This window comes from Microvirga flavescens (genome assembly GCF_003290125.1).
Lineage (GTDB): Bacteria > Pseudomonadota > Alphaproteobacteria > Rhizobiales > Beijerinckiaceae > Microvirga > Microvirga flavescens.
The window spans coordinates 400,331-625,848 of sequence record NZ_QMKH01000001.1 but is presented as its reverse complement, the minus strand read 5'-3'; the positions used below and the strand labels follow the sequence as shown (position 1 = coordinate 625,848).

Here is a 225,518-nt window from a genome sequence, read left to right as displayed (position 1 = left end):
CTCAGTCCTGAGCTTCAATGCCTAGCACAAGAATATTGGAGGCAGCCATATGCCTCGATGATCCTGGTCCTGCATCATCGTGTAAGGGTGGAGTGACTTGGAGCAATACGCAAACCACTTCCATTGGCTAATTATTGACGGCGCCCGGAATTCGACAAGGCAAGCTTCACTTCGATACACATCGCCGGGGGTCATGGCACGAGGCGCTAGCTTGGATAGATAAGTGATCAACCAGTCCTCGAAGCCCGCAAATTCTTTTCGAGTCGCGCTGCCATCGCGCCTCATCCTCGCCTGCCCTTTATATTCCCTAGGTATCACCAGGCCTAAGTGGACATGAAGGCCGTTCTTCTCAGATCGCTCCCATACCCACCAAATCATTTGTTCGAGGCCACGTTCCTCATGCCAGGACCTCAAAGACTTTTGGAGTTTCTTGAACGCGCCATGGGTATCCTCATCGCTGGAAAGTCCTAGCGGGCCGAAGACAATCGTCACTGCAACGTTAAAGATATGGCCCTGCCTATTTGCGAAGGAGATCCCGTTCAAGAGCGGATTCCAATCGTCGGAACTCATGAACTCCCGGGCATCCAGCTTAGGTAGATTCAAGCCAACCGAGGCTGGGGGCGGCAAGCTCGGGCCTGAGGCGGGGCGCCCCTTTACAAGCGGCCAGAGATAATGGCGGACCTCATCTACCGTAGCCCAGAAAAAACGATCATTTGGATGTCCAACGCAAACGTGCACAAATCCTCTAGTATCTTCCGGCGGAGGACAATCTTCGCGGGCGAGAAGGACAGACAGCCACCATTGGACTTCATACGAAGGGAATAGCCCTACGTTGAAATATCGCTCGCCGAATTGGATCGACTGACTCAATTCAATGAGGACACCATCTACAAGGCTCATATCATCAGCGACGACCTTTAGCTCTCCGAACTCTGGATCGTCGTCGGACCGAACCAAGCGGTTCAAGAACAAGTTGGGGTTGGTAGCGGGGGCCAACGTACCCCCATCGTTCCTTGGGCAATTTTCGAAGTTTATCAGCCCGCCCGTTCGCATGAACCAGGCATTGTGCTCCTTATCGCAGTGAGCAAGTTCACAGAGAAAGTCGTCAGATTGTTCGATGTCGAGGTGCACGGCACCGCTCCATATTTGGACGCGGGCACGACGCCCGCTTATCTATTTGGTGAGCAGGGCTGTGGATAAGTTACTTTGGAAGGTAACTTTTTTACGCTGATGCCAATTCGACACACTCACTTCATCCGAGATGGGCAGCTTCCTGGCATCCAAGCGAGAAGCATTTTTTGCAGATATGCTTCTTTTCAAATGGCGAATGACCTTTGGCGGGACTGTATAGAAGCGCCAGCCCCCTATGGGCCCGAAAACCCTCTCCAAGGTTCGAGAGGGGGACAAAGGGATCTCCCTGCACCGGAAGCCAGAACGTCAACTTTCCGGGGTCGAGATGACCTCCTTGATCACTTCCACTGGATCTAGCTTCACGATCGCGCAGAGATCGACGAGCTCGACAATGTCGAGACGACGTCCTCCACTCTCAATACTGGCAACGTGCGACTGAGACCTGCCCAAGCGGGTACCCACATCCTCTTGCGTAAGCTTTGCCCGCTTTCGGGCGGCAACAATCAGATTAATGACCCGCCGATAACGGTTTGTGTGAATTGTCTTCATGGGAGCCCGGCCACCTGGACCAAGCTCTTCCCCTAAGGTCGATATCCGGTTATCAGAAAATCAGGTAAACTGTTTTGGCCCTGGGCTGAATAGAGCTTCAGGAAGGTCTCTGTCTGATGAAGAAGCAGGTCTTAAAACTCTCAAGGCTCCTGGTAGGAGGTCTCTTTTGTCTCGCTGGCCTCAACCCGGCGCATGCACAAACCTCAGGTCCAGCCAAAAGGTTTGCAACTTTCCCGGTAGAGTCGATGAATTGGTGTAATGCGACGGCCGACGAGTTCCGCCAGAGGGTACCTGACTCAAAAGTCACCAAAGCGTTCGCGATCCCCAATCAACTTAGCATCATCACTGCATACTGGATCGATACTTCCGATAACGCCTCTATCGCTCTCATCTGCTTCGACAACACGGCACTCGTATTGGGCCAGAAAAATCCTCGGCCCACGAGACGTGCACCCTATGGGGTAGATGTATCGCGATATGGTCCGAAGTGTCGCCATCCCGAGCGCGGGGAAATCTTTCGGCAGGACAAGGACCACACGATTTTCTGGACCCGAGACATTAATTCAGACGCCATAACGATCTGCATTCCCGGCGTGACGTCCATAGAGCTGTCGAGATACTGGTCATGACCTCTCGGAAGTTTCTGAAAATCGCCGTCCTCACCGCATATCTGGCTTGTCCCTCAAGTTCAGCACTGGCGGAAGGCCTCGAATTCCGAGCCTATAAGGACCAGAACATATTCTGGTGCGTCAAGGAGGCTGTTCGGCTGAATAACGAGGATGGCGGATCCTTCGTTTCAACGATGTCGCCACTGTTTGAGCGGGTAATTCCTGATCCACGGGACATTGAGGCTGACGGTATCTACGGCATCTGGGTGTCCCACCCGGATGGGAGCCTTACAGCCTTGATTTGTACGAAGAATCTAGCCTTCAAGATCAAGAACCATACACCCGCTCAAAGTCGTTTCCCTGATCATGCTCGCACTTACACCGAGCTGAACACAGCGGGCTGTATTGTGCGCCCCTTCAATTCACCTAATGGGAGCGCTCAGATCGCTTTTGAAAACGAGCAGCTTCAAGTGTCTTGGATCAGTCACATCGGCGGGCGAACCGCCCGATCCGACTCAATTCAACTTTGCATCGGAGGCTTCAACCGCGTCCGGCTGCTGTAAATTTTGAAGGAGTTTACTCGCACCCCAATGCTCCGAATGCACATGAGCAACCGGAGTAGGACCATGCCAGACTTTGAAAATCCAATCTTACGCCTGCCCATCATCCCGGCGGACATCCTGAAAAGGCATAAGGTACTCGAAGAGTACGATACGCGCTTTCGAGCGAGCGCTCGCCTTCTCCAGGCCCTCTGGCGTCAAGACCAAGACCTGCCTATCGGCTCATACGCGACTCAATCAGGAGAACGCCGTAAGCTGGGCTCCCGGATTACGACGAGTGCTGGACGATCCGGCGCCAACTTCCTTCATCCTGACATCGCCAATCTCGTAAGGCATCAAGTGGCTTATCGAGAGGTAGGTGCCCTCATCGACGAGCAACGGCTCTATATGAACCTCCTCTCCTCGATGCCGCTCACCTTCAATCTCTTCGGCCCTATGGCCTTGGATTTGGAGCTTGCAACCCGCACCCTCCACGCCATCTGCCCGGATCTGTCCAGTGCGACTGTCACTGAAGTCCTATTCGAACACTCACCTGGTCGCGGGAACCCCAACCTGACGGGAGATTACACCGCATTCGATGTCTTGCTGGCTTATGAGGGACAAAGCGGCCGAAGAGGCTTCATCGCCGTGGAGGTGAAATATTCGGAAGCCATGACCGAGCCTTCTCGGCCGATCAAGCCACGCTATGATGAGCTGAGCGCAGTCTCGAAATTTTTCATCGACCCTGAAAGTCCTGCTCTGCGCACCAATCCGCTTCAGCAGCTCTTTCGAAGCCATCTGCTAGCATATGCGATGTTGACACGCGGCGACTATGACGAGGGCCGCTTCATCGTCATCGCACCGTCCCTGAACCATCAGGTGCAAACGGCTATCGGAACCTATCGTTGTCAGCTCCTTGAAGCAGCAGAAAGCCCGCTCTCGTTTGGCGCAGTCACTTTGGAACGGGTGATCGAATGCCTCAATCATGCCGGAGAGCCCGAGCATGCGGCAGTCCTTCATAAGCGCTACTGCGACTGGCACCGCGTGGACCAGGAAGTGAAATCTGAACTCGTTGCCCAGAGTCGGCTTTGGCAAAGGCCGACCGCACTCCGCCGGAAGCGAAAGCAAGCGGTATCGGAGGCACGAGCCTCATGACAAGCCTCTTCACGGCTACACAAAGACTGAGACTTCTCGCCAATGGTGAGAAGTCCTCGAAGGACGAAGGATTCGATCCAAAGCCGGTGGTGAAGCTCTTCACTCCAAGTGCAGGGGCTATCTGGCTGCTGAGCGAGCTTAATCCATCAGACCAGGGCCGGGCCTTTGGCCTGTGCGACTTGGGCCTCGGCTGTCCTGAGTTGGGCTACGTGTCCATCTCGGAGTTGGAAGGACTCCGCCATACACTGAGGGCTGGTGTCGAGCGGGATAGATCATGGCAAGCAGTGAAAACACTTTCTGCCTATGCGGATGAAGCAAGAGCCCATGGAAGGATCATGGCATGAATCTACGCACACTCCCTCATCACCAGTCGGGGCAGAACGGCAGGGCACCGTTGCTCTATGTCATTCCTCTGATAATGCCCGCTTTCGTTGGGATCGAGACAGCCGAGGCTCGTCCTCAATGCCCGACCGGCCTGTCTGCAAAAACATGCAAAGCCGCATTAGCGGAGGCCGCTCAGATCGAGACTGAGTTAGAGGGCGTAAACGTGTCGGATAGCTTCGCGAAACAGCTGCAACATGCACCCGAGGAGCGTTTCAGGAACAGCCCTTGCTACTATCGCATCCGGCCATCTTTAGAGGTGGAGATCACACGTTGCAAAAGCCGATGAGGAGATCCTCAAGTTCTAGCTAAAGACCAAGTTTCGGAATCTTCTTAAGCTCCCTCAGCAGCGCCTCAACCGGAAACTCCCCGTATCCGTCGCCCACGGTCCTCCGCTGGTGCCCGACGAGCGCATCCACGATGTCGGGAGCAAGGCCATGCCTGCGGCCCATGGTCTTGAATCGGTGGCGCCAGGAATGGTTGGGCGAGATCCGGGTGTCTTTCAAGTCGAGGGATCGGACCCAACGACCGATGACTTTCGTGCCGTTACCTCCTCGCTTGCCGAACTTGTCCGGGTTCAGCTTCGGGAAGAGAGGGCCGGATTTGATCGTGCGGACGTAATCGAGGAAGCCGCTCTCGATGATGGCCGGGTGGAGCGGAACGATGCGTTCGGAACTGAGGGTCTTGAGCGATCCTGCGTCCGGGTCGATCTTCATGCAGTTGATGCCCTCGGCCTTCACGATGTCCTCGGCACGGAGCTGGCAGATTTCCGAAACGCGGGCTCCCGAATAGGCGCAGAGCCACGGCACCCAGCGGCGAACCGGATTGGTTTCGGCCTGGGCAGCTTTCAGGACGATCTTGGCTTCCTCATCCTGGTAGCTGCGTTTGCGCTCGCCGGCCTTCGTCTTCACGTCGATGACGATCCGCTCGGCGGGGTTTTCCTTGAGGTGGTGGTTATCGACGGCCCAGCGGAGGATGGCGCGCACGGGCGCGAGCTTCGCGTCCCGGATCGTCTTGGGCCGGAGGTTCGCCGCGATGAGGGTGTTCTTCCAGCTCACCAGATCCTGAGCGGTGATCTGGGCGGCGTCATCGTGCTTGAGGAACGCCTTCAGCTCCTTGAGCACCCGCTTCCACTCATAGACGGTCTTTTCGGCAGGGCGCTTCTCGGCTGACCAGCCCTTAACGAGATCATCGAAGCTGACGGGCTTCTGAGCGGCACGTGGCGATGCTGAGGGAACGATGATCGGTGCGTTCGATGCGGGAACGAAAGCATCCTGCCCATAGTCGCCCTTGGCGAACTGAGCGAGCTTGAGGCAGGCTCGCTGGATAGCCGCACCGATGGCCTTCGCCAGTCGCTCGTGGCTCTCCTCATCCAGAATCAGGCCTTTTGCTTGAGCAAGAGTCTTGGCTTCTTCGCGGCACAGAAACTCGTGGGCGCGGTGCTGATTGAGCGCAGGGTCGCCCATCAGACGCACTTCGAGCGGTGTGTTGAGATCGAACGATGAGGATTTCCAGAGATCGTCGCCGATGTCGGTGTTCCAGGCGGTCTGCTGGCTCGGGTTGTCCCGGTGGGCTGCAAGCCAACTATCGTGAACCGCCTGGGCAAGCTCATGGGCCTCCCGCTCGGAAGTGGTCCTGGGACCGGCGCGCAGGTTTTCCCATTGCGCGTCCAAATCGGTCAGAGCCTTGACGTGCTCTCGTTTCGCCGTTTCAGGGTCTTTGGTCTTGAGGCTGAGCTTGATCTCGCGCTTGCCGACGATAGGCCGGAGGTCGTCCGGGACGCCTCTGCGAAGCCAGTAGATTCCGGTCTTGGGATGTTTCCAGGGACGCGACATCGAAAGGGCCATTTGTACCACCCGTTTGTACCACTCGGGCAGTCTGAAGCCTTGATTTACCTGGATTCGTTTGCGGATCAACCACTTAGAGGGTTGATGGTGCCCAGGAGAGGACTCGAACCTCCACGGTGTTACCCGCTGCTACCTGAAAGCAGTGCGTCTACCAATTCCGCCACCTGGGCATGCCTTGCGGCAAGGGCATCCGTTTACGGCGAGCGGGGCTTCTCGTCAATCGGTGAAAATGCGCGTTCTTGCATTCGGCCGCGCTTGACCCCTTCACAGGGGCCGGACGTTTGACTAGAGACGTTTGAAAATTCGGCTTTTGCCGGAATCAGACGTCCTGGAGCATGGGTTTTGGAGCATGGTCCGGGAAGGGTCTTAAAAAGGCCATGCCAACTCTTAAGCCCGCAGGAGGCTTTTTCATGATCGGCGCCATTCGCACGCCCGCCCAGCAGCTCGTTACGGTTTTCGGCGGCTCGGGCTTTCTTGGCCGTCACGTCGTGCAGGCGCTCGCCAAGCGCGGGTACCGTGTGAGGGTGGCGGTGCGCCGGCCTGATCTTGCGAATTTCCTCCAGCCGCTCGGCACCGTCGGCCAGATTCAGGCCGTGCAGGCAAACCTGCGCGATCCCGCCTCCATCGCCACCGCCGTGAAGAACGCGGACGTGGTCGTTAACCTCGTCGGCATCCTGCAGGAGAGCGGCCGCCAGGGCTTCGACATCCTGCAGGCTCAAGGGCCGGCCCGCATCGCGAGCGCCGTCGGCCGTGAGACCCGAATCATTCACATCTCGGCCATCGGGGCCGATGAAAAGTCCGAATCGGCTTACGCCCGCTCCAAGGCCGAGGGCGAGAAGGGCCTCCTCGCCCTGCGGCCCGACGCCGTGATCGTGCGGCCCTCGCTGATGTTCGGACCGGGCGACAGCTTCTTCAACCGGTTCGCGGCTCTTGCCCGAGCGCTGCCCGTGCTGCCGCTTGCGGGCGCGGACACCACCCTTCAGCCGGTCTATGTGGGCGATGTCGCCGAGGCCATCGCCAAGGCGGTGGATGGTGCGGTGCCGGGAGGCAAGATCTACGAGTTCGGCGGGCCGGAGAAGCGGACCTTCCGCCAGCTCGTGCAATATGTTCTCGACGTCACCGAGCGCTCCCGCCTGATCCTGCCCCTGCCGAACGCCATCGCGCGGCTGCAGGGCAGCATCCTGGGCTTCCTCGACAGGCTGACCCTCGGCCTGATGCCCGATGAACTGGTGATGACCCGCGATCAGGCGATCCTTCTCGAGCGCGACAACGTGGTCTCGGAGGCTGCGATCAGCGAGGGGCGCACCCTCCAGGGCCTCGGCATCTCGCCGACCGCTATCGAGGCGATCGTGCCCGCTTATCTCGTACGCTTCCGCAAGACCGGCCAGTTCGACCTCAAGCGCAATACAGCGGCTTAAAAAAGCGCCTCAGCCGTTTCCGATCCGCGACGGCGCGGGGCGTGCGTTCAGGCGCGCCTCGGCAGCGAGGCGCTTGTGCACATGCACCATCATCGCGACGCCGAAGAGCGGCGTTAAAAGGTTGAGGACGGGCACCATCACGAGGCCCGCGATCACCGCGCCCGCGGCAAACACCGTACCGCGATTGGCCACGCGCAAGCGCGCGGCCTCCGGCAGGGAGTGGAAGCGCCCCGCCGCGAGCTCGAAATATTCCCGGCCCAGCAGATAGGCATTGGCGGCAAAGAACACGACGATGTTCACGCCGGGGATGAAGAACAGAAGCAGCGCCGCGAGATTGACGAGAAGCGAGAGCCCGGCGAAGCGCAGGCCGTAGAGAATGGCGCGCCCGAGCGGCAGCGCCTGCCCCGGCGGATCGACGGGAAAATCGCTTCCCTCCACCACCTCCGCCACATCGTCGAGAAAGTAGCCCGCGACGATGGCCGAAACGGATGGCAACAGATAGGCAAGCGCGATGAAGAGCCCCGCGCCGGCGAGGAAGAACGCGAGGCCGTCGAGGATCGGATAGGTAGCGCTCAAGGAGTGGCCGTCGAGAAAGGCACTGAAGAACCGCGTGAGTGCGAACCACACCAGCGCGAGCAGCGCGGCGGTCAGCGCCAGCGACTTCCACAAGATGCGCCGCAACGCGGGCGACAACACCTGCCGCCATGCCGCATAGGCCGCCTGAATCAGCAATCCATCCTCCATCCTCAAAACGAAAGGGCCCCTTTGAGATCGCGCGGACTTTACATATGAACGGTGAGCCCGCAAGGCGAGGGGAGATGTCGATAATGTTGCCTGTTTCCGTTCCCGCCCTTGCGCCGGTGCCGCACGACCCGGACGTGGTGATCGTCGGAGCGGGCTCCGCCGGCATCGCCGCCGCCCGCCGCCTGATCGCGGCAGGCGCGCGGGTCGCGATGCTGGAGGCACGCTCCCGCATCGGCGGACGGGCGGTGACGACGGCAATCCGCGGCCATGCCCTCGACCTCGGCGCGCACTGGCTTCACAACGGGCCGATCAATCCGCTGGTGCGGCTTGCCCGCGCACGGAAGGAGCGCCTGCGCCTTGCGCCGCAGGAAAGGCACCTCTTCATCCACGGGCGGGAAGCGGGCCGCGCGGCGCGGGCCGAAAGCGGACGAGCGTTCGCCATTGCCGAACGCGCCTTGACCCTCGCAGCGCGAGACCCGAAAGACCGACCCGCCGCCAGCGCGCTGCCAATGCTCGGGCCTGCCGGCCGGGAGGTTCGAGCGATTCACGGCCTCATCTCCGGCCGCCCTTTCGATGAGGTGAGCCTGCATGACGTGCCCGACATGGATTATGCGGACAACTTCTTCATCGCGGGCGGGCTCGGCGCTTACATCGCGCGGCTCGCCGAGGGGCTGCCGGTTGCATTGAACAGCCCTGTCACGGAAATCGCCTTCTCGAAACAGGGCGTCTCCATCACGACGGCGAACACGAGGCTTTCGGCAAAAGCGGTTCTCGTCACGGTGCCGATGGCGGTGCTGCAAACGGGCGCAATCCGCTTCTCACCCACTCTTCCCGCAACGCACGAGGCCGCGATCCACGGCTTCACACAAGGCGTTTACGAGCATGTGGTGCTGCATTGGCCGAGCGCGCCTTTTCGCGGGGCGGACAGGCTCGCCCGCCTGAGCGGAGGCCGCCGCGAGCCGCCGGGACTTTTGACGGCAATCGACAACACCCCGTTCCATTTCTTCGAGCTCGACCAGCCTTATGCGGCGGCGCTCGATGGGCGCGATACGGATGCCCCGGCGCGGCTCGTGCGCGCGGTGCTCGGCGAGCATTTCGGGCATCGCGCGATCCGGGATCTCACCGTCTGTGCCGACACGCGCTGGCGGCACGATCCGTGGTCGCGCGCCTCATGGGCGGTGGTGCCGCCGGGCCTCGTGGGCAACCGGGACATTCTGAAGGCATCCGTCGACGGCAGGCTCTGGTTTGCGGGCGAGGCCCTTTCCCGCGCGCAATGGGGCACGGTCGGCGGCGCGTGGGAAGAAGGCGCGAGAGCAGCGGGAGAGATTGCCGGAAGCCTTGCCTTGAAAAGCTGAGCCCCCGGCAAGATTAGCGTGATTATTGCGGCTTCAGGGTCTCGGCGATCAGTCGCAGGCCCAAAGCGCCCATCACCGCGCCGGCGGCACGGTCGATCCAGGTCTTGGAACCGAGATAGACCGCGCGAGGACCGCTGGCGGAAAAGGCCACCGCGACCACCGCATACCAGAGCGCTTCCACCAGAAAGATCAGCGGCGGCAACACCGCGATCACCCAAAGCGGCGCGGCGGCGGGCAGCAGGGCGGCGAAGATGCTGGCATAGACGACGGCGGTTTTCGGGTTGCTGACCTGCGTGACGAGCGCCACGGAAAACGCACGCAGCATCGATGTCGGTTCGACATTGTCCGTTGAGACGGTGAGAGGCGCTGCCGCACCGCGCCAGATGCGGATGCCGAGATAGACGAGATACGCGCCCCCTAACAGCTTCAGGCCCAGATAGAGCCACGCCACCTGAGACAACAGCGCGGTGAGGCCGAGAAGCGCGAGGGTGCCGAAGAAGGCCCCGCCCAGCCCCATGCCGAGCGCGGCGGCAAGACCGTCGCGGCGCGAACCGGCAATCGAAATTCTGGAGACGAGAACGAAGCTGGGACCGGGGCTGATGGCGCCGATCAGCAAGGCGCCGAGAATGCTCACGAGGATGGTTGTCGCGGCCATAGGCGAGGACTCCTTTGGAGTTCGTGGGGTGCCCAGGCGAGCGGCGCTGCAACGATCCGCGCTTCCCGATGGAGATCCATCTTTCCTCGCCAGTCACGCGGATGAGGAAGTGTAACTTTAAAATATGCAGCGGCAAGATGAATTGCGGGCACCAAGATGCCTTGCGGCACATTGTGTCGGCCTGTGCGTTTTCCATCGCGGATCTCAACACTAGCGCGAAGGACGACCGTCGATGACACAAGACCGTTCCGGCATGAGACGCCGCACGGTGCTGCTGGGCGCAGCGCTTCTCCCGACCTTTGCGAAGCCGTTCCTTTCCGCGCCTGCGTCGGCACAAGCGAGCGATCCCCTGCCGTCCTGGAATGACGGAGCGGCAAAGCAGGCGATTCTGGATTTCGTGCGGACAACGACCGATCCCGCGAATCCCGGCCATGTCCCACCGGACGAGCGCATCGCAACCTTCGATCAGGACGGCACGCTCTGGGTCGAGCATCCCGTCTACACGCAGGTGATCTATTGCTTTGATCGTATTCCGGGCGTGGTGGCGCGAAAGCCTGACCTCGCGCAAACGGAACCCTTCAAGACCGTTCTCTCCGACGGTCTGGGTGCGCTGACGAAGCTCTCGACGCCGGATCTGGAGAAAATTGCCGCCGCAGCCCTGAGCGGCATGAGCGTGGACGATTTCCGTGCCGACGTGCAGCGGTGGCTGGAAATCGCTGTCCACCCGCGTTGGAAGCGCCGTTATACCGATCTCGTTTATCAGCCCATGCAGGAGCTTCTGCACGTCCTGCGAGACAATGGTTTCAAGACCTGCATCGTGACCGGCGGCGGGCAGGATTTCGTGCGTGCCTATGCCGGGCGGACTTACGGCATCCCGCCCGAACAGGTCGTCGGCAGCGCGGGCGAGACCGCGTTCGGCTATGCCCCGGACGGCAAGCCCCGCCTCACCAAGGAGGCGAAGCTTCTTCTCAACGACAACGGACCCGGCAAGCCCGAGAACATTGATCTCATGATCGGCCGCCGCCCCGTCGCCGCGTTCGGCAATTCGGACGGCGACCGGGAGATGCTTGAATGGACCACCGCCGGATCCGGCAAGCGCCTCGGCATGCTGGTCCTGCATGACGATGCCCACCGCGAATACGCCTACGGCCCTGCCGCCGGCCTGCCCGCCAGCAAAATCGGTGCTTTCTCGCAGGCGCTTTACGATGAAGCGAAGGGACGCAACTGGCCGGTAATCAGCATGAAGAACGATTGGAAACGAATCTTTTCGTTCGAGATGTGAGCCGCCTTTGCCTCGCGCGGATGCTCGTCGTTAGAGGCGGCGCAGAACCATTTCCGTAAATGCGGCGACAGCCTCGGGCCCGGCAAATTCCAGGTAAAGGTAAGGTTCGATCAGCTCGAGCTCCATGAGCATGAAGCCGTCGGGCCGAATGATACCGTCGACGCGGGCGTATCCGGGACGCTCGGGGGCCGCTTCGAGATAGCGGCTTGCTGCCTGAACGATGCGCTGGTCAACGGCGACGGGTTCGAAGGAAACGCCGTACTGAATGTTCGCCCGCCATTCTCCGGGGCCCGGCTGCCGGCGCACCGCATGCGAAAACACCCCGTCGATAAAGGTCAACGTCGTCTCGCCGTTTGAACCGATATCGGGTTGGTATTCCTGCAGGAGCACATCGCGGCCGTTAAGGCCGGCCAGATCCCACTCCGCCCGGTCGGCCCATGCCAGCTTTGTCACGCCGTAGCCGCTTTGGCCTGAAACCGGTTTCAGAACCGCAACGTCCCACCCTCGAGCGGCCATCTGCCGTTCGACCGCCTGCCGGTCCACCTTCGGCAGCAAGCACGTTGCGGGGACCGGGAGGCTCCGGGCGGCAAGGTCGAGCAGGTACGTCTTCCGGAAATTCCAGCGCAACGTCTCGGGCCCGTTGCAGAGCCGCGCGCCCATGGACACGATCTCGTCGATCCATTGCAAAAAACGATCCGGCTCATCGTGATAATCCCAGCAGCAGATGGGCAGCACGAGGTCGGCCTCGGCAAAGACTTTAGGATCCGTCGTCTTCCAAGGCGCATGAGCCACATCGCGCCCCGCCGCGTGCAGGGACTCGATGAGCAGTTTCAGGCTCGGTGTCGGATGCGGATACTCGCCGCAGGTTCCGATCAGGATCACAGCATGCTCGGCAGGACGCGGTCCGGCGGCTTGTGACCGTCGATGAAGGCCTTGATGTTGACGATGACCTTCTCGCCCATGTCGATGCGGCCCTCATAGGTCGCCGAGCCCATATGCGGCAGCAGCACCACCTTGTGCTGCTTGGCGAGTTTCACGAGGCGCGGATTGACGGCAGGCTCCTCCTCGAACACGTCGAGGCCGGCGCCCGCGATGGCGCCGCTTTCCAGCAAGCGCGTCAGCGCGGCCTCGTCGATGATTTCGCCGCGCGCGGTGTTCACGATGATCGCAGTCGGTTTCATCAGCTTGAGGCGGCGCGCCGAGAGCAGATGATAGGTCGCGGGTGTGTGCGGGCAGTTGACCGACACGATGTCCATGCGCGCCAGCATCTGGTCGAGGGATTCCCAATAGGTCGCCTCCAGCTCGGCCTCGATCTGCGGCGGCACGTGGCGACGGTTGTGGTAGTGGATCTGGAGCCCGAAGGCCTTGGCGCGACGCGCGAGCGCCTGGCCGATGCGGCCCATGCCGACGATGCCGAGGCGCTTTCCGGTGATGCGGCGGCCCAGCATCCAGGTCGGCGACCAGCCGGACCACTCGCCGGACTGCATCACCTGCGCGCCTTCCGGAATGCGGCGGGCGACGGCCATGATCAGAGCCATCGTCATGTCCGCCGTATCCTCCGTCAGCACGCCCGGCGTGTTGGTGACGGTAATGCCCTTCGCATGGGCGGCGGCCACGTCCACATGGTCGATGCCGTTGCCGAAATTGGCGATGAGCTTCAGGTTCGGGCCCGCCTCGGCGATGATGCCAGCATCGATCTCGTCGGTAACGGTCGGCACCAGCACATCGGCGCCTTTGACCGCCTCCACCATCGCCTCGCGGGAAAGGGGCTGGTCATCGAGGTTGAGGCGCGTGTCGAAAAGCTCGCGCAGGCGCGTCTCGATCGCGTCAGGCAACCGCCGGGTGACGACGACGACAGGTCTTTTCTTCATCTCGAGGCCCCGATGTCGAAAAACCGAGAAGGGCTTTCGCGCGTCTTCACGCGCTCTTAACCCCGGATCGGCCAGTAAGGCGGCGAGCCGTCGCGTGGCGCGGCCCGTCACGCTTCTCTACCAGAGGCGTGACGTTAGACAAACCCGATGCAAAGCCCAATGCGCAAGATCGCCTTCACGCTCCTCTTCCCGATTTTGCTCCTGACCGCCTTGAGCGCCCTGCCTGCCGCGGCGCAGGAGCTGCCGGGAGGCCGCAGGGGCACGGGCCTGCCGGTCCCGCGCTATGTCAGCCTCAAGACCGACCGGGTGAACCTGCGCGAGGGCCCCTCCAAGGACCACCGCACTGCCTGGGTGTTCCAGCGCGCGGGCCTGCCGGTGGAAATCATCGCCGAATATGAAACCTGGCGGCGCATCCGCGATTCGGAGGGCACGGAAGGCTGGGTGCTGCACTCCCTGCTTTCGGGCCGCCGCACGGTGCTCATCATGCCATGGGCCAAAGACCGCACTCCCATCCCGCTTCTCTCCCGCCCCGACGACAAGGGCGACACGGTCGCCCAGCTCCAGCCGGGCGTGATCGCCAACATCAAGGAATGCACCGGCAGCTGGTGCCACATCCAGATCGCTCTGGAGCGCTCCCGCGACGTGGACGGCTATATCCGGCAGGACAAGCTGTGGGGCGCCTACCCCAATGAGAAGGTGGAATAGCCCTCAACGCTTTCCACTGAAGCCTCCGTCCCTATCGACGAAAGACACACCGAATGACGCTTTCCTTAAGCTTCACCAAGCTGCTCCCGATCCTCGCCCTGATCCTCGGCATCGGCTCTCTGATCGCGCCGCGCTTTCTCAACATCTTCGTGGCGATCTTCCTGATCGTCTACGCGCTCGTGGGCTTCGGCCTACTGCGCTAGACCTTGAGATCGCATGATCCGGGCGAACAACCGGTGTCCACTTGTTCTGATCATGCTCTAAAGGCTACTCGCTCGACTTGTTGCTGCGCTGCATGCCCTCCATCAGGCGTTTCTGATCCTCGGGCGTGAGCTTTGGACGGTTGAGATCGATCGTCACCTTGTTCAAGGTGCCCGTGAACTTGAACGGCACCTGATAATCCTTGTCGTCGACCGGCGTGCCGGTGTCGGAGCCGATGTCGAGGGATTCGTCCCATTGCAGGATGAGCGGGATCGTGCGCTCCATTTTCTGCGTCGCGACCACCTTGTCGTCCACCTTGAGCACCCCGGTGGCGCTGCGGCCGAGGCCGCTCATGCTATTGAAGGCGAGCGTGCCGAAACCGAGCCCGTCATAGGTGAGCTCGAAGACAAGCGTGTGCTTGCCGGGAGAGAGCGCATCCTTGCCTTCCCAGCGCACGCGCTCCAGATCCACGAGGTTCCACACGTAAACCGGCTTGCCCTTGTTGAGGTAGAAGCCGTGGCCGCCGAAACGGCCGCCTTGCGTGATGAGCATACCCTCGGCCCCGCCCTGCGGCACCTCGATCTCCGCCGTGATGCGGTAGGACGTGCCGAGGAGCTGCGGCGCGTCGCCCATCGGAATTCCGATCAGCGGACCTGAATAGGTGAAGCTCGATCGCCCGGCCGTCACGCTCGGGCGGGGCGTGACCATGCGGGTCGCAATCGAGTTGTCGAGCGGCAGAACCTGATACTTCGCGGCCTCGACCAGAAACAGCTCCTGCATCTGCCTCAGCTTCGCCGGATTGGCCGCCGCGACGTCGTTGTTCTGGGTCCAGTCCTTGGTGAGATCGTAAAGCTCCCACTTGTAGCCGTTCGCCACGTCGGGATTGGGGGTGGAGGCAAGGTTCCAGGGCGCACTGATGGGGACCGTATTGGCGTACCAGCCGTCATGATAGAGGCCGCGGTTGCCGAGCATCTCGAAATATTGTGTGCGGTGGCGCGTCGGCACGGCGGCGGCGGCCTTGTCCCAGGTATACGCGAGGCTGATGCCCTCGATGGGTTTTTGCGCGATGCCATCGACCATCACCGGGGCCTGAATCTTCGTTGCCTCGAGGATCGTCGGCACGATGTCGATGACGTGGTGAAACTGGTTGCGGATGCCGCCCTTGTCCGCGATGACCTTCGGCCAGGAGATCGCCATGCCCTGTCGGGTGCCGCCGAAATGCGAGGCGACCTGCTTCGTCCATTTATAGGGCGTGTCGAAGGCCCAGGTCCAACCGACGGCCATGTGGTTGTAGGTCCTGTCGGAGCCCCACACGTCATAGAAATACTTGAGCTGGTCCGCGACGGGAACTTCCGCTCCGTTGAACTGCGCCACCTCGTTCGGCGTGCCGTTGGGCGAGCCCTCCGCGCTCGATCCGTTGTCGCCGCTGATGTAGACGATGAGGGTGTTGTCGAGCTTACCGGCATCCTCCACCGCCTGAATAACGCGGCCGATCTCGTAATCCGTATAGGCGAGATAGGCCGCATAGACCTCGGCCTGACGGGTGAAGAGCTTCTTCTCGTCGGCGCTCAATGAATCCCAGTTCTTGAGGAGATCCTGCGGCCAGGGCGTGAGCGCGGCGTCCTGCGGAATCACGCCGAGCTTCTTCTGGTTAGCGAAGATCTGGTCGCGCAGGGCATTCCAGCCCATGTCGAACTTGCCCTTGAACTTCTCGATCCATTCGGGCGTCGGATGGTGCGGCGCATGGGTGCCGCCGGGCACGTAATAGACGAAGAACGGTTTGTCCGGTTCGACCGCGTTCAGCATCTTGATATGGGCGACCGCATCGTCCGCCATCGCGGTGGTGAGGTTCCAGCCCGGATTGCCGAGATAGGGATAGATCGCCGTGGTGTTGCGGAAAAGATTGGGCTGCCATTGGCTCGTATCGCCGCCGACGAAGCCGTAAAAATACTCGAACCCCATGCCGAGCGGCCATTGGTCGAAGGGACCGGCCTGGCTCGCCTGAAAGGCGGGCGTGTTGTGATCCTTGCCGAACCAGGAGGTGGCGTAGCCGTTCTCGCGCAGGATGCGCCCGAGGGTGGCGGAATCCTTTTCGATGATGCTGTCGTAGCCCGGAAAACCCGTCGCCGCTTCCGTGACCTGCCCGAACCCGACCGAATGATGATTGCGCCCGGTGATCAGCGCCGCGCGGGTCGGCGAGCACAAAGCCGTCGAATGGAATTGCGTGTAGCGCAGGCCGTTATTGGCGATGCGGTCGAGATTCGGCGTCGGGATCACGCCGCCGAAGGTGCTCGGCGCGCCAAATCCCACATCGTCGGTCATGATCAGGAGAACGTTCGGCGCGCCTTGCGGCGGCACCACGCGCGGCTGCCACCAGGGCTTCGACTGGAAGGCATTGAGATTGATCTCGCCGCCGAACGGCGCGGCGGGCTGCGGCAGCACCCGGCCATCCAGGGTCTGGGTCGCCTCGGGTGAGCCCGGCGGGGCCTGCTGTGCTTGAGCGATCGTGATGGCCGTAAAACTCACGGCGAGAGCGGGAAGGGTCCATCGAGCCAGCATCATGGCGTGGTCCTCCAGCGGGTTTTACCGCCTCAAGAGTTTTACCGCCTCAAGACAAGCCTCGCCCCCTCCAGATCGCCATCATGAGCCCTTCGCGGGTCGGTCTTTTTTGGAGAACAGAGACAAACGCGTGGCGCAGTCGAAGGCCGCCGACGGTTCCCGAACGGACCGGAAGGCCCGCGGTTCCTGGCATAATCCTTTTGAGCCCGGCTCAGGCGGGCTTGAGCCGCTGCAGGGCGCGCCCGCCGAAGGTGTTGATCGCGAGGCCCGACACGATCACCGCGCCGCCCAGGATCTCGACCGGCAACATCCTCTCACCGAGAATGAGGGAAGCACAGGCGATGCCGGTGATCGGCACGAGGAGCGAGAACGGCGCGACCGTCGCCGCGCTGTGGCGGCTGAGCAGGAATCCCCAGATCCCGAAGCCGACGATGGTGGTCGGATAGGCGAGATAGGCCACCGCGCCGATGGCGGTCACGTCCATGTGGGTCAGGGCGGGGGCGATGCGCTCCCAGCCTTCGAGCCAGAACGACAGGGCGAAGAGCGGAATTGGCGGGATAAGGCTCGCCCACACCACGAAGGCCAGCATGTCGATGCGCCCGGCACGCTTCGAGATGATGTTGGCGACGCCCCAGGCCGCCGCCGCCGCGACGGTGAGCAGGAACGGCAGCACATCACTGCCGGTCAGGCGCGGCCAGGCGATCAGGATGAGCCCGAGGCAGGCGACGAGGCCGCCGAGGATCTGGTGAGGACCGGGCTTCTCGCGCAGGAGAACAGCGGCGAAGAGAATGGTGAAGAAGGCCTGCGCCTGCAGCACCAGCGAGGCGAGCCCCGCGGGCATGCCGATGGCGATGGCCGTGAACAGGAGCCCGAACTTCACGACGCCAAGCACGAAGCCGTAGCTTCCGACGATGCGCCAATCCGTTTGCGGGCGGGGCAGGAAGAACACCGTCGGCAGGGCCGCGAACAGGAAGCGCAAGCCGCAAAGCAGCAGGGGCGGGACCGTCCCGACGCCCACTTTGACGACGATGAAGTTGAAGCCCCAGATCAGGGTGACGACGAGGGCTAAGAGAACGTGGGCAAGGGGCATCGTCGAGCCTCGAGGGCTCCGACGCCCCTTCAAGAGACGTTATTGGCCTGAATTCAGGAGGATTTCTTCCGCAGCCGGACGATCACCTCGACACCGGCGACTTCCATGCCCTCCGGAGCGACGGGCAGGTCGGCGATGGTGATGCCGGTTTCGGGCATGTCCACCAGCTCACCCTCTTCCTCGAGGAAGTAATGGTGATGTTCGGTGGGGTTGGTGTCGAAATAGGCCTTGGTGCCGTCCACCGCGAGCTGGCGCAGGAGGCCGACCTCGGTGAACTGGTGCAGGGTGTTGTAGACCGTCGCCAGCGACACCGGCACGCGGGCGCTGGAAGCCTCGTCGAACAGCATTTCTGCCGTCACATGCCGGTTGCCCTTGCCGAACAGAAGCCAGCCGAGCGACACCCGCTGCCGTGTCGGGCGCAGACCCACCCGGCGCAATTTGTCGCGCAGCTCCGACAGGGGGCAGCCGCGGCGATATTGGGGCATCGATCGATGGTCGATGAAGGAAGACAGAGGATCGGTCATCTGGCAAAACTACGCGTTGAACCCGGCTCTTATCACTATAATCATAGGAAAGCGAGGGGGTTGCCGCAAGGCGAAGGCCGGGCGAAAAATCGCCGGGGTCATCGCAAGGCCCTTGCATCCTCCCGAAAATCCGGCATCGCATGCGCCCCTTTGAGGGATGGCCTCACTGTGCTACGAGGGCGCACCCAAGAGGCTTCAGGGACAATTTTCAGGAGCGTCCCCGCGAGCTTCGGCCTATATAAAAGTCAACGATTGAAAGGATCGGCATCCGGCATGGCCCGCAAGTCGAGCTATACTTACGAAGATCTTCTCGCCTGCGGGCGCGGAGAGCTGTTCGGACCCGGCAATGCGCAGTTGCCTCTCCCCCCCATGCTGATGTTCGACCGCATCACCTCCATCGGCGAGGACGGCGGCGCCTACGGCAAGGGCCATGTGGTCGCCGAGCTCGATGTTCGGCCCGATCTGTGGTTTTTCCCCTGCCATTTCAAAGGCGATCCGGTGATGCCGGGGTGCCTGGGCCTCGATGCTCTCTGGCAGATGGTGGGCTTTCACCTTGGCTGGCTCGGCGCGCAGGGGCGCGGCCGGGCGCTGGGTGTCGGCGAGCTGAAATTCTCCGACCAGGTTCTGCCGAGCGTCAAGAAAGTGGTCTATGGCGTCGATCTGAAGCGGGTTTTCCGGTCCAAGCTGGTTCTCGGCATCGCCGACGGATGGCTTGAGGCGGACGGACGCCGCATCTATGAAGCGAAGGACCTGCGGGTCGGCCTGTTCCAGGCGGATGCGCCCGTCGGCTAGAGTCCAATCGTGTTTCTTTGAAACACGATCAAACTCCTTTATTTACCGCATGATCCGGGCGAACAACCGGTTTCCACTTGTTCTGATCATGCTCTAGAGAAGCCTTTGCGGTTGAGAATACGTGATGCCGATCCTACGTGTTGGGATCGGCATCGAGTTTCTATGAAGAGGTAGGTTATGAGGCGCGTCGTCGTCACCGGCATGGGCATCGTTTCGTCCATCGGCAACAACACGCAGGAGGTCCTGGCCTCTTTGCGGGAGGCCAAGTCGGGCATCGTCCAGGCTTCCGATTACGAGAGGCTCGGCTTCCGCTGCCATGTTCACGGCGCGCCGCAGATCAACGTGGAGGAGATGGTCGACCGCCGCGCCATGCGCTTCCACGGCGGCGGCACGGCCTGGAACCATGTCGCGATGGATCAGGCCATCCGTGACGCGGGGCTGGAGGAAAGCGACGTTTCCAACGAGCGCACCGGCATCATCATGGGCTCGGGTGGCCCCTCGACCCGCGTGATCGTGGAATCGGCGGACATCACCCGCGAGAAGGGTCCCAAGCGCGTCGGCCCCTTCGCGGTGCCCAAGGCCATGTCCTCGACCGCCTCGGCGACCCTCGCCACCTGGTTCAAGATCAAGGGCGTGAACTACTCGATCTCCTCCGCCTGCGCGACCTCGAACCATTGCATCGGCAATGCCTACGAGATGATCCAGTACGGCAAGCAGGACGTGATGTTCGCGGGCGGCTGCGAGGATCTCGACTGGACGCTCTCCGTCCTCTTCGACGCGATGGGCGCCATGTCCTCGAAGTACAACGACCGTCCGGCGGTCGCCTCCCGCGCCTATGACGCGAACCGCGACGGCTTCGTGATCGCCGGCGGCGCGGGCGTTCTGGTTCTCGAGGAACTGGAGCACGCCAAGGCGCGCGGCGCGAAGATTTACGGCGAGATCGTCGGCTACGGCATGACCTCGGACGGCTACGACATGGTCGCGCCGTCGGGCGAGGGCGCGGTGCGCTGCATGCGCATGGCCCTTCAGAACGTGAAGACGCCCATCGACTACATCAATCCGCACGCCACTTCGACGCCTGTCGGCGACCAGAAGGAAATCGAGGCGATCCGCGAGGTCTTCGGCGCGGGCGAGAAGTGCCCGCCGATCTCGGCCACAAAGTCCCTCACCGGTCATTCCCTCGGCGCGACCGGCGTGCAGGAGGCGATCTATTCGCTTCTGATGATGAACAACCGCTTCATCTGCGAGAGCGCGCATATCGAGGAAATCGATCCCGCCTTCGCCGACATGAACATCGTGCGCAAGCGCATCGACGACGCCAAGATCGACACGGTTCTCTCGAACTCGTTCGGTTTCGGCGGCACCAACGCGACACTCGTCTTCAGCCGTTACGCGGCCTGAGGAGAATCGGGCGTCACATCACTGAGACATTGCCGTGCGAACCCCGGAAAAACGGGGACCTTGCATGAACATGCTCATCGACATTGCCAAAACGGCCCGCGACGCAAGCCGCCACCTCAAGGAGCGGCACGGGAGCGAGCCGGTGCATAGGGGGATCCAAGTGGAAGGTCTCATGCAAGGAAAACGCGGCCTCATCATGGGCGTCGCGAACGATCACTCCATCGCCTGGGGGATCGCGAAGGTGCTCGCCGGGCACGGCGCGGAACTGGCCTTCACCTACCAGGGCGAGGCGCTCGGCAAGCGCGTGGCGCCGCTGGCGGAATCGCTCGGCTCGAACCTCGTCCTGCCCTGCGACGTGGAGGACATCGCCTCCGTCGACGCGGCCTTCGAGACACTCGACAAGCACTGGGACTCCATCGACTTCGTGGTGCACGCCATCGGCTTCTCCGACAAGTCGCAGCTCAAGGGCTCCTATGTGGACGTCACCACCCGCGAGAACTTCTCGCGCACGATGGTGATCTCCTGCTTCTCGTTCACGGAAGTCGCGCAGCGCGCGGCCCAGCGCATGAAGAATGGCGGCTCGCTCCTCACCCTCACCTATGGCGGCTCAGTGCGCGTGATGCCGAACTACAACGTGATGGGCGTGGCGAAGGCGGCGCTGGAGGCGAGCATGCGCTACATAGCGGCCGATCTCGGCCCGCAGGGCATCCGCGTCAACGCCATCTCGGCAGGCCCGGTGCGCACGCTTGCGGGCGCGGGCATCTCGGATGCGCGCGTGATGTTCAACTATCAGAAGGAGCACGCTCCGCTTCGCCGCTCGATCACCATCGAGGATGTCGGCGGTTCGGCGCTCTATCTCCTCTCCGATCTGTCGAACGGCGTCACGGGCGAGATCCACTACGTGGATTCCGGCTACAACATCATCTCGATGCCGCGCCCGGAAGCGCTGAAGAACGGCGACGAAGCTTAAAACGTCGACATTGAAGGCCGGGGGATTGCGCGATGCATGATCTTCGCCCCGCAACCCCCGACCTGGAAGGCCGTGCGGCCCTCTTGCGAGACAGCCTCTCGGCTTCACGCGCATCGATGGCGAGGACACCGTTACCCATCGCCTCATGATTTCACGAGCGTGTGAGATCGCGGGTTTTGCCTTGCGATAGTCGAGCTTGACCGGCACGAAGGATCGTCTGTCATCCGCCGATCCATCTTGAGTCCCGCCATGATCCTCTCCCGCCGCGCTTTCGTCGCTGGTTGCGCCGCATCGCAACTCACGGTCCCTGCTTTCGCGCAAAAGGCCCCCGAGCCACAGCGCGTGCCGGTGGAACTCGTCGAGGACACGCTGGCGCTGCCGTCCCTCGTTCGTCTCGGCCATGAGCATGGGGATGTGATTGTCGTCGAGTATTTCGACTACAACTGCCCCTGGTGCAAACGCTCCGCGCAGGACCTGCCCACGCTTTTGAAGGCTGAGCCCGATGTCTCTTACGCGCTGGTGAATTTCGCTGTGCTCGGCGCGCCGTCCGTGGAAGCGACCCGCATCGCGCTCGGCTTCCTGCAATTGCAGGGACCGGAAAAGTATCTCGACCTGCATCTCGCCCTGTTCGGCCTGCGCGGCGCCGTCAACGGGCAACGGGCGCTCGCGGAGGCCGAGAAGCTTGGCGCGGATCCGCAAAAGCTCGTGGACCTGGCGGACGCCAAGAAGACCACGCAATGGATGAAGCAGGCTTTCCAGCTCGGCAATTCGCTGGGCCTCATCGCCACCCCATCGTTCCTCGTCGGCACCGATTCCTACGTCGGCGGCATGACGCTGGCGCAAAAGCGCGAGGCGATTGCGAAGGCGCGGGGATGATCCGGGAACGCAAGGGCGGCATCGACTCGCCCTTGTCTCGCAGCACTTAGACAAAGCTTCCCATCGCCGCTAAAGCTGCAAGATCGTTTCTCGAAACGCGGCTCTCGCCATGTCGCTCGTCCGTTCCTCTCTTCTCGTCGGCCTCGGGGCCGGTGCCTCGCGCATCCTGGGCTTCGCGCGCGATGTGCTGTTCGCGCAGGCGCTCGGCGCGGGACCGGTCGCGGATGCGTTTCTCGCCGCCTTTCGCCTGCCCAACCTTGTGCGCCGCGTCGTCGGAGAGGGCGGGCTCAACCCCGCCCTGATTCCCGCGCTCGGGCGCATGGAGCCGGAAGAAGCCGCGCCCTTCGCAGGCGACGTGATGAGCGTTTTCGCGCTGGCGGTGACAGGACTCACGGGCCTCGTCATTTTCGCAGCTGGCCTTGTCTCGTTTCTCCTCGCACCCGGCCTTTCGAGCGAGGACACGCTCGGCCTCGTAGCGCTTTACACCCGCCTCGGCTTTCCCTCCGTGATCGGCGTGACGCTCGCCTCCATCGGCGCGGCCCTGCTCAACTGGCACCGCCGCTTTACCGCCGCGACGATGGCTCCGCTCGTGGTCAACAGCGCGCTGATCGCAATGCTGATCGCCCTGCCGCTGATCGGCGATGTGCCCTTGCGGACCAAGGCCGCCTGGCTGGCTGTCGCCGCGACCCTCGCCGGGCTCGTGCAGCTTGCCATCGTCGCGCTTGCCCTCACCAAGGGCGAGCCGCGCCCGATCCGTTTCCGGAAACCCCGCTGGACGCCCGCCCTGCGCGGCATCCTGCTCGCCGTCTTTCCGGCGCTGGTCGCCAGCGGGGCGGTGCAGCTCTTCATTCTCGCGGCGACGCAAGTGGCCTCGTTCTGGCCCTCCGGCGTGTCCTGGCTCTATTACGCCGAGCGCGTGATGCAATTGCCGCTCGGGCTCATGGGCGCGCTTGGCGCGTCCGTGCTTTTGCCCGAACTCGCCCTTCGCCACCGCGCGGGAGAGCACGAGGCCATCATCGCCGCGCAGAACAAGGCAATGGAGCTTGCCCTGCTGCTCGCCCTACCGGCGGCGACGGCGCTCGCGATCCTCGCCCACCCCATCGCCAGCGTCCTGTTCGAGCGTGGCGCGTTCAGCCCGCAGGATGCAGACGGCACCGCCGCCGTCCTTGTGGGCCTCAGCGCCGCCTTGCCGCTGGCGGCCCTGAGCAAGGTGCTCTCGCAGACGCTGTTCGCGCGCGGCTCGCTGCGCGGCACCCTCATCGCCACGCTGGCCGGCCTCGTCGCAACCTTTGTCGCGGCATGGGGGCTCGGCCGCCTGTTTGGCATTTCCGGCATTGCGCTCGGCGTCGCCGTCGGGTGCGCAACACATGTGGCGATGCTTGCCTTTTTGCTCGCTATTGTGGGCCTATGGCGTCCCGACCGGGCCTTAGGCCTTCGGATCGTGAAGATCGCGCTCGCCAGCCTCGTTCTGGCGCTCGGGCTTTTCCTCGCCATGAAAGCCCTTCCCGAACCGGGACTTTTTGCCCTCGCGCTCCTGTGCGTCGGAGGGTTCGTGCTCTACGCGGTGGCAGCCCTGATGCTCGGCGCGGTCACGCGGGATGAGATCGCACAGCTGATGCGCAAATCTTGAGGCTTGCATCGGCGCGCCGCCCTGTCATAACGCGCCCCGGTAAAGCTTTGGAGTTTTAAGGCATCATGGCGCAGTTCAAGGAGCTCGTGTTCTCGGGGATGCAACCCACCGGGAATCTGCATCTCGGCAACTATCTCGGCGCGATGATCCGATGGATCGAGCTCCAGAAGACCCATGAATGCATCTATTGCGTCGTCGACCTGCACGCGATCACCGTGCCGCAGGAGCCGCCGGTGCTGAAGAAAGCCATCCGCGAGGTCACCTCCGCCTATATCGCCGCAGGCCTCGACCCGAAGAAAAGCATCATCTTCAACCAGAGCCAGGTTTCCGGCCACGCGGAACTCGCCTGGGTGGTCAATTGCGTCGCCCGCCTCGGCTGGCTGAACCGCATGACCCAGTTCAAGGAAAAGGCGGGCAAGGACCGGGAGAACGCCTCCGTCGGCCTCTACGCCTATCCCAGCCTGATGGCCGCCGACATCCTGCTCTACCGCGCGACGCATGTGCCGGTGGGCGAGGACCAGAAGCAGCATCTCGAACTCACCCGTGACGTGGCGCAGAAGTTCAACAACGACTTTGCCGCCTCCATCGCGGAGCACGGCTTCGGTGAGGCGTTCTTCCCGCTGCCGGAGCCGCTGATCCAGGGTCCGGCGACCCGCGTCATGTCGCTGCGCGACGGCTCGAAGAAGATGTCGAAATCGGACCCCTCCGATTACTCGCGCATCAACCTGACAGACGACGCCGACACCATCGCCCAGAAGGTGCGCAAGGCGAAGACCGATCCCGAGCCCCTGCCGAGCGAGGTCGAAGGCTTGAAGACCCGCCCCGAGGCCGAAAACCTCGTGGCGATCTACGCCGCGCTGACCGGCACGACGCCGGACGACGTGTTGCGCGACCACGGCGGTTCGCAGTTCTCCGGCTTCAAGACGGCGCTCGTGGACGTCGCCGTGACGAAGCTCTCCCCGATCGCCGGCGAGATGCGTCGTCTGATGGCCGACCCCGGCCATATCGACGCCATCCTCGCCGACGGCTCCGCCCGCGCCCGGGCCATCGCCGAGCCGACCATCAACGCGGTGAAGGACATCGTCGGCTTCGTACGGGCTTAAAATCCACCAGTCGAATCTAAGCAAAAGGGTCCGGAAACATCCGGACCCTTTTTCGTTAGAACTCCCCGGCTTGCGCAACGCGCCCACCCGCGTCAGCATCACAGTATGATGGGGAGCGTGCCGTGAGCGGAAAGCGCCGATCCTACGAGGCCGGGCACCGGCCAAAATTCCTGGTGGTGGTCGACGAGACACCCGAATGCGCCCGGGCGATCCATTTCGCCTCGCGCCGCGCCGCCCGCACGGGGGCGAGCATGCTCATGCTCTCCATCGTCGAGCCGCCCGCCAATTTCGAATGGCTCGGCGTCGGCGAGGCGATGATAGAGGAAGCCCGCAAAGCTGCCGAAAAGCGCCTCGAGGAGGCTGCCCGCGAGACCCGCACAGCGGCAGGGGTCGAACCGGAACAGGTGATCCGCATCGGCGAGAGCGCCGATACCATCGTCAAGCTGATCGACGAGGATGAGGACATCTCCTTCCTCGTGCTGGCCGCCGGAACCGGCAAGGACGGTCCCGGCCCCCTCGTCTCGAGCCTCGCGAGCCGGGTGGCCTCGACCTTTCCCGTGCCCATCGTCGTCGTGCCGGGGTCCTTGAGCGACGAGGAGATCGACGCGCTGGCGGGGTAACGATCCCCTCATCCCGGACGCCGAACGCGATCCGGGATCGCAAGACAGAAGGACGCATCGTTCGGCACGCGATCCCGGGTTCTGCTGCGCAGCCCCGGGATGACAGGGCACTCCCTTGGAATCCGCACCGCCCCGATCCACATTCGGCGAACAATCTGTTAGAACGATTCTATCCCATTCACTCGGCCGGCCTTGAACCGGCGCAGAGGACAAGACGATGTTCATCCAGACTGAAGCGACTCCCAATCCCGCAACCCTCAAGTTTCTGCCCGGACGCGTGGTGATGCCCGAAGGCACGTTCGAGGCCCGCGATGCGGCGGGCGCGACCGGTTCGCCGCTGGCGCAGCGGCTGTTTGCCGTGCCCGGCGTCGGCAGCGTGTTCTTCGGCTACGATTTCATTTCCGTCACCAAGAACGAGGGCGAGTGGCAGCACCTGAAGCCGGCCATTCTCGGCGGCATCATGGAGCACTTCATGACCGGCGCGCCGGTGCTCGCCACCGGCACGGGACCTTCCGCCGAGGACGGCGAGGAGTTTTTCGACGATGCGGACGCCGCGACCGTCGAGACCATCAAGGAGCTGCTCGAAACCCGCATCCGCCCCGCCGTCGCGGGGGATGGCGGGGACATCACCTTCCGCGGCTTCAAGGACGGCGTGGTCTATCTCGTGATGAAGGGCGCGTGCTCCGGCTGTCCGTCCTCCACCGCCACGTTGCGGCACGGCATCCAGAACCTCCTGCGTCATTTCCTGCCGGACGTGCGCGAGGTGCAGGCGGTTTAAGCTTGGCTTCCCAGCTCTAGAATCAAGCGCGGCCCTTTGAGGCCGCGTTTTCTTTTGGGGGCATCATTGAACCAGCTCGACGACGCCGCGCTCAACCAGCTTTTCTTCAACGCCCGCACGCTTCGCCATTGGCAGGACGAGCTCGTGGGGGAAGATCTCCTACGCGCTGTCGCGGACATGGCAAAGCTTGGCCCCACGAGCGGCAATTGCTGCCCCGCGCGGTTCGTCTTCGTCGTGACGCCGGAGGCGAAGGAGCGCCTGAAGCCGCATCTCGACGAGGGCAACGTGCGCCAGACCATGAGCGCGCCGGCAACCGTGATCGTCGGCTACGATCTCGAATTCTACGAAAAGTTTCCGCTCCTCGCCCCCTGGGCCGATGTCGATTCCTGGCGCAGCGCTCCGGCGGAACGGGTGAAGGAGGAAGCCTTACGCAATTCCTCCCTTCAGGGCGCCTACCTGATCCTCGCCGCCCGCGCCTTTGGGCTCGATTGTGGGCCGATGTCCGGCTTTGACGCCGATGGCGTGACGGAAGCATTCTTTCCCGACGGCACGGTGAGGGCCAATTTCCTTATCAATCTGGGCTACGGCGACCGTTCGCATCTTCGCCCGCGCGGGCCGCGTCTCGCCTTCGAGGACTTTTGCTGGATCGTTTGACGGCATCTTTTACCGAAAAGCGGTTCCCACCACTGCGCATCATGCTCTAAAGAGGGCGCTCGACCATACGGAGATCTGACGTTGCGCGTTCTTGCCATCGATACGGCGCTTGGCGCCTGCTCGGCTTGCGTTCTGGATACCGACAAGGCCGAGCCGCTCGCCCGCGAGACGATTGCGATGGATCGGGGCCATGCGGAAGCCTTGCTGCCGCTGATCGACCGGCTGATCTCCCATGTGGAAGGCAGCTTCAAGAGTCTCGACCGCGTCGCCGTGACCATCGGCCCCGGCAGCTATACGGGCCTGCGCGTCGGCATTTCCGCCGCCCGCGCCATCGGGCTCGCGGCGAGCATTCCCGTCGTCGGAGTCGCGACGCTCTCCGCCTATCTCGCGCCGATGCTCGCGGGCGAGGGGCGCGGCCTCTTCACCGCCGCCATCGATGCCAAGCACGGCCACATCTATGTCCAGGCCATCGCCAAGGGCGGGCTGACCATCATTCCCCCGAGCCTGATGGGCCTGCGCGATGCGCTGCGCCTCCTCGGCTCCGGCCCGCTTCTCCTGACCGGCTCCGCCGCGCCGATCCTCGCCGCCGAAGCCTGGGCGCAGGGCATCGACGCCACCATCACGGAAACCCCGCTCGCGCCGGAAATCACCTGGGTCGCCCGCCTCGGGGCCATCGCCGACCCTGCTCAGGCCCTGCCGAAGCCGCTTTACCTGCGCGGTCCCGATGCCAAGCCGCAGGACGGGGCGCGAATCGCGAGGCGCTGATTGCCGCGATGAGCTTTCTCGACCGCTTCCGCGCACGCCCCTCCATCCGCTTCGCGACACTGGGAACGGACCAGGCTCCGCGCCTTGCCGCGATCCACGCCAGCGCTTTCGCAAGGGCCTGGGACGTGCCTGAGTTCGAGCGGCTTTTGGGCGAGCGGTCCATCGCCGCCGAGGGGCTTTTCCTCGGTTCGGCCCATGCTCCTTCCGGTTTCGTGCTGTCGCGGGTCGTCCTCGACGAGGCGGAAATCCTCACCGTGGCGATGGGCCCGGAGGCCCGCGGCAAGGGCCATGCCCGCCCGCTTCTCGCCCGCCATTTCGAGGATCTGGAACGGCGCGGCGTGCGCCATGTCCATCTTGAGGTCGAGGACGGCAACGTTGCGGCCCTTGCCCTCTACAGGCGGCTCGGTTTCCGGGAAATCGGGCGGCGCGAGGGCTATTACCTGAAGGCCGACGGCAGCCGCGCGACGGCACTGACCATGAGCCTTTCCCTGTAACCTGATTCGACGAAACCGGATCATGATCTAGAGCAAAATTCGATCATTCTGAATCGGAATTTAGCTCTAACTCTTTGATTGAACGCATTTTCTTCACGAAAAGTGGTGTCCACTTTTCTTGAAAATACTCTATAAGCAGGTCAAGGAGGCGACCTTGGCAACACGGTCCAGAGCACAAACACACAAGCGTTCCGACGCCATCGAGCGCGCCTGCCGCGAGAAGGGCCTGCGCATGACCGGCCAACGCCGCGTGATCGCGCGCATTCTCGACGCGGCGGACGACCACCCGGACGTGGTGGAGCTGCATCGCCGCGCGGTGGTGGTGGACGACCGCATCTCGCTCTCCACCGTCTACCGGACGGTGAAGCTTCTCGAAACGCAAGGCATCATCGAGCGGCTCGATTTCCGCGACGGGCGCTCGCGCTACGAGCAGGCCGCGCGGGAGCACCATGACCACCTCATCAATCTCGAAACCGGCGACGTAATCGAATTTCAGTCGGACGAGATCGAAGCCTTGCAGACAGAGATCGCGAAGAAACTCGGCTACAAAGTGGTCTATCACCGCCTCGAGCTTTATGCCGTTCCCATCGACGAGGACGAGGCGTGACCGTTTTTCTTTTCGCGGCGCGGCTTTTCCTTCTCGCGCTGTTTGCCGCCGTCGCCATTCCGCTGCAGATGCTGTCTTTGCGCCTGAACTGGCGGATCCTGCATCATGTGCCGATGATGTTTCATCGTGTGCTGCTGGCGCTTTTCGGCATCCGCGTGATCGAGCGCGGCACGCCGCCCGACAAGAACAAGGCGACGCTGGTTCTTTCCAACCACGTCTCCTGGCTCGACATTCCGGTGGTCGGCTCGCTGCGCCCGCTCTCCTTCATCGCCAAGTCCGAAGTGGCGACCTGGCCTGTGGTCGGCCTTTTTGCGAAGCTCCAGCGCTCGGTGTTCCTCGACCGGCAGCGCCGCAAGGCGACGGCGGAAGTCAACGGCGCGGTGGCGCAGCGCCTCGCCAAAGGCGACGTGATCGTTCTATTTCCCGAGGGCACCACCGGAGACGGCACGCATCTTCTGCCGTTCCGATCCTCCATCGTCGGCGCGGCGCAGGCGGCGGTAAGCGATCCGACCATCGAAACCCTCAACTTGCAGCCGCTTGCCATCGCCTATACCCGCCGCAACGGCCTGCCCGTGACGCGGCGGGACCGTCCCTTCATCGCCTGGTACGGCGACATGGAGCTTGCGCCGCACCTGAAGGAGGCGCTGACCGGCGGCCCCCTCGACGTGGTCGTGACCTGGGGCCCGTCCGTGCCCATCGACGGCCACCGCAAGGAAGCGACCGCCGCCGCCGAGACCGCCGTGCGTCGCGCGATTCATCGCGAGGGGTGAAGGGGGCGGGGACCGCCGTTGTAACGGTCCCCCACCGGTTCAATGCGCCAAAGGCAATGCGTAAGGAGCGTGTGTTATCGCAAGGCACGCCGCCGCGGCTTCGCGGCCCTTCACTTCGAAATGACCGGCGAAGAAATCGTGATGCACGGCGTGCTCGTGAAACTGCTGTGGCGTCAAAACCGCCGACAGCACCGGAACCTCCGTTTCGAGTTGAACCTGCATGAGGCCGGAGATCACCGCCTGCGCGACGAATTCGTGTCGATAGATGCCGCCATTGACGACAAGGCCCGAGGCGACGATGGCGCCGTAGAGGCCGCTCTTCGCGAGCCTTTTCGCGAGAAGCGGAATTTCGAATGCGCCGGGAACCTCATAGAGATCGATGGACCGGCGTTCGACGCCGCGCTCGTTCATCGCCGCAATGAAAGAATCGCGGCAATGGTCCACAATGTCCTTGTGCCAGCAGGATTGAATGAAGGCGATTTTCTTCTGTTGGGATGTGAACTGATTCACGTTGGCTTTCCTTTTTTGCCAGACCATGAATCAGGGCAAACGGAAGCGGCGACGGCGCGCTGAGAAGCGCGGCTTCGCTACGACCGATCTCTTTCATCCGGACTATCACCGTCGGCTTCGGAATCGCACCGAATCTGCTGACCTTCTCGCGAAAACGAAAAGCGCTCGCGGGCTTAAGGGCTTAAGGCCCCATCACCGCCGGTGGGGACTTTCACCCCGCCCTGAGATCATCACTCACCCGGCGGGTGAGCGTGTGCAGTTAAGGTCGCGGCGAGGGCTTTGGCAATAAGGGTTTATCGGTACGATCGACACCGACACGCCGCTCTAACCGCCGACACGCTATTCTTGCCTTCGCAAAAGTCTTAAAACGTCCGAAGGGGAGGCTGACAATGTTGCGTTATGTGATGGCGATCATGCTGTTGCTGAGCGGTTCGGCCGTTGCCGCACCCGAATCCTGGACAAAGGATTCGGTTCGTTGCGAGGCCGAAGCGGATTGCCTCAAGGCTCTCGTGGGAACGGCTCATCGAGAAGGTGATCGCCTGCATTTGAAGCTTGAGAACGGCGAAACCAAAACTTTGGTCGGGAACGAGAAGGCCTGCCTGGGCGATGATGCCGGCGAATGCGTGATCTACGATCTGCGCGCCCACATCCCTGCGCTCCAAGCCTACGTTGTGGGATATCGTCTCTATGAGGGCAGTGGCGGGATCATTGTCAGTACGAAAACGGGACAGGCCTTGCTTCTGGAAACCCTGCCCGAGTTCTCGCCCGATGGCAGATGGTTCGTTTCCGCGGGCCCCGACTACGCTCATGGCGAGTCGTTGGAGCCTTACGACGTGACAATCTGGTCATACGCTCCCGATGCCTCAAGAGAAGTGTTCCGCTATCTCGCACCGAGAGGGCGATCCTTGGAGTATTGGGAATTCGCGGGGTGGGAGAGCAACGACCGGATCAGGCTGAAGGTGAGGATTGTGTCGGTATCGGACCCCGAGCTGGAGCAGGACGCCGATGCCGTTCGAACGGACCAGGGCTGGAAGCTGAACCGACCCAACTGACCCCAAAAGGCTCCTATTCTCTTGGCGCCACAAACCGCTTAAAAGACGTTCTCATTCCAAAATTCCAGACAGGCCGACGCGTGAAAAAAGTCTTCGTCAAATCCTATGGCTGCCAGATGAACGTCTATGACGCCGAGCGCATGGCGGACATGCTGGCGGGCGAAGGCTATGCCGAGACGAAGGCGATGGAGGAGGCGGATCTCGTCATCCTCAACACCTGCCACATCCGCGAGAAGGCCGCCGAGAAGGTCTATTCCGAGCTTGGGCGCGTGCGCGAGCTCAAGGAAGAGCGCGAGGCGCAAGGGCACGAGACGAAAATCGTGGTCGCGGGCTGCGTTGCGCAGGCCGAGGGCAAGGAGATCCTGCGCCGCCAATCCGCCGTGGACGTGGTCGTCGGCCCGCAGAACTACCACCGCCTGCCGGATCTTTTGAAGCGCCCGCGCGCCGAGCGCATCGTCGACACCGAGTTCCCCATCGAGGACAAGTTCGACCACCTGCCCGCGCCGACCAAGGCCAAGACCCTGAGCCGGGGCGTGTCGGCCTTCCTCACCATTCAGGAAGGCTGCGACAAGTTCTGCACCTTCTGCGTCGTGCCCTACACGCGCGGCGCGGAAGTCTCGCGCCCGGTGGCGAAGATTCTCGATGAGGCGATGCGTCTTGCCGATGCGGGCGTGCGCGAGCTCACCGTGATCGGCCAGAACGTGAATGCCTTTCACGGCGAAGCGGCGGACGGGTCAGTGTGGTCCCTCGGGCGTCTCCTGCATCGCCTTGCCGAAATTCCCGGCATCGTGCGACTGCGCTACACCACGAGCCATCCGCGCGACATGGACGAGGAGCTGATTGCCGCCCATCGCGACCTGCCCGCGCTGATGCCGTATCTTCACCTGCCGGTGCAGTCCGGGTCCGACCGCATTCTCGACCTGATGAACCGCAAGCACACCGGCGACGAATATCGCCGCCTGATCGAGCGCATTCGGCAGGCGCGGCCCGATATCGCACTGTCCTCCGATTTCATCGTCGGCTTCCCCGGCGAGACGGATCAGGATTTCGAGGACACCATGCGGCTCGTGGCCGATATCGGCTTTGCCAGCACGTTCTCCTTCAAATACAGCCCGCGCCCCGGCACGCCGGCGGCGGAGCATGACGTGCAGGTTCCCGAGCCCGTGAAGGTCGAACGCCTCGCCCGCTTGCAAAACCTGTTGGAAACCCAACGACAGGCTTTCAATCTGGGAACCGTCGGTCAGACTCTGGACGTTCTTCTGGAGAAGCCGGGACGCCACCCGGGCCAGATCAACGGCAAGTCGCCCTATCTGCAACCCGTGCAGATCGAAAGCGAGGCCGTGAAGATCGGCGAGGTGGTGACGGTCCGAATCACCGGGAAGAGCTCGAACAGTCTGTTCGGGGAGTTGATCGGGCATGGCGGCCGTGAGGCCGCTTGAATCGAGTGGCTGCATGATCTGGCGGTGAACCGGTACCCACTTCACCGGATCATGCTCTGAGATGGTTTTGTCGCATGATCTGGCGGTGAACCGGTACCCACTTCACCGGATCATGCTTGAGGGGAGACGTCATTTGAGGCCAGCGGACAGCGTGACCGCACGAGCGCAGAAGGGTCGGAACACCTCGGATTTCCACCCCGGCGTAGACGAAGAGGCCGAGATCATCCTGACCTTCGAAGACAACCGCCTCGCGGGGCTTGTTTTCGGCCAATACGACCAGAACCTCGCCCATCTCGAGCGTCGCCTCGGGGTCGTCGCCATCGCCACCGGCAACCGGGTGACCCTGAAGGGCTCGCCCGAATCGACCGAGCAGGCGCGGCGCGTTCTCGAAGCCCTCTATGAGCAGGCCCGCCAGAGCGCCATGCTCTCCCCCGGCGACGTGGATGGGGCGATTCAGGAAAGCACCCTGCAAGGGTCGCTCTTTCCCGCCGAGGAGCCGACCATCCCCGGCCTCACCGCCTTCGACCACATCGCCACCCGCAAGCGCGGGGCGGTGCGCGCCCGCAACACGGCGCAGAACGCCTACATCAAGGCGCTCAAGCAGCATGAGCTGGTCTTCGCCGAAGGCCCCGCCGGCACCGGCAAGACCTGGCTCGCCGTCGGCCACGCGGTCTCGCTGCTCGAACAGGGCAAGGCGGAGCGGCTCATTCTCTCCCGCCCCGCCGTGGAGGCGGGCGAACGGCTCGGCTTCCTGCCCGGCGACATGCGCGAGAAGGTCGATCCCTATCTTCGCCCGATCTACGACGCCCTCTACGACTTCATGGAGGCGCGTTTCGTCGATAGGGGCCTGCAGACCGGCATGATCGAGATCGCGCCGCTTGCCTTCATGCGCGGACGCACGCTCACCAACGCGGTCGTCTTGCTCGACGAAGCGCAGAACACCACTTCCATGCAGATGAAGATGTTTCTGACCCGCCTCGGCGAAGGGTCGCGCATGATCATCACCGGCGATCCCACCCAGATCGACCTTCCCCCCGGCCAGAAGTCGGGCCTCGTGGAAGCCGTGCGCATCCTCGAGGGGGTGGAGGGCATCGGCCGCGTCACCTTCAAGGAGCAGGACGTGGTGCGCCACGATCTGGTGCGCCGCATCGTGACGGCTTATGAGGATGCCCACCGGGCGGGCCAGGGTCTGCCGGAGCGCATGCAGGACCGAAGGACGTGATTGAGTTCGACATTTTGGCGGAGGGCGGCGGCTGGGAGAGCCTCCCCGAAGCGGAGGCCCTTGCAGCCAAAGCCGGCGAGGCGGCAGCCTCCGTCGCCGGCGTGGCGGACAAGGACTTCGAGATCAGCCTGCTTCTTGCCGACGATGCACGGGTTCAGGAGCTGAATCGCGATTTCCGGGGCAAGGACAAGCCCACCAACGTGCTGTCGTTTCCGGCTCCCGAACCGCCTGAGGGTTTCGACGGTGGGAATTTTGGCCCTCGCCATCTCGGCGATATTGCCTTAGCCTACGAAACCTTGGTGCGGGAGGCGGAGGCGGAAGCCAAACCCCTTGCCCATCATTACGCCCATTTGATTGTTCACGGTGTGCTGCATCTTCTCGGCTACGACCACGAGGTCGAGGAGGATGCGCAGATCATGGAAGCCCTGGAGGTAAAGGCGTTGGCCACACTCGGCATCGACGACCCTTACCGTGATATGGCAGCCTGAACGCGAACCGTTCGGCTGAAACTCAACCGCAATGAATGACGATCGAAGTCGCAACGAACGCCCGGTCCGGTCCACGCCGGAAACCGAGGGTGTTCGCGACCATTGGTATGACCGCCTCCTCTCCCGGCTCGGCCTGAAGCAGCGGGAATCCATCCGCCACGATCTGGAAGACGCTCTTTCCGAAGCGGTGGAGGATGCGGATTTTTCGCCCCAGGAACGGGCGATGCTGAAAAACGTGCTAGGCTTCCACCGTCTTCGCGTCGACGACGTGATGGTGCCGCGCGCGGACATCGTGGCCGTGGCTTCGGACACCAATCTCGGCGATCTGCTCAACCTGTTCCGCACGGCGGGCCATTCGCGCCTGCCTGTCTACGGGGAAACCCTGGACGATCCGAAGGGCATGATCCACATCCGGGACTTCCTGGACTACATCGCCGCCCGCTCGGACGCCCGCCCGAGCCGCCGCCGCAAGGCCGTGGAGGAGAGCGCGCCCGCCGCGCCGAGCCTGATCCGGGTCGATCTGGCCATAACGCTTTCCGCTGCGCAGATCCTGCGCCCGGTACTCTTCGTGCCGCGCTCCATGCCGGCCCTCGACCTGCTCGTGCGGATGCAGGCGACGCGAACCCACATGGCCCTCGTCATCGACGAATACGGCGGCACGGACGGCCTCGTCTCCATCGAGGACCTCGTGGAAATGGTCGTCGGTGACATCGAGGACGAGCATGACGATGCCACCACGCTCGCCATCACGCCCGGGGCCGACGGCACCTTCACTGCCGATGCCCGCGCCAGTCTCGACGAGATCAAGGAAGCCCTCGGTGTCGACCTGACCGGGGAAGAGGATGCCGAGGACATCGACACCATCGGCGGCTTCATCGTGACCCTTGCCGGGCGCGTGCCCTTAAGGGGCGAACTGATCGCGGGTCCGGGCTCCCTCGAATTCGAGGTGCTGGACGCCGATCCGCGCCGCCTGAAACGGGTGCGAATCCACCGCCGGGACCCCGGCTCGAACGGCAACGGCAATGGCGGGGACGCACCGGTTCCGGCCAATCCGCCGCCTCCGGAAAGCACAGCCGCCGAATGACCAACCTGATCGACCGCGTCATCCGCCTCACGGGATGGCGGCGGTGGCTCACCGCCTTCGCGGCGGGGGCCATCGGCGCTCTCGCCATGCCGCCCTTCGGGTTTCTGCCCGCCCTTTTTCTCTCCCTGACGCCAGCCGTCTGGCTCCTCGACGGCTGCGGCGACGCCAGGATCGCCTTCGACAGGAAGGGCCTTCGCGCGGCGGCCGTCATCGGCTGGTTCTGGGGATTCGGCTACTTCGTCGCCGGGCTCTGGTGGCTCGGCGCGGCCTTCCTGGTGGAGGCGGACCAGTTCGCCTGGGCCTTGCCCTTCGGCGTTCTCGGCCTTCCCGCCCTTCTCGCCTTCTTCACCGCCTTCGGCTTCGCCCTCGCGCGGTTGATCTGGACCACGGGCGGCGCGCGCATTCTCGCCTTGGCCTTAGGCCTGACGGTGAGCGAGTGGCTGCGCGGCCACCTCTTCACGGGCTTTCCCTGGAACAACCCCGGCATGGCGCTCGGGCAGAATCTCTGGCTGATGCAGAGCGCCTCGATTCTCGGCCTCTACGGTCTGACGGTCCTCGCCGTGCTCATCGGCGCGGCCCCGGCGACCCTCTGGACGGGGCGCAGTTCACGCGAACGCTGGCTTTCGCCCGCGCTGGCGGCGCTGGCGCTCGGCGTCATGGCGATCTTCGGGGCCTTGCGGATTCCCGCCGATCCCATGCCGAGCGTACCGAACGTGGCCTTGCGAATCATGCAGCCGAACCTGCCGCAGGACGCCAAGTTCAACCCGCGGAACCGCGAAGCCATCATGCGGCGCTACTTGTCGTTCAGCGCCGGTCCCGGCGAGAACGGGACCAGGCTGGAGAATGCGACCCACCTGATCTGGCCCGAATCAGCCTTTCCTTTCCTGATTCACCGCGACCCCGAATCCCTGGCGCAAATTGCCGCACTGCTGCGCCCGGGCTCCACGCTCATCACCGGCGCGGCGCGGATGGACGATCCCCTGCCGGGCGAAGCGGTTGGGAAGTTTTTCAACAGCATTCTGGTGATCGGGAATCGGGGTTCCATCCTAGGGGTTTACGACAAGGTCCACCTCGTCCCGTTCGGGGAATATGTTCCTCGCTTCCTCGACCAGTTGATCCGCATGGTGGGCCTGCGGCAGTTCGTGAACATTCCCGGCGGTTTCGAGCCGAGCGCGGAACGGGGTGTCCTGAGTGTTCCGGGGCTCCCGGCGGTGGCCGCAACCATTTGTTATGAGGCGATCTTTCCCGGCGAGATCCTGCCCGATGGCCCCCGCCCGGACGTGATCCTGAACGTCACCAACGATGCCTGGTTCGGTATGACACCGGGCCCCTATCAGCACTTCGCCCAGGCCCGACTGCGGGCTGTCGAGGAAGGTATTCCTCTGATCCGTGCAGCCAATACCGGCATCTCCGCCGTCGTCGATCCCTATGGGAGGATCGTCAAAAGTTTACCTTTGGGAACCGAAGGCGTCCTAGACGCGCATTTACCCCTTGCAATTCCCCCCTCTGTTTATAGAGGGTACAGCCTGCTGATTTTAACTGTTACGCTTATGGTCTGCTGCATAACGCCTGTCGTGTATCGACGGCGGCGCAATTTCTAAAACACCTTAGGGGATTGACCCGGACGTCAGGCGTGCCGGCGAGGAGAAGCTGAAGCCATGAAGAAATCGACCAGCACGATCGACAAGGAAATCGGCAGCCGCGTACGGATGCGCCGAATGTCAATCGGCATGAGCCAGGAAAAGCTCGGAGAGATGCTGGGTCTGACGTTTCAACAGGTTCAGAAATACGAGAAGGGCACCAACCGCATCAGCGTCGGCCGCCTCGTCGACATCGCCACCATCCTCGGCGTCGAGATCCCCTTCTTCTTCAACGGCATCCGCAGCGGCCGCGGCAACCCCGGCTTCGCCGAGGAGGAAGCCCCTTCCTACGCCTCGGAAGTCATGTCGACACCCGAGGGACTTCACCTGATCCGCACCTTCGCCTCGATCAAGAACGCCAAGGTCCGCAAGAGCATCGTCCAGCTGGTGACAACGCTGGCGGATTCGGCCGAGGCGTCCCAGCCGGAAGATCGTTCGGCATAACGAACAAGTTCGGCGAAATTCTTGACGTTTCCGGTCATATGCGGCAAGAGCGTTCGTTCCTGCCGCGCTGAATGGCGCGCCTCAACAATCAAGGACATTGATCGTGCGTCGTTCGAGCTATCTTTTCACGAGCGAATCCGTTTCCGAGGGACACCCGGACAAGGTTTGCGACCGCATTTCCGACACCGTCGTGGACGCCTATCTGGCGGCCCTGCCTGAGGCGCGCGTCGCCTGCGAAACGCTGGCGACCACGAACCGCGTCGTCATCGCGGGCGAAGTGCGCGGCCCCTCCTCGATCACGCACGACAAGATCGTCGAGCTGACCCGCGCCGCCATCAAGGACATCGGCTACGAGCAGGACGGCTTCCACTGGAAGACCGCCGACATCGCCGTGCACCTGCATGCCCAGTCCGCCGACATCGCCCAGGGCGTCGACGCGGCCGGCAACAAGGATGAAGGCGCTGGCGACCAGGGCATCATGTTCGGCTACGCCTGCAACGAGACGCCGGATCTCATGCCGGCACCGATCTACTACGCCCACAAGATCCTCCAGAACCTGACCATCGCCCGCAAGGCCAAGGAAAACGGCGCCGCCCTTCTCGGCCCGGACGCCAAGAGCCAGGTCACCGTGCGCTACGAGAACGGCAAGCCGGTCGCCGCCGAGCAGATCGTTCTGTCCACCCAGCACCTCGACGAGAACCTCTCCTCCGATGACGTGCGCGCCATCGTCGAGCCCTATATCCGCAAGACCCTCCCCGCTGGCTGGGTTTCCGACAAGACTGTCTGGCACGTGAACCCCACGGGCAAGTTCGTGATCGGCGGACCGGACGGCGATTGCGGCCTCACCGGGCGCAAGATCATCGTCGACACCTATGGCGGCGCGGCCCCGCACGGCGGCGGCGCGTTCTCCGGCAAGGACCCGACGAAGGTGGACCGTTCGGCGGCCTATGCCGCCCGCTACCTCGCCAAGAACGTGGTCGCGGCCGGTCTTGCCGACCGCTGCACCCTGCAGCTCTCCTACGCCATCGGCGTGGCGAAGCCGCTCTCGATCTACGCCGACCTGCATGGCACCGGTAAGGTCGACGAGGGCAAGCTCGAGGCGATCCTGATGGAGGCGATGGACCTGTCGCCGCGCGGCATCCGCACCCATCTGTCGCTCAACAAGCCGATCTACGCCCGCACCGCCGCCTATGGCCATTTCGGCCGCGCGCCGGAAGCCGACGGCGGCTTCTCGTGGGAGCGCACCGATCTCGTCGACACCCTCAAGTCGGCGCTGGCGTAACCTGCGATGAGCGCAGCCTCCGAACAGACCGGCGCCTTCTTCGGCCGCCGGAAAGGCAAGAAGCTGCGCTCCGGCCAGGACGACCTGATGAAAAATCTGCTTCCGGCGTTGCGCGTGACGCCGGAAGCACCCTTTTCCAGCCTTTTCCCGAAAGCGGGCCGCGAGACGTGGCTCGAAATCGGTTTTGGCGGCGGCGAGCATCTCGCTGCGCAGGCCAAGGCCCACCCCGACGTCAATTTCATCGGCTGCGAGCCTTTCGTGAACGGCATGGCGAAGCTTCTCGCTACCGTGGAGCGGGATGATTTGAAGAATGTCCGCGTCTGGGACGACGACGTGACGGATCTTCTGCCCCACCTGCCGGACGCCTGCTTCGACCGGATCTACATCCTCTATCCCGATCCCTGGCCCAAGCGCCGGCAGCGCAAGCGCCGCCTCGTCTCCGATGAAACCCTGACCCTGCTCGCCCGCGTTCTGCGCAAGGGCGGCGAGCTGCGCTTTGCCAGCGACATCGACGACTATATCGGCTGGGTTCTCGCCCGGGCGATGCGCTCCCCGCAGTTCCGCTGGACGGCGGAGCGCGCGGACGATTGGCGAACCCCTTACGAGGGCTGGCCCGGAACGCGTTATGAGGCCAAGGCGAAGCGCGAAGGACGTATCCCTTCGTACTTAACTCTTTTGCGCGTCTGATTAATTCCTGAACATTACGTAACGTCATGCGTTGACGCAGGCTTCACGCAAGGCACCCCTGAGAAGGTGGCTGCGTGGATGCGTTGTGATCGGGAACGCGCATGGCAACGGCCGAAACGAGTCAGACGAGCGGAATTCAGAGTATCGACGGACTTTTGTCCGGTTACCAATGGGCCAACACGATCAGCTTCGGCTTTTCGGCGAATGCGGCTTCCTATGGGGCGAATTACGGATCCGAGCCCACCAATAATTTCAGCCCCGTCTCGCCCTCGATGCAGCAGGCGTTCCGCTCCATCATCTTCGGCGACAGCCCGTATCCCGGCGGCGCGAAAATGACGCTGACGCCGATCGTCGGTTTCACCAAGCTCACGTTCCTCGAAAGCAACATGACGACCAACTGGGCGGATATCGCCATCGGCTCGTCGTCCGAGGCGAGGACGGCCCAAGCCTATTATCCGGTCGCCGGCGCGGGCACCATCGCGGGGGATATCTGGTTCGGCAAGAGCACGAGCTTCAATGCCGCCGCCGTCGGCACCTGGGGCTTTCAGACGGCAATCCACGAACTCGGCCACGCACTCGGCCTCAAGCATCCGCACGACACGGGGGAGGGCGAGCTTCCCATGCTGCCCGCCGCGCTGGACAGCCTCGAATACACCGTGATGAGCTACCACTCATACGTGGGCAGCACGGCGGGAGGCTACACCAACGAGCTTTACGGGCTGCCGCAGACCTACATGCCCGGCGACATCGCCGCGCTGCAGTATCTTTACGGCGCGAACTTCGATTTCCGCAGCTCCAACACGACCTATCGCTGGGACCCTTATACCGGCGAGGCCTTCGTGAACGGACAGGGGCAGGGCAACCCCGGCAACCCGACCGCGCGCGGCGAACAGGCCAACCGCGTCTTCGAGACCATCTGGGATGGCGGCGGCATCGATACCTACGATCTCTCCAACTACGCGACGGGCGTGCAGATCGATCTTGCGCCCAGCGGTTCGTCCGTCCTCAACTGGGACCAACTCGCCCTGCTCGACTACAACGCCATCGCGGCGGGCAGCGTCTACAACGCCCTTCAATACGAAGGCGATCCCCGTTCCCTGATCGAGAACGCCAGGGGCGGCGCAGGCGACGACCGGCTGTGGGGGAACAGCGCCAACAATCATCTCTACGGCAATGCCGGGAACGACACGCTTTATGGCGGCACCGGCATCGACACGCTCGAAGGCGGGTCCGGCAACGACTCCTATATCGTGAGCGATCCACGAGACGTCATCATCGACAAATCGGGCATCGACCGGGTGACAGCCTCGACGAACTACACCCTCGCGCGGGGGCTCGAGAACCTGAGCGGGTCGGGCACGCCCGGTCTTCTCCTGAAAGGCAACGGCGCGGCCAATGCCATCAAGGGCGGACTTGGCAGCGACACCCTGACCGGCGGCAAGGGAGAAGACATCTTCCGCTTTGGCACGAAGATCGACAGGTCGCGCTCCAACGTCGACACCATCACGGATTTCAGCGCAAGGGACGACACCATCAAGCTCGACCAGGACATCTTCAGGAAGCTCCCGGCCGGGCCTCTCTCAGCGGATGCATTCTGGACCGGCGCGAAGGCGCACGACCCCTCGGACCGGATCATCTACAACCAGAAGGCCGGCGCACTCTATTACGATGCCGACGGCTCCGGCAGCGCGGCCCCGATCCTGTTCGCGATCCTCGCCAACAAGGCCAAGGTGAGCGAGAAGGACTTCTACATTTACTGAATTTCCGGCTCCTTACGCGACAATGCTTGCATTTGAGGGGCCACATCGCTATTTTGTGCCTGTCAGTTCTGGTTGCAGCGTCATGCTGCTGGTCAGAGTGGGCCCCGCCGGGTCCGCTCTTTTTTATTGCCCGAATGGCCCGAAAAGGGCGCGTGGAGAGAGATGTCGAACGAACTCGAAAAGCGATTGATCGTCGAATCCGGCGTGGCGGCGCGGGTCGCGGCCATCCTCGAGCCCGTGATCGAGGATCTCGGCTTTCGCCTCGTGCGCATCAAGATTTCGTCGACCAACGGCTGCACGGTCCAGATCATGGCCGAGCGCCCCGACGGCACCATGTCGGTGGACGATTGCGAGACGGTCTCGAAGGCCATCTCGCCCGTGCTCGACCTGGAGGACCCGATCTCGCAGGCCTATTACCTCGAAGTCTCTTCGCCGGGGATCGACCGCCCTCTCGTGCGCCCTGGAGATTTCGTGCGCTGGAGCGGCCACGACGCGAAGATCGAGATGGCCGTGCCCCTGGAGGGCCGCAAGCGCTTTCGCGGTTTCATCCGCGGCGTGGAAGGCGATGAGGCCCTGGTCGAATTGCCGGATGTGAAGGAGGGCGAGGAGCGCATGGTGCGCCTTCCCCTGTCGGGCATCGGCGAAGCCCGGCTCGTCCTGACGGACGAACTGGTGCGTGAATCCCTTCGTCGCGGCACCGCTCCGGTCGCCGATGGCGATGACGTCGAGATCGAAGATGACGTCGAGATTGAAACGGAACCCGCCGAGAAGCCGCGCGGCCCGCACAGCAGGAAACCCTAGAGGTTGATCATCTTTCAAAGAGACATGCTCAACCTCTGGATTCATTTATTTGCCGCATGATCCGGGCGACCAACCGGTTCCCACTTGTTCTGATCATGCTCTAGGAAGGAGTAACGTCGATGGCTATCAGTGCCAACAGGCTTGAACTCTTGCAGATCGCCGATGCGGTCGCGCGCGAGAAGGTGATCGACAAGCAGATCGTGCTCGATGCGATGGCGGATGCCATCGCCAAGGCTGCACGCTCGCGCTACGGCGCGGAAACCGACATCCATGCCGAGATCAGCCCGAAGACCGGTGAGCTGCGCCTGTCGCGCCACCTGCTCGTGGTGGACGATGCCGCCTTCGAGAACGACTCGCGCGAAATCACGCTGACGGAAGCGCGCAAGCGCAACCCCGCCGCGCAGGTTGGCGATGCGATCTCCGAGACACTGCCGCCCTTCGACTTCGGCCGCATCGCCGCCCAGTCGGCGAAGCAGGTGATCGTGCAGAAGGTGCGCGACGCCGAGCGCGACCGTCAGTATCAGGAATACAAGGATCGCATCGGCGAGGTCGTGAATGGCGCCGTCAAGCGCGTCGAATACGGCAACGTGATCGTCGATCTCGGCCGTGGCGAGGCGATCATCCGCCGCGACGAACTGATTCCGCGCGAGACGTTCCGCCCCGGCGACCGCATCCGCGCTTATCTCTTCGATGTGCGCCGTGAAACGCGCGGCCCGCAGATCTTCCTGTCGCGCACGCATCCGCAGTTCATGGCCAAGCTCTTCGCGCAGGAAGTGCCGGAGATCTATGACGGTATCGTCGCGATCCAGGCCGTCGCCCGCGATCCGGGCTCGCGCGCCAAGATCGCCGTGACATCGCGCGATTCGTCCATCGATCCGGTCGGCGCCTGCGTCGGTATGCGCGGCTCGCGCGTGCAGGCCGTCGTCGGCGAGTTGCAGGGCGAGAAGATCGACATCATTCCGTGGTCCGTTGACCAGGCGACCTTCATCGTCAACGCACTGCAGCCGGCGGAAGTCGTCAAGGTCGTGCTCGATGAGGAAGCGGACCGCATCGAGGTCGTCGTTCCCGACGATCAGCTCTCCCTCGCCATCGGCCGCCGCGGCCAGAACGTGCGTCTCGCCTCGCAGCTCACCGGCTGGGATATCGACATCCTGACCGAGGCCGAGGAATCCGAGCGTCGTCAGAAGGAATTCGCCGAGCGTTCCGAGCTGTTCATGAACGCGCTCGACGTGGACGAGGTCGTGGGCCAGCTTCTCGCGGCGGAAGGTTTCCGCTCGGTCGAGGAAATCGCCTACGTGGACCTGCCGGAGCTTTCCACCATCGAAGGCTTCGACGAGGATACCGCGAACGAGATCCAGAGCCGCGCCCAGGAATATCTCGCCCGCGTCGAGGCGGAGCACGAAGCGCGCCGCACGGAACTCGGCGTCGCGGACGAGTTGAAGGAGATCGACGGCGTCACCACCGCGATGCTCGTCGCCTTCGGCGAGAACGACATCAAGACGATCGAGGACCTCGCCGGCTGCGCCACCGACGATCTGGCGGGCTGGACCGAAGGTCGCGGCGCCGAGGCGGTTCGCCACAAGGGCGCTCTCGACGGCTTCGACCTTTCCCGCGCCGATGCGGAGGCCATGATCATGGACGCCCGCGTCAAGGCGGGCTGGATCGAGGCTCCGGTCGAGGCCGCGGAAGAGGCCGAAGAAACCGAGGACCAGTCTTCGTGAAAATGACGGCTGAAACAGGCTTTGGAACGGGTGTGCCGGCAATCGCCGGCATCGCCACGCTCTGAACAGCGATGACGAGAGCATTTTCAAGAAAAGTGGACACCACTTTTCGTGAAGAAAATGCGTTCAATCAAAGAGTTAGAGCAAAATTCCGATTCAGCATGATCGAATTTTGCTCTAAGCGAGGACCTGACCCGTGCCGCGGCATGAACCGGAGCGCACCTGCATCGTTACCCGCGAGGTTCGGCATCCGTCGGACCTGATCCGGTTCGTCCTCGGACCGGAGGGGCAGGTCGTCGCCGATCTGCGGTGCAAACTGCCGGGACGCGGTGTCTGGGTGACGGCGACCGCCGGGCATGTGAGGGAGGCGATCAAGCGCCGCCTTTTCGCCCGCGCCTTCAAAGCCGAGGTCAAAACGCCGCCGGCCCTCGCCGAGGACATCGAACAGACCCTCAGGCAGGATCTGCGCCAGAGCTTGTCCTTGGCCAACAAGGCCGGTAATGTGGTGACCGGGTTCACGAAAATCGAATCAGCCATCCTCGAAAAGCCATTCGTTGCTCTCATTCATGCCGCAGAGGCGGCGGAAGACGGGCGGCGAAAGCTCGCAAACCAGTTGCGAAAACGCCTCGGTGAGGCAATATCAAGCTTTCCGGTCGTCCAAGAGCTGTCCAACGACGAATTGGATTTGGCATTAGGCCGGTCACATGTGATACATGCTGCCCTCGTCGCGGGCGCTGGAAGCGACGGCTTTCTGAACCGCTGGCATCGTTACCGCTCCTATTGCGGCACCGAAGCTGATCAAGCCGACCTCCCCGAGGGGGCCGGCGCACACACGATATTGGAACCCTCAGGATCTGAGCGGAATGAGTGATACGAAGAATCCAGGCGACAAGACGCTGCACGTGGCGCCCAAGACGCTGTCGTTGAAGCGGCCTGTCGAACAGGGCACGGTGCGACAGAGCTTCTCCCACGGCCGCTCGAAGGCGGTGGTGGTTGAGACCGTGAAGCGCCGCCCTGTGGCTGCGGGAACGCCGGTGCGGGAAGAAAAGCCCGCGCCTCAGGCGCAGGCCCCGGCTGCCCCGGCCCCGATCTCCAAGCCCGCACCGCAAGGCCAGCGCTCCCAACGTGGCGGCGTGCCTTCGAACGCGCCCCGCTCGGGCGTGGTTCTGCGCACGCTGTCCGATCAGGAGCGCGACGCCCGCGCCCATGCGTTGGCCGATGCCCGCCGCCGCGAGGAGGAGGATCGACACCAGCAGGCGGAAGAGGCGAAACGCCGCGTCGAACGTGAGGCCACGGAGGCTCGCGAGCGCGAGGCCGCCGAAGCCCGCAAGCGCGAGGAAGACGAGCGCCGCCGTCACGAGGACGAGCACAAGCGCCGCGCCGCCGACGAGGCCCGCCGCCGTCTCGGCGAGGAGTCCGCTCCGCAGGCCGCCCGTCCGTCGGGCGAGGCCGCGCCGGCCCGCCAGGGTGAGCGCACCCATGGCGAGCGTCCTCATGGTGAGCGTCCTCATGGCGAGCGGTCCTTTGGTGATCGCCCCCGTGGTGAGCGTTCCTTTGGCGATCGTCCGCAGGGCGAACGTTCTTACGGCGACAGGCCGCAAGGTGACCGCCCCGCCCGCTCGGGCGGTGGTTTCGGCGGCCCGCGGCCGTCCGATGGACGCCGTCCGCCGAGCCTGAACCACATGGCGCGCCCGGCCCCGATTGCGGCCCCCGATCCGACCGCCGTCAAGCCCAACACGCGCACCGCGCCGCCCGTCGCCACCCGTTCCGTCGTGATCGATGACGAGGACGGTCCGCGCACAATTCGTCGCCCTGGTTCGCCCGCAAAGCCTGTCGTTCCGGCGAAAACCCCGAAGGCGGCTCCCGGTGAGGAAAAGCGTCGCGGCCGCCTGACGTTGTCCACCGCGACCTCGGGTGAGGAAGAGCGTACACGCTCGCTCGCAGCCTTCCGTCGCCGCAACCAGCGTCTGATGGGCCACCGCCAGGTGGAGCAGAAGGAAAAGATCGCCCGCGAGGTGACGATTCCGGAAACGATCACCATCCAGGAGCTCGCCAACCGCATGTCGGAGCGCGCCGTGGACGTGATCAAGTTCCTGATGAAACAGGGACAGATGCACAAGATCACCGACGTGATCGATGCCGATACCGCGCAGCTCGTCGCGGAAGAGCTCGGCCACACGGTGAAGCGTGTCGCGGAATCGGACGTGGAAGAGGGCCTGTTCGACACGCCGGATGTGGACGAGAACCTCTCGGCCCGCCCGCCGGTCGTGACCATCATGGGCCACGTCGACCACGGTAAGACCTCGCTCCTCGACGCCATCCGCAAGACCAACGTGGTCTCCGGCGAAGCCGGCGGCATCACGCAGCATATCGGCGCCTATCAGGTGACCTCGCCGCTCGGCGGCAAGATCACCTTCATCGACACCCCCGGCCACGCGGCCTTCACCGCCATGCGCGCCCGCGGCGCGAAGGTGACGGACATCGTCGTGCTGGTTGTCGCTGCCGATGACGGCGTCATGCCGCAGACCATCGAGGCGATCAACCATGCGCAGGCCGCAGGCGTGCCGCTGATCATCGCGATCAACAAGGTCGACAAGCCTGACGCCAATCCGCAGCGGGTTCGCACCGAATTGCTGCAGCATTCGATTGTCGTCGAATCGATGGGTGGCGAAACCCTCGAATTCGAAGTCTCCGCCAAGACCGGCCAGGGTCTCGACACCCTGCTCGAAGGTCTCACCCTGCAATCCGAAATCCTTGATCTCAAGGCCAATCCGGAGCGCTCGGCGGAAGGCACGGTCATCGAGGCGAAGCTCGATCGCGGTCGTGGCCCTGTCGCCACGGTGCTCGTCCAGCGCGGTACGCTGCGCACGGGCGATATCGTGGTTGCCGGCGCCGAATGGGGCCGCGTGCGCGCCCTCATCAACGACCTTGGCGCCAACGTGAAGGAGGCTGGTCCCTCGGTTCCGGTCGAGGTTCTGGGCTTCAACGGCACACCGGAAGCGGGCGACCGCGTCGCGGTGGTGGAATCGGAGGCCCGTGCCCGCGAAGTCACCGAATACCGGACGCGCCAGAAGCGCGAACGCCAGGCCGCCCGCATGGGCTCGGCCGGTCGCACCCTCGCCGACATGATGCAGGACCTCAAGGCCGGAGCCGGCCGCAAGGAATTCCCGCTCGTGGTCCGTGCGGACGTGCAAGGTTCGGCGGAAGCCATCGTCGGCGCTCTTGAGAAGGTGGGCAACGAGGAAGTCTCGGCGCGCATCATTCAGGCGGGCGTCGGTGGTATTTCCGAATCCGACATCACGCTGGCCGAAGCTTCAGGCGCCATTGTCCTCGGCTTCAACGTGCGCGCCCATAAGGAAGCGCGCGAGGCCGCCGAGCGTGCCGGCATCGAAATCCGCTACTACAACATCATCTACGACCTCGTGGATGACGTGAAGGCGGCGATGTCGGGCCTGCTCGCTCCGACGCTGCGCGAAGAGCGTCTCGGCGAAGCGCAGATCCTCGAAGTGTTCAACGTGTCGAAGGTCGGCAAGATCGCCGGCTGCCGCGTCCTCGACGGCGTGGTCCAGCGCGGCGCGCATGTGCGCCTCATCCGCGACAACGTGGTCATCCACGAAGGCAAGCTGTCCCAGCTCAAGCGCTTCAAGGACGACGCCAAGGAAGTCACGGCGGGCCAGGAATGCGGTATGTCCTTCGAGAACTACCAGGACATGCGTGTCGGCGATCAGATCGAGTGCTACCGCGTGGAAGAGGTGAAGCGCACGCTGTAAGGCTTTCGCTTCGGCCTTATCCGCAAGGCCCTGAAACATCTGCTGTCATGGCCGGGTTATACCCGGCCATGACTTTTTGAAGAACCCGGTCCAATCCCGGAGATTGAAAATGGCTAAACGTTTCGAACAAACCACCGGCCCCTCCCAGCGCCAGCAGCGCGTGGCCGAACTCGTGCGCCATGCGCTCGCCGAGATTCTTTCACGCGGCGACTTGCAGGACGAGGTGCTGACCAGGCACGTCATCACGATCCCTGAAGTGCGCATGTCGCCGGACCTCAAGCTCGCGACGGCCTACGTCATGCCGCTCGGCGGCAAGGACGAGCAGGCGGTGATCAAGGCCCTCGAGCAGAACAAGAAGTTTCTGCGCCAGGAAGTCGCCCACCGGGTGAACCTGAAATACGCGCCGGAGCTGCGCTTTCGCCGGGACGAAAGTTTTGATGAGGCCGCGCGCATCGATGCGTTGCTGCGCTCGGAAAAGGTTCAGCGCGATACGGCAAAGCCCGCGCCGTCCGACGACGACAACGACGAGTAAGATCCATGAGCGAAGAACGACCGCAGCGCCGCCCGCAGGGCGAGCGTCCCAAGAAGCGCGACGTCAACGGCTGGATCGTGCTCGACAAGGGCGTGGGCATGACCTCGACCCATGCTGTCGCCGCTGTAAAACGCGCCCTGTCGGCGAAGAAGGCGGGCCATGCGGGCACCCTCGATCCGCTGGCCTCCGGCATTCTTCCCATTGCGTTGGGTGAGGCGACGAAGACCGTGCCCTTCATTATGGACGGGCGCAAATCCTACGTGTTCACCGTCGAGTGGGGCGCGGAAACCAACACAGACGATTCCGAAGGCGAGATCGTCGCGCGCACGGACAAGCTGCCGACTGCATCGGAGGTCGAGGCGCTTCTGCCCCGCTTCATCGGCCAGGTGCAGCAGGTGCCGCCGCGCTTTTCCGCCATCAAGATCCAGGGCGAGCGCGCCTATGACCTCGCCCGCGACGGCGAGGTGGTGGAATTACAGGCGCGCACGGTGGAGATCGACCGCCTCGCGCTCATCCATCACGACGGCAACCGCTCCATTCTCGAAGCCGATTGCGGCAAAGGCACCTATGTGCGCGCCATCGCGCGCGATCTTGGCCGCGCGCACGGCTGCCTCGGCCATATCGCGGCGCTGAGGCGCACGCGCGTCGGGCCGTTCACGGAGGAGGATTCCTTCCTCATCGACGAGATCGCCACCGAGCCGGCGGCGCTTCGCCCCGTCGAAACCGCCCTCAGCGACCTCCCCACCATCGCGGTGAGCCGCGACATGGCAGCCCGCCTGATGCGCGGCCAGTCGATCATCCTGCGCGGCCGCGATGCCCCGATCTCCGGCAAGATCTACGCCACCTGCAACGGCGTGCTGGTCGCCGTCGGCGATGTGGAGCAGGGCGAACTGGTGCCGCACCGGGTGTTCAATCTCGGAGCGTGACGCGAATCGTTCGACGGGAATCGCGACACATTACGCGGCCGTGAACACAGATGACTCGACCTTAAGCCACGGCCACCGTGTCTTGTAGCTTTGCGACTTTGCAGCGAAGAGATCAGGTCGAAAATTCAAAGGGTTGGGCCGCAACACGCCTGCATAAAGATCGGCCAAGCCGCAGGGAGCATAGAGATCCAGGGCATTTTGTTCGCCAACGCCAACGGCAACGCGGGCGCAACTGATGAGAAAACGGTCGATCCCCTCGCGACTTGACCATAGCTGGGGATAGCCGGGACCGAAGCGCTCGCCATACCAGAGATGCACCCGGGCCTGGTTTCTCAGCTCTACGCGCGCGGGAATATCTTTCACGATCTCGGCGGCACGTAAAATGTCGTGATGCTCGGCCTCCCACGAGAGATCGACGCCACTGAAATAGAAGACATCGTAGTCTTGGATACCATCCGTCGGTGCGCGGCCCGTCTGCACATTCCAAACGGTTTGAAACAGGCAACCACCGACGAGCCAGACATCCTCCAGTCCAAGCCTCGGCAACCGCTCCAGCAGCAAGCGGTTGATGGGATTTTGCAGGATCGCTTCCCGAAAGGCCTCAGCTTCTTCGTTTGTTATCGCCACGCTTCCTTCGTTTCCCTCGCTCACAAAACGAAGAACAAAATAGGAACTTGGGCAATTGTCAACGCTAAACGGGCATGGCGCGGGAACACTTCTCCCTTAGGGAGAGGTCGACGCACGTCTGTGCGGCGGGTGAGGGGGGCGCCCTCACCGGGTCGCGCGGCAACCCCTCACCCCAACCCTCTCCCTGAGGGAGAGGAAGTTCGAGCCCTACCCTGCTCACGATCCCGGATTGACTTTCGTCGTCCGGGATGACGACCAACCTCCAACGCCCTGTCCGGCTTGGCAAAAACGAAATCTCTGGCACTTGCGCGGTTTTCGTGTATGGTGCGCCCACTTTCGGCGGGTTTTGCCTGCCGGATGCGTCATGAGATCCGACCGCGCTGGACGACATCCCGGCCCGGCCGCCTCTGACGGCAGCAGGCCCGAATACGGGCCTTTCTTGAAAATACGAACCTGAAAGGACATGCGATGTCGATTACGGCTGAGCGCAAAACCGCGCTCGTGAAGGAATTTGCTCAGAAGGCTGGCGACACCGGTTCCCCGGAAGTGCAGATCGCCATCCTCACCGAGCGGATCAACAATCTCACCGGCCACTTCAAGACCCACACGAAGGACAATCATTCCCGTCGTGGTCTCCTGAAGCTCGTCTCGCAGCGCCGTTCGCTTCTCGACTACGTCAAGAAGAAGGACGAGAGCCGCTACAAGACCATTATCGAGAAGCTCGGCATCCGCCGCTAACTTCTCCAAAGACTTCCGTCCGGAGCCTGGCTCCGGACGGCTTCCCGAGCACGATCGGGCGAGGGGACGGTCCCTTCGCAGAAGGATCGTGGCTCAAACAAAGCGCGGAGCCGGCGCGACGGGAAGGTCCCTCGCTCCCGGGCTCCAACGCCGAAGAGATGTAAATCCCGGCGTTCTCAAAGGAGGCGGATGACGCGATGACCATGGCAGGATCGCAAGGCGCTTACACCGGCGGGGCCGTTTTCCCCGCCGCCGAGCGTCTTGCCGTCTTGCTCATGGCATCGAGCCCCGCCCTGTCATGAAAGACAAAACCACATGTTCGACATTCAACGCGAAGAACTGATCTGGGGTGGGCGCAAGCTCACGATTGAGACGGGCAAGATGGCCCGCCAGGCCGACGGCGCCGTCGTCGCCACCTACGGCGAGACCACGGTGCTCGCTACCGTCGTGTCCGCCAAGGAGCCGAAGGCAGGCATCGATTTCTTCCCGCTCACGGTGAACTACCAGGAGCGCACCTACGCCGCCGGCCGCATTCCGGGCGGTTATTTCAAGCGTGAAGGCCGCCCGACCGAGAAGGAGACCCTCGTCTCCCGCCTCATCGACCGCCCGATCCGTCCGCTCTTCCTCGAAGGCTACAAGAACGACACCCAGGTCGTCGTGACCGTGCTCTCGCACGATCTTGAAAACGATCCGGACATCGTCGCCATGGTCGCAGCCTCCGCTGCCCTGACCATTTCCGGCGTGCCCTTCATGGGCCCGGTGGGCGCTGCCCGCGTCGGCTATATCGGCGGCCAGTACAAGCTGAACCCGCCGCTGCAGGAAATGGAAGAAACCTCCCTCGATCTCGTCGTCGCCGGTACGGCTGACGCGGTTCTGATGGTGGAATCGGAGGCCAAGGAACTGGCGGAAGACGTGATGCTCGGCGCCGTGATGTTCGGCCACAAGCACTTCCAGCCGGTGATCGAGGCCATCATCCGCCTCGCCGAAAAGGCCGCCAAGGAGCCGCGCGATTATCAGCCGGCCGACGTCTCCGACGTGGAGAAGGCCGTTCTCGACATCGCCGAGAAGGACCTTCGTGAAGCCTACAAGCTGACCAAGAAGCAGGACCGCTACGCCGCCATCGACATCGTCAAGGCGAAGGTGTTCGAGGCGCTCTGCCCGGCGGACGGTGAAGCCAAGTTCGAGCCCGAGAAGGTCAAGGCCGTCTTCAAGGACGCCCAGGCCAAGGTCGTGCGCTGGAACATCCTCGACACCGGTTCGCGCATCGACGGTCGTGATCTCAAGACCGTGCGCTCCATCGTCTCCGAAGTCGGCGTTCTGCCCCGCACCCACGGTTCGGCCGTGTTCACCCGCGGTGAGACGCAGGCCCTCGTGGTCGCCACGCTCGGCACCGGCGAGGACGAGCAGTACATCGACCAGCTCGAAGGCACCCGCAAGGAAACCTTCCTGCTGCACTACAACTTCCCGCCCTACTCCGTCGGCGAGACGGGCCGCATGGGTTCGCCCGGCCGCCGCGAAATCGGCCACGGCAAGCTTGCCTGGCGCGCCATCCACCCGATGCTGCCGCCGTCCCACGAGTTCCCCTACACGATCCGCGTCGTGTCGGAGATCACCGAGTCGAACGGTTCGTCCTCGATGGCTTCCGTCTGCGGCGGCTCGCTGGCGCTGATGGATGCGGGCGTTCCGCTCCGCCGTCCGGTCGCGGGTATCGCCATGGGCCTCATCCTCGAGGGTGAGCGCTTCGCGGTTCTCTCCGACATTCTCGGCGACGAGGATCACCTCGGCGACATGGACTTCAAGGTGGCCGGAACGGACCAGGGCATCACCTCGCTCCAGATGGACATCAAGATCGCAGGCATCACCGAGGAGATCATGAAGGTCGCCCTGGAGCAGGCGAAGGACGGTCGCGCCCACATCCTGGGCGAGATGAACAAGGCGCTCACCGCGCCGCGCGCCGAACTCGGCGAGCACGCTCCGCGCATCGAGACCATGCAGATCCCGGTCGACAAGATCCGCGAAGTCATCGGTTCGGGCGGCAAAGTCATCCGCGAGATCGTGGAGAAGACCGGCGCCAAGATCGACATCAACGACGACGGCCTGATCAAGATCGCTTCCGCCGACGGCAAGTCGATCAAGGCCGCCTATAACTGGATCCGCTCCATCGTCGCCGAGCCCGAGATCAACACGATCTACGAAGGCACGGTGGTGAAGGTGATGGAATTCGGCGCGTTCGTGAACTTCTTCGGTTCGCGCGACGGCCTCGTCCACATCTCCGAACTCGCCAAGAACCGCGTCAACAAGGTCACCGACGTGGTCAAGGAAGGCGACAAGGTGAAGGTCAAGTTCCTCGGCATGGACGAGCGCGGCAAGGTCCGCCTCTCCATGAAGGTCGTCGACCAGGAAACCGGCGAAGACATCACCGAGAAGCTCAAGGCCGAACGCGACGCCGAGAAGGCCAAGCAGACGGCTGGCGAGTAAGGGCGTTAAGGCTCATGAATTGAAAAGGGCGGCCTCGAGCCGCCCTTTTTGTTGCTTGTCGTTGTAAAAACCGCCGCTCCCGCCCTGTCCGGAAACGCTGCGATTGATTGCCTGCGCAAAGTCGCGTCAAATCCCGCTATGACCGCCATCACCTCCCTCGCCGCTCTCCAATCCCTCTACGGCGAACCCGCTGAAGCCTCGCTCGTCAAGGAAACGGACCGGGTTGTGCCGGTCTATCGCAGTTTCATCGAGGCATCGCCCTTCGCGACACTGGCGACGCGCGGGCCGGAGGGGCTCGATTGCTCGCCGCGTGGGGACGGGCCGGGGTTCGTTCGCGTCCAGGACGAGAAGACGCTGTTGTTGCCGGACCGGCGCGGCAACAACCGCATCGATTCACTGCGCAACATCCTGCACGATCCGCACCTCGCCCTGCTCTTCATGATCCCCGGCATCGGCGAGACGCTTCGCGTCAACGGACGCGGAACGATCTCGGTGGAGCCGGCGCTGCTCGAGAGTTTTGCCATCGACGGCAAGGCGCCAAAAACCGTGCTCGTGATCGACGTCGATGCCGTGTTCTTCCAATGCTCACGCGCCATCGTGCGAGCGGAGCTGTGGAACCCGGACAAGCGCCTGCCGCGCGAAGCCGTGCCGAGCGCCGGACAGATGCTGGCGGGCTTGAGCGAGAACAGGGTCGGCGGCGAGGCCTATGACAAGGCCCTGCCGGAGCGGTTGAAGACGACGCTTTATTGAGGCGATGCGCCCTCTGCCCGCCCTCCCGGCCACGAAAGCGGGCCATCAAACTCCCCGGGAGCCTCGCCCTGAGGAGGCCGTCAGGCCGTCTCGAAGGGCGAGGCGGTTCCAGTGCTCGCTGGACCCTCCTTCGAGACGCGGCTGCGCCGCTCCTCAGGATGAGGCGGGTGCAGAAGCGGATGGGCATTCTCGTCACGCGATCCCGGATCGCCTTTGGCGTCCGGGATGACGAAGCCGTGCTCACGGCCGATCCTCATGCCGCCCCCTATCTCTCCCCGTTGCGTAATTGACGAGCTTCAGCAGCAAAGTTATTAGAATCATTCTAAACAGGATTCGCCGCATGTTTTCGCGCATTTTCGGCTTCAACCGCCGCCCCTTCGATTCCCTCTCCGAACAGGAAGTTCTCGCCCTCGCCATCTCCTCCGAGGAGGATGACGGGCGCATCTACCGGGCCTATGCGGACGGCCTGCGGGAAAAATTTCCCCACTCGGCCAAGGTGTTCGAGGAAATGGCGGATGAGGAGGACCGGCATCGCCGCGCCCTGATCGAGCTTCACCAGAAGCGCTTCGGCGATACCATTCCGCTGATCCGCCGGGAGCATGTGCGCGGTTATTACGAGAGGAAGCCCGATTGGCTGGTGCGGCCGCTCGGCATCGAGAAGGTGCGCGCCGCCGCCGAGAACATGGAGGAACAGGCCCACCGCTTCTATGTCGCGGCAGGCCAGCGCTCCACGGACGCCTCCACCCGCAAGCTTCTGGGCGATCTCGCCGCCGCTGAGCAGGGGCACATCTCGCTCGCGCGCCGTCTCGGCGAATCGCTCACGCCGGAGGACATCCGCGAGCAGGAGGCCGAGACCGAGCGGCGGCAACTGATCCTGACCTATATCCAGCCGGGCCTCGCGGGGCTCATGGACGGCTCCGTTTCGACCCTCGCGCCGATCTTCGCCGCCGCCTTCGCCACGCAAGACACCTGGCAGACCTTTCTCGTCGGCCTCTCGGCATCCGTGGGCGCTGGCATTTCGATGGGCTTCACGGAGGCCGCGCATGACGACGGCAAGCTCTCCGGGCGCGGCTCGCCGCTCAAGCGGGGTCTGGCCTCGGGCATCATGACCGCCATCGGCGGCCTCGGCCATGCGCTGCCCTACCTCATCCCCCATTTCTGGACCGCGACCATCGTCGCCGCCTGCGTCGTGTTCGTGGAACTGTGGGCCATCGCTTTCGTGCAGAACCGCTACATGGAAACGCCGTTCCTGCGCGCCGCCTTCCAGGTGGTGCTCGGCGGCTCGCTGGTCTTCGCGGCGGGGGTGCTCATCGGCAACGCGTGAAGCCGCGCCGAAGGTTACCCGGTCAAGCTAGGTTCGCGCGCCCGAACCGGATTTGCAGCGCTTGGCATAATCCCGGCGCATGGTCGCGATCAGCTTTGCGAACTCAACCGTCTCGGCTTGTTCCTTGGCCATTTCCTCGGGGTGCAGCCGGCGGCAGGATTTGACCGCTTTCGTGGCGGCCGCAACCGCGCGCTCGGACGCTGTGACCATCATGCAGAAATCCGCATCGGAGCCGCTTGCCCGGTAAGCCCGGGAGGCCTTCACCGACTCGTCGCTACCCGCTCTCGACGCGCTCAAGTCGATGCTGCAACGGTCCTCCTCCGATTGCGCTTTCACGCCGGGTGCGGCGCATTTCAGTTGAGGCGAATCCAGCAGCTTCAGATCCTGCTTCGCTTTGGCGATATCGCTTTGCGCGGTGGAAACATAAGGTGCGCAAGCATTGCTCATGTCGATCTTCTGCAGCGTCGCTTCGCGCGTCTTTGCGAGCATGGCGCAACGCGCCTCTTCGGTCTTCGTGTTGCGATGGTTTTCCGTGAGCTGGCTCAGCTCGTCCGTCCGTTTCTTGTAGGCCTCGATGCCGCGCCAGCAATCGGCCTGATCGGCAAACGCCTCGGGCGCACCAAATGCGCTTCCCGCAAGAAGGGCCGCCACAAGCAAGAGAATTCGAACCATCGTCGCTCACCGTCACTTTGAAACGATGGATCATAGTTGGGAAAAAAATCATCGTACAATCAGGCTTTCGGTCTAGACCGGTCCTCCACCCTTGACCTCGTGGCCGCCAGCGCGGACAACAGCGGCCCGTTTTTTGCTTTTCGAGGAAGCGCCATGTCCATTCAACGCATCAAGCCCGGCCCCCGCATGAGCGGCGCGGTCGTTCACGGCAACACGGTTTATCTGGCCGGTCAGGTCGCCGATAAGGCCGCCGGCAAGGGCGTCGGCGAGCAGACCAAGGAAATCCTCTCGATCATCGATGCGCTTCTCGCGGAAGCCGGCACCGACAAGACCAAGATCCTGATGACCAATATCTGGCTCACCGACATGGCGACGTTCCAGGAAATGAACGCCGTGTGGGATGCCTGGGTCTCGCCCGGCAACACTCCGGCCCGCGCCACGGTGGAAGCCAAGCTCGCCGCGCCGCAGTTCAAGGTGGAGATTGCGGTCATCGCCGCAAAATAAAAATGGGCCCCGAGGGGCCCATTTCCTTTATGGGGCATCCATGATGCCGCTACGGGCAGGACCGCGCCCGGCCATCGTAACCGACATAGGTGCCGGTCGCGGGGTTGTAGGATTTGAAGCGTTGCGCGCAGTACTGGACCGCGGTGTTCATCTGGTTCTGGTTCTGCGAAGCAACCGCACCGCCTACGATCGCCCCCGTCGCAAGGCCGACAGCTCCGGCAGCCGCCGCGCCGCCATAGTCATAGTAATACCCGCCGCCGTAATAGGGGCTCCCGGCATAGTACGGATAGCGATAGCCGGGACGATAGGCATAACCCCGATAGGGATAACCGGAGCGGTAAGCATAACCCCGATAACCATAACCGGGGCGGTAGGCGTAGCCGGGACGATAGGCCGGCCTGTATGCCGCGGCGGGCCTGTAACCGCCGGGGCGATAACCGGCAACGGACCTGTACGCAGGGCGATGGGCAACGCGATGCATGCCTGCACCCCGATGCATGCCCCCGTGCATGCGCGCTGGAGGCCGCCGGAAGTGCGCTCCTCCTCCACCACGAAAACCTCCGCCACCGCGACGGGCGTAAGCGGTCGCGAATTCATCGTTCTGCAATTGCGTCAAGGGAAGCTGAAGGCGCGGATCCTGCTGGGTCGGTTGCGCCAGGGTCGGTTGCGCCAGGACGGAGACAGGCAAAAGCGACGCCGAGCCTATGAGAGTCGACGCCAGAACGGCGATGATCTTGTTTCGCATGAGTGGACCCTCCTCTTCCACCTCGCATCGAACGAAACGACGCTAGACCTTGAGATCGCATGATCTAAGGCGAACAACCGGTTTCCACTTGTTCTGATCATGCTCCAGGGCCAACGCGTGGGCGTTGGCCCTGTTCCGAAAAGCGTCAATGGGCCCGAAGGCCCATCGCTCGTCTCAGCCTGAGTGACTACTGGCAGAGATATTGCTGCCCATCCGGAGCCCAGACCGTGTTCGAAGTCTTGTCGTAGGTCGGGTATTTCGCCGAGCAGTAGGAAATCCAGCTCTGTCCCGGCGTCTGGCCCCAGGACGGCCCGTAGACCCCGTACACCCCGGGTGTGGCCCCGGCGATGCTACCCGTCGCCGTGACGTCGACCCCACGGCGATAGCCGTAGTCATAGCCATACGGATTCATCGGGCTGTAGTAGCTCATGGGCGCCTGTGCGTAGCCGCGACGATAGTAGTAAGGCTGCTGTGCATAATGGCGACGATGGTACACCGCCGCTTCATGCCGCGTTACGGGATGGCGTCTCTTGACCGTCGTGCGTTCACTGCTCTGCGCATAGGCCGCCTTTTGCGAAAGCACGGCCATGTCGTCCTTGGAGATAGACTGCGCCTGCGATGACGCGGCCCAAAGGGACGCCGAGCCGAGCGCAAGAGCGGCTGCAGTAACTAGGAAAGATTTGCGCATGGGAAACTCCCTCGTCTGACAAGGGATTCAACGCCAGCTCCGAGGTGCTGTTCCGATTTTCAAAGATTACACTTCTGTAATCGCGAGAGTTTGAAGAAAGCGTATCTATTATCTGAAGTTAAGCTTCAGTTCTTCATGCCAATTACAAAATAAAACGGCTCAGGTCCGTATTTTTTGCCAGGCTTTCGACTTGGCTGCGAACATAAGCCGCATCGATCGTCACGCTTTCACCTGAGCGGTCGGGCGCGGTGAAGGAAATATCGTCGAGCACGCGCTCCAGCACCGTCTGCAGACGGCGCGCACCGATATTCTCGACCGTGTCATTCACCTCGACAGCGACCTTGGCCAACGCATCGATGGAATCGTCCGTGAACACGAGATCGACGCCCTCCGTTTGCATGAGCGCGACGGATTGCTTGACGAGGCTCGCCTCGGTTTCTGTGAGGATGCGCTTGAAATCATCGACGGTGAGCGGGGACAGCTCCACCCGGATCGGCAGGCGGCCCTGCAATTCGGGCAAGAGGTCCGACGGCTTCGAGACGTGGAACGCGCCCGAGGCGATGAAGAGAATGTGATCGGTCTTCACCGATCCGTGCTTGGTCGAAACCGTCGTGCCTTCGATGAGCGGCAGAAGATCACGCTGCACGCCCTCGCGCGACACGTCCGCGCCGGAGCGCCCTTCGCGGGCGCAGATCTTGTCGATCTCGTCGAGGAAGACGATGCCGTTGTTCTCCACCTGGCGGATCGCTTCCTGCACGATGGCATCCTGGTCGAGAAGCTTGTCGGATTCCTCCGCCACCAGCGGTTCATAGGCCTCGTGCACCGTGGTGCGGCGCGCCTTGGCGCGCCCGCCGAAAGCCTTGCCGAACATGTCGCTCAAGTTGATCGCGCCGACGGAGGCTCCCGGCATGCCGGGGATCTCGAACATCGGCATGCCCTGCGGGCCGCTCGCCTGCAATTCGATCTCGATTTCCTTGTCGTCGAGTTCGTTGTTGCGCAGCTTGCGGCGGAAACTGTCGCGCGTCGCGGCGCTGGCCGTGGTGCCGACGAGGGCATCGAGCACGCGCTCCTCGGCGGCAAGATGCGCTTTCGCCTGCACCTGCTTGCGGCGCTCGTCGCGCACGAGGCCGATGCCGACCTCGACGAGATCGCGCACGATCTGCTCCACGTCACGGCCGACATAACCGACTTCCGTGAACTTCGTCGCTTCCACCTTGATGAATGGCGCGTTGGCGAGCCGCGCGAGGCGGCGCGAGATCTCCGTCTTGCCGCAGCCTGTCGGCCCGATCATCAGAATGTTCTTCGGCGCGACTTCCTCCCGCAACGATCCGTCGAGCTGCTGACGCCGCCAGCGGTTGCGCAAGGCAATCGCGACGGCGCGCTTCGCATCGTGCTGGCCGACGATGAAGCGGTCGAGTTCGGAGACGATTTCGCGGGGGGAGAATGTGGTCATGAGCTTGCGAGAAGATGCTGAAGATTGCGGGCGATTTGAGGCGGAAGGAACTTCAGGACACGTCCTTGCCGATCATAAGTCGATGCTCTCGATAACGATATTGCTATTGGTATAGACGCAGATCTCCGCCGCGATGGACAGCGAGCGGCGCACGATGGCTTCCGCGTCCTTGTCCGAGTCCGCGAGCGCCCGCGCGGCGGCCAGCGCATAGTTGCCGCCCGAACCGATGGCCATGATGCCACCCTCCGGCTCCAGCACGTCGCCGCTGCCCGAGAGCAGCAGGCCGACCTCCTTGTCGGCGACGAGCATCATCGCCTCCAGGCGGCGCAAATAGCGGTCCGTGCGCCAGTCCTTGGTGAGCTCGACGCAGGCGCGGGTGAGCTGGCCGGGATATTGCTCGAGTTTGGCCTCGAGACGCTCGAACAGGGTGAACGCATCCGCCGTCGCTCCCGCAAAGCCCCCGATCACGCCGCCCTTGGCGAGGCGGCGCACCTTTCGCGCGTTACCCTTAACGATGGTCTGGCCGAGGCTCACCTGCCCATCGCCGCCGATGACGACGCGGTTTCCTTTCCGCACCATCAGGATCGTGGTCGCGTGCATGAGGGGCGAGGAATTGTCTGACACGGGAGGGAACTCCGGAGGGCGAGGGAGGGGGGAGGAGAGGACCTCTTTACCCCGTCACTTAATCATCGCCGGCTCAAAAGCAACGCGGGTAGCGTTTCTCGGTCGAGCTTGATAGAACGCCTCGTCTCACTCCTCAGCAAGGATGAAAGAATGCGCGCCGCGAGCGTCAGCCGTCGCACCGCCGAGACCGATGTCGCCGTGTCGATTGCCCTTGATGGCACCGGCAAGGCCGAAATCGCGACCGGGGTCGGTTTTCTGGATCACATGCTCGAACTCTTCGCAAGGCACGGTCTATTCGACCTGACCGTGAAGGTGACGGGCGATTTGCATGTGGACCAGCACCATACGACGGAGGATACCGGCATCGCGCTCGGCCAGGCGATTCTGAAGGCGCTTGGCGACAAAAAGGGCATCCTGCGCTACGCCGATATCCACCTGCCGATGGACGAGACGCTGACCCGGATCGCCCTCGACATCTCGGGCCGCCCCTTCCTCCTGTTCCGCACCGCCTTCCCGACGGAGAAGATCGGCGCGTTCGACACGGAGCTGGTGCGCGAGTTCTTCCAGGCCTTCGCCATCAATTCCGGCCTCACCCTGCACGTAGAAACCATCTACGGCGAAAACAGCCACCATATCGCGGAAAGCTGTTTCAAGGGTCTGGCACGCGCCTTGCGTCAGGCGGTGGCGGTGGACCCAAGAGAGGGGGGACGCGTTCCCTCCACGAAGGGCACACTTTAGAGGTTGCGGCATGATCCGGACGAACAGCCGGTTTTCGGTTGTTCCGATCATGCTTTAGGAGCGGGACGGTCATGAAAACCTATGTCTTGCACCTGCCGCGCAGCGCGCGGCCGGGCGATGCGGGCGATTTGGACAAGGCCCGGACGGTGAAGGACGGCTTTTCCTGGGGCGCGTTCTTCTTCACGTTCCTCTGGTTCTTCTTCCATCGGCTCTGGCTTGCGGGCCTTCTCGTTCTCGCCGCGGTGATCGGGCTCGGTTTTGCGATGGAAGCCTTCAACGTGCATCCCGCCGCCGGGTTCCTCGCGCAGGTGCTGCTCTCCACCCTGATCGGGCTGGAGGCGAACAGCCTGCGGCGCTGGTCCCTGACGCGGCGCGGCCTGCCCGCCGTCGACGTGGTGCGCGCGCATAACCGCGACGAGGCCGAGACCATGCTTTTCGCGCGCTGGCTCCAGCGCACGCCGGCAGCGGCCCGCCAGACGACTGTCACACCCGCCGTCACACCGGCGACATCGCCGACCCGCAGGATCGAACCTGTGATCGGCCTCTTTCCTGATGCGGAGCGTCCCCTGTGAGCGTCGCCATCGTCGATTACGGTTCCGGAAACCTGCACTCCGCCGCGAAAGCCTTCGAGCGCGCGGCCCGTGAGGCGGGTCTTTCCGACACCATCACCGTCACCTCCGATCCGGACACGGTCGCCAAGGCCGATCGGGTCGTTCTGCCCGGCGTCGGTGCCTTCGCCGATTGCCGCCGTGGGCTCGATGCGGTTCCCGGCATGGTGGATGCCCTCAGCCGCGTGGTGCGCGAAAAGGGCCATCCTTTTCTGGGCATCTGCGTCGGCATGCAGCTCATGGCGACGCGGGGGCTCGAGCACGTCACCACGCAAGGGCTCGACTGGATCAAGGGCGATGTCAAAGCCATCATGCCCGACGATCCTTCCTTGAAGATCCCGCATATGGGCTGGAACACCCTCGACGTGCGCCACACGCACCCGCTTCTGAACGGCATTGAAACCGGCGCGGACGGCCTCCACGCCTATTTCGTGCATTCCTTCGCGCTGCAGCCGAGCGAAAGCCGCGATATTGTCGCCACCACGTCCTATGGCGGACCGGTGACGGCGATGGTCGCGCGCGACAACATCGCCGGCACGCAATTTCACCCCGAAAAGAGCCAGACCCTCGGTCTCAAGCTCATCGCCAATTTCCTGAGGTGGCGCCCGTGATTCTCTTTCCCGCCATCGATCTCAAAGAAGGCCGCTGCGTTCGCCTGATTCAGGGCGACATGGACCAGGCGACCGTGTTCAACGACGATCCGGCAGCGCAAGCCGCCGCCTTCGAGGCGCAGGGCTTCGAGTGGCTGCATGTGGTCGATCTCGACGGCGCGTTCGCGGGCAAACCGATGAACGCCTCCGCCGTCGAGGAGATTTTGAAGCGCATCAAGATTCCGGTGCAGCTCGGGGGCGGCATCCGCGACATGAAGACCGTCGAGGGCTGGCTGTCGAAGGGCGTCGCCCGCGTCATCATCGGCACCGCCGCCGTGCGCGATCCGGCGTTCGTGCGCGAGGCCGCGCGGCTTCATCCCGGCAAGATCGCGGTCGGCATCGACGCCAAGGACGGGCTGGTTGCCGTCGAAGGCTGGGCGCAGACCTCGACGCTCACGGCGGAGGAACTCGGCCGCCGCTTCGAAGATGCGGGCGTTGCCGCGATCATCTACACCGACATCGCCCGCGACGGCATCTTGAAGGGCCTCAACATCCCGATGACGCTGGCGCTCGCCAAGGCGGTTTCTATCCCCGTCATTGCCTCCGGCGGCCTTGCCTCGATGGCGGATATCGAGCGCCTGACGCAACCCGATTGCGCCATCCTCGGCGGCGCGATCTCGGGCCGCGCGCTCTATGACGGGCGCATCGATCCCGCGCAGGCGCTGGCGTTGTTGAAGACGGCGCGGGGGGAGACGGTCTGATGCTGAAGGTCCGCCTCATTCCCTGCCTCGATGTGAAGGACGGGCGCGTCGTGAAGGGCGTGCAGTTCGTCGATCTCGTCGATGCGGGCGATCCTGTCGAAGCCGCCAAGGCCTATGACGCCGCCGGCGCCGACGAACTCTGCTTCCTCGACATCACCGCGAGCCACGAAGCGCGCGGTATCCTGCTCGACGCGGTGCAGCGTACGGCGGAAGCGTGCTTCATGCCGCTCACCGTCGGCGGCGGCGTGCGTACGGTGGAGGACATCCGTAAGCTCCTGCTGGCGGGTGCGGACAAGGTGTCGATCAACACCGCCGCCGTGAACAACCCGGACTTCGTGCGCGAAGCGGCGGAAAAATTCGGCGCGCAGTGCATCGTCGTCGCCATCGACGCCAAGAAGGTGTCGGGCGAAGGCGAGGAACCGCGCTGGGAAATCTTCACGCATGGCGGGCGCAACGCCACCGGCCTCGATGCCATCGCCTTCGCGAAAAAGGTCGCCGATCTCGGCGCGGGCGAACTTCTGGTCACCTCGATGGACCGGGACGGCACCAAGGGCGGCTACGACCTTCCCCTCGTGCGCGCCATCGCCGATGCGGTCTCGGTGCCGGTCATCGCCTCCGGCGGCGTCGGCAATCTCGACCACCTGGTCGATGGAGTGAAGGAAGGCCACGCCAGCGCCGTGCTGGCCGCCTCGATCTTCCACTTCGGCACGCACACCATCGCCGAAGCGAAGAACTACATGGCGAAGGCGGGGCTGAAGATGCGGCTCGACAAGCCGGCGAAGGCGTAAAGGGGAGCCTCACCCTGAGGAGACCGTCAGGCCGTCTCGAAGGGCGAGGCGGCTCCAGAGGGCGCTGGAACCTCCTCCGAGACGCCGCTTCGCGGCTCCTCAGGATGAGGTTGAGCTTGCGTGCTGTTTCCCCATTTCTTTCGGAAAAGCTGGCTTTTCAGGCCCGACGGGTCTATTGAGCCGCCGAAAACTGAAGATTGAGCCATGACCTCCTTCACCCTTGACAACCTCGCCGCCATCGTCGCGCAACGCGCTCAGGCGCCTGTGAGCGAATCCTACACGGCGAAGCTTCTCGCCGAGGGTCCGGCGCGGGCCGCCAAGAAGCTTGGCGAGGAGGCGGTGGAGGCGGTGATCGCGGCTGTGGCACAGGACCGCGCCAACCTCACCGCCGAGGCGGCGGACGTGCTCTATCACCTATTGGTCGTGTTGCAGGGCGCTCAAATCCCCTTAAGTGATGTGATGGCCGAGCTCGAACGCCGCACGTCGCAATCGGGATTGGCGGAAAAAGCGGCGCGTAGCCAATAAGAGCCGCGAGCATGATCAGAACAACTGGAAATCGGTTGTTCGCACCGATCATGCGGCAAATAAAAATCTAGACCCGTGAGGGAACGCCGGAGCGATATCGAATTCCCGAAAAGGGAGAGCGCTCCAACCAGAACAGGAAAGGCGTCTTCGATGGATCAGCGCACGCCGGTGCCCGCGTCCGACAGCGACAACCTCTCGCCCTATCGCATCTTCTCGCGGGAAGAGTGGGCGCAGTTGCGCGCCGACGCGCCGTTGACCCTCACGGCGGACGAGGTGTTGCGCCTGCAATCCCTCAACGATCCGATCTCGCTGGACGAAGTCGCCGCGATCTACCTGCCGCTCTCGCGCCTGCTGTCGCTCTATGTTGCGGCAACGCAAGGGCTGTTCAAGGCGACGCAGCGCTTCCTCATGGCCGAGAACGACGTGAAGGTGCCCTACATCATCGGCGTCGCGGGCTCCGTCGCGGTCGGAAAATCCACCACCGCCCGCGTGCTGCAGGCGCTCCTCGCCCGCTGGCCCAACACGCCGAAGGTCGATCTCGTCACCACCGACGGTTTCCTTCTGCCGAACGCGGAGCTGAACCGCCTCGGCCTGATGGAGCGAAAAGGTTTCCCGGAGAGCTACGACACCAACGCGCTGTTGCGGTTTCTGGCGGATATCAAGGCGGGCAAGCGCAGCGTGCGCGCGCCGCTCTATTCGCACCTCGTCTATGATGTGGTGCCCGGTGAGGAAGTCGTCGTCGACCGGCCCGACATTCTCATCGTCGAAGGGCTGAATGTGCTGCAGCCCGCGCGCATGCCGCGCGACGGCACCGTCATTCCCTTCGTCTCCGACTTCTTCGATTTCTCGGTCTATATCGACGCCGAGGAAGCGGATTTGCACCGCTGGTACGTGAACCGCTTCTTGCGCCTGCGCCACACTGCCTTCCGCGATCCGAAATCCTTTTTCCGCCGCTATGCGGAGATCTCGGAAGAGGAGGCGATCACGACCGCCGAAGGCCTGTGGAACCGGATCAACCTCGCGAATTTGCGCGAGAACATCCTTCCCACCCGCCAGCGCGCGAGTCTGATCCTCAAGAAGGGCGCGAGCCACCGCATCGAAACGGTCGCGCTGAGAAGGCTTTGAGCTTCAAGACTTCGACGCGCCCTCAACGCGCGCCGCTTGCCGCGTCATAGGAAGCCTGCGCCGCCAAAACGGCGTCCATGTTGCGCTCCGCCCAATGCGCGAGCGCCGACACGGTTTCGGTCAATGTCAGGCCAAGCGGGGTAAGGGCGTATTCCACCGTCACCGGCACGGTGGGAAAGACCGTGCGGGAGATCAGCCCGTCCCGCTCGAGCTTTTTCAGCGTCTGCGACAGCACCTTCTGCGAAATGCCCTTGATGTCGCGCCGCAGGTGATTGAACCGCACCGGCCCGTCCTCCAGCCGGTCGAGGATGAGCAGCGCCCATTTATCGGCGAGCCGATCGAGCACGAGGCGCGTCGGGCAGCGATCTTCGTAAACGTTGTAGGCATGCTTCATCGTCGGGACCCGCTGTTGGGTTTCTTTCCGGGAACTATGTGAGCCGAAAGTGCTCTCTTTCGCCCCTGTCTCATCGGTAGTAGCTATCAGATTGATAGAAAGTTTCCAGTAGAAACTAGGAGATTCCGATGGTTGGAAAGATTCTCGTGCTCGGTGCGACCGGCAATGTGGGCAAGCCGCTGGTGAAGGCGCTGCTGGCAAAGGGCGAGGCGGTGAAGGCCGCATCCCGCTCCGGCAAGCCGGTCGAGGGCGCGGAGGGCGTGGCGTTCGACTACAACGACCCCTCCACCTTCGCCCGCGCCTTCGAAGGGGTCGACCGGGCCTATGTGATGCTGCCGACCGGCTATGTGAATGCGAAGGAAATGCTGCTGCCGGTCATCGAGGCCGCCGCCGCGCGCAAGGTGAAAGTGGTGTTCCAGAGCGTGTTCGGCGTCGAGGCAGACGATTCCATCCCCTACCGCCAGGTCGAGATCGCCCTCGAGAAATCAGGCACGCCCTATGTGATCCTGCGGCCGAACTGGTTCGCCGACAATTTCCATATCTTCTGGAAGGCCGGTATCGACCATGGGCAGATCGCGGTGCCCGCCGCCAACGGCAAGTCGAGCTTCATCGACGTCCGCGACATTGCCGAGAGCGCGGCGGCGGCCCTCACGACGAACCGCTTCGACGGCAAGGCCTTCAGCCTGACCGGCCCCGAAGCCCTCGGCTACGCGGATGCGGCGGCCCTTTTGTCGAAGGTTCTTGGCAAGCCGGTCGCCTACACGGCGGTGGACGATGAAACCTTCATCGGCATTCTGAAAGGCGCGGGCGTGCCGGATGATTACGCCCGTTTCCTCGCCACGATCTTCCACCCCGTGCGCGAAGGCTGGACGGCAAAGGTGACTGATGCCGTCGAGACTCTGACGAGCCACAAGCCGCGCTCTCTGGAAACCTATGTGCGGGACAATGCTGCCGTGCTGAAGGCTTAAAGCCGCCCCAGCTGGCGGCTGCCGGTCACCTCTCCCTGAGGGAGAGGTCGGACCGCAGGTCCGGGTGAGGGGTTCGGAGCCCTTTTCGGGAAAAGCCGCGGACCCTTACCCTCGCTGCGCTCGACCTCTCCCCGCCGGGGAGAGGTCAGGGCAGTGCGTTCGGCTTACCTCAAAAGCCCTTCCTGCCGCGCGAGGTCGCGCAGGTTCGTCTGCGGGCGCGCGCCGAGGTGGCTGATGACCTCCGCCGCCGCGAGGCCGCCGAGGCGGGCGCAGTCGGTGAGGTCGAGGTTTTCGACGAGACCGGCGAGGAAGCCGGCGGCGAAGAGGTCGCCCGCGCCGGTCGTGTCCACCACCTGATCCACGGGGAAGGCTTTCACCGCGCGGGTTTCCTCACGGGTGACGACGAGGGCGCCCTCGTCGGAACGGGTGACGACGCCGAGCAGGTTCTCCTCGCGCAGCGCCGCAAGGGCGCTCTCCGCGTCCGACGTGCCATAAAGGCTCTGCAATTCGTGAATGTTGGCGAAGACGATATCGAGGCTGCCGTCGCGCATGAGGCCGAGGAACTCGTCGCGGTAGCGGTCGACACAGAAGGCGTCGGAGAGAGTCAGCGCGACCTTGTTGCCCGCCTCGTGGGCGATCTTCACCGCCTTGCGGAAGGCTTCCTTCGCCGCCGGCGGATCCCACAGATAGCCTTCGAGATAAACGTAAGAAGCCGCGCGCACGGTTTCGGGCTTCACGTCGTCCGGCGTGAGGTTCTGGCACGCGCCGAGATAGGTGTTCATGGTGCGCTCGCCGTCCGGCGTCACCAGAATGAAGCTGCGCGCGGTGGCCGGGCCGTCCTTCGCGAAGGCGACATCGTAATGCACGTCGATGGCCTTGAGGTCGTGCGCGAAGAGGCTGCCGGTCTCGTCGTTCTTCACCTTGCCGATGAAGCCCGCCTTGACGCCGAGCGAGGCCACGCCCGCCGCCGTGTTCGCTCCCGAACCGCCGGAGACGATGGTGGCCGGGCCCATCACCGAATAGAGGTGCTCGGCGCGGGGCTCGTCGATGAGCTGCATGGCGCCCTTGTGGACTTTCTGGGCCACGAGGAACGCCTCGTCCGTGTGGGCGAGAACGTCAACGATGGCGTTGCCGAGGGTGAGCACGTCGATGCGGGTGGAGGACATGGGAAACCAGAATGAGAGGAGGTAATGTTGGCGCGCTTTCGCATTCGCAGGCGAAGCGGTCAAGTTTCTTGGGTGGATTCTTGATTGGTGTTCTCGCCCGACCGTGCCGAAACCGCGCGATCGCCAGCCGTGCCGGGCGCTTTCGGCCCGTGCCGTCCGGCCTTGTCGAGAATCGTCAGCATTCGGTTCGTATCCTCCGGCGACAGGTTGGCGATCTCACGCGCGAGCCTGTTTGCCAGAAGCGTCACGTCCGGCCGGGTAGCCGCCGTGTCGATCTTGACCTTCGGATCGGAGAGATCGGCAAGACGCACGAGCTCATCAGCCTCGTCCCAGATGATGTGGAAATATTGCAGCGTGCCTTGAATGAGCGCCCAGCTTGGCTTGCCGCGCTCGCCGCGCTCGAGGGCCGAGAGATAGGCGCTCGAAACCCCGAGATGCGCGGCCATGTCCTTCAGGAGCAATCCACGCTCGCGGCGAAGCCGCCGCACTTTTTCGCCAAAGGGTGTCATGCGCTCGACCCCGCTCCGCGCCTGCGGCGAAGCCTGACATAAAGCGCGCCGGAGCCGCCGTGATGGGCGACAGCCTCATCGAAGCCGAGAACAAGCGCGCGCAATTCCGGCAGGCCGAGCCAATGAGGCACCATGCGCCGCAGGATGCCGCGCTCCTCGAACAGCGCCCCCGCGGAGGACGAACGGCCCTTGCCGGTGATGACGAGAACGAGGCCGTGATCGCGCTCCTGCGCCCGCCGCAAAAAGCCCATCAGCGCCATGTGCGCCTCGGCCTGCCGCATGCCGTGGAGATCGATGACCGCATCGACAGAGCGCGTTCCCCGGCGAAGGGCCTGGAGGGTCTTGCGCTCCACTGGCGCAAGGGGAGGCGGGGAAGGCTTTTTCGGCGCGGGCCGCGAGGCGAGGGGCAAGGGCGGCGGGGCAAGCGAGGCCAGAGCGGGCTTTGGCTCTTCCGCCGGTTCGGGCTCCCCCGGCAATTCCTTGCCCGTCATAGGCTTCACGCCCCGCGTGACATGGGCCCACAGGCGCTTTTCCTCCGTGTTGAGGGAGCGGCGACGGCGGGTCATGCCGGCCTCACGGAACCTGTTGGGGACGCAGGACGATGAAGCGCGTCGCATGGCGCAAAAGCCCCGCGCGCGTGCCCGCCTCCTCGCCGCTACCGAAAAAGAAATCGCCTCGCGCGGGGCCGAGGATGGCCGAGCCCGTATCCTGCGCGATCATCAGCCGCGCGAGCGGCTCCGCCTCGTCGAGGGAGAACGGCAACGCACCTTCGAGCCAGAAGGGCAGGCCGTAGCTCCATAAATTACGGTCCACGGCGAGGCTCCGGCCAGGGGTCAGCGGAATGCCCGCCCCGCCGATGGGCCCCTCTTCAGGCGCAAGCTCCGACGCTTCGCGGAAGAAGATGTAGGACTGGTTGCGGCGCATCAGCTCACGCGCCTCGACGGGATGGTCACGCAGCCAGCCCATGAGCTTTTCGAGGGTCATTTCCTCGAGCGTCATCTCCCCGCGCTGGACGAGAAGACGGCCGATGGAGGTGTAGGGCCGCCCGTTCCGCCCCGCATAGGCAACGCGCATCACCGAGCCGTCGTCGAGACGGATGCGCGCCGAACCCTGGACATGGATGATGAAGGCCTCGCCCGGCTCGCGCAGGAAAACCACCGGCTTCGCCTTCGCGCCGAGCGCGCCTTCCTCGATGGCCGCGCGGTCGGGATAGGGCTCATGGCCCTTGGCCGTTTTGCGGGCGGCCTGAAGACCGGCTTCGAGGCCGGGGAGGGTTTCCCCTTGCGGGATGGTGACGAGATCGTCGGGCCGATCGAGCAGGGGAACCGTGTAGAGGGGCGTCCGCTCGCGCGAGCCCTTGAATTCCGGCTCATAATAGCCGGTCAGAAAGCCGGAGCCTGTTTTCGGGATGATCTCGAAAGGGCGAAAATGCGTCTCGAAGAAAAGCCGCGCCTGCGTCCCGGACAAGGGCGAGGGCTCGGCCAGCGCCTTGCGGCAGACGGCGGCAAGGCCGCCGGCGACCGTTTGGGCAGGGCGCAACGCGGCCTGCTTTGCGGCCAGCGCCTCGCAGCTGCGCCGGAAGGCCTGAAACGCCGCCGCGTGATCATCGGCGGGCCAGTTAGTAAGATCTTGAAAGGAAAGGGGTTTCAGTTCCGCCTTGTCGGCGAGGGCGGGCGAGATATCGGCCATGCCGAGGGCGAAAGTCATCGCGAGCGCTCCCCAAAGAGCGCCGGAAGGGCCTCGCCCGTCATGCCTCATTGCCCCGCTTCGGTCGCGACGAGCTGCCAGTTGGGATCGCGGCTGCCGAGGGTCCGGGCGAAGGTCCAGGCATCGGTCACGTCCACCACCGTCTCCGGGCTGCCGTCAATGACAGCGCCATCGGCGTCGCGGGTCGCGGTGATGAGCTTGGAGAGGAAATGCACCGCGATCTGGGCATTGTTGCCCTGAACCTCGACATTCCTGATCTCGGCCTTGTCGATGGAGACGAAAGTGGTTTCGACCTTCTCGCCCTTGCGCTCACGCTCGGCGAGGGCGCGGTCGAAGCCGTCATAGACGTCCTTCGAGAGCAGGTCCTTGAGCGCCTTGCGGTCGCCCTGGGCGAAAGCCATCACGATCATTTCATAGGCGGCACTCGCGCCTTCGAGGAAATTCGGGGCGTCGAAGGAGGGCTCGGCCCGCGCGATCTGGTCGAGGCCGAGCGCGATGGGCGTTCCCGATTCGGCGATGCCCTTCCAGCGGTCGGCGGGCGGCACGACGGGCGGAGCCTTCTCTCCAGGCGCGTTCGGCAGGCGCACGACGTTGTCGCGATCCGCCGCCGCGGCCTCCGGCTGCTCGCGGCGGGCGAGCGGCTCGAAGGGCGGCCTCTCGCTCCCCGTCTTCTGCCCGAGCACCGAACGCAGCCGCCAGGCCACGAAAATGGCGAGGACAATAAAAATGAGGGTCGTGATGTCGAAGGAGTCTTGCATCGTCGATCCGGTCCAGCCTGTCTGCCCCAATCCCGATCGTCGCGATCACGGCGAAGACCGATCTTTCGCATATGGGGTCATTGGCTCGTAACATCCACCTTTCATTGCGACAAGCGAGAGCCAGATACGTTAGAGGCTGATCGTGTCTCTTTGAAACACGATCAGCCTCTCGTTTCCTTTATTTATTGCATGATCCGGGCGAACAACCGGTTTCCACTTTGTTCTGATCATGCTCCAAGCCTGAGAACAGGCCGAAACTTGTTCGCGGGCGGGAAGCGTGCTAGGCGCGAAACCTCAGGTCCGTTGCCGATATGGCGTTTCATTCGGGCTCAACCGATTACCCCCTCCTCGGAGTTTAAAATCATGGCCGACACCACGGCAAACAACGGAGGAGCGCAGGAGAACGCCGTTCCGGCGCTGAACGCCCTCGCTCAGTACTGCAAGGACTTCTCGTTCGAGAATCCCAACGCCCCGCGCTCGCTGCAGCCGCAGGAAGAAGGCCCGCAGATCAACCTGCAGGTCAACGTGAACGCCAAGCAGCTCGACCAGGCCGATTTCGAAGTCGACCTGACCCTCGAGGGCAGCGCGACGGTCGGCGGCAAGGACGTGCTCTTTGCTTTCGAGCTGACCTATTCCGGCGTCTTCCGCGTGCAGAACATCCCGCAGGACCAGCTGCATCCGGTCGTCATGATCGAGTGCCCGCGCCTGCTCTTCCCGTTCGCCCGCCAGATCGTGGCCGAAGCGGTCCGCAACGGCGGCTTCCCGCCGCTCTACATCGACCCGATCGATTTCGTGGCGCTCTATCGCCAGCGCGCGTCCGAGGCGCAGGCCCAGCAGGGCCAGACGCTCTCCTAAGAGGAACTCTGTTCCTCGCCGAGATAGGTGAGCCACAGGGCGTTCGATCCAAGTCCTTGAACGAACGCCTGGTGCGCCTCCCGCTCGGCATCCGTCAGACGCGACAACATTGGACGCGGCCGCATCTCCCGGGATGCGGCCGCTCCCGTTTGAACGGTGATCGAACTCTTCGCAAAGCTCTGGACGGACAAATCGAGGCCCGTCTGCTTGCCGCCGATGAGTTCGATGTAAACTTCCGCCAGAATTTCCGAATCGAGCAGCGCCCCGTGCTTCGTGCGTTTCGAGTTGTCGATGCCATAGCGCGAGCAGAGCGCGTCGAGGCTGTTGGCCGCGCCGGGGTGCTTGCGCCGCGCGAGCATGAGCGTGTCGACCACGTCATTCAAGGCGATGGGCGTGTGGCCGGTGCGGGAAAATTCCATGTTGAGGAAGTTCACGTCGAAGGCGGCGTTGTGGATGACGAGCCGCGCATCGGCGATGAAGTCCAGAAATTCCGTCACGATATCGACGAAGACCGGCTTGTCCGCCAGAAATTCATTGCTCAGCCCGTGAACGGCGAACGCGCCCGGATTCACCGGATATTCCGGGTTGATGTAGGCATGATAGAACTTGCCGGTCGGAATGTGGTTGAGCAGTTCCACGCAGCCGATTTCGATGACCCGGTCGCCCTTGAGATGCTCGGTACCGGTGGTTTCCGTGTCGAGAACGATTTCGCGCATGGGGTCTTGGGGCTCTTCAGATCTTCAATGAATGACGCAGCACCCGGCCGGGGCGCGCCGCAAGGCAAGTGAGGATGGAGCGCACCTGCGCCCCCGCGGAAGCGAAGCCACTTCCGGTATCGACCCGGAAATGCGCGCGCTTTCTTTTTTCCGCATCCGGCATCTGCTTCGCAAGGATCGATTTGAACTTTTGCTCTGTCATTCCGTCCCGCGCGAGAACCCGCGCGCGCTGAACCTCGGGAGAGGCGGTGACGACGAGCACCGCATCGCAACGCGTCTCGCCGCCGGTCTCGAACAGGAGCGGAATATCGAGCACCGCGAGGGGCTCGCGGTCGGAATGGAGACCTGCGAGGAATTTTTCCTCCGCCGCGCGCACGAGGGGATGCACGATGGCTTCGAGCGCGCGAAGATTGTCCGGATTGTCGAGAACGAGATGCCCCAAAGCGGCGCGGTCCACCACGCCTTCCCTCACGGCTGACGGAAAAGCCTTGGCGATGAGCGGCACCGCCTCGCCGCGATAGAGCGCATGCACCGTTGCGTCCGCATCGTGAACCGGCACGCCGAATTTGCGGAAAATCGCCGCTGTCGCCGATTTTCCCATGCCGACCGAGCCCGTGAGCCCGAGAACGAAGGTCATTTCGCCGCCTCGATATCCGTCACGATAAGCTTTCGCAGATCAGGCGTCACCTGCGGCATCACCCCGAACCAGTGGGCAAAGCCCGGCACGGCCTGGTGCAGCAGCATGCCAAGTCCATCGACGGTTCGCAAACCGAGGGCTTCGGCCTTCGCCAGAATCGGCGTTTTCAGCGGCACGTAAACGATATCCGCCACAACGGCGTTCTTCGGCGCGGTGGAAAGATCGATATCGAGGGGCGGCTGCCCCGCCATGCCGAGCGACGTGGTGTTGACGATGAGCCCCGCCTCCGCAACGGCGCGCGCAAGATCTTCCCACGGCAGCGCCTGCAAAACAGCGCCGCCTTCCATGCGAAGATCGCGGACGAGTTCCTCGGCTTTTTCGAAGGTGCGGTTGGCGATGAGAATGCGCGCGATCGGCCTGTCCTGAAGACCGGCGACGATGGCGCGGGCCGCGCCTCCTGCACCTATCACCAACGCCGTTTCCACAGTTTGTTCCCAGCCTTGTCCCAGGCTTTGATCGAGATGGGCCATAAAGCCGAGGACATCGGTGTTGTCGCCCCACAGAACACCGTCTTCGACCCACAAGGTATTGACCGCCTTCAAGCGCTCCGCCCGTGCGGTGCGCTTTTCGACGCCGGCGAAGGCGGCTTCCTTGTGCGGGATGGTGACGTTTCCACCGGCATAGCCCTTCGACGCGAAACTTTTCAGGAAATCGGCGAATTCGGCGGGCGGAACGTCGATGCGCTCATAGGACCCTTCGAGCCCATGCTGCTTGAGCCAATAGCCGTGAATGAGCGGCGAGCGGGAATGCTTGATCGGGTGGCCGACGACGAAGGCCTTTTTCATCGAAAGAAGTCCTCAGAATGCAAGACAGCCTAGCCGCCGGAGCGCGGCGAGGAGAGGGAGAAGCGGCAGGCCAAGAATGGTCGAATGATCGCCTTCGATGGTCTCGAAGAGATGAATGCCGACATCCTCGACCTGATAGATGCCGACGCTTTGCAGAACACCCGGCGGGACGCAATCGAGATAAGTCTCAATGGCGCGCTCATCGAGAACGCGCATGGTCAGATGCGCGCTGGCGTCGAACCGCGCGACAACCTCGCCGCCGCGCGCGAGAATGCCCGCCGCATGAAGCGCGTGGGTCCTGCCGCTCAATTCCGCAAGCTGGCGGCGCGCGCCCGCGCGATTGTCCGCTTTGTGAAAAACGGTTTCGCCGCAGGCAAGAATCTGATCGCCGCCAAGAACGAGGCGATCCGGCGCGCGGCGGCTGACGGCAAGCGCCTTTTCTTCCGCGAGCCTGTACGCGAGGGCGAGCGGGGAAAGATTTGTCGTCTGCGCGGCATTCTCGACGGCGCGCTCGTCGACGCCCGATCTTTGCGTCTCCACAGGCAGGCCAGCACTCTCGATCAACGCACGCCGCGTCGCGCTGGTTGAAGCAAGAAGCAGTGGCCGCTTTTCGATCCACAGGGAGGCCATCGTCATTCCGCGATGAATTTCAGGCGATGGTCGCGGTAGTAATCGAGGATCGCGGCAGCGGTTTCCTCGATGGAGCGGCGCGTCACATCGATCACCGGCCAGTTGTTGCGCGCGAAAAGACGGCGCGAGGCCGCGATTTCCTCCGCCACCGCGTCCCGGTCCACATAGGCCGTATCGTCATCGGCCTTCAGGCTGAGCAGGCGATTCTGGCGGATCTGCACGATGCGGTCCGGCGTCGCCACGAGCCCGACGATCAGTGCTTTTTTCGCCGTTTGAAGAACCGGGGGCGATGGCACACCCGGAACGAGGGGAATGTTCGCGGTCTTCAGGCCGCGATTGGCGAGATAGATCGCTGTCGGCGTCTTCGACGTGCGGCTGACGCCGACGAGCACGATATCCGCATCCTCCAGGTCCTGCGGCAGGTGGCCGTCGTCATGGAGAAGCGTGAAGTTCATCGCGTCGATGCGCTTGAAGTATTCCGCGTTCAGCATGTGCTGCGCGCCGGGCCGCGCGGTCGAGGCCGTTCCGAGATAAGCCTGCAGCAAGCCGTGAACCGGCTCCAGCACGGACAGGGACGGAGAGCCGGTTTCCCGACAAACAGCTTCGAGCCGTTCCGCCAGTTCCTTCTCCACAAGGGTATAGAGGACGATTCCCGGCGCGGCCTCGATTTCGGACACCACGCGTTCGAGCTGCGTTGGCGAGCGCACGAGCGGATAGACATGCTCGATGGCCGCGATCCCCTCGTATTGGGCAACCGCCGCGCGCGCCACGGTGATGAGGGTTTCACCCGTCGAGTCGGAGACGAGATGGAGGTGAAAGTAACTTCGTCCCACACAGGCCTCCGAGGTAAGGAGTCGATGAATGTGGATAGTTCGCTTCCGCGATCCGGTCCAGCGCCAGGGGCTGTGAAAAACCGCCCGATCCATCAACAAGGCTCCTCCTTGTGAGAGTCCGATTCAGGGCTCTTGGGAGAATCCGGCACGGATCGAAAAAACGGAATCCGGAACAGCCTCCCGGACAGGGATTAACGATTTGTTAAGCTTTAAGATTTTGGAAACCATAACGCCGGCGTGCCACATCTCTTAACGGATCGTTAACGCTACAGGGCGATGTGGACCTGCTGTGGATGGGGTTGCGGCTTTACGATTCACGGCCCAAGAGAAACAACAGATTCTCGATTCTAATATTTATAGATTGATGGAGGGGCCTGTGGGTGACCGTTCGACCAAGAAGATCCTGCAGGTTCTCGATGGTGAACCCGTATGGCCTCTTCCGATCTGGGTCATGCGCCAAGCAGGCCGTTATCTGCCGGAGTATCGGGAAACGCGCGCCAAGGCCGGATCGTTCCTCGATCTATGTTACACGCCGCAATTGGCTGCCGAGGTCACCCTTCAGCCGATCCGGCGCTTCAATTTCGATGCGGCGATCCTCTTCTCGGACATTCTCGTCATCCCTCATGCCCTCGGGCAGAACGTGAGCTTTGTCGAGAACGAGGGGCCGAAGCTCGAGCCCATCGTGGAGCAGACGGACCTGAATCGCATTGCGGAAGAGCTGCCGATCGAGCGGCTCGATCCGGTTTTCGAGACCCTCGACCGTCTCAAAACGGCGCTTCCGAAGGAGACGACGCTTCTCGGTTTCTGCGGCGCGCCCTGGACCGTGGCGAGCTACATGATCGCCGGCAAGGGGACGCCGGACCAGGCGCCCGCGCGCCTCAAGGCCTATCGCGACCCGGCTTTCATGGAAGCCCTCATCGACCGTCTCGTCAGGGCCTCAACCGCCTATCTCATCCGCCAGATCGACGCGGGCGCCGAGGCCGTGCAGATTTTCGAGAGCTTCGGCTCGGCCCTGCCGCCCGCGCTTTTCGAACGTCTGTCGCTCGATCCAATCCGCCGGATCGTCTCCGGCCTCAAGGCGGCGCGCCCTCAGGCCCGGGCCATCGTTTTCGTGCGTGGCGGCGGTACGCATCTGGCGAAATTCGCGGATGAGGGGATCGGCGATGCGCTTGCCCTCGACTGGACCCTTGATCCGGCCTCGGCGCTGACAAACCTGCCGGCCAACGTGGCGACACAAGGAAATCTCGATCCGCTGGCGCTTGTCGCGGGAGGCAAGCCTATGACCGCCGGCATCGACCGCATTCTCAACGCGGTGCGCGGGCGTCCACACATCTTCAACCTCGGGCACGGCATCGTTCCCGAAACGCCCGTGGATCACGTGCAGCAGATGATCGACCGGGTTCGCGGGGCAGGGGTCTGAAAATGGGCTATCTCTGGATCAAGGCGTTTCACGTGATCGCGGTCATCAGCTGGATGGCCGGGATGCTCTATCTGCCGCGCCTCTTCGTCTATCACTGCGAAGCGCAGACCGGGTCCATCCAGTCCGAAACCTTCAAGATCATGGAGCGCCGTCTCCTCAAGGCGATCATGACTCCCGCCATGATCGTCTCCTGGGTGCTCGGGCTCATCCTGATCTGGCAGGGCGGCTGGATTGTCTCCGGCTGGATGCACGCGAAGCTCGCCTTCGTCATCGCGCTCTCCGGCGTTCACGGCTATCTCGCCCGCTGCGTGAAGGATTTCGCCGCCGACCGGAACGTGCGCCCGGCGAAGTTCTATCGCATGCTGAACGAGATCCCGACGGTGCTGATGATCGGCATCGTGATCTTCGTGATCGTCAAGCCGTTCTGAGCTGAATGATTCACCACACCCTTCGATTTATAATTATTATCTGCCTGGCGAGCTTTTTCGGCTCAACGGCTTTTGGGTTCATTGCCGAGTTTCCAATCACAGGCATAGTTCCGGGAACTGGAGAAGTGATTTCTGGGCGATATGTGCTCGTTGATGCCGTATCGAACCCTGAGCCATTTTCTCTTCAGGTCGGGAAGCAGGGCTGTAGCGGACTGCTTTATCGAAATGACGAAGGTTCATTTTCAGGCCATTTCAACTGCCTGGATGGGAGGAACGCTACGTTTCAAGCGCACGAAGACTGGTTTCTTATCCTGAAGCGAAATCCCAATGGCCGGATTGCATCTCAAAGTTCCATTTCAGGACAAGGCAATATCGCCGGAGAGCCCTTCACTCTTGAATTTAACACCGCTCTCCCGGTTCCTTTCATCTTTCGCTGAAGCCCCTTGAGATCGGCGGCGAAGAAGAGTACATAAAAGACCTCTTCCGAAAAGACAGGTTGCGCCGCAGCGGGCTTTTGGCCCTCCCAAATCACATTCCGTGACCGGGCGGCCCTGTCGAATCTCCTCGCTTTTCCTCTCGCGTTCAGACCTTCTGCCCGCGATCAATTCCTACCTCGAGAGTGTTCCCCGATGAGGGAAATCAAGCTTCAAGACCTGAAATCCAAGACCCCGACCGAGCTCATCACCTTCGCGGAGGAACTCGAAGTCGAGAACGCGAGCACGATGCGCAAGCAGGAGCTCATGTTCGCCATCCTCAAGCAGCTCGCCGCCCGCGAGGTCGAGATCATCGGCGCGGGCGTGGTCGAGGTGCTGCAGGATGGGTTCGGCTTCCTGCGTTCCGCCGATTCGAACTATCTGCCGGGGCCGGATGACATCTACGTTTCGCCCTCGCAGATCCGCAAATTCGGCCTGCGCACCGGCGACACGGTGGACGGCCCGATTCGCGGCCCCAAGGAAGGCGAGCGCTATTTCGCCCTGCTCAAGGTCAACACCATCAATTTCGAGGATCCCGAGAAGATCCGGCACAAGGTCCATTTCGACAATCTGACGCCGCTCTTCCCCGCCGAGCGCTTCAAGCTCGAGATCGACGATCCGACCCGCAAGGACTTTTCCGCCCGCGTCATCGACATCGTGTCGCCCATTGGCAAGGGCCAGCGCGCGCTGATCGTCGCGCCGCCGCGCACGGGTAAGACCGTTCTCATGCAGAACGTGGCGCAGTCGATCACCACGAATCACCCCGAGTGCTACCTCATCGTGCTGCTCATCGACGAGCGTCCGGAGGAAGTGACGGACATGCAGCGTTCGGTGAAGGGCGAGGTTGTGGCCTCCACCTTCGACGAGCCGGCCTCCCGCCACGTCCAGGTCGCAGAGATGGTGATCGAGAAGGCGAAGCGCCTCGTCGAGCATGGCCGCGACGTGGTCATCCTGCTCGATTCGATCACCCGCCTCGGCCGCGCCTACAACACGGTGGTTCCGTCCTCCGGCAAGGTGCTCACCGGCGGTGTCGACGCCAACGCCCTCCAGCGGCCGAAGCGCTTCTTCGGCGCGGCGCGCAACATCGAGGAAGGCGGCTCGCTCACCATCATCGCGACGGCACTCATCGATACCGGCTCGCGCATGGACGAAGTGATCTTCGAAGAGTTCAAGGGCACTGGTAACTCGGAAATCATTCTCGACCGCAAGGTCGCCGACAAGCGCACCTTCCCGGCCATCGACATCACGCGCTCCGGCACCCGCAAGGAGGAACTGCTGGTTCCCGCCGACACGCTCAAGAAGATGTACGTGCTGCGCCGCATCCTCAACCCGATGGGTACAGTCGATGCCATCGAGTTCCTGCTCGACAAGCTGCGTCAGACCAAGTCGAACGGCGAGTTCTTCGATTCGATGAACACCTGAGTTCACCGCTTCGGCGGTTTCAAAAAAAAGAACCCCGTCCTCGGTTTCGAGGGCGGGGTTTTTGTTTGGCTGAAGCGAAGCGTGAAAAAGCCCCCGGCAACGCCGTTCCGCCGGTGGCCTTACTGAAGTCAGTTTGCGGCGTTGCGCGGGCTGAAGAGTTTCACGGCGCCCGGGGTCTTGGTGTAGGCGATCCCGTTCGGGTCGCTTTCGATGAAGATCTGCAGGCCCCACGGGGTTTCGGCATAGATCCAGCTGCGGCCGGCAATCGGGCCTTCCTCGACCTTCTTGACGTCGCCGAGAAGCTTCACGTTGTTTTTCTTCAGGTGAGCGATGGCGGCGTCGATGTCCTCGACATAGAAGCCGATGGAGGTCGCACCCATGTCGTCGCGCTTCGGCGAGACCTTGTTCTGGCTCGGCGAGGTGAACTCGAACAGTTCGATGTTGGTGGAGTTGCCACACTTGAGCGAGGCGATCTTGGCGACCGAGCTCTTATGCGCGCCGATGTTGTCGGTCATCCACGTGCCCTTCTCGTCCTTGAACGGACCGAGCTCATAGGCCTGCTGGCAGCCGAGGACCTTCTCGAAGAAGGCCTTGCCTTCAGCCAGGCTCGGCACGGTGACACCGATATGTTCCATGCCCTTGAGGCCGAGATCGGCGGCCGGGGCTGCGGTGACGGTCATCAATCCCATCAGCGCTCCGAAGATGTGCTTTCTCATATTCATCGTCCTTAACTTTTGAAGTTTGAGGGAGCCCTCAGCGAAAGGCTCCCGCTGCCGAACGCACGGCAGGCCGGCGTACTCGCGCTGCGCTGAGGGAAAGCCCCGCCACGCGTTCCTCTGGTCAGCCTGGCAGACCGGGTGTCGCATCCCTTGCGAGTGCAGCTCCGAATGGAGCCGCAAGACCCTGCAATGGATGTCACAGGGGCGGTATTCCCGAATTCCTCCCACGGGATGTGAAGAAATCCGGGTGAGGGATGGGCCGGCAGAGGTGAGGTGGGGTCGGGGTCCTGTCGAGGCCTGAAGCCTCAATGGATTGCGGCGGGGGTGAGCATTTCCTTCACCCGAACCCTTAAGCCGTCTGGATCCGTCACCGGGAGGGAGCAGCGCATCCCCGCGCAAATGAGGGCCTGTGCGCGATGGCTGCCTGAGGCGCCAGCTTTCGCGGGATGCGTGTCGGCAAGGGTGTCATGTGAAACACAGACGCTGCGGTCGAGGTAGGGCAGGGCGAGCGCGGCCTTCCGCAGATCATCCGCACCCTCGCCCGTTACCACCACGGTCAGTCCGCGCAGGTGCAGATCGAGGGCGTTAAGGATCGACGTGTGGGCGAGGGGGGCGGCGCGGGCAAAGCCAGTGAGGCGGGTCAGGGTGTCGATGGCACGGCGCTCGTCCTCCTCAGCTCCCGTGATCTGGGCGAGCCGGACCAACGCCTCGGCGAAGACGCCGTTGGCGTTCGGCACCGCATCGTCATGGGTCGGCTGCGGGCGCACCACTAGCGGGTCGGCATTCTTGGCGGTCATGGCAAGGAGGCCGGTCGGTTCGGCATAGTCGTTCAACAGCACATCCCGCCAGCGCCGCGCATCGGTGAGATAGGCTTCCTCTCCGGTGGCTTCGAAGAGGGCAAGCGCTGCCCGCATCATCGCCGCATGGTCGAGGGCAAAGCCCGGAAAGAGCAGTGAGCCGCCGCGCCAGGAATGTCCGAGGCGGCCCTCTCGCGTCATCGATTCGGCAATGAAACGGTAGGCCCGGCGGGCGACGTCGATCCAGTCCGGCTTTGTCAGAAGGAGGGCGGCCCGCACGAGAGCTGCAATCATCAGCCCGTTCCAGTCAGCGAGCACCTTGTCGTCGAGAGCGGGGCGGGGGCGCTTGTCGCGGTGAGCAAGGAGACGGGCGCGCAAGGGGGCAAGGCGCGCTTCCTCCTCCGGCGAGGCCTCCCCGGAGCGGAGGCGGTTCGGGATGTTTACGCCCTCCCAGTTTCCTGCCGCCGTGATGTCATAGGTCGCGGTGAAGAGGTCGGCGTCGGGGCCGAGAACCTCTTCGACCTCCGCCAATGACCACACATAGAACCGCCCTTCCTCACCTTCCGAATCCGCGTCCAAGCTCGCGGCGAAGGCGCCCTCCGGCGTCGCCATCTCCCGGGTCAGCCAGGAGACGATGCCCTCGGCGGCGGCATGGAAGAGGGGGCGTCCGGTCTCAGCGGCGGCAAGCGCGTAGAGTTCGAGGAGCTGGGCGTTGTCGTAGAGCATCTTTTCGAAGTGCGGCACGAGCCACTTTTCATCGACCGCATAGCGGGCAAAGCCCCCGCCGAGATGATCGTGAATGCCCCCAAAGGCCATCTGCTCGAGGGTCAGCAGGAAGCCCGCCCGCGCCGCCGGGTCGTCCCGCCGCCGGGCGTGGCGGGCGAGGAATTCGAGGATCGGCGGGTTGGGAAATTTCGGCGCGCCCTTGAGCCCCCCGTGCACCGGATCGATGATGCCGGCGATGCTTTCGCCGATGCGGTCGAGATCGGTGAGGGAAAGGCTCTCGCCCGCCTTCGGCGTGAGGCCCTTGCCGAGGGCTTCGGTGATCGCCAGCCGGTTCCGGTCGATGCGCTCCGGCTCGGCCTGATAGAGCCGCGCGATTTCTTGCAGCACCTGCACGAAGCCGGGACGGCCGAAGCGGGGCTCTTTTGGAAAATAGGTGCCGCCCCAGAAGGGCTCGCCGTCGGGCGTGAGGAACATGGTGAGCGGCCAGCCGCCCTGTTCGCCAAGCACCTGAAGGGCACTCATGTAGATCTGGTCCACATCCGGGCGCTCCTCCCGGTCCACCTTGATGCTGACGAAATGCGCGTTCATGACGGCGGCCACATTCGCATCCTCGAAGCTCTCGTGGGCCATCACATGGCACCAGTGGCAAGCGGCATAGCCGATGGAGAGCAGGACAGGACGCTGAAGCCGCCGCGCCTCGGCGAGGGCCTCGGGTCCCCATTCCCACCAATCGACCGGGTTGTCGCTGTGCTGAAGGAGATAGGGGGAGGAGGCTGCGGCGAGGCGATTCATAGATCATTCCCTTTTTTGGGGTAGCTCTCTCCGAATCGGCTCCGGCGTGATGCCGGTGCCTCGACCCCGAAGTCTGACCCGAAAGTCCGACCTTGAGGTCTCCCCTCGACCGATTCGGATGTGAACCGATCGAGGATCGAACAGGTAAAGTTTCACCGCCGTTAAAGGTTCGCTCTTCATGCGCTCGGACGACACCATTTTCGCGACGGCCTCCGGCTTTGGCCGCGCCGCTATCTGCGTGGTCCGGATCAGCGGCGACCGGAGTCGATTCATTCTCGAAACGATTGCCGGCGGCACCCCTCAGCCCCGGCACCTGAGCCTGCGTCTCCTGCGCGATCCCGCCACCGGCGAGCCGCTCGACCAAGCCCTCGTCGCATGGATGCCGGGTCCCCACAGCTTCACGGGGGAGGACCAGATCGAGCTTCACATCCACGGGGGGCTTGCCACGCGCAGCGCGATCCTGCGGGTGCTCGGTTCCCTCGACGGGTGCCGCGCGGCGGAGGCGGGGGAGTTCACCCGGCGGGCCTTCCTCAATGGCCGGATGGATCTCACTCGCGTCGAGGGGCTTGCCGATCTCATCGATGCGGAGACGGAGGCCCAGCGCCGTCAGGCCCTGTTCCAGCTCGAAGGACGGCTCGGCAATGCGGCGGAAGCCTGGCGGGAGGAGGTGCTGCAGACGCTCGCCCTTCTGGAGGCCGCCCTCGACTTCGCGGATGAGGGCGACGTGCCCGAGACGCTGGAGGCGGATGCAGCGAACCGCCTGCGGGCGCTCCACCGCCAGATCGGCCTGTCCCTCACCCAACCCTCCGGAGAGCGCCTGCGCGAGGGCTTGATCGTCGTTCTCGCCGGAGCCCCTAATGCGGGAAAATCGACCCTCCTCAACGCGCTCGCCCAGCGCGACGTTGCCATCGTCTCGCCCATCGCGGGCACGACGCGGGATGTGATTGAGGTCAAATGCGACCTCGGCGGCTTGCCGGTCCTGATCGTCGATACGGCGGGTCTGCGCGAGAGCGGGGACGTGATCGAGCAGGAGGGCGTTGCCCGTGCCTTAGCCCGAGCCGGGGAAGCCGACATCGTCCTCTGGCTCGTGCCGCCCGAAGGCGCGCCGTTGGCCCCGCCCCCCGGACGCCGGATTGTCAGGGTCGGGACGAAGGGCGATTTGAATCGGAACCGAGACGATTGCGATCTCCTCATCAGCGCCGCGACGGGGGAGGGGATGGCCGAGCTTCTGGCCCTGCTCCGGCAGGAGGCCGAGGCCTCCCTCGGGCAGGGCGATGCGGTCATCACAAGAGAGCGTCACCGCCGCGCCCTGGAGCGGGCCTATCAGGCCCTTGCCCGCGCCCTTGGTCTTCTCGATCGGGGCGAGGCGTCCGAGCTTGCGACGGAGGACGTCCGTCTTGCGGCCCACGCCTTGGGCGAAATCACAGGCCGGATCGATGTGGAAGACGTGCTCGACCGACTCTTCTCGAACTTCTGCATCGGTAAGTGAGCGGTTCGGAGATGGTTAGCAAATCGTTAAAGGGGAAGAGCGAATCCGCCCATACGCCCTTCCTTGTCTTTCCCCAGACAGGGTCGTTTCTTGAACCTTTAGGGCCCGCATATGGAGTCGATAAGGGAGTCGATAAGGAGTCGACAATCTGTGGATAGTTTGTTGAAAGCGGGAAACGACCACCAATGTTTCACGTGAAACATTTCGGTCTTTGACCTTTGGCGGCGGCGGATCTACAGACCATCTCTAGGGTCTGATCGTGTCTCTTTGAAACACATCAGGCTCCAGATTCTTTTATGTGCCACATGATCCGGGCGAACAACCGATCCTCGCCTGTTCCGATCATGTTCTTGGAGAGAATCATGTCTTTGTCGTTCGATGTTGTGGTGATCGGCGGTGGTCACGCCGGAGCGGAGGCCGCTGCCGCCTCGGCGCGCCTTGGCGCGCGGACGGCACTCGTCACCCATAAGGCCTCCACCATCGGCGTCATGTCCTGTAACCCGGCCATTGGTGGCCTGGGGAAGGGGCACCTTGTCCGCGAGATCGACGCACTCGACGGCGTCATGGGCCGCATCGCGGACAAGGCCGGCATCCAGTTTCGTCTGCTGAACCGCCGCAAAGGCCCCGCCGTGCGTGGGCCGCGCACCCAGGCCGACCGAAAACTTTATGCTCGGGCGATGCAGGCCGAATTATCCGAGACACCCAACCTCTCCATCGTCGAAGGGGAGGCGCACGACCTCCAAATCGACGCTGCCGGGCGCGTGAAGGCCGTTCTCCTCGCCGATGGGCGTGAGATCGCCACCGGAGCGGTGGTTTTGACGACCGGGACGTTCCTGAGTGGGCTGATCCATATCGGCGAGCGGAAGTTTCCGGCCGGCCGCATGGGTGAACGGCCCTCTCTCGGGTTGTCCAAGACCCTGGAACGGTTCGGATTCACCCTCGGGCGCCTGAAAACAGGGACGCCGCCACGTCTTGATGGCCGCACCATTGATTGGGCAGGGGTCGAGAAGCAGGCCGCGGACGATGAGCCCGTGCCGTTTTCCTTCCTGACGGAGCGGATCACCGTGCCGCAGATCGAATGCGGCATCACCCGGACGACCTTGGCGGGGCACGACCTGATCCGCGCCAATCTTCACCGGGCCCCGATGTATTCCGGCGATATTTTGAGCCGAGGACCGCGTTATTGCCCCTCCATTGAGGACAAGGTGGTGCGCTTCGGCGACCGGGACAGTCACCAGATCTTTCTGGAGCCGGAGGGCCTTGACGACATCACCGTCTATCCCAACGGGATCTCGACTTCGCTGCCGGAGGACGTTCAGAAGGGCCTCCTGAGTGCCATTCCGGGGCTGGAAAAGGTGGTCATGCTGCAGCCTGGCTATGCCATCGAGTACGATTTCGTCGACCCGCGTAACCTATCGGCGACGCTTGAAACCAAGGCAATCAAAGGCCTCTTTTTGGCCGGCCAGATCAACGGTACGACTGGCTATGAGGAGGCAGCGGCGCAGGGGCTGGTCGCCGGGCTCAATGCCGCCCGCCGGGCTGGGGATCAGGACGGCGCGGTTTTCGACCGCGCCGAATCCTATATCGGCGTGCTGATTGACGATCTCGTCACGCGCGGCGTCAGCGAGCCCTACCGCATGTTTACGTCCCGCTCGGAATACCGGTTGAGCCTGCGTGTCGATAACGCCGACGACCGCCTGACAGGGAAGGGGCTGTCGCTTGGCTGCGTCGGATCTGTCCGGGCGCGCCATTTCGAGGCGGCGAGGGCCGAGATCGAGGCGGGGCGGCTTCAATTGCAGAGCCTGGAAATCACGCCAAAGGAGGCCGCTAAGTACGAGATCGCCCTCAACCAGGATGGAATTCGCCGCAGCGCCTATCAGCTTCTTTCCTATCCCGATCTTGGTTGGGATTCGCTTCTGAAAATCTGGCCAAGCCTTGGATCTCTGTCCGCGCGAGCTCGCGACAAGCTTGAGACGGATGCAACCTATGCCGTCTATCTGGAGCGCCAACAATCCGACATCGCGGCTTATCGCCGGGATGAGAGCATTGTCCTTGAGGAGACCCTGGATTTCCGCGCCTTGCCGGGATTATCCAATGAAATCAAGGGGAAACTGGAACTCGTCAAGCCGCGCACACTCGGTCAGGCGGCCCGCATCGAGGGCATCACTCCCGCAGCCCTGACCTTACTGGCGGCTTATGTGAAACGCAGCCGCATTGATTCGCCCGCGAAATTGTCATGATCATTGTTCCAGAACACGCCCGCGCCGCGCTCGCGGAATTCAATGTTTCACGTGAAACAACAGAGAAGCTGGCGCTTCTTGCCGCGGAGCTCGAGCGCTGGCAGAAGATCAAGAACCTTGTCGGGCCGAAGACGCTGGACGAGGTCTGGTCCCGCCATATTGTGGATTCGCTTCAGCTCTACTCTCTTGCTCCAGACGCGAAAACTTGGCTCGATCTCGGCTCGGGAGCCGGATTTCCAGGCCTCGTCGTTGCGATTGCGGGGATCGAGAAGGGGCTTCACATGCATCTCGTCGAGAGCAATGCCCGCAAGTGCAGCTTCCTGCGACAAGTTGCCCGACTCACCGGAGCCCGCGTCACCGTCCATCAGGAGCGTCTGGAAGACATTATTCCAGATTTCGTCGGTAAGGTTAATGTCGTTTCGGCGCGAGCGCTGGCCTCGCTTTCAACGCTTCTTGCCTGGACCGAGCCCCTGTTGAAAAGGGGGACAACGGGGACAATCGCGCTCTTTCCGAAGGGGCGGGATGTTCTTGCTGAATTGACCGAGGCTAGAAAGTCCTGGACAGTGGAAGCGGATATTCTGCCGAGTCGGACCGATCCCGAGGCGAGAATTCTTCGCATAACCTCCATCGAGAGCCTTTGATGACAACCCACCAGAGCGGCCTCATATCAGGAACGCGTCAGGGCAAGCCGCGCGTTCTCGTGTTGGCGAACCAGAAGGGCGGCGTCGGAAAGACGACGACGGCGATCAATCTCGGCACGGCTCTCGCCGCCATCGGCGAGAAAGTGCTGATTATCGACCTCGACCCGCAGGGCAACGCCTCGACGGGCCTCGGCATTGACCGCAAGAGTCGCCGCGTTTCGACGTACCATGTCCTCAACGGCGAAGCGCCGTTGTCGGAGGCGGTGATCGAAACCATCGTTCCGCGGCTTTTCGTGGCGCCTTCAACCCTCGATTTGCTCGGAATCGAGCTTGAAATCGCCGGAGAGCGCGACCGCGCCCACCGTCTGCGCTCGGCTATCGACGCCTTGATGGCCCAGCCGGACGAGGATCCGTTCACGTACGTCCTCATCGACTGCCCGCCCTCGCTCAACCTGTTGACGATCAACGCTTTGACAGCGGCGGATTCGGTTCTGGTGCCGCTGCAATGCGAGTTTTTCGCCCTCGAAGGCCTCAGCCAGCTCCTGAAAACCGTCGAACAGGTGCGCTCGACCCTCAATCCGAGGCTCGGAATCCAGGGCGTGGTGCTCACCATGTTCGATCCGCGCAACAATCTTTCGGGTCAAGTCGTTGCAGACGTTCGGCAATTCATGGGCAACAAAGTCTATGAGACGATGATTCCGCGCAACGTGCGCGTTTCGGAAGCGCCGTCTCACGGCAAGCCGGTGCTGCTTTACGACCTCAAATGCGCCGGATCGCAGGCCTATCTCAAGCTTGCGTCCGAAATCATTCAGCGCGAACGCGCGCTGAAGGCGGCATAGGGTCGGCGACCGGCATAGAACGCGACAGCCAAAAAGGTTGTTGAATATCAATAATTTAGCGCCATTTCGACGGGTTCGTGGATGAGGCGCGTGAGAATTTTCCCGGGCTTGGGGCTCTTAAGACCAAGTCATTGAAATAAAAGGGAAAATTCTCCAAGGACAAGAAGGAACAGGGCCAATGGCAGAAGAAGCATCGAAATCGCGCCTCGGGCGCGGCCTGGCAGCCCTCATCGGCGAAGTCGGCGAGGAAATCGGAAATCCGGAGCGGGCCAAGGGTGCGCGCAAGGTTCCCGTCGAGTTCCTGCGCCCGAATCCGCGCAACCCGCGTAAATATTTCGAGGACAGCGAGCTGCAGGAGCTCGCCCAGTCGATCCAGGATCGCGGCATCATCCAGCCCATCGTGGTCCGCCCGATGGCGAACCTGCCCGATGCCTATGAAATCGTGGCCGGCGAGCGCCGCTGGCGCGCCTCGCAGCTCGTCGGGCTGCACGAGGTTCCGGTGGTGGTCGTCGAGATCGACGACAAGACCTCGCTCGAATACGCGATTCTCGAAAACGTCCAGCGCGCAGACCTCAATCCGGTCGAAGAGGCGCAGGGCTATTCGCGCCTGATGGAAGAGTTCAGCTACACGCAGGACAACCTGTCGAAGATCATCGGCAAGAGCCGCAGCCACATCGCCAACATGATGCGCCTGACGGATCTGCCGACGGCGATCAAGGACATGCTCGTCGCCCGCCAGCTCACCGCCGGCCACGGCCGCGCGCTCCTCGCGGTGAAGGACCCTCTGCGCGTCGCCAAGCGCATTCTCGACGAGAAGCTGAGCGTGCGCGAAGTGGAGGAGATCGCCCAGCTCGAGAACACCGAGCCGAGCAGCCTCGAAACCAAGTCCGCCTCGCCGAAGCGCAAGGAAAAGGACCCGGATACCCGCGCTCTCGAGCAGGCGCTCAAGGATGTCTTGGGCCTGACCGTCTCCATCGAGCACAAAGGGCAGGGTGGCGAGCTGCGCGTGCGCTATAAGACCCTGGAACAGCTCGACGGGCTGTGCCGGCGTTTGAATGGCGCTGCGGCCTAAAAGGCTTTTTTTCTCAAATAGTTAGATTTTCTCGCGTCCTGCCGTCCTGATGTGACGGCGGGGGCCCGCTTTCGTGGGTGTGCGTTCTCGATCAGGAAAGGTGCCCGGAAGACCGCCCACGCACCGACGCAGGGCGGCAGGAAAAGGACCTCTCCGGCCTTGCGATTCCATTGGGTTGCTTGGCCGGGATTGCCGCTCCAGTCTTGGTTTCACGCCAGGAGGCGAGGGCGGGTATCCCCCGAATCACCTTTTTGTTCAAGGCCTTAAACGGGCCCAACGCGCGCACCGGATCTCTGAGAGCTCGCGGTGGCCGGAATGTCTCGAACATCGGCTGTGATGCTCAAGCGGAACGTATCGCCCTTCTCATCATTGTGGGCTTGAAACCACCCGGCTCAGGCGTTCGCAGGACCTTGCTCAGATGAGGTTTCCGGCCTGGTCTGCTGCCATGCGGCCGAGGAGACCGGAGAGCGAGGTGATCTCCTCCTCTGCCCACCGATCGGCGAAAGCGTCGCTGGAGAGGCGTTGCAATGTGGTGCGGGCGTCCGTCACGACCCGACGCCCCGCCTCGGTGAGAACCACATAGGCCAACCGCGCATCGCGTGGGTCGGCCTCACGCCCCACCAGGCCCAGCTTTTCGAGGGGCAGGGTGAGCCGCGTCACTGTCGAGGGGCTCGTGCTGAGCCGTTTGGCCAGCTCGACCCGGCTCAGTCGCTGCTTTGTGGCCCGTTCCAGATGCATCAGCAGAAGGGCTTCCTTCAGCGCGAGGCCATGCACCGCGCCAAGTTCGCCCGCGAAACGTTCCTCCAGCCGTGCGGCTGCGTTGAGAAGGTGGATTGTTGCGGAGAATGATGAATTTGTCATACCCGTACTATAACCGACATATTTCCATATGCAATCATCTCAAAAGCATATCGGTGCTTTTTAAAAGCGAAGTGCAAAGGGGAGGAGGTGAGTGGCGCGCGGAAGGGAATTACGAGGGACGGATTGAAGAAAGAGGCCGCGAAAGGCGTGGCCGAACAGTTGGCGAGTTGAGGGTTGAGGGGTGTGTCGGCCTCGCTGTGCTTCGAAGCGCCCTCCGAATCGAAGCCTCACCTAACGCATTTCCGGGGTCACACAGGAGGCGTGGGGTGTGCTGTCGAAAATCTCTCAAGCCACTCTACGAGGTCTCCGCGCCTTACAGGAGGTCGGAAAATAAGTCCTAAGCTACTGTAATTATTAGGAAGACGAAGCCATCGCCTCGGTCATGCAAAGATCGCCGACGTCAGACGAAACCTGGGCGGGCTTCAGCTTAACGTGAGATCTCGGTCTTCTGCAGAATCGGATCCGCCGGAAACTGTCCCTACCGCCGCGCCATGCGGGCGATATCGAGCAGGGTCTTGGCGGCGATGACATCGTCGAGGGCCGAGAGGCGGCGGGTTTCAAGGAGGCTCGCCTGTAACGCCGCGATGGCGCGTTTGAGGGTCTCCGAGGTCCAGCGCTGCAGGTGCCGCTCGATGAGGGGTTTTCGGCGAAAATGCAGGCCGCGCATACCCTCCACCACCATCGCCGCGCTGCGGCCTTCCTCCATCGCGAGGCGGGCGTTGAGCAGGGTGAAAGCGTGGCGCAGAGCCGCGCCGAGAAGGACCGAGGCGTGGACGCCTTCCGCCGCGAGGCGCCGCGAACCGGTTTCCAGCTCCGTGCCGGCGCCGGCGAAGGCCGCGTCCACCACCGCATCCATCGCAAGGCTTGAGACGTCGCTGAGGATGGCGTCGATGTCCTCCACGTCGATCTCGCGCTTGCCGTGGGCGTAGAGCATCAGCTTGGAGAGTTCGCCGCGGGTCGCCAGCCGGTCGCCGCCGAGGCTCGCCAGAAGAGCGGTTCGCGCGTCCCGGGAGATCGAAAAGCCACCTTCCTTGAGCATCTCGTCGACGATGCCTTGCAGGTCGCGTCCCGAATCGGCGTAGCAGGGCAGGGCGAGCGCCATTTGCGAGCGCTCGCACAACACGCGTAAGGGTGCGGTCTTGGCGAGATCGCCGCCCTCCAGAATGACCACCGTATCCTGCAAGGGAGCCTGCAGCACCGCCTCGACGGCGGGCGCGATGTTGCGGGAGGTGCCCTTGACCCAGATCGCCCGCTTGCCGCCGAAAAGGGGGACGGTTCCCGCCTCATCGGCGAGCCGTGCGGGGTCGGCGGCGAGCGAATCGCCCTCCAGGCGGATGAGCTGGAACGGGTCGTTCGGGTCGTCGACCGATTTCTCCGCGAGAGCCTTGGCCCTTTCGCTCACAAGGCCCGTATCGGGGCCGTAGAGCAGAAAGACCCCGATCTGGGGATTGGGGCGCCGCAGCACCCCATCCACGTCTCCCGCTTTGACGGCGACCATTAAAGCTTGGCGTCGCTGGCGGAGAGTGCCGCCGCGAGGCGGGTCTTGATCTCGGACGAGATCATCTTGGCGATGCGGATCTCCCCATCGCGGGCTGCGCGCACGCTGGCGAAGCGCTGCTGGAAGCGGTCATAGGACGCCGATCCCTTGGCTGTGCCACTGGCGAGCGTCTTCGAACCGTCGAGGCTGGTCAGGGTGTAATTGACCGTCGCGCTGATGGTGGCCGACTGGGCGGTGCCGGTCACGGAATCGACGATCGGCGTGCTGAGCGACTGGCCGTACGAGATCTTCAGCGCATATTTCTTCGGCGCGGGAACGCCGGAGCCGTTGAGATCGTAAACCAGCTCGCTGCGCAGGTAATGGCTGACCCGCGTCTGGGCGTCGGGAAGGTTGATCTCCTCGACGTCGATGGACGCCATCACGGATTGGAGCGACTGGCCGGACGCGACCGGCTCGCCGTAGAGGGGGCGAAAGCAGGCGGCGAGGCCCAAGGTCATTCCGACGACAGCCCCGAGGCGGGCGAAGCTCTTGAAATTAAGCGACAACATTCACGATCCTCTGCGGCACCACGATGATCTTGCGCGGGGCCTTTCCTTCCAGCGCCTTCTGCACGGCCTCGAGCGAGAGCACAGCCGCTTCGACCGCTGCCTGATCGGCGTCGCGGGCGATGGTGACGTCGGCGCGCTTCTTGCCGTTGACCTGCACCGGCAACGTAATCGCGTTCTCGACGAGAAGCGAGCGGTCAAGTTCTGGCCAGGCGGCTTGCGCCGCAAGGCCCGGCAGGCCAAGTGCGGTCCAGCATTCCTCGGCAAGGTGCGGCATCATCGGCGCGAGCAACTGCACGAAGATGCGGCCGGCTTCCTTAAGCGCCGTGGCAAGGCCCGCCTCGTCGGAGGACTTGGCCGCATTGAGCTGCTCGTGAAGGCTGTTCGCGAGCTCGTAGAGCTGGGCGACGCAGCGGTTGAAGCGCAGGCGCTCCACGTCCTCTTCCACTACCGCCAAGGCCTTATGCGCGGCCTTGCGCAGGGCTGTGCCGATGGGGCCGGAAGCCTCCGCGCCGTCGCTGGCCGTCGCCGCGCGGTCTGAAATCTCGCAGATCAGGCGCCAGACACGCTGCACGAAGCGTGCCGCGCCCTGCACGCCTTCCTCGGTCCAGATCACGTCGCGCTCAGGGGGCGAATCGGAGAGCATGAACCAGCGGGCGGTGTCGGCGCCATAGGAGGCGATGATGTCGTCCGGATCGACGGTGTTCTTCTTCGACTTCGACATCTTCTCGATGGAGCCGATCTCGATGGGCGCGCCGGTGGTCACATGGAAGCCCTTGCGGACACTGCCCTCGACCTCGATGCGCACGTCGCTCGGCATCACCCAGGAGCCGTCGGCGGCCTTGTAGGTCTCGTGCACCACCATGCCCTGCGTGAACAGGCCCGCGAAGGGCTCGTCCAGGCCTGCATGGCCGGTCTGCTTCATGGCGCGGGTGAAGAAGCGCGAATAGAGCAGGTGCAGGATCGCGTGCTCGATGCCGCCGATATACTGATCGACGGGTAGCCAGTGGTTGACCGTTTTCGGTTCGGTCGGCTTGTCGGTCAGGGTCGGATCGGTGAAGCGCGCGAAGTACCAGGACGAATCCACGAAGGTGTCCATCGTGTCCGTCTCTCGGCGGGCGGCCTTGCCGCAATGCGGGCAATTGACGTGCTTCCAGGTGGGGTGCCGGTCGAGCGGATTGCCCGGCACGTCGAAGGACACGTCCTCCGGCAGGGTCACGGGAAGCTGATCCTTCGGCACAGGCAGCACGCCGCAATCGTCGCAATGGATGATCGGGATCGGGCAGCCCCAGTAACGCTGGCGCGAAATGCCCCAGTCGCGCAGGCGGAAATTCACCTTCCGCTCGCCGATGGGACGGTTGTTGCGCTTGTCCTGCTCGAGACGGCGGGCGACCTCTTCCTTCGCGTCCGCGATGGTCATGCCGTCGAGGAAGCGGGAATTGATCATCCGGCCCTCGCCGTCATAGGCGGTGTCGGTGATCGTAAAGGTGGCGGGGTCCACATCCGGCGGGCACACCACGGGGGTGTTGCCGAGGCCGTACTTGTTGACGAAATCGAGGTCGCGCTGGTCGTGCGCCGGGCAGCCGAAGATCGCGCCGGTGCCGTATTCCATGAGCACGAAATTCGCCACGTAGACCGGCAGCGTCCAGGTGGGGTCGAACGGGTGCACGACCTTGAGGCCGGTGTCGAAGCCCAGCTTCTCGGCCTTGTCGATGGCCTCCTGCGCCGTTCCCACGCGCTTGGCTTCCTCGACGAAGGCGGCAAGCTCAGGGTTCTTTTCGGCGACCGCTCTGGCCAGCGGATGGTCGGGAGCGAGCGCTACGAATTTCGCGCCGAACAGGGTGTCCGGGCGGGTGGTGTAGATCTCGACCTCGTTCTCGCCATTGGGCGCTGCCGCCTGAAGGGCGAAGCGGACCAGCAGGCCCTCGGAGCGGCCGATCCAGTTGCGCTGCATCAGGCGCACCTTTTCCGGCCAGCGCTCGAGGGTGTCGAGCTTGTCCAGGAGATCCTGCGCGAAATCGGTGATCTTGAAGAACCACTGGGTCAATTCGCGCTGTTCGACCAGCGCGCCGGAGCGCCAGCCGCGCCCGTCGATCACCTGCTCGTTGGCGAGCACGGTCTGGTCCACCGGGTCCCAGTTCACCTTGGCGGTCTTGCGGTCGACGATTCCCGCCTTCAGGAAATCGATGAACATCGCCTGCTGGTGCTTGTAGTAGCTCGGGTCGCAGGTCGCGATCTCACGGCTCCAGTCGAGGGAGAGGCCCATCGACTGCAGCTGGCCGCGCATGGTCGCGATGTTGGCGTAGGTCCATTCCTTGGGGTGGACCTTGTTCTGCATGGCGGCGTTTTCGGCGGGCATGCCGAAGGCGTCCCACCCCATCGGGTGCAGGACGTTGAACCCCTTCGCGCGCTTGTAGCGCGCGACCACGTCGCCCATCGTGTAATTGCGGACGTGGCCCATGTGGATGCGGCCCGACGGATACGGGAACATCTCGAGCACGTAGTATTTCGGGCGCGGATCGTCGTTCTTCGTCCGGAACAGATCGCGGTCGTTCCATACCTGCCGCCATTTCAGCTCGGCTTCCTTGGCGTTGTAGCGCTCGGGCCTCATCGTTCGTCGTTCATCCGTCAAGACAAGAGAAAGGCGGCTTTTCCGCCGCCGGTCGGCGCGGTCCGCCGAAGCGGTCCCGGTTTTGCGCCAGAAAAGGCATGGAAACAAGAGACAGGGTGCGATTTTGGATTCAAATGAATCGGAAATCGCTCTACGAGGGCTCCTGAGCGTTCACATCCGGCAGGAGGGGGCATGAGCGAGAACGAGACCGTCGAGCGTCTGGCCACCGTGAAGGCCGCCATCGCCCGTGCCGAGTCGGATTATGACCGCAAGCCCGGCTTCGTGACGCTGATTGCCGTGTCGAAAACCTTCCCGGCAGAGGACATCGCGCCCGCGCTCGCAGCGGGGCAGCGCGTGTTCGGCGAAAACTACGTGCAGGAAACCAAGGCCAAGTGGCCGGAGCTGCGCGAGCGTTACCCGGATGTCGAGCTGCACCTGATCGGCCCGCTGCAATCCAACAAGGCGAAGGAGGCGGTCGAACTCTTCGACGTGATCCAGACCCTCGACCGTCCCTCCCTCGCGGAGGCGCTCGCCAAGGAAATCGCCAAGCAGGGCAGGACGCCGCGCCTTTTCGTGCAGGTAAATACCGGCGAGGAGCCGCAGAAGGGCGGCGTCGCGCCGCGCGAGGTCGACGCCTTCATTGAGACCTGCCGCACCCAATACGGCCTCACCATCGAGGGCCTGATGTGCATCCCCCCGGCGGAGGACCCGCCGTCGCCGCATTTCGCGCTTCTCGCCACCATCGCCAAGCGCAACGGCCTGAACGGGCTTTCGATGGGCATGAGCGCCGATTTCGACGCCGCGATCCAGATGGGCGCGACCCATGTGCGGGTCGGCAGCGCGATTTTCGGGACGCGGGCGAAGGCGGTTAAGCCTTAAGCTCGTCCAGAATCCAGCTCCGCAGCGCCTCGCCGTCGGCCCTGTCCTTTCGTGTGGGGCGCAAGACGAAGTAATAGCTCTCCCCTGGCACAATGCGATCGGGCAGGGGCATGACGAGATGCCCTAGGCGCAGGTCGTCCTCGATCATGGCGATGTCGGCGATGGCGAGCCCGCGTCCCGCCTGGGCGGCCCGGATCGCGAGGTCGAGCGTGCCGAAGGCCTCACCGCGATCGACCCGGAATTCCGCTCCGCCCCAGCCCTTCGACCATAGCCGCCAATCGGTGTGGTGGTTCGTGCAATGGAGAAGCGGCACCTCCTCGAAACCCTTCGCTTCCGCAAGGCACGGCCATTTTTCGAGAAAGTCAGGCGAGCAGACGGGTGTCAGCCGCTCGGTCATGAGGGGCGTGAGGTACGGCTGCGGCTGCGACCACCGTTCCGTATGATGGCAGACGATCCCCACATGGAATTCCGGCGGGTCCGGCTCGGGCTTGTTCCAGGTGATGTTCACCTCGACGGCAATATCCGGGTGGCGGGCCTCGAACCGGGACAGGCGGGGCATAAGCCAGCGGATGCCGAAGGTCGGCGGAGCATGGACCCGCAGCACTTCCGGCCGGTGACGCAAGCGGTTCACCTCCTCGCCGATCTGGGTGAAGGCGTCATTGAGGGTCCGCGCCAAAGCCTCGCCCTCCACCGTCAGCACGAGCCCGCGATGCACCCGCCTGAACAGCGCGCAGCCGAGTTCCTCCTCCAGCGTGCGGATGTGGCGGCTGATCGCGCTTTGGGTGACGAAAAGGCTCTCTGCCGCCCGCAGCATGCTGCCGGTTCGTGCGGTCGCTTCGAAGGCGCGAAGGGCGGTGAGGGAAGGCAGGGAGCGGGTCATCTCGCTTAAGTTTAACTCAAGCAATCGATGCGGAAAAGCCGGTTGAGCGAGCCGAAAAGATGATAAAAATGAGAAGCTTCTCGAATCCCGGGAGGCTTTTCGATGACCATTTTCGTTCGCTTGAAGAATGCCTTGCGCGCCCTGTTCCGTCGCGACGAGACAGCGGTCGCCGAGAAGCGGTTGCGGGAGGAGCTGGAGCGTCTGTCGGCCCTTGGGGACCACCTCGTCGCCGATATCGGCGAAAACCCCAAGCGCATCCGCGAGCGCCGCGAGACGACGTGAGCGGGATTGCCTTGCCGATCTTCAGCGACTAGGCTTTCTTTCGTAAACGTCACCGCGAACCTGAAGGAGGGCTGCATGTGTGAAGCGTTGCATCTACGCATGTTCGGCCCCTGGCAGGCCCTGCAGCAGCTTGTTGCAGGGCGGGCCATGAAGCGGATCTGACGGCGTTCCCGTCTCTCATCTCATCATCGGTCGGCTCTGAACGGCTCACCGCGTCGAAGGCTTCAAAGCCTTGATGCGCACGACACCTGTTCACGCTTTTTCGCGCGATGTCCCTAAAACTGGGCCGCGCTGACCTTCACGAGATGATCCATGGGCTCCATCGGCCTTCGCAACGCAACCGTCCTTGCGCAAAACCCGCTTTTTAAGAACCTCACCCTCACCATCAGCGAGCGCGACCGTCTCGGTCTCGTCGCCGGAAACGGTGCGGGCAAATCCACCCTGCTGAAATGCCTCGCCGGGCTTGCCGAGCCGACCCACGGCGAGGTCGTCCGCTCCCGCGGTTTGAAGATCGCCTTCGTGGAGCAGGACGTGCCGGAACGCCTACTCGACCTCTCCCTCCATCAGGCGATTCTCGATGCCCTGCCGCCCGTCGAACAGGACAGCCAGGGTTGGCGCGTCGATGTGATTCTCGCGGATTTCGAGGCTCCCTTCGAGTTGCGCGAGCGCGCTTTGCGCCATTTGAGCGGCGGCTGGCAGCGCCTCGCGCTGATTGCGCGGGCGTGGGTCACGGAGCCCGACGCGCTTCTTCTCGACGAGCCGACGAATCATCTCGATCTTGAAAAGATCATGCTGCTCGAACGCTGGCTCTCTGACGCGGCGGGCCAGATGCCGATGGTGATCGCAAGCCATGACCGCGACTTCCTCGATGCCTGCACGAACCGCACCCTGTTCCTGCGGCCGGAAGAATCGGTGTCCTTCAACCATCCCTATCGCCGTGCGCGGGCTCTGTTGGAAGATCACGATGCGGCGGCTGCGGCCTTGCGGGACAAAGCCCTTCGCGAAGTGCGCCGCTTGCGGGAAAACGCGAGCGAGCTTCGCAACATCGCGGTCAACAGCGGTAGCGATCTCGCGCATAAGAAATCAGCGCAGCTGAAGAACCGCGCCGAGAAACTGGAGCAGACGGTCCGCGACGTTCATCGCGAACGCCCGGGTGAGATTAAGCTCGGCGCGCGCGGCACGCACGCCAAGGTTCTCGTCACGGTGGAGAACGTCGCTGTCGCAAAGCCCGACGGTGTGAAGCTGTTCGACATCAAAAAGCTCGAGATCGCGCAAGGTGACCGCATCGTGCTTCTCGGCCGCAACGGCGTCGGCAAGTCGCAACTCGTGCGGCTGCTCCATCGCGCGCTTGGCGGAAACGATGTTCCCGGCATCAGGATCAGCCCTTCCGTCGTATCGGCTTATGCGGATCAAGACATGGCGCAATTGCCGCAAAAAGAGACGGCGCACGGCTTCATTCTGTCCGCCTTCCGCCACGGCGATCAGCGCAGCCGCGCGCTTCTCGCGGAAGCGGGCTTTCCCATCGAGCGTCAGAACCTGCCGATTGCGAAGCTCTCATCCGGTCAGAAGGCGCGTCTTGGACTTCTCGCCCTGCATCTCACGGAGCCGAATTTCTATCTCATGGACGAGCCCACGAACCACGTGGACATTCCGGGCCGGGAGATGCTGGAGGCCGAGCTTCTCGCCAACGGGGCCACGGCTCTTCTCGTCTCGCACGATCGCAGCTTCGTAAAAGCAGTCGGCACGCGCTTTCTCCTCATCGAAGGGCGGCGGATCGCCGAGATCGACGGGCCGGAGGTCTTTTACGAGACGCTCGCGCAGGGATGATCCCGAACGGCGCTCCTCAGCCCACGATCTCGATCCGGGTCTGTGGGCCGAGGCGCTCCAACAAGCGGCGGATCATGCGTTGTTCGACCGCGACGCAGCCTTGCGTCGGCGTAAAGCCGGGGCGGGCGAGGTGCAGAAAGATCGCGCTGCCCCGGCCCCGCACGATGGGGCCGCGATTCCAGCCGATATCCACAACCACGTCATAGACGTCGTCGGCCTGCCACATCTTCTCGTGGCTGGTGGGGCAGGGCAGGGAAACGGGGCGGTTGTAGCGCCGGTCCGTCGGATCGTCCGACCAGCCGTCGGTGCGGCGGATGGGGTTGAGGGAAAGGCCCGTGCGCGGGCGGGGCCCTTTGTCGGGGCGGTAAAAGGCCTGCACCAGCGGGAAGGTGCCGACCGGGGAGGCTCCGTCGCCTTCACGCTTGGCGTGGGTCGTGCCCGAGCGTCCAAGCGCGCAGGGGAGCACCAGATTGCCGGCAACGAGACGCCCGCGCCGGTGATCGAGGGGAGAGCGGTAAACCCGAATGTGATCGATGCTGGTTCGCTTCATGATCCTGAAAGGGCTGGATCAGGTCCGCGTTGTCAAGCTATGAGAGGCGGAAAGCCCCGCTTCGCGCTTCCTCAGGAAGGTGCGGAAAACCGCAGATCCAGGCCAGGATCGACGTGCACACCGGCATGGATCATGGTCTAGTCTGCTGGCCGGGCTCAAGCGTTCCGTTGCGTTTCGAAAGGGTGGAGATGTCAAACGCCAGTCGTCTTCTCGTCGTTGATGACGACCAGGATCTGCGTGACACCCTGGTCGAGCAGCTGGCTTTCTACGACGAGTTCGAGATCGAGACGGCAAAGAACGCCCTCGAGGCTATCGAGGCGGTCAAGCGCGGGCGGATCGATCTCGCCATCATGGATGTCGGCCTGCCCGACATGGATGGGCGCGAGGCGGTCAAGATCATGCGCCGCGACGGGTTCCGCAGCCCGATCATCATGCTCACCGCGCAGGGTTCCGACACTGATACGGTGATGGGGCTGGAAGCGGGTGCCAACGATTACGTGGTGAAGCCCTTCAAGTTCGCCGTTCTTCTGGCGCGCATCCGCTCGCAGCTGCGCCAGTACGAGGCGAGCGAGGACGCCGTTTTCCAGATCGGCCCCTACACCTTCCGCCCCGGCTCCAAGCTTCTCACCACCGAGAAGGGCTCAAAGCTCAAGCTCACGGAAAAGGAAACCGCGATCCTGCGCTATCTCTACCGCGCGGGCCGCGAGGTCGTGGGGCGCGAGACGCTTCTCGCCGAGGTCTGGGGCTACAATTCCAACGTGACGACCCACACGCTGGAAACGCACATTTACCGCCTTCGGCAGAAGATCGAGCCCGATCCGTCCAATGCCCGCATTTTGGTCACCGAGGCGGGTGGGTATAAGCTTCTTCCATAGTTTGATCCCGTCCGATGAACGTGCTCAAACTCATTCATTCCGGCACGGCGTGATCTTTTACGGAAAATCGGTTTTTCCCTTGCCGATCATGCTCTGAGACATCATGGCGCTCGAAGACGACATCGCAATTCTCTCGCAAGCCCCCCTGTTCAACCTGTTGGACCGGGATGCGCTGCGCCTTGTCGCCTTCGCCGCCGAAAGCCGCCCCTTGCGGGCCGGTGACGTTCTCTTCCGCAAGGACGATCGGTCGGACGGCGGCTACGTGGTGGCCAAGGGCGCCATCGCGCTCGATGCCAACGATGACGGTTCGCCTGCCGATTTCATTGCCAAGCCCGGTGCGCTCATCGGCCAGTCCGCGCTGTTCACCCGCATCGCCCGCCCGGCCACCGCCACCGCACGGGAGCCCTCGACTGTCATTCGCGTTTCCCCGAGCCTCATGCGCCGCGTGCTGGAAGAATTCCCCGATGCGGCCGCCGCGATGCAGGACGTGATGGCGCAGGAGCTGATGCGTCTCACCAAGGGCCTCGAGCGCGTGCGCCAGCAGATCATCGCCATCGACGGTGAGGAAATTCCGGCGGTGCTGCCGGACGAGGATTAGCCCCTCGTAAGAACCCTGCACGCATAGGCTCGGCCTTTCGATCGAGGCTTGAGGGCGGAATGGTAAGATGTTACGTGTAATTGAATATCGTTGCACGTAACAGTAGAGGCGACCATGCTGCTGAATGCTCGGGTTTTGAGCGCTCTTGTCGACAATACGGCGCCTACGGACATCAAGATCGACGGGCTTTATGACGATGCTGGGGTACCTGAGAACCTGGCCCTCGCCGAACTCGGTATTCTTGAGACTTTTGACCCGGATAAAGACGAGACATTCGTTTATGAATTTGCCGAGGGCGGGAACCCCAAGGGCCATTTCAGGCTTGTGACGGCCTCCGGTGTGACGAAGCTGGCCCTGGCGCGCGCCCTCGATTTCGAGTCGCCCGATACGGAGCTCGTGACGGACGATGCCGGTAACAAATTTTACAATGTCGTGATTGTTGCAAAGGACCGAGCCGGTGGAGCCGGTTCGCTGTCCATCACGAAGACATTCAAGATTTATGTCCAGAACGTCGATGAGCCCGAGAATCGTGCTCCGACCGATATCGATCTGACGAATTTAGCTGTGCCCCGCGAAGGGGCAGGTGGCGGCACGTTGGTCGGCATTCTCAGCGCCACGGACCCAGACGGCCCGGGCAATCTCACTTATGAACTGATCAACGATGCCGGAGGGCGCTTCAAGATCGTCGGTAAGGAAATCCAGGTCGCCAACGGTTCGTTGCTCGACTACGAACAGGCGCAAGCCCATACGATCCGCGTCAGAGTCACCGATCCGGGCGATCTGTCATATGAGAAAGACATCACCATCGGTGTCGGCGATGCGGTGGAAAATGTCCTCGGCACCAGAGGCAAAGATGTCCTCACGGGCGGCATCGGCAGCGACAGGCTGAAAGGCGGATACGGCAACGACACGCTTACAGGCGGCGCGGGCAGGGACATCTTCGTGTTCGACACAGCCCTCGGCAAAGGCACCACGTCAAAGAACCAAAACAAGAAGGTGAACTTCGACACGATCACAGACTTCAACGTGACCGACGATTCGATTCACCTCTCCAAGAAAGTCTTCGCCAAGCTCGGGAAAGCGGGCTCCGAAGCCGCACCCGCCGCGCTAAGCAAGAAATTTTTCAAGCTCGGTACCGCCAAGAAGGCGACGGACTACATCACCTACAAGAACGGCGTCGTTTATTATGACGCGGACGGTTCCGGCGTAAAATACAAGCCGGTGGAGATTATCAAAATCACCAACAAAGCGGCGTTGACCGCCGGCGATTTCTACATCGTTTGAGGCTGATCTATCCTGGGTGCCTGATAAGGGACCCGGATGATGCTTGCCGGGCTCAAAGCTCCAGAACCGCCGTCACCGGCGCGTGGTCGGAGGGGCGTTCCCAGCCGCGGGTTTCGCGGGTCACGTCGATGGAGCGAAGCGTGCCGGTCATGTCCTTCGAGACCCAGATGTGGTCGAGGCGGCGGCCCTTGTTGGCGGCGTCCCAATCGGGCGAGCGGTAGCTCCACCAGGAATAGATCTTTTCCGGCTCGGGCCGCAGGTGCCGCATGGCGTCCGTCCAGCCGGTGGACTGGCGAAGATCCTCAAGCGTCGTCGTTTCGATGGGCGTGTGGCTCACCACGTCGAGCAGCTGCCTGTGGCTCCACACGTCGTGTTCGAGGGGGGCGATGTTGAGATCGCCGACGAGGATCGCGGGCGCGCTCGTGGGCTTGGCCTTGTCGCCCCAACCGCGCAATTCGTCGAGGAATTGCAGCTTGTGGCGGAATTTTTCGTTGAGCGCCGCATCGGGAACGTCGCCGCCAGCGGGGACATAGAAGTTATGGATCGTGATGCCTGCCGCCTTCTTTGCCTCGGGGGCGAGGGTCACGGTGATGTGGCGCGCATCCGCGCGCTCGCACATCTCCATCACGCTCGTTTGCGAGAACGGATAGCGAGAGAGGATCGCGACGCCGTTATAGCCCTTCTGGCCGACATGGACGATGAAGGGATAGCCGTACGATTGCAGGTCTTTCAGCGGAAACTTGTCGTTCGGGCACTTCGTCTCCTGCAGGCACAGGATGTCGGGCCGCTTGTCCTGAAGGAAGCGACGCACCTGATCGATGCGCAGGCGGACCGAATTGATGTTCCAGGTGGAGACGGTGAGATTCACGGGTGCATTCCTTGGCCGAAAAGCCGGTTACGACGGAACGGCACGAAAAGGAAGCCGGAAGAGCGCGCGGATGCTCGTCACTTGGTGCACGCGAAGGGTGGGAAGGTGCTCGCGGTTCCCGCGTTCATGGCGGCGATGACCATGACATTGGCAAGGTCCAGCTCCGCTTCGGAGCGTGGGCACACGCCCGTTCGCTCCGTGCAGCCGGAGGCCAAAAAGGCCTCATGCCTGTCAAGAAAATCACGGCTCAGCCCTTGCGTGCCTCTTCGGGCGAGGGCTTGCGTCCACGCGGTCTTGTAGCGGGCGCACTTCACGGCGGGCCAGTTCTGCGCGGGGCTTTCCTGAGCAGCAAGCGCGGCCTTGCCTGCCATCGGTGAAGCGAGCAGCGCAGAGAGCGCGGCGATGAGGCGGAACAGGATCATTCCTTAGCGGGTGCTGCCGGGGCTGGTCGGCGCGTTCGGAATGCGGAAGAGGCTCTGGTCGATGCTTCTGCCGCGCTCGATCTTGTTGAGCATCACGATGGTCTGGAAGCCCTGCGGATCGACGATCCGCCATTGGTTAAGGGTTTTCACGTCCGGATCGAAGTAGAGCATGATGCGCGAGGTGCCGCCCAGCGTCGAACGGTCCTCCAGATTCACGCGCACGGAATCGGCTTCCGTCGCGACGCCGGTGACGGCGATGTCCTGCCCGAGATTGACGTGTTCGCGCAAAAGGAATTTCAGCGGCGTCTGCTGAATGAAATACATGTCCTGCGTCAGGAGCTTCTTGTCGCGCACCGAGATCGAAGCGCCGTCGGCGATGACCTCGAGCGTCGCGGGCGGGTCGTATTCAAAGCGCAGTTTGCCCGGGCGCTGCAGGTAGAGCGTGCCGCCGAGCTTGCGCCCGTCGCCGCCCACTTGCGTGAAATCGGCGACCATCGTTGTGATGTTCGAGAAATAGGCGTTCGCCCGCGCGATGACTTCCGCGTTGGAAAGCTGCTCCACGCGTGCAATGGCGCGCGTGCCCGCAGCCGCCGTCACGACAGGCTTTGGCGCGATCACCACCGGCTCTTCCTCGGCCGTCGTCTTCACGGCGGCAACCTTCTCCTGCGCGGCGCGCGGAGCGATGGGGGGAAGCGGAACCTGAGCCGGTTTGGGAGAGGTTTTCTCAATCGGGGCCGCGCTTTCCAGCGCCACCTTTTCGAGGGCCGCCTTGTCGGCGATGCCTTGCGTTGCCACTGTCACGCTCTCCCGGGTCGAGGGCTGCGCCGGGCGGCGTGGCTGGAACGAGCTTGTCGGCAAAGGCGCGGCGGACAGGTTGAAGCCTTGCTGGGCGGAGGCCGGCGTGGCGGTAGCATGAGGCCGCGCCGGCGGCAGGAACATCTCCACCGGTAACGTCTGGGCCGCAGCCGGCAGCGCGCCCGCGCCGAAGGCGGCGAGGCACGTCAACAAACCGGCTAAGCTCAAACGATGCATGCGGATCACGCCTTAAGGAACTCCAACTCAACTATTCCGCTGCGGGCCCTAAACAAGCCCTGTGGCTAATCAATGACGCGAATCGGGCGGCAAGTTCCCGCAAAAGTCGCTCATTCATCGTCCATCCCGGCGGATTCGAGCAGAATCTCGCGCTTGCCGGCGTGGTTTGCGGGCCCGACGATGCCCTCCTTCTCCATGCGCTCCATGATGGAAGCGGCGCGGTTGTAGCCGATCTGCAGGCGGCGCTGGATGTAGGAGGTCGAGGCCTTCTTGTCGCGCAGGATGACGGCGATGGCCTGATCGTAGAGATCGCCCGAACCGGAGCCGAACTCGCCCTGATCGAAGACCGGGCTGTCGCCCGCGCCGCCCTCGTCCTCCTCCGCCGTGACGGCTTCGAGATATTGCGGGCGGGCCTGGCGCTTGAGGTGGGCGACGACCTTCTCCACTTCCTCGTCGGAGCAGAACGGCCCGTGCACGCGGGTGATGCGTCCGCCGCCCGCCATGTAGAGCATGTCGCCCTGACCGAGGAGCTGCTCTGCGCCCATCTCGCCGAGAATGGTGCGGCTGTCGATCTTCGAGGTGACCTGGAAGGAAATACGGGTCGGGAAGTTTGCCTTGATGGTGCCGGTGATGACGTCTACCGACGGGCGCTGCGTGGCGAGCACCACGTGGATGCCGGCGGCGCGGGCCATTTGCGCGAGGCGCTGGATCGCGCCTTCGATTTCCTTGCCCGCCACCATCATCAGGTCGGCCATTTCGTCGACGATGACGACGATGTAGGGCAGGGGCTCGAGATCCATGATCTCGTCTTCGTAGATCGCCTGTCCCGTCTCCTTGTCGAAGCCGGTCTGCACGGTGCGGGTGATGACCTCGCCGCGCGCTTTCGCTTCGCCGACGCGTGTGTTGAAGCCGTCGATGTTGCGCACGCCGAGCTTCGACATCTTCTTGTAGCGGTCTTCCATTTCGCGCACCGCCCATTTGAGCGCGACCACCGCCTTCTTCGGATCGGTCACGACGGGGGTGAGCAGGTGCGGAATGCCGTCGTAGACGGAAAGCTCCAGCATCTTGGGATCGACCATGATGAGGCGGCATTCCTCGGGCTTGAGCCGATACACCAGCGACAGGATCATGGTGTTGATGGCGACCGACTTACCGGAGCCGGTGGTGCCCGCGACGAGAAGGTGCGGCATGCGCGCGAGGTCCGCGATCACCGGTTCGCCGCCGATGGTCTTGCCGAGGCACAAAGCGAGCTTTTGCTTGGTCGATTCGAAATCCTGGCTCGCCAGCAATTCGCGCAGGAACACGGTTTCGCGCTTGTGGTTCGGCAGCTCGATGCCGATGGCGTTGCGGCCCGAGACCACGGCGACGCGGGCGGACACCGCGCTCATGGAACGGGCGATGTCGTCGGCGAGCGAAATCACGCGCGAGGATTTGGTGCCCGGTGCGGGCTCGAGTTCGTAGAGCGTGACCACGGGGCCGGGGCGCACGTTGATGATCTCGCCCTTCACGCCGAAATCTTCGAGTGTGCCCTCGAGAAGATTGGCGTTCTGCTCGAGCGCATCCGCCGAGACGATGGGTCCGGCGGGCTTCTTCGGCTCGGCGAGGAGGCTGAGCGCGGGAAGCTGGTAGTCGCCCTCGTCGAGGAAGGAAGGCTGCGCCTCGCGGGTCATGCGCTTGCCGGGCTTGGGCGCGGCGGCCACAGGCGCGACACGCGCCGGGGGCTGCTCGGGCATGGAGACGCGGTTCGAAGCGCGCGGTGGCGGCGGCGCGGCGTCCTCGGCATCCCAATCCTCATCGTCCTCGTCGTCGTGCATGGGCGCGGCGGCGGGGGCGGCATGGGTGCGGGGCGACATTTCCTCGAGGGTCGGCTCCCGGCGCGCCCAGCCGGTCTCCGGCGCGTAGCGCCGTGCCGAAGGTGCCGGAGCGGCGTCGAGATCGTCGTCATGCCGGTTGCGCCGCGCCTGGCTGCGCCGGCGCAGTGCGCCGCGCAGGCTCATGAAGCCGTGCGCCAGCGCGCCGAGGGAGACGATGCCCCAGCCCGGCTCGTCGGGGCTGAAATCGTCCGGCTCGTCCCACTCTTCCGCGTGCTTGCGCTTGGGCTTGGCAGGCGGCAGGTCGTCCTCGTCGGCAATAGGGCGTAGGGGCTCATCGTCCGGTGCGCTGAGGCCGCAGGCGGCGCTGAGGCTCAAGATGGCGATGGCCGCGAACACGCTGCCGAGAATACCGATGGCGGCGCCGCTCGAAAGACCCGTCACCGCCTTTGCGCCGGTGAGGACCGCATCGCCGATCACACCGCCAAGGCCGGTGGGCAGGGGCCAGCTCTCGGTGGCCGGAAGGGCGCTCGCCACGGCGGTGCCGGCGGCGGTGCCGACGATCCACAGCGCGAGGCGCAGCTGCGTGCGGCCCATATGGCCCGAGCGCATGAGCCGCCAGCCCCAGATCGCCAGGGGAATCAGGGCGGCGATGGCTCCAAGCCCGAGAAGCTGCATGCACAGGTCGGCGACGATGGCCCCCGGCCAGCCGAGCAGGTTGTGCACCGGCAGGTCCGTGGCGTTGTTGAGGCTCGGATCGTCCACCGACCAGGTGGCCAGCGCCAGGGCGGCAAGCCCGGTGAGGACGACGAGACTCAGACCGATGAGCTCCTGCGCCCGACGCGCCAGAAAGGCTCTCAAGGCACTGAAAAGACCATCATAATGGGAGCTTGAACGGCGGGCCGTGCGCATCAAACCACTCAACGAAAGAAAGGCGAAAACGAAATATTGTCCGCAAGCCTATCCGCCGTCGGTTAAGGTTCGTTTAACCTTGAAAAACAAAGCCCGAGAGCCGGCAGGCTGCCGGCTCTCCCGTCCTTGAGCAAAGATGCGCTCCGTCAGAACTCGTCACCGCTGTCCCGGCACCGGTAGCCGATGAAGCATTGCGGGTTGTTGGAGCTCGGAACCCAAGCCGGTTCGGGGAACTGGTCAACCGGGCATTCCGCGCCGCTCTTGACGAAGCGGGCATAGGTGTTCGGCCCCGTATCGAGGACGACCGCGCCTTCCTTCATGACGAGCTGGCGGTTGGCGGAGCATGGGCGCTGGGAGGTCGGCGGTCCGACCTGCGCGATTGCGGCTGTCGCCGCCACTGAAACAAACAGGGATATGAGAACGCCTTTCAACACCGTTTCCTCCTCCGTTCGCTAAGATGATCGCCGGAAAGGAGAAGCCCTGTGCATCGGGCTTCTCCCGCTCCCTTGCCCGCGTTCAGTTGCCTGGACGCCCGGCGCTGGCAGCTTGTTCAACCTGTTCCTTTACGGCCTGCAGATTGAAGGATGCAGGCTTCTGCATCGGTGGAAATTCGATGGCGGTCTGCGCGAGTTCCGCCACCTTTTCCTGCACGAAGACGAAGCGCCAGAATTCGCGCGCCATGAAGTCGTTCATGTAGGCGGGAGCGCCTTCCAGCAGGTTGAGAATCTGCGTCCGCTCGAAGGGATCCTGCCGGATGTTGTTCATGATCGGCATGTTGACGGCGACTTTCGGCCCCGGCCAGCCATCGGGTTGGTCGATGAAGCGGAACTTGAAGTTATCGAGACGGACCGCTCCCAGCCGTTCTTCGGCAAAGTACCAGACCTCGTGGCGCTTCGAGGGACCCTGCGCGGTCAGCAAATCCATCTGATTGTACCCGTCGAGGTGGACCTTGTAGCTGCGGTCACCGAGCTGCTTGCCCGCTTTCAGTTCCTCGCCGATGTTCGGATTGCCTGCCGCTGCAACGAGCGTCGGGAACCAATCCAGCCCGGAGATGATCCCGTTCTCGACGACGCCCGGCTTGATCTTGCCTGGCCAGCGGATCATCGCCGGCACGCGGAAGCCGCCCTCGAAGACCGTTCCCTTTGTGGCGCGGAACGGTGTCATCCCGCCGTCGGGCCAGGTGAACACCTCGGCTCCGTTGTCGGTGCTGAACACGAGAATCGTGTTGTTGGCCACGCCGAGGTCGTCGAGCTTCTTCATGATGGTGCCGACGATGTCGTCGAGCTGCACCATTCCGGCCTCCTCCAGGCCGAAATTGGTGTCCGAGTTCATCAGCGATCTGTACTTGTCGGACAGGAAGGTGAAGACGTGCATCCGCGTCGGGTTGTGCCAGACGAAGAACGGTTTGCCGTCCTGCTTGGCCTTGTCCATGAAGGCGAGGCTCTTGGCCAGGATTTCGTCGTCGACGGTTTCCATGCGCTTGGGCGGAAGCGGGCCTTCATCCGTGATCTTCTGCTTGCCGATCCGGCCCCAGCGCGGCATCTCCGTTGAATCGTCGGTGGTGGTCGCTTCGCACTGGACCATGTTGCGCGGACCGTATTTCTCGCGGAACGCGGGATCCTTCGGATACGAGTACCAATCCGGATCCGACATGGCGTCCAGGTGGTAGAGATAGCCGTAGAACTGGTCGAACCCGTGCAGACAAGGCAGGAATTTGTTGAGGTCGCCCAGATGGTTCTTGCCGAACTGGCCCGTCGCGTAGCCCATTGATTTCAGCGCCGTCGCGATGGTCGGGGCCGCTGCCGGCATGCCGACATCGGCGCCGGCCTGACCGACTGTCGTGAGCCCCGTGCGAATGGGAAGCTCGCCCGTGATAAAATTGGCGCGCCCGGCGGTGCAGCTCGCCTCGGCGTAATAGTCGGTGAAACGCATGCCCTGAGCTGCGAGCCGATCCAGATTCGGCGTCTTGCCGGACATGATGCCCTGATGATAGGCGCCGATGTTGAACCAGCCGATGTCGTCGCCCATGATGAAGACAATGTTCGGTCTCTGCGGGGTGGCAGGCGCCGGTTGCGCTGAAGCAGGTGTCGAGGCCCATGCGCTGCACAGGAACATCGCTCCGCAGACAGTCTTCAATTTCGGGAACCTCATGGCGCTTTTCTCCTGGGCTGTGACGCCGACTGGAGAAACTCGTTCGCGGCGTCGCGTTGTTCACCTGTTAGCCTGGGTACGCATGACGGGAACGACGCCCGAGGTGACCTGCATGCGAGGCCTCCGAGCGAACAAGTGTTCACCGAACGACATGGCGGAATTGGAGCGTGGCGGTCTTTGCGGCGATATCAATTGCAGCAAGCGGCCCCGGAAATTTCGGAGTACGGAAAAACCCGCGACGATCCCCGCCGGTGTCTGTGTCTTTTCGTGCTCGCGGACATTCTGACCCGGTTGACGGATGGAACCGGCGCCATCAGTGTCCGCTCGCTTTCGGCCATTCCAGTGGGATCGGTCGCTTGGAGTTTTGGAATGATCCTCAAACGGTCTCTTCTTCTGCCGCTCGGCGTATTTCTCGTAGCGCTGCTCACTCTTCTCGGCACGCTGCTCTTCCTGTGGCCGAACGAGAAGCAGGCATCTCCCGTGCCCATCGGCGGGCCGTTCCGCCTGACCGATCAGAACAGCAAGCCGTTTTCGAGCGAGAGCCTGAAGGGCAAGCCCTTCGCCATCTTCTTCGGCTTCACCCATTGCCCGGACGTGTGCCCGACGACCCTCTACGACCTGACCCAGGACATGACCGCTCTCGGGCCGGATGCCGACAAGCTCAACGTGGTGTTCGTGACGGTCGATCCCGCGCGGGACGATCCGGCGCTGATGAAGACCTATCTCTCGTCCTTCGATCCCCGAATCATCGGACTCACCGGTACGGAGGAGGAGATCGCCGCCGTGGCGAAGGCCTACCGCATCTTCTACCGCAAGGTCCCGACCGAATCCGGCTACACGATGGACCACACCGCGACGATCTTCCTGATGGATAGCAAGGGCCAGTTCTTCGCCGGCGCGAATTTCCAGGAGCCGGCGGAAACGCGGCTCGGCAAATTGAAGCGGCTGCTGAAGGACGGGTGAGGCGGCCGCCAGAAGTGAATATCGCGACCTCATCCTGAGGAGCGGCGCAGCCGCGTCTCGAAGGAGGGTTCAGCGCGCACTGGAGACACCTCGCCCTTCGAGACGGCGCTGCGCGCCTCCTCAGGATGAGGCTGTGTTGCGCGGGGCTCAGTGCCACGTATGAGAAAAGCCCCGGCCGTGAGACCGGGGCTTTCCTTTGCGAGCCCTCTGGAAGGCTTCGTTTTGAGCTGTGTGTCCCTCCCCGCGAGGGGGAGGGCCGATTCTCAGTAGTTGTAGGCGCGTTCGCCGTGATCGGCGAGGTCGAGGCCTTCGCGCTCGGCTTCCTGCGTGACGCGCAGGCCGACGATCAGGTCGACCAGCTTGAACAGGATGGCGGAGCCGATGCCCGTCCACACCAGGGTGACGACGACGGCGATGATCTGCGTCCAGACCTGGCCGCTGATCGAGTACTCGCCGACGCCGTAGCCGCCGAGGGAGGGAGCCGCGACCACGCCGGTGCCGATGGCGCCGAGGATGCCGCCGACGCCGTGGATGCCGAACACGTCGAGGGCGTCGTCATAGCCCAGCGCGTTCTTCACGCCCGTCACCGCGATGTAGCAGACCACGCCCGCCGCAAGGCCGAGGACGATGGAGCCCATCGGACCGGCAAGGCCGGCGGCGGGGGTGATCGCTACGAGGCCCGCGACGACGCCCGAAGCCGCGCCGAGGAGCGAAGCCTTACCCTTGCCGAGCGCTTCCGCGATCATCCAGGCCAGACCCGCCGCCGCCGGGGCGAGGATGGTGTTGATGAGGGCGAGAGCCGCACCGCCGGTGGCTTCCAGGTTCGAACCGGCATTGAAGCCGAACCAGCCGACCCACAGCAGGCAGGCGCCGACGAAGGTCAGCGTCAGGGAGTGCGGGGCGAGCAGGTCCTTGCCGTAGCCGATGCGCTTGCCGACGATCAGCGCGCCGATCAGGCCGGCGACGCCCGAGTTGATGTGAACGACCGTGCCGCCCGCGAAGTCGAGAGCACCGAGGCCGAAGAGGTAGCCCTCGGAGAACCACACCATGTGCGCGATGGGGAAGTAGATGAAGGTCACCCACAGGGCCGTGAAGAGCAGCACGGCGCTGAACTTGATGCGCTCCGCATAGGCGCCGACGATCAGCGCGGGCGTGATGGCCGCGAAGGTCAGCTGGAAGGCCAGGAAGGTGAATTCCGGAATGGCCACACCCTTGGTGAAGGTATCCGACAGGGTCTCGCTCGTCACGCCGGCGAGGAAGGCCTTGGAGAAGCCGCCGATGAAGGGGGCGAGGCTACCGGCGCCGGAGGTGAAGGTCAGCGAATAGCCGTAGAAGGCCCACAGGATCGCGACCAGGCAGAAGATCGAGAACACCTGCATCAGCACGGACAGCATGTTCTTGGTGCGCACGAGGCCGCCATAGAACAGGGCAAGGCCCGGGATCGTCATGAGGATCACGAGGATGGTCGAGACAAGCATCCAGGTGGTGTCGCCCTTGTTGACGGTGGGCGCCGCGTCCTGAGCCAAAGCCGGGACGGTGGCCATCAGGGCCAGGCCGGCCGCGCCGAAGGCGGTCAGGCCGGTACGAAGGGAACGAAAGTTCATCGGGTTAAAACTCCACAATCTTGGCTGATCGAGATCAAAGGGCATCGGCGTCGGTTTCGCCGGTGCGGATGCGGACCACTTTTTCGAGGGAGGTGACGAAGATCTTGCCGTCGCCGATCTGGCCGGTGCGGGCGGCGGCGGTGATCGCCTCCACCACTTGCGGCACGAGATCGGAGGCAACGGCCACCTCGATCTTGAGCTTCGGCAGGAAGCTCACGGCGTATTCCGCGCCGCGATAGATTTCCGTATGGCCTTTCTGCCGGCCATAGCCCTTTACCTCGGTCACGGTGAGGCCGTGCACGCCCAGGGCGGTGAGCGCATCGCGCACCTCCTCCAGCTTGAACGGCTTGATGACCGCCATCACGATTTTCATGGGTTTAGCCCCCCTGTGAGGTCGCCGGCTCTCTGCCGGGCGACGGTTTCGCTCCAGAACCCGAGCCGGTCGGCGCGGGTGTCGCGAGGGGTTATTCAAGAACCGTGCCAAGTGGGGCCGGAGTGGGGCCGGAGCACGATTCAAAAAGGCTGCCTCTTGAGAAGGCAGCCTCGAAATCCGCCGTATCGGGCAGATTGCTTAAATTTTAGGCAGGCGTTTCAGCTCAGGCGCGGTCGCGGATCAAGCCTTCCTGCGCCACGGAGGCGACGAGGGTGCCGTCCCGCTTGAAGATCAGGCCACGGGAGAAGCCACGCGCCCCGGAGGCGTTCGGCGTGTCCTGCGCATAAAGCAGCCACTCATCGGCGCGGAAGGGCCGGTGGAACCACAGGGCATGGTCGAGGCTCGCGGCCTGGATCGCCGGATCGAAGACCGTGCGCCCGTGCGGCACGAGGGAGGTGTCGAGAAGAGTCATGTCGGAGGCATAGGCCAGCACCGACTGATGGATCGCCAGATCGTCCGGCAGCGGGCCTGTGGCGCGAATCCAGACACGGAACTGCGGCGCCATCGGATCGTTCGAGGTGTAGCGGTTGAGTTCCACCGGGCGCATCTCGATGGGCCGTTCACGCTGGTAATAGGTGCGCATGGGCTCCGGCATGAACGGCACGACGTCGGCCTTGATCTCCTCTTCGCTCGGGAGTTCTTCCGGCATGGGGACCTTCGGCATCGGCATCTGGTGCGAGAAGCCTTCCTCCTCCACCTGGAAGCTCGCCGACATGGAAAAGATCGCCTGGCCGTGCTGGATCGCCACCACCCGGCGGGTGGTGAAGCTGCGCCCGTCGCGAATGCGGTCGACCTCGTAGATGATCGGCACTCTCGGGTCGCCCGGCAGCATGAAGTAGCCGTGCAGCGAATGCGGGTGGCGGCCCTCCACCGTGCGGCTCGCGGCGACGAGCGCCTGCCCGATCACCTGCCCGCCGAAGACCCGCTGCCAGCCGACCTGCGGGGAGCGGCCGCGAAACAGGTTGTGCTCCAGGTATTCGAGGTCGAGGGTATCGAGAAGTTCGGAAACGGCGCGCGACATGAGGCTTTGTCCCTGGAGCATGATCAGAACAAGTGGGGTTGTTCGCCTTAGATCATGCGGCAATAAAGGAATCGAGAGACTGATCGTGTTTCAAAGAGACATGGTCAGATTCTAAGTAAGGTCCCATCCATCCCGGAGGCTCGGGTGAAGGTCAAGCTTGACGCTGCCGCGCAGGTGGGGAACACCGGGCAAATACGGGAGACTGGAGTCTGATTGTGTTTCAGAGAGACACGGTAATAAGACTTCAAGCGCGATCAGGAGAGAACGTCATGAGCGGGACCGTGCCACGGATCGTCATTGCCGGCGGGGGCCTTGCGGGCCTCAGCCTTGCCCTTGCGCTCAAGCGCGCGTTGGCGGAGGGAATCGATGTCGCGGTTTACGATCCGGCCCTGAAGCGGGACCCGCATGGCGACAAGCGCGCCTATGCCATCGCTGCCGCGGCGCGGCGGATGCTGCAATCCCTCGGCGTGTGGGGGGAGGTCGAGCCGAAGGCGCAGCCGATCCTCGACATGATCGTCACCGACAGCCGCTTGCAGGACGCGGTGCGCCCGGTCTTCCTCACCTTCGCGGGGGATGTGACGGAGGGCGAACCTTTCGCGCACATGCTCGCCGCCGGAGAACTGACCGCGACCCTCATGGAAGCCTGCAAGGCCACGGGCGTGACCTTGCGCCCGGAGGGCGTCACGGGCTTCAAACCGGGTCCGGCAGCCATCGCGGTCACGACGTCTGGCGGCGCGCCGCTCGAGGCCGCGCTGCTCGTTGCTGCCGACGGGGCGCGCTCGCGCCTCAGGGAGCTTGCGGGCATCAGTTGGATCTTCTGGCCCTACAAGCAATCCGGCATCGTCGCCACCATCGCCCATGAGCGCGATCACGAAGGCCGCGCCGTCGAGCACTTTTTGCCCTCCGGCCCCTTTGCGATCCTGCCCCTGAAGCACGAGGCGACACCCGGCGAGGCCCTGCCTTACCGCTCCTCCATCGTCTGGACGGAGCGCAGCGATGCGGTGCCGGATCTTCTCTCCCTCGATGGAGAGGATTTGCTGCAGGAGCTGGAGCGGCGCTTTGGCCTGCAGTTGGGGCGCATCGCCTTCGACACGAAGCCGCAGGCCTTTCCGCTCGCCTTCGGCGTTGCCCGCACCTTCGTCGCGGACCGCCTCGCACTTCTGGGCGATGCGGCGCATCTCATCCATCCGATTGCCGGACAGGGGCTCAACCTCGGCCTGCACGACGTGGCGGCCCTCGCGGAGACTATCGTGGACGCCATGCGGATCGGCCTCGATCCCGGCAGCGCCGACGTGCTTGACGGGTACGAGCGCGCAAGGCGCACGGAGGTGACCGCGATGGGCGCGATGACCGACGGATTGAACAAGCTGTTCTCGAACGATTTCCTGCCGGTGCGCCTGATGCGCGATCTCGGCCTTGGCCTCGTCGACCGCATGCCGGGGCTCAAGCGCTTCTTCATCCGCGAGGCGGCGGGCCTCGCGGGCCGCGAGGGGCCGCGGTTGTTGCGAGGCGAGACGCTCTAAATCTCAACGCTGCCGGGAACGGCACAAAAAAATGGCCGGCAAAGCCGGCCATTCTCGTCTCGGGAGAGCGAAGCTTACTTCGCCTTCTTGGCGCGCTCGATGCCTTCGACAATGAGGCGCTTGGCGGCGGCCGCGTCATCCCAGCGGATGATCTTCACCCACTTGCCGGGCTCCAGATCCTTGTAGTGCTCGAAGAAGTGCTCGATCTGCTTGAGAGTGATCTCGGGCAGGTCCTTGTAATTCTCCACGCGGTCGTAGCGCTGGGTCAGCTTGCTCGACGGCACGGCGATGATCTTCTCGTCCTCGCCGCCGTCGTCCTCCATCACAAGCACGCCGACGGGGCGCACGTTGATGACCGCGCCCGGCGCGATGGCGCGGGTGTTGGCGATGAGCACGTCGCACGGGTCGCCGTCGCCGGAGAGGGTGTGCGGAATGAAGCCGTAGTTCCCCGGATAGCGCATGGAGGTGTAGAGGAAGCGGTCGACGAACAGCGCACCGGAATCCTTGTCCATCTCATACTTGATCGGCTCGCCGCCGATCGGCACTTCGATGATGACGTTCACGTCGTCGGGCGCATTTTTTCCAATCGAGATCGCGTCAAGGCGCATCAGATAGTCTCCGTTTAAAAGCTGGACGCTTCACTAGATCAACCTGCGGCTGGGTGGAATGACCCAACCGCATAAAAGTCGATCGGCCCATTGCAATGGGCGTGCCGCGTCTGAAGGAAAGCTTGGCTTGTCGGCTGCATGCTCTAGCCGGAGAGAGGCCGCGCAACAAGAAGCGAAAACGGCTCAGCGGAAGAGATAGGCGACTTTCGTGAGCGGCACGCCGCCGATGCGCTCCTCGGTCTCGGCGATCCGGCGTCCACCTAGCGCCCGGTAGAACGCGCGGGCGCGTTCGTTCTCGGCCAGCGCCCAGACCGCGATCCTCTGCATTCCCCCGTCGCGCAGGTCGTTGCGCACGGCATTGAACAGGCGGCGGCCAAAGCCGAGACCCTGGTATTCGGGAAGCAGGTAGAACTCGTCGATCTCACCATCGGCGGGCAGGGCTCTGTCGCGGCAGCGGCCATAAGAAACATAGCCCGCGATGCCCTGGCCGATGTCGAGCACCACCAGGGACCGCCCCCGCGAGAGGGCGGAACGCCACCAGCGCGGCGAACGCCGCTGCAGCATCTTGGTCAATGCAACGCCGGGGATGATGCCCTGATAGGATTCCTGCCAGGCGGCGTCGAACACCTTCGACAAGGCGTCGGCGTCCTCGGCTCTGGCGTGGCGGATGCTGACGAGAAGATCGCTCATGGCGCGGTTCGGTGGCCTTGCTGGAACGTCGATGAAGCTTCCGCCGAAGACCCTGCCGTTGCGTTGCCGCCCCCGCCTCGCCGAAGCCAGACCATTGAACCAGAACGCCTTGCCCCCCGCATCTGGCAAAATGACGCAAAGCGTAAGGGGCACCGCCCGGAAAAAGGTCTTGATCGGAGAACCTCACCTTAAGTAAGAGATATGTAGTAACATATCGATTGTGTCGAAATCTCAAGGAGAGTGTCTTGTTTCGCCCTGCTTCAAAATCCCTGGTCAAGACAGATGTTTTCTCGGATCCCCGCATTCTTGTGATCGCGCCGCTCGTGGCTGGCGTTACCTACACAGGGGATTCCGGCGCGAACACCTTCGAGGGAGGCGAGGGCAACGATATCGCCTTCGGCGGCGGCGGCAACGATACGTTTTACGGTGGTAGGGGCGACGACGATCTGAACGGCGAGGAGGGCGACGATTACCTCGACGGCGGTGCGGGCGACGACGAGCTCATCGGCGGCAGCGGCAACGATTACCTCATCGGCGGCGAGGGTAGCGACCTCATGTTCGGCAACAGCGGCGACGATACGCTGGATGGCGGAACCGGGCTCGACTATCTGTCAGGCGGCCTGGGCGATGATCTCTACTACATCCGCGACCGCTCCACGATAGCCGAGGAAGCAGGCCAGGGCTTCGACACCGCCGTCATCTTCATCGCCGAATACGGCCTGACGGATTCCGCCTCGATCGAGATGTTGCGAGCGGCAGACGGGCTCGGGTTCGGACAGAAGCTCACGGGCAACAAGTACGCCAACACGATCGTCGGCGGCGTTCATGCCGATACGCTCGACGGCGGCGGCGGGGCGGACCTGCTGATCGGCGGTCTGGGAGACGACGTTTACCGCGTGGATGATGCGGCGGATGTCGTTTATGAGCTCGAGAACCAGGGCACCGACAAGGTCATCACATCGGTCAACTACACCCTGAGCGGCGTGCTTGAGAATCTCGAGGCCTTCGCACAGGTCTCCAAAGGGCTCATCCTCACGGGTAACGCCTTTGCCAATACCATCATCGGCGGCAAGAGCACCGATACCATCATGGGCGGAGCGGGCAACGACAGCCTCTCCGGCGGCACCGGTCATGACAAGCTCTATGGCGATGCGGGCAACGACACGATCCTCGGCGGTTCAGGCTCCGATACGCTTTACGGTGGGGCCGGAAAGGACGTGCTGACCGGCGATACCGCCGGTTCGGATCGCGGGGCCGATGTTTTCGTGTTCAACACGCGCCCGAACAAGCGGACGAATGTCGACAAGATCACCGACTTCAACGTCCGCGACGATTCCATCTTTCTGGAAAACGCCATCTTCAACGTGGGCAAAAAGGGCAGGCCGACCAAGCCGGTGCAATTGTCCAAGGACATGTTTAATCTCGGATCGGCGGCCCAGGACGATACGGATCGGATCCTCTACAACAAAAAGAGCGGCAAGCTCTATTACGATCCGGACGGCACTGGGGCCAAGCCCGCCGTTCTGATCGCGGTCCTGAAAAAGAACCTGAAAATGACCTACAAGGATTTCTACGTCATTTGAGGCGAAGAGACGTCGCCACGCCGACCGGAAGGGCCGCACAAGCGGCCCTTTTTTATTGGGTGTGGGGCTCAAATTCAGGGCGCGGTGCCTTCGCCCGATCGGGATCGCAAGAATCTGTTTCAGGGTTAAGATTTTTAAGGATCGGCGGAGACGCTTTCTTTTAGTAATTCTCGCAAATTTGAGAGATTTCAATAATATAAAAATCATGAAATGAATTTCATTTCGATTTTTCTAAACTAAAACTACTTTATACTGACGTATTAACTTTCTTTAGAGTTACGAATTTGGCAGTTTTGATTATCGATTGATTTTATGCGTACAGAGAATGTCATATTTTTACGCTCTCTTAGAGGAAGAATCATTCGAGAAAACGCTGCCTCATCGCCTTTCCCGCCCAACGCGGAAGCGTCGCCTAGCGTCACGCTCTCTTGACTAAATAACGTTACGTGCGATGTTACGAGGTAACGTATTGTTTGTCCCATGTTGGGGGGAGTGTCATGGCTAAGACCGTTGATCTGGGTAATGAGGTTGGTTCAAACGCCTCGACTGGGACCGAGCAAACCCTCGCGGGGACCCTCACGCCGAATACTCCCTTGGTGTGGAATTACGGGAGGGCGTTAGGTCCGGCGACGCCGACGCGTGCGAGGGACACCTATGCTCTCGTTGCTCTCAAGGACGGTCGCTATCTGAGTGCCTGGTCAGACGTGGAGGTCGCGGGAGTCAAGCTTCAGTATCTGAATGCCGACGGCACCCCCATATCAGGAATTGTCTTTGTAGATACAGTCATTGCGCAGAAGCTGGATTTAATTCAGTTGGCGAACGGAGATTTTGTTCTGCATAACAGTTGGAATAATGGTGACCAGCATAGATTTACGCAGATAAGCCAAAGTCTTACGAAAATTAAAGACTTCGGCTTTGCCACTCCACCTTACATCGGCGGGAGGAATGTCGTCACCGATGTCAAGATGCAGGCTTTGGAAGAGGGTGGTTTTAGCTTTTCTGGCGTTCGGCAGTACACTTCTGGCACCGTAGGGGCGCCAACCCGTTGGACCACATATTCCGCTGCGTATGGCAGTGACCTGAACCCCAATACCGCGCAGATCCAAATTGGTTCCGAGTCTGGGTCGGATAGCCACGCCACCGCGGATCTGGCGGGTAACCAATATGTGTCCCTCGGTGTCGATACCGATTCGAATGGAGCGTATGTCAAGGTCTATCTTCGTACGAAGGGCTCGGACGAGGTTCAGTCGAAGATTCTTGGATTCAGTTACGATTGGGGTGCTGTTAAAGATCCGAACGGGGTCGCTGCTGTTGGCGTGAAGGGCAACACCTGGGCGATGGCCGTGATTGGCGAGTCTGAGACTGAGAACGATCGACTCTACGTCTGGTTTTTCGATGGATTGACGCAACGCGGCGGCGTCACTGCGATTTTCAACCGGGGTGCGCCATACAATGTTTCGCAGGTTGCTCTCGCAAAGTCCTCGCAGGGAGATGAAGCCACAGTCGTAACCTGGATCAGTGGGGGGCAGGTCTATGTCGCGACTGCATGGCCTCCGGGCGATTACCCCACAGGTGTTTCTGCTCACAAGCTGATCGGGTCTGGCGCTGTCAGCAATCTCCGGATCGAGATGCTCTCGGATGGGCGTCATTCCATCACGTGGAGAGACGCTTCGAATGTCTTGCACGAAGCCATCGCCGACAACCGTCTGGCCGACGGGGCCACTGTTGGTCTGAACAAATCCATCGACGCCAACGGCATCATCAACACGCAATTCGGCGGAACGCTTCTCGGCGACACGCTCGATGGCGGGGCCGGCAACGACAGGATCTATGGGCATGATGGCAATGACTCGTTGCTGGGCGGAACCGGTAACGATTTCCTTATCGGTGGCCGGGGTAACGACGCTTTTAAGGGCGGTGCCGGTGATGACACCCTCGAGGGTGAGGAGGGCCAAGATACCTTCTTCGGCGACGCAGGTGCGGACCTGTACAGCGGTGGTTCAGGTTGGGATCTAGTCACCTATAGGGATCATGCTGCGATCGGTGGCGGGACCGGACTTACGATCAATATGTCCGACACGAGCAAGAGCACAGGTGACGCCAAGGGTGATGTTTACTGGGATACCGATGGATCGATCGCGATCGAGGGCTCCGCATTTGGCGACAGGATGATCGGCCGGAGCAGCGGAAACTCCAATCTGATCGGCGCTCGCGACGAGTTCTATGGCTACTTCGGTGACGATACACTGGAAGGCAACGACGGCGACGACGCGCTCTATGGCGGCGAGGGTAATGACACCCTCGATGGCGGCGCGGGCAAGGATTACCTGTCCGGCGGCGGTGGCATCGATACGGTCACCTACAAGAATTCCGATGCTGCAGTCGAGGTCGATCTTCGAGATCTGATCGCCAGGGGCGGGCATGCCGAAGGAGATATATTCGATCCCAACTGGGATAATGCCATCGAAAACATCGTTGGCTCCAAGTTCGACGACACTTTGCGTGGAACTCATGTCGACAACACTATCGATGGCGGTGCGGGCGCCGACAGGATGGAGGGTCGCCAGGGCAACGATACCTACATTGTCGACAGCTCAGGCGATGTAATTGTCGACACGGAAGGTAATGCGGACCGGATTCTGACGGCCACCATAGCGGCGGATGGAACGCGGATCGCTACCGGCCTCGTGTTCAACATGAAGACCAATGCCGCTGGCGTCGAGATCATCGAGGCTCAGGGTAACACCACAAACGCGGGCTATCACTTCATCGGCAATGACCTCAACAACATCATGAAGGGTCATGACGGCGACGATAAGCTTGAAGGCGGAGTCGGCGACGATACTCTCTACGGCTTCGCTGGCAAGGATATGCTCATCGGTGGCACCGGCAATGATGTCTACTTTGTCGACGGCGCCGACAAGATCATCGAAATCGATGACGCGAACAGTACTCGTGATGTGGTTTTCGCAACCGAATCGTACACTCTCGAGCGCGATGTTTCGATCGAAGAACTGCGTGCCTATGACTTGGAATCGCCCATCAGTCTGACTGGTAATGACTACGCGCAGCTGATCGTCGGCGGAAAAAACAAGGATCATCTCTCCAGTGGCATGGAGAATCGCCTCGTCAAGGGTGAGATGCGCGGCGACACGCTCGATGGCGGCGATGGTGACGACAATTACTACGTCTATGCCAAGCAGGATTCGATCATCGACTCGTCCGGCTATGACGAGGTGCACGTCTATTCCAGCGAATACAAGGTCTCGGACGATGTCGAGATCGAGACCATTCGTGGTGAGCTCGGCAGCGGCCAGATCCTGACGGGTAATAAATATTCCAACACCATTTACGGTGGCGCCGGCAACGACACCCTGAACGGCGGCGGCGCCCCCGCGGGCAAAGCTGACCTTCTTATCGGCGGCGCAGGTAACGACGTCTATTACATCGACGATTCGAACACGAGAATCGTCGACGACAACACCAGCGAGAACAACACCAACACCGTCATCACGTCGGTGAGCTACGCTCTTGACATGAACGTCAATGTCCGCACCTTCAAGGCGCGGATCGATACTGCTCCAGGCAGCACCCGCCATTTCCACATGGTGGGTAACGCCTTCGCGAACTCCATCGTGGGGGCCGTGGGCGACGACACGCTCGACGGCGGTATCGAATCCCTGGATCCGGCGGCTGACACGATGGTCGGCGGCCTCGGTAACGACACTTACTGGATCCGCAACCACACCGACCGGGCGATCGAATATAACGGGACCGGCGAAGGTTGGGATACGGCCATCATCACCGTGTCCGAATACGACACCAGCCTGCTCAAGAACATCGAGAACATCATCTTCAAGCTCGATGGCACCGATGGCGACGATTCCCTGCGCGGCGGCGAAGGTAACGACACCCTCTACGGCGGCAAGGGTAACGACACGATCGACGGTCTTGGCGGCGATGATTCTCTCAACGGCGGCGCCGACAACGACAAGATTTACGGCGGTGGCGGCAACGACAGCATCGATGCCGGCAGCGGCAATGACATTGTCGACGGCGGCGACGGCAACGACACCATCTATGGCGGCGACGGCGACGACGAGATCGACGGCCGCAACCATGACGACGTGCTCTGGGGCGACGCCGGCCATGACACCCTCAACGGCGGCTCGGGCAACGACAAGCTCAACGGCGGCGCCGACAGCGACACGCTGAACGGCGGCGTCGGCGACGATACCCTGGACGGTGGCAGCACCGACGCGATCGACATCCTGCGCGGTGGCGACGGCAATGACGTCTACTACATCCGCGACACCATCGACGTCATCGAGGAAAGCACGGACCCGGCCTCCGGTACGGCAGACAAGGCTTACATCTTCCTCAACAAGTACAAGCTCGATGATTCCATCGGCATCGAGACACTCGAAGTTGGTGAAGGTGTGACCTTCGGGGTCGAACTGACCGGCAACAAGTTCGCCAACACCCTGATCGGCGGCGAGGGTAACGACACCCTCGATGGAAGCGGCGTCACCGCGGGCTCCGGCAACGAAGTGTTGCGCGGGCGCGGCGGTAACGACACCTATATCGTCACGCATGCGGGTATCGAGATCGACGAGACGAAGGCTGATGGATCCGGCGACGCGGGCGGTTACGATATCGTCCTTCTCAAGGGCGACGTCTTCGGCGGCTCACGCGGAATCTACAATCTTGCCGAACGCGTCGAGGCTCTCGATGCCAGCGGCTCGACCGGCGAGATGATGCTCATCGGTAATGCCAGCGACAACGTGATCTGGGGCAACACGTCGGGGAATACGCTCGACGGCGGCGCCGGCGACGACATCTTGTACAGTGGCGGCGGCAAGAGCAGCGTCCTCATCGGCGGCGGTGGAAACGATCGCTACATCGTTAACCATCTGCAGGATCGGATCTTTGACAGCTCCGACGACAGCGGTTGGGATATCGCTGAAATCAATGTCAGCCGCTATACCCTCTCTGGCGCAAGCGCCGTTGAAGAGTTGCGTGCCCTTCATGAGGATTTCCGCTCCGGCGAAGACACCATCACGAGCGAAGTCCTCGGCATCAATCTCAAGGGTAACACTTACACCAAGCGGGTGGTCGGCACGAAGTACGCCGATACGCTGAACGGCGGCGGCGCAACCCAGAAGCACAGTCTTGAAGGCGGCGCCGGGAACGACGTTTACTACATCACCCATGTTGACGATGAGGTTATTGGCGAAATCATCGGCGCTGGCGGCGATACGGCAGACAAGGCAATTCTTTATAAGGGGCTTTACGACAACGACGCGACGAAGATCGAGAATGCCAAAACTCGCCTGCGTGGCATGGGCATCGAGCTCTTCGAAGTCATCGACGGAGTGCCTCCGGATTCCACTGTCGGCACAAGCGGCAACGATTACTGGGAAGGTACGCCGGATTCCGACACTTATGACGGTCTTGGCGGCGACGACACGATCTGGGGCCGCGAAAGCGGCGACACGCTCGCGGGCGGCGCCGACAACGACAAGATTTATGGCGAGGCTGGCGACGACAGGCTGAGCGGCAATTCCGGCGATGACACCATCGACGGCGGTGCGGACCATGATGAGATCTTCGGCGGCACCGGCAACGACTCGCTGCTCGGCGGTACCGGTAACGACACCATCGACGGCGGCGACGACGACGACATTCTCGAAGGCAACGATGGCAACGATGTGTTGCTCGGCGGCGGCGGCAACGATCTGCTCGACGGTGGTGCGGGCAACGACAAGCTCGACGGAGGCGACGGCAACGACACGCTCCGGGGCGGCGCGAACGACGACACGCTTCTGGGCGGTTCCGGAGAAGACCTGCTCGAGGGTGGTTCGGGCAACGACTCGCTCAATGGCGGTGCGGACAGCGATACGCTCTACGGCAATGCCGGTGACGACACCCTTGACGGCGGTATTGATCCCTTACCCCTTGGTGCTTCTTCGCCTCAAGACAAGCTGGTCGGTGGCGAGGGCAACGACGTCTACTACATCCGCGACACCATCGACGTCATCGAAGAGAGCACGGATCCGAGCGGCGGCACCGCCGACAAGGGCGTCATTTTCTTCAATGACTACACGTTGAGCGACACGATCGGGATCGAGATCCTGGAAGCGCACTCGAGCGTGGTCGGCGGCGTCAAGCTGACCGGCAACATCTACGCCAATACCCTGATCGGTAGCGGTGACAACGATACTCTCGACGGCGGCGGCGTGACGGCCGGCACGGGCACGGAAGTGCTGCGCGGCCGCGGTGGCGACGACACCTACATCGTCACGCAGGCCGGCGTTGTGGTCGACGAGACCAAGGATGACGGCAGCGATGCCGGCGGCCACGACAAGGTCGTGCTGAAGGGTGCCGTGTTCGGCGGCACAACCGGCGCGTTCACCCTGTCGGATTATGTCGAAGATCTCGACGCCAGCGGCTCGACCGGCCAGATGATGCTGATCGGCAATGGCTCGAACAACACGATCAAGGGTAATGCCTCCGGCAACACTCTGGACGGTGGCGCGGGCAATGACGTGCTCATCAGCGGCGGCACGGTGGCCAGCAAGCTCATCGGCGGCAGCGGCAACGACGTGTTCGTCCTCAACCACAAGGACGACAAGGTCTTTGAGAGCGCTGACGATGCCGGTTGGGATATCGTCGAGGTCAACTTCGCCAACTACACGCTTGCAAGCGGTATCGCGGTTGAGGAGCTTCGCGGCGGCGCACGCGCCGGCGTCGAGCTGAAGGGTAATCACTATACCAAGGTCCTGCAGGGTGGCGATTTCGATGACACCCTGAATGGCAGCGCGGCGAGTGTCGTTCACACCTATCGTGGCGGTGCCGGCAACGACACGTACTACATCGTCAACGTGAACGATGAGATCAGAGACGAGATCATCGGCGCAGGTGAAGATACCGGCGATACAGCCGTCCTTTATCTGGGGCAGTATACCGCTCCCGGCTCTCTGGATGCGCAGAAGGCCCGTCTCAGGGCCATGGGTATCGAGAACTTCATCGAACTCCCCGGCCTGCCCCCGGACGATTCTACTGTCGGAACGGATTACGACGACACCTTCGAAGGTACGCCGGATCCCGACGTTTATGATGGTGGCAAGGGCAATGACCATATTTCGGGTCAGGCAAGCAGCGATACGCTCATCGGCGGCGCGGACAATGACCAGATCTATGGCGGTGCCGGCGATGACATCCTGAGCGGCGGTTCGGGCAACGACACCATCGACGGTGGCGACGACAACGACGACATCACTGGCGGTACAGGCGACGACTCGCTCCTCGGCGGTCTCGGCAACGACACCATCGACGGCGGCGACGACAAGGATTCCATCGATGGCGGCAACGGGGATGACAAGCTCCTCGGCGGCGCGGGCGATGACTCGCTCCTCGGCGGCATCGGCAACGACACGCTCGACGGCGGCAACGGCGAAGACGTGCTCGATGGCGGTGACGGCAACGATGTGCTGGTCGGCGGTCTCGGCAACGATCTGCTCTCCGGCGGCGCGGGCAACGACAAGCTCAATGGCGGCGACGGCGACGACACGCTCCAGGGCGGCGCGAACGACGACATGCTCGACGGCGGTGACGGCAATGACTCGCTCGAAGGTGGTTCGGGCAACGATTCGCTCAACGGCGGTCTCGGCAACGATAGGCTTTACGGCAATGCCGGCGACGACACCCTCGACGGTGGCGCCGAGGGCGTTGATCATCTGGTCGGCGGCGACGGCAACGACGTCTATTACATCCGCGACAAGAACGATGTGATCGAGGAGAGCACGGATCCGAGCGGCGGCACAGCCGACAAGGGCGTCGTTTTCCTCAACGACTACGCGCTGAGCGACACGATCGGGATCGAGACCCTGGAAGTGCACTCGAGCGTGGTTGGCGGCGTCAAGCTGACAGGCAACATCTACGCCAACACCCTGATCGGCGGCGAAGGCAACGACATCCTCGACGGCGGTGGCGTAACGGCGGGCACGGGCACGGAAGTGCTGCGCGGCCGCGGCGGCGACGACACTTACATCGTCACGCAGGCCGGCGTTGTGATCGACGAGACCAAGGACGACGGCAGCGATGCCGGCGGCCACGACAAGGTCGTGCTGAAGGGTGCCGTGTTCGGCGGCACAACCGGCGCGTTCACCCTGTCGGACTATGTCGAAGATCTCGACGCCAGCGGCTCGACCGGCCAGATGATGCTGATCGGCAATGGCTCGAACAACACGATCAAGGGCAATGCCTCCGGCAACACTCTCGATGGCGGTGCGGGCAACGATCTGCTCATCAGCGGCGGCACGGTGGCCAGCAAGCTCATCGGCGGCAGCGGTGCCGACACGTTCGTCCTCAACCACAAGGACGACAAGGTCTTTGAGAGCGCTGACAATGCCGATTGGGACATCGTCGAGGTCAACTTCGCCAAGTACGAGCTCGCCAAGGGCGTGGCGGTCGAAGAGCTTCGCGGCGGCGCCAGCGCCGGCGTCGATCTCACCGGCAACCGCTATACCAAGGTCCTGCAGGGCGGTAACTTCGCCGACACCCTGAATGGCGGTGAGCGTGACGTGGAGCACACCCTGCGCGGCGGTGCCGGCGACGATGTCTACTACATCACGAACGTGAAAGACGTCGTTGAAGGGGAGATCATTGGCGACGGCGGCGATACGAACGATACCGCCGTCCTCTATCTGGGGCAGTATACCGCTCCCGGCTCTCTGGATGCGCAGAAGGCTCGTCTCAGGGCCATGGGCATCGAGAAGTTCATCGAACTCCCAGGCCTGCCGCCCCACGACCCGAGCATAGGCACGGATGGTGACGACCACTTTATCGGTACGCCCGACGCGGACGAATATGATGGCGGCAAGGGCAACGACACGATCGAGGGTCGTGAGAGCAACGATACGCTCTTCGGCGGAGCCGACAACGACAAGATCTATGGCGAGGCCGGCGACGACATTCTGAGCGGCGGTTCGGGCAACGACACCATCGACGGCGGCGCCGACAACGACGACATCTCCGGCGGAACAGGCGACGACTCGCTCCTTGGTGGTCTCGGTAACGACACGATCGACGGTGGCGACGGCAAGGACAGCATCGACGGCGGCGACGGGGACGACAAGCTCTTCGGCGGTGAGGGTGACGATCAGCTTTCTGGCGGCATCGGCAACGATACGCTCGACGGCGGCGTCGGCAACGATCAGCTGGCCGGCGGCGACGGTGATGACGTCTACTACATCCGCGCAGGCGACACCGTTGTCGAAACCACCGATCCAACCGGCGGTAACGACAAGGCCTATATCTTCGTCGACAACTTCGTCCTCGGAGCCGATGTCGGTATCGAGAGCCTTGAAGCAGGCGCCGGCGCAGGTGCGATGACCTTGACCGGCAACGGCCAGGACAACTTCATCAAGGGCAATGGTTCGGCTAATACCCTCAACGGCGGGGGCGGCAACGATACGCTCGAAAGCGGTGGCGTTTCGGCAAGCCGTCTCGTCGGCGGTTCGGGCAACGATACCTACCGTGTCCATCATGTGGGCGACGTGATCGTGGAGCTCTCCACCGACACGGCCGATGTGGATACGGTCGAGGTCTTCCTGCCCGAGTACCGTCCGGCGCTCGAAGCCGCGGTCGAGATCCTCAAGGCTGGGGCGGGCTACACGTCCGGCAAGAACAGCGCGGGCGAGGATGCCGGCGTCAAGCTCACCGGCAACCGGTTCACGCGGGTCGAGATCGGTGGCGATTATGCCGACACCCTGGTCGGCGGCACGGCTGACCGTGGCGTCGAACTGCAGGGCGGTAAGGGCAACGACGTCTACTACATCTACAACACCCTCGACACGGTCGTCGGTGAGGATACGACGGAGGCGGGCGATACGCAGGATACCGCGTACATCTACAAGGGTCTTTACAAGACGCCTTCCGCCCTTGCCGATGCCATCGCCTATCTCCACGGGCAAGGCATCGAGAACGTCATCGAGATCGAGGGCCTTCCGCCCGGGTCGACTCTCGTTGGCGGCCCTGGCAACGACACGCTGATCGGCGGCGGCGGCAACGACACAATCATCGGTAGTGGCGGCGACGACACGATTGTCGGCGGTGGCGGTGACGATACTGCGACCGGCGGCGACGGTGACGACACGCTGATCGGCGGCGATGGTAACGACACCCTCGACGGCGGTAAGGGCAACGACTCCATCGAAGGCAACAACGGTGATGACGTCCTCATCGGCGGCGAGGACAACGACACCATTCACGGTGGCGAGGGCAACGACACATTGGTCGGCGGCCCTGGCAACGATAGCCTTGATGGCGGTGGTGGCGACGACTCGATTGTCGGCAACGAAGGCGACGATACGCTGATCGGCGGCACCGGAAACGACACACTGGACGGCGGTACCGGTAACGACATCCTCGATGGCGGCGACGGTAACGATGTCTACTACATCCGCACCGGCCTCGAGCACATCGTCGAGTCGACGCTTCCGGGCGGCGGCGACGACAAGGCCTATGTGTTCGTCGGCAACTACACCTTGAGCGATACGATCGGCATCGAGACGCTGGAAGCGGGCGACTCCGTCACCTCCGGCATCACGCTGACCGGCAACGTTCTCGCCAACACCATCGTGGGCAGTCAGTATGATGACGTCCTCAACGGCGGCGGCGTGACGGGTCCGGTGTCCGACACCAACCGCGACCACCTGGCCGGCGGCGGCGGTAACGATACCTACGTGGTCTGGACCGACGGTGTGGACATCGAAGAGCATGCCGGCGAGGGCGTCGATACGGTGCGTCTGTTCGGCGACGTGTTCGGCACGACGGTGATGAGCTACACGCTGGCGGACGAGGTCGAGAAGCTGGAGATGGGCGCCGGCACGCTGGGCGGCATGACCGTTCTCGGCAATGGCAGCGACAACGTCATCACCGGCAACGGCCTCGGCAACACGCTCTCCGGCGGTGCCGGCAACGACACCCTGGACGGCGGCCTCAACATGCTGGGAGTCGCGGGCGCTGCGAGCCGCTATATCGGCGGCACGGGCAACGATCACTATGTGATCCGCCACGCGGACGACGAGGTGTTCGAGTTCGACGGCGAAGGCACGAACGACGTGGCGGAAGTCTATGTCGGCAAGTACCGTCTGAAGAGCGGTGCGTCCGTCGAAGTGCTCAAGGCGGCGCACGATTTCGTGAGCCTTGGGGACGGCGGCGTCGACTGGGCCGCGGACGGTGAGGCGGACGGCGTCTGGCTGATCGGCAACAAGTTCGCGACTTCGATCGAGGGCACCCAATGGGCCGACACGCTCGCGGGCGGCGACTCCTCCGTCGCTCACACCCTCAACGGTGGCGCCGGAAACGATGTGTATGACATCTACAATCTCAGCGATGTCATCGCGGGCGAGATGAACGGCACCGACGGAGCGTTCTACGGAACCGCCGACAAGGCCATCCTGCATCGCGGCCTCTTCGAACTTGCCAACCCCGGCAAGACCGCGGCAGAAATCGACGCCATCATCGAAGCCTACAAAAACGACCTGCGCGCACTCGGCATCGAGCTGTTCGAAAACGGCAGCCATATGCCGGATGTGGTGACGGACAACACTGCGCCGAGTAATGTGAGGTTCAATCTCAGCACGCCGACGGCAGCGGTTCGCGAGAACACGGCCTCCGAGAGTACGATCGCTGAAATAATAGCGACAGACGTCGATGGCGACCTACTTCGCTTCACGCTGGAAGACAGCGCTGGGGGCCGATTCAAGCTGGTGAAGGATGCCGGAACGGGCCGTTGGCTGATCAAGGTTGACCGGAGCATCGGTCTCGATTTCGAACAGGAGAAGTTCCACATCATCAAGGTGCAGGCCCATGAAGACAAAGTGGGCGGCCTGTCTTCTGCGATCACCACTCTCAGGATCAACTTGCGAGACGCCCTCGTCGAGGTGGTGTCCGAGAAGGACACTTCGGACAAGATCTACGGCGGCGCATTTGGCGATAATCTCCGGGGCGGCAAAGGCGACGACATCCTGAGGGGCAACGGCGGCAACGACACCCTAACGGGTGGCGAGGGTAACGACGTCTTCCAGTTCCAGTCGACGCCGAATGCGACGACCAACAAGGATCTGATCAAGGACTTCCATGTAGGAACAGGCACTGCCGAGAACGATATGATCTGGTTGAACCGGCAGTTCGGCTTCACGGGCTTTACGGCCGCCGAAGCAGACAAGTTGCTTGATCGGGACGCCTTCGTTCTGGGAACAACGGCAACGTTGGCTCGCGCTCAGATCCTCTACAACAAGGCAACGGGCGAGCTGTTCTATGACGCGGACGGCATCGGTAACGGCACGACGAACAGAGCGGCCGTTCTGTTCGCGACATTGGATCCCGCCTCAAGGCCGGATCTGACCCACGCCAACTTCTGGATCTACAGCGGTCTTTAACAAACTAGCCAGGGCGGACACCCGCCCTGGCTACACAGCAACGGTACATCGTATTAGGAGTTTCAAATGCCTTACGAGATTATTCTGAATGTTCTGGTCGCAAACGGACACGGCCTTGAGGAAGTTCCTGGTGATCCGACAGCGTTCTGGGTCGAAGAAAACGTTCCGACAAACTTCAGGCTGGCTGAGATCACGAATTACGATATCGGCGCGGCAAATTCCTACTTCCGTTTTGGAACTCTTGCGGGCGAAACCCTGAACGCCGGTGGTCGCTATGGCCTTGAGAAGGACAGCGTCACAGGCAAATGGTATCTGACGGTAGCGGATGGCACCGGATTCAATTGGGAAGATCTGACCACGCATGAAGGCATCCGAATCGAGCGCGTGGACGGCGTCAGCGGAGCCGTCATCGATGAAGCCACGATTCAGACCTATCTCAAGGACGTCGACGAGAACGAGGCGCCGACGTTCTCGATCACGGGAGCGACGAGCTTTGCGGCGGACGACAACGGGGCTGCGGTCAAGCCGTTCGGCGGCGTGACGCTTAGCGATACGGAGAACGACGAGCTCACGGTTACGCTCTCGTTCGCCAACATCGATGGCACGCTGGGCAGCTTGACCGGCACGGGCGTGACGCTCGTCAGCAACAACGCCTCCTCGGGTATCCGCACTGTCACATGGACGGGCAAGGCGCTCGATCTGCAAAACTTCTTCGACAACCTTACGTTCGACCCGACGAATTCGACGGCCAGCTCGGGTTCGTTCACGACGAAGTTCAGCTTCACAGTGAAGGACGGGTCGCATACGGCGACGACGCACACCGACGCGGTGGAGGTGGTCACCACGATCAAGGACAAGAATACAGCGCCGACGGCTGTCAAGCTGGATAGCGGAACCGCGAAGACGATTGAAGAGAACAACACTGTCATCGGTACGTTGAGCGCGACGGATGACGGCCTTCCGACCGGCAGCTCGCTCAGCTACAGTTTCGATTCGACAGCGTCAGGCGGCGGCAACGCCGGTGGCCTGTTCATCATCGACAACGGCCAGATCAAGATCGCCACTGGCAGGGTTCTCGATTACGAGGCGGGCTCGACCTACACCATCTATGTGAGGGCCCACGACGGCAGCCTGTACAGCACGACGCAGGCGATCACGATTACCGTGACGGATGCCAACGACAAGCCGCACGACATCACCTTCACCGGCGGCGCGGTCAAGGTCGGCGACGGTGCGGGGACGACGGTCGTGACGGCCGCGGCAGTCGATCAGGACACGAATACCGCCTACCGGAACAACAAGTACATGTTCTCGAACGGCACCCTCGAGTTCGGCAACTATGTCATCGACGCCGACACGGGTGTCGTGACGACGAAGAGTGCGGTGACGGCCACGGGTAGCGTGACGCTCTCGATCGTGACCTATGACGTGAGCGATACGGCGAAGGGCACCACCAAGAACTACACCTTCAACATCGGAGCCGCGACCAACACGGCGCCGACAGGCGTCAAGCTGGACAGCGCGACGACGAAGACGATCGAGGAGAACAACACTGTCATCGGCACGTTGAGCGCGACGGATGACGGCCTTCCGACCGGCAGCTCGCTCAGCTACAGTTTCGATGCGACGGCGTCAGGCGGCGGCAACGCCAGTGGCCTGTTCATCATCGACAACGGCCAGATCAAGATCGCCTCTGGTAGAGTTCTCGATTACGAGGCGGGCTCGACCTACACGATCTATGTGAAGGCCTACGACGGCGACAAGTACAGCACGACGCAGGCGATCACGATCACCGTGACGGATGCCAACGACAAGCCGCATGACATCACCTTCACCGGCAGTGGGATCAAGGTCGGCGACGGTGCGGGTACGACGGTCGTGACGGCCGCGGCGGTCGATCAGGACACGAACACCGCCTACCGGAACAACAAGTACATGTTCTCGAACGGCACCCTCGAGTTCGGCAACTATGTCATCGACAAAGACACGGGTGTCGTGACGACAAAGGGTTCGGTGTCGGCCACGGGCAGCGTGACGCTCTCGATCGTGACCTATGACGCGGGCGATACGACGAAGGCCACCACCAAGACCTACACCTTCAATATCGGAGCCGCCGCCAACACGGCGCCGACAAACGTCAAGCTGGACAGCGCGACCACGAAGACGATCGAGGAGAACAACACTGTCATCGGCACGTTGAGCGCGACGGATGATGGCCTTCCGACCGGCAGCTCGCTCAGCTACAGTTTCGATGCGACGGCGTCAGGCGGCGGCAACGCCAGTGGCCTGTTCATCATCGACAACGGCCAGATCAAGATCGCCTCGGGCCGGGTTCTCAATTACGAGGCGGGCTCGACCTACACGATCTATGTGAAGGCCTACGACGGCGACAAGTACAGCACGACGCAGGCGATCACGATTACCGTGACGGATGCCAACGACGCGCCGCATGACATCACCTTCACCGGCAGCGGGATCAAGGTCGGCGACGGTGCGGGTACGACGGTCGTGACGGCCGCGGCGGTCGATCAGGACACGAACACCGCCTACCGGAACAACAAGTATATGTTCTCGAACGGCACCCTCGAGTCCGGAAACTATGTCATCGACAAAGACACGGGTGTCGTGACGACGAAGAGTGCGGTGACGGCCACGGGTAGCGTGACGCTCTCGATCGTGACCTATGACGCGGCCGACACGACGAAGGCCACCACCAAGACCTATAACTTCAACATCGGATCCGCCTCCAACACGGCGCCGACAAATGTGAAGCTGGATGGTGTCACTGCTCTCACGCTGAACGAGAACACCGCCTATGAAGGCACCCTGAGCGCGGACGATGATGTTGCCGTTACGGGTTATATCTTCGACAGCACCGCTGCAGGCGGCGGCAACGCCGGCGGCCTGTTCGTCATCGACGGTGGCCAGATCAAGGTCGCCTCTGGCAGGGTTCTCGATTACGAGGCGTCCGCTTCCTATACGATCTACGTCAAGGCGTTCGACGGTAGCCTCTACAGCGCGACTCAGGCCATCACGATTAACCTGACTGACCGGAACGACGCTCCGTCGGACCTCACTTTCTTGGACGCTCGCACGGTCAAGGCCGGTGCGACGAAAGCCGGGGCTCAGGTTGTCGATGCAGATTTCTACGATCAGGACGCGCAGCCCGGATACAGAGACAATCTGTTCAGGTTCGCCAATGGCACGCTGACGGACGGCATCTTCACGATCAACGCCACCACCGGTGTCATCACGGTCAATAGGGATATCGAAGCGGGCGACGCGGGCGAAAAGCACCTGGATGTCGTCGTCTATGACAGAGGGACCGAAACTCTCAGACATCAGGAGACGTACACCTTCACTATCGTCGCTGCAGACGTCCCCTCGAACAACAATCCGGGCGTTGTGAACTTGAGCGCCGGACCGGTGAGCGAGTATGCGAAAGTGGGCACCTATGTCGGTACGCTCACGGCAGTCGATCCGGAGGGCACCGCTCTCACCTATGCTCTGACTGGTGAGGGAGCCAACTACCTCTCTGTCGATGCAAGCGGTCGACTCACTCTCAAGGCAGAGGTCAACTACGAAGCCGCAAAGACGCTCACCTTCACGGTGGTCGCGACCGATGCGACGGGCCTGCCCGGGCCGGCCTCGACCTTTACGCTCAACATTGTGGACGAAGTCACGCTCAACAAGCGCGGCAAGGCCGGCAATGACAAGCTGAACGGAACCGCGTTCGACGACATCCTTAAGGGTGGCTCCTCGACGGGCAAGGACGTGCTCAAGGGTCTTGGCGGCGACGACAAGCTCTATGGTGAGGGAGGCGACGACCAACTCTCCGGTGGTGCTGGCATCGACCGGCTCTACGGTGGCAAGGGCGATGACGTCCTGAAGGGCGATGCCGGCAACGACTTCCTCTACGGCGAGGAAGGCAATGACAAGCTCTACGGCGGTGCCGGCCGTGACACGTTCGTCTTCAATAAGAAGCTCAACAAGGAGACGAACTTTGACGAGATCAAGGACTTCAAGGTCACGGACGACGTGATCTGGCTGGACAACAAGATCTTCAAGAAGCTCGGCTTGTTGGGTACCGAAGACGCTCCGGCGGCGCTGAACAAGGACTTCTTCAAGATCGGAAAGAAGGCCAAGGACAAGAACGACTACATCGTATACGATAAGCAGTCGGGCATTCTGTACTACGATCAGGACGGTTCAGGTAAGAAAGAAGCCGTCGAGATCGCTCAGCTTAAAAAGAATCTCAAGCTGACCGCCGATCACTTCTTTGTCGTCTAAGCAGTAAATAACTGCACACTTCTTAACCCCGGCAGGCAACTGCCGGGGTTTTTCTTTGTGAAGGCAATATGCCGAATGGATTAGCTGCTTTCGGCCCGAGCGTATTGCGTGGCGGCCTGAAGAGGCTTGGTAAATCGGAGGATCGAGGTGACCTTGGCGGACACACCGGATTATCCAGAATCCTGGATTCAGCACGCGCTATCCCAATAAAAAGCCCGCCTCCGTGACCGGAGGCGGGCTTCTTCGTTTCAGTCGGTACGTGCTTTACGCCGCGAGCTGGCGCAGGACGTACTGGAGGATTCCGCCGTTGCGGAAGTATTCCAGTTCGTCGAGCGTATCGATGCGGCAGATCACCGGGACCTTCTTCACCTTGCCGTCGGCGGAGGTGATTTCGAGGTCGAGGCGCTGGCGGGGCTTGAGGTCGCCGGCGAGGCCCTTGATGGTGATCGTCTCATCGCCCTTGAGGCCGAGCGAACCCCAGGAGGTGTCGCCTTCGAACACGAACGGCGCGATACCCATGCCGACGAGGTTCGAGCGGTGGATGCGCTCGAAGCTTTCCGCGATGACCGCGCGCACGCCGAGAAGGTTCGTTCCCTTCGCTGCCCAGTCACGCGACGAGCCGGTGCCGTATTCCTTGCCGGCGAGAACGACCAGCGGCACGCCTTCCTTCTGGTAGCGCATGGCGGCGTCGTAGATGAACATCTTCTCTCGGCTAGGCTGGTGGATGGTGTAGCCCCCTTCCACCACGTTGCCGCTCTCGTCCTTCACCATCTGGTTCTTGATGCGGATGTTGGCGAAGGTGCCGCGCATCATGACCTCGTGGTTGCCGCGACGGGTGCCGTACTGGTTGAAGTCGGCGACGCGCACCTGGTGCGACTGGAGGTATTCACCGGCCGGGGAGGCCGTGCGGATGTTGCCCGCGGGCGAGATGTGGTCGGTGGTGATGGAGTCGAGGAAGAGGCCGAGAATGCGCGCATTCTCGATGTCCTTCACCGGCTTCGGCTCCTTGGTCATGCCTTCGAAGTAGGGCGGGTTCTGCACGTAGGTCGAGCTTGCATCCCACTTGAAGGTTTCGCTCTTGGTGACGGCCACCTTCTTCCAGTTGGCATCGCCCGAGAACACGTCCGCGTAGCGGCTCTTGAACAATTCGCTCGTGATCGTGCGGTCGATGAACTCCTGCACTTCCGCCGAGGACGGCCAGATGTCCTTCAGGTACACCGGCTTGCCGTCGGAACCGATGCCGAGGGGTTCGGTGGTCAGATCGACGAGCATGGAGCCCGCGAGCGCATAGGCGACGACGAGCGGGGGCGAAGCAAGGTAGTTCGCGCGCACGTCCGGGTTCACGCGGCCTTCGAAGTTGCGGTTGCCCGAGAGCACCGACACGGCCACGAGGTCATTGTCGTTGATCGCCTTCGACACGTTTTCCGGCAGCGGGCCGGAATTGCCGATGCAGGTGGTGCAGCCGAAGCCTACGAGGTTGAAGCCGAGAGCGTCGAGATCCTTCTGAAGCCCCGCCTTCGCGAAGTACTCCTCGACGATCTGCGATCCGGGTGCGAGCGAGGTCTTCACCCACGGCTTCGACTTCAGGCCCTTGGCCACCGCGTTGCGGGCAAGAAGGCCAGCGCCGATCATCACGCTCGGGTTCGAGGTGTTGGTGCAGGAGGTGATGGCCGCGATCACGACGTCGCCGTTGCCGAGGTCGAAATTGGCGTTCTCGACCTTCACGCGCTTGGCCGTCTCAGTGGCCTTGCGGAATTCCTTTTCCATCGCGCCGACGAATTCGGGCTTGGCCTTGTCGAGGGTCACGCGGTCCTGCGGGCGCTTCGGGCCTGCAAGCGAGGGAACCACGTCGCCAAGGTCGAGTTCGAGCGTATCGGTGAAGACCGGATCGGGCGTCTCGGCGGTGCGCCACATGCCTTGTGCCTTGGCATAAGCCTCGACGAGGGCGATGCGGTCGGCCGTGCGGCTCGTGGTCTTGAGATAGTCCATCGTCTTTGTGTCGATGGGGAAGAAACCGCAGGTCGCGCCGTATTCGGGGGCCATGTTGCCGATGGTGGCGCGGTCGGCCACCGTCATGTCGTTGAGGCCGGGGCCGAAGAATTCCACGAACTTGCCGACCACGCCCTTCTTGCGCAGCATCTGCGTGACGGTGAGCACGAGGTCGGTGGCGGTCACGCCTTCCTTCAGCTTGCCGTTAAGCTTGAAGCCGATGACTTCCGGAATCAGCATCGAAACCGGCTGGCCGAGCATGGCGGCCTCAGCCTCGATGCCGCCGACGCCCCAGCCGAGAACGGCAAGGCCGTTGACCATCGTGGTGTGCGAATCGGTGCCCACCAGGGTGTCGGGATAGGCGACTTCCGTGCCGTCCTTGTCCTTGCGGGTCCAGATGGTCTGGGCAAGGAACTCGAGGTTCACCTGGTGGCAGATGCCGGTGCCCGGGGGAACGACCGAGAAATTCTCGAACGCTTCCTGACCCCACTTGAGGAAGGTGTAGCGCTCGCCGTTGCGCTGGTATTCCAGCTCGACGTTGCGGTCGAAGGCCTTCGGCGTGCCGAACTCATCGACGATCACCGAGTGGTCGATGACGAGATCGACGGGAACGAGCGGGTTGATCTTCTGCGGATCGCCGCCGAGGTTCTTCATGGCGTCGCGGAGCGCGGCGAGATCGACGACGGCGGGAACGCCGGTGAAATCCTGCATCAGCACGCGGGCCGGGCGGTAGGCGATTTCCTTCTCGTCCTTGCCCTTGTTCACGAGCCAGGCAGCGACCGCCTCGATGTCCGTCTTGGTGACGGTGCGGCCGTCCTCGAAGCGGAGCAGGTTCTCGAGCAGCACCTTCATGGAGAAGGGAAGCTTCGAGGCGTCCTTGAGGCCGTTCTTCTCGGCCTCGACGAGGGAGTAATAGGTATAGGTCTTGTCGCCGACTTTAAGGGTCTGGCGGGCATTGAAGCTGTTAGGGAGCGTCACGGCGAATCCTCGCGTGCATTTGGGTTACGAACGTTGTGTTCGGCCGAAAGCGCGAAATGCGCGCGCCGCTCCGGGGGCGCCCGGACAGGGGAGAAGCGCGCGAGACGGATTGGACGCCTTGGCGCGCGGCGCAGCCGAGGGTGATATAGATCATTTCCTACAGTCCCGCTACACGGATTAGAACTGTTTCAGCATGGCGCCCGGGAGCGGGCTCTCCTTTTCGGCGAGCGTCATGCTTAAGCTATGGATTCGATAGATTTTTCTGCTTTCGGGGCATCCGGGTGCAGGTTGCTTGAGAGTAAATGGACGACAGGGGTCGCGGGTTGCATCTGAACGTTGAAAATCTGGCCTGCGAGCGCGGCGGAAGGCATCTTTTCCAGGGCCTGTCCTTTGCGCTCGGCCCCGGCGACGCGCTGGTGGTGACGGGCCGCAATGGTGCGGGCAAATCCTCGCTCCTCGCCATTCTGGCGGGGCGACTGAATCCGGCCTCGGGTGTCGCGCGAATCACGGAAGCGCGAGAGCGGACCCTGCCCGAGAGCCTGCACATGGTCGGCCACCGCGATGCCCTGAAGACCGCGCTGACGGCGGGCGAGAACCTCGCCTTCGCCCGCGACTTTCTCGGCTCGCCCGCGCTTTCGCCCGAAGCGGCCCTTGCCGCTGTCGGCCTGTCCCATGTGGCGCGGATGCCGGTGGCCTATCTCTCCGCTGGCCAGCGCCGCCGCGTGGCGCTCGCCCGCTTGCTCGTCGCCGAGCGGCCGTTGTGGCTTCTCGATGAGCCGACGGCGGCGCTCGATGCCGTCTCTCAGGGCATTCTCGCCCGGCTCGTCGCCGATCACCGCGCCGGGGGCGGCATGGTCATTGCAACGACCCATGCGCCGCTCGACTGGGCGGGCACCACGACCGTGCAGATCGAACGCGCTGCGGCGCATCCTGCTCCGGAGGCGCTGTGATGGGTGCGTTCAGGGCGCTTCTGTTGCGCGATCTCAAGCTCGCCGCCCGCATCGGCGGGTCAGGGGGCATGGGGCTGATCTTCTTTTTGATGATCGTGACCCTCATTCCCTTTGCGCTGGGGCCGGATCTCAACCTTCTCTCCCGCATCGGCCCCGCCATTCTCTGGATCGCGGCGCTTCTGGCCAATCTCATCGGCCTCGACAGGCTGTTTCAGGCGGATGAGGAGGACGGTTCCCTCGACCTTTTGCGCTCCGCGCCGATGCCCCTTGAACTCGTGGTGCTGGCGAAGGTCATAGCCCATTGGCTCACCACCGGCCTGCCACTCGCCATCGCGACACCGTTCTTCGGGCTGCTCGTGGCGCTCTCGCCGGAGGCGATGGCCTCCGTCACGGCGACCCTTCTCGTCGGTACGCCCGCCCTCACCTTCGTCGGGGCCATCGGCGCGGCGCTCACCGCGTCCTTGCGCCGGGGTGGGCTGATCCTGTCGATCCTCGTTCTGCCGTTCATGATCCCGACGCTGATCTTCGGCGTGTCGGCGGCGAATGCCGCGCTTGGCGGCACGGTGCCATTCGCAACACCCTTCCTGATCCTGATCGCCCTGTCCCTTGTCGCCGCCGTCATCGGCACGGTGGGCGCGGCGGCGGCGCTCAGGATGGGGGAGTAAAGGGGCAGTCATTCCGGGGCCGCGAAGCGGAGCCCGGAATCGGCCGACAAGAACGGCGCCTTTCCGGCATGCGATCCCGGATCGCCTGCGGCGTCCGGGATGACGGTGGTCAAGGCCGCAACGCGATTCCAAAAGCCTGCTCGATGGCGGGCTTGCCGTCGCGCTCCACGCGATAGATGGCGCGGTAGAGGCCGGGGCGGAAACCGCCCGAGGGTTGTTTGACGCCGGAGAAGAGCAAGACCTGCGCCTTGTCCCGGTCGAGCGGTTCGGCCTTGTTCTGGGCGAGCGCCTTGCCGTCCGGGTCGAAGAGCGTGAGGATCTGCACGTCGCCGCCCTTGAGGCCGATGGCGCGGATGAAAGCGACGAGGGCAGGGGAGGTGGTCGTCGGCGTGTTGGTTTCGGCGCTGCCGGATTCAATGTCGCCCATCGCGACCGGGCCGGGGGCAAAGCCTTTATTCAGCACGCTGCCCGGCTGATAGGCGAGCGAGGATTTCAAGGATTCGTCCCATAAGGAAGAAGCGCCGCGGCTCTCGCAGGATTTGGTGGGTGGGCCCGAAACGAAGGGATCGACAACCTTGTCGTCCTTGCGAACCGTGAAGTGAAGATGCGGAAACTCGGTCATGCCCGAGAGGCCGATTTGCCCGATCTTGTCGCCGGCTTTCAGCACATCGCCCGATTTCACGGAGAGGCTACCCTTGGCCATGTGGCAATACTGGGTCTGCCAGCCGTTGCCGTGATCGACGACGGCTCCGTTGCCGCATTCGATATTCTCGACGGATTCGCGGCCTCGGCCCGTGATCGACACATCCTCCATGCCCTCGCGAGTGCGCAGAACCTTGCCGTCGGCTGCCGCCACCACATCGACACCGGCCTTCATGGCGCCCGTGGTCGGCACGCGGATATCGGTGCCGTCATGGCCGTCGTAAGTCATGGTGCCACAGCGATAATCGGCAACGCCTGAATCCCGGATGTGATCCACGTAATGCTGGATAAAGCAGGTGCGCCCGATCTCGCAGGCGACGGGGAAGCGAAGCGAAATGTCCTGCGCGCTCGCCGCCCCCGTCAGGGCGAGAGCAGCGAAAAGGCCGGTGAAAAGCGTGCGCATGGAAAGCTCCCGCAACAATGATGCGAAACGTATAGCGTGCCGTTTGCGGCGGATGAAGGGCGGCGTCTTTTAGGTGCGTCATCCCGGGGCCGCGCAGCGGAATCCGGGACCGGGGGCCGATGGAAGCGCGCCAAACGCGCCTTACGATTCCGGCTCGCCTTCGGCGCCCGGGATGACGGCGGCTTCTTACGGCCGATCACAACCTCGCAACTTGCGGCAATCCTCTCGTTGCAGGCGGCGCGCTCCCCGGCTACATCGGAGACCATGTTGCGCGAACTCGCCAATCCCACCCGATTCATGAGCTACAGCGGCAAGCTATTGCCGTGGCTCTGCGGCCTTGCGGTTTTGACCACCGGCATCGGCCTGTACATGACCTGGTTCATCGCCCCCGCCGATTACCAGCAGGGCGAGACGGTCAAGATCATGTATCTGCACGTTCCCGCCGCCTGGCTGGGGCTGTTCTTCTACACCATGATGGCCGTCTCCGCCCTGGGCACCCTCGTCTGGCGGCACCCGCTGGCGGATGTCTCGCAGAAGGCCGCTGCGCCCATCGGTATCGCCTTCACCGGGATCTGCCTCGTCACCGGCTCGCTCTGGGGCAAGCCCATGTGGGGCACCTATTGGGTGTGGGATGCGCGGCTCACCTCCGTGCTCGTGCTGTTTCTCATGTATGCGGGCATTCTCGCCCTGTGGAACGCCATCGAGGAGCCGAACCGCGCCGCGCGGGCGGTGTCGATCCTCACCCTGGTCGGCGCGATCAACATTCCCATCGTGAAGTTTTCCGTCGATTGGTGGAACACGCTGCACCAGCCTGCTTCCGTGTTCCGCATGGGCGGGCCGACGATTCACATGTCGATGCTGATCCCGCTTCTCGTCATGGCTTTGGCCTTCACCTTCATCGGCGTGTGCCTGCACCTTGCCGGCATGCGCAACGAGATTTTACGCCGACGCGTGCGCACGCTCACCATTCTCGAGGCCGAACGCCTCGATGCGCAGGTGGCCTGACATGGCAACGCATACCTTCTTCATCGCTGCCGCCTACGCGGTCACGACCGTGATTGTGGCGGGGCTGGTCGCCCGCGCGGTGCTCGACCATCGCACGCAAAAGCGGGCGCTGGCGGAACTTGAAGCACGCGGCGCGGGGCGGAGATCCCGTCATGGTTGAGGCCGCGCCCGCGCGTCCGCGCCTTCGCCTCCTGTTTCTCCTGCCCATCCTGATTTTCGCGGGCCTCGCCGGCCTGTTCATGCTGCAGCTCGGCAAGGGCACGGACCCCTCGCAGGTGCCTTCCGCGCTCATCGGCAAGCCCGCGCCCGCCTTCAAGCTCGCGCGGCTCGAAGGGCTACTTGCCAACGGCCAGCCGGTGCCCGGCTTCTCGAACGAGGATCTCAAGGGCAAGGTCACGGTGGTGAACATCTTCGCGTCCTGGTGCGCGCCCTGCCGCCAGGAGCACCCGCTTCTGGTCGATCTCGCCAAGGACCCCTCGATCCGCATGGTCGGCATCAACATGAAGGACAACACCGAGAACGCCCGCCGCTTCCTCGGGGCGCTCGGCAATCCTTATGCCGCCGTCGGCGTCGACTCCAACGGGCGCGCCGCCATCGAATGGGGCGTCTACGGCGTGCCGGAAACCTTCATCGTCGGCCCGGACGGCACCATCCGCCACAAGCATATCGGCCCCCTGACGCCGGAAGCGCTGGTCGGATTCAAAGAGAAGCTCAGCCAAATCCAGCGCGGCGGAGCTTGACGACCGCCAGATCGAGCGCCGAGAGAAACGCCGAACGGTCTTTCTGCGAAAACGGCTTCGGGCCGCCGCCCATTTCCCCCATCGCGCGCAAATCTTCCATCAGGGCGCGGGTGGCGAGCGCCATGCCGATGGAGGCATTCGTGAAGGGCCTGCCTGTCGGGCCAATGACCTCGGCTCCGGCTTTCAGGCTGCGGTCGGCGAGCGGAATGTCGGCGGTGATGACGATGCTGCCCTGGCGGGCGCGCTCCGCGATCCAGTTATCCGCCGCATCGAATCCGTCGCTCACCATCACGCGCTCGATGAAGGGATCGCGCGGCACGTTGATGAAGCTGTTGGCGACGACAAAAACCTTCAACCGGTAACGCTCCGCCACGCGGTAGACCTCCGCCTTCACGGGGCAGGCATCGGCATCGACGAGGATTTCGATGGAAGTGGCGTTGGTCATTGTCCTGAAGCGTCCGGTGTGCGCGGGAAGGCCGCTCGTCTGAGAGAGCTTGATTCGTCCGTCGCCGCCTCCACTATCATGTTTCCGGCAGGGGGTCGTTGGTGGCATTGCAAGTCCGTCTCCCATTCCTGCGTCGCCGTCCTTTCGAGAACCGGCGCGTGGCGCAGCGGCTCGACGATGCGACGGAGCGCCTGATCCGTGAGGCGGACGTTGCGGCTTTGCGCCGGGCCGGGTTCGTTCGCGCCGTTGTCGCCGGGCTCCTCCTTCTCTCGGTGTTGCTTGCGGAAACCAGCCTCGGCCAGATCGGCCAGCTCGCCCTGCGGCAGATTCATGTGGCGGAGGCGACGCTCGTTCTGTTCGGCAGCGCCGGTCTCGTCAGTGCGTGGTTGGCGAACCGGCGCATCGCGATTTCCTGGCTCCCCACCCTTGCGGCCACGGTGGATGCCTGTCTCATTCTCGGGAATTTGACCTACAGCCTGTGGAGCACCGGTGTCTCCGGCGCGCATTTCACGACCTTTCCCATCGCCTGGGCCGTCCCCATCGCCCTTGCGGCGACGGCGATCCACTATCACCCGCGCCTTCAGGCCTATGTGGCGGGGCTTTATGTGGTCGGCATCGCGTTGCTCGTCTTTTCGGGCACATATCTGACGCCCAGTGAGCGGATCGCGGATCTCGGCGAATTGTCGGAGCAATTCTCCGCCCAGGCCAACGGCGTTCGCCTCATGATGATTTTCGCCTTCGGTCTGGTGTTGTTTCTGGTGGCGCGTCAGGGCCGGTTTCTGCTCGAGCGTGCGGTGCGCGAGACTACGCTGCGACTCAACCTGACCCGTTATCTGCCGAGTGAGCTCGCGCCGATCCTCACTGAGCGGGAATTCGAGGGGCTCCGCGAGGGCCGCCGCATCACCGTGACAATGCTCTTCGTGGATATTCGCGCTTCCTCGCAGATCGGGGAGGGGATGGATCCGGCGCGGCTGGCGGTGTTCATGTCCGCCTTCCGGCGGCGTGTCACGCGGGCCGTGACGCAAAGCGGCGGCGTGATCGACAAGTTCATCGGCGATGGCGCGCTGGTCCTCTTCGGCGTGCCGAGCGGCTCGCCGAGCGATGCCGCGCGCGCCTTGTCCTGCGCACATCTTCTCTTGCGGCTCGTTGCACGCTGGAATGAGAAGCGCGGTTTCGATCCGCCCGTGCGGATCGGCATCGGCGTGCATACGGGCGAGGTTTTCTGCGGCGTCGTCGGCGATGAGGATCGCCTTGAATTCACGGTGCTGGGAGAAGCGGTGAACATCGCTGCGCGCATCGAGCAGGCGACGAAAACCACGGGCTACCCGCTTCTCGCCTCCAAGGAGACGCTCGATGCGTCCGGTGAAACGGAAGGATGGTTCGAAATTGAAGCCCCCTCGTTAGCGGGCGTGACGAGGCCGGTGCGGCTCTTTGCTTTCGCTTAGGCTTCCTCAGCCTTCTTGCTCGCATCGTGCTTCAAGAGAAGCGGCGTCTGCGAGAGCGCGAAGGCGAGGGTCAGCGGCATGATGCCGAAGACCTTGAAGCTGACCCAGAAATCCGTGGTCTGCGTGCGCCAGACAATTTCATTGAGAGCGGCGAGGACAAGGAAGAACAGCCCCCAGCGGAGGGTAAGCTTGCGCCAGCCTTCCTCCGTCAGTTCGAACACGCTGTCGAGAACGATTTCGAGGAGCGGCTTGCGGAAATAAAGACCGCCGAGAAGGATCACGCCGAACAGCCCGTTCACGATGGTGGGCTTGAGCTTGATGAACACGTCGTTCTGCAAAAACAGCGTCAGGCCGCCGAACACCACGACGACCACGCCGGAAATCAGCGGCATGATCGGCAATTTGCGCACCAGCGTGTAGTTGATCGCGAGTGCAACGAGCGTTGCCGCGATGAACAGGGCGGTTGCCACATAGATGCGCTGGTCGTGCCCATAGCCGAAGCGGTCAGCATAAGCGTTGGCAAAGAAGAACAGCACCAGCGGTCCCAGTTCCAGGACAAGCTTGAGCAGCGGGGGAAGGCGCTTTTGGTCGGTCATGTCAGCCTTGTTCAAGCAGAATATGTCTGGAGCATGGTGCGAACGGATCCGCTCACTCTAGAGCATGATCAGAACAAGTGGATACCGGTTGTTCGCCCGGATCATGCGGCAATAAAGGAATCTAGAGTCTGATCGTGTTTCAATCAAACACGATCAGACTCTAGACCCGCGATGGCGCGGGCGAAATCCCCGGCCTCGAAGGGTTCGAGATCCGCGACGCCTTCGCCGACGCCGATGAAATGGACGGGCAGGCCGAACTTGGCGGCAAGCGCCACCAGAATGCCGCCCCGTGCCGTGCCGTCGAGCTTCGTCATCACAAGGCCCGAGACGCCCGCCGCCTTGCCGAAGATTTCGACCTGGCTCAGCGCGTTCTGCCCCACCGTGGCGTCGAGAACGAGGAGCGTCGCATGCGGCGCGCTCTCGTCGAATTTCTTGATGACGCGGATGATCTTTTCAAGTTCGGCCATCAGGCCGGCCTTGTTCTGCAGGCGTCCGGCGGTGTCGATGAGAAGAACGTCGGAGCCGTTGGCCTTTGCTTCCTGCAGCGCATCGTAGGCAAGGCCCGCCGCGTCCGCGCCCTGCTCGCGGGAAAGGACGGGCGCGCCGACGCGCTCGCCCCACACCTTCAGCTGCTCGATGGCCGCCGCGCGGAAGGTGTCGCCCGCCGCCAGCATGACGGACAGGCCCTGGTCGCGGAATTTCTGGGAGAGCTTGCCGATGGTCGTGGTTTTGCCTGCGCCGTTCACGCCGACCATCAGGATGACGAAGGGTTTTTTCGCGCGGTCGATGACGAGGGGCATTGCGACCGGCGCGAGGGTCTTTTCCACCTCGCTCGCCAGAATGGCCTTCACCTCTTCGGGCGCGATTTCCTTGTCGTAGCGCCCCTTGGCGATGGCCTCGGTGATGCGGATCGCCGTATCGACGCCGAGATCCGCCTGAACGAGCGCATCCTCGAGTTCTTCGAGCGTGCCCGCATCGAGCTTGCGCTTGGTGAACAGGCTCGTGACGCTGTCGGAGAGCGAGGACGAGGTGCGGCGCATGCCCTGGCGCAGGCGCTGCCACCAGCTCAGGCGCTCGCCTTCCGGTTCGATCTCGCGAAGGGCGACGGCCCCGGTCTGCGCGGGGTCGGTGGGCTGAAGATCCGCGCCCGCCAATTCCGGCGGCACATGCTCCACGGAGGGCAGTTCGTCAAAGCCCGTCACGGGCGGATCGGAGACCGGCTCCGTCTCAGGCGCGGCGGTTTCAGGGGCGGGAGCCTCCGGCGGCGCTTCCTGGCGTCCGAAGAGACGCGACAGGAATCCGGGCTTGTCGGGTTTCGTCTCGGCCATGGGGTCCTCTTCACGCCTCTTGCATTGCTCGCGAAGCCTCGATAGCCGAGGCATCATGAATGCGGAAGAGATAGTATCCCGTCTCCTGTATCGCGATGCCCTGATGCTCGTGATCGACAAGCCTGCCGGCTTGCCTGTCCATCCGGGGCCGAAAGGCGGCGAGACGCTGTTCCATCACCTGGACGCCCTGCGCTTCGGCCTGCCGCGCCGCCCGGAAGCGGCGCACCGGCTCGACAAGGACACGTCCGGCTGCCTCGTGCTCGGCCGCCACGCCAAGGCGTTGGCGCGTCTGGGCGAACTGTTCAAGACCAACGAGATCGACAAGGTCTACTGGGCCGTCGTCGAGGGCGGGCCGGAAGCGGACGCAGGCGAGATCGATCTTCCGCTCGCCCCCAAATCGCCGGATCGCGGCTGGTGGATGAAGGTCGATCCGAAAGGCCAACCCTCGCTGACGAAATGGCGGGTGCTGGGGCGGACAGACGGTCTCACCTTGCTCGAACTGCGCCCCATCACGGGCCGTACGCACCAGCTGCGCGTCCATTGCGCCGAGTCCGGTTTTCCCATCGTGGGCGATCCGATCTACGGCACCGCGCCGCGCTTTCACGGGCCGGGGCTGCATCTTCATGCCCGCGAGATCACCGTGCCGCTCTACCCGAAAAAGCCGCCGATCACGGTCACGGCTCCGGTGCCGGAGCACATGAAGGAGCGCATCCGTGCCTGCGGCGTGAATCCCGACCCGTCCACCATCCCCGACGAAAGCGCCGGCGCGTCAGGTCGATAGGGCGCGCTTCTGCTTCCTGAAACGGTCGAGCTCGGCCTTCCGCTCGGGGGGAAGGGTCCGCCAGTCGCAATCCAGGAGCGCCCCTTCGAGCGCGAGGAGGGCCAGGAAGTTGATGTGACGCCCGAAAACGAATTTCAGGCGATGCCAGGCTTCGATGCTGCCCATCGCGCGAAGGTCGGCTTCCGTCCGGATGCCGATCTCATGGAGCTGACGCTCTGTGACGGGGCCGAGGTTACGCAGTTCGGATAGCCGCTTTTTCATGCTCGCATGTCACTGTACGCCGGTCACGCCGCCACCAGATCCCGGCCGTCGTGCCCCGCGACCGTGATGTCGTGGATCTCGCCCGCTTCGACCGGCGCGGAAAAGCGCACCAGCGTGAACCCTTCCGTGCGACCCACATTGCCGCGCTCAGTGAGGACGCGGCGGCGCGCGCCGATCTCTCCATCAAGGTGCTTCAGCAGAGCCTCTTCACCTTTTTCGCGCAGGCACTTCGCGCGCTCCTTCACCACCTCGCGCGGCACCTGCGGCATGCGAGCGGCGGGGGTGCCGGGGCGCGGCGAGAAGGGGAAGACGTGCAGATGCGTCAGGCCGCATTCCGCGACGATGTCGAGGGAGCGGGCGAACATCTCTTCCGTTTCGGTTGGAAAGCCCGCGATGATGTCCGCGCCGAACACCATGTCCGGACGCAGCTTGCGCACGTCCTCGCAGAAGCGGATGGCGTCATCGCGGGAATGGCGGCGCTTCATGCGCTTCAAAATCATGTCGTCGCCCGCCTGCAGCGAGAGATGCAGATGCGGCATCAGGCGATGATCATTGGCGATGACATCCAAGAGGTCATCATCCGCCTCCACCGAATCGATCGAGGAAATGCGCAGGCGCTCGATATCCGGCACGTGGCGCAAAAGGCTCTTGATGAGAGAGCCGAGTTTCGGCGCACCGGGAAGATCCGCGCCATAGCTCGTGATGTCGACGCCGGTGAGGACGATCTCGCGCGAGCCGTTCTCGATGAGCGTCCGAACCTGTTCCACCACCGCGCCCATCGGCACGGAGCGTGAGTTTCCGCGCCCATAGGGAATGATGCAGAAGGTGCAGCGGTGATCGCAGCCGTTCTGCACCTGCACGAAAGAACGCGTGTGCCCGCGCAGACCATCGATGAGGTGCACGGCGGTTTCCTTCACCGCCATGATATCGTTGACGAGAACCTTCTCGGATGCCCCGACATCAAAACCGCTGAAAGCTTGCCAGCTTTCGGCTTTCATCTTCTCGTGGTTGCCGATCACCTGCGCCACTTCCGGCATCGCGGCGAAGGTCTGCGGCTCGACTTGCGCGGCGCAGCCGGTGACGACAATGCGCGCCTCCGGCTTTTCGCGCGCGATGCGGCGAATGGACTGGCGCGCCTGTCGCGCGGCTTCCGCCGTGACGGCGCAGGTGTTGACGATGATGAGGTCGTTCAGCCCCGCTTCTTCCGCGTGGCGCTGCATCGTCTCCGACTCGACGATGTTGAGACGGCAGCCGAAGGTGACGACCTCGACGGCCATCACGCGGCCCCGGCAAACAGCGACGGTTCGAACGCGCCCTCATGCTCGAGTTCGGTCGGCCCCGTCATCAGCACATGCGCGTCGCTCTCGCGCCATTCGATGGTCAGATCCCCGCCCGGCAGCGAGATGGTGGCCTTGCGCTTCGTGAGGCCGTTGCGGACAGCGGCGACGACAACCGCGCAGGCCGCCGAGCCGCAGGCGCGGGTGAGGCCCGCGCCGCGCTCCCACACGCGCAGCACGATATGGCCGGGGTCGACCACCTGAGCGAGGGAGATGTTCGCCCGTTCGGGAAATTGCGGATGGGTTTCGAGCTGCGGGCCGATGGTGGCGAGATCATAGGCCCCCGCATCCTTCACCCAGAACACGATGTGCGGATTGCCCATGCTCACCGCCGCCGGATTTTGCAGCGCGGGCAGGCCCGGCACCGTGAAGCTGAAATCGATGGCCGTGGTATCGGGGAAGGGATCGCGCAGGGGGATCTCGTTCCAGGCAAGGCGCGGCGCGCCCATGTCCACGGTGAAGACCGTGTCCGAAACCTGCTCCACCGGCAAAAGCCCCGCCTTGGTTTCGAGCGTAAAGCTGTCTCGCGCGCTGCCGCGCATCGCCGGATCTGCCGTCATGGCCCAGGCGACACAGCGCGTGCCGTTGCCGCAGGCGCCGGATTCCGAGCCGTCCGTGTTGTAGATCCGCATAAAGGCGTCCGTGCCGGGGGTTTGCGGATCGTGCAGCACCATCAGCTGGTCGAAATGCGAGCGTGGATCGGCGGCGATGGCCCGCGCCTCGGCTGGGCTGACCGTTAGCGGCGTGCCGCGCAGGTCCAGCACGGTGATCTCGTTGCCGAGGCCGTTCATCTTGAGAAAGCGATGGTTCGCGAGGTGGCTCATGGGCCGTATATGGCGCAAAGCGCGACAAAGCGCGAGTCGGGGATTGGCCTTGAAAGGTCGCCCGGAAAAGAAAAAAGGCCGCTGTTTCCAGCGGCCCGGAGTTTAGGGAGGAAACGCCCAAGAAGGGCATACGACAGGTGACGCCAATCACCGTGTCGCACTGCAACAAATAGAGAGTGCCCATTTCCCCGGCAAGCGCAAAAGGACAGCATCTCTGCCCAATTTTTCAGCAATGTTGTTGCGTCATTCTCGCGCGGGTAGGGCTGCGGGGTGTGCCTGTGATGAAAGGGCGACCTTGGGGCATCTCGCGACCCTGCGAGAGACCTTCTATGATGATGCCCGATACCAGAGTTGATTCGCGCAAGTAGATTGATCATGCGGCTTTTTTCCTGCCTTTCCCGTTTCTCGCTTGCGCTGGCCATCGGGCTTGGTCCCGTGGCGGGGTTTGCGCAGACGCCGCCGCCCGTGGCGAGCACGCCCGTGCCCCCGCCTGTTGCGGCGGAGCCCAGCACGCCTCCGTCCTCTTCCGCCGCTCCCGCGCCGACCCAGCCGCAGGCGGCTGCGCCTCAAGCCGCGCCTGCCTCTCAACCGGCCCCGGCGACTGCGCAGACAGCGCCGCCGGCGACCCCTGCTCCCGCGACAGCGGCTCCTGCCGCTTCGGCCCCCGAAGCGCCTGCGGCGGCTCAGCCTGCCGCGCCGGTGGCGAGCCCTCCGCCGGCTCAGCCGGCCGCTCCCGTTCCCGCGCCGAGCCAACCGGCGCAGGCCGCCCCGGCAACCCCGGCGCCCGTGACCGGCTCTGCCCGCGAAACCCTGGTCCCCGGCCCGGCCGATCCGACGGATGTGCAGGAAGTCACCCTTGCTGCGAAGCCCGCCGCGGTCTTATCCGGCACCAGCACCTGGGACGACGGCTTCACGTCGTTGAAGCAGGCTTTTCAGAAGATCGAGGACGAGTTGAAGAAGGCGGGCATTGCCCCGACAGGCCGCCCGGTGACGGTCTTCGTTCACACGGACGATGCGGGCTTCAAGTTCGACGCCCTGGTGCCCATCGCGCAGGTCCCTGAAGGCAAGACGGAACTGACGCCGGAGATCAAGTTCGGCAAGACGCCGGACGGCAAGGCTTTCCGTTTCGTGCACAAGGACGCCTATGACGAGATCGACGGCACCTACGAGACCATCGCCGCCTATCTCGACGCCAAGGACATCGTGGCGAAGGATGCCTTCATCGAGGAATACGTGACGGACCTGACGACCTCGTCAGACACCAACCTCGAGGTGAACGTCTACGTGCAGCCGAAGTAGCGAGGGTTGGGACGGAAGTCGACCTTAGATGATATAAAGTTGCTAATTTTGCCTTTTGCCTGATACAGGATGCTCGGGAAATCCCTTTTGCGGAGAGCACCATGATCGAGGCGCTTGGTCGGCTCGCCGGTTCATTGCTTATGATAACTCTGCCCGTCTTGGCGGTGGCGGGAGAAGCTTCTCCTCAGTGCTACTCGAATGCGGGCTATCTGATCGTGGAATATGAGCGAAACGGCGAGTTTCCCGATTTCCTCGTCAAACCGAAATCGTCTTCTTCGCAGGAGACGCCCTGCCGCTTCGACCCGCAGCCGCAAGACTTCAGCGATCTGGACACGACGCATAGCGACGATGATCGGACTTATCGCTTCGTGATTTTGAAAGACGATCTGCTGGTCGTCCAGCGTGACCAGGGTGTCGGCGTCACGACATCGTATCTGCTCACGATCGACCTCAAGACGCGCTCCAGCAACGATGAACTGGGCAGTCCCGACGAGGTGGACGTCGTCGACGATTCCCACATCTCCTTCTGGCAAGGGACCGATATAAAGCCAACGAAGAAGAACTGCCCTGAGTATTACAACCCAGCCAAGCTCAAGAAGATGTTCGACGACGCTATAGCGGTGGTTCAGAAAAGGGTGACCTTCGACCTGTCCACGCGACAGCTTGCCGAGCAGAGCGTTACCCGCTGCGTCGCGTTATCCGATTGAGCGAAGTTCCCAGACCTCGCCGGGCCGCAAGGCCCTGAACGTCTCGCCTGAAATTCCAGCTTCCCGCAGAGCGGCGGCAAGCGCTTGCGGCGGTTCCTCGATAGCCTCGTTCGTCAGCTGGAACGTGCCCCAATGGTGACCGAGCGCCTGTGTCGCGCCGAGAAGGCGAAAGGCCTTCACGGCCTCGTCCGGATTCATGTGCTGCGGCTGCATGAACCAGCGCGGCTCATAAGCGCCGATGGGCAGGTGTGCGAGGCGAGGCGCGCCGAAGCGTTCGCGAATGCGGGAGAAGATCGCCCCGTCGCCGAAGCCGGTATCGCCCACATGGTAGAGAACGCCCTGCGGCGTGGTGAGCACATAGGCGCACCACAGGGCCATGCGACGGTCCCGCATGCCGCGCGCCGACCAGTGATAGCTCGGCTCGAAATGCGCGGTCACGCCGTTTGCGAGAAAAAGCGAGGTGCCCCAGTCGCCCGTTTCGACGGCAATCTCCGGGTACCGCCTGCGGATGACAGCGTCATTGCCTAGGGGTGCGATGAAGCGCGGCCGGTCCCGCCGCCAAAGGCGTCCGATGGCGGCCATGTCGAGATGGTCGTAGTGATTGTGCGTGATCAGCACCGCATGGATCGGCGGCAAATCTTCAAAGGCGACGCCGGGTTCGTTCACCCGCTTCGGTCCGGCGAAGGGAAGGGGACTCGCCCTTTTTGCGAAAACCGGATCGACCAGAAGATTGAGCCCGGCGACCTGGACCAGAAACGAGGCATGGCCGATGAGCGTGATGCGCAACCGATCCGACGAGGCAGGCGGCTTTTCCTGAAACGGGCTCGGATAGGCGGCAGGCCATTGCGCCCTTCCGCCCTCGCGCCGCCAGCGCCAGAGATCGGGCAGAGTCTTGTCTCCCGGCTGCTCCTGCGCGAAGAAACGCATGCCGTCGAAATGGTCCGTGACAGGGCCGTTGTAATAGGGGTTGCGGGTGCGCTTCATGCTGGCGGTCGCCTTGCGGGGGAGGGCAGGTGAAACTTTCTTGCCCTGCAGGTCAAGCCGGCAAGGCGCGTCCGTTCCAGTCCGCAGACCCGCATTCCATTGACTCCATAACCTTTTGCGCGTATCCGAACTTCGGAAATCTGTAGAGCGAGCCCTTGAGCCGCCGACCAGCCCTGTGAGGCTGGAGGTCAACGTCCGACAGCGCGATGCGCCCTCGGGCGCTCTTGGTCTTTGGGTTTTGCTCTATGAAGAGAACCCACCCTCATCCTGAGGAGCAGCCGAAGGCTGCGTCTCGAAGGAGGGTCTAGTGGGCTCTGGAGACGCCTCGTCCTTCGAGACGGACCTGACGGTCCTCCTCAGGATGAGGCTGCGAAAGAGCGGGAACGGAAGCGAGGCGATGTCGAACGACACGTTGCGGATCGAGGATGCGGTCAACGAGACCTGCCCGTGGTCGGGGAAACCCATCGCGGCGGATTCGCTCACCCTCTATCACGGTGCGGTGGTCGGCTTCTGCAATCCGGGCTGCCGCGACAAGTTCGAAACGGCGATCCGCCATTTCGAGAATGCGCTTCAGGTGCGCCGGGCTGAATCCGCCCAGAACAGCGAGTGACTTTGATGTTCGACGGCCTTTCCGACAAGCTTTCCAATATTCTCAACAGCCTCACGCGCCGCGGCGCGTTGACGGAAGAGGATGTGAACGCCGCTTTGCGCGAAGTGCGCCGCGCGCTTCTCGAAGCGGACGTTGCCCTCGAAGTCGTGCGCTCCTTCACGGACAAGGTGCGCGCGCGAGCCGTCGGCGCAGAGGTCGTCAAGTCGGTTTCCCCCGGCCAGCAGGTGGTGAAAATCGTTCACGACCAGCTCGTCGAGATGCTGGGCGCGAACGCGGAGGTCATCGACCTCAACGCCACGCCGCCCGTCGCCATTCTCATGGTCGGCCTGCAGGGCTCGGGTAAGACGACGACAACGGCGAAGATCGCGAAGCGCTTGAGCGATCGCGAGAAGCGTAAAGTGCTGCTCGCTTCTCTCGACACGCGCCGCCCCGCCGCGATGGAACAGCTTGCCGTCCTCGGCAAGCAGGTCGGCGTCGAGACGCTGCCCATCGTCACCGGCCAGTCGGCGGTGCAGATCGCGCGGCGCGCGATGGAGGCCGCGCGGCTCGGCGGTTTCGACGTCGTCATGCTCGACACGGCGGGCCGCGTCACCATCGATGAAGAATTGATGCGCGAAGCGGCCGAGGTGAAGGCCGCGACCGATCCGCATGAAGTGTTGCTCGTCGCCGATGCGCTCACCGGCCAGGACGCGGTGAACACCGCGCGCGCCTTCGACGAGCGGCTCGGCGTCACCGGCATCGTTTTGACGCGAATGGACGGCGATGCGCGCGGCGGCGCGGCGCTTTCCATGCGCGCCGTCACGGGCAAGCCCATCAAGCTCATCGGCACGGGCGAAAAGGTCGATGCGCTGGAGGAGTTTCATCCCTCGCGCGTCGCCAACCGCATTCTCGGCATGGGCGACATCGTCTCCCTCGTGGAGAAGGCGGCGGAGAATATCGACGCCGAAAAGGCCCAGCGCATCGCGGAGAAGATGCGCAAGGGCAAGTTCGATCTGGAGGATCTGCGCGATCAGCTCTCGCAGATGGAAAAGATCGGCGGCATCGGCGGCCTGATGGGCATGCTGCCCGGCGTCGCGAAGATGAAATCGCAGCTCGAGAACGCCAATCTCGACGACAAGGTCATCAAGCGCCAGCGCGCCATCATCGATTCCATGACGCCGGCCGAGCGCCGCAATCCGGACATCCTGAAGGCCTCGCGCAAGAAGCGCATCGCCGCCGGTTCCGGCACGAAGCCCGAGGACATCAACAAGCTTCTCAAAATGCACCGCCAGATGGCCGACGTCATGAAGATGATGGGCGGCGGCAAGGCCAAGGGCATGGCGGGCGCGCTTGGAAAAATGTTCGGAATCGGAGGCGGCATGCCGCAGCCCTCGCCTGAACAGATCGAAGCCCTGCAGAAGCAGATGGGCGGCAAGCTGCCGGACTTCCCTGGCACCGGCGCTCTTCCCCCGATGCCGAAGGGCCTTGGTGGAGCACCCGGCCTGCCCGGTCTCGGCGGGCCGAAGATTCCGGGGCTTCCGGGCCTCGGCGGCTTCCCGTTCGGAGGGAAGAAGAAGTGAGTTTTGTCATTCCCGCGCTTCGCGCGCCGGGGATGACACGAAGATCAATCGAAGGACACTAAACAGGAGTTTCCCATGTCCCTCAAAATCCGCCTGACCCGTGGTGGCGCGAAGAAGCGTCCTTACTACCGCATCGTGATTGCCGACTCGCGCTCCCCGCGCGATGGCCGCTTCATCGAGAAGGTCGGCACCTATGACCCGATGAAGCCGAAGGACGATGCCGCCCGCATCACCCTCGACATCGAGAAGATCAAGGCCTGGCTCGCCAAGGGCGCACAGCCGACCGACCGCGTGCTCCGCTTCCTCGACGCCGCCGGCCTCCTGAAGCGCGCTCCGCGCAACAACCCTGAGAAGGCCGTTCCGGGCAAGAAGGCCCAGGAGCGCGCCGAAGCCAAGGCTGCCGCCGCTGCGGCTCCGTCTGAAGGCGAGGCTGCGTAAGCACCATGAAAAAGGAGCGGGGGCGCAATTCTGGCCCTCTCCCCTCTGTGGGAGAGGGTGGCCCTCGCATCAGCGAGGGTCGGGAGAGGGGAGGCGTTCCAACGTCGATCGCGCCCTCTCCCGGCTCGCTCCGCTCGCCACCCTCCCCCGCAAAGGGGGGAGGGTCGATCCTCCTCGGCGAGTTCGGTCGCGCGCATGGCCTGAAGGGCGAAGTGCGGCTGAAATCCATGACCGGCGATCCGCTGGCCATCGGCACCTATGGGCCGCTGCTCACGCAAGCCGGCCAAAAGATCGTTCTGAAAAATCTGCGGCCCGCCCCTGGCGGTGCGCCCGACATGCTGATTACGCAGGTCGAAGGCGTTTCCTCGCGCGAAGGCGCGGAGGCGCTCAATCGCGTGCAAATCTATCTTGAACGCGAAAAACTTCCTCAGGCTGAGGAAGACGAATTTCTTCATGCCGATCTCATCGGCCTTGCTGTCAAGAACGAGGCGGGCGAGACCATCGGCACCATCGTCGCCGTGCCGAATTACGGCGGCGGCGATCTTCTCGAAATCGCGCCGCTGCAGAAGGGCCCGACGGCATTGCTGCCGTTCGTGAAAGCCTTCGTGCCGCATGTTGATCTCGCGCAAAAATGCGTGACGGTCGTTACGCCCGAAGATTTCTTCGAGCCCGCCAGACCGCAGGGCGAGGACGAGGCATGAGCTTCAAGGCGACGATCTTAACCCTGTATCCCGAAATGTTTCCGGGCCCGCTCGGCATTTCGCTCTCAGGCGATGGGTTGGAGCGCGGCCTGTGGAGTCTCGAGGCTCGCAACATCCGCGATCATGGCATAGGCCGTCACAAGAACGTGGACGATACGCCTGCCGGTGGCGGGGTCGGTATGGTGCTGCGCTGCGACGTGCTCGCCGCCGCCATCGACGATGCCGTTCAGCCCGGCGATCCGCGCCCGAAACTTCTCATGACGCCGCGCGGCAAGCCGCTGACGCAGGCCCGCGTGCGCGACCTCGCGGCGGGTCCCGGCGTCGTCATCATCTGTGGCCGTTTCGAGGGCGTGGACGAGCGGGTGATCGAAGGCCGCGACCTCGAAGAGGTCTCCATCGGCGATTACGTGCTCTCCGGCGGCGAGATGGCGGCGATGGTCGTGCTCGATGCCTGCGTGCGTCTCATCCCCGGCGTGATGGGCAAGGAGGCCTCCGGCTTTGAGGAAAGCTTCGAGACGAACCTTCTCGAATATCCGCAATACACAAGGCCTCGCGAATGGGAGGGGCGGCCCCTTCCCGACGTTCTTCTCTCCGGCAACCATGCCGCCATCGAGAAATGGCGGCGGGAGGAGGCCGAGCGGATCACGCGGGAGAGAAGGCCGGATTTGCTGGGCCGCTGAGCCTTCTGTCATCCCGGGGCCGCGCTAGCGGAACCCGGGATCGTCAGCAGAACATAGCGCTCCTCGGCGAGCGATCCGGATCACCTCCGGCGTCCCGGACACGCGCGGAACCGCACCGCTCGACAACCCTTCAAAAACCCTGTATAGCCGCCGCCTCAACTTAAAACAGGACGCCGAAATCCAGTAAGGCTCAGGCTTCGCCCGAGACCTTGCAACGGCAGGAGTTCAAAATGAACATCATTCAGCAGATCGAAAAAGAGCAGATCGAGAAGCTCGGCAAGTCGATTCCCGAGTTTCAGCCCGGCGATACCGTCATCGTCAACGTGAAGGTCAAGGAAGGCGAGCGCTCCCGCGTGCAGGCCTATGAAGGCGTCTGCATCGCCCGTTCCGGCGGCGGCCTCCATGAGAGCTTCACGGTCCGCAAGATTTCCTACGGTGAGGGCGTGGAGCGCGTGTTCCCGGTCTACTCGCCGATGATCGACTCCATCAAGGTCGTTCGCCGTGGCGCCGTGCGCCGCGCCAAGCTCTATTACCTGCGCGACCGTCGCGGCAAGTCCGCCCGTATCGCCGAGCGCGCCGAGAAGGCCACCGCCGCCGAGTAAGCTGCTCGGTCAGCGTCGAAGCTTCGAAAGCGCGGTTCCGGCCGCGCTTTTTTGCATCGGGACATCGTCGATGGAAAACGAGAAGCCTGGCCCGTACGACAAAGGGGTCCTCAGGAAAATCCACGGGAGCTCCGAGGAAACGGTAGCCCTAATGTTTCTCGGATGGTTGATCCCCTGGCCTTGGATGAGGATGGCCGTTCAGGCCGTTTTCATCCTTGTCATGCTCGGCATGTTCTTCCTGTGGCTCATGCGCTTCTCATCCGACCTCATGAAATTGGTGGATGGGATTCGAGGCTTTTTCTAGGACTTCCGAAAAAGCCGAACGCAGAGGCGAACTGACACCTTTCCCCTGACGATAAGTCGGGGTAAAGACCGTTTTGAATAATATCCAACTTCCGGACGCAACAAAATGGCCAAAGCCCGCACCCTCTACGACAAAATCTGGGACGACCATGTCGTCGACCGGCAGGATGACGGGACGTGCCTTCTCTATATTGACCGCCACCTCGTTCACGAAGTGACGAGCCCTCAGGCCTTCGAGGGCCTACGCGTCACGGGCCGTAAGGTTCGCCAGCCGGGCAAGACCCTTGCCGTGGTCGATCACAACGTGCCGACCTCTGACCGTTCGCACGGCATCGAGGATCCCGAATCCGCGACGCAGGTGGCGACGCTTGCGCAGAACGCCAAGGATTTCGGCGTCGAGTATTACAACGAGCTCGACCAGCGTCAGGGCATCGTGCACGTCGTCGGCCCGGAGCAAGGCTTCACGTTGCCGGGCATGACGATCGTGTGCGGCGACAGCCACACCTCGACCCACGGGGCGTTCGGCTCGCTGGCGCACGGCATCGGCACGTCGGAAGTGGAGCACGTTCTGGCGACGCAGACGCTGATCCAGAAGAAGGCCAAGAACTTCCGCGTCACTGTCGACGGCAAGCTGCCGGAAGGCGTGACGGCGAAGGACATCATCCTCTCCATCATCGGCGAAACCGGCACCGCCGGCGGCACCGGCCACGTCATGGAATATGCGGGCGAGGCCATTCGCTCGCTGTCGATGGAAGGCCGCATGACGGTCTGCAACATGGCCATCGAAGGCGGCGCGCGTGCGGGCATGATCGCCCCTGATGAGAAGACCTATGCCTATCTCAAGGACCGTCCGAAATCGCCGAAGGGCGAGGCGTGGGATGCGGCGGTGCGTTATTGGGACTCCTTGCGCACAGACGAAGGCGCGTTCTTCGACACCGAGCTCAAGCTCGACGCCGCGAACCTGCCGCCCATCGTCACCTGGGGCACGAGCCCTGAGGACGTGATCTCGGTCGCCGGCGTGGTGCCGAACCCGGATGACATTCAGGACGAGAACAAGCGTCTCTCCAAGTGGCGCGCGCTCGAATACATGGGCCTGAAGCCCGGCACGAAGATCACCGACATCGCGCTCAACCGCGTGTTCATCGGCTCGTGCACCAACGGCCGCATCGAGGACTTGCGCGCCGTGGCGAAGGTCGTTGAGGGCAGACAGGTTCACGAGGCGGTCAACGCTATGATCGTGCCCGGCTCCGGCATCGTGAAGATGCAGGCAGAGGCCGAAGGGCTCGACAAGATCTTCAAGGCCGCCGGTTTCGACTGGCGCGAACCCGGCTGCTCCATGTGCCTCGCCATGAACGCCGACCGGCTGTCGCCGGGCGAGCGCTGCGCCTCCACCTCGAACCGCAACTTCGAGGGCCGTCAGGGCTTCAAGGGCCGCACGCACCTCGTCTCCCCCGCGATGGCGGCGGCAGCGGCGATTGCGGGCCGGTTCGTGGACATTCGCCAGTGGGCGTAATGTGAATCCGGAGCCGAAGGATCGCGAACAGGAATCCCGTGAAGCGCTTGAGCGCGTCGCGCGGGATTCGGAAACCCTCGGCTCCTCCTCGCTCTCCCGCATGGGCGAGCGCATGCGCGATCATTTCTCCGCGAAGGACGCCATCGGCGATGCGGAAGGCGGCGGCACGGATCCCATCGAATTGTGGGGCCGCCGCATCGGCCGCTCTCTTTCGCTCATCGGCGTCGTGGTGTTGAGCCTGTGGCTTGCCTACCAACTGGGCTTGCTGTGAACATGATCCGCAAGATCATCCCCACGGGAACATTCATCGCATGAGAGACTGGGCGAACTGTCAGGCACCCTCCCTCGATGAGATGGAAGCCCTCGCGCATGATGCGTTCAGGCGCCTGCCGGAAGAGTTCCGTCGGTTGTGCGACGGGGTCGTCATCCGCATCGAGGATTTTCCCGACGACGAGACGTTGCAAGAAATGGGATTCGAGAGCCCCTTCGATCTCCTCGGCCTCTTTCGCGGCATCGGTCTCGCACAAGGGCAGGCCGTGATGCAGACGGGGCAATTCCCCAACATGGTCTGGCTCTACCGCCGCCCGATCCTCGATTACTGGGCGGAGCACGAGGAGACGTTGAGCGATCTCGTCACCCACGTCCTCGTGCACGAAATCGGCCACCATTTCGGCCTCTCCGACGAGGACATGGAAGCCATCGAAGCGGCGGCGGCCTAGCGAACAACCGTTTCCGCTCGTTCTGGTCATGCTCTAAAGATAATCGGGTTCACACTCCGGTGAGTAAGAGCACGTTCCGCCTTAACGGGGGAACGCGAGTCTGTCGGGAGGCGTTTCGTCCTCGAATTCGAAGAGGACGAAACGCCATGCGCAAGATGCATTTTGCCGCTTTGGCGGCGGCTCTTGGGGCGGCCTTCATATTATCGGGGACAGGGCGAGTGGAGGCGCAAGACGGATCGGTCTACCAAAGACCATATGCGCCTCATGCTGTGCGCCCCTACCGTCCGGCTGCTCGCTACCACTACTATAACGGGTACTACTATAGCGGAGTGCCGTATTATGGGCCGGGTCCGTACGATGAGGGTGTGACGGGCGCAATTGGGTCAGGACCGGAATACGGTTTTGCCGAGCCTTATCCGGGCTCTCCCGAACTCTGGCCGCCATGTTTTGAAGGACCGCCTGCCTGCACCGCGGCGGGCTATCCCAATCTTCATTATTACCGGGAAATGGGTCGCTGAGGATCGCGTCTCAGCGGTTGACCCAGTGGGTATCGGCACTGCGTCCCGAGGCGTCAAACTTTCACAAGCCGCACTCGCGTTCCCCACGGGTCGGCGGCTTCGAAACCTTCCGCAACGCTTGAAGCTTGCACGCCCGCTTTCTTCAGGCGTTCTTCCTGCATCGCGAGAAGGTCCGGCGTTTCGATGTTGAGCGAAAACCAGGCAAGGCCGGTGGCTGCTTCGTCGCGTTTGCCGGCTCCCTCGCTTTGCCAGACATTCAGGCCAAGGTGATGGTGGTAGCGTCCTGAGGAGAGGAACGCCGCGCCGTTGCCGCGCCGGGTCGGGTCGAGCCCGATGATGCCGCGATAAAATGCGTCCGCCTGTTCGAGATTGCCGACACGCAGGTGCATGTGGCCGATGCGCAGGCCCTCGGGGGCCTTCGCGTAGTTGCTCACGCGCGGGTCCGTGAGTTGCAGGAGACCGTCCACGTCGAGGTGGTCCGTGCCCATCGTCACCGACCCGGCGTTCCACCGCCAGAGGTCCGGCTCGCGGTCGGAATAGACCTCGACGCCGTTGCCCTCGGGGTCGTCGAGGTAGACCGCCTCGCTGACATGGTGGTCGGCAAAGCCTGTCAGCGGAACGCGGTTTCGCGCCACATGCACGAGCCAGCGCGCGAGGTCCTTGCGGGTCGGCATTAGAAAAGCGGTGTGGTAGAGCCCCGCCGCGCGCGGGGATTCCTCGGCGGCTCCGGCCCGCAATTCGAGGTTCACCAGTGGCACGCCGCCCGCGCCGAGACGGACGCCGCTCGTTGAACGCTCCATCACGGTCAGGCCGATCACGTCGCGGTAGAAATTCGTGGTCGGCTCGATGGCACGAACCTTCAGCGTCACCATGCCGATCCGCATCGGCGTGCGGTTCGCGAAGGTCGGGCCCGCGACGCTGCTCGCCGCCCCTGCCGCCGTTCCCTCGGCCCGGGCCGCAGCGACAGCGGCGACGCTTAAGGAGGAGGCTCCGGCGAGGCTGAGCAGGGTGCGGCGTGTCATGTCGATGGTCATCGCAGAAGCCCTTCCGGTCCGCTGGTCGTTGTCATGGTCACGCTTGCTCTATCCCGCGCCTCGGCGGGCTTGAAGGCCAGGTCAGATCAAGTTTCGGTGAGCCGGACGCTTGAAGAACGGGCCTTGAGGCGTCCTTTCGCATTGCGGGACGAGAGCACAATTTGCTAAGAGGCGGCGACAAGCGAGAAATTCCCGGGGAGGGATGGAAGGTCATGGACAAGTTCACCGTGCTGGAAAGCGTCGCGGCGCCGCTGCGGATCATCAATATCGACACCGATATGATCATCCCGAAGCAGTACCTGAAGACGATCAAGCGCACGGGGCTCGGCACCGGCCTCTTTTCCGAGATGCGCTTCAAGGAAGACGGGTCGGAGAACCCGGATTTCGTGCTCAACAAGCCGGCGTATCGCAACGCCAAGATTCTGGTCGCGGGCGACAACTTTGGCTGTGGCTCCTCGCGTGAGCATGCGCCGTGGGCGCTGCTCGATTTCGGCATCCGCTGCGTGATCTCCACGAGCTTCGCCGACATCTTCTACAACAACTGCTTCAAGAACGGCATTTTGCCGATCACGGTGAGCCCGGAAGACCTCGAGAAGCTCTTCGACGATGCGGATCGCGGCTCGAACGCGACGCTTACCGTCGATCTCGAGGCCCAGGAAATTCGCGGCCCCGACGGCGGCAAGATCCATTTCGATCTCGACCCCTTCCGCAAGCACTGCCTGCTCAACGGCCTCGACGATATCGGCCTCACGATGCAGAAGGCCCCCGCCATCGACAGTTTCGAGAAGAAGCTCGGCGAGCGCGCCTGGGCTTGAATTGCCGCGTCATTCCGGACACCGAAAGGCGATCCGGAATCGTGTGACGAGACGAGCACTTATCCGGTTGAGCGGTCCCGGGCTCCGCTTTGCGGCCCCGGGATGGCAGCTTGAGCGCTGCTTTTCCTTAATCTTAACCAAATTCCCCGCACAGTCGGGGCATGATCCGTTCTTTCTCCTCCCTCGCGCTCGCGGTTGCGGCGCTCAGCATCGCCTCGCCCGCTCTTGCGCAGGCTGATTTCCGTTCGTGCCTATCGAGCCTTCGCGCGCAGGCGGCGGGAAAAGGCATTTCCGGTGCGGCGTTCGACCGCGCCGCGCGCGGCATCGAGCCGGACTTCAAGATTCTCGAACTCATGGACAACCAGCCGGAGTTCAAGACGCCGATCTGGGATTACCTGACCGCGCTCGTGGACGATGAACGCGTGCAGGACGGCAAGGCCGCCATTGGCAAATGGGGCCAGGCGCTCGCCGCCGCCGAGGCGCGCTTCGGGGTCGACCGTTATGCGATCGCGGGCGTGTGGGGCGTCGAATCCAACTTCGGCAAGGATATCGGCGGACGTCCGCTGGTGCAGTCGCTGGCGACGCTCTCCTGCTACGCCTCGCGCCGGCGCGAATACTTCACCGGCGAGTTGATGGCGACGCTCAAGATCGTCGAGGACGGCGATATCGATCCGGCGAACCTGCGCGGCTCCTGGGCTGGGGCCTTCGGCCACACCCAGTTCATGCCCTCGACCTTCCAGCGCCTCGCCGTGGACGGCGATGGCGATGGGCACCGGGACATCATGACGTCCGTTCCCGATGCGCTGGCCTCCACCGCCAACTTCCTCAAGAAGGCGGGTTGGACGAATGGCCTGCCCTGGGGCTATGAGGTGCGCCTGCCTGCAAGCTTCAGCGCCAACCTTCTCGGCCGCAAATCGAAGCGCCCCCTGTCCGCCTGGGCGGGCATGGGCGTCACCCGCATCGATGGACGTCCGCTCTCGGGCGACTATCCGGCAGGCATCATCGCGCCGGCGGGCCTCAACGGTCCCGCCTTCATCGTCACGAAGAATTTCGATGCGGTCTATTCCTACAACGCCGCCGAATCCTACGGCCTCGCCATCGCGCTTCTCGGCGACCGGTTGAAGGGCCTGCCCGGCATCCGCACCGCCTGGCCGACGGACGATCCGCCGCTCTCCCGCGCCGAGCGCCGCGAATTGCAGCGCCTGCTCACGGCGCGCGGCTACGATGTGGGCGAACCGGATGGCAAGATCGGGAGTAAGACCCGCGACGCCATCAAGGACGTGGAGCGCCAGATCGGCCTCGAACAACGCGGCCGCCCCGGTGGGAAGGTTCTTGAAGCGTTGCGCCGGGCGTAGTTTCATGAGCGTCCCTGCCTGAGAGCCAAGGACGAAGAAGCATGGCCTGGAACGTCTATCTGCTGTTTGCCCCGGCCTGCTTTGCCATCAACCTCGCCTTTGGCCCCAACAACCTGTTGTCGGTCACTTACGGCATGCGCTACGGGGTGCGGTCGGCGGCGCTCGCGGCGCTTGGCCGGCTCGTGGCCTTCGCGCTGATGATCCTTCTGACGGCCGTCGGCCTTGGGGCCGTTCTCGCCGCGTCGGAGGTGGCTTTCACGGTCGTGAAATGGGTCGGGGCCGCCTATCTCGTGTGGCTCGGCATCAAGATCCTCCGGACCGCCAGGACCGGCGGGATCGAAGCGAAGGAAGCATCCTCACCGCAGCCGCTCTCAGTTCTCGTCGCGCAGGAATTCTGGACAGCCATCGGTAATCCGAAGGCCATTCTCGTCTTCACGGCCTTCTTTCCGCAATTTCTCGATCTCAACGCCTATGGCGCGAGCTTTCTGGTGATGGGCGCGACCTTCCTTCTTCTCGAGGTCGTCGCCGTCGTTCTCTACGCCCTGCTCGGGCGGCGTCTCGGCGCGCTGGCGCGCACCGGTCCGGTGCTGACCTGGTTCAACCGCCTCTCCGGCTCGATCATGATCGCCTTCGGCATCGCGCTCGCCTTCACCAGAAGGCCGGCGTGAGCCCTGCGGAAAACGGCAGACCAGTCGCGCCGTAAAAGTCTTCGAACAGCCAATAACCGGGCCGCGCAGCAAGATCGCTGCGGGGGAGGGTAGAAAGTCAAAAGTGAAGCGTTATGTTATCTCGTACACACTTCACTTTTACCCTATAGATCGGGGCCTCGAATCGATCGCTGCATCGGAGAACACTTAATGCCGACCAATCACGTCATCAGCACGGCCAACTCCATCAACGTCACCGGGCGCAACGGCCTTGAAATGGCCGACGGCGATACCCTGTGGCTCGATGACGGCGGATCGATCCGGGTGGGGGACACGACCCATTACGGCGTCAATGTTGCCGCCGGAAATGTCCGGATGAATATCGACGGCATTGTCGATGCCTATCTCGGCGCGCTCCAGTTCTTTGGGACCACCAGCGCGACCATCAACATCGGCCGCACCGGAAAGCTCAATTCGGCTTCCCCCATCTCAGGCACAATCGAGTTCGGCGCCACGGCTGGTCTTCTGATCATCAACAATTACGGCAGCATCGCCATGACGGGAACGGGCGCGGCGATCGCGACAACCGGCGTGCTGCAGCTTTTCAACGCCGGTCTGATCACCGGGGCCGCGAACCTGACCGCCATCTATGGAAGCGATCGGGACGACATCATCAATAATGCCGGACGGATCCAGGGCCACATCGAGTTCGGCCTCGGCAACGACATTTATTACGGCGCGGGTGGCACGGTCGAGGGAACCGTGCGCATGGGCGCGGGCAACGACCGCTTCTACGGCGGAACGGCGGACGAATCCGTCGACCTGGGCGCAGGTGACGATTTCGTCGATGGCGGCGCAGGTCTGGACACGCTCGTCGTCAGCAATCTCGGGCCTGTGACGATCAATCTCGCCCTCACCGGTCCCCAGGACACGGGGCAGGGCATCAAGACCATCGTCAACGTGGAGAATGTCACCGGTTTCAATGCCAACGACACGCTGATCGGTAATGGCGAAGCCAACCGGCTCGATGGTCGCGACGGCAACGACACCCTCGATGGCGGCGGCGGAAACGACACGCTGGTGGCGGGGTACGGCGACGACAGCCTCATCGGCGGCGACGGCTACGACATCGTGGTCTTCGATGGCGCAAGATCGGCTGTCTACGCCAACATGGCGAACTCCACTGACGCGAACAACACCTTCGGCGCGGATGTTTACGTCGGCATCGAGGCCTTGCAGGGCAGTCAGTATGCCGACCATTTCATCGGCGATGCCGCCGGCACCGCCTTCTTCGGCATGGCGGGCGACGACCAGCTGGAGGGTGGCGCGGGCGACGATACGCTTGACGGCGGCGCGGGTGCCGACCGTCTTTACGGCAACGCCGGCAACGATACCTTTTTTGTCGATCAGGCCGATACGGTTATCGAGGCCGCGAATGAAGGTATCGACACAATCATCGCCGGGTTTTCCTACGCGCTCGGAAGCCATCTCGAAAATCTGGTAGTGACGGGCGAAGGCGCGTTCACGCTCACGGGCAACACGCTCGACAATACGCTGACCGGCAATGCCGGAGCGAACACCTTGACCGGCGGCGCAGGCAACGATGTGCTGACGGGTGGCGCTGGTCGCGACACGTTCGTTTTCGATGCCGCCTTGAACAAGAGAACCAATCTCGACCGGATCGTCGACTTCAACGTGAAAGACGACACCATCTGGCTCGACAACAAATACATGCCGAAGCTCGGCAAAGGGACGATCGCGAAACCCGGAAAGCTCGACAAGAAAGCGTTCTGGATCGGCTCAGCGGCCCACGATGCGGATGACCGCATCATCTACGACAGCAAGAAGGGGCTGGTCTATTACGATGCCGACGGCACCGGCCGTATCAAGCCGGTCGAGATCATGAAGATCGCCAAGGGCCTGAAAATGACCGCCGCCGACTTCTTCATCATCTGATGCGCAAGGCCGGGTTCTCCTAACGAACGATGCCGCAACCCTTGCCAAACTCAGGCTTTCGCGCCTAAACGCTTCACCGTCATGACCGGAACAGGACCCGGCCATGACGGTGAAAAATTCGATCGAGGAAACCGCATCATGGCAACGCACAAGCTTCTCCTTCTCCCCGGCGACGGCATCGGCCCGGAGGTGATGAAAGAGGTCGAGAAGCTCATCGGCTGGTTCGCCAAGCGCGGCGTCGGGTTCGAGACCGAGAAGGATCTCGTCGGCGGCGCGGCCTATGACGCCCATAAGGTGGCGATTTCCGAAGATGCCATGAAGCGCGCGCAAGCCGCCGATGCGGTGCTGTTCGGCGCGGTCGGCGGCCCGAAATGGGACGGTGTTCCTTATGCGGCGCGCCCCGAGGCGGGCCTGCTGCGGCTGCGCAAGGATCTCGGCCTCTTCGCGAACCTGCGCCCGGCGATCTGCTATCCGGCGCTCGCCGATTCCTCGACCCTCAAGCGCGAGGTGGTCGAAGGCCTCGACATCCTCATCGTGCGCGAACTGACCGGCGGCGTCTATTTCGGTGAGCCGAAGGAACTCGTGACGCTGGAGGACGGCTCGCAGCGCGCCGTCGATACGCAGCTCTACACCACGGGCGAGATCGAGCGCATCGCCCGCGTCGCCTTCGACCTCGCGAAGAAGCGCCGCAACAAGGTCTCTTCGGCGGAGAAGAGCAACGTCATGAAGACCGGCGTTCTCTGGCGTCAGGTCGTCTCGCGCGTTCACAAGGCCGAGTTTGCCGATGCGCAGCTCGAGCATGTGCTCGCCGACAACGCGGCGATGCAGCTCGTGAAGAACCCGAAGCAGTTCGACGTGCTCGTTACCGACAACCTGTTCGGCGACATTCTCTCCGACATCGCCGCCATGCTCACCGGTTCGCTCGGCATGCTGCCCTCCGCGGCGCTCGGCGCGGAAGATGCGGTGACCGGCAAGCGCAAGGCGATGTACGAACCCGTGCACGGCTCGGCTCCCGACATCACCGGCAAGGGGCTCGCCAATCCGCTGGCGATGATCGGCTCGTTCGGCATGGCGCTGCGCTATTCCTTCGGCCTGACCGAAGAAGCGGACCTTCTGGAGAAGGCGGTGACCAACGTCCTCGCCTCCGGCACCCGCACCAAGGACCTCGCCGCCGCCGGCACGAACGCGGTGAGCACGACGGACATGGGCGATGCCATCGTCAAGGAACTCAACGCCCTGTCCTGACACCCGGCAGGACGATCGGCGCAGGATCGAAGAGCACCCTTCACGGGTGCTCTTTTCATTTCCAGAAAAGATGCGCGGTGGCGCTGCGACGCTCTGTCCTCAGGCGCAGTTTCAGGTTGACGGGCGCGCCGGATCGGCCCATTTCACCGGTGTAGTCGTGCTGCACCGAAGGGGCCGCGACTCGTCAACCAGGAACTTTGAACCCCATGCCAAGCGACAGTCACAGTCGATCGACCGTGCCGTCATCGGCCTTCGCGAACGCCTGATCGCTTGATCGGGCTCACCCGCGACAGGCCGTGACGGCCGGTCGGAACAGAGGTGAGCCCATGATCCTCAACCGTCTATTCAAAGCGCGCCGCAACGAGGCGGCAAATTCCGCATCCGTCGAAGATCGCGACGAGGGATCGGCGCTGGTCATCCTCCTGATGATGGCGCTCGTCTTCGCGCCGATCATCGGCCTGCACATCGCCTATACCGCCTTCAACAGCCCGACCGCTGATTCCGTGCGTCTTGCCCATTCGAAGATCGACGCGGCGCAGCGGTAATCCCGCGCCGCGCTTCTCCGGTTTCGGCTAGAGGGTGGCCGTGTCTCCGTAAAACACGATCAGCCTCCAAACTTCTTCAACGACCGCATGATCGGGGAGAGCAACCGGGTTTCTTGTTCTGCTCATGCCTAGCGAACCGATCCCGTGCTCTCGATGGGCGGCAGCGGCGGGAAGGGATTGCGCGCGCCGATGAAGGGGCCGCCGATGGGATCGGGCAGGACGCCCACGCCGAAACGCTCCTTCTGGCCGATCCAGGGCGGCGAGGTGAGATAGGAGATCTCTCCTTGCGTCGCGTAGCGGTTCAGGGTGCCGACCGGCACGACGGTGCCGGGGTCGAGGAAACTGCGCGGCTTCACCCGCAGGACGAGCGGGCGCTCATGCCGGTTCTGTGCCGAAGCAGTCGCGAGCAGGATGGGCAGGGTGGCGAGAGACGCGATACCGACGAGAACGAGACGACGCATGATCGACCTCCATCGGGGAAAAGTGCAGGCGGTTTTGCCCACTCTCTCCGCAATTGATTCAAGCACCGCTCCGTTGGAAATGTTCCGCTTGTCCGGTGAGGATTAAGGGGGATGGATCGTCATCCATCGCCTGTGCCGGAAGTGTCCGGGTCAAGGCCGCGCTGTCGCTTTTGTGGGACTCGCGAAAGCGGTGTGTGCGCCTGGCGGGCAGAGCCCGATGTGGTTGCGTTCGGCCTGCGCGAAAAGAGTCTTCAGAGCCGCGTTGCCGGCATCGGCAAGGGCGATGCGGTCGATGAAGCAGGCAAGCTGCGCTTCATCGAGGGGCTGTGCCTGCGAGCCGCAGCGCCAGCCGAGAAAGCCGAACCCGGTGGCCTCGTCGCTGAAGCGGAAAGCCTGGCAGCTCTGCTCGGTGCGGTCGACGAGGGTGATGGCTGCCATCTCCATCGGTCCGAACTTCGTGACGATGGTCTCGCTTGGTGCGTTGCGCGTCACGGACAGGCTCGCCTCCGCCGCGCGGCGCACGAGGTCGAGATAGAGCGTGCGGCGCGGCTCCTGCACGTTGGTGGTGAAGGTAAGGCGCGCATAGCCGGATTCGCCAGGCTGGCCGAAGGTCAGCGTGTCCGCGCGCCCGCCCGAGCTGTGGCGGCGCGCCTCGAACACGCTCGGCGCAGCTTTATCGAGGGCGAAGATGGAGTTCGGCCTGTCGATGGCGGCCCAAGCCGGAGCGGGAGCCGTCAACGTCGCCACCGGAATCTCGCGCGGGCCTTGCAGCACCTCCTGCTGTTCGACGCGATCCTCCCGCTTCGCCAGATGGACGAGACCGGCGACGATCACGCCGGAAAGGATCAGCATGCGCAGCCACGGCCATTCCCGGCGCGTGCGCGTGCGCGCACGCGGTCGCTCGTCCTCGATGAGGTCGAACGTGTCGTCATCCCAGTGGGACAGGGCCTTCGGCATGCCGGTCACGGTCTCCGGATTTCTTTTCCGGGTGTTGTTCTACCGTAGCACTGGCCTGGGATCGAAAACTTCTGGTAAGCAACGTGAATCAAAGGTTACCGCGAAAAAGTCGCCCGCATGTCCGATCTTCAGATTCGCCTCGCCGAAGAGCAGGACGCGCCCGCCGTCGCGGCCCTGATCCGCGCCCTGGACCTGCACTATGTCGGGCCCGATGTGGCCCAACCCCTCGAGCCGACGCACGACATGGTGGCGCGCAGCATGGATGAGCGAGAGGGCACCCGTTATGCGCTCGCCTTCCGCGAGGGCCGCGCGGTCGGCCTTGCCTGTTTTGCCCTGTTGCGGCCCGGCTTCAAGTTGTCGGGGCTGATGTTCGTGAAGGAGCTCTTCGTGGACGAAAGCGCGCGCGGGCAGGCGGTGGGTGCGGCCATGATGGAATGGCTCGCGGCCTATGCCCGCCAGCGCGGCATCACCCGCATCGACCTCACCACGGATGCTGGCAATCGCGGCGCGCGAGCCTTCTACGAGCGGCTTGGCGGAAGGCGGATGGACAAGGTGTTCTACCGCTTCGATCTGTCGAAGCCCGTGCTGGGCCAGGAGTGACGATACGCTGAATTCGGCCGGGCCAAGAATTTCAGCCAAGGCAAGAATTCAGCCAAGGGACGACAAGAGATCCCTTGACGCGGCAAACTCTTTGGTGTGTTTCTGAAAACCTAGGTTTTGCGCGAAGCAGGCCCAGGACTGGACGATGGCAATGACGATGCTCACGCAGACGACGAGCAAAACGAAAACCGTCACGACGGCCGTGAAAACGGCCGAGTAGCCTCGTCGTCCCCGGTCCTCTCTCCCGTCGGGGCGAGAGGCGACACCCTAATAGGGTTTTCAAGTTTTCCGGGGAGAGCGCGAACAGGAGAAGTCACATGGGTTACAAGGTCGCCGTCGTCGGCGCGACAGGCAATGTAGGCCGCGAGATGCTCGCCATTCTGGCGGAGCGAGCCTTCCCGGTGGATGAAGTGGTGGCGCTGGCCTCGCGCCGCAGCCAGGGCACGGAAGTGTCCTTCGGCGACAAGACGCTGACGGTCAAGACGCTCGACACCTACGACTTCTCCGATGTCGACCTGTGCCTCATGTCGGCGGGCGGTGAGATCTCCAAGGAATGGTCGCCGAAGATCGCCGCGAAGGGCGTCATCGTTATCGATAATTCCTCCGCCTGGCGCTACGACGCTGACGTGCCGCTCGTCGTTCCGGAAGTGAACGCGGAAGCCGTGCGCGGGGCGAAGAAGGGCATCATCGCCAACCCCAACTGCTCCACCGCCCAGCTCGTCGTGGCGCTGAAGCCCCTGCACGACCAAGCCACCATCAAGCGCGTCGTCGTCGCGACTTACCAATCGGTGTCCGGCGCGGGCAAGGACGGCATGGACGAGCTCGACCGCCAGACCAAGGCGCTCTACTCGCTGCAGGATGTGGTCGAGAAGAAATTCCCCAAGCGCATCGCCTTCAACGTGATCCCCCACATCGACGTGTTCATGGAGGATGGGTTCACGAAGGAAGAGTGGAAGATGATGGCGGAGACGAAGAAGATCCTCGATCCCAAGATCAAGCTCACCGCCACTTGCGTGCGCGTGCCGGTCTTCATCGGCCATTCGGAAGCGGTGAACGTGGAATTCGAGAAGCCGATCACGGCGGACGAGGCCCGCGACATCCTGCGCTCCGCACCCGGCGTCATGGTGGTCGATAAGCGCGAGCCCGGCGGCTACATCACCCCGCACGAAGCGGCGGGCGAAGACGCGACCTACATCTCCCGCATCCGCGAGGACATCACGGTCGAGAACGGCCTCGCCTTCTGGTGCGTCTCCGACAATCTGCGCAAGGGCGCGGCGCTGAACGCGATTCAGATCGCCGAAGCGATGGTCAATCGCGGGCTCCTGCCGTCGAAGAAGAAGGCGGCTTAAGAGAGGTTTTCAAAGAAAAGGCCGCCTCGGAAAGCGGCCTTTTTCTGTTGAAAGTTGAGGCCAAAAATGCCGCTCTACACTTTCGTGATGTCCTACAAAGGCAGAACGGCTGTCTATCAGCACCGGAAAAGCAACTTCAAAGGTTGGCTTTCTCAAGTCATTGCAGCAGGGTTCCCAGATTTGGCAAAGGACAAAGCTTTTACAACAATCCGGTTAGGTGAGCCCGAAGCAATACCGAATGTTGCCCATGTATGGCGCTTCTCTGTCAAATTGGCAGAGGGAGAACTGATGGTTCACGTAGTCGAAACTAAGAACTAAAGGGCGGGCTGGCGATCAACCTCCCGCATCCCGCGAGCTGAACATCGAAATCCGCTCCGGCATGTCCTCCACCGCCGGCTTGAACGCGCCGGTCTCAGGATCGCGCACCATGAGCACGCCTGTGGCGACGCCGAAATAAGCGCCGTGCAGTTGCAGCTTGCCGCGTTCGACGAGAATGCGCACGCACGGAAACGTCATCAGGTTCTGCAGACTGTTCTCGATGGCGGCGAGTTCGAGCTTTGCCTGATATTCGGCCATGTCACCGGTACGCGGGCCGATGCGTTCGGCGGCGGGAGCGACGAGGTTCATCCAGCGGCCAATGAAATCGCCGGGTGAGAGCGGCGCGGTATCGTCTGCGAAAGCCCGGATGCCGCCGCAGCGCGCATGACCCATGACGACGATGTGCTTCACGCGCAGCGCCTGCACGGCGAATTCCAGCGCCGCCGACGTGCCGTGATAATCGCCGCCCGTCTCATAGGGCGGCACGAGATTGGCGACGTTGCGCACCACGAACAATTCGCCGGGGCTCGCATCGAAGATCGCCTCCGGCGAAACGCGGCTGTCGCAGCAGCCGATGACCATGATCTCGGGAGATTGCCCCTGTTCCGCAAGTTTTTCATATCGGTTCTTCTCGCGAGCGAAACGCTCACTGAGAAAAGCGCGATAGCCCTCGGTCAAACGGGTGGGAAACATGGGGCCGCCTCCTTGTATCTTTTATAGAGCGGTGTCGTCACGAAGCGGTATCTTGCGCCAGCTTCGCCAATTCCACATTGGCCCCGCAGAGCAGCACGCCGACCCGCTCACCGGCCTGGGGCTTATAGGCTCCCGAGACGAGCGCGGCCAGAGCGGTTGCGCCGCCGGGTTCGCTGGCGATGCGCCAATCCCGCCAGAGCAGAGCCTGCGTCTGCCGGATGGCCTCGTCGGTGACGAGCGCGACGTGGTTCACCGCTTCGCGGCAGATGGAATAGACGAGATCGCCGGTGTTGCGCGCGCCGAGCGAATCGGCGGCGAGCGAATTCACCTCCACATCGACGGGGCGGCCTGCTTCCAAACTCGCGTGGAGCGCGCGCGATCCCTCCGGCTCGACGCCAACGACCTTCATGCGCCCCGCCCAGTAGCTGGCGACGCCGGAAATCAGCCCGCCGCCACCCACGGCGACGAGCACCGTGTCGAGGGGCGCGCCGTCCTCTTCCCATTCCAGCGCCACGGTGCCTTGGCCCGCGATGGTTGCCTCGGCAGCGAAGGGGTGAATGCGCAGCGCGCCGCTCTCGGCCACATAGCGGTCGCAAGCCTCCTGCGCATCCGCATAACGCGCGCCGCCGATGACGACCTCCGCGCCGTGCGAGCGGATGACCGCGATCTTCGCGGGGCTCGAAATCTCCGGCACGAAAATGCGCGCCTTCACGCCGAGCCGGCGCGCCGCATAGGCCACCGCTGCGCCGTGATTGCCGCCTGACGCCGCCGCGACGCCCGCCTCGGGGACCGTGCTCGAGAGAATGTTGTTGAACGCGCCGCGCGCCTTGAAGGAGCCGGAATGCTGCAGGTATTCGAGCTTCAGGCTCACCGGCCCCTCATGCCCGAAGGCCCCCGGCAGCGTCCAGACCGGCGTGCGCCGGATATGGGGCGCGATGCGGGCATGGGCGGCTTCGATGTCGGCGCGGGAGACGATGGGCATTTCGGCTTGCTCCTCAAGGGTCCAGATGGCGACGGGCAGGCCGTGAGTATCGCGATCCGGCGGCGAAGGAAATGACCGTCCGTCGCCTTTCGCGATGTCCCGCGCCACCGCCAGCGCCGCCATCGCGTCGAGAAGATCGTCGGCCTCGGCCCCGCCGAAGGGGCGCGCATCGATCAAATGAGAAGGCAATCCGGCGCGGGCGAGAAGGCTGCGTCTTAAGGCGAGCCCCGGCCCATAGGGGCGATTCTTCACCTTCTTCGGCTCGTGGAGAGCCTTGCCGCCGTTGAGGGACCAGAAGGCAAGCTCGGGATGAACCTCGTAAATTCGCGCGGCAAGGTCCGGCTGGGCACGCAGCAGGGCATCGATCTCGCGGATCTTGGGGAAAATCATGAAGCCCTGCTTCGAGACCTTGCGGGAGGGCGTCGAGGTCGCGGCGGCGAGGGCGCAGGCCTGCGCGAAGCTTTCCGCATGGACCGCTGGGCGCGAGGGGATGGAGAAGACGGAGGACTGTCGCAGTCCGAGGAGGGGCCTGACGAGTTGCTCCGGCCGCCGCCCCGGTCCGTCGATGGCCTCCGGCAGGCCGATGGGCATATCGACGGCGATGATGCCATCTGCCTCGGGCATTGCGAGCAGAGCCTCGAATGTCGGTGCGATGTGAAAGCGCGTGGAGGACGGTTCACCCAGCTTCATGAAGGCTGCAATCCAGCCCGACTGGCACCCGTCCACGCCTGCGATCCACATCTTGCGCCTCTCCCAGACCTTCTTCCCGGTTGGCTTGCGTCGCTCCGGCCTTATTAATTGTCAAATCAGAGCAGCGAGAAACAGCATGGCCGAAATCCGCCCCCGCCGTAGCGTTCTTTACATGCCGGGCTCCAATGCCCGCGCGCTCGAAAAGGCGCGGACGCTGCCCACCGACACGCTGATCTTCGATCTGGAGGACGCCGTCGCGCCTGAGGCGAAGGAAACGGCACGCGCCCAGGTTATCGCAGCGCTGGAGGCGGGTGGGTTCGGCCCGCGCGAGCGGGTCGTGCGCATCAACGCCATCGATACGCCCTGGGGCGAGGCCGATCTCGGGGCGGTGGCGAAGGCCGCGCCGGATGCGATCCTCGTGCCCAAGGTGTCGTCCGCGGAGGCGATTGCCGCCATCGGCCTTCGCCTGCGGCGGCTCGGCCTGTCGGAGACGACGACGCTCTGGGCGATGATCGAGACGCCGCTCGCCATCCTGAACGTTGCGGACATCGCCAGCACCGCGCTCGACGCGGATACGCGGCTTGAATGCTTCGTGCTCGGCACGAACGATCTGGCGAAAGAGACGCGCGCGCGGCTCGTCCCCGGCCGTGCGCCGATGCTGCCCTGGCTGATGACGACCCTCGCCGCCGCCCGCGCCTACGATCTCGACGTCATCGACGGCGTCTACAACGATCTTGCAGACGAAAGCGGATTCAAAGCCGAATGCGAACAGGGCCGCGATCTCGGCTTCGACGGCAAGACGCTGATCCACCCGAACCAGATCGCCATCGCGAACGAAATCTTCGCACCCAGCTCCGAAGAGATCGCGCGCGCAAAAATCATCGCGCAGGCGTTCGAGCGCCCCGAAAACGCGAACAAGGGCGCCATCGCCATCGAAGGCCGCATGGTCGAGCGGCTCCACGCGGACATGGCGCGGCGGACATTGGCGCTGGCGGAGGCGATTTCCGCGAGCGCAGCGAATTTCGAGTAAGGCGAAAACGACTCAAGGCAGCGTTGGTTGAACGACCGCTTTCGCATAAATCTCGCGGTTGATCTCAAGGATCTCGACGCAGAGCTGGATGTGAGTGTCCGGTGAGCTCGGGTATATGCTCTTGAGCTCCTCGAGCAGCATCATGGACAGAGACTTTTTTATATCGGGAGTCCTGCCGCTCATGAGTGAGAGCTTTGCATGAACGAAAGCTCTTTTGTTGGGTGCCGTGCCGATGACGAAGTGGTCCAACGCGACCGCACGGCTTTTGATGTCGATCTCATCAAAATGTCCGGAGCCAGCAAGCGCCTTGTTCAACTGCAGCAAAGCTGCCTCTTCATCAAAACCGCGCAGGTTCTTTGTGTATTCCAACTTCAGATGCGGCATGCGTTTCGATTTTCTCGTGAAAGCTCGTCGATGGCGTGACCCGGAAACGCAGGGTTCCAGATTCGAGTACCGGCTTCGCGCTCTTATTCCGTCAGCGGCCGCGCTTCTTCCGGCAGCATGATCGGAATGCCGTCGCGGATCGGGTAGGCGAGCTTGGCCTGACGGCTGATGAGTTCCTGCTTCTGCGCATCGTAGTCGAGGGAAGCTTTCGTCAGTGGGCAGACCAGAAGTTCGAGGAGCTTGGGATCGACGCGGGTCGCCTCAACGGGCAGGGCTGTTTCGTTGGTCATGGCCGTTTCCTGGATTCCGCAAGATCTAAGGCGAGAAACCGGGTTCCCGCTTGTTCTGATCATGCTCTATTGAAGGGTCGTATCGGAACCGCTGCCGCCACGGGCAAGCTCGATTTCGGTGAGGGCGATCAGAACTTCCGCGCGCGTTTTGAGGTCGGGCGCTTCGAGCAGCGCCTGCTTCTCGCGCGGGCCGAACGGGCTCATCATGCACAGCGCGTTGACGAGCGCCTCGTTCGGCGCTTCCTCGATGCCTTTCCAGTCCACGCGTACGTCGGCGGCTTCGACGAAATCGCGCAAGGCTCTCACGACACCGGCGCGGTCCACCTCAGTTTCGCCGGCCCGGGCGATGAAGTCGCTGGCGAAGGGTTCGAAATCGACCTGGCATTGCCGGAAAGGCGTCGTCGTCAGAAGCTCTTCCTCGATGTGAAAACGCGCGACGCCGACAAGCGTGATGAGATAGCGCCCGTCACCGGTTTCCGCGAATTGCGTGATCCGTCCCGCGCAGCCGATGTTGAAGAGCCGGGGCGTCGCCGCCGGGCCGGCGCGGTCCGGATCGGGCTGCACCATGCCGATCAGGCGGTCTCCCCGCAAAGCTTCATCGACCATCGCCAGATAGCGAGGCTCGAAGATGTTGAGCGGCATTTGGCCACGCGGCAGAAGCAGGGCGCCGGTGAGCGGGAAGACGGGAATGGTCGCCGGGCAATCCTGCGGACAACGATACACCACGTTCAGGCCCATGCCGGACGCTCCTGGCTGGATAATCGGCGTCAGGCAAACAGAAGCGAGGACAACCGCCGCCGTCCGGCAACCGTCATCTCGTCCGTGGGGCCCCAGGCCTCGAAGAACTGGACGAGTTGCTTGCGCGCACCGTCTTCGTTCCAATTGCGGTCGCGGCGGACGATTTCAAGAAGCTGATCGACGGCTTCTTCCTGCCGCCCGCGTGCATTGAGCGCGAGCGCCAGATCGAAGCGGGCCTGGTGGTCGAGCGGGTTGGCCTCGACGCGTCGCGACAACTCAGCGACGTCGCCGAGGGATTCCGCCTGCTCGGCGAGCTCGATGGCTGCGCGCGCGCCGGCAATCGCCGGATCATTGGCCTTGGCCTCGGGGGCCATGCTCAGAAAGCGCTTCGCGCCTTCGAGGTCATTCAGGGAAACGTGCAGCTTCACGAGGGCCGCGAGAGCGGCGACATTGTCGGGCTCCTGCGCGAGCACCGCCGCATAAAGCTCGGCGGCTCCGGCGGCATCGCCGTCCGCCACGGCGCTGTCGGCCTCCTGCAAAAGCTCATCGATGGCGCTCGGGCCGATGGGGCCAACGAGGCGCTCGATGAAGCCCTTGATCTGGCCCTCGGGCAGCGCGCCCATGAAGCCGTCCACCGGCTGGCCGCGCTGGAAGGCGAACACGGCGGGAATGGATTGCACGCCGAGCTGCCCCGCGATCTGCGGATGCTCGTCGATATTCATCTTCACGAGCTTCACCTTGCCGCCGGCGGCGCGCACCGCCTTTTCCAGAACGGGGGTGAGCTGCTTACACGGGCCGCACCAGGGGGCCCAGAAATCGACCAGGACCGGCTGCTTCAGCGATTCGGTCAGGACGTCCTGGCGAAAGTCCGCCGTGGTGGTGTCCTTGATGAGATCGTCGGCGGGGTTACCGTTCGGGAGCGTTCCGGGTGCGGTGTCGGCGAGCATGTCGTCCCTCGAAAGGTCGGAGAAATCGGTTTCATCCCTCAAATGGGATTTTAAGGCGCGTTTGGCAATTCCACCGCCGGCTCGGGCAGGCGCAGGATGATCGGCTCATGCCCCGTGGCGCGCAGGAACTTGACGAGATCCTCGCGGGATATGCCCGTCGTCATGGAATTCACCAGGGGGTGAAAGTTCACCCGCTTGTGCTCCATGAGGTTGGCGTCGAGAATCATGGTGACCCGGCCCTCGACGTCGTTGGCGACGGCAAAAGGGGTCACCGAACCGGGTTCGACTCCCAAAACCTCGCGCAGCTGATCGGCCGAGCCGAAGGAGAGGCGGCCCGAAGCGCCGAGCGCCTCGTGGGTCCGCTTCAGGTCGATGGCGGTGGCGTGCTCGGCGGTGATCAGGAACAGGCGGCCCTTCTTGTCTTTCACGAAGAGGTTCTTGGAATGGGCGCCGGGAATGCGTGCCTTGACCGGGGCCGATTCGGCCACCGTGAAGACGGGTTCATGCTCCACCGTCTCGGAAGGGATTCCAAGCGCGGCGAGCTTGTCCAGCAACTGCTTCGGCGTGAGGTGCGGCAAGGCCGGAACTCCCATTCGGCGTCTCCCTTGGCGCTTTGGCTTCTAAAGATCTCGTTTCCTGCCCTCAAGCGGTCGTTTCGTAAATCTCGGAAAATTCGAAACGGACCCTCTTGCAATGTGAATCGTTTTGGGGCACATGAGCGGCCTCGCAACGGCGCAGCGCGCCGCGGAGCGCGGGTGTAGCTCAGGGGTAGAGCACAACCTTGCCAAGGTTGGGGTCGAGGGTTCGAATCCCTTCGCCCGCTCCAATTTTCTCAACAAAATTGGCAGCGATCACAAAAACGGCCTTCGGGCCGTTTTTTGTTTCGCGACTTGCTATGCCCCTTCAATAGCCAGACTGTCACGCCACGACCCGCAGCACCGTCGTGATCGGTGTGCTGCGTTTCAGGGTTTTCGTCACGGGCGTCTTCTCGGCGATTTCGAGGAGGCGGCTTTGCCGGTCCGGGTCCAGGGCCTCGCTCAAAGTCACCTCTCTCGTGATGCTCTCGTTGCCGGCCTCGTCGCGCGCGAAGCGGGTGTCGACGGCGATCTGGCCTAAATCCCAGCCCTTGCGGTCGGCATACATCCGCAGGGTGATCGCGGTGCAGGCGGCAAGGCCCGAGAGCAGCAATTCGTAAGGAGAGGGCCCCGTATCCGTGCCGCCGAGGCTTTGCGCCTCGTCGGCGGTGAGATGGTGCGTACGGGCGCGGATTTCGGTCGCGTATCCGGCCGTGCTGACGAGATGGACGGTGGCCATGCGGTTTCCTTGCTGGAGGCGGATCAGGCTTCTGGAAGCGGGATGAATTCGGTCTCATGGGGCACATGGGCGAAGCGGCCTGTCTTCCAGTCCTCCTTCGCTTGCTCGATGCGCTCCTTTCGCGACGACACGAAATTCCACCAGATGTGGCGCGGGCCTTCCAGCGCCGTCCCACCGAGGAACATCATGCGTGTCGGTTTCACCGCGCGCACGGTGATGCGGTCGCCGGGACGGAAGATCAGCAGGCGCGGGCCCTCGAAACGCTCGCCCGCGATTTCCACCTCGCCCTCGACCACGTAGATCGCGCGCTCTTCGTAGTCAGCATCGAGAGGCGCGCTCAGGCCCGCGGCGAGGGACACTTCCACGTAGAACCAGTCCGAGACCATCTCGACCGGGGCTTTGACGCCGAAGGACGAGCCCGCGATTACACGGGCCGTGACGCCTTTATCTTCAACGACCGGCAGGCTCTCGGCGGAAAAATGCTGGAAGGAGGGGGCGATCTCCTCCCTGTCGGCCGGCAGGGCGATCCAGCTTTGCAGGCCGAGCATGTGCCCGCCATGGCGTTCGGCTTCCGGTGAGCGTTCGGAGTGAGCGATGCCGCGTCCCGCGGTCATCAGGTTCATGGCGCCCGGCGCGATGTCCTGAATATTGCCGTTGCTGTCGCGGTGAGTGATGCGCCCGTCAAAGAGATAGGTCACCGTGGCAAGCCCGATATGCGGGTGCGGGCGCACGTCCATGCCGTGGCCTTCAATGAATTGCACCGGGCCGAAATGATCGAAGAAGATGAAGGGCCCGACCATCTGGCGCTTGCCGTGCGGCAGCGCGCGGCGCACGGAAAAGCCATCGCCGAGGTCGCGCACGCGTGGCACCACCACAAGCTCCAGCGCGTCGCAGGATTTGCGGTCGCCGAGGATCGGGTCTTCGGTGGGAAGCCAACTCATCGCACATCTCCTTATTCCGCTTTTTGTTCGCGAGAGAGAATAGGCATTTCACCCGCCCCGCAAGGCGCATTCGGGAAAACGGCCTTTGCAGGACAAGCTGCTGATTCCAGATGAGCATCAGCAGCCGGTTTGCAAAGGCGAGGGCCCTTTTTTGGAGTATTTCATTGTGGGGCCTCGGCCCTGCATATGATAGAGGCCTTGCCGGTCCGCCGGACGCTGGCGGATCAACCCCGAGAAGGCACGGATCGCACATGGAATTGCCGCCGCTTCTGCGTCAGGGCGTGGACGATGCGCTCGCCGGAACGCCGCTTGCCGATCTCAGCCGGGCGGCGGGGGCGTTGTCGGCCCGCTATCGGGCCGAAGTGCGGGACGGGCGGTTCCATCTCTCCGACGATCTTGCCGCGCGGGCTTATCTCGCGACGCGCCTGCCCGCGACTTACGCGGCGATCCGCGCTGCGATGGAGGCGGTGGCTGAAGGGCGGCCTGATTTTGCACCTGCGTCCCTTCTCGATCTCGGAGCCGGCCCCGGCTCAGCTCTATGGGCTGCCGCCGAATGCTGGCCGCATTTGCAAAACGCTCTCCTGATCGAAGGTAGCGCCGCGATTCGCGCCTGGGGCGAACGGCTCGCCGCTGCGCTCGCCCTGAGTGTCGAATGGCGGGAGGGCGACGTTGCGGGAAACTTGCCCGACTTTGCCCCCCGCGATCTCGTGACGCTCGCTTATGTGCTCGACGAACTGGACCCGCAGGCGCGCGGGCCCCTCATCGACCGTCTCTGGGCCCTGACCGGAGACACGCTTCTCATCGTGGAGCCGGGAACACCCGCCGGGTGGGAGCGGGTCCTTGCCGCCCGCGCGCGGCTCATCGCCTCAGGCGCGCATCTCATCGCGCCCTGTCCCCACGCCTTGGCCTGCCCCCTCGTCGCGCCCGACTGGTGCCATTTCTCCCGCCGCGTGGCGCGTTCTCGCCTGCACCGGCAGGCGAAGGGCGCGGAGGTGCCGTGGGAAGACGAGAAGTTCATCTACATCGCCGCCTCGCGACATCCGGCAGCGCACCTCTCCGCCCGCGTCATCGCACCTCCGAGGGCCGGGAGTGGCCAGGTGCGCTTGAAGCTGTGCCTTGAGAAAGGCGCGGCAGAGGAACGCCTTTACACCAAGCGCGACGGGGCGGCCTTCAAGGCGGCAAGGCGCGCCGATTGGGGCGAGGCTCTTTAAGCGGCCGGTTTGCGGCAAGGTGCGCCCTCGTGGTAACGCCACTGCTTTCAAGGGCATGAGAGCCCATACGAGAGTTTTGACGACGATGGCCGGCAGGAAACCTCTTTTTCGCGGCGACACGCTTCCGCTTCTTGGCCGTCTTTGGCGGGACTGGATGCGTCCGCACGCGAAGACGCTCTTTCTGGTGCTGCTCTTTGTCGCCCTCGTCGCGGCGGCGACCGGGCTTTACCCGGTGCTCATCAAGATGGCCTTCGACGCCTTCACGGCAAAGGATGAAACCGCGATCCGCCTCGCGCCGCTCTTCGTCATTGCCGTCACGTCCGTGAAGGGCTTTTCCCTGCTCGCGCTCACCGTGCTCACCAACAAGGTCGTGACACAGATCGAAGCCGACATGCAGACGGCGCTTTACGGCCATCTCATCGATGCCGATCTCGCGCAGATCTCGCGGGAGAGCCCCGCCGCGCTGACCCAGCGCTTCACCACGGATTTTCTCTTCATCAAGGAGGCGCTGACGCGCCTTTCGACCGTTTTCCTGCGCGAAGTCACCACCATTATCGCGCTGATCGGCGCGATGCTGTGGATTGATCCCGTGCTCACCATCGCCGCTGCCGTCACGGTGCCGTTCATCGCGCATCCCATCGGCAAGATCAGCAAGAAGCTGCGCCGCTTCGCCCTCTCCACGCAGGAGCAGACGGGCCAGATGGCGAGCCACATCACCGAGAGCCTCGCCGGCACGCGCGTCGCCAAGACCTACGCGCTCGAGGGCTACCTCAAGGACAAGGCGGCGCGGACCTTCGATGAGATCCGCAAGCTCAAGATGAAGGCCGCGAACGCGCGCGGGCGTCTCGATCCGCTGCTCGAAGCGGGCGGCGGCTTCGCGGTCGCCGTGGTGTTCATCATCCTCGGCTGGCGCATCACCTCCGGCGGCAGCACGGTGGGGGATTTCTTGAGCTTCGTCTCCGCGCTCATCATGGCGGCGCAGCCCATCCGCGCGCTCGGCAACCTGCATGCCATCGTGCAGGAGGCAGCGGCCTCCCTGCAGCGCACTTTCGCGGTGATGGATGATGCGCCGCAGATCACCGACAAGCCGGGCGCGAAGCCGCTCGTCATGAAAGGCGGCGAGGTTCGCTTCGCGGATGTCGTGTTCCGCTATCGGGACGATGCGACCGCTCTTCGCGGTGTCGACCTTGTCGCCCGTGCGGGCACGACGACGGCGCTCGTCGGTCGCTCGGGCTCGGGTAAGTCCACGCTGCTCTCCCTCGTGCCGCGTCTCTTCGATGTAACGGGCGGCGCGGTTCTCATCGACGGGCAGGACGTGCGCGACGTGACGCTGCGCTCCTTGCGCGCCAACATCGCCGTCGTCAGCCAGGACGTGGTCCTGTTTGACGACACGGTTCGCGCCAACATCGCCTTCGGCCGCCCGGATGCGTCCGAGGAGGATATCGTCGCCGCTGCCAAGGCCGCCGCGGCGCACGATTTCATCGTGAAGCTGCCGGAAGGCTACGACACCATCGTCGGCACGGGAGGCGGGCGTCTCTCCGGTGGTGAGCGCCAACGCGTGTCGCTTGCGCGCGCCTTCCTGAAAAACGCGCCGATCCTGCTGCTCGATGAAGCGACGAGCGCGCTCGATTCGGAATCCGAGCGTCTGGTGCAGGAGGCGATCAAGGTCCTGATGCGTGGGCGCACGACTCTTGTCATCGCGCATCGTCTTTCCACCGTCCGCGATGCCGAGCGCATCGTCGTCATGGAGGAAGGGCGCATCGCCGAAATCGGCTCGCATGAGGATCTCATGGCCGAAACGGGGATCTATGCGCGGCTCAACCGCCTGCAGCTCTCGCAGGACGTCGAACCGGCGGCTTAGAGGCTGATCGTGCCTCTTTGAAACACGATCAGCCTCTCGTTTCCTTTATTGCCGCATGATCCGGGCGAACAACCGGTTTCCACTTGTTCTGATCATGCTCTAGACAGGAAGAGGCTATTCGCGCCGCATCAGCCGGTCGACGAGAATGTTCGACCAGAAGCCCGGCTTGAAGTCCTGCTCCAGCGCCTCCGGATCATAGACCGTTTCGACCCAGGTGAGGAACGGAATGCCCTTGGCCTCGCCCTCGGTGCGGTAGCGCTCGAAGAACGCGTCGAGAATGCCGGTCTTCGAAAAACGGAAATGACCGTAGCGCAGGGACAATTGCCGCAAGGCCTCGTCCACGGACTTGTTCTCGTGAACGATGAGATAGAGCGCCGCGACGAAACCGGCGCGGTCCGCGCCGGACTTGCAGTGCAGGATGACCGGATAGGCGAGGGAATCGAAGAAGTCCTTCGCCGACAGGAGGGTTTCGCGATCCGGCGCGCCGCGCGAGCGCACGATGAACTCGGTCAGTTGAATGCCGAGCCGGTCGCAGGTCTCCTTCTGCAATTGCCACGAGCCGTGCTCGCGTCCGCCGCGAAGGTTGACGATGGTGCGGACCCCCGCCTCCTTCAGGCGCGCGATCTGATAGGGCGCGGGCTGCGCCGAGCGCCAGAGCTTGGCCGTCACCTGATGCTTGTTGAGGTACGCGAGCCGGAACACGCCGTGATCGACCAGCAGCATGTTGGCCCAGGCACGCAGGCGTCCCCCGCCGCTCTCGATGGGGCGGTCCCACCGGGCGATGCGGGCCATGCGCCGGGCATAGCGGGTTTCAGGTTTCAGAAAGCGGTTGATCAAAAGGGGCTCGTAATCGCTGACGACAGGGCCGCCCTTAGCAGGCGAGGCCATGAAGGGCAATGTCGGGGCTCATGGGATGGTTTGCGAGGGAGAATAAAGAACGCGGCCCAGCATGGCTGGACCGCGTGAAATGAAAGGGCAGACCCAACGGCCTGCGATGAACATTTTCATTATGCGTAGATAAGAAAACTTTCGTGAGTCAAAAGCAGAGACTTCGAAAGAACGGCGAACTTCACCGCCGCCGCAGCCCCTGTCCCATCCGGATCGTAAGAAAGTGCGCCGGTGAGATCGTCATAAATGATCCGGTCATCCGCATCGTGAGCCCGCGCTCCGATGAAGAAGGCCGTTTCGCCAAGCACTCCCTTGTCGATCTTCGTGAAGATCGACCGCGCGAGATGAATCGCGTCCTCGCCGGGAGTGAAGTCGACAATTGTGTCGCAATTGGCCGTAGAGCTGGGCTTTTTGTTGAACACGAACGAATCCGTTCCCGTTCCGCCCTTCAGCCGGTCGTTGCCGAGGCCGCCGACGAGCACGTCGTTGCCGCCGCAGCCGCTGAGACTGTCGTTGCCGCCATTGCCGATCAGGACATTGTTCTGCGCGTTGCCGATGAAGGTGTCGCGCCCTTCGCCGCCCGCGAGATTCTCGATGGAGACGAACGTGTCCAGCCCCTGGCCGGTCTGCTGCGGGCCGGTCCTGTTCAGGTTCGCCTTGATGGCGGCGCTGCCCCAGAAATAGGCCGTGTCGGTTCCAGTGCCGCCGTTCAGAAGGTCGTCCCCCGCGCCGCCGTTGAGGGAATCGTTGCCCTTGCCGCCGGAGAGACTGTCATTGCCGGCCTCGCCGAAAAGGGCGTCGCTGCCTTCGAGCCCCTGAAGGGTGTCGTCGCCCAGCCCGCCGTAACGGGCGTCCTTGCCGGCGGTGCCGCCCGGGGCGTCCGCGCCCTCCGTTCCGAACCATGTGTTGAAGCCGGAAGCCGAGGCGCGTCCCCAGGAATCGGGCATGGCCGGACGCAGCGGAAAGATCTGAGGAAGCATTGGTGGCGGCGCGATGGCCGTCGACATCATGTCGACGGCCTCGCCCCCACTTGAATAAAAGAGGTTGACGTCTGGCTCACCGAAAAAGGTGAGAAAATTCTCGTCCACCCCGTCATTATTGCTCATGACGCTCATCGCACTAGCGTTTTACAATTTAACGTGCCGACGTCAGATCTTGAAAATCTTGGCGGCGGCTTATTTTTTGCTACAGCATTACTTTTCGGCATGCAACCTTGTTCCTGTGGGGAAGGTCACGAAACCACATATGACCCATCCAGAAACCGAGCGCGCCATCCAAACGTGTAGGAAGGCGCAGAAAATCAGGAACTTCGAATGGGTCGGTTGCCGCCCTGCGGCCTGTCGTGTAAGGGGTGCCTTTCGACAAAACCCTTCCGGGCGGAAGGGGGCCGCCTCTTTGTGTGTCTGGCCCCGGACCGTTCCGTCCGAGAACAAGAATTCAGGAGAGCGACAATATGTCGTCAACCTTCGACACCGTCGCCGGCATCATTTCCGAAACCGCGGACATCCCGCGCGAGCAGATCACGCCGGAGAGCCACGCGATCGACGATCTCGGCATCGACTCGCTCGCCTTCCTCGACATCGCATTCGCGATCGACAAGGCTTTCGGCATCAAGCTGCCGCTCGAGCAGTGGACGCAGGAAGTCAACGAGGGCAAGGCTCCGGCCGAGGAGTACTTCGTCTTGAAGAACCTCGTCGCCCGCATCGACGCCCTCATCGCCGCCAAGGCGTAAGACCGCCATGCGCCTCGAATATTTCGAGATGATCGACCGCGTCGTGGTTCTGGACCGCGACGCCAGGCGGATCGAGGCGCAGTCCACGGTGCCGATGGAAAGCCCCGTCTTCGAGGGGCATTTCCCCGGGCATCCACTGGTGCCGGGCGTTCTGTTGACGGAAACGATGGCACAGGCCTCGGGCTACCTGATCCTGGGCCTGATGGATTTCACCCACATGCCGTTCCTCATGGCGGTCGACAAGGCGCGGTTCCGCACCTTCGTCGGGCCTGGAACGGTTCTGTCGATCACCGCGACGCTCGAACATGAAGGTTCGGGCTATGCGGTGACGAAGGCGAAGATCGCGGTCGAGGGCAAGCCGATCTGCGATGCGGAGCTGCGCTTCCGCATCATGCCCTTCCCGGCGGATCTCGACGGTCAGATGCGCGCCCAGGCGCGGCGGATCGGTTTGTTGACGGAGGCTTGAGGCATGCGTGAAGTCGTCGTGACGGGCATCGGTCTCGTCTCCTCGGTGGGGGAAGGGGTCGAGGCTCATGTGGCCGCCCTGCAAGGCGGCGCGACGCCCCGCACGGATCTTACGAGCTTCGCGCCCTATCCGGTTCATCCGGTCACGGTTCCGAACTACGACACGCAGATCGCCAAGAAATCCGACCAGCGCCAGATGGAGCCGTGGCAGAAGCTCGGCTGCTATTCCGCGGGCCTTGCCCTCGATGCCGCCCAGGCGAAAGAGGATGCCGCGCTCAAGAGCGCCATGCACCTTGTCGTCGCGGCAGGCGGCGGCGAGCGCGATTATGCGGTGGACGGCCAGATCCTCACCGGTCTGCGCAGCGCCGCAAATCCCGGCGTCTATCTCAACGAACGCCTGATGAGCGATTTGCGCCCGACCCTGTTTCTGGCGCAATTGTCGAACCTGCTCGCGGGCAACATTTCCATCGTCCACGGCGTCACGGGAGCCTCCCGCACCTTCATGGGCGAGGAATCGAGCGGCGTCGATGCGCTTCGCATCGCGCAGGCGCGCATCGCGTCTGGCCAGAACGACATCTTTCTCGTCGGCGGCTCCTACAATGCGGAGCGCCCCGACGCGCTTTTGATCTACGAGATGGGCGGCTTCCTCTGGAAGAAGCCTTTCGCCTCCGTGTGGGATCGACCCGCGCAAGGCGGCGGCATGATCCTCGGCTCGGGCGGTTGCTTCCTCGTGCTCGAATCCCGCGAACATGCCGACAAGCGCGGCGTGAAGCCGCTTGCGGCGATTGCCGGCATTTCCTCCGAGCGCAGCCGCCGTGAGTCCGGCAGCGTGGCGAAGGCCCTGCGCGAGGCTGCGACGCAGCTCGGCGCGAAGCCCGACGTGTTGCTCTCCGGCGCGACCGGCGTGAAGGGCATCACGGAAGAAGAACAGAGCGCGTTGCGTGACATCGCGCCGAACGCCAAGCTCCATGCCACGGCGGATCTTGTCGGCCACACGGTCGAGGCGCAGGCGCCGACAGGCGTGGCGCTCGCCGCCGCCCTGATCGCCAAGGGCGAGGCGCAAGAGGCGCTCGTCACATCCGTCGGCCATTGGCGCGGTGAAGGCGCCATCCGCCTGATGAAAGCTTCTTGAGGAGAACGGCAATGGCGCTTCGCGACAAAAAAGGCCGCCCCCTCGTTGCCGTCACCGGCATGGGCGTCGTCACCTCCATCGGTCAAGGCAAGGATGACACCTGGGCCGCGCTGACGGCGGGCAAGTCCGGCATTCACCGCATCACGCGTTTCCCGACCGAAGGCTTGCGCACGACGATCGCGGGCACCATCGACACCGTTTCCGTCGAACCCTTCTGCGCGCCGATGCTCTCCGAGCGTCTCGCCATGCTCGCTGCCGAGGAGGCGGTGGGGCAATCGGGCCTCAAGCGTGGCGACTTTCCGGGCCCGCTCTTCATCGCGGTGCCGCCGGTCGAAATGGAATGGCCGCAGCGCCAGGCGCTCGCCGAAGCCTCCGGCCAGAACGGCGACGTGACCTATGCCGACCTTCTGAAGGCCGCCTCCACGGGCAAGTTCAAGGCCTGGCACGATCTCTTCATCTTCGGCACGGTCGCCGACCGCGTCGCCGACAGCTTCGGCACCAAGCATTCGCCGATCTCGCTCTCGACCGCCTGCTCATCCGGCGCGACCGCGATCCAGCTCGGCGTCGAGGCGATCCGTCGCGGCGAGACGAAGGCGGCCCTGTGCATCGGCACCGACGGCTCGGTGAACCCGGAATCGCTGGTGCGCTTCTCGCTTCTCTCCGCGCTCTCGACGCAGAACGACGTGCCGGAAGCGGCATCCAAGCCCTTCTCGAAGAACCGCGACGGCTTCGTCATGGGCGAGGGCGGCGCGGCGCTCGTTCTCGAAGACGCGGAAGCGGCGATGGCGCGCGGCGCGAAAATTCTCGGCTACGTGCTCGGCTGCGGCGAAAAAGGCGACGGTTTCCACCGCACCCGTTCGAGCCCGGACGGCGCGCCGGGGATCGCCGCGATCCGCGATGCGCTCGAGGATGCGGGCGTTTCTCCCGATGAGATCGACTACATCAACGCGCACGGCACATCGACGCCGGAAAACGACAAGATGGAAGCCCAGAGCTGCACCGCCGTGTTCGGCGAGCGCATGTCGCAGCTTCCGATCTCCTCCAACAAGTCGATGATCGGCCACACGCTGACGGCGGCGGGCTCGGTGGAAGCGGTGATGTCGCTACTCACCATCGCCAACGGCCGCATTCCGCCGACGATCAACTACACCATCCCCGACCCTGCGATCCCGCTCGACGTGGTGCCCAACGTGGCGCGCGACGCGAAGATCGACCTCGTTTTGTCGAACTCCTTCGGGTTCGGCGGCCAGAACACCTGCCTCGTCCTCGGCGCAGAGCCGAGGTGAACTCAAAGCGGTAATCAATGACCCGTATTCTCGTCACAGGCGGCGGCAAGGGCGTGGGCGCGGCCATCGTGCGCGCGCTGGTCGCGGCCGGCCACGATGTGGATTTCACCTATCGCTCGTCGGGCGATGCCGCGACGGCGCTGGCCGCTGACCTCATGGCCGCGCATCCCGGCCGCAAGGTCGCCGCGCATAGCCTCGACCTTGCCGACAAGGCGGCGCTCGAAGCGTTCTGCGAAAGCCTTGAGGGCGAGGCCTTCTTCGGCTTCGTGCACAATGCCGGCCAGCCCTACGACGCGCTCGCCGCCGTGATGCAGCAGGACAAGGCGGAAGCCGCGATGCAGGTGAATTTCTGGTCGCTGACGCGCATCGCCAAATCCCTCATGCGCGGCATGATCCGCGCCAAGGCGGGCCGCATCGTCGCCATCGGCTCGGTCGCGGCGCTGCAGGGCAATCCCGGCAATGCGGCCTATGCGGCCTCGAAGGGCGCGCTGATCTCCTATTGCCGGACGCTTGCCATCGAGACCGCCAAGCGCGGCGTGACGGTCAACGTCATCGCGCCGGGCTTCATCGACACGGACATGATGGCCCCTTACGCCGCCTATCGCGAGAACATGGAAAAGCAGATCCCGGCGGGCCGCTTCGCGAAACCCGAGGAGATCGCCGGCCTTGCCGTCTTCCTGATGAGCGAACCCGCCGCCTACATGACCGGCACGGTGCTCCCCATCGACGGCGGGCTGACCTCGATGATCGGCGTGCATCGGTGATAATGGCTTTTATCGGACGGTTTTCCTATATAACATGGCTAGGCGATCATGAACAGGATGACGTCGAGCGGCTCACATGTTGGAACAATTTCTTCAAGAATATGGAACCTTAGTTACTTCTATTCTTAGCGTTGTCGCCACAGCTTTGGCTGCAGTAGCCACGTATCGAGCCCCGGTCATTGCCGCAGAGGTCTCTGAAAAAATGCGGAGTGCAAACTCCCGAGAGGAAGAGCGCCGCCGGACGCGACTTCTAGTATTCTTCACGCTTATGCAGGAACGCGCCACAATTGCTTCCCCATTAGCAGTGCAAGCTCTCAATTCTATCGACGCTGTTTTTGACGATTGCAAAGATGTAAGAGAGGCTTGGGCCGATCTTTATCATGCATTCGGCCAAACTAACTCTATACCGTGGCCTCTAGTAGAGGATAAAATCCGGGAATTGCTTCGTACAATGGCAGCAGCATTAGGATTGTCCGCTTCTCTAAAGCGAGACGATTTCTCTAGGACATATTATCCAACAGCTCTTGCTGAAGAGAATTATATCAAAAACCTTGAGCGGGCTGCAGCCAAACAGAGATTAGAGCAATCAATGTTATCACCTGTGGCAAATACTGCTCCTAATTTTGGTGATTCTGCAGCTTAAGTAGAATCTCTTTATTCGAGTTTTCTACGTGATCGATATTGTAGCCGCCGCTTGTCATCCGGCTTTTCGCCCTTTAATTCCGCGCAAACAGCTTTTCCGTCATGGCCGGGCTCGTCCCGGCCATCCACGTCTTGCTCTCGCTAAAGACGCGGATCCCCGGAACAGGTCCGGGGATGACGCCGAAATAGGATTTGACCCATGCGTTCCCTTCAGCTCTTCGGCGACCGTGACCTTCGCATCACCGAGATCGATCCGCCCCCGCCTCCCGGCGCGGGTGAGGTGCAGGTGCGCGTCAAGGCGCTGGCGCTGAATTATCTCGATGTCTGGGGCTTCCGCGGCATGGCGTTCGCCAAGCGCAAGATGCCGCAGGCGGTGGGCGTGGAGGCCTCCGGCGAGATCGCGGCGGTCGGCTCCGGCGTCACCAAGTTCAAGGTCGGCGATAAGGTCACCATGTATGGCGCGGAGACCTGCGGCCATTGCAAGGCCTGCCGCGAGGGCCGCGACAATCTCTGCGAGAACGTCGCAGGGATCATGGGCTTCCACATCGACGGCTTCGCGCGTGAATTGATCAATCGACCCGAGCGGCTGGTGATCCCGGTGCCTTCAAGCGTCTCCTTCGAGGATGCGGCCTGCGCGCCAATCGGCTTCGGTACGGTGCAGCACATGTTGTTCGACAACGCGAAGCTGGAGCCCGGCGAGTCGATCCTCGTCCATGCGGGCGGTTCGGGCATCGGTACGGCGGCGATCAAGATGGCGAAGGCCATCGGCTGCGAGGTCTTCACCACCGTGGGCGACGACGAGAAGGGCGAAAAGGCAAAGGCCCTCGGCGCGGATCACGTCATCAACTACCGCACGGAGCGCTTTGAGGGCGAGGTGCGTCGCCTCACCAAGCGCAAGGGCGTCGACGTGGTGTTCGAGCATGTGGGCGTCGACACCTGGAACGGCTCGCTTCTGTGCCTGAAGCGCGGCGGACGGCTCGTCACCTGCGGCTCGACCTCCGGCATCTCGACGACCATGAACCTGATGCAGCTCTTCCAGCAGCAATACCGGATCTTCGGTTCGTTCGGCTGCAACATGCGCAACATCAGCGAGTCGCTGGAGAAGATGGCGGGCGGCATGACCCCCGTGATCGACTCGGTGTTCACGCTCGATGATTTCCAGAAGGGCCTCGAGCGGCTTGAAAGCCGCAAGGCCTTCGGCAAGATCGTCGTGACGTTCTAAGGGCTGCCGCCGGTGCCTCCTCACAAGCGTTCGCGCAGTCTTCTCTCGCGCTTTGCTGAAACGGTGATGGTGGGGATCGTGCGCGCCGTGTTCGGCTTCGCGCGGTTCATCGGGCCCGAGCGCTCGGCGGCGTTCGGCGCTGCGCTCGCGCGCACCATCGGCCCGCTTCTGCCCGCGCACCGCACGGCGCTCGCCAATATCCGCGCGGTCTATCCCGAGATGCCGGAGAAGGACGTCCGCGCCCTCGCCTTGAGCGCGTGGGACAATCTCGGGCGCGTCGGCGCGGAATATCCGCATCTCGCGGATCTGTTCGATTTCGATCCGGACGCCACCGTTCCGGGGCGGATCGAGGTCGACGGCATCGACCGGTTCGTCGAACTTCGTGACGACGGCAAGCCCGGCATTTTCTTTTCCGCCCATCTCGCCAACTGGGAACTGCCCGCCATCTGCGCGGCGCGCTTCGGGCTCGATGCGACGGCGGTGTTCCGCGCGCCCAACGATCCGGCGGTGGCGCGGGTGCTGCATGAGATCCGCTCCGGCACGATGGGCGGGCTGGAGGCGGCGCGCCAGGGCGCGGCCTTCGCCATGCAGGGAGCACTGGAGAAGGGCAGCCATCTCGGCATGCTCATCGACCAGCACTTCACCCGGGGCGTCCAGGTCAGTTTCATGGGCCGCCCGGCGATGGTGAACCCGATCCTTGGCAAGTTTGCACGCCGGTTCGATTGCCCCGTGCATGGAGTGCGCGTGATCCGCCTGCCGGGCCACCGCTTTCGCCTGCAGCTGACCCCGCCGCTCGATCTCCCGCGCGATCCGGATGGGCAGATCAATGTCGAGGGGGCGATGCAGGCCATGACCTCGGTGGTCGAATCCTGGGTCAGGGAACATCCCGAGCAATGGCTGTGGATGCACCGCCGCTGGCGCGTTCCGGCTCCGCGTCCGGGCGCCTGACGTCGCCTGTTTCGGTCGCGCTCAAGGTAACGTGAGTTTTCTTTAAACGAATTTCGTGTTCCATGGCGGCATGGCACTCCGTTTGAAAGTTCTCCTCGCCCTCGGCCTCGCCGCGCTCGCCCAGTCGGCCGTGGCTGAAACGCCGCGCGCGGTGGTGGAATTGTTCACGAGCCAGGGCTGTGCCTCCTGCCCGCCGGCGGATGCGGTTCTTGCGGATCTCGCGCAGCAGCCGGAGATGATCGCCCTCTCGTTCCCGGTCGATTACTGGGATTATCTCGGCTGGAAGGACACCCTGGCCCAGCCCGCCTTCACCGCGCGCCAGAAGGCCTATGCGCTCTCGCGCAGCGACCGGCAGGTCTTCACGCCGCAAATGGTGGTGAACGGGGTCAAGTCCTGCGTCGGCTCGGACCGGGCGCAGATCGAGCGTTCGATCCAGGCCGCCACCAGCCGCTTCGGTACGCTCGCGGTCGATGTCTCGACCAGCGAGAAGAACGGCATCGTCACCATCGAGATCGGCGAGGCGGCGGCGGGCGCAAGCCCGCGTCAGGCAGAGGTCTGGCTTCTGCCGGTCACCCGCTCGCAGACTGTGCAGGTCGTTCGGGGCGAGAACCGGGGCCGTGCCATGAGCTATGCCAATGTGGTCCGCGATATTCGCAAGCTCGGTCCCTGGACCGGCGAGAAGGCGCGGTTCGAAATTCCCGCCGCCCGCGCAAGGGAAGGCGGCGACGGCTACGTGGTGCTGCTGCAGGCTATCGACGATACGCGCCCGAGCATCATTCTCGGTGCGGCCAAGAGCGAAGGCCTGTAACAGCTGAGAGCCTTCGATCCGCGAGCGCGGATCTTCAGATCACGATCACCCTGTTCGGCAACTCATTCGTCTCGTCGATGCGCGGCGGCGCGTGTTCGGCGAGAATGGCGCCGACGCGTCGCGCGGCGCGGGCGAGCCCTTCGGCTACATGCCCCGCGCCGATGGCGGTGACGAGATCGTGGACGATGTCGTTCCAGACATTCTGATCGATGCGCGCGGCAATGCCGATATCCGCGATGATTTCCGCGAAATGCTCGGCGGCGGAGACATAGATCAGGACGCCCGTGCGCTCGCGCGTGTGCATCAGCCCCCGGCTCTTGAACTCCCGATGCGCGGCTTCATGGGCGCGGGCGTGCTTGACCGCGCGCGGCACCAGCGCGAGCCGCAAACCGGCAAGCGAGAGAACGGCGCTCGTGAGAATGGCGACGCCAAGCTGAATCAGAAAGATGCGCGAGGCGCTGAGACCTGTAAGCCAGATCAGCGGCCAGGGCGTGACAAGGGCCAATAGCAAAGCCCAGATCAGTGGAATCGCGCGGTATCCCGCCGCCCGATCAGTGATGACGATGACGATCTCGCCGGCGGTATGCGCCTCGAGGTCGTGGACGAGCTGCGCGAGGTTGTCCTGCTCCTGTGCCGAGATCATCCCTACCAGCTCCCTGACGCGCCGCCGCCACCGGACGAGCCGCCCCCTCCGGAAAACCCTCCGCCGCCGCCGCCCGACCAGCCACCGCCAGACCATCCACCACCGGACCATCCGCCTCCGGTCGGAATGATCCACGGCCCCGCGCGCCCGCGCCGGATGCCGCGACCGCCGCCGGGGTTGATGGCGCGGATGACGATGATCATCAGGATCACGAACACGATGAACGGCACGATGGATTCGATGTCGCTCGTGTCGTCGCTGCGCACCTGCGCCCGCCGCTGCCATTCCTCCGCATCCCCGGTGAGGATCGAGAGGATTGCATCGGCCCCCGCATCGATGCCGCCGGAAAAATCGCCCTTCTGGAATCGCGGCGCGATGGCGGTGGAGATGATGACCTTGGAAAGCGCATCGGTCAGCGCGCCTTCAAGGCCATAGCCGACCTCGATGCGCACCTTGCGTTCCTTCGGCGCGACGATGAGGAGAACGCCGTTGTTGTTTTTCTTCTGGCCGAGCTGCCAGGCGCGGAACAGGCGGTTCGCGTAATCCTCGATCTCGTAGCCTTCGAGGGAAGGCACGGTCGCGACAACGAGCTGGTCGCTCGTCTTGTCCTCGTGGGCTTTCAGTTTTGCGGCAATGGCGGCGCGCTGGTCGGGTGTGAGGAGATTGGCGGCATCGACCACGCGCCCCGTGAGGGGCGGAAAAGCCTGGGCGATGGCGGCGAGGGGAAGGAAGAGGAGAAAAAGGCAGAGAGCCAACACTCCCACCTTGACCCTCCCCGCAAGGGGGAGAGAAACCGGGCTGTGCCTCATGCCGCCATCTCTCAGAACTTCACCTGCGGCGGCTGCGCAGCACCGGGCGTTGCGGCGAAGGTCTCCATCGGCTTCGCGCTGGGATAGAGGATCGCGGCGATCCAGCGTCCCGGAATGGTCCGCAACTCGGTGTTATAGACCCTCACCGCCTCGATGTAGTCGCGCCGCGCCACCGCGATGCGGTTCTCGGTGCCCTCGAGCTGCGATTGCAGGGCGAGGAAGTTGGCGTTCGACTTCAGGTCCGGATAGCGCTCCACGGTCACGAGCAGCCGGCTCAGGGCCCCGGAGAGCTGGTTCTGCGCGTCCTGAAACTGCTTGAACTTCTCCGGGTCGGTGACGGTGGAGGCATCGACCCTGATCTGGCTCGCCTTGGCTCGGGCCTCCGTGACCTGGGTCAGCACCTCGCGCTCCTGCTGGGCGAAGCCCTTTACGGTTTCGACGAGGTTGGGAATGAGGTCGCTGCGGCGCTGATACTGGTTCTGCACCTCGCTCCAGGCGGATTTGGCATGCTCCTCGAAGGTCGGCACATTGTTGATGCCGCATGCGGACAGCGTGAGGGCGAGCGCCAGCCCGAAGAGAGATGCAATCAATCGTCGGGGAAAGAATTCCGGCATCGTCATCGTCCTCTCATCGCATTGCTGTGGCATTGCGCCGCTCAAGAGATGGGGCAACGATCCCATTTCGCCAAGCGGCAAATCGGGTAGAATGCCTGCAACGGAAGCAATGCTTGCTTCTCTCGGAATGAATCATGACCTTCCTGCCCGATCTCACGACGCTTCTGACCTATTCGCTCGCCTGCACGGTTTTGTTCATCACGCCGGGGCCGGATATGAGCCTCTTTCTCGCCAAGACGATGGCGGGTGGGCGCAAGGCGGGCATGGCCTCCATGCTTGGCGCGATGGCGGGCTGCTGCGTGCATACGCTTCTCGCCGCGCTCGGCCTGTCGGCGCTTCTGGCCGCTTCGGTCACGGCGTTCATGGTGCTGAAGATCGTCGGCGCGCTCTATCTGCTGTGGCTCGCGTTCGATGCGGTGCGGCACGGCTCGGCCCTCAACCTGAAAGACGAGAGCAAGACCGAGGTCTCGATCTGGAAAACCTTCCTCATCGGCGTCGGCATCAACCTGACGAATCCCAAGGTCGTGCTGTTCTTCGTGACCTTCCTGCCGCAATTCGTGCAGGCGGGCGATCCCAACGCCTCGGAAAAGCTCGTCTTCCTCGGGCTCTACTTCATCGCGCTCACCGCGCCGATGGCGGCGGTAATGATTTTGGGTGCGGACAAGGTGATCGCGCTGTTGCGCCGTCGCCCGAAGGTGATGCGCGCTATCGATTATTCCTTCGCGGGCCTCTTCTCGGCCTTTGCCGTGAAGATTCTGGCGGCGACGGCGCGGTAGACGGCACGCCGGATCATCCTTCGAGATGGTGCCTCGCACCTCCTCAGGATGAGGCGGGGTCCCTTCGCATCACGCTCTCCGCTCGCGTCCCGCGATCAGCCAATAGACGAAGCCCGCCACCGCGCCGGTGAGAGCGAGAACGGCGCTCACATGCAGCTCGGCGGGCGTCGCGCTCCGCGCCGAGCCGCGCAGGATGAACGGCACCGCCGCCGTAAGAAGGGCCGTCGCGCCCGCATGCCAGAACACGCTTCGCGCCTTCACCACTTCGCTGACGATGGCGACGAGGAGCGGCGGAAAAACCAGCAGTGTGAAGACAAGCCGCCCCGCGATCGCGAAGGCCTGCCGGATGATCGGCTCCGGATCGTCCGCTGAAAAGATGTCGTTCATCAACGACCAGAATCCGACGAACACGGTGTTGCCGGTCAACTCCGCCATCGTCGGATCGACAAGGCAGGCGATGAACAGAAAGAACCCGCTCGCGCCGATGGCGGCGAGAAGCGCGAAGGGGATGAGAAGCAGCCAGCGGATCATGCGCCCGTTATGTCACAGGTGCCTTGGGTGAGCCACCATAGGCGATGAGCCAATAGATCCCGCCGCAGATGGTGCCCGAAACAAGGCAGACCAGGAGGAGTGGCCACTCATCCTGAATACTGGACGCCATGAGAAAGGCCCCAAAGCACAAGCCTATGAGCGAGCCCAGGCAGATGGGGAGAGAGGGCTTTTCTGCCTTGAGGACATCCAAGATCAAGGCAGCGATGGAAAACGCGAGGAGAAGAGGCAACCCATAGATCAATAGGCCGAGAGTGCCGAAAGACAGCACCAAGACGAAACTCTCGATGAAGTCTTCCGCGTGCAATGAATGTGGGGAATGCGAAGAGTCGAACACGCCGTGGATCAGGAGGGAGAGCGTTCCTAAGTAAGGTGCTGCCGCAGATGCCGCGATGATGCCGGTGATCTGGCGTTTCATTTCTGTCTTTCTACCTTAGACCGTCTGTCGAAACAGTGTGCTTGCCCCTTGGACTTGGCCGCGGGCCATACCGGCCAAAGCGCTCCATCAGTTGGCCAGATTGTTGGCGGTTCCGACCAACGCATTATAGGCATTGACTACGGCTTGAAGCTGCTGTCCTCCGCCCCCGGCGCGACGGATATCGCCTTTCACGGGTTTGATCGTGTCGCGGAACGTGCGGGCCGCTGCCAGGAAGGACTGCACTGGGCCCTGAAGGCTCTTGAGGGCCTCAGGATCGGATTTCCTGTAGTCGTCGAAATCCTTGGAAGCGTTGACGAGGAGATTCACATCCGCCTCGAAGGCTGCGACGTCGACGACGGGAGCCTCATTGCTCGGCATGCGGTCGGCGATGCGCTGGGCAACGAGCATCAGGTTGACGCGATGCCAATTGGCTTTCCTGCCCTCGTGCCGCTCGATGGCTGCAAGCTCCCTTTGAGCGAGATTCGTCTGCTCGGCTTGAAAATCTTGCTCCACTTTCTCGCGGGCTGCCAGAAACGCATTGGCCGCCGGCACGAGTCGCGTGTGGATCTGCTTTCCGCGCACCAGATTGTCGTCGAGATAATCCTTGCGCTCGTAATATGTGTTGGCTTCGTCGATGATGGGCGCAAGCTGCGAATAGGCCTCGATGTAGGCCTTCATGCTGGCATCCAGCGTGGCGAGTTTTGGCTCCACGTTCAGGGCTTTCGATGCGTCGCCGATCAGCTTCGTGACATCGTAGAGCTGATAGACGCCGAAGGCCCGGTTCTTGTTGACGGGGCCCTTGTCCATATCGACCCAGCTCTTGTAGCGCTCGATGGATTCGCTCGCCCGCAACGTCCGGTTCATGAGCGCCACATAAGCGTTCATTTTAGAGGTCACGGCCTCAATCGCGGCCTGATCCGCCTGTTGCTGCGCGGTGCCTGGGGACTGGGCATGGGCCAGAGCCGATGCGCTCAGGAAAGCGACAATGAGAAAAGTGCGGATCATGGCTTGTATCCCTCAGGCCGAAACAAACAATATTTGGTAACCCTGTTACATGACGCGAATTGGCGTGACAATCGTCCGACCAGGAGAACAGAGCGCGCCTCAAGCAAGCGTCGTTTCGCTGGGTGAATGCCTATGCATGGCGATGCGCCAATAGATCCAGCCGCAGATGGCGCCTGAGCAGGTTCCGGACAGCTGAAGGGCGATGAGCTCCTTGTTATAGGCGACGGCTCCCATGGAAAGGGCGAATATGAAGCCGAGGCCGAAGATGGTCCCGCCCAGCATGGGCCCGCGCCAGGTCGGGCGCTCGATGGCATTCACCGCCGTTGCGCAGAGACTTGCGAGGATTAGCAGCGGAATCCCGAAGACGATGAGAGCCATGGTTCCCATGGGGATGGCTTTGATCAGGTCGAGAGGCTCTTTCATGATGGGTCTGTCGCCGGCAATGAAGCCGAAGAGGATCCATAAGAAACTGAAGAGGTAGGGAGCGGCGATGGTCGCGGCCAGGACGCCGAGAACCTGGCGCTTCATCGGGAATGCGCCTCAGGTTGGTTCAGGACGTTTGATGGCCTCCGGACAGCAATCAGCCAATAGATCAAGCCGCAGATGCCGCCAATGCAAACTGCGATTAACGTGACTTGCTGATGGTCTGAGGAGTTGAAGTATAGCCCAGGCTTTCCAAAGATGACCGAGCCCAATCCTATGCACGCTCCGCTCCCGACAAAATAAGGCCAGCGCGTAAACCCGCGGGCTTTGAGGATGAAGGCTATACAGGTTGAAACCAGCAGAAGCGGTATTCCAAAAACAATTAGACAGAGCGTACCGAGAGACAGTGCTCCCAGAACGTCTCGAGACCCGAAAACCCAAGTTGGCCATGGTCCGAAGACCATCAGACACATCGTACCTAGGTAAGGGGCCGCTATCGCTATGAGAAGCAAGGCCCCAATCTGACGGATCATGGAAAACGCCCCGGCGAATGACCTTACTGGAGCGTTATATTATTCAAACAAGAACAGAAAGAACTAAACTTCTTTCTGAGGGGGACTTACTCCCCGTTCCCCACCGCATAGACGCCTTCCGCCCCGATGCCTTGCTCGGCCATCATGCGGGCGCGGGCGCGCAGCTTTTCCGTCTCGCTCTTGAGCTGACCGCAGGCGGCGAGGATGTCGCGGCCGCGCGGGGTGCGCACGGGGGAGGCGTAGCCGGCGCGATAGACGATCTCGGAGAAGCGCTCGATCTGCTCCCAGTCCGAGCATTCGTATTTCGAGCCGGGCCAGGGGTTGAACGGGATCAGGTTGATCTTCGCCGGAATGCCCTTGAGCAGCTGGACGAGCTTGCGCGCATCGGCATCCGAATCGTTCACGCCCTTGAGCATCACGTATTCGAACGTGATGCGGCGCGCGTTCGAAAGGCCGGGATAGGCGCGGCACGCATCGAGCAACTGCTTGATGTCGTATTTGCGGTTGATCGGCACCAACTCATCGCGCAGCTCATCGCGCACGGCGTGCAGCGAGATCGCGAGCATGGTGTTGGCTTCAGCGCCCAAACGCTCCATCTGCGGCACGACGCCGGAGGTGGAGACGGTGATGCGGCGGCGCGAGAGCGTGAGGCCTTCGCCGTCCGACATCACGTCGATGGCGGCGATGACGTTGTCGATGTTGTAGAGCGGCTCGCCCATGCCCATGAACACGATGTTCGACACGAAGCGGCTGCCGTCATTGGGGACGAAAGCGCCTTCGGGCGGGGTTGCGTCCGGCCAGTCGCCGAGGCGGTCGCGCGCGACGACGAGCTGCGCCACGATTTCCGCCGAGGTCAGGTTGCGCACGAGGCGCTGGGTGCCCGTGTGGCAGAAGGAGCAGGTGAGGGTGCAGCCGACCTGGCTCGACACGCACAGCGTGCCGCGATCGGTTTCCGGAATGTAGACGCACTCGATCTCCGCGCCCTTGTCGAGGGGGCCGGTGGAGGGCATGCGGATCAGCCACTTGCGGGTGCCGTCCTTCGAGACCTGCTCGGAAACGACCTCGGGCCGCGCGAGGGTGAAGGCCTCTTTGAGCGAGGCGCGCAGGGCCTTGCCGACGTTCGTCATCTCGTCGAACGAGGTCGCGCCGCGGAAGTAGATCCAGTGCCAAAGCTGCGCCACGCGCATCTTCTGCTCGCGCTCCGGCACGCCGATCTGGCCGAGCTTGTCGGCAAGCTCCGTGCGAGTGAGGCCGACGAGGGAGAGCTGGGCCGAGGCCGAGGCGGTCATCTCCGCCTTCTTCTCGATGGAAAACGCCTCGCGGCCGGCCGCGCGCGCGGCCTCGGTCACGGCGACGGTGGCCGCGTTGGGGTTATGCTTGGCGATGTCGAGCGCGCTCGCCATGGGAAATCTCGTTCTCGTTTCAGGGGACGAAGGGGCCCCTATAACACGATTGCGTCGGAAAAGTGAGGGGTTTTGCCAGCTTCCTCATGGCTGTGCTTCTATGGCCGCGTTTATCGGCGAGTCCTGAAAACACCGCGCTGAAAATGCCGATGCCCGGGCAAGCCCGGGCATGATGATTCTTAAAAACCTGGCGGCCGTAGGATCAGGGGCACTCTTTGCGGGCGCGGTCCAGGGCCTGTCCGAAGCCGGAGAGGGAATAGCGGTCGGAGAGCTGGTTGCCGCGTGCCGATTGGCCCTTCACCAGAACCGCCTGGCCCTTGCCCATCGTGGCGATGGCCTGGCCTTCCTCGGCGGGGTTCTTCAGCCAGGCGTTGGCGCCCTGGGTGAGAAGGACGTAATTCGCCGCGCCGATGGTAGCTTCCGCCTTCGCGGTGTCCTTCGCGCCGTAGCCGAGGACGAAGGCGACCTCGTTCTTCACGTTTTCCGCCGGGCGAATCGACACGAACATGTAAGCCGGGTCGCGGTTCAGGTTCTTCGGTAGCCGCTCTTTCGGTTGGCTAAGCGCGTAGCAGATCTTCGATTTGCCCGTATTGGCGATATAGACGCCCCAATCGCCGAAGGAGGCGAGGAGCGTCGCGCCGCCGGGGCCGGACGCCGGCGCCGCCGAAGCGGCGGGCTTCTGCGCCGCAGGCTTGGCCGCCGCCGTCCCCTTGGCCGGGGTCGTCTTGGCCGGAGCCGTTTTGGCGGGCGTGGGTTTCGCCTTCGTGGCCGGCTGGGCCAGAGCAGCCCCAGAGCCGATGACGAAAGCAGCGGAAATGATGCTTGCGGCGAAGCCGCGCTGGAGAGATGAGCGAATCATGAGGCGAAGCCTATACCGGGATGGTTAAGAACTCTTCACCATCTTCGACGTGCTTCGCGAAGGGGGAAAACAAGCCCGATTCTGCGACGAATTTTCGCGCCTCGAACAGAGGGGCGGCCCGCTGTGAACGGGCTCGTCTCCAGGGGATTTTCTGATCAGACGGTGAAGAAGTCCTTGTGTGTCAAGGCAAGGCCCGGCTTGATCCTGGCGAAGAGAACAGCCGCTGCGCCTCCGGTGCCGTCCCGGTCGTAATAGAGAGCCCCGGTATCGGGGTTGTAGATGACCCGGTCGCTCGCATCGTGCGCCGCGGTGCCGGTGTAGAAGGCTTCCTCGGGGAGGACGCCTTTCTTGCCGAGCTTGGTGAAGAACGCCCTGTCGAGAAGCATCGCGTCATCCCGCACGGAGAAGTCTGTGATCTTGTCGACATTGGTCTTGCTGGCGCGGGCTCCGGAGAACAGAAAGAGGTCTTTCCCCCTGCCGCCAGTGAGAGTGTCGTTACCTGCCCCGCCGGAAAGAATGTCGTTTCCGGCATCGCCGTAAAGCCGATCCTTGCCGGCCTCGCCGAGAATCACGTCGCTCCCGCCGCCGCCATAGACCGTGTCGTTGCCCGCGCCGGCATACAGGGCGTTGGCGGCGGAATTGCCTTTCAGGTAGTCGTTGCCGGCATCGGTGAAAATGTTCTCGATCGACGAGATCTCATACGTCCCGAAGCCGACATACTGGGGACCAGTCTGATTGAGATCGATCCTGATGCTCAGAGGTTCGGAAAAGAATAGGGTGTCGCTGCCCGCGCCGCCATCGAACTTGTAATCTCCGATCAACGCCTCAAGGAAATCGAGGGTGTCGGTGCCGATCAGGATGTGATCGCCATCGTCGTCGGTAATGGTCGCCATGGCAGCCTCGCAGATAGCCTTGTTCGCAACAGAAAAACGCGCCGTCGGGGGAAATCCCACTCCGGAAAAGGACTAACTAGCCTGAGGCGACCTCCGAACAATCCCCTTAAAGGGTCAGGGTGGGGGTAATGCTTTTGTCGAAGAGGCGGCTCACGCAGCTCCAGCGTCAGGCTTTTGGCGACCCTCGCTCTGGAGGGTGTCGCGCGCCTGTTTGCGGTGCGTGTCGGTGATCGAGCCGGCGACATGCGCGATGGCGGTGGCGAGCACCGCCGCGTCGTCGGCAAAGCCGATCAGCGGCAGGAAATCCGAGATCGCATCCGTCGGAAAAACGAAATAGGCGACGGCGCCGAGCAGGATGACCTTCACCCGCCGCGGCGTCTGCGGATCGACGGCGCAAAAGTAGGCGGCCAGAAGATCCTCCGCGAAGGGGATGCGGCTGCCCACTTTCCTGAGCTTGTCCCGGAACCGGCGCTTCAGGCCGTCCTCGTCGCGGGCCGCGCGACGCATGGCCTCGATCTCCGCCTTCGTGAAAGGCTTCGTGATCGATTCGCTCATCTGACTTTCATCTCCTTCGGCAATCGCCATACCCGGCAAGGGCCGGTTGTCCTATAGATAGTGATGGGCGGGAGAAAACGCATGAAGATCGACAAAACTGTGGCGGCCATCGTGACGGGAGGGGCGTCTGGCCTCGGCGAGGCGACGGCGCGGATGCTGGCAGGCGAGGGCGCGAAGGTCGCGATCTTCGACCGGGACGCGGAGCGCGGCGAGAGGGTTGCCCGCGAGATCGGGGCTGTCTTCTGCGAGGTGGACGTCACGGACGAAGCCTCCCTGGACGCCGCCTTCGCGAAGGCCCGTGCCGCCCATGGCGGCGAGCGGGTTCTGGTCAATTGCGCCGGCATCGCGCCCGGCAAGCGCACGGTGACAAAGAAGCGCGACACCGGCGAACTCGTTGCGCACGACGTGGGAAGTTTCCGGCGCGCCATCGAGATCAATCTCATCGGCACTTTCGCGATGGTGGCGAAATCCGCCGCCGGGATGGCGGCGCTCGATCCGGTGACGCCGGATGGCGGGCGCGGCGTCATCGTCAACACCTCCTCCGTCGCGGCGCAGGACGGGCAGATCGGGCAAGCCGCCTATGCAGCTTCCAAGGGCGGCGTCGCTGCCTTGAGCCTGCCGCTCGCGCGCGATCTTTCAGGCTTCGGCATCCGTGTCATGGCGATCATGCCGGGGCTTTTTCACACGCCGCTCTTTGAGGGAATCGCGGAAGACTACCGCAAGGCGCTCGAGGCCAACGTGCCGTTTCCCTCGCGTCTCGGCAGGCCGGAGGAATACGCGCAACTTGTGCGCAGCATCGTTGAGAACGACATGCTCAACGGCGAGGCGATCCGTCTCGACGGCGCTCTGCGCATGCAGCCGAAATAGAGCATGATCAGAACAAGTGGGCACCGGTTGTTCGCCCGGATCATGCGGCAAATAAAGGAAACGAGAGGCTGATCGTGTTTCAAGGAGACACGATCAGCCTCTCGGGCGGCCTAGTCGTCCACCGTCAGCCCTGCCGCGAACTGATCCATGTGGTGCGCCAGCTCCACATCGCGGCGGGTCAGGCCTTTGGCGTCGTGGGTGGTCAACGTCACATCGACATTGCAGTAGACGTTCGTCCATTCCGGATGGTGGTTGAGCTTCTCGGCCACCATCGCGACGCGGGTCATCCAGCCGAAGGCTGTGTTGAAATCGTCGAACACGAAACGTTTGTGGATCGCGTCCCGGTCGGGCGTGAGCACCCATCCATCGAGGGCGGAGAGAAGTTCGGCGCGCTCGGCTTTGCTTAACGGCGACATGGCAAACCGCTCTCCCGAAGGTTGACGTTCCCTAAGTGATGACGCCGGAGCGCGGCATTTCAAGGTGTCAGGCGATGCCGAGCAGCCGAATCAGCGCGATGCTGATGAGGATCAGAACGATGAGCGAGAGCGTCACGCTCGCCGTCACGCGCCCGCCGACGCGCCCGAGCACCCGCACATTCACGCCAAGCCCCAGTGCCGCCATGGAGACGACGGTGAGGATCGTTGCGCCGGGCGTCACCCAACGCAAAACCGCTTCGGGAATGAAGCCCCAGGATCTCAGGGCCGCAAGAGCCAGGAAGCCGAGGATGAACCAGGGCACCAGCCGGTTGAAGGAAAAGCTCGCGGAGGCTCCTGCGCCGCGCCGCCCGGCGACGATGGACAGGGCGATCACCACCGGCCCCAGCATCAGCACGCGAACGAGCTTCACCAGCGTGCCGAGCTGAGCGCTGAGGGCGGAGACAGGCACCGTCGCCGCCAGCACCTGCGGCACGGCATAGACGGTCAGGCCCGCAAGAACCCCGTATTGCGTCGCCGACAGGTCGAGCAGCGGCACGAAAAGCGGCAGGCCGAGCACGACGATGACGCCGAGAATGGCGGTGAAGGCGATGGAGGAGGCGATGTCTTGCGCCGTCGCGCCGATCACCGGAGCTACCGCCGCGATGGCGGAATTGCCGCAAATGGAATTGCCGCAGGCGACCAGCACCGCCATCTTGCGCGGCAGCCGCAATGCCCGGCACAGGCCATAACTTGCCGCGATGGCGATGGCGACCACGAGGGCGATGCCGATGAGAAGGCCCCATCCGGCCTCAGCCACCGCCTGAAAGCTGATCGACGCACCGAGCATGACAACCGCGATTTCAAGCAGCGTCTTCGCGCTGAAGGCGATGCCGGGAATGAAGCGCTCTCCCGGCGTCCAGAAGGTGCGCACCGCCGTGCCGAGAAGGATCGCGATGACGAGCGCCTCGAGATAGGGCCGCCCGGTCCAGTGCTCTTCCAGGGTTTGCAGCGCCACGGCCCCCGCCGCGATGGCGGCGCAGAGGGCAAGCCCCGGTCCGAAGCGGACGATCCGCGTGCCGTTCATTGTGTTCTCTTCATCCAGGCGGCGCGAGGGCCGGGGAGTGTGCGCGCTGCGCTATCGTTCCCGCGCGCCGGATGCAAGCTCTTAGAGCACGATCAGAACAAGTGGGCACCGGTGTTCGCCCGGATCGTGTTTCAAAGAGACACGATCAGCCTCTAGGCGAGCACGTTGTCTTCGATGGCATGCCAGCCGCTGCGGATGGCGAGTGGATCGCGGTCGAGAATCAGGTAACAGCCCCCGCCGGGATGGGTCGGGCGGCTTTCCTGGCCGATCGCGACCCGTTGGAGATGTGCGGTGAGGAGGCAGCCCACGGCGCCATGCGAGACCACGACGATATCGCCCTCTCCGCGCTCGCTGCGCAGAACGCGGGTCATGGCGCGCACGATGCGCGTCTGCGCGTCGATGGCGCGCTCCCAGCCGCGCACGCTGCGGGTCGGATGGTCGAAGAACTCGCGCACCACGTCCCAGAACTCTGGCGGCGCGATATAGCCGGTGGCGGAGCGGTCGTTCTCGCCGAGGTCGGGATCGGTCTTGACGGTCAGGCCGAACTTTTCCGCGACGACGGCCGCGCCGTCCAAGGCCTTGCGCTCGGTGCTGGCATAGACCGCGCGGATGTCATCGCCCGCAAGACTCTCCGTGAAACGCTCCATGCGGCAACGCCCCACCTCCGAGAGCGGCCACTCGGGGATCGGCTGGTTGGGGTCGATGATGACTTCCGGATGGGTGATGAAGATCAGGCGCGACATTGGGCGATCTTAGAGCATGATCAGAACAAGTGGGAACCGGTTGTTCTGATCATGCGGCAATAAAGGGAACGAGAGGCTGGTCGTGTTTCAAAGAGACACGACCAGCCTCTGGAGCAAGATCCTGTCCTGGTGAATCATGACCAAGGTTCAACGAGTCGGGTGCGTGCGCCTCAACCCAGCGGATAGGCGGCCTCCACCACATAGGGTCCGCCGCCCACCGAATCGCGCGAGGAAAACAGCACGAAGCGCTTCGCGGTGAAGGACAGCTTCGGGAAATGCCCGCGTGTCGAGAAGTAATCGGCGACATCGAGAGGGGAGGCATCGCGCAGCCGCGCGAGGGTCACATGCGGCGTGAATTTCCGCTTCTCCGCCGGCAGGCCCACCCGGCGCATCAGCCGCTCCTGCTCCGATTGCAGATCGCTGATCTCGGTATCGGGCGAGGCCTTGGCGAAGACCACGCGCGGACGCCCGCCGCCGAAAGTGTCGAGGCCGTTGATCGTCACCGTCATCGGTCCCCTGCGGCGGGTCTCGCCGAGGATGGAATAGACGTCATGGGCCGTGCGGTCGTCGATGTCGCCGATGAAGCGCAAGGTGATGTGGTAATTGTCAGGGTCGATCCAGCGCGCCCCGGGCAGGCCGCCGCGATAGGTCGAGAGCCTGAAGCCGATTTCGGCCGGGATCTCGATGCCGGTGAACAGGCGTGGCATGGGCACCTCCTGAGACTGGCGAAGTCGAATCGAATCATGCGGGCAGATGAGTGCACCGCACAATCGGCCAAAGCCGATCATCAACAAGCTTCTTACGCCCAAACCGTGGCAAAGCCTTGATCTCCGGTGAGGTGCGGCCATTCGGCGCCGACAGTTCACGCGAGCGTGAGTGCTCTAAAGGGCTAGAAGCGGAACGTTGCCGGTTCCTGCCGCGTCATTCCATGCGACGATTGGCGGAGGGTCTGAAAATGACCGGGCGAGCGGTTTTCTTTTCGATGGCAATGGCGGCAGGCGCGGTCTTCCTCAGTGTGAACGAAGCGCCGGCCGGTGATGTGGTCTCCTTCAAGGGCGGCGCCTCGCCGGGAACGATCGTCATCCGCACCGCCGAGCGGCGGCTCTATCTCGTGCGCGGCGATGGGACAGCGGTGCGCTATCCCGTGGCAGTTGGGCGGCCCGGCAAGCAATGGACCGGCGAGGCGCGCATCGAGGGCAAGTTCATCTCTCCCGCCTGGTCTCCCCCGCTCGAGGTCAGGCGCGACAACCCTAAGCTGCCCGATGTGATCCCCGGTGGTGCGGCGGGCAACCCGATGGGCTTGCGCGCCCTCACCCTCGATCGAGGCGAATACGCCATCCACGGCACCAACCGTCCCGGTTCCATCGGCACCTTCGCCTCTTACGGTTGCATCCGCATGTTCAACGAGGACATCGTTGACCTGTTCGAGCGCGTTACTGTCGGCACGCAGGTGGTGGTGGAGCGGTGAGCCGTGAGGCATTCACCGCCCTGGAGCATTACCGATAGAGGTCCGCCCGCGTCGACGGCAGGCCGGCAGGGCCGCGCGTGCGCTTGGAGACGAGGGTCTGGTTGACGCCGACCGCGCTGCGTTCGAACGCGAGCGAGCAGCCCGCGAGATAGAGCAGCCACATGCGCGTCTTCTGCGCGCCGACGAGGGCCTCGGCCTCGGCCCGGTGGGCGTTGAGGCGCTCCCACCACAGGCGGGTGGTGCGCTGGTAGTGCTCGCGCCAGCCCTCGACGTCATGCACCTCGAAACCGAAACGCTCGAGATTGGCAATGGACATGCCGAGGTGGTCGAGCTCGCCGCCGGGGAAGATGTAGCGCGTGAGCGCCTTGTACTCGGCCTTGAGCTTGCGGAACGCCCTGTCCGAACGCTTCGCGCGGCGCGCGATGGTGTGGTGCAGGTAGAGCCCGCGCGGGCGCAGCAGGCGATGCACGGCGCGGAAATAGTCGGGATGGTTGCGGATGCCCACATGCTCGAACATGCCGATGGAAGAGATCTTGTCGAACTCGCCTTCCATCTTCGTGAAGTCCTTCACCACGACCTTCACGCGCTCCTGCAAGCCGAGCTTCGCGATCTTCTCGCGCACGATCTTGGCCTGCTCTTCCGCCAGCGTGACGCCTGTCGCCTTCACGCCGTAATGCTGCGCCGCATGGCAGATGAGCGCGCCCCAGCCGCAGCCGATATCGAGCAGGCGCTCGCCCGGCTGCAGGCGCAGCTTGCGGCAGATCATGTCGAGTTTGTCGATCTGCGCCTTGGCGAGGTCGTCGTGCCATTCGGGCGAGAAGTAGGCACAGGTATAGACCATCTCCGGGTCGAGGAAGAGCTGATAGAACTCGTTCGACACGTCGTAGTGATAGGCGACGTTGCTCTTGTTGGTTTCGGGCCGCCCGTCCCGGGCGGCGGGGTTATCCTTCACCCGGTCGAGCGGGCGCGGCATGTTTGCCGGAACCTTGAAGAACTGGAACGCCGTCTTCAGCGCCTTGAGCTTGTTGATGCTCCGCAGCTGCCGGCCGATCTTGCCGCGCGGGCGCTGCGTGGCGAGGTCGAAGATGGTGCCGTTCTTCAAATCGAGCAGGCCCGCCACATGGGCGTTGACGGCGGTATCGAGCGTCGGGCGGCGCAGAAGGCTTGCGATCACGCTCTCGCGTGCGATGACGAGGCGCATGGCGTGGGTAGGAAGATCTTGCGGAACCGTCGAACCATCCCAGAGCTCGAAGCCGAAGCTCAGATCGAGCGCCCGGTGCGCGTCGGCCAGAAGATCCTTGAACATCTCCAGCCGTGCCGTTGCCCCAGTCATTCCGCTTTTCCCCCCTTTTCCCATCACCGTAACGGGAGCGAGGTGAGGGAACAACGCCTGTATGGACCGTCTGGAGGAACTTTACCCCCTAGAAATCACTGGTCAGGCCTTTAACTTCCCAATCTTCGTAGCGCACCGGCTCCAGGCCGCCCCGGCCCAGAACCTCCTTGTTGCGGGCAAGGTCCGCCACGCGGCGGTCGATATGCTCGCGGCGCTCCGCTGCCTCAGCGAGGGCGCGCTGCGCCGCCGGCGAGAGCGACTTGCCGGGCGCGGCACCGGCGAGGGGGCCGGGCAGGGCGGTGGCATCGTCCTGCGGCGCGGGGCTTGTCGGAGGGGTCTCGTTCGTGCTCATGGCTCTCTCATAACCTCTCTCGTGCGATCTTGGGAGTGCGACCGACCGTTCCCACATGGAACACGACGAAATTGTCCATATTGGACCATGATCCTCGCGGAAAATGGGTTCCGCTTTTCGAAAGATCCTGTCCGGCCAGATGGAGGGCCCGATGAACACCGTCAAGACTGGGTTGCTGCTCGCGGCCTTGACCGCCCTGTTCGGCGTGGTCGGCTACTTCCTCGGCGGCTCGACGGGCATGGTGATCGCGCTCGGCATCGCCGTCGTGACGAACCTGTTCGCCTATTGGAATTCCGACCGGCTGGCGCTGGCCGCCCACCATGCGGTGGAGGTCGATGAGCGCACCGCGCCGGAACTCGTCTCTCTCGTGCGCGATCTCGCGGGCCGGGCCGGGCTGCCGATGCCGCGGGTCTATGTCATCGACAACCCGCAGCCGAACGCCTTCGCGACGGGCCGCAACCCGGAAAACGCGGCGGTCGCGGCGACCACCGGCATTCTTCAGACGCTTTCGCGTGAGGAACTCGCCGGCGTCATGGCCCATGAGCTCGCCCACATCAAGAACCGCGATACCCTCACCATGACGGTGAGCGCGACCATCGCGGGCGCGATTTCCAGCATCGCGCAATTCGGCCTTTTCTTCGGCGGCGGGCGCGGGAACGAACGCCCGAATGCACTGGTGGCCATTCTCACCGCCATCATCGCGCCGCTCGCCGCCATGATCATCCAGATGGCGATCAGCCGTTCGCGCGAATACGAGGCCGACCGGATCGGGGCCGAGATCTGCGGGCAGCCGCTGGCGCTGGCCTCCGCCCTCGACAAGATTGCCAACGGCGTCGCCCATATTCCGAACGCGGACGCGGAGCACCATCCGACCACCGCGCCGCTCTTCATCATCAATCCGCTGTCGGGGCAGGGCATGGACAACTGGTTTTCGACTCACCCGGCCACGGAAAACCGCATTGCGGCGCTTCAGGCCCTCGCCCGCGAGATGGGCTCGTTTTTCACCGCCCCGGCTGCGGGCTCTCCCTGGGGATCGTCCCCGCGCCGTGGACCCTGGGGTTAAGTTTCGTGGATCGCACCGACAACCGGGCGGGGCTCGGCCCCCGCCGCCTCGCCTTTGCCGCCGTGACGGAAACCCTCAAGCGGCGCGTGCCGCTCGACGATGTGCTCGACGAGATCGCGCAGGGGGAGGCACTCTCCACGCGCGATGAATCGCTCGCCCGTGCCATCGCCATCGTGACCTTCCGCCGCTTCGGTACGATCCGGCAGGCGCTTCTCGCCCGCATCGAGAAGGCCCCGAAGGACGAGCGTTTGCTGCACCTGCTCGCCATCGGCGCGGCGCAGATCCTGTTTCTCGACGTGCCCGACCACGCCGCCGTCGATACCGCCGTGCGGCTGGCGCAGGAGGACCCGCGCCTCAGGCACGCCAGCGGCCTCATCAACGCCGTCCTGCGCCGCTTGGCGCGGGAGCGCGAGGCGATCTTGCAGGGCGCCGACCCCTGGGCGGACACGCCCGACTGGCTGAAAAGCCGATGGGTCGCCCATTACGGCGAGGCGCAGGCGCTGGAGATGGCCGAGGCGCACCGGGTCCCGGCCTCGGTCGACCTGACAGTGAAAAGCGATGCGGCGGCATGGGCCGAGCGCCTCAACGGGACGCTTCTGCCGACAGGCAGCATCCGGCTGTCGGAGCGCACGGCGATCCAGGACCTGCCGGGCTATGGCGAGGGCGCGTGGTGGGTGCAGGACGCCGCCGCCGCCTTGCCCGCGCGTTTGCTGAAGCCGCAGCCGGGTGAGCGCATCGCGGATTTGTGCGCCGCGCCGGGCGGCAAGACCGCGCAGCTCGCCGCCGCGGGAGCCGAGGTGCTCGCCGTCGATCGCTCGGCGAAACGGCTGGAACGCCTGAAGGAGAACTTGGGCCGCCTTCATCTTTCCGCCGAGACGCTGGCGAGCGATGCGGAAAAGCTCGATGTGCCGCCTTTCGACGCCATCCTGCTCGATGCGCCCTGTTCCGCCACCGGCACCCTGCGCCGCCATCCGGACGTCGCGTGGACCAAGACCGATGCGGATGTGGCAAAACTCGCCGCCCTGCAGGCGCGGCTTCTCGACAAGGCCGCGAGCCTTCTCAAACCCGGCGGGCGGCTCGTCTATTGCACCTGCTCGCTGGAGTCCGAAGAGGGCGAGGCGCAGGCAGAGGCCTTTCTTGCCCGCCATCCCGATTTCGCGCGCGTGCCTGTCGCGCCGGAGGAGGTCGGGGGCCTTGGCGCATTCATTTCGCGGCAAGGCGATTTGCGCACCCGGCCCGGCCAGCTCGAGGCGTCCGGTGACGGGCGCGGGGGGCTCGACGGGTTCTTCGCCGCGCGATTTCTGCGGAAAGCGTCATGATGATCGGTCATTGGTTACGCGATGTTAACCAAACCCTCGGCACTGCTCTGATAGGCCATTGTCATTCGGCTTGAACGAGAGGAGCGCCCACGGGTGAGTTGGGGACCGCATCGCTGGCGGCTTTACAGGGTTGCGCTTGGCGAATCAGGGCGCGCCCTGGGTGGTTCTCTGCTGCGCGCGGCCTCCTATCTGCGATTCGGTTCGGCCACGCCGACCCGCCTCCTGTTCGCGCCGCAGGATCTGCGCACCGCCGATCCGACGATTGCCAGCGACATCTATTCCGGTTTCTTCGCCTTCGCGGGCCGTGGCGTCGCCATGAGCGGGCGCTCGCCCTTTGAGATCGAGCCGCCGAGTGTCGTCTGGGCGGAAAATCTTTACGGTTTCGGATGGCTGCGTCACCTGCGTGCGGCGGGCACGGCGCTGGCGCAGGCCAACGCGCGCTCCCTCGTGGACGATTTCGTCAGCGCCAGCCTCGCTGACCGGCAGACGGCTTATGCCACGCCTGTCATGGCGCGGCGGCTGATTTCCTTCATCAGCCAGTCGCCGCTCATTCTCGAAGGGGCGGATCACAGCTTCTATCAGCGCTTCCTCAAGGTGCTCGGGCGCGCGGTGCGCGATCTTGAGCGCGATGCGCGCTCCAACCCCCTGCCGCAGCCGCGCCTGCTCGCGGCGATTGCGCTTTGCTATGCGGGCTTGTGCTGCGAAGGGCTGGACAAAAGCCTGCGCCGCGCTTCGCGCCTGCTGACCCGCGAACTCGAGCGCCAGATCTTGCTCGATGGCGGGCATGTCAGCCGCAACCCGCAGGTCGTCGTCGATCTTCTGTTCGACCTTCTGCCCCTGCGCCAGATGTTCGCGAGCCGCGAGGTCGACACGCCGGAGGCGCTGCTCAATTCCATCGACCGCATGTTGCCGATGGTGCGCCTGTTCCGCCACGGGGATGGCACGCTGTCCCATTTCAACGGCATGGGCGTGACGGCGGCGGACCATCTCGCGACGCTCCTGACCTATGACGACATGCGCAGCCAGGCGATCCAGCACGCGCCGCATTCGGGCTACGAGCGGCTGGAGGCGGGGCGCTCTCTCGTCGTTGCCGATGTCGGCACCGCGCCGCCGACGCTCTTTTCGGCCTCCGCCGGCGCAGGCTGTCTGTCCTTTGAATTATCGAGCGGCCCGCAGCGCATCGTCGTCAATTGCGGCACGCCGCGAATCGCGAGCGATACGCTGCTCCAGGCCTCCCGCTCCACACCGGCGTATTCCACAGCGGCGATCAACGAGGTTTCCTCCTGCCAGTTCGTTGCCGTCAAAGGCTTCTGGTTCGACCGCATCATTGGCGAATGGCTGTTGCGGCGGATTGGACCCGTCGTCCTGCGCGGGCCCGAGCATGTCGTCGCCGAGCGCACGGAGCGCGAGCAGGTGCTTGGCCTCAGCGCCAGCCATGACGCCTATCTGAAGCCGTTCGGCATCCGCCATGAGCGGCGCTGGCAGCTTTCGCCCGACGGCAACGTGCTGATGGGCGAGGACATCTTCTGGGGCGACGGCACGATTGCGCCTGGCTCGGAAGCGCTCATCCGCTTCCACCTCGCGCCCGGCGTCAAGGCGAGCCGCGCTCAAGGCGGCCGCGTCGTCATGCTGCTCCTGCCCAACCGCGAGGCATGGCAGTTCGAGGTCATTCCCGGCGAAGCCTGGGTCGAGGACAGCATGTTCCTCGCGGCGACGGACGGCATGCGCCGCACGGAGCAGATCGTCCTGTCCGTGCGCCCGGATCTCGTGCCGAACTTGCGCTGGCGGTTCGAGCGTCTCGCGAAGGTGGAAGCCCCGCGCCCGGCGGAGCCCGGCCCTGAGCTTCTCTAGATCTTGTGACGCATGATCCGGACGAACACGCTTGTTCCGATCATGCTCTGAGAACACGATCCTACTTAAGCATCTTCGTGGAAACCGATTGCCCGGATCACGTCGCCCCTGTAGGCGATGCCGCTAGGTAATGATCAGGAAAGACGATCGTGATTCGCCACGCCAAGAAACAGGTTCAGCCGCTGCAACGCCCGCATGTTCAACGCCTCGCCGGGGTTGTCGTGGTGCTGATGGTGGTGGCGCTGGCTGTCTATGGCTATCAGTTCTGGTGGAGTGAATAGGCCGTGGCGCTTTCTATCGCGGTTCCCGGATGCTCTCGTCGAGGCCGCGCAGCAGGGGGTAGAGGAAGTAGGAGATGACGCTCCTGCGCCCGACGCCGATTTCTCCCTGCACCGCCATGCCCGGAAGCAGTCGGATGCCGTTCGGGATTCCGCGCAAGTCCACTTCATCGATATTCAGGCGCGCCTTGTAGACGAGGGCGCCGCCCAGCCGCGCCTCGGTGTCCTTCGGATCGGATGGAAAGGCGTCGCGGCTGATGGTGCGCACCGTGCCTAGGGCGGTGCCGTGCTTCTGGAAGGGGAAGGCATCGAACTTGATCCGCGCGGGCTGCCCCGCGCCGACATGGCCGATATCCTTAGGCTCGATGAACACCTCCGCTTCGAGCGTCACGTTCGCGGGAACGAGGACGAAGAGCGGCTCGGCCTGGCGCATGACGGACCCGACGGAGCGCTGCGCGACCTCGAGCACCACCGCATCGGTCGGCGCGGTGAGGGTGACAAGGCTGCGGCGCAGTTCCGCCTTCTTCAATTCTTCCGCCGCCGCGTCCCGCCGCCCACGCGCTTCGACGAGGGATTCGAGCGTCGCGCGTGCGAAATCGTCGATGAATTCCTGGCGCTGCGAGCGGGCCTTTTCGAGTTCGTGCTGCGTTTCCACTTGCGCGCCGCGCAAGCGCGCGAGGTTCGCCTCGATGTCGAGCCTGACGTCGCGGGCCTGAAGGAGATTAAGCTTCGAGCCGGTCTGGTGCTCCAGAAGAGTCGCGCGCATGGCCTCAATGTCCTGAATGCCCGCGAGCCGTTGCACGAGGATTTCCTCCTCGGTGCGGTTCTTGGCAAGGCTCGCTTCGGCGCGCGCGATTTCTTGCGCGAGATTACGCAGGCGGCTTTCGCTGAAGGCCTTGCGCTGGGCGGCAAGGCGCGCCTCGACGGTTTGCTCCGGGCTCGATGGATTGGCGGGCGTGTAGACGTGGTCCTCGAGTTCCGTCTCGAGCCGGTTCACCATCGCGTCCGCCGCCTCGAACTTCGTTTTCAGTTGCTGCACGTCGGACTGGGTGAATGTCGGATCGAGCACCGCGAGCACCTGACCGGCCTTAACGGTCTGGCCGACATTGACCCCGATGCTGCGGATGACAGAATTTTCCAGCGGCTGGATGACGATGTTGGGTTCGCTCGTAATCAGCTTGCCTCTCGCGACTGCAATTTCATCGACCTCCGTCAGGCACGCGAAGGCAACGGCCACCGCGATGAGCGCCGTAACGAGATAGAGCGTGAGTCGCGCGATGCGCGGGGGAACCCGCTCTTCCACTTCGATGGCGTCCGGCTGGAATTCCACGACATAAGCGGGCCGCCTGCGTCGCGTGGGAGGAAGGATCTCAGGAGCCCGCTTGCCGTCCTCGGGCGTGCGGCGCGCGGGGATCATGCGGCATGCCTCGTCTGCTGGTTCCACAGGTGACGATAGGTGGTGCACGAGGTCAGAAGTTGATCGTGCCGCCCCATCGCGATCAGCCGCCCTCGGTCGATGACGAGGATCGCGCTTGCGTCCACCAAGGTCGAAAGCCGGTGCGATATGATGAGGACTGTGCGGCCTTCCGCGATCTTCGTCAGGTTCTGCCGGATGATGGCCTCGCTGTCCGGATCGAGGGCGCTCGTCGCTTCATCGAGGATCAAAAGGCGCGGATCGGTGACCAGCGCGCGGGCGATGGCGAGCCGCTGCTTTTGTCCGCCCGAGAGATTGGAGGCGTTTTCCTCCAGCATCGTATCGAAGCCGCGCGGCAGACGTTCGATGAACTCCTCGGCGCCTGCGGCCTTGGCGGCGAGCGCGATCTCCTCGAAGGTCGCGGAGGGCTTTGCCGCGGCGATGTTCTCCCGCACCGTTCCGCGAAAGAGGAAGTTGTCCTGCAGCACCACGCCGACGCATTTGCGCAGGTGCACGAGATCGAGCTCGCGGATGTCATAACCGTCGATGCGCACGAGACCCTTCTGGACCGCGTAAAGGCGCTGGATCAGGCGCGTGATCGTCGTCTTGCCGGAGCCGCTGCGCCCCACGATGCCGACGATGCTGCCGGGCTCCACCGTGAACGATACGCCGTCGAGGGCGGGGGGCCGTTCCGGCTGGTAGGTGAACGACACGTCCTCGAACTGGATTTCTCCGTTGAGCGGCGGGCAGAGCCCGCGTTGCGTACCATCCGTCTCCGGCGTGCGGTTCATCACCTCTCCGAGCATGCGCACAGACAGGGCGACCTCCTGATATTCGTGCGCCATCGTCAGGATCTGCACGAGAGGCCCGGAGACGCGGCCCGCCAGCATGTTGAAGGCGACGAGCGCGCCGACCGTCATCTGATGGTTGAACACATCGAGCGCGCCGAGCCCGATGATCGCGACGCTCATCAGCTTTTCGAGGAGGCCGGTCACGCTCTGCGCGGCGGCGGAAATGCGGTCGACATCGTAGCGCATCATCACCGACTGGGCGGAGGAATCGTCCCAGGTACGCCGGCGCAAGGGCTCCAGCGCCAGCGTCTTGATGGTGCGCATGCCGTGCATGGCCTCCACCAGTTGCGCCTGCCGCTCGCCTTCCGCCTCGTAGAGGGCAAGGAGACGGCGGCGGAACGGGCCGATGAGAAGGCCGATGGCGATTGCGACGCAGGCCGTGAAAGCCAGCACCACGAGGGTGAGCTTGACACTGTAGAGAAGAAGCACCGGCAGAAACACGAGGAGCGAGAGCCCATCCAGGATGGTGGTGAACAACCGCCCCGTCAGGAACTCCCGGATGCGCCCCGCCTGCTGCATGTGCTTGACGAGGACGCCCGCCGGAACACGCTCGAAATAGGCGAGCGGCAGGGCGAGGAGATGCGCGAAGGTGCGGACGGCAACACGCATGTCGATGCGGTTGCTCGCATAGAGAAGAAGATAGCGCCGCAGGAAGGTGAAGGCCGCATCGAAGACGAGCGCCAACGCCACGCCGCCCGCGAGCACGTAAAGCGTCGCGTAGGATTCGTGCATCAGCACCTTGTCGATCACGAGCTGCGAGAAGATCGGCACCGCAAGGCCGAGCGCGTAAAGAACAAGCGCGGCGGCGATGACATCGGCAAACAACCGCCGCTGGCGCAGCAATTCCGGCGCGAACCACAGGAAGCCGAACGGGCGGTTCGGGTCCGAGAGGCGCGTGCGCGCGGGCTTCACCAGAATGATCTCGCCCTTCCAGGCCTGGCAGAAATCGTCCTGCGACAGGAAGAGCGGTTCCGGCAAGACGGCCTTCGGGTCGAGGATCAGGATCTTGTCGCCGTCATCCGCTTTGTCCGCGCCGATGACGACGACCCAGTTCCCGTTCTCCAGCCGCGCAAGGGCGGGAAAAGCTCCCGCGAGGCCGAGAAGGGTTGTCCAGGTCATGGAAACCTTACGGGCCCTGAGGCCCGCCTCGCGCGCCATGCGCAGGAGAAGTTGCCAGGACACAGGTTCCTCGCCGACGGCATAGGCGTGGGTGAGATGGTCCACGGTGAGATCCGTGCCGTGGTGGCGTGCAACGGCGACGAGGCACAACAGGCCGGTCTGCGACTCGGGACCCACACAGTCCTCCCTTGATTCAGGAGGAGAAATTCGGCGAGGCGTTGCGGCCCTTGCCCGCCAGTGCTGTCTCGACACTTGCCGGAGCCTGCGCGCCATTGCTCGCGGGGATCGGGGTCTGCTTGATGGCGCCGGCCTCGATCAGGCCGTTCACCGCCTTCTGCATCAGTTCCACCGAATTGGCGAAAGCATCGATCGGCATGACGATCCGCTGCCGCAGCACCGGCTTCGGGTTGTTCTTGGCGTCGCGCTCCGTCGGCGACAGGCTCATCAGGTCGATGCGAACGATAGGGCCCGTGATCGTGATTTCGGCAATGCCGTCTGAATAGACTTCGTCCTGCATTGTTCTTTCCTTTTTCACTGCCCTAGGCCGCCGCTTGCGGGTTGAAGATGACGTCGACCCAGTAATTGGTCTTCTGGAACGTGTTGGAGGGGAACAGGCCGGATGATCCGTAGGCGTAGACGCCGTTGCCGCTCGAGGCGGTGTCCGCCAGCGCGGTGAGCGAGCCGTTGGTGACGTCCGACGTGAAGAAGTTCGTCGTCGCGGCGTAACGCCCGTTGCTGTGGTAGGACACCACGTAGGTCGTCCCCGCCGTGATGGCGACGGGGCTGGAGAAGGACGCCGTCTGCCAGCCGCTCGCCGTCTCGTTGCTGAAGGTGACCGTGCCGAGCAGCGTTCCCGTCGCCGTCCACAAGTGGCCCTGGTGCGTTCCGGTGTCGCCCGAGCCCTTGTAGAACTTGACGCCGGTCACGGAGCCGGAGGTCGACGACCTGAACTTCATGCCGAGTTCGACCGGGCTCGTATCGGATGCGGAGAGAACTGCCGGCGTCGCCGAGGACGAGAACACGCTGATGGGCGAATTCGACGGCGCGGTGACGGTGAGCCCGACATTGGCGGAGGACGTGCCGCCTTTCCCATCGGAGATCGCGTAGGTGAAGCTCGCTGCTCCGGTGTAGCCAGCGGTTGGCGTGAAGGTGACTGCCGTTCCTTGCGCGTTCAGCACGGCGGTTCCGTTCGTGCCTCCGCTGACGCCGGTCACCGAAAGGGTATCGCCATTGGCATCCGTGTCGTTGGCGAGAAGCGAGGCGACAGAGATGGTGATGGCGGTGTTCTGGTTTGTCGTGAAGCCGTTGTCGTTGTTGGCGACGGGGGGCGTGTTCACGGTGGTCGTGGAGGGGTTGAACAGAACGTCCACCCAATAGTTCGTGGATTGGAAGCTGCCGGTCGGGAACAGGCTCGACGAGCCATAGGCGTAAACGCCGTTCGCGCCGGAAGGCGCCGTCAGCGGGCCGTTTGTCACTGCTGATGTGAAGTAGCTGCCCGTCGCGGCGTAGTGGCCGTTGCTGTGGTAGGACACCACGTAGGTCGTCCCCGCCGTGAGCGTGATGGGCGAGGAGAACGTCGCCGTCTGCCAGCCGCTGGCGCTTTCGTTGGTGAACGTCACCGTGCCGAGCAGCGTGCCGGTGGATGTCCACAGGCGGCCCTGATGGGTTCCCGTGTCACCGGTGCCTTTGTAGAACTTGATGCCGGTGACCGTACCGCCCACCGATGCCTGGAATTTCATGCCGAGTTCGACGGGGCTCGTGTCCGGGTCGGAGAGAATCGCCGGCGTCGCCGAGGGCGAGAACAGGCTGACGGACGTTCCGCTCGATGCGCCGACATTGAGGCCGACATTCGCGGAGGATGTGCCGCCTCTCCCATCTGAGATCGTGTAGGAGAAGCTCGCTGCGCCGGTGTAGCCCGCTGTCGGCGTGAAAGTGACCGTATTCACACTCGCGTTGAAGGTCACCGTGCCGTTGGTGCCGTTGCTGACGCCCGTGATGGTCAACGCATCGCCGTTCGCATCGGTGTCGTTGGCGAGGAGCGTCGCGGCGGAGATGGTGATGGCGGTGTTCTGGGTTGTCGTGAAGCCGTTGTCGTTGTTGGCGACCGGAGGATTGTTCGTTGTGCCGCCGGAGGCGTTGAACAGCACGTCCACCCAGTAATTCGTGGACTGGAAGCTGCTGGTCGGGAACACGCTCGAAGAACCGTAAGAGAAAACGCCGTTCGTGCCGGAGAGCGCCGTCAGAGGCCCGTTCGTGACGGGTGCCGTGAAGTAGCTGCTCGTCGCGGCGTAGTGCCCGTTGCTGTGGTAGGAGACCACATAGGTCGTTCCCGCCGTGAGCGTGATGGGCGAGGAGAACGCCGCCGTCTGCCAGCCGCTCGCGGTTTCGTTGGTGAACGTCACGGTGCCGAGCAGCGTGCCGGTCGATGTCCACAAATGGCCTTGATGGGTGCCCGTATCGCCGAGCCCCTTGTAGAACCTGATGCCGGTGACGGTGCCGCCGACCGAGGCCTGGAATTTCATGCCGAGTTCGACCGAGCTCGTGTCCGGGTCGGATGTGACTGTCGGTGTTGCCGAGGGTGAGAACAGGCTCACGCCCGTTGGGCCCGCGACCGTGTAGGTGAGGCCCTGGCCCGGGGTTTCGAGATTGACGCTGTCGTCGACGGCGCGCGTCAGAATTTTGAATGTGCCCGGCGCGGATACGACCCAGGTGTAGCTCCAGTTCTCGTCGCCCGTCGCACGGTGCCAGGTCGCGCCTGAGTCCGTGGACACTTCCACGGCGGCGATGACGCCGCCGCCGCTGTCCGCCGCCGTGCCGGTGATCGTCACCGACTGGCCCATCGTGAAGGACGTGCTGCCGGGCGTGATGATGGTCGATAGGGGCTTTGTCGTGTCGGTGGACTTGGTTGTCTGCACGAGGCCGGATTCGAGGGTGCCGGGCTGGATGCCCATGTCGGCGAGTAGGTTCACCATCGCCTGCTTGATGCGGGCGTCCACCGGCGTCGTTTCAAGATCGTGGTTCGCGTCGAGCGCCCAGGACCAGTAGACCGTTCCCGCGCCGAATACCAAAGCGCCGCTCGGCGCGCGATAGAGCGTCAGGTTGTGGGTGGCGACGCCGCTGCCGACCGTGCTGCCGTAATCCAGAAGATATGTATCGACCGGTACCGTCGTCGAGGACAGGGGGATGAGCCCGGCGGGCCTGAAGCCATTGTCCGGCGATTCATCCCACTCATAGCCGAGATAGCCTGCGGGCAAAGTTGCGGTCTGGCCGGGTTGCAGGTTGGCGATGCTGGTATTGCGCCAGAACCGCAGATTGGCGTCGTCGTAACCGACGGTGATCGAGTCGCGGCGATAGGAATCGACCTGGAAGATGGTGCCCGTCAGAGCGTTCTCCGGTTGGCCTCCGCCCTGCGCAGTCGATGAGACGAAGCGCGGGTCACGCCAGGTTCCGGTCCATTCGTTGCTCGGGTCGATGTCGGCGTTGGCCCAGGTTTCTTTGTAGCAGACGAGGGTGCGATAGGGCGTGCCGTCGGCGCTGTAGCTCTGAGCCCAGCGCGTCTTCCAGTACACCTCGTTGCCGCTCCAGAACGAGAGGTTCACGCCTGCATCGCGGGCGGCCTCCACATTGGCGCGCTGCTGGCCCGACCAGTATTCGTCGTGCCCGACCGACAGGAACATCTTGTGGTTCGTCAGAAGGCTTCCATAGCGGTCGGTGTCCATGCCCGCCATGTAGGAGACGTCGTAGCCGTTCTTCTCCAGCCACATGATCGCCGAGAACTCGGCGCCGAAAATGTAATCCTGCGGTCCCGACGCGAGGCCGCCGCCGCGTGTCGTGATGGGGCGGTTGTAGCTCACCGCATAGGAGCGCCCGCTTCCTCCGGGTCCGTTGCCGCCATAAAGGTTCGCGCCGCCCCACGGGTTGTAGGCCTGCCAGGTTGTGTCGGACGTCTGGAAGATGATGTCGCTGGTGCTGCTGTCGTTGCGGACGATGAAGGGAATGTGGTTCGCGCCCGTGGTGCCGTCCTGCCGCACGAGCTTGGCGATATAGATGCCCGACGTCGCATCGGAAGGAATGTTCCACGATGCCGAAACCGACCAGTTGCCCGCATCGGCCGCGCCGGTGGTTGGATCGCGCAGGGCGGTCGGCTGGGTCTGCAGGCCCGTGTGCTGGATCGTGTCGACCTTCCGTGCGCCCATGCCGCCGTAATAGCCGAGGCGGTAGATATCGATGCGGTAATTGGTGGAATTGGTATTGATCTTGAAGTCGATCTTCTGTCCGCGATTGACGCTGATGTCGGTCGCGAAGCCTTCGATGTTCGAGCTGCCCGCACCGTCGATGCCCCATTCGCTTTCGGGGTTTCCGGTCTTCTGGTTTTCGAGAACGGTGTCGTTCACGGCGGCTGCGGCAAGGGTTTGCGGCGTCGTCGCCGGGCTGTCCGTCGTCACGGGGCCTTGCAGGATTCCGGGTTGTGTCGTGGGGCCGGTGGTTCCAACCTCGGGCCCACCGCCCGCAAGCCAGCGCAGCGGCGTGGCCGAGCCCGTGGCCGCCGGGGCGGACGGCGTTCCGTTGGGCGATGCGGGCGTATCGGCGGTCTGGTTTACCGGGGTGACCTGCGAGCCGGTGGCGGGCTGCGATGCGGTGAATGACCAGCCGTAAGTGCGTGTATCGCCCCGCACGTCAGGCGTGGCGGGAGAATCGTAAGCGCGTGGCACGCCAGTGGCGGCCGTCAACGGATCGAGATGACTCGCCTGCCTCTCGAACGTCCAGGCCGGGCGCGCCGGGCTTGAGGCGCTGGCGGTCGTATCAGTGCGATTGATGAGCTGCCGAAAATCGCCGTGTGGCACGGCGGCAAGCCGCGAAGAGGCCGTATCGCCGTCGCGGCGAACGCTCCACGCATCGTCGGAACCGTCGGGATCCGGCTTGAAGGACGCAAGCCCTTTCAGCAGCCGGGCATGGTTCAAGCCATCGTCGACGAGACGTGCGCGGAACATCGTGAGCCCCCATTGTGAATGAGAACGCTGATTGGCCGTCGTTCAGCATCTCATAGGGGCCGTGGCATTGATAGCAGCAGACCACCCGGGGCGCGGGTCCATTAATGGGTAGTCGCAGGAGGCGCGGATTCCACTTTCGGGTGCGACGCTACTCCATTGGTTGATCGGTATCCCGCCCTAGGGAACGGGCCTCAGATCACGTAGAAATCCGCTGCCGTCATCTTCAGGTTCTTCGAGAGAGTGGCAATTTGCTGCTGCTGCAGCGCGCCGGTTCCATCGGGATCGTAATAGAGCGCGCCGGTCTTCCTGTCGTAGATGATGCGGTCGGACGCATCGTGCGCCGCCGGGCCGGTCCAGAAGGCGGACGCCTTGAGAGCGCCCTTCCGGCCAAGCGCGGTGAAGGCCTCGCGGGCGATATGGATCGTGTCGTACACCACGTTGAAGTCCGTGATGCGGTCGGCATCGAGGCTGGAATAGACCGGCTCGTCGAAGACGAAGATGTCCCTCCCGGCACCACCGCTCAGAACGTCGTAGCCTTCGCCGCCGTTGAGCTTGTCGTTGCCCGCGCCGCCGGAAAGGTAATCGTCGTCGAGGCTGCCGATCAGCGTGTCGTTCCCTGATCCGCCGGAGAGAGTATCGAAGCCGCTGCCGCCGTCGAGCTTGTCGTTGCCGCCCGAACCATAAAGACGGTCGGAGCCTGCCTGACCCTTGATGGTGTCATTGCCGGTAAAGCCGTCGATGCGGTCCGCCAGGCGACTGCCGGAAATCGTGTCGTTGCCCCGCAGGATCGTGGCCGCCGCCGTGTAGGAATCGTTGTAATAGACCCAGCTGTAGAACAGCTCCGCCGAAATGGAGATCTTGGAAATGGTGAGCTCGGAAGCCCCGTAGGCGTCGTAGAGGTCGATCCGGGTCAGCACGCCGTCGATCAGGTGGCCGGTATCGACATCGTAGCCGAAACCGTAACCGAGGAAGTCCGCGTAGCCGTAGGTGTACTCGATCTGCATCCAGTCCGAGCGGGCCGCGGTCATCTCTCCTTCGTACCATCCTCCGATGGAGAGGTTCGAGGTGTCGAGATCGGCGTCGATGCCGGCGGAAATGTAAGCCATCGTATTCTTCCCAGATCGGGCTCTGCGAGCCAACGGCCAAGTCTTAAAGTACCCAGCTTGAACATCTTCTTAACGGGCCGTGCAGCCTCTGTTGTGGTTCCCATTCGGCCCCCGTCGTGCTATCGCGCGCGCATCCCCACCTTCAATGGAGCGGCCCAGCCCATGCCGAGCGACCTGAAGCGCGTTACGCGCGCCCTTTTGTCCGTTTCCGACAAGACCGGCCTTGTGGATTTCGCAAAGGCGCTCGCCGCGAAGGGCGTCGAGCTGGTTTCGACCGGCGGCACCAAGAAGGCGCTTCAGGAGGCGGGGCTTGCGGTCAAGGACGTGAGCGAGCTCACCGGGTTCCCGGAAATGATGGACGGGCGCGTGAAGACGCTGCACCCGGGCGTCCACGGCGGCCTGCTTAGCATCCGCGCCAATCCCGAGCATCAGGCGGCCATGCTGGCCCACGGCATCGTGCCGATCGACCTGCTCGTGGTGAACCTCTACCCCTTCGAGGCGACCATCGCCGCGAAGCGGCCTTATGAGGATTGCATCGAGAATATCGACATCGGCGGCCCGGCGATGATCCGCGCGGCGGCAAAGAACCACGACGATGTCGCGGTGGTCGTGGACGGCGCGGATTATGACGTGATCATCGCGGAGCTTTCCGCGCAAAACGGTTCGCTCTCGCAAGCCCTGCGCCGCCGCCTCGCACAGAAGGCCTATGCGCGCACCGCCGCCTATGACGCGGCGATCTCCAACTGGCTTGCGACCGAGCTCGGCGAGGAAACGCCGCCCTATCGCGCCATCGGCGGAACCTTGGCGGAAGTGATGCGCTACGGCGAGAACCCGCACCAATCCGCCGCCTTCTACAAGACACCGGAACAACGCCCCGGCGTCGCGACGGCGCGGCAGGTGCAGGGCAAGCAGCTGTCCTACAACAACATCAACGATACCGACGCGGCTTATGAATGCGTGGCGGAATTCGCGCCGGAGCGCTCGGCGGCAATCGTCATCGTCAAGCACGCCAACCCTTGCGGCGTGGCGGAAGGCGCGTCCCTGCGCGAAGCTTATGAGAAGGCGCTGCGCTGCGATCCCGTCTCCGCCTTCGGCGGCATCGTCGCCATGAACCGCCCCCTCGATGCGGAGGCCGCGCGCGCCATCACGGAAATCTTCACCGAGGTCATCATCGCGCCGGATGCGAGCGAAGAGGCCATCGCCATCGTCGCCGCCAAGAAGAATCTGCGGCTTCTGCTCGCCGGTGGGCTGCCCGATCCGCGTCAGGAGGGTCTCGCCATCCGCACCGTCGCGGGCGGCTTCCTCGCTCAGGCGCGGGACAACGCCGTCGTCGAGGCGATGGACCTGAAGGTGGTGACGAAGCGCGCGCCGTCGGATCGGGAACTTGCGGATCTGCGCTTTGCCTTCCGCATCGCCAAGCACGTCAAGTCGAACGCCATCGTCTATGCCAAGGACGGCGCGACGGTTGGTATCGGCGCGGGCCAGATGAGCCGTGTCGATTCCTCCCGCATCGCCGCCTGGAAGGCCGCCGAGGCGGCGAAGGCGGCGGGCCTCACGGAAAGCCTCGCCAAGGGATCTGTCGTCGCCTCCGACGCCTTCTTCCCCTTCGCCGACGGACTACTCGCGGCGGCGGAAGCGGGTGCGACGGCGGTGATCCAGCCTGGCGGCTCCATGCGCGACGACGAAGTCATCAAGGCGGCGGACGAGGCCGGCCTTGCGATGGTGTTCACGGGACACCGCCACTTCCGGCATTGAGGCTACAAACTCCCTCTCCCATGGGGAGAAGGTTGGGGTGAGGGGTTACGCCTTGTCCGGAGAGGTCTGTGACCCTCACCCTCGCTTCGCTCGACCTCTCCCTCAGGGAGAGGTGGGCCGCGAGACGTCTAGCGTGTCTCTCGTGTGAATCTCACACCCGCTTCACACCGCTCAACAGCCATCCGCCGACAGTGAAGAAACCGATGAGCACGGCGGGGCCTGCGGCCTGCGTTTCGAAGACTGCTGTCGCCACGGCGACGGCGAGAGGCGCGAGGAAGGACGTGACTTTTCCCGAGAGCGCGAGCAGGCCGAAATAGCGCCCTGCCTCCCGCGCCGGAACGAGGCGGGCGAGCAGGCTGCGGGATGACGCCTGCAACGGCCCCGCCACCGCGCCGATGATGAGGCCGAGAGCGACGAACATTTTTTCGGGCACGGACGGATAAAGTCCTGCCCTCATGTCCGGCGGCGCGGTCGACACCACGAAAAGAACGCGGTCGGGGCCGAGCGACAAGACGCCGACGCATACCGCGATCAGCACAAGGATAGCGCCCATGATGACGGGCTTTGCGCCGAAAGCGTCGTCGAGCCGCCCGCCGATCAACGCGCCGACGGTGCCCGTAACGGTGAGAAGAATGCCGAAGACGCCGAGCTCCGTGGCGCGCCAGCCGAACACGCCCGCGCCGTAGATGCCGCCGAAGGCGAAGAGCGCGACGAGCGCATCCTGATAGACCATGTTCGCGAGAAGAAAGCGCCCGACGCTTTCATGCCGCCGCGCATCGGCGATGGTGCTCTTCACCTGCGCGATGCCTTTGCGTACGGCTTCCGCGAGCGGAAGGCTCGAGCGGGCGATGTCCGGCGTGAACAGAAAGAGCGGCGCGACGAAGACGAGGAACCACAGGGCCGCGAACGGACCCGTGATGCGATCTCCCTCGCGCGTCGCGGGATCGAGCCCGAAGAGCGGCTTGATGCCGAGAAGAGTGCGTCCCGTGTCATGATCGGCGGCGAGAAAGCCGAGGACGATGACGAGCGACACCAGTCCGCCGAGATAGCCGATAGCCCAGCCCGTGCCGGAAAGCCGCCCGAAGCGTTCCGGCGGCACGAGGTGCGGGATCATGGAATTGTTGAACACGGTGGCGACTTCGACGGCGACCGTGCCGAAGGCGAAGGCCAGAAGCGCGATGGCGATTCCGTAGGTCGCGCCGGGGGCCGCGAACCACATGACACTGCAGGCGAGAAACAGCACGAGCCCGCATCCGGCGATCCACGGCTTCTTCGGCCCCGTGGCATCCGCAATCGAGCCGAGGACGGGGGAGAGGAACGCCAGCGTCAGCCCCGCCGCCGCCGTGGCGTAGCCCCACAAACTCTGGCCCGTCACTGGATCGGGCGCGAGGGCGGACGCGAAATAGGGCGCGAAGACGAAGGTAGTGACGAGGGTGAAGAAGGGCTGGCAGGCCCAATCGAAGAACAGCCAGCCAAGGATTGCGGCGCTGGAGGCTGTGGGGGTGGGGGCGATGGCGTCATCCCCGGGTGGAGGTGATGACGCCATCGGCATGCTTATCCCTTCACCAGATCGCCGAGGAGGCTTGCGGCGACGCTCACCTTGGAGAGCGTGAGGCCGGAGGTGACGATGTTGTCGACCGCGTTGCGGATGCGTTGGAGGTCCGCGCCGCGCCGCTCGCTCCACGCCGCCACGCCCACATCACCGGCAGCCCCTTGCGAGACGATCTCGGCGGTGAGGTTGCGGTGGGCGAAGGCGATGCCGTCGATGGCGCGGTCGAGCGCGAGGCGATCAAAGTAATCGCTCACGCTGATGCCGTTGGCCGCCTGAACGAGCGCGCCGAGGCGGAACGTCGCTTCCACTGCGAAATGCGTGCGCGCGATATCGAGCACGGGCCGTCCAGTCTTCTGCGCCGTCAACACGATGTCGGTCGCGGCGGTGAGATCGGGCAGGGCCGCGAGGCGGCTCGCCAGAGCCTGCGGAACGCCCTGCTGCACGAGATCGCTCGTGCGCGCATCGAGCAGCGCCAAGGCCTCCGGCGCGAGTGTGGTGCGCAGCGAGCGCTCCACCTCCGCGACGCCCGCGCCGTAGACGCCGACGATGTCATCGAGCGGGGTGTTGAGGAAGTCCACGTTGCGGATGAACCACACGATCCGGCTCATCAAAAGGTCCTGCAACTCGCCATAGAGGCCAAGCTGCAGCGCGCCCGGCACCTTGCCGTCGAGGGCGTCGATGGCGAAGTTGAGGTCGGTCAGGCCGAACGCATCGCGCGTTGCCGCGTAAGCCGCGGCAATCGTCGGCGCGTCCGTGCCGGTCTGGTCCACGAGGCGGGCCACCATCGTCGGGCCGCCGCGATTGATGATGGCGTTCGCAAGCTGCGTCGCGATGATCTCGCGGCGCAGGCGATGGCCGGCGATGGCATCCGGGAAGCGCTCGCGCATCTCGTCAGGGAAGTACCGGTCGAGTTCCTTGCCGAGATACGGATCGTCCGGCACCGGGCTTGCCAGAAGCTCATCGTGCAGCGAGAGCTTGGCATAAGCCAGAAGAATAGCGATCTCGGGCCGTGTCAGCGCCTCGCCACGGCGCGCGCGCTCGGTGAGCGTGGCGTCGTCGGGCAGGTATTCCACGTTGCGGTCGAGACGACCCTGCGCTTCCAGCATGTGCATGAGGCGGCGCGCGAAGCCGAGATCGGACAGACCGCGCCGCTCGGCCAGCGAGAGCGCCAGCGTCTGCAGGTAGTTGTTGCGCAAGACAAGCCGCGCCACCTCGTCCGTCATGTCCGCGAGGAGGGCGTTGCGCGCCTCGTAAGGCAGGCGTCCGTCCCGCTCCGGCGTCGTGAGCGCGATCTTGATGTTCACTTCCACGTCGGAGGTGTTCACGCCCGCCGAGTTGTCGATGGCGTCGGTGTTGAGGCGAATGCCTGCGCGCGCCGCTTCGATGCGCCCGCGCTGGGTCATGCCGAGGTTCGCGCCTTCGCCGATCACCTTGGCGCGCACGTCGCCGCCGGCGATGCGGATGGCGTCGTTGGCACGGTCGCCCACCTGCTCGTCGGTCTCGGTCGACGCGCGGATATAGGTGCCGATGCCACCGAACCAGAGCAGGCCGACTTCAGCCTTGAGGATCGCGGTCATCACCTCGGTCGGCGTCGCTTCCGTCTTGTCGAGGCCGAGGAGCGCGCGCACTTCCGGCGAGAGCGGAATGGACTTCGCGCCGCGCGGGAAGACGCCGCCGCCCTTGGAGATGAGCGCCTTGTCGTAATCCTGCCAGCTGGAACGTGGCAGGGCGAAGAGGCGCTCGCGCTCCTTGAACGCGGATTCCGGATCGGGTGTCGGATCGAGGAAGATGTCGCGATGGTCGAAGGCCGCGACGAGCTTGATGGCGCGCGAGAGCAGCATGCCATTG

Annotated in this window: 216 protein-coding genes, 2 tRNA genes and 2 riboswitches (1 of these 220 cut by a window edge); of the genes, 121 read left to right on the top strand and 97 right to left on the bottom strand. The window is 63.4% G+C overall.

Annotated features, from left to right (window positions below; translation table 11 throughout):
- Positions 1-21 precede the first annotated feature (21 nt).
- The gene (locus DQW91_RS02865) at positions 22-1,131 is read right to left on the bottom strand and encodes a hypothetical protein (RefSeq protein WP_112662023.1); all 1,110 of its coding nucleotides are present in this window, start codon (positions 1,129-1,131) and stop codon (positions 22-24) included.
- 306 nt (positions 1,132-1,437) lie between these two features.
- A complete protein-coding gene (locus DQW91_RS17325) occupies positions 1,438-1,680 on the bottom strand; it encodes a helix-turn-helix domain-containing protein (RefSeq protein ID WP_112662022.1) in 243 nt (80 codons plus the stop codon).
- A gap of 625 nt (positions 1,681-2,305) precedes the next feature.
- Here DQW91_RS17325 and DQW91_RS02850 point away from each other — a divergent pair.
- The 3 genes from DQW91_RS02850 to DQW91_RS02840 all read left to right on the top strand — a co-directional run bounded on the left by DQW91_RS02850 (position 2,306) and on the right by DQW91_RS02840 (position 4,326).
- Positions 2,306-2,851, top strand: coding sequence for a hypothetical protein (locus DQW91_RS02850; protein WP_112662020.1), 546 nt, complete (start codon positions 2,306-2,308; stop codon positions 2,849-2,851).
- 63 nt (positions 2,852-2,914) lie between these two features.
- Positions 2,915-3,982 (top strand): PGN_0703 family putative restriction endonuclease, encoded by a 1,068-nt coding sequence (locus DQW91_RS02845; protein WP_157961311.1) that lies wholly within the window; start codon positions 2,915-2,917, stop codon positions 3,980-3,982.
- The gene (locus tag DQW91_RS02840) at positions 3,979-4,326 is read left to right on the top strand and encodes a DUF2958 domain-containing protein (protein ID WP_112662018.1); all 348 of its coding nucleotides are present in this window, start codon (positions 3,979-3,981) and stop codon (positions 4,324-4,326) included. Before DQW91_RS02845 ends, DQW91_RS02840 begins: the two co-directional genes overlap by 4 nt.
- A gap of 345 nt (positions 4,327-4,671) precedes the next feature.
- On the opposite strand, the gene DQW91_RS02830 is transcribed toward DQW91_RS02840, so the two are convergent.
- Both DQW91_RS02830 and DQW91_RS02825 read right to left on the bottom strand, forming a co-directional pair.
- Complete coding sequence (locus DQW91_RS02830) at positions 4,672-6,198, bottom strand: site-specific integrase (protein WP_245410872.1); 1,527 nt, start codon at positions 6,196-6,198, stop codon at positions 4,672-4,674.
- 97 nt (positions 6,199-6,295) lie between these two features.
- Positions 6,296-6,380 (bottom strand) — tRNA-Leu (locus DQW91_RS02825).
- Positions 6,381-6,620: 240 nt separating this feature from the next.
- On the opposite strand from DQW91_RS02825, the gene DQW91_RS02820 reads away from it, so the two are divergent.
- Positions 6,621-7,628, top strand: coding sequence for a complex I NDUFA9 subunit family protein (locus DQW91_RS02820; RefSeq protein WP_112662015.1), 1,008 nt, complete (start codon positions 6,621-6,623; stop codon positions 7,626-7,628).
- Positions 7,629-7,637: 9 nt separating this feature from the next.
- On the opposite strand, the gene DQW91_RS02815 is transcribed toward DQW91_RS02820, so the two are convergent.
- Complete coding sequence (locus tag DQW91_RS02815) at positions 7,638-8,360, bottom strand: sulfate transporter family protein (RefSeq protein ID WP_112662434.1); 723 nt, start codon at positions 8,358-8,360, stop codon at positions 7,638-7,640.
- A gap of 86 nt (positions 8,361-8,446) precedes the next feature.
- Between DQW91_RS02815 and DQW91_RS02810 the strand changes: the two genes are divergently transcribed.
- Positions 8,447-9,727 (top strand): flavin monoamine oxidase family protein, encoded by a 1,281-nt coding sequence (locus DQW91_RS02810; protein ID WP_245410871.1) that lies wholly within the window; start codon positions 8,447-8,449, stop codon positions 9,725-9,727.
- Between the two features lie 22 nt (positions 9,728-9,749).
- Here the strand turns inward: DQW91_RS02810 and DQW91_RS02805 are convergent, their stop codons facing one another.
- The gene (locus DQW91_RS02805; protein ID WP_112662013.1) at positions 9,750-10,382 is read right to left on the bottom strand and encodes a LysE family translocator; all 633 of its coding nucleotides are present in this window, start codon (positions 10,380-10,382) and stop codon (positions 9,750-9,752) included.
- Positions 10,383-10,405: 23 nt separating this feature from the next.
- Positions 10,406-10,489: riboswitch (ZMP/ZTP riboswitch) on the bottom strand.
- Positions 10,490-10,614: 125 nt separating this feature from the next.
- On the opposite strand from DQW91_RS02805, the gene DQW91_RS02800 reads away from it, so the two are divergent.
- A complete protein-coding gene (locus DQW91_RS02800; RefSeq protein WP_112662012.1) occupies positions 10,615-11,664 on the top strand; it encodes an HAD family hydrolase in 1,050 nt (349 codons plus the stop codon).
- Between the two features lie 30 nt (positions 11,665-11,694).
- Here the strand turns inward: DQW91_RS02800 and DQW91_RS02795 are convergent, their stop codons facing one another.
- Entirely contained in the window at positions 11,695-12,546 is an 852-nt protein-coding gene (locus DQW91_RS02795) for an ATP-grasp domain-containing protein (protein WP_112662011.1), read from the bottom strand.
- Positions 12,543-13,535 (bottom strand): 2-hydroxyacid dehydrogenase, encoded by a 993-nt coding sequence (locus DQW91_RS02790; protein WP_112662010.1) that lies wholly within the window; start codon positions 13,533-13,535, stop codon positions 12,543-12,545. Before DQW91_RS02790 ends, DQW91_RS02795 begins: the two co-directional genes overlap by 4 nt.
- A gap of 159 nt (positions 13,536-13,694) precedes the next feature.
- On the opposite strand from DQW91_RS02790, the gene DQW91_RS02785 reads away from it, so the two are divergent.
- Both DQW91_RS02785 and DQW91_RS02780 read left to right on the top strand, forming a co-directional pair.
- A complete protein-coding gene (locus DQW91_RS02785; RefSeq protein WP_112662009.1) occupies positions 13,695-14,240 on the top strand; it encodes an SH3 domain-containing protein in 546 nt (181 codons plus the stop codon).
- Between the two features lie 53 nt (positions 14,241-14,293).
- Positions 14,294-14,443 (top strand): DUF3096 domain-containing protein, encoded by a 150-nt coding sequence (locus DQW91_RS02780; protein ID WP_112662008.1) that lies wholly within the window; start codon positions 14,294-14,296, stop codon positions 14,441-14,443.
- Between the two features lie 64 nt (positions 14,444-14,507).
- Here the strand turns inward: DQW91_RS02780 and DQW91_RS02775 are convergent, their stop codons facing one another.
- From DQW91_RS02775 to irr, 3 genes are all read right to left on the bottom strand, one after another.
- The gene (locus DQW91_RS02775) at positions 14,508-17,003 is read right to left on the bottom strand and encodes an arylsulfatase (RefSeq protein WP_112662007.1); all 2,496 of its coding nucleotides are present in this window, start codon (positions 17,001-17,003) and stop codon (positions 14,508-14,510) included.
- Between the two features lie 208 nt (positions 17,004-17,211).
- Complete coding sequence (locus DQW91_RS02770) at positions 17,212-18,090, bottom strand: EamA family transporter (protein WP_112662006.1); 879 nt, start codon at positions 18,088-18,090, stop codon at positions 17,212-17,214.
- A gap of 53 nt (positions 18,091-18,143) precedes the next feature.
- Positions 18,144-18,614, bottom strand: a complete 471-nt coding sequence (gene irr, locus DQW91_RS02765; RefSeq protein ID WP_112662005.1) for a Fur family transcriptional regulator Irr — start codon at positions 18,612-18,614, stop codon at positions 18,144-18,146.
- Between the two features lie 273 nt (positions 18,615-18,887).
- Between irr and fabA the strand changes: the two genes are divergently transcribed.
- The 13 genes from fabA to DQW91_RS02700 all read left to right on the top strand — a co-directional run bounded on the left by fabA (position 18,888) and on the right by DQW91_RS02700 (position 30,074).
- Positions 18,888-19,406 (top strand): 3-hydroxyacyl-[acyl-carrier-protein] dehydratase FabA, encoded by a 519-nt coding sequence (gene fabA / locus DQW91_RS02760; RefSeq protein WP_112662004.1) that lies wholly within the window; start codon positions 18,888-18,890, stop codon positions 19,404-19,406.
- Positions 19,407-19,583: 177 nt separating this feature from the next.
- Positions 19,584-20,807, top strand: coding sequence for a beta-ketoacyl-ACP synthase I (gene fabB, locus DQW91_RS02755; RefSeq protein ID WP_112662003.1), 1,224 nt, complete (start codon positions 19,584-19,586; stop codon positions 20,805-20,807).
- Between the two features lie 160 nt (positions 20,808-20,967).
- Positions 20,968-21,777 carry an enoyl-ACP reductase FabI gene (fabI, locus tag DQW91_RS02750; protein ID WP_112662433.1) on the top strand — a complete coding sequence of 270 codons (810 nt, stop codon included), beginning with the start codon at positions 20,968-20,970 and terminating at the stop codon, positions 21,775-21,777.
- Between the two features lie 249 nt (positions 21,778-22,026).
- The gene (locus tag DQW91_RS02745) at positions 22,027-22,653 is read left to right on the top strand and encodes a DsbA family protein (protein ID WP_112662002.1); all 627 of its coding nucleotides are present in this window, start codon (positions 22,027-22,029) and stop codon (positions 22,651-22,653) included.
- Positions 22,654-22,762: 109 nt separating this feature from the next.
- On the top strand, positions 22,763-24,283 hold the full coding sequence (murJ, locus tag DQW91_RS02740; protein WP_112662001.1) for a murein biosynthesis integral membrane protein MurJ: 1,521 nt from the start codon (positions 22,763-22,765) through the stop codon (positions 24,281-24,283).
- Positions 24,284-24,348: 65 nt separating this feature from the next.
- On the top strand, positions 24,349-25,386 hold the full coding sequence (trpS, locus tag DQW91_RS02735; protein WP_112662000.1) for a tryptophan--tRNA ligase: 1,038 nt from the start codon (positions 24,349-24,351) through the stop codon (positions 25,384-25,386).
- Between the two features lie 122 nt (positions 25,387-25,508).
- Complete coding sequence (locus DQW91_RS02730) at positions 25,509-26,006, top strand: universal stress protein (RefSeq protein WP_112661999.1); 498 nt, start codon at positions 25,509-25,511, stop codon at positions 26,004-26,006.
- A 217-nt stretch (positions 26,007-26,223) separates the two neighbouring features.
- The gene (locus DQW91_RS02725) at positions 26,224-26,784 is read left to right on the top strand and encodes a NifU family protein (protein ID WP_112661998.1); all 561 of its coding nucleotides are present in this window, start codon (positions 26,224-26,226) and stop codon (positions 26,782-26,784) included.
- Between the two features lie 66 nt (positions 26,785-26,850).
- Complete coding sequence (locus DQW91_RS02720; protein WP_112661997.1) at positions 26,851-27,438, top strand: malonic semialdehyde reductase; 588 nt, start codon at positions 26,851-26,853, stop codon at positions 27,436-27,438.
- Positions 27,439-27,519: 81 nt separating this feature from the next.
- On the top strand, positions 27,520-28,203 hold the full coding sequence (tsaB, locus tag DQW91_RS02715; protein WP_112661996.1) for a tRNA (adenosine(37)-N6)-threonylcarbamoyltransferase complex dimerization subunit type 1 TsaB: 684 nt from the start codon (positions 27,520-27,522) through the stop codon (positions 28,201-28,203).
- 8 nt (positions 28,204-28,211) lie between these two features.
- Positions 28,212-28,697, top strand: coding sequence for a GNAT family N-acetyltransferase (locus DQW91_RS02710; protein WP_112661995.1), 486 nt, complete (start codon positions 28,212-28,214; stop codon positions 28,695-28,697).
- 199 nt (positions 28,698-28,896) lie between these two features.
- Positions 28,897-29,304, top strand: a complete 408-nt coding sequence (locus DQW91_RS02705) for a Fur family transcriptional regulator (RefSeq protein WP_425373364.1) — start codon at positions 28,897-28,899, stop codon at positions 29,302-29,304.
- Positions 29,301-30,074, top strand: a complete 774-nt coding sequence (locus DQW91_RS02700) for a lysophospholipid acyltransferase family protein (RefSeq protein ID WP_245410870.1) — start codon at positions 29,301-29,303, stop codon at positions 30,072-30,074. Before DQW91_RS02705 ends, DQW91_RS02700 begins: the two co-directional genes overlap by 4 nt.
- Before the next feature lie 39 nt (positions 30,075-30,113).
- Here DQW91_RS02700 and DQW91_RS02695 read toward each other — a convergent pair whose 3' ends face one another.
- Positions 30,114-30,611 (bottom strand): 6,7-dimethyl-8-ribityllumazine synthase, encoded by a 498-nt coding sequence (locus tag DQW91_RS02695; protein WP_112661994.1) that lies wholly within the window; start codon positions 30,609-30,611, stop codon positions 30,114-30,116.
- Between the two features lie 54 nt (positions 30,612-30,665).
- A riboswitch (FMN riboswitch) is annotated at positions 30,666-30,817 on the bottom strand.
- 156 nt (positions 30,818-30,973) lie between these two features.
- Between DQW91_RS02695 and DQW91_RS02690 the strand changes: the two genes are divergently transcribed.
- From DQW91_RS02690 to truB, 16 genes are all read left to right on the top strand, one after another.
- Entirely contained in the window at positions 30,974-31,636 is a 663-nt protein-coding gene (locus tag DQW91_RS02690) for a hypothetical protein (RefSeq protein ID WP_112661993.1), read from the top strand.
- An 80-nt stretch (positions 31,637-31,716) separates the two neighbouring features.
- On the top strand, positions 31,717-33,075 hold the full coding sequence (miaB, locus tag DQW91_RS02685; RefSeq protein WP_112661992.1) for a tRNA (N6-isopentenyl adenosine(37)-C2)-methylthiotransferase MiaB: 1,359 nt from the start codon (positions 31,717-31,719) through the stop codon (positions 33,073-33,075).
- Positions 33,076-33,187: 112 nt separating this feature from the next.
- The gene (locus DQW91_RS02680; RefSeq protein WP_112662430.1) at positions 33,188-34,297 is read left to right on the top strand and encodes a PhoH family protein; all 1,110 of its coding nucleotides are present in this window, start codon (positions 33,188-33,190) and stop codon (positions 34,295-34,297) included.
- Positions 34,294-34,785 carry an rRNA maturation RNase YbeY gene (gene ybeY, locus DQW91_RS02675; RefSeq protein WP_112661991.1) on the top strand — a complete coding sequence of 164 codons (492 nt, stop codon included), beginning with the start codon at positions 34,294-34,296 and terminating at the stop codon, positions 34,783-34,785. The genes DQW91_RS02680 and ybeY overlap by 4 nt, the downstream gene beginning before the upstream one ends.
- A gap of 31 nt (positions 34,786-34,816) precedes the next feature.
- A complete protein-coding gene (locus tag DQW91_RS02670; protein ID WP_112661990.1) occupies positions 34,817-35,869 on the top strand; it encodes a hemolysin family protein in 1,053 nt (350 codons plus the stop codon).
- Entirely contained in the window at positions 35,866-37,470 is a 1,605-nt protein-coding gene (gene lnt / locus DQW91_RS02665) for an apolipoprotein N-acyltransferase (protein WP_112661989.1), read from the top strand. The genes DQW91_RS02670 and lnt overlap by 4 nt, the downstream gene beginning before the upstream one ends.
- A gap of 57 nt (positions 37,471-37,527) precedes the next feature.
- A complete protein-coding gene (locus DQW91_RS02660; RefSeq protein WP_112661988.1) occupies positions 37,528-37,953 on the top strand; it encodes a helix-turn-helix domain-containing protein in 426 nt (141 codons plus the stop codon).
- 103 nt (positions 37,954-38,056) lie between these two features.
- On the top strand, positions 38,057-39,235 hold the full coding sequence (gene metK, locus DQW91_RS02655; RefSeq protein WP_112662429.1) for a methionine adenosyltransferase: 1,179 nt from the start codon (positions 38,057-38,059) through the stop codon (positions 39,233-39,235).
- Positions 39,236-39,241: 6 nt separating this feature from the next.
- A complete protein-coding gene (trmB, locus tag DQW91_RS02650; RefSeq protein ID WP_112661987.1) occupies positions 39,242-39,922 on the top strand; it encodes a tRNA (guanosine(46)-N7)-methyltransferase TrmB in 681 nt (226 codons plus the stop codon).
- A gap of 101 nt (positions 39,923-40,023) precedes the next feature.
- Positions 40,024-41,682 (top strand): M10 family metallopeptidase, encoded by a 1,659-nt coding sequence (locus DQW91_RS02645; RefSeq protein ID WP_112661986.1) that lies wholly within the window; start codon positions 40,024-40,026, stop codon positions 41,680-41,682.
- Positions 41,683-41,844: 162 nt separating this feature from the next.
- A complete protein-coding gene (gene rimP / locus DQW91_RS02640) occupies positions 41,845-42,483 on the top strand; it encodes a ribosome maturation factor RimP (protein WP_112661985.1) in 639 nt (212 codons plus the stop codon).
- A gap of 119 nt (positions 42,484-42,602) precedes the next feature.
- Positions 42,603-44,204 carry a transcription termination factor NusA gene (gene nusA, locus DQW91_RS02635; RefSeq protein WP_112661984.1) on the top strand — a complete coding sequence of 534 codons (1,602 nt, stop codon included), beginning with the start codon at positions 42,603-42,605 and terminating at the stop codon, positions 44,202-44,204.
- Positions 44,205-44,400: 196 nt separating this feature from the next.
- A complete protein-coding gene (locus DQW91_RS02630; RefSeq protein WP_112661983.1) occupies positions 44,401-45,075 on the top strand; it encodes an RNA-binding protein in 675 nt (224 codons plus the stop codon).
- Positions 45,068-47,974, top strand: a complete 2,907-nt coding sequence (gene infB, locus DQW91_RS02625) for a translation initiation factor IF-2 (protein WP_112661982.1) — start codon at positions 45,068-45,070, stop codon at positions 47,972-47,974. The genes DQW91_RS02630 and infB overlap by 8 nt, the downstream gene beginning before the upstream one ends.
- Before the next feature lie 109 nt (positions 47,975-48,083).
- On the top strand, positions 48,084-48,506 hold the full coding sequence (rbfA, locus tag DQW91_RS02620) for a 30S ribosome-binding factor RbfA (protein WP_112661981.1): 423 nt from the start codon (positions 48,084-48,086) through the stop codon (positions 48,504-48,506).
- Between the two features lie 5 nt (positions 48,507-48,511).
- Positions 48,512-49,432 (top strand): tRNA pseudouridine(55) synthase TruB, encoded by a 921-nt coding sequence (gene truB / locus DQW91_RS02615; protein ID WP_112661980.1) that lies wholly within the window; start codon positions 48,512-48,514, stop codon positions 49,430-49,432.
- 30 nt (positions 49,433-49,462) lie between these two features.
- Here truB and DQW91_RS02610 read toward each other — a convergent pair whose 3' ends face one another.
- Positions 49,463-50,059: a nucleotidyltransferase family protein gene (locus DQW91_RS02610; protein ID WP_245410868.1), complete on the bottom strand. Its 597-nt coding sequence runs from the start codon at positions 50,057-50,059 to the stop codon at positions 49,463-49,465.
- A gap of 468 nt (positions 50,060-50,527) precedes the next feature.
- Here DQW91_RS02610 and rpsO point away from each other — a divergent pair, with 468 nt between their 5' ends.
- The 3 genes from rpsO (at position 50,528) to DQW91_RS02595 (ending at position 54,025) form a co-directional block, all read left to right on the top strand.
- The gene (gene rpsO / locus DQW91_RS02605) at positions 50,528-50,797 is read left to right on the top strand and encodes a 30S ribosomal protein S15 (protein WP_112661979.1); all 270 of its coding nucleotides are present in this window, start codon (positions 50,528-50,530) and stop codon (positions 50,795-50,797) included.
- Positions 50,798-51,112: 315 nt separating this feature from the next.
- Complete coding sequence (gene pnp / locus DQW91_RS02600; RefSeq protein ID WP_112661978.1) at positions 51,113-53,275, top strand: polyribonucleotide nucleotidyltransferase; 2,163 nt, start codon at positions 51,113-51,115, stop codon at positions 53,273-53,275.
- Positions 53,276-53,413: 138 nt separating this feature from the next.
- On the top strand, positions 53,414-54,025 hold the full coding sequence (locus DQW91_RS02595) for a pyridoxamine 5'-phosphate oxidase family protein (protein WP_112661977.1): 612 nt from the start codon (positions 53,414-53,416) through the stop codon (positions 54,023-54,025).
- 80 nt (positions 54,026-54,105) lie between these two features.
- On the opposite strand, the gene DQW91_RS16520 is transcribed toward DQW91_RS02595, so the two are convergent.
- Positions 54,106-54,282, bottom strand: coding sequence for a hypothetical protein (locus DQW91_RS16520; protein WP_157961310.1), 177 nt, complete (start codon positions 54,280-54,282; stop codon positions 54,106-54,108).
- 83 nt (positions 54,283-54,365) lie between these two features.
- Here DQW91_RS16520 and mbfA point away from each other — a divergent pair, with 83 nt between their 5' ends.
- Positions 54,366-55,349: an iron exporter MbfA gene (mbfA, locus tag DQW91_RS02590; RefSeq protein WP_112661976.1), complete on the top strand. Its 984-nt coding sequence runs from the start codon at positions 54,366-54,368 to the stop codon at positions 55,347-55,349.
- A gap of 27 nt (positions 55,350-55,376) precedes the next feature.
- Here mbfA and DQW91_RS02585 read toward each other — a convergent pair whose 3' ends face one another.
- Complete coding sequence (locus tag DQW91_RS02585; protein ID WP_112661975.1) at positions 55,377-56,021, bottom strand: hypothetical protein; 645 nt, start codon at positions 56,019-56,021, stop codon at positions 55,377-55,379.
- A 153-nt stretch (positions 56,022-56,174) separates the two neighbouring features.
- On the opposite strand from DQW91_RS02585, the gene DQW91_RS02580 reads away from it, so the two are divergent.
- The gene (locus tag DQW91_RS02580) at positions 56,175-56,525 is read left to right on the top strand and encodes a RidA family protein (protein WP_112661974.1); all 351 of its coding nucleotides are present in this window, start codon (positions 56,175-56,177) and stop codon (positions 56,523-56,525) included.
- Between the two features lie 49 nt (positions 56,526-56,574).
- Here the strand turns inward: DQW91_RS02580 and DQW91_RS02575 are convergent, their stop codons facing one another.
- From DQW91_RS02575 to hslV, 4 genes are all read right to left on the bottom strand, one after another.
- The gene (locus DQW91_RS02575; RefSeq protein WP_245410867.1) at positions 56,575-57,270 is read right to left on the bottom strand and encodes a BA14K family protein; all 696 of its coding nucleotides are present in this window, start codon (positions 57,268-57,270) and stop codon (positions 56,575-56,577) included.
- 187 nt (positions 57,271-57,457) lie between these two features.
- Positions 57,458-57,958 (bottom strand): hypothetical protein, encoded by a 501-nt coding sequence (locus tag DQW91_RS02570; RefSeq protein WP_112661973.1) that lies wholly within the window; start codon positions 57,956-57,958, stop codon positions 57,458-57,460.
- Between the two features lie 142 nt (positions 57,959-58,100).
- Complete coding sequence (gene hslU / locus DQW91_RS02565; RefSeq protein ID WP_112661972.1) at positions 58,101-59,411, bottom strand: ATP-dependent protease ATPase subunit HslU; 1,311 nt, start codon at positions 59,409-59,411, stop codon at positions 58,101-58,103.
- A 72-nt stretch (positions 59,412-59,483) separates the two neighbouring features.
- Positions 59,484-60,011 (bottom strand): ATP-dependent protease subunit HslV, encoded by a 528-nt coding sequence (hslV, locus tag DQW91_RS02560; protein WP_112661971.1) that lies wholly within the window; start codon positions 60,009-60,011, stop codon positions 59,484-59,486.
- A 174-nt stretch (positions 60,012-60,185) separates the two neighbouring features.
- On the opposite strand from hslV, the gene hisB reads away from it, so the two are divergent.
- The 7 genes from hisB to coaA all read left to right on the top strand — a co-directional run bounded on the left by hisB (position 60,186) and on the right by coaA (position 65,170).
- On the top strand, positions 60,186-60,773 hold the full coding sequence (gene hisB / locus DQW91_RS02555) for an imidazoleglycerol-phosphate dehydratase HisB (RefSeq protein ID WP_112661970.1): 588 nt from the start codon (positions 60,186-60,188) through the stop codon (positions 60,771-60,773).
- A gap of 71 nt (positions 60,774-60,844) precedes the next feature.
- The gene (locus DQW91_RS02550; RefSeq protein WP_112661969.1) at positions 60,845-61,345 is read left to right on the top strand and encodes a DUF2628 domain-containing protein; all 501 of its coding nucleotides are present in this window, start codon (positions 60,845-60,847) and stop codon (positions 61,343-61,345) included.
- Positions 61,342-61,992: an imidazole glycerol phosphate synthase subunit HisH gene (hisH, locus tag DQW91_RS02545; protein ID WP_112661968.1), complete on the top strand. Its 651-nt coding sequence runs from the start codon at positions 61,342-61,344 to the stop codon at positions 61,990-61,992. The genes DQW91_RS02550 and hisH overlap by 4 nt, the downstream gene beginning before the upstream one ends.
- The gene (hisA, locus tag DQW91_RS02540; protein WP_112661967.1) at positions 61,980-62,732 is read left to right on the top strand and encodes a 1-(5-phosphoribosyl)-5-[(5-phosphoribosylamino)methylideneamino]imidazole-4-carboxamide isomerase; all 753 of its coding nucleotides are present in this window, start codon (positions 61,980-61,982) and stop codon (positions 62,730-62,732) included. Before hisH ends, hisA begins: the two co-directional genes overlap by 13 nt.
- Positions 62,732-63,520, top strand: coding sequence for an imidazole glycerol phosphate synthase subunit HisF (gene hisF / locus DQW91_RS02535; RefSeq protein ID WP_112661966.1), 789 nt, complete (start codon positions 62,732-62,734; stop codon positions 63,518-63,520). The genes hisA and hisF overlap by 1 nt, the downstream gene beginning before the upstream one ends.
- A gap of 204 nt (positions 63,521-63,724) precedes the next feature.
- A complete protein-coding gene (locus DQW91_RS02530; protein ID WP_112661965.1) occupies positions 63,725-64,045 on the top strand; it encodes a phosphoribosyl-ATP diphosphatase in 321 nt (106 codons plus the stop codon).
- Between the two features lie 150 nt (positions 64,046-64,195).
- Positions 64,196-65,170 carry a type I pantothenate kinase gene (coaA, locus tag DQW91_RS02525; protein ID WP_112661964.1) on the top strand — a complete coding sequence of 325 codons (975 nt, stop codon included), beginning with the start codon at positions 64,196-64,198 and terminating at the stop codon, positions 65,168-65,170.
- Positions 65,171-65,192: 22 nt separating this feature from the next.
- On the opposite strand, the gene DQW91_RS02520 is transcribed toward coaA, so the two are convergent.
- Positions 65,193-65,564, bottom strand: coding sequence for a winged helix-turn-helix transcriptional regulator (locus DQW91_RS02520; RefSeq protein ID WP_112661963.1), 372 nt, complete (start codon positions 65,562-65,564; stop codon positions 65,193-65,195).
- A 128-nt stretch (positions 65,565-65,692) separates the two neighbouring features.
- Here DQW91_RS02520 and DQW91_RS02515 point away from each other — a divergent pair, with 128 nt between their 5' ends.
- Positions 65,693-66,532, top strand: coding sequence for an SDR family oxidoreductase (locus DQW91_RS02515; RefSeq protein WP_112661962.1), 840 nt, complete (start codon positions 65,693-65,695; stop codon positions 66,530-66,532).
- A gap of 164 nt (positions 66,533-66,696) precedes the next feature.
- On the opposite strand, the gene DQW91_RS02510 is transcribed toward DQW91_RS02515, so the two are convergent.
- Genes DQW91_RS02510 through DQW91_RS02490 form a run of 5 tightly spaced genes read right to left on the bottom strand, consistent with a single transcriptional unit; the run spans position 66,697 to position 70,672 of the window.
- Complete coding sequence (locus tag DQW91_RS02510) at positions 66,697-67,698, bottom strand: adenosine kinase (protein WP_112662426.1); 1,002 nt, start codon at positions 67,696-67,698, stop codon at positions 66,697-66,699.
- A gap of 59 nt (positions 67,699-67,757) precedes the next feature.
- Entirely contained in the window at positions 67,758-68,207 is a 450-nt protein-coding gene (locus tag DQW91_RS02505) for a helix-turn-helix domain-containing protein (RefSeq protein ID WP_112661961.1), read from the bottom strand.
- Positions 68,204-68,773 (bottom strand): Smr/MutS family protein, encoded by a 570-nt coding sequence (locus DQW91_RS02500; RefSeq protein ID WP_112661960.1) that lies wholly within the window; start codon positions 68,771-68,773, stop codon positions 68,204-68,206. Before DQW91_RS02500 ends, DQW91_RS02505 begins: the two co-directional genes overlap by 4 nt.
- Positions 68,774-68,780: 7 nt before the next feature.
- Positions 68,781-69,914, bottom strand: coding sequence for a murein transglycosylase A (mltA, locus tag DQW91_RS02495; RefSeq protein ID WP_245410866.1), 1,134 nt, complete (start codon positions 69,912-69,914; stop codon positions 68,781-68,783).
- 47 nt (positions 69,915-69,961) lie between these two features.
- On the bottom strand, positions 69,962-70,672 hold the full coding sequence (locus DQW91_RS02490) for a Tim44/TimA family putative adaptor protein (protein ID WP_112662425.1): 711 nt from the start codon (positions 70,670-70,672) through the stop codon (positions 69,962-69,964).
- A gap of 363 nt (positions 70,673-71,035) precedes the next feature.
- Between DQW91_RS02490 and secB the strand changes: the two genes are divergently transcribed.
- A complete protein-coding gene (secB, locus tag DQW91_RS02485) occupies positions 71,036-71,527 on the top strand; it encodes a protein-export chaperone SecB (protein WP_112661958.1) in 492 nt (163 codons plus the stop codon).
- Here secB and dnaQ read toward each other — a convergent pair.
- Genes dnaQ through DQW91_RS02460 form a run of 5 tightly spaced genes read right to left on the bottom strand, consistent with a single transcriptional unit; the run spans position 71,524 to position 75,188 of the window.
- On the bottom strand, positions 71,524-72,243 hold the full coding sequence (gene dnaQ, locus DQW91_RS02480; RefSeq protein ID WP_112661957.1) for a DNA polymerase III subunit epsilon: 720 nt from the start codon (positions 72,241-72,243) through the stop codon (positions 71,524-71,526). The genes secB and dnaQ overlap by 4 nt on opposite strands.
- Before the next feature lie 16 nt (positions 72,244-72,259).
- Positions 72,260-72,880, bottom strand: coding sequence for a dephospho-CoA kinase (coaE, locus tag DQW91_RS02475; protein WP_112661956.1), 621 nt, complete (start codon positions 72,878-72,880; stop codon positions 72,260-72,262).
- The gene (locus tag DQW91_RS02470; protein WP_112661955.1) at positions 72,877-73,725 is read right to left on the bottom strand and encodes a shikimate dehydrogenase; all 849 of its coding nucleotides are present in this window, start codon (positions 73,723-73,725) and stop codon (positions 72,877-72,879) included. Before DQW91_RS02470 ends, coaE begins: the two co-directional genes overlap by 4 nt.
- A gap of 12 nt (positions 73,726-73,737) precedes the next feature.
- Complete coding sequence (locus DQW91_RS02465; RefSeq protein ID WP_112661954.1) at positions 73,738-74,361, bottom strand: Maf family protein; 624 nt, start codon at positions 74,359-74,361, stop codon at positions 73,738-73,740.
- Entirely contained in the window at positions 74,358-75,188 is an 831-nt protein-coding gene (locus DQW91_RS02460) for a pyruvate, water dikinase regulatory protein (RefSeq protein ID WP_112661953.1), read from the bottom strand. Before DQW91_RS02460 ends, DQW91_RS02465 begins: the two co-directional genes overlap by 4 nt.
- Positions 75,189-75,552: 364 nt before the next feature.
- Here DQW91_RS02460 and hemE point away from each other — a divergent pair, with 364 nt between their 5' ends.
- The 4 genes from hemE (at position 75,553) to rho (ending at position 78,931) form a co-directional block, all read left to right on the top strand.
- A complete protein-coding gene (gene hemE / locus DQW91_RS02455; protein WP_198411754.1) occupies positions 75,553-76,608 on the top strand; it encodes a uroporphyrinogen decarboxylase in 1,056 nt (351 codons plus the stop codon).
- A 2-nt stretch (positions 76,609-76,610) separates the two neighbouring features.
- On the top strand, positions 76,611-77,036 hold the full coding sequence (gene hemJ, locus DQW91_RS02450; protein WP_112661952.1) for a protoporphyrinogen oxidase HemJ: 426 nt from the start codon (positions 76,611-76,613) through the stop codon (positions 77,034-77,036).
- Positions 77,037-77,041: 5 nt separating this feature from the next.
- A complete protein-coding gene (locus tag DQW91_RS16515) occupies positions 77,042-77,473 on the top strand; it encodes a hypothetical protein (protein ID WP_157961309.1) in 432 nt (143 codons plus the stop codon).
- 192 nt (positions 77,474-77,665) lie between these two features.
- On the top strand, positions 77,666-78,931 hold the full coding sequence (rho, locus tag DQW91_RS02445; RefSeq protein ID WP_112661951.1) for a transcription termination factor Rho: 1,266 nt from the start codon (positions 77,666-77,668) through the stop codon (positions 78,929-78,931).
- Between the two features lie 128 nt (positions 78,932-79,059).
- Here the strand turns inward: rho and DQW91_RS02440 are convergent, their stop codons facing one another.
- Together DQW91_RS02440 and DQW91_RS02435 are read right to left on the bottom strand one after the other, a co-directional pair.
- On the bottom strand, positions 79,060-79,647 hold the full coding sequence (locus DQW91_RS02440; protein WP_157961308.1) for a VOC family protein: 588 nt from the start codon (positions 79,645-79,647) through the stop codon (positions 79,060-79,062).
- A 308-nt stretch (positions 79,648-79,955) separates the two neighbouring features.
- On the bottom strand, positions 79,956-81,965 hold the full coding sequence (locus tag DQW91_RS02435; protein ID WP_112661949.1) for a thioredoxin domain-containing protein: 2,010 nt from the start codon (positions 81,963-81,965) through the stop codon (positions 79,956-79,958).
- Between the two features lie 178 nt (positions 81,966-82,143).
- Here DQW91_RS02435 and mnmE point away from each other — a divergent pair, with 178 nt between their 5' ends.
- The 5 genes from mnmE (at position 82,144) to DQW91_RS02410 (ending at position 88,246) form a co-directional block, all read left to right on the top strand.
- A complete protein-coding gene (gene mnmE, locus DQW91_RS02430) occupies positions 82,144-83,454 on the top strand; it encodes a tRNA uridine-5-carboxymethylaminomethyl(34) synthesis GTPase MnmE (RefSeq protein ID WP_112661948.1) in 1,311 nt (436 codons plus the stop codon).
- Positions 83,455-83,816: 362 nt separating this feature from the next.
- Positions 83,817-85,694: a tRNA uridine-5-carboxymethylaminomethyl(34) synthesis enzyme MnmG gene (gene mnmG, locus DQW91_RS02425; RefSeq protein ID WP_112662423.1), complete on the top strand. Its 1,878-nt coding sequence runs from the start codon at positions 83,817-83,819 to the stop codon at positions 85,692-85,694.
- Positions 85,691-86,335 carry a 16S rRNA (guanine(527)-N(7))-methyltransferase RsmG gene (gene rsmG / locus DQW91_RS02420; protein ID WP_112661947.1) on the top strand — a complete coding sequence of 215 codons (645 nt, stop codon included), beginning with the start codon at positions 85,691-85,693 and terminating at the stop codon, positions 86,333-86,335. Before mnmG ends, rsmG begins: the two co-directional genes overlap by 4 nt.
- Entirely contained in the window at positions 86,335-87,174 is an 840-nt protein-coding gene (locus DQW91_RS02415) for a ParA family protein (RefSeq protein WP_112661946.1), read from the top strand. Before rsmG ends, DQW91_RS02415 begins: the two co-directional genes overlap by 1 nt.
- 178 nt (positions 87,175-87,352) lie before the next feature.
- The gene (locus DQW91_RS02410; RefSeq protein ID WP_112661945.1) at positions 87,353-88,246 is read left to right on the top strand and encodes a ParB/RepB/Spo0J family partition protein; all 894 of its coding nucleotides are present in this window, start codon (positions 87,353-87,355) and stop codon (positions 88,244-88,246) included.
- A gap of 414 nt (positions 88,247-88,660) precedes the next feature.
- Here the strand turns inward: DQW91_RS02410 and DQW91_RS02405 are convergent, their stop codons facing one another.
- The 4 genes from DQW91_RS02405 to leuS all read right to left on the bottom strand — a co-directional run bounded on the left by DQW91_RS02405 (position 88,661) and on the right by leuS (position 93,761).
- Positions 88,661-89,107, bottom strand: a complete 447-nt coding sequence (locus DQW91_RS02405) for a MarR family winged helix-turn-helix transcriptional regulator (RefSeq protein ID WP_112661944.1) — start codon at positions 89,105-89,107, stop codon at positions 88,661-88,663.
- Positions 89,108-89,585: 478 nt separating this feature from the next.
- A complete protein-coding gene (gene holA / locus DQW91_RS02400; protein ID WP_112661943.1) occupies positions 89,586-90,605 on the bottom strand; it encodes a DNA polymerase III subunit delta in 1,020 nt (339 codons plus the stop codon).
- A complete protein-coding gene (locus DQW91_RS02395; RefSeq protein WP_112661942.1) occupies positions 90,605-91,153 on the bottom strand; it encodes an LPS assembly lipoprotein LptE in 549 nt (182 codons plus the stop codon). The genes holA and DQW91_RS02395 overlap by 1 nt, the downstream gene beginning before the upstream one ends.
- Positions 91,140-93,761 (bottom strand): leucine--tRNA ligase, encoded by a 2,622-nt coding sequence (gene leuS, locus DQW91_RS02390; protein WP_112661941.1) that lies wholly within the window; start codon positions 93,759-93,761, stop codon positions 91,140-91,142. The genes DQW91_RS02395 and leuS overlap by 14 nt, the downstream gene beginning before the upstream one ends.
- A gap of 192 nt (positions 93,762-93,953) precedes the next feature.
- Here leuS and DQW91_RS02385 point away from each other — a divergent pair, with 192 nt between their 5' ends.
- Entirely contained in the window at positions 93,954-94,640 is a 687-nt protein-coding gene (locus tag DQW91_RS02385; RefSeq protein ID WP_112661940.1) for a YggS family pyridoxal phosphate-dependent enzyme, read from the top strand.
- Here the strand turns inward: DQW91_RS02385 and DQW91_RS02380 are convergent.
- A complete protein-coding gene (locus tag DQW91_RS02380; protein WP_112661939.1) occupies positions 94,630-95,520 on the bottom strand; it encodes a LysR substrate-binding domain-containing protein in 891 nt (296 codons plus the stop codon). The genes DQW91_RS02385 and DQW91_RS02380 overlap by 11 nt on opposite strands.
- A gap of 102 nt (positions 95,521-95,622) precedes the next feature.
- On the opposite strand from DQW91_RS02380, the gene DQW91_RS02375 reads away from it, so the two are divergent.
- Positions 95,623-95,802, top strand: a complete 180-nt coding sequence (locus tag DQW91_RS02375) for a hypothetical protein (RefSeq protein WP_112661938.1) — start codon at positions 95,623-95,625, stop codon at positions 95,800-95,802.
- Between the two features lie 312 nt (positions 95,803-96,114).
- Entirely contained in the window at positions 96,115-97,629 is a 1,515-nt protein-coding gene (locus tag DQW91_RS02370; protein WP_112661937.1) for an ABC-F family ATP-binding cassette domain-containing protein, read from the top strand.
- A gap of 16 nt (positions 97,630-97,645) precedes the next feature.
- On the opposite strand, the gene DQW91_RS02365 is transcribed toward DQW91_RS02370, so the two are convergent.
- The gene (locus tag DQW91_RS02365) at positions 97,646-98,179 is read right to left on the bottom strand and encodes a L,D-transpeptidase family protein (protein ID WP_112661936.1); all 534 of its coding nucleotides are present in this window, start codon (positions 98,177-98,179) and stop codon (positions 97,646-97,648) included.
- A 188-nt stretch (positions 98,180-98,367) separates the two neighbouring features.
- Here DQW91_RS02365 and DQW91_RS02360 point away from each other — a divergent pair, with 188 nt between their 5' ends.
- The 3 genes from DQW91_RS02360 to DQW91_RS02350 all read left to right on the top strand — a co-directional run bounded on the left by DQW91_RS02360 (position 98,368) and on the right by DQW91_RS02350 (position 100,936).
- The gene (locus DQW91_RS02360) at positions 98,368-99,054 is read left to right on the top strand and encodes a response regulator transcription factor (RefSeq protein ID WP_112661935.1); all 687 of its coding nucleotides are present in this window, start codon (positions 98,368-98,370) and stop codon (positions 99,052-99,054) included.
- Between the two features lie 103 nt (positions 99,055-99,157).
- Positions 99,158-99,652: a cyclic nucleotide-binding domain-containing protein gene (locus tag DQW91_RS02355; protein ID WP_112661934.1), complete on the top strand. Its 495-nt coding sequence runs from the start codon at positions 99,158-99,160 to the stop codon at positions 99,650-99,652.
- 114 nt (positions 99,653-99,766) lie between these two features.
- Positions 99,767-100,936, top strand: a complete 1,170-nt coding sequence (locus tag DQW91_RS02350; protein ID WP_112661933.1) for a M10 family metallopeptidase C-terminal domain-containing protein — start codon at positions 99,767-99,769, stop codon at positions 100,934-100,936.
- Positions 100,937-100,988: 52 nt separating this feature from the next.
- Here the strand turns inward: DQW91_RS02350 and xth are convergent, their stop codons facing one another.
- The 6 genes from xth to DQW91_RS02320 all read right to left on the bottom strand — a co-directional run bounded on the left by xth (position 100,989) and on the right by DQW91_RS02320 (position 108,132).
- The gene (gene xth, locus DQW91_RS02345; protein ID WP_112661932.1) at positions 100,989-101,804 is read right to left on the bottom strand and encodes an exodeoxyribonuclease III; all 816 of its coding nucleotides are present in this window, start codon (positions 101,802-101,804) and stop codon (positions 100,989-100,991) included.
- Positions 101,805-101,881: 77 nt separating this feature from the next.
- Positions 101,882-102,226, bottom strand: a complete 345-nt coding sequence (locus DQW91_RS02340) for a hypothetical protein (protein WP_112661931.1) — start codon at positions 102,224-102,226, stop codon at positions 101,882-101,884.
- Between the two features lie 3 nt (positions 102,227-102,229).
- Positions 102,230-103,258, bottom strand: a complete 1,029-nt coding sequence (locus DQW91_RS02335; RefSeq protein ID WP_245410865.1) for an outer-membrane lipoprotein carrier protein LolA — start codon at positions 103,256-103,258, stop codon at positions 102,230-102,232.
- Positions 103,259-103,368: 110 nt separating this feature from the next.
- Positions 103,369-105,981, bottom strand: a complete 2,613-nt coding sequence (locus tag DQW91_RS02330; RefSeq protein WP_112661930.1) for a DNA translocase FtsK — start codon at positions 105,979-105,981, stop codon at positions 103,369-103,371.
- A 146-nt stretch (positions 105,982-106,127) separates the two neighbouring features.
- On the bottom strand, positions 106,128-106,415 hold the full coding sequence (locus DQW91_RS02325) for a hypothetical protein (protein WP_112661929.1): 288 nt from the start codon (positions 106,413-106,415) through the stop codon (positions 106,128-106,130).
- An 82-nt stretch (positions 106,416-106,497) separates the two neighbouring features.
- The gene (locus DQW91_RS02320; protein ID WP_112661928.1) at positions 106,498-108,132 is read right to left on the bottom strand and encodes an arylsulfatase; all 1,635 of its coding nucleotides are present in this window, start codon (positions 108,130-108,132) and stop codon (positions 106,498-106,500) included.
- Between the two features lie 369 nt (positions 108,133-108,501).
- On the opposite strand from DQW91_RS02320, the gene DQW91_RS02315 reads away from it, so the two are divergent.
- The gene (locus tag DQW91_RS02315; protein WP_112662421.1) at positions 108,502-109,095 is read left to right on the top strand and encodes an SCO family protein; all 594 of its coding nucleotides are present in this window, start codon (positions 108,502-108,504) and stop codon (positions 109,093-109,095) included.
- A gap of 263 nt (positions 109,096-109,358) precedes the next feature.
- Here DQW91_RS02315 and DQW91_RS02310 read toward each other — a convergent pair whose 3' ends face one another.
- From DQW91_RS02310 to tesB, 3 genes are all read right to left on the bottom strand, one after another.
- A complete protein-coding gene (locus tag DQW91_RS02310) occupies positions 109,359-110,699 on the bottom strand; it encodes an ammonium transporter (protein ID WP_112661927.1) in 1,341 nt (446 codons plus the stop codon).
- A 34-nt stretch (positions 110,700-110,733) separates the two neighbouring features.
- A complete protein-coding gene (locus DQW91_RS02305; protein WP_112661926.1) occupies positions 110,734-111,072 on the bottom strand; it encodes a P-II family nitrogen regulator in 339 nt (112 codons plus the stop codon).
- Positions 111,073-111,295: 223 nt separating this feature from the next.
- On the bottom strand, positions 111,296-112,153 hold the full coding sequence (tesB, locus tag DQW91_RS02300; protein WP_112662420.1) for an acyl-CoA thioesterase II: 858 nt from the start codon (positions 112,151-112,153) through the stop codon (positions 111,296-111,298).
- Between the two features lie 269 nt (positions 112,154-112,422).
- Between tesB and DQW91_RS02295 the strand changes: the two genes are divergently transcribed.
- Positions 112,423-113,676: a ubiquinone biosynthesis hydroxylase gene (locus DQW91_RS02295; RefSeq protein WP_112661925.1), complete on the top strand. Its 1,254-nt coding sequence runs from the start codon at positions 112,423-112,425 to the stop codon at positions 113,674-113,676.
- Positions 113,677-113,750: 74 nt separating this feature from the next.
- Here DQW91_RS02295 and ppa read toward each other — a convergent pair whose 3' ends face one another.
- Both ppa and DQW91_RS02285 read right to left on the bottom strand, forming a co-directional pair.
- Positions 113,751-114,284 carry an inorganic diphosphatase gene (gene ppa / locus DQW91_RS02290; protein WP_112661924.1) on the bottom strand — a complete coding sequence of 178 codons (534 nt, stop codon included), beginning with the start codon at positions 114,282-114,284 and terminating at the stop codon, positions 113,751-113,753.
- Positions 114,285-114,467: 183 nt separating this feature from the next.
- Positions 114,468-114,974, bottom strand: coding sequence for a GNAT family N-acetyltransferase (locus DQW91_RS02285; protein WP_112661923.1), 507 nt, complete (start codon positions 114,972-114,974; stop codon positions 114,468-114,470).
- A gap of 245 nt (positions 114,975-115,219) precedes the next feature.
- On the opposite strand from DQW91_RS02285, the gene DQW91_RS17185 reads away from it, so the two are divergent.
- Positions 115,220-116,557: a calcium-binding protein gene (locus tag DQW91_RS17185; protein ID WP_281024001.1), complete on the top strand. Its 1,338-nt coding sequence runs from the start codon at positions 115,220-115,222 to the stop codon at positions 116,555-116,557.
- A gap of 803 nt (positions 116,558-117,360) precedes the next feature.
- Here the strand turns inward: DQW91_RS17185 and DQW91_RS16840 are convergent.
- Positions 117,361-117,663, bottom strand: a complete 303-nt coding sequence (locus DQW91_RS16840) for a hypothetical protein (protein WP_198411753.1) — start codon at positions 117,661-117,663, stop codon at positions 117,361-117,363.
- 60 nt (positions 117,664-117,723) lie between these two features.
- On the opposite strand from DQW91_RS16840, the gene DQW91_RS16930 reads away from it, so the two are divergent.
- Positions 117,724-129,006 carry a hypothetical protein gene (locus DQW91_RS16930; RefSeq protein ID WP_281024000.1) on the top strand — a complete coding sequence of 3,761 codons (11,283 nt, stop codon included), beginning with the start codon at positions 117,724-117,726 and terminating at the stop codon, positions 129,004-129,006.
- Between the two features lie 66 nt (positions 129,007-129,072).
- Positions 129,073-133,296 carry a cadherin domain-containing protein gene (locus DQW91_RS02175; RefSeq protein WP_112661921.1) on the top strand — a complete coding sequence of 1,408 codons (4,224 nt, stop codon included), beginning with the start codon at positions 129,073-129,075 and terminating at the stop codon, positions 133,294-133,296.
- A 264-nt stretch (positions 133,297-133,560) separates the two neighbouring features.
- Here DQW91_RS02175 and acnA read toward each other — a convergent pair whose 3' ends face one another.
- A complete protein-coding gene (gene acnA, locus DQW91_RS02170; protein ID WP_112661920.1) occupies positions 133,561-136,263 on the bottom strand; it encodes an aconitate hydratase AcnA in 2,703 nt (900 codons plus the stop codon).
- A 323-nt stretch (positions 136,264-136,586) separates the two neighbouring features.
- Here acnA and ccmA point away from each other — a divergent pair, with 323 nt between their 5' ends.
- Positions 136,587-137,213, top strand: coding sequence for a heme ABC exporter ATP-binding protein CcmA (ccmA, locus tag DQW91_RS02165; protein ID WP_112661919.1), 627 nt, complete (start codon positions 136,587-136,589; stop codon positions 137,211-137,213).
- On the top strand, positions 137,213-137,878 hold the full coding sequence (gene ccmB, locus DQW91_RS02160; RefSeq protein WP_198411752.1) for a heme exporter protein CcmB: 666 nt from the start codon (positions 137,213-137,215) through the stop codon (positions 137,876-137,878). The genes ccmA and ccmB overlap by 1 nt, the downstream gene beginning before the upstream one ends.
- Before the next feature lie 109 nt (positions 137,879-137,987).
- Here the strand turns inward: ccmB and DQW91_RS02155 are convergent, their stop codons facing one another.
- Entirely contained in the window at positions 137,988-138,983 is a 996-nt protein-coding gene (locus DQW91_RS02155; RefSeq protein ID WP_112662418.1) for a M23 family metallopeptidase, read from the bottom strand.
- 264 nt (positions 138,984-139,247) lie between these two features.
- Between DQW91_RS02155 and DQW91_RS02150 the strand changes: the two genes are divergently transcribed.
- From DQW91_RS02150 to DQW91_RS02140, 3 genes are read left to right on the top strand one after another with little or no spacing between them, the layout of a single operon-like run.
- Positions 139,248-139,988, top strand: coding sequence for a heme ABC transporter permease (locus DQW91_RS02150; RefSeq protein ID WP_112661917.1), 741 nt, complete (start codon positions 139,248-139,250; stop codon positions 139,986-139,988).
- A gap of 1 nt (position 139,989) precedes the next feature.
- Positions 139,990-140,148 (top strand): heme exporter protein CcmD, encoded by a 159-nt coding sequence (gene ccmD, locus DQW91_RS02145; protein ID WP_112661916.1) that lies wholly within the window; start codon positions 139,990-139,992, stop codon positions 140,146-140,148.
- Entirely contained in the window at positions 140,141-140,728 is a 588-nt protein-coding gene (locus DQW91_RS02140; RefSeq protein WP_112661915.1) for a DsbE family thiol:disulfide interchange protein, read from the top strand. Before ccmD ends, DQW91_RS02140 begins: the two co-directional genes overlap by 8 nt.
- Here DQW91_RS02140 and DQW91_RS02135 read toward each other — a convergent pair.
- The gene (locus tag DQW91_RS02135) at positions 140,700-141,173 is read right to left on the bottom strand and encodes a YaiI/YqxD family protein (protein ID WP_112661914.1); all 474 of its coding nucleotides are present in this window, start codon (positions 141,171-141,173) and stop codon (positions 140,700-140,702) included. The two genes, DQW91_RS02140 and DQW91_RS02135, sit on opposite strands and share 29 nt — an antisense overlap.
- Positions 141,174-141,274: 101 nt before the next feature.
- Here DQW91_RS02135 and DQW91_RS02130 point away from each other — a divergent pair, with 101 nt between their 5' ends.
- The gene (locus tag DQW91_RS02130) at positions 141,275-142,618 is read left to right on the top strand and encodes an adenylate/guanylate cyclase domain-containing protein (RefSeq protein WP_157961307.1); all 1,344 of its coding nucleotides are present in this window, start codon (positions 141,275-141,277) and stop codon (positions 142,616-142,618) included.
- Here DQW91_RS02130 and DQW91_RS02125 read toward each other — a convergent pair.
- Together DQW91_RS02125 and ftsY are read right to left on the bottom strand one after the other, a co-directional pair.
- On the bottom strand, positions 142,615-143,214 hold the full coding sequence (locus DQW91_RS02125) for a septation protein A (RefSeq protein ID WP_112661912.1): 600 nt from the start codon (positions 143,212-143,214) through the stop codon (positions 142,615-142,617). The two genes, DQW91_RS02130 and DQW91_RS02125, sit on opposite strands and share 4 nt — an antisense overlap.
- Positions 143,215-143,357: 143 nt before the next feature.
- A complete protein-coding gene (gene ftsY, locus DQW91_RS02120) occupies positions 143,358-144,542 on the bottom strand; it encodes a signal recognition particle-docking protein FtsY (protein ID WP_112661911.1) in 1,185 nt (394 codons plus the stop codon).
- A 55-nt stretch (positions 144,543-144,597) separates the two neighbouring features.
- On the opposite strand from ftsY, the gene DQW91_RS02115 reads away from it, so the two are divergent.
- Positions 144,598-145,323 (top strand): RluA family pseudouridine synthase, encoded by a 726-nt coding sequence (locus DQW91_RS02115; RefSeq protein WP_112661910.1) that lies wholly within the window; start codon positions 144,598-144,600, stop codon positions 145,321-145,323.
- Here the strand turns inward: DQW91_RS02115 and DQW91_RS02110 are convergent.
- The 3 genes from DQW91_RS02110 to dapF are packed head-to-tail and all read right to left on the bottom strand — an operon-like array spanning position 145,312 to position 147,745.
- Positions 145,312-145,584, bottom strand: a complete 273-nt coding sequence (locus DQW91_RS02110; RefSeq protein ID WP_112661909.1) for a TfoX/Sxy family DNA transformation protein — start codon at positions 145,582-145,584, stop codon at positions 145,312-145,314. The two genes, DQW91_RS02115 and DQW91_RS02110, sit on opposite strands and share 12 nt — an antisense overlap.
- A 23-nt stretch (positions 145,585-145,607) precedes the next feature.
- Positions 145,608-146,861, bottom strand: coding sequence for a tRNA (N(6)-L-threonylcarbamoyladenosine(37)-C(2))-methylthiotransferase MtaB (mtaB, locus tag DQW91_RS02105; RefSeq protein ID WP_112661908.1), 1,254 nt, complete (start codon positions 146,859-146,861; stop codon positions 145,608-145,610).
- The gene (gene dapF, locus DQW91_RS02100; protein ID WP_112661907.1) at positions 146,861-147,745 is read right to left on the bottom strand and encodes a diaminopimelate epimerase; all 885 of its coding nucleotides are present in this window, start codon (positions 147,743-147,745) and stop codon (positions 146,861-146,863) included. The genes mtaB and dapF overlap by 1 nt, the downstream gene beginning before the upstream one ends.
- 375 nt (positions 147,746-148,120) lie before the next feature.
- On the opposite strand from dapF, the gene DQW91_RS02095 reads away from it, so the two are divergent.
- On the top strand, positions 148,121-149,044 hold the full coding sequence (locus DQW91_RS02095) for a GyrI-like domain-containing protein (protein WP_112662417.1): 924 nt from the start codon (positions 148,121-148,123) through the stop codon (positions 149,042-149,044).
- Positions 149,045-149,145: 101 nt separating this feature from the next.
- A complete protein-coding gene (locus DQW91_RS02090; RefSeq protein WP_112661906.1) occupies positions 149,146-149,751 on the top strand; it encodes a hypothetical protein in 606 nt (201 codons plus the stop codon).
- Here DQW91_RS02090 and DQW91_RS02085 read toward each other — a convergent pair.
- Positions 149,740-150,735: an MBL fold metallo-hydrolase gene (locus DQW91_RS02085; protein WP_112661905.1), complete on the bottom strand. Its 996-nt coding sequence runs from the start codon at positions 150,733-150,735 to the stop codon at positions 149,740-149,742. The two genes, DQW91_RS02090 and DQW91_RS02085, sit on opposite strands and share 12 nt — an antisense overlap.
- A 397-nt stretch (positions 150,736-151,132) precedes the next feature.
- On the opposite strand from DQW91_RS02085, the gene DQW91_RS02080 reads away from it, so the two are divergent.
- From DQW91_RS02080 to DQW91_RS16480, 11 genes are all read left to right on the top strand, one after another.
- Entirely contained in the window at positions 151,133-151,345 is a 213-nt protein-coding gene (locus DQW91_RS02080) for an eL24 family ribosomal protein (RefSeq protein WP_112662416.1), read from the top strand.
- Positions 151,346-151,350: 5 nt separating this feature from the next.
- Positions 151,351-152,904 carry a signal recognition particle protein gene (gene ffh, locus DQW91_RS02075; protein ID WP_112662415.1) on the top strand — a complete coding sequence of 518 codons (1,554 nt, stop codon included), beginning with the start codon at positions 151,351-151,353 and terminating at the stop codon, positions 152,902-152,904.
- 75 nt (positions 152,905-152,979) lie between these two features.
- Entirely contained in the window at positions 152,980-153,342 is a 363-nt protein-coding gene (rpsP, locus tag DQW91_RS02070) for a 30S ribosomal protein S16 (protein WP_112661904.1), read from the top strand.
- 5 nt (positions 153,343-153,347) lie between these two features.
- Positions 153,348-154,043, top strand: a complete 696-nt coding sequence (rimM, locus tag DQW91_RS02065; protein ID WP_112661903.1) for a ribosome maturation factor RimM — start codon at positions 153,348-153,350, stop codon at positions 154,041-154,043.
- Entirely contained in the window at positions 154,040-154,723 is a 684-nt protein-coding gene (trmD, locus tag DQW91_RS02060; RefSeq protein WP_112661902.1) for a tRNA (guanosine(37)-N1)-methyltransferase TrmD, read from the top strand. Before rimM ends, trmD begins: the two co-directional genes overlap by 4 nt.
- Before the next feature lie 230 nt (positions 154,724-154,953).
- Positions 154,954-155,325, top strand: coding sequence for a 50S ribosomal protein L19 (gene rplS, locus DQW91_RS02055; protein WP_112661901.1), 372 nt, complete (start codon positions 154,954-154,956; stop codon positions 155,323-155,325).
- A gap of 70 nt (positions 155,326-155,395) precedes the next feature.
- Positions 155,396-155,629: a hypothetical protein gene (locus tag DQW91_RS02050; RefSeq protein WP_112661900.1), complete on the top strand. Its 234-nt coding sequence runs from the start codon at positions 155,396-155,398 to the stop codon at positions 155,627-155,629.
- A gap of 105 nt (positions 155,630-155,734) precedes the next feature.
- Entirely contained in the window at positions 155,735-157,141 is a 1,407-nt protein-coding gene (gene leuC, locus DQW91_RS02045; RefSeq protein ID WP_112661899.1) for a 3-isopropylmalate dehydratase large subunit, read from the top strand.
- A gap of 1 nt (position 157,142) precedes the next feature.
- Positions 157,143-157,412: a hypothetical protein gene (locus tag DQW91_RS02040; protein ID WP_112661898.1), complete on the top strand. Its 270-nt coding sequence runs from the start codon at positions 157,143-157,145 to the stop codon at positions 157,410-157,412.
- A gap of 40 nt (positions 157,413-157,452) precedes the next feature.
- Positions 157,453-157,860 carry a metallopeptidase family protein gene (locus DQW91_RS02035; protein ID WP_112661897.1) on the top strand — a complete coding sequence of 136 codons (408 nt, stop codon included), beginning with the start codon at positions 157,453-157,455 and terminating at the stop codon, positions 157,858-157,860.
- A gap of 146 nt (positions 157,861-158,006) precedes the next feature.
- Positions 158,007-158,378, top strand: coding sequence for a hypothetical protein (locus DQW91_RS16480; protein WP_157961306.1), 372 nt, complete (start codon positions 158,007-158,009; stop codon positions 158,376-158,378).
- 53 nt (positions 158,379-158,431) lie between these two features.
- Here DQW91_RS16480 and DQW91_RS02030 read toward each other — a convergent pair whose 3' ends face one another.
- Positions 158,432-159,412, bottom strand: coding sequence for a VOC family protein (locus DQW91_RS02030; protein ID WP_112661896.1), 981 nt, complete (start codon positions 159,410-159,412; stop codon positions 158,432-158,434).
- 212 nt (positions 159,413-159,624) lie between these two features.
- On the opposite strand from DQW91_RS02030, the gene leuD reads away from it, so the two are divergent.
- The 6 genes from leuD to DQW91_RS01995 all read left to right on the top strand — a co-directional run bounded on the left by leuD (position 159,625) and on the right by DQW91_RS01995 (position 165,975).
- Positions 159,625-160,227: a 3-isopropylmalate dehydratase small subunit gene (gene leuD / locus DQW91_RS02025; protein WP_112661895.1), complete on the top strand. Its 603-nt coding sequence runs from the start codon at positions 159,625-159,627 to the stop codon at positions 160,225-160,227.
- Between the two features lie 161 nt (positions 160,228-160,388).
- The gene (locus DQW91_RS02020; RefSeq protein WP_112661894.1) at positions 160,389-161,582 is read left to right on the top strand and encodes a lytic murein transglycosylase; all 1,194 of its coding nucleotides are present in this window, start codon (positions 160,389-160,391) and stop codon (positions 161,580-161,582) included.
- A gap of 41 nt (positions 161,583-161,623) precedes the next feature.
- Positions 161,624-162,250, top strand: a complete 627-nt coding sequence (locus DQW91_RS02015; RefSeq protein ID WP_112661893.1) for a LysE family translocator — start codon at positions 161,624-161,626, stop codon at positions 162,248-162,250.
- A 189-nt stretch (positions 162,251-162,439) separates the two neighbouring features.
- Entirely contained in the window at positions 162,440-164,185 is a 1,746-nt protein-coding gene (locus DQW91_RS02010; protein WP_112661892.1) for a calcium-binding protein, read from the top strand.
- 138 nt (positions 164,186-164,323) lie between these two features.
- A complete protein-coding gene (gene leuB / locus DQW91_RS02005; protein ID WP_112661891.1) occupies positions 164,324-165,430 on the top strand; it encodes a 3-isopropylmalate dehydrogenase in 1,107 nt (368 codons plus the stop codon).
- Between the two features lie 326 nt (positions 165,431-165,756).
- On the top strand, positions 165,757-165,975 hold the full coding sequence (locus tag DQW91_RS01995; protein ID WP_112661889.1) for a hypothetical protein: 219 nt from the start codon (positions 165,757-165,759) through the stop codon (positions 165,973-165,975).
- A 128-nt stretch (positions 165,976-166,103) separates the two neighbouring features.
- Here DQW91_RS01995 and DQW91_RS01990 read toward each other — a convergent pair whose 3' ends face one another.
- On the bottom strand, positions 166,104-166,436 hold the full coding sequence (locus DQW91_RS01990) for a hypothetical protein (RefSeq protein WP_112661888.1): 333 nt from the start codon (positions 166,434-166,436) through the stop codon (positions 166,104-166,106).
- Between the two features lie 150 nt (positions 166,437-166,586).
- Positions 166,587-167,393 (bottom strand): hypothetical protein, encoded by an 807-nt coding sequence (locus DQW91_RS01985; RefSeq protein ID WP_112661887.1) that lies wholly within the window; start codon positions 167,391-167,393, stop codon positions 166,587-166,589.
- 117 nt (positions 167,394-167,510) lie between these two features.
- Between DQW91_RS01985 and DQW91_RS01980 the strand changes: the two genes are divergently transcribed.
- The 3 genes from DQW91_RS01980 to DQW91_RS01970 all read left to right on the top strand — a co-directional run bounded on the left by DQW91_RS01980 (position 167,511) and on the right by DQW91_RS01970 (position 169,660).
- The gene (locus tag DQW91_RS01980; protein WP_112661886.1) at positions 167,511-167,993 is read left to right on the top strand and encodes a GNAT family N-acetyltransferase; all 483 of its coding nucleotides are present in this window, start codon (positions 167,511-167,513) and stop codon (positions 167,991-167,993) included.
- 317 nt (positions 167,994-168,310) lie between these two features.
- Complete coding sequence (locus tag DQW91_RS01975) at positions 168,311-169,342, top strand: aspartate-semialdehyde dehydrogenase (protein WP_112661885.1); 1,032 nt, start codon at positions 168,311-168,313, stop codon at positions 169,340-169,342.
- A gap of 66 nt (positions 169,343-169,408) precedes the next feature.
- On the top strand, positions 169,409-169,660 hold the full coding sequence (locus tag DQW91_RS01970) for a hypothetical protein (protein WP_112661884.1): 252 nt from the start codon (positions 169,409-169,411) through the stop codon (positions 169,658-169,660).
- A gap of 15 nt (positions 169,661-169,675) precedes the next feature.
- Here DQW91_RS01970 and DQW91_RS01965 read toward each other — a convergent pair whose 3' ends face one another.
- Positions 169,676-170,353, bottom strand: coding sequence for a carbonic anhydrase (locus DQW91_RS01965; RefSeq protein WP_112661883.1), 678 nt, complete (start codon positions 170,351-170,353; stop codon positions 169,676-169,678).
- 37 nt (positions 170,354-170,390) lie between these two features.
- Complete coding sequence (locus DQW91_RS17305; protein WP_112661882.1) at positions 170,391-172,076, bottom strand: serine/threonine dehydratase; 1,686 nt, start codon at positions 172,074-172,076, stop codon at positions 170,391-170,393.
- Between the two features lie 85 nt (positions 172,077-172,161).
- Between DQW91_RS17305 and DQW91_RS01955 the strand changes: the two genes are divergently transcribed.
- Positions 172,162-173,055, top strand: coding sequence for an HpcH/HpaI aldolase/citrate lyase family protein (locus DQW91_RS01955; RefSeq protein ID WP_112661881.1), 894 nt, complete (start codon positions 172,162-172,164; stop codon positions 173,053-173,055).
- 12 nt (positions 173,056-173,067) lie between these two features.
- Here the strand turns inward: DQW91_RS01955 and DQW91_RS01950 are convergent, their stop codons facing one another.
- The 5 genes from DQW91_RS01950 to DQW91_RS01930 all read right to left on the bottom strand — a co-directional run bounded on the left by DQW91_RS01950 (position 173,068) and on the right by DQW91_RS01930 (position 176,007).
- On the bottom strand, positions 173,068-173,439 hold the full coding sequence (locus DQW91_RS01950; protein ID WP_112661880.1) for a 5-carboxymethyl-2-hydroxymuconate Delta-isomerase: 372 nt from the start codon (positions 173,437-173,439) through the stop codon (positions 173,068-173,070).
- An 83-nt stretch (positions 173,440-173,522) separates the two neighbouring features.
- Positions 173,523-173,729 (bottom strand): Trm112 family protein, encoded by a 207-nt coding sequence (locus DQW91_RS01945; RefSeq protein ID WP_112661879.1) that lies wholly within the window; start codon positions 173,727-173,729, stop codon positions 173,523-173,525.
- Positions 173,730-173,795: 66 nt separating this feature from the next.
- Positions 173,796-174,467, bottom strand: a complete 672-nt coding sequence (locus DQW91_RS01940) for an LON peptidase substrate-binding domain-containing protein (protein WP_112661878.1) — start codon at positions 174,465-174,467, stop codon at positions 173,796-173,798.
- Between the two features lie 29 nt (positions 174,468-174,496).
- Positions 174,497-175,414: a thioredoxin gene (trxA, locus tag DQW91_RS01935; RefSeq protein ID WP_112662414.1), complete on the bottom strand. Its 918-nt coding sequence runs from the start codon at positions 175,412-175,414 to the stop codon at positions 174,497-174,499.
- A 50-nt stretch (positions 175,415-175,464) separates the two neighbouring features.
- A complete protein-coding gene (locus DQW91_RS01930; RefSeq protein WP_112661877.1) occupies positions 175,465-176,007 on the bottom strand; it encodes a prolyl-tRNA synthetase associated domain-containing protein in 543 nt (180 codons plus the stop codon).
- Positions 176,008-176,165: 158 nt separating this feature from the next.
- On the opposite strand from DQW91_RS01930, the gene DQW91_RS01925 reads away from it, so the two are divergent.
- Positions 176,166-176,240 (top strand) — tRNA-Gly (locus tag DQW91_RS01925).
- Between the two features lie 92 nt (positions 176,241-176,332).
- Here DQW91_RS01925 and DQW91_RS01920 read toward each other — a convergent pair.
- Positions 176,333-176,728: an OsmC family protein gene (locus tag DQW91_RS01920; protein ID WP_112661876.1), complete on the bottom strand. Its 396-nt coding sequence runs from the start codon at positions 176,726-176,728 to the stop codon at positions 176,333-176,335.
- A 23-nt stretch (positions 176,729-176,751) separates the two neighbouring features.
- A complete protein-coding gene (locus tag DQW91_RS01915) occupies positions 176,752-177,669 on the bottom strand; it encodes a pirin family protein (RefSeq protein WP_112661875.1) in 918 nt (305 codons plus the stop codon).
- Positions 177,670-177,920: 251 nt separating this feature from the next.
- Here DQW91_RS01915 and DQW91_RS01910 point away from each other — a divergent pair, with 251 nt between their 5' ends.
- Positions 177,921-178,880, top strand: coding sequence for a small ribosomal subunit Rsm22 family protein (locus tag DQW91_RS01910; protein ID WP_112661874.1), 960 nt, complete (start codon positions 177,921-177,923; stop codon positions 178,878-178,880).
- An 85-nt stretch (positions 178,881-178,965) separates the two neighbouring features.
- Entirely contained in the window at positions 178,966-180,741 is a 1,776-nt protein-coding gene (locus DQW91_RS01905; protein ID WP_112661873.1) for an ABC transporter ATP-binding protein, read from the top strand.
- A gap of 114 nt (positions 180,742-180,855) precedes the next feature.
- On the opposite strand, the gene DQW91_RS01900 is transcribed toward DQW91_RS01905, so the two are convergent.
- The gene (locus DQW91_RS01900; RefSeq protein WP_112662413.1) at positions 180,856-181,578 is read right to left on the bottom strand and encodes a fused DSP-PTPase phosphatase/NAD kinase-like protein; all 723 of its coding nucleotides are present in this window, start codon (positions 181,576-181,578) and stop codon (positions 180,856-180,858) included.
- Positions 181,579-181,748: 170 nt separating this feature from the next.
- On the bottom strand, positions 181,749-182,735 hold the full coding sequence (locus DQW91_RS01895; RefSeq protein WP_198411751.1) for a calcium-binding protein: 987 nt from the start codon (positions 182,733-182,735) through the stop codon (positions 181,749-181,751).
- Between the two features lie 347 nt (positions 182,736-183,082).
- Here DQW91_RS01895 and DQW91_RS01890 point away from each other — a divergent pair, with 347 nt between their 5' ends.
- The 9 genes from DQW91_RS01890 (at position 183,083) to DQW91_RS01855 (ending at position 190,628) form a co-directional block, all read left to right on the top strand.
- A complete protein-coding gene (locus DQW91_RS01890; RefSeq protein WP_112661871.1) occupies positions 183,083-183,361 on the top strand; it encodes an acyl carrier protein in 279 nt (92 codons plus the stop codon).
- A 7-nt stretch (positions 183,362-183,368) separates the two neighbouring features.
- Complete coding sequence (locus tag DQW91_RS01885) at positions 183,369-183,827, top strand: 3-hydroxyacyl-ACP dehydratase FabZ family protein (RefSeq protein WP_112661870.1); 459 nt, start codon at positions 183,369-183,371, stop codon at positions 183,825-183,827.
- Between the two features lie 3 nt (positions 183,828-183,830).
- Positions 183,831-184,958, top strand: a complete 1,128-nt coding sequence (locus DQW91_RS01880) for a beta-ketoacyl-ACP synthase (protein WP_112661869.1) — start codon at positions 183,831-183,833, stop codon at positions 184,956-184,958.
- An 11-nt stretch (positions 184,959-184,969) separates the two neighbouring features.
- Positions 184,970-186,244, top strand: coding sequence for a beta-ketoacyl-ACP synthase (locus DQW91_RS01875; protein WP_112661868.1), 1,275 nt, complete (start codon positions 184,970-184,972; stop codon positions 186,242-186,244).
- Positions 186,245-186,261: 17 nt separating this feature from the next.
- Positions 186,262-187,008, top strand: coding sequence for an SDR family oxidoreductase (locus tag DQW91_RS01870; protein ID WP_112661867.1), 747 nt, complete (start codon positions 186,262-186,264; stop codon positions 187,006-187,008).
- A gap of 76 nt (positions 187,009-187,084) precedes the next feature.
- Complete coding sequence (locus DQW91_RS16475; RefSeq protein ID WP_157961305.1) at positions 187,085-187,651, top strand: DUF6680 family protein; 567 nt, start codon at positions 187,085-187,087, stop codon at positions 187,649-187,651.
- 198 nt (positions 187,652-187,849) lie between these two features.
- A complete protein-coding gene (locus DQW91_RS01865; RefSeq protein WP_112661866.1) occupies positions 187,850-188,872 on the top strand; it encodes a zinc-binding dehydrogenase in 1,023 nt (340 codons plus the stop codon).
- A gap of 12 nt (positions 188,873-188,884) precedes the next feature.
- A complete protein-coding gene (locus tag DQW91_RS01860) occupies positions 188,885-189,820 on the top strand; it encodes a lipid A biosynthesis lauroyl acyltransferase (protein WP_281023999.1) in 936 nt (311 codons plus the stop codon).
- Positions 189,821-189,890: 70 nt separating this feature from the next.
- The gene (locus DQW91_RS01855; protein WP_198411750.1) at positions 189,891-190,628 is read left to right on the top strand and encodes a DUF1223 domain-containing protein; all 738 of its coding nucleotides are present in this window, start codon (positions 189,891-189,893) and stop codon (positions 190,626-190,628) included.
- Positions 190,629-190,662: 34 nt separating this feature from the next.
- On the opposite strand, the gene DQW91_RS01850 is transcribed toward DQW91_RS01855, so the two are convergent.
- Genes DQW91_RS01850 through DQW91_RS01840 form a run of 3 tightly spaced genes read right to left on the bottom strand, consistent with a single transcriptional unit; the run spans position 190,663 to position 192,694 of the window.
- Positions 190,663-191,271, bottom strand: a complete 609-nt coding sequence (locus tag DQW91_RS01850; RefSeq protein ID WP_245410864.1) for a TPM domain-containing protein — start codon at positions 191,269-191,271, stop codon at positions 190,663-190,665.
- Between the two features lie 2 nt (positions 191,272-191,273).
- Positions 191,274-192,080 carry a TPM domain-containing protein gene (locus DQW91_RS01845; RefSeq protein ID WP_112661863.1) on the bottom strand — a complete coding sequence of 269 codons (807 nt, stop codon included), beginning with the start codon at positions 192,078-192,080 and terminating at the stop codon, positions 191,274-191,276.
- 11 nt (positions 192,081-192,091) lie between these two features.
- A complete protein-coding gene (locus DQW91_RS01840) occupies positions 192,092-192,694 on the bottom strand; it encodes a LemA family protein (RefSeq protein ID WP_425373354.1) in 603 nt (200 codons plus the stop codon).
- 134 nt (positions 192,695-192,828) lie between these two features.
- Between DQW91_RS01840 and DQW91_RS01835 the strand changes: the two genes are divergently transcribed.
- The gene (locus tag DQW91_RS01835) at positions 192,829-193,470 is read left to right on the top strand and encodes a LysE family translocator (protein WP_112661862.1); all 642 of its coding nucleotides are present in this window, start codon (positions 192,829-192,831) and stop codon (positions 193,468-193,470) included.
- Positions 193,471-193,539: 69 nt separating this feature from the next.
- Here DQW91_RS01835 and DQW91_RS01830 read toward each other — a convergent pair whose 3' ends face one another.
- The 8 genes from DQW91_RS01830 to DQW91_RS01795 all read right to left on the bottom strand — a co-directional run bounded on the left by DQW91_RS01830 (position 193,540) and on the right by DQW91_RS01795 (position 200,108).
- On the bottom strand, positions 193,540-194,001 hold the full coding sequence (locus tag DQW91_RS01830; RefSeq protein ID WP_112661861.1) for a hypothetical protein: 462 nt from the start codon (positions 193,999-194,001) through the stop codon (positions 193,540-193,542).
- A gap of 7 nt (positions 194,002-194,008) precedes the next feature.
- A complete protein-coding gene (locus tag DQW91_RS01825) occupies positions 194,009-194,437 on the bottom strand; it encodes a hypothetical protein (RefSeq protein WP_112661860.1) in 429 nt (142 codons plus the stop codon).
- 87 nt (positions 194,438-194,524) lie between these two features.
- Positions 194,525-195,442, bottom strand: coding sequence for a DUF3829 domain-containing protein (locus DQW91_RS01820; RefSeq protein ID WP_112661859.1), 918 nt, complete (start codon positions 195,440-195,442; stop codon positions 194,525-194,527).
- Positions 195,443-195,541: 99 nt separating this feature from the next.
- Positions 195,542-195,970: a hypothetical protein gene (locus DQW91_RS01815; RefSeq protein ID WP_112661858.1), complete on the bottom strand. Its 429-nt coding sequence runs from the start codon at positions 195,968-195,970 to the stop codon at positions 195,542-195,544.
- 514 nt (positions 195,971-196,484) lie between these two features.
- The gene (gene rlmN, locus DQW91_RS01810; RefSeq protein ID WP_245410897.1) at positions 196,485-197,687 is read right to left on the bottom strand and encodes a dual-specificity RNA methyltransferase RlmN; all 1,203 of its coding nucleotides are present in this window, start codon (positions 197,685-197,687) and stop codon (positions 196,485-196,487) included.
- A gap of 316 nt (positions 197,688-198,003) precedes the next feature.
- Positions 198,004-198,660 carry an invasion associated locus B family protein gene (locus DQW91_RS01805; RefSeq protein ID WP_198411749.1) on the bottom strand — a complete coding sequence of 219 codons (657 nt, stop codon included), beginning with the start codon at positions 198,658-198,660 and terminating at the stop codon, positions 198,004-198,006.
- A gap of 155 nt (positions 198,661-198,815) precedes the next feature.
- On the bottom strand, positions 198,816-199,553 hold the full coding sequence (locus DQW91_RS01800; protein ID WP_112661857.1) for a calcium-binding protein: 738 nt from the start codon (positions 199,551-199,553) through the stop codon (positions 198,816-198,818).
- Positions 199,554-199,703: 150 nt separating this feature from the next.
- On the bottom strand, positions 199,704-200,108 hold the full coding sequence (locus DQW91_RS01795; protein WP_112662409.1) for a YkvA family protein: 405 nt from the start codon (positions 200,106-200,108) through the stop codon (positions 199,704-199,706).
- 81 nt (positions 200,109-200,189) lie between these two features.
- Here DQW91_RS01795 and DQW91_RS01790 point away from each other — a divergent pair, with 81 nt between their 5' ends.
- Complete coding sequence (locus DQW91_RS01790; RefSeq protein WP_112661856.1) at positions 200,190-200,975, top strand: SDR family NAD(P)-dependent oxidoreductase; 786 nt, start codon at positions 200,190-200,192, stop codon at positions 200,973-200,975.
- A 110-nt stretch (positions 200,976-201,085) separates the two neighbouring features.
- Here DQW91_RS01790 and DQW91_RS01785 read toward each other — a convergent pair whose 3' ends face one another.
- From DQW91_RS01785 to thpR, 4 genes are all read right to left on the bottom strand, one after another.
- On the bottom strand, positions 201,086-201,391 hold the full coding sequence (locus tag DQW91_RS01785; RefSeq protein WP_112661855.1) for a 4a-hydroxytetrahydrobiopterin dehydratase: 306 nt from the start codon (positions 201,389-201,391) through the stop codon (positions 201,086-201,088).
- Positions 201,392-201,458: 67 nt separating this feature from the next.
- The gene (locus DQW91_RS01780) at positions 201,459-202,475 is read right to left on the bottom strand and encodes a YeiH family protein (protein WP_112661854.1); all 1,017 of its coding nucleotides are present in this window, start codon (positions 202,473-202,475) and stop codon (positions 201,459-201,461) included.
- 152 nt (positions 202,476-202,627) lie between these two features.
- Entirely contained in the window at positions 202,628-203,218 is a 591-nt protein-coding gene (locus DQW91_RS01775; RefSeq protein WP_112661853.1) for a histidine phosphatase family protein, read from the bottom strand.
- 170 nt (positions 203,219-203,388) lie between these two features.
- Positions 203,389-203,925 (bottom strand): RNA 2',3'-cyclic phosphodiesterase, encoded by a 537-nt coding sequence (gene thpR / locus DQW91_RS01770; RefSeq protein ID WP_112661852.1) that lies wholly within the window; start codon positions 203,923-203,925, stop codon positions 203,389-203,391.
- A gap of 248 nt (positions 203,926-204,173) precedes the next feature.
- On the opposite strand from thpR, the gene DQW91_RS01765 reads away from it, so the two are divergent.
- A complete protein-coding gene (locus tag DQW91_RS01765; RefSeq protein ID WP_112661851.1) occupies positions 204,174-204,686 on the top strand; it encodes a L,D-transpeptidase in 513 nt (170 codons plus the stop codon).
- 28 nt (positions 204,687-204,714) lie between these two features.
- On the opposite strand, the gene DQW91_RS01760 is transcribed toward DQW91_RS01765, so the two are convergent.
- Together DQW91_RS01760 and DQW91_RS01755 are read right to left on the bottom strand one after the other, a co-directional pair.
- Positions 204,715-206,019, bottom strand: a complete 1,305-nt coding sequence (locus DQW91_RS01760) for a class I SAM-dependent methyltransferase (RefSeq protein ID WP_112661850.1) — start codon at positions 206,017-206,019, stop codon at positions 204,715-204,717.
- Between the two features lie 88 nt (positions 206,020-206,107).
- Positions 206,108-206,371 (bottom strand): DUF1674 domain-containing protein, encoded by a 264-nt coding sequence (locus DQW91_RS01755; protein ID WP_112661849.1) that lies wholly within the window; start codon positions 206,369-206,371, stop codon positions 206,108-206,110.
- A 151-nt stretch (positions 206,372-206,522) separates the two neighbouring features.
- On the opposite strand from DQW91_RS01755, the gene htpX reads away from it, so the two are divergent.
- The 4 genes from htpX to DQW91_RS17180 all read left to right on the top strand — a co-directional run bounded on the left by htpX (position 206,523) and on the right by DQW91_RS17180 (position 210,885).
- Complete coding sequence (gene htpX / locus DQW91_RS01750) at positions 206,523-207,434, top strand: zinc metalloprotease HtpX (protein WP_112662408.1); 912 nt, start codon at positions 206,523-206,525, stop codon at positions 207,432-207,434.
- Positions 207,435-207,439: 5 nt separating this feature from the next.
- Positions 207,440-208,753: a 16S rRNA (cytosine(967)-C(5))-methyltransferase RsmB gene (gene rsmB, locus DQW91_RS01745; RefSeq protein ID WP_112661848.1), complete on the top strand. Its 1,314-nt coding sequence runs from the start codon at positions 207,440-207,442 to the stop codon at positions 208,751-208,753.
- Positions 208,754-208,846: 93 nt separating this feature from the next.
- Entirely contained in the window at positions 208,847-210,604 is a 1,758-nt protein-coding gene (locus tag DQW91_RS01740) for a heparinase II/III family protein (RefSeq protein ID WP_112661847.1), read from the top strand.
- Between the two features lie 149 nt (positions 210,605-210,753).
- Positions 210,754-210,885 carry a hypothetical protein gene (locus DQW91_RS17180; protein WP_281023997.1) on the top strand — a complete coding sequence of 44 codons (132 nt, stop codon included), beginning with the start codon at positions 210,754-210,756 and terminating at the stop codon, positions 210,883-210,885.
- A 13-nt stretch (positions 210,886-210,898) separates the two neighbouring features.
- On the opposite strand, the gene DQW91_RS01735 is transcribed toward DQW91_RS17180, so the two are convergent.
- From DQW91_RS01735 to DQW91_RS01715, 5 genes are all read right to left on the bottom strand, one after another.
- Positions 210,899-212,299: an HlyD family type I secretion periplasmic adaptor subunit gene (locus DQW91_RS01735; protein WP_112661846.1), complete on the bottom strand. Its 1,401-nt coding sequence runs from the start codon at positions 212,297-212,299 to the stop codon at positions 210,899-210,901.
- Positions 212,296-214,443: a peptidase domain-containing ABC transporter gene (locus DQW91_RS01730; protein WP_245410862.1), complete on the bottom strand. Its 2,148-nt coding sequence runs from the start codon at positions 214,441-214,443 to the stop codon at positions 212,296-212,298. Before DQW91_RS01730 ends, DQW91_RS01735 begins: the two co-directional genes overlap by 4 nt.
- A 16-nt stretch (positions 214,444-214,459) precedes the next feature.
- A complete protein-coding gene (locus DQW91_RS01725; protein ID WP_112661844.1) occupies positions 214,460-214,783 on the bottom strand; it encodes a hypothetical protein in 324 nt (107 codons plus the stop codon).
- A gap of 22 nt (positions 214,784-214,805) precedes the next feature.
- Positions 214,806-219,257, bottom strand: coding sequence for a DUF4082 domain-containing protein (locus DQW91_RS01720; RefSeq protein WP_112661843.1), 4,452 nt, complete (start codon positions 219,255-219,257; stop codon positions 214,806-214,808).
- A 191-nt stretch (positions 219,258-219,448) separates the two neighbouring features.
- Positions 219,449-220,363: a calcium-binding protein gene (locus tag DQW91_RS01715; protein ID WP_112661842.1), complete on the bottom strand. Its 915-nt coding sequence runs from the start codon at positions 220,361-220,363 to the stop codon at positions 219,449-219,451.
- A 162-nt stretch (positions 220,364-220,525) separates the two neighbouring features.
- Here DQW91_RS01715 and purH point away from each other — a divergent pair, with 162 nt between their 5' ends.
- Positions 220,526-222,118 carry a bifunctional phosphoribosylaminoimidazolecarboxamide formyltransferase/IMP cyclohydrolase gene (gene purH, locus DQW91_RS01710; RefSeq protein ID WP_112661841.1) on the top strand — a complete coding sequence of 531 codons (1,593 nt, stop codon included), beginning with the start codon at positions 220,526-220,528 and terminating at the stop codon, positions 222,116-222,118.
- Between the two features lie 151 nt (positions 222,119-222,269).
- On the opposite strand, the gene DQW91_RS01705 is transcribed toward purH, so the two are convergent.
- Together DQW91_RS01705 and DQW91_RS01700 are read right to left on the bottom strand one after the other, a co-directional pair.
- Positions 222,270-223,664: an MFS transporter gene (locus DQW91_RS01705; protein WP_112662407.1), complete on the bottom strand. Its 1,395-nt coding sequence runs from the start codon at positions 223,662-223,664 to the stop codon at positions 222,270-222,272.
- Between the two features lie 8 nt (positions 223,665-223,672).
- On the bottom strand, positions 223,673-225,518 hold the final stretch of the coding sequence (locus tag DQW91_RS01700; protein WP_112661840.1) for an NAD-glutamate dehydrogenase. 2,987 nt of this gene lie beyond the right edge of the window; only the last 1,846 of its 4,833 coding nucleotides appear in the window; its start codon lies off the right edge, out of view; the stop codon is at positions 223,673-223,675.

Excerpts from the sequence above, each read along its gene's own strand:
- DQW91_RS02690 (WP_112661993.1), top strand. The coding sequence starts at position 30,974 with ATGTTGCGTTATGTGATGGCGATCATGCTGTTGCTGAGCGGTTCGGCC.
- DQW91_RS02370 (WP_112661937.1), top strand. The coding sequence starts at position 96,115 with ATGGGCTCCATCGGCCTTCGCAACGCAACCGTCCTTGCGCAAAACCCG.
- mbfA (WP_112661976.1), top strand. The coding sequence starts at position 54,366 with ATGTTTTCGCGCATTTTCGGCTTCAACCGCCGCCCCTTCGATTCCCTC.
- DQW91_RS02135 (WP_112661914.1), bottom strand. The coding sequence starts at position 141,173 with ATGACCAACGCCACTTCCATCGAAATCCTCGTCGATGCCGATGCCTGC.
- DQW91_RS02810 (WP_245410871.1), top strand. The coding sequence starts at position 8,447 with ATGTCGATAATGTTGCCTGTTTCCGTTCCCGCCCTTGCGCCGGTGCCG.
- trxA (WP_112662414.1), bottom strand. The coding sequence starts at position 175,414 with ATGCTCGCCGACACCGCACCCGGAACGCTCCCGAACGGTAACCCCGCC.
- DQW91_RS16515 (WP_157961309.1), top strand. The coding sequence starts at position 77,042 with ATGATTCACCACACCCTTCGATTTATAATTATTATCTGCCTGGCGAGC.
- DQW91_RS02550 (WP_112661969.1), top strand. The coding sequence starts at position 60,845 with ATGAAAACCTATGTCTTGCACCTGCCGCGCAGCGCGCGGCCGGGCGAT.
- DQW91_RS01950 (WP_112661880.1), bottom strand. The coding sequence starts at position 173,439 with ATGCCGCATCTGAAGTTGGAATACACAAAGAACCTGCGCGGTTTTGAT.
- rpsP (WP_112661904.1), top strand. The coding sequence starts at position 152,980 with ATGTCCCTCAAAATCCGCCTGACCCGTGGTGGCGCGAAGAAGCGTCCT.
- DQW91_RS02695 (WP_112661994.1), bottom strand. The coding sequence starts at position 30,611 with ATGGTCTGGCAAAAAAGGAAAGCCAACGTGAATCAGTTCACATCCCAA.
- DQW91_RS02505 (WP_112661961.1), bottom strand. The coding sequence starts at position 68,207 with ATGACACCCTTTGGCGAAAAAGTGCGGCGGCTTCGCCGCGAGCGTGGA.
- coaA (WP_112661964.1), top strand. The coding sequence starts at position 64,196 with ATGGATCAGCGCACGCCGGTGCCCGCGTCCGACAGCGACAACCTCTCG.
- DQW91_RS01895 (WP_198411751.1), bottom strand. The coding sequence starts at position 182,735 with ATGAGCAATAATGACGGGGTGGACGAGAATTTTCTCACCTTTTTCGGT.
- DQW91_RS02680 (WP_112662430.1), top strand. The coding sequence starts at position 33,188 with ATGCTTGAGGGGAGACGTCATTTGAGGCCAGCGGACAGCGTGACCGCA.
- DQW91_RS02360 (WP_112661935.1), top strand. The coding sequence starts at position 98,368 with ATGTCAAACGCCAGTCGTCTTCTCGTCGTTGATGACGACCAGGATCTG.
- DQW91_RS02355 (WP_112661934.1), top strand. The coding sequence starts at position 99,158 with ATGGCGCTCGAAGACGACATCGCAATTCTCTCGCAAGCCCCCCTGTTC.
- DQW91_RS02465 (WP_112661954.1), bottom strand. The coding sequence starts at position 74,361 with ATGACGATGGCCTCCCTGTGGATCGAAAAGCGGCCACTGCTTCTTGCT.
- DQW91_RS01775 (WP_112661853.1), bottom strand. The coding sequence starts at position 203,218 with ATGTCGCGCCTGATCTTCATCACCCATCCGGAAGTCATCATCGACCCC.
- DQW91_RS02285 (WP_112661923.1), bottom strand. The coding sequence starts at position 114,974 with ATGAGCGATCTTCTCGTCAGCATCCGCCACGCCAGAGCCGAGGACGCC.
- DQW91_RS02510 (WP_112662426.1), bottom strand. The coding sequence starts at position 67,698 with ATGTCCTCCACCCGCATCGACGTGCTCACCCTCGGCAACGCCATCGTT.
- DQW91_RS02375 (WP_112661938.1), top strand. The coding sequence starts at position 95,623 with ATGACCATTTTCGTTCGCTTGAAGAATGCCTTGCGCGCCCTGTTCCGT.
- ccmB (WP_198411752.1), top strand. The coding sequence starts at position 137,213 with ATGGGTGCGTTCAGGGCGCTTCTGTTGCGCGATCTCAAGCTCGCCGCC.
- DQW91_RS02310 (WP_112661927.1), bottom strand. The coding sequence starts at position 110,699 with ATGAACTTTCGTTCCCTTCGTACCGGCCTGACCGCCTTCGGCGCGGCC.
- DQW91_RS01760 (WP_112661850.1), bottom strand. The coding sequence starts at position 206,019 with ATGACTGGGGCAACGGCACGGCTGGAGATGTTCAAGGATCTTCTGGCC.
- DQW91_RS16475 (WP_157961305.1), top strand. The coding sequence starts at position 187,085 with ATGTTGGAACAATTTCTTCAAGAATATGGAACCTTAGTTACTTCTATT.
- DQW91_RS01940 (WP_112661878.1), bottom strand. The coding sequence starts at position 174,467 with ATGGGCCTGAACGTGGTGTATCGTTGTCCGCAGGATTGCCCGGCGACC.
- DQW91_RS01780 (WP_112661854.1), bottom strand. The coding sequence starts at position 202,475 with ATGAACGGCACGCGGATCGTCCGCTTCGGACCGGGGCTTGCCCTCTGC.
- DQW91_RS01970 (WP_112661884.1), top strand. The coding sequence starts at position 169,409 with ATGCCGCTCTACACTTTCGTGATGTCCTACAAAGGCAGAACGGCTGTC.
- DQW91_RS16480 (WP_157961306.1), top strand. The coding sequence starts at position 158,007 with ATGCGCAAGATGCATTTTGCCGCTTTGGCGGCGGCTCTTGGGGCGGCC.
- rsmG (WP_112661947.1), top strand. The coding sequence starts at position 85,691 with ATGATCATTGTTCCAGAACACGCCCGCGCCGCGCTCGCGGAATTCAAT.
- DQW91_RS01825 (WP_112661860.1), bottom strand. The coding sequence starts at position 194,437 with ATGAAACGCCAGATCACCGGCATCATCGCGGCATCTGCGGCAGCACCT.
- trpS (WP_112662000.1), top strand. The coding sequence starts at position 24,349 with ATGGCGCAGTTCAAGGAGCTCGTGTTCTCGGGGATGCAACCCACCGGG.
- DQW91_RS02575 (WP_245410867.1), bottom strand. The coding sequence starts at position 57,270 with ATGCGAAACAAGATCATCGCCGTTCTGGCGTCGACTCTCATAGGCTCG.
- rplS (WP_112661901.1), top strand. The coding sequence starts at position 154,954 with ATGAACATCATTCAGCAGATCGAAAAAGAGCAGATCGAGAAGCTCGGC.
- DQW91_RS01795 (WP_112662409.1), bottom strand. The coding sequence starts at position 200,108 with ATGAGCGAATCGATCACGAAGCCTTTCACGAAGGCGGAGATCGAGGCC.
- DQW91_RS02770 (WP_112662006.1), bottom strand. The coding sequence starts at position 18,090 with ATGCCCCTTGCCCACGTTCTCTTAGCCCTCGTCGTCACCCTGATCTGG.
- ccmD (WP_112661916.1), top strand. The coding sequence starts at position 139,990 with ATGGCAACGCATACCTTCTTCATCGCTGCCGCCTACGCGGTCACGACC.
- DQW91_RS02830 (WP_245410872.1), bottom strand. The coding sequence starts at position 6,198 with ATGTCGCGTCCCTGGAAACATCCCAAGACCGGAATCTACTGGCTTCGC.
- DQW91_RS02015 (WP_112661893.1), top strand. The coding sequence starts at position 161,624 with ATGGCCTGGAACGTCTATCTGCTGTTTGCCCCGGCCTGCTTTGCCATC.
- DQW91_RS01845 (WP_112661863.1), bottom strand. The coding sequence starts at position 192,080 with ATGAGGCACAGCCCGGTTTCTCTCCCCCTTGCGGGGAGGGTCAAGGTG.
- DQW91_RS02115 (WP_112661910.1), top strand. The coding sequence starts at position 144,598 with ATGAATGCGGAAGAGATAGTATCCCGTCTCCTGTATCGCGATGCCCTG.
- purH (WP_112661841.1), top strand. The coding sequence starts at position 220,526 with ATGCCGAGCGACCTGAAGCGCGTTACGCGCGCCCTTTTGTCCGTTTCC.
- DQW91_RS01785 (WP_112661855.1), bottom strand. The coding sequence starts at position 201,391 with ATGTCGCCGTTAAGCAAAGCCGAGCGCGCCGAACTTCTCTCCGCCCTC.
- DQW91_RS01885 (WP_112661870.1), top strand. The coding sequence starts at position 183,369 with ATGCGCCTCGAATATTTCGAGATGATCGACCGCGTCGTGGTTCTGGAC.
- DQW91_RS02175 (WP_112661921.1), top strand. The coding sequence starts at position 129,073 with ATGCCTTACGAGATTATTCTGAATGTTCTGGTCGCAAACGGACACGGC.
- DQW91_RS02645 (WP_112661986.1), top strand. The coding sequence starts at position 40,024 with ATGGCAACGGCCGAAACGAGTCAGACGAGCGGAATTCAGAGTATCGAC.
- fabA (WP_112662004.1), top strand. The coding sequence starts at position 18,888 with ATGGCCCGCAAGTCGAGCTATACTTACGAAGATCTTCTCGCCTGCGGG.
- DQW91_RS01975 (WP_112661885.1), top strand. The coding sequence starts at position 168,311 with ATGGGTTACAAGGTCGCCGTCGTCGGCGCGACAGGCAATGTAGGCCGC.
- DQW91_RS02395 (WP_112661942.1), bottom strand. The coding sequence starts at position 91,153 with ATGTTGTCGCTTAATTTCAAGAGCTTCGCCCGCCTCGGGGCTGTCGTC.
- DQW91_RS01790 (WP_112661856.1), top strand. The coding sequence starts at position 200,190 with ATGAAGATCGACAAAACTGTGGCGGCCATCGTGACGGGAGGGGCGTCT.
- trmB (WP_112661987.1), top strand. The coding sequence starts at position 39,242 with ATGAGCGCAGCCTCCGAACAGACCGGCGCCTTCTTCGGCCGCCGGAAA.
- rimP (WP_112661985.1), top strand. The coding sequence starts at position 41,845 with ATGTCGAACGAACTCGAAAAGCGATTGATCGTCGAATCCGGCGTGGCG.
- DQW91_RS01995 (WP_112661889.1), top strand. The coding sequence starts at position 165,757 with ATGATCCTCAACCGTCTATTCAAAGCGCGCCGCAACGAGGCGGCAAAT.
- nusA (WP_112661984.1), top strand. The coding sequence starts at position 42,603 with ATGGCTATCAGTGCCAACAGGCTTGAACTCTTGCAGATCGCCGATGCG.
- DQW91_RS01840 (WP_425373354.1), bottom strand. The coding sequence starts at position 192,694 with ATGCCGGAATTCTTTCCCCGACGATTGATTGCATCTCTCTTCGGGCTG.
- DQW91_RS02125 (WP_112661912.1), bottom strand. The coding sequence starts at position 143,214 with ATGACCGACCAAAAGCGCCTTCCCCCGCTGCTCAAGCTTGTCCTGGAA.
- DQW91_RS02660 (WP_112661988.1), top strand. The coding sequence starts at position 37,528 with ATGAAGAAATCGACCAGCACGATCGACAAGGAAATCGGCAGCCGCGTA.
- DQW91_RS17305 (WP_112661882.1), bottom strand. The coding sequence starts at position 172,076 with ATGTGGATCGCAGGCGTGGACGGGTGCCAGTCGGGCTGGATTGCAGCC.
- secB (WP_112661958.1), top strand. The coding sequence starts at position 71,036 with ATGGCCGACACCACGGCAAACAACGGAGGAGCGCAGGAGAACGCCGTT.
- DQW91_RS01715 (WP_112661842.1), bottom strand. The coding sequence starts at position 220,363 with ATGGCTTACATTTCCGCCGGCATCGACGCCGATCTCGACACCTCGAAC.
- DQW91_RS02780 (WP_112662008.1), top strand. The coding sequence starts at position 14,294 with ATGACGCTTTCCTTAAGCTTCACCAAGCTGCTCCCGATCCTCGCCCTG.
- tesB (WP_112662420.1), bottom strand. The coding sequence starts at position 112,153 with ATGTCGCGCGCCGTTTCCGAACTTCTCGATACCCTCGACCTCGAATAC.
- DQW91_RS02585 (WP_112661975.1), bottom strand. The coding sequence starts at position 56,021 with ATGGTTCGAATTCTCTTGCTTGTGGCGGCCCTTCTTGCGGGAAGCGCA.
- DQW91_RS01890 (WP_112661871.1), top strand. The coding sequence starts at position 183,083 with ATGTCGTCAACCTTCGACACCGTCGCCGGCATCATTTCCGAAACCGCG.
- thpR (WP_112661852.1), bottom strand. The coding sequence starts at position 203,925 with ATGCCACGCCTGTTCACCGGCATCGAGATCCCGGCCGAAATCGGCTTC.
- DQW91_RS02500 (WP_112661960.1), bottom strand. The coding sequence starts at position 68,773 with ATGACCCGCCGTCGCCGCTCCCTCAACACGGAGGAAAAGCGCCTGTGG.
- DQW91_RS02140 (WP_112661915.1), top strand. The coding sequence starts at position 140,141 with ATGGTTGAGGCCGCGCCCGCGCGTCCGCGCCTTCGCCTCCTGTTTCTC.
- rpsO (WP_112661979.1), top strand. The coding sequence starts at position 50,528 with ATGTCGATTACGGCTGAGCGCAAAACCGCGCTCGTGAAGGAATTTGCT.
- pnp (WP_112661978.1), top strand. The coding sequence starts at position 51,113 with ATGTTCGACATTCAACGCGAAGAACTGATCTGGGGTGGGCGCAAGCTC.
- DQW91_RS01735 (WP_112661846.1), bottom strand. The coding sequence starts at position 212,299 with ATGATCCCCGCGCGCCGCACGCCCGAGGACGGCAAGCGGGCTCCTGAG.
- DQW91_RS02725 (WP_112661998.1), top strand. The coding sequence starts at position 26,224 with ATGTTCATCCAGACTGAAGCGACTCCCAATCCCGCAACCCTCAAGTTT.
- fabB (WP_112662003.1), top strand. The coding sequence starts at position 19,584 with ATGAGGCGCGTCGTCGTCACCGGCATGGGCATCGTTTCGTCCATCGGC.
- DQW91_RS02515 (WP_112661962.1), top strand. The coding sequence starts at position 65,693 with ATGGTTGGAAAGATTCTCGTGCTCGGTGCGACCGGCAATGTGGGCAAG.
- DQW91_RS02595 (WP_112661977.1), top strand. The coding sequence starts at position 53,414 with ATGACCGCCATCACCTCCCTCGCCGCTCTCCAATCCCTCTACGGCGAA.
- DQW91_RS02110 (WP_112661909.1), bottom strand. The coding sequence starts at position 145,584 with ATGAAAAAGCGGCTATCCGAACTGCGTAACCTCGGCCCCGTCACAGAG.
- DQW91_RS02095 (WP_112662417.1), top strand. The coding sequence starts at position 148,121 with ATGCGGCTTTTTTCCTGCCTTTCCCGTTTCTCGCTTGCGCTGGCCATC.
- leuD (WP_112661895.1), top strand. The coding sequence starts at position 159,625 with ATGGACAAGTTCACCGTGCTGGAAAGCGTCGCGGCGCCGCTGCGGATC.
- DQW91_RS02315 (WP_112662421.1), top strand. The coding sequence starts at position 108,502 with ATGATCCTCAAACGGTCTCTTCTTCTGCCGCTCGGCGTATTTCTCGTA.
- truB (WP_112661980.1), top strand. The coding sequence starts at position 48,512 with ATGAGCGAAGAACGACCGCAGCGCCGCCCGCAGGGCGAGCGTCCCAAG.
- infB (WP_112661982.1), top strand. The coding sequence starts at position 45,068 with ATGAGTGATACGAAGAATCCAGGCGACAAGACGCTGCACGTGGCGCCC.
- DQW91_RS01965 (WP_112661883.1), bottom strand. The coding sequence starts at position 170,353 with ATGTTTCCCACCCGTTTGACCGAGGGCTATCGCGCTTTTCTCAGTGAG.
- DQW91_RS01875 (WP_112661868.1), top strand. The coding sequence starts at position 184,970 with ATGGCGCTTCGCGACAAAAAAGGCCGCCCCCTCGTTGCCGTCACCGGC.
- DQW91_RS01830 (WP_112661861.1), bottom strand. The coding sequence starts at position 194,001 with ATGATCCGCTGGCTGCTTCTCATCCCCTTCGCGCTTCTCGCCGCCATC.
- DQW91_RS01915 (WP_112661875.1), bottom strand. The coding sequence starts at position 177,669 with ATGAGTTGGCTTCCCACCGAAGACCCGATCCTCGGCGACCGCAAATCC.
- rho (WP_112661951.1), top strand. The coding sequence starts at position 77,666 with ATGAGGGAAATCAAGCTTCAAGACCTGAAATCCAAGACCCCGACCGAG.
- rimM (WP_112661903.1), top strand. The coding sequence starts at position 153,348 with ATGAAAAAGGAGCGGGGGCGCAATTCTGGCCCTCTCCCCTCTGTGGGA.
- DQW91_RS01705 (WP_112662407.1), bottom strand. The coding sequence starts at position 223,664 with ATGGCGTCATCACCTCCACCCGGGGATGACGCCATCGCCCCCACCCCC.
- trmD (WP_112661902.1), top strand. The coding sequence starts at position 154,040 with ATGAGCTTCAAGGCGACGATCTTAACCCTGTATCCCGAAATGTTTCCG.
- DQW91_RS02080 (WP_112662416.1), top strand. The coding sequence starts at position 151,133 with ATGTCGAACGACACGTTGCGGATCGAGGATGCGGTCAACGAGACCTGC.
- DQW91_RS02845 (WP_157961311.1), top strand. The coding sequence starts at position 2,915 with ATGCCAGACTTTGAAAATCCAATCTTACGCCTGCCCATCATCCCGGCG.
- DQW91_RS02530 (WP_112661965.1), top strand. The coding sequence starts at position 63,725 with ATGACCTCCTTCACCCTTGACAACCTCGCCGCCATCGTCGCGCAACGC.
- DQW91_RS01955 (WP_112661881.1), top strand. The coding sequence starts at position 172,162 with ATGGCCGAAATCCGCCCCCGCCGTAGCGTTCTTTACATGCCGGGCTCC.
- DQW91_RS17325 (WP_112662022.1), bottom strand. The coding sequence starts at position 1,680 with ATGAAGACAATTCACACAAACCGTTATCGGCGGGTCATTAATCTGATT.
- DQW91_RS02030 (WP_112661896.1), bottom strand. The coding sequence starts at position 159,412 with ATGACCATCGACATGACACGCCGCACCCTGCTCAGCCTCGCCGGAGCC.
- DQW91_RS02745 (WP_112662002.1), top strand. The coding sequence starts at position 22,027 with ATGATCCTCTCCCGCCGCGCTTTCGTCGCTGGTTGCGCCGCATCGCAA.
- leuC (WP_112661899.1), top strand. The coding sequence starts at position 155,735 with ATGGCCAAAGCCCGCACCCTCTACGACAAAATCTGGGACGACCATGTC.
- holA (WP_112661943.1), bottom strand. The coding sequence starts at position 90,605 with ATGGTCGCCGTCAAAGCGGGAGACGTGGATGGGGTGCTGCGGCGCCCC.
- DQW91_RS02415 (WP_112661946.1), top strand. The coding sequence starts at position 86,335 with ATGACAACCCACCAGAGCGGCCTCATATCAGGAACGCGTCAGGGCAAG.
- murJ (WP_112662001.1), top strand. The coding sequence starts at position 22,763 with ATGTCGCTCGTCCGTTCCTCTCTTCTCGTCGGCCTCGGGGCCGGTGCC.
- DQW91_RS02805 (WP_112662013.1), bottom strand. The coding sequence starts at position 10,382 with ATGGCCGCGACAACCATCCTCGTGAGCATTCTCGGCGCCTTGCTGATC.
- DQW91_RS02840 (WP_112662018.1), top strand. The coding sequence starts at position 3,979 with ATGACAAGCCTCTTCACGGCTACACAAAGACTGAGACTTCTCGCCAAT.
- DQW91_RS02335 (WP_245410865.1), bottom strand. The coding sequence starts at position 103,258 with ATGCATCGTTTGAGCTTAGCCGGTTTGTTGACGTGCCTCGCCGCCTTC.
- DQW91_RS02295 (WP_112661925.1), top strand. The coding sequence starts at position 112,423 with ATGAGCGGGACCGTGCCACGGATCGTCATTGCCGGCGGGGGCCTTGCG.
- DQW91_RS02305 (WP_112661926.1), bottom strand. The coding sequence starts at position 111,072 with ATGAAAATCGTGATGGCGGTCATCAAGCCGTTCAAGCTGGAGGAGGTG.
- DQW91_RS01755 (WP_112661849.1), bottom strand. The coding sequence starts at position 206,371 with ATGAGCACGAACGAGACCCCTCCGACAAGCCCCGCGCCGCAGGACGAT.
- mnmE (WP_112661948.1), top strand. The coding sequence starts at position 82,144 with ATGCGCTCGGACGACACCATTTTCGCGACGGCCTCCGGCTTTGGCCGC.
- leuB (WP_112661891.1), top strand. The coding sequence starts at position 164,324 with ATGGCAACGCACAAGCTTCTCCTTCTCCCCGGCGACGGCATCGGCCCG.
- DQW91_RS01910 (WP_112661874.1), top strand. The coding sequence starts at position 177,921 with ATGGAATTGCCGCCGCTTCTGCGTCAGGGCGTGGACGATGCGCTCGCC.
- DQW91_RS02340 (WP_112661931.1), bottom strand. The coding sequence starts at position 102,226 with ATGATCCTGTTCCGCCTCATCGCCGCGCTCTCTGCGCTGCTCGCTTCA.
- hslU (WP_112661972.1), bottom strand. The coding sequence starts at position 59,411 with ATGACCACATTCTCCCCCCGCGAAATCGTCTCCGAACTCGACCGCTTC.
- DQW91_RS02850 (WP_112662020.1), top strand. The coding sequence starts at position 2,306 with ATGACCTCTCGGAAGTTTCTGAAAATCGCCGTCCTCACCGCATATCTG.
- DQW91_RS02385 (WP_112661940.1), top strand. The coding sequence starts at position 93,954 with ATGAGCGAGAACGAGACCGTCGAGCGTCTGGCCACCGTGAAGGCCGCC.
- DQW91_RS01720 (WP_112661843.1), bottom strand. The coding sequence starts at position 219,257 with ATGTTCCGCGCACGTCTCGTCGACGATGGCTTGAACCATGCCCGGCTG.
- DQW91_RS01905 (WP_112661873.1), top strand. The coding sequence starts at position 178,966 with ATGGCCGGCAGGAAACCTCTTTTTCGCGGCGACACGCTTCCGCTTCTT.
- DQW91_RS01850 (WP_245410864.1), bottom strand. The coding sequence starts at position 191,271 with ATGATCTCGGCACAGGAGCAGGACAACCTCGCGCAGCTCGTCCACGAC.
- DQW91_RS01870 (WP_112661867.1), top strand. The coding sequence starts at position 186,262 with ATGACCCGTATTCTCGTCACAGGCGGCGGCAAGGGCGTGGGCGCGGCC.
- DQW91_RS02020 (WP_112661894.1), top strand. The coding sequence starts at position 160,389 with ATGATCCGTTCTTTCTCCTCCCTCGCGCTCGCGGTTGCGGCGCTCAGC.
- DQW91_RS01930 (WP_112661877.1), bottom strand. The coding sequence starts at position 176,007 with ATGGGAGTTCCGGCCTTGCCGCACCTCACGCCGAAGCAGTTGCTGGAC.
- DQW91_RS01980 (WP_112661886.1), top strand. The coding sequence starts at position 167,511 with ATGTCCGATCTTCAGATTCGCCTCGCCGAAGAGCAGGACGCGCCCGCC.
- hemE (WP_198411754.1), top strand. The coding sequence starts at position 75,553 with ATGGAGGGGCCTGTGGGTGACCGTTCGACCAAGAAGATCCTGCAGGTT.
- DQW91_RS02320 (WP_112661928.1), bottom strand. The coding sequence starts at position 108,132 with ATGAGGTTCCCGAAATTGAAGACTGTCTGCGGAGCGATGTTCCTGTGC.
- DQW91_RS02670 (WP_112661990.1), top strand. The coding sequence starts at position 34,817 with ATGAATGACGATCGAAGTCGCAACGAACGCCCGGTCCGGTCCACGCCG.
- hemJ (WP_112661952.1), top strand. The coding sequence starts at position 76,611 with ATGGGCTATCTCTGGATCAAGGCGTTTCACGTGATCGCGGTCATCAGC.
- DQW91_RS02470 (WP_112661955.1), bottom strand. The coding sequence starts at position 73,725 with ATGAAAAAGGCCTTCGTCGTCGGCCACCCGATCAAGCATTCCCGCTCG.
- leuS (WP_112661941.1), bottom strand. The coding sequence starts at position 93,761 with ATGAGGCCCGAGCGCTACAACGCCAAGGAAGCCGAGCTGAAATGGCGG.
- DQW91_RS02150 (WP_112661917.1), top strand. The coding sequence starts at position 139,248 with ATGTTGCGCGAACTCGCCAATCCCACCCGATTCATGAGCTACAGCGGC.
- DQW91_RS02410 (WP_112661945.1), top strand. The coding sequence starts at position 87,353 with ATGGCAGAAGAAGCATCGAAATCGCGCCTCGGGCGCGGCCTGGCAGCC.
- hisB (WP_112661970.1), top strand. The coding sequence starts at position 60,186 with ATGCGCGCCGCGAGCGTCAGCCGTCGCACCGCCGAGACCGATGTCGCC.
- DQW91_RS01725 (WP_112661844.1), bottom strand. The coding sequence starts at position 214,783 with ATGCAGGACGAAGTCTATTCAGACGGCATTGCCGAAATCACGATCACG.
- DQW91_RS01800 (WP_112661857.1), bottom strand. The coding sequence starts at position 199,553 with ATGGCGACCATTACCGACGACGATGGCGATCACATCCTGATCGGCACC.
- DQW91_RS16520 (WP_157961310.1), bottom strand. The coding sequence starts at position 54,282 with ATGAGGATCGGCCGTGAGCACGGCTTCGTCATCCCGGACGCCAAAGGC.
- DQW91_RS02520 (WP_112661963.1), bottom strand. The coding sequence starts at position 65,564 with ATGAAGCATGCCTACAACGTTTACGAAGATCGCTGCCCGACGCGCCTC.
- DQW91_RS01920 (WP_112661876.1), bottom strand. The coding sequence starts at position 176,728 with ATGGCCACCGTCCATCTCGTCAGCACGGCCGGATACGCGACCGAAATC.
- hisF (WP_112661966.1), top strand. The coding sequence starts at position 62,732 with ATGCTGAAGGTCCGCCTCATTCCCTGCCTCGATGTGAAGGACGGGCGC.
- DQW91_RS01765 (WP_112661851.1), top strand. The coding sequence starts at position 204,174 with ATGACCGGGCGAGCGGTTTTCTTTTCGATGGCAATGGCGGCAGGCGCG.
- DQW91_RS02035 (WP_112661897.1), top strand. The coding sequence starts at position 157,453 with ATGAGAGACTGGGCGAACTGTCAGGCACCCTCCCTCGATGAGATGGAA.
- rbfA (WP_112661981.1), top strand. The coding sequence starts at position 48,084 with ATGGCTAAACGTTTCGAACAAACCACCGGCCCCTCCCAGCGCCAGCAG.
- DQW91_RS01855 (WP_198411750.1), top strand. The coding sequence starts at position 189,891 with ATGGCACTCCGTTTGAAAGTTCTCCTCGCCCTCGGCCTCGCCGCGCTC.
- DQW91_RS01835 (WP_112661862.1), top strand. The coding sequence starts at position 192,829 with ATGACCTTCCTGCCCGATCTCACGACGCTTCTGACCTATTCGCTCGCC.
- DQW91_RS02405 (WP_112661944.1), bottom strand. The coding sequence starts at position 89,107 with ATGACAAATTCATCATTCTCCGCAACAATCCACCTTCTCAACGCAGCC.
- DQW91_RS02330 (WP_112661930.1), bottom strand. The coding sequence starts at position 105,981 with ATGCGCACGGCCCGCCGTTCAAGCTCCCATTATGATGGTCTTTTCAGT.
- DQW91_RS02085 (WP_112661905.1), bottom strand. The coding sequence starts at position 150,735 with ATGAAGCGCACCCGCAACCCCTATTACAACGGCCCTGTCACGGACCAT.
- DQW91_RS01820 (WP_112661859.1), bottom strand. The coding sequence starts at position 195,442 with ATGATCCGCACTTTTCTCATTGTCGCTTTCCTGAGCGCATCGGCTCTG.
- hslV (WP_112661971.1), bottom strand. The coding sequence starts at position 60,011 with ATGCACGCGACCACGATCCTGATGGTGCGGAAAGGAAACCGCGTCGTC.
- htpX (WP_112662408.1), top strand. The coding sequence starts at position 206,523 with ATGAACACCGTCAAGACTGGGTTGCTGCTCGCGGCCTTGACCGCCCTG.
- DQW91_RS02380 (WP_112661939.1), bottom strand. The coding sequence starts at position 95,520 with ATGACCCGCTCCCTGCCTTCCCTCACCGCCCTTCGCGCCTTCGAAGCG.
- ffh (WP_112662415.1), top strand. The coding sequence starts at position 151,351 with ATGTTCGACGGCCTTTCCGACAAGCTTTCCAATATTCTCAACAGCCTC.
- DQW91_RS01945 (WP_112661879.1), bottom strand. The coding sequence starts at position 173,729 with ATGACCAACGAAACAGCCCTGCCCGTTGAGGCGACCCGCGTCGATCCC.
- DQW91_RS02365 (WP_112661936.1), bottom strand. The coding sequence starts at position 98,179 with ATGAAGCGAACCAGCATCGATCACATTCGGGTTTACCGCTCTCCCCTC.
- irr (WP_112662005.1), bottom strand. The coding sequence starts at position 18,614 with ATGACCGATCCTCTGTCTTCCTTCATCGACCATCGATCGATGCCCCAA.
- mtaB (WP_112661908.1), bottom strand. The coding sequence starts at position 146,861 with ATGGCCGTCGAGGTCGTCACCTTCGGCTGCCGTCTCAACATCGTCGAG.
- DQW91_RS01805 (WP_198411749.1), bottom strand. The coding sequence starts at position 198,660 with ATGATTCGCTCATCTCTCCAGCGCGGCTTCGCCGCAAGCATCATTTCC.
- DQW91_RS02775 (WP_112662007.1), bottom strand. The coding sequence starts at position 17,003 with ATGATGCTGGCTCGATGGACCCTTCCCGCTCTCGCCGTGAGTTTTACG.
- DQW91_RS02050 (WP_112661900.1), top strand. The coding sequence starts at position 155,396 with ATGGAAAACGAGAAGCCTGGCCCGTACGACAAAGGGGTCCTCAGGAAA.
- ppa (WP_112661924.1), bottom strand. The coding sequence starts at position 114,284 with ATGCGCCTTGACGCGATCTCGATTGGAAAAAATGCGCCCGACGACGTG.
- coaE (WP_112661956.1), bottom strand. The coding sequence starts at position 72,880 with ATGACCTTCGTTCTCGGGCTCACGGGCTCGGTCGGCATGGGAAAATCG.
- DQW91_RS02010 (WP_112661892.1), top strand. The coding sequence starts at position 162,440 with ATGCCGACCAATCACGTCATCAGCACGGCCAACTCCATCAACGTCACC.
- DQW91_RS01865 (WP_112661866.1), top strand. The coding sequence starts at position 187,850 with ATGCGTTCCCTTCAGCTCTTCGGCGACCGTGACCTTCGCATCACCGAG.
- dapF (WP_112661907.1), bottom strand. The coding sequence starts at position 147,745 with ATGAGCCACCTCGCGAACCATCGCTTTCTCAAGATGAACGGCCTCGGC.
- DQW91_RS01985 (WP_112661887.1), bottom strand. The coding sequence starts at position 167,393 with ATGCCGAAGGCCCTGTCCCACTGGGATGACGACACGTTCGACCTCATC.
- DQW91_RS02090 (WP_112661906.1), top strand. The coding sequence starts at position 149,146 with ATGATCGAGGCGCTTGGTCGGCTCGCCGGTTCATTGCTTATGATAACT.
- mnmG (WP_112662423.1), top strand. The coding sequence starts at position 83,817 with ATGTCTTTGTCGTTCGATGTTGTGGTGATCGGCGGTGGTCACGCCGGA.
- DQW91_RS02350 (WP_112661933.1), top strand. The coding sequence starts at position 99,767 with ATGCTGCTGAATGCTCGGGTTTTGAGCGCTCTTGTCGACAATACGGCG.
- rlmN (WP_245410897.1), bottom strand. The coding sequence starts at position 197,687 with ATGACCGCCTCGGCCTCGGCCCAGCTCTCCCTCGTCGGCCTCACTCGC.
- DQW91_RS02435 (WP_112661949.1), bottom strand. The coding sequence starts at position 81,965 with ATGAATCGCCTCGCCGCAGCCTCCTCCCCCTATCTCCTTCAGCACAGC.
- mltA (WP_245410866.1), bottom strand. The coding sequence starts at position 69,914 with ATGACTTTCGCCCTCGGCATGGCCGATATCTCGCCCGCCCTCGCCGAC.
- DQW91_RS01815 (WP_112661858.1), bottom strand. The coding sequence starts at position 195,970 with ATGAAGCGCCAGGTTCTCGGCGTCCTGGCCGCGACCATCGCCGCTCCC.
- ftsY (WP_112661911.1), bottom strand. The coding sequence starts at position 144,542 with ATGGCCGAGACGAAACCCGACAAGCCCGGATTCCTGTCGCGTCTCTTC.
- dnaQ (WP_112661957.1), bottom strand. The coding sequence starts at position 72,243 with ATGCGCGAAATCGTTCTCGACACGGAAACCACCGGTACCGAGCATCTC.
- DQW91_RS02580 (WP_112661974.1), top strand. The coding sequence starts at position 56,175 with ATGTCCATTCAACGCATCAAGCCCGGCCCCCGCATGAGCGGCGCGGTC.
- lnt (WP_112661989.1), top strand. The coding sequence starts at position 35,866 with ATGACCAACCTGATCGACCGCGTCATCCGCCTCACGGGATGGCGGCGG.
- DQW91_RS01990 (WP_112661888.1), bottom strand. The coding sequence starts at position 166,436 with ATGCGTCGTCTCGTTCTCGTCGGTATCGCGTCTCTCGCCACCCTGCCC.
- DQW91_RS02790 (WP_112662010.1), bottom strand. The coding sequence starts at position 13,535 with ATGAAGAAAAGACCTGTCGTCGTCGTCACCCGGCGGTTGCCTGACGCG.
- DQW91_RS01880 (WP_112661869.1), top strand. The coding sequence starts at position 183,831 with ATGCGTGAAGTCGTCGTGACGGGCATCGGTCTCGTCTCCTCGGTGGGG.
- DQW91_RS02440 (WP_157961308.1), bottom strand. The coding sequence starts at position 79,647 with ATGAGAAAGCACATCTTCGGAGCGCTGATGGGATTGATGACCGTCACC.
- DQW91_RS02710 (WP_112661995.1), top strand. The coding sequence starts at position 28,212 with ATGAGCTTTCTCGACCGCTTCCGCGCACGCCCCTCCATCCGCTTCGCG.
- DQW91_RS02785 (WP_112662009.1), top strand. The coding sequence starts at position 13,695 with ATGCGCAAGATCGCCTTCACGCTCCTCTTCCCGATTTTGCTCCTGACC.
- DQW91_RS02570 (WP_112661973.1), bottom strand. The coding sequence starts at position 57,958 with ATGCGCAAATCTTTCCTAGTTACTGCAGCCGCTCTTGCGCTCGGCTCG.
- DQW91_RS02155 (WP_112662418.1), bottom strand. The coding sequence starts at position 138,983 with ATGCGCACGCTTTTCACCGGCCTTTTCGCTGCTCTCGCCCTGACGGGG.
- DQW91_RS02820 (WP_112662015.1), top strand. The coding sequence starts at position 6,621 with ATGATCGGCGCCATTCGCACGCCCGCCCAGCAGCTCGTTACGGTTTTC.
- DQW91_RS02800 (WP_112662012.1), top strand. The coding sequence starts at position 10,615 with ATGACACAAGACCGTTCCGGCATGAGACGCCGCACGGTGCTGCTGGGC.
- DQW91_RS02490 (WP_112662425.1), bottom strand. The coding sequence starts at position 70,672 with ATGCAAGACTCCTTCGACATCACGACCCTCATTTTTATTGTCCTCGCC.